General features: G+C 68.5%; 202 protein-coding genes, 8 tRNA genes, 1 other RNA gene and 1 pseudogene (2 of these 212 cut by a window edge). 71 read left to right on the plus strand and 141 right to left on the minus strand.

All coding sequences use genetic code 11. From position 1 onward, the window contains the following. The 3 genes from H5399_RS09610 to H5399_RS09620 form a co-directional block, all read right to left on the minus strand. A protein-coding gene (locus H5399_RS09610; protein WP_182782828.1) for a DUF1801 domain-containing protein crosses the window boundary here: on the minus strand, positions 1–130 show its beginning. It extends 650 nt beyond the left edge of the window; 130 of the gene's 780 nt are visible here — the first part of the coding sequence; the start codon lies at positions 128–130; its stop codon lies beyond the left edge, outside the window. A gap of 107 nt (positions 131–237) precedes the next feature. Next, positions 238–675: a DUF2231 domain-containing protein gene (locus H5399_RS09615; RefSeq protein WP_182782829.1), complete on the minus strand. Its 438-nt coding sequence runs from the start codon at positions 673–675 to the stop codon at positions 238–240. Between the two features lie 7 nt (positions 676–682). Further along, complete coding sequence (locus H5399_RS09620; protein WP_220490939.1) at positions 683–1063, minus strand: hypothetical protein; 381 nt, start codon at positions 1061–1063, stop codon at positions 683–685. A gap of 330 nt (positions 1064–1393) precedes the next feature. Between H5399_RS09620 and H5399_RS09625 the strand changes: the two genes are divergently transcribed. Both H5399_RS09625 and H5399_RS09630 read left to right on the plus strand, forming a co-directional pair. Continuing rightward, positions 1394–1960, plus strand: coding sequence for a sigma-70 family RNA polymerase sigma factor (locus tag H5399_RS09625; RefSeq protein ID WP_182782831.1), 567 nt, complete (start codon positions 1394–1396; stop codon positions 1958–1960). Continuing rightward, positions 1953–2657, plus strand: coding sequence for a hypothetical protein (locus tag H5399_RS09630; protein ID WP_182782832.1), 705 nt, complete (start codon positions 1953–1955; stop codon positions 2655–2657). The genes H5399_RS09625 and H5399_RS09630 overlap by 8 nt, the downstream gene beginning before the upstream one ends. Positions 2658–2709: 52 nt before the next feature. On the opposite strand, the gene H5399_RS09635 is transcribed toward H5399_RS09630, so the two are convergent. The 3 genes from H5399_RS09635 to H5399_RS09645 all read right to left on the minus strand — a co-directional run bounded on the left by H5399_RS09635 (position 2710) and on the right by H5399_RS09645 (position 2977). Beyond that, positions 2710–2781 (minus strand) — tRNA-Val (locus H5399_RS09635). Between the two features lies 1 nt (position 2782). Then, positions 2783–2853 (minus strand) — tRNA-Cys (locus H5399_RS09640). Positions 2854–2904: 51 nt separating this feature from the next. Beyond that, a tRNA-Gly gene (locus H5399_RS09645) sits at positions 2905–2977 on the minus strand. Between the two features lie 433 nt (positions 2978–3410). On the opposite strand from H5399_RS09645, the gene H5399_RS09650 reads away from it, so the two are divergent. The 6 genes from H5399_RS09650 to H5399_RS09675 all read left to right on the plus strand — a co-directional run bounded on the left by H5399_RS09650 (position 3411) and on the right by H5399_RS09675 (position 7612). Further along, positions 3411–4016 (plus strand): stage II sporulation protein M, encoded by a 606-nt coding sequence (locus H5399_RS09650; protein WP_182782833.1) that lies wholly within the window; start codon positions 3411–3413, stop codon positions 4014–4016. Between the two features lie 413 nt (positions 4017–4429). Then, positions 4430–4501: transfer RNA gene (locus tag H5399_RS09655), tRNA-Val, on the plus strand. 49 nt (positions 4502–4550) lie between these two features. Then, on the plus strand, positions 4551–5321 hold the full coding sequence (locus H5399_RS09660; protein ID WP_182782834.1) for a sirohydrochlorin chelatase: 771 nt from the start codon (positions 4551–4553) through the stop codon (positions 5319–5321). A gap of 29 nt (positions 5322–5350) precedes the next feature. After that, positions 5351–5767, plus strand: a complete 417-nt coding sequence (gene msrB / locus H5399_RS09665) for a peptide-methionine (R)-S-oxide reductase MsrB (protein ID WP_182782835.1) — start codon at positions 5351–5353, stop codon at positions 5765–5767. 61 nt (positions 5768–5828) lie between these two features. Then, complete coding sequence (locus tag H5399_RS09670) at positions 5829–6410, plus strand: DUF3000 domain-containing protein (protein WP_370585733.1); 582 nt, start codon at positions 5829–5831, stop codon at positions 6408–6410. Beyond that, positions 6407–7612 carry an HRDC domain-containing protein gene (locus tag H5399_RS09675; RefSeq protein ID WP_182782836.1) on the plus strand — a complete coding sequence of 402 codons (1206 nt, stop codon included), beginning with the start codon at positions 6407–6409 and terminating at the stop codon, positions 7610–7612. The genes H5399_RS09670 and H5399_RS09675 overlap by 4 nt, the downstream gene beginning before the upstream one ends. Here the strand turns inward: H5399_RS09675 and dxs are convergent. The 5 genes from dxs to H5399_RS09700 all read right to left on the minus strand — a co-directional run bounded on the left by dxs (position 7609) and on the right by H5399_RS09700 (position 16123). Next, entirely contained in the window at positions 7609–9525 is a 1917-nt protein-coding gene (gene dxs, locus H5399_RS09680; RefSeq protein WP_182782837.1) for a 1-deoxy-D-xylulose-5-phosphate synthase, read from the minus strand. The two genes, H5399_RS09675 and dxs, sit on opposite strands and share 4 nt — an antisense overlap. A 47-nt stretch (positions 9526–9572) precedes the next feature. Further along, a complete protein-coding gene (locus tag H5399_RS09685) occupies positions 9573–9962 on the minus strand; it encodes a hypothetical protein (RefSeq protein WP_182782838.1) in 390 nt (129 codons plus the stop codon). Positions 9963–10074: 112 nt separating this feature from the next. Next, a complete protein-coding gene (locus H5399_RS09690) occupies positions 10075–12894 on the minus strand; it encodes an aconitate hydratase (protein WP_182782839.1) in 2820 nt (939 codons plus the stop codon). A gap of 86 nt (positions 12895–12980) precedes the next feature. Next, positions 12981–14135, minus strand: a complete 1155-nt coding sequence (locus H5399_RS09695; RefSeq protein WP_182782840.1) for a class I SAM-dependent RNA methyltransferase — start codon at positions 14133–14135, stop codon at positions 12981–12983. Next, positions 14132–16123: an APC family permease gene (locus tag H5399_RS09700; RefSeq protein WP_182782841.1), complete on the minus strand. Its 1992-nt coding sequence runs from the start codon at positions 16121–16123 to the stop codon at positions 14132–14134. The genes H5399_RS09695 and H5399_RS09700 overlap by 4 nt, the downstream gene beginning before the upstream one ends. A gap of 113 nt (positions 16124–16236) precedes the next feature. Between H5399_RS09700 and H5399_RS09705 the strand changes: the two genes are divergently transcribed. Together H5399_RS09705 and H5399_RS09710 are read left to right on the plus strand one after the other, a co-directional pair. Further along, positions 16237–16884, plus strand: a complete 648-nt coding sequence (locus H5399_RS09705; RefSeq protein ID WP_182783099.1) for a TrkA family potassium uptake protein — start codon at positions 16237–16239, stop codon at positions 16882–16884. 7 nt (positions 16885–16891) lie between these two features. Then, positions 16892–17563 (plus strand): TrkA family potassium uptake protein, encoded by a 672-nt coding sequence (locus tag H5399_RS09710; protein WP_182782842.1) that lies wholly within the window; start codon positions 16892–16894, stop codon positions 17561–17563. Here the strand turns inward: H5399_RS09710 and H5399_RS09715 are convergent. Genes H5399_RS09715 through H5399_RS09730 form a run of 4 tightly spaced genes read right to left on the minus strand, consistent with a single transcriptional unit; the run spans position 17551 to position 19512 of the window. Continuing rightward, the gene (locus tag H5399_RS09715; protein WP_182782843.1) at positions 17551–17901 is read right to left on the minus strand and encodes an OB-fold nucleic acid binding domain-containing protein; all 351 of its coding nucleotides are present in this window, start codon (positions 17899–17901) and stop codon (positions 17551–17553) included. The two genes, H5399_RS09710 and H5399_RS09715, sit on opposite strands and share 13 nt — an antisense overlap. Before the next feature lie 19 nt (positions 17902–17920). Beyond that, positions 17921–18613, minus strand: a complete 693-nt coding sequence (locus H5399_RS09720) for a DUF3710 domain-containing protein (RefSeq protein WP_370585734.1) — start codon at positions 18611–18613, stop codon at positions 17921–17923. Between the two features lie 9 nt (positions 18614–18622). Beyond that, the gene (gene dut, locus H5399_RS09725) at positions 18623–19051 is read right to left on the minus strand and encodes a dUTP diphosphatase (RefSeq protein ID WP_182783101.1); all 429 of its coding nucleotides are present in this window, start codon (positions 19049–19051) and stop codon (positions 18623–18625) included. Between the two features lie 11 nt (positions 19052–19062). After that, positions 19063–19512: a DUF3093 domain-containing protein gene (locus H5399_RS09730; RefSeq protein ID WP_182782844.1), complete on the minus strand. Its 450-nt coding sequence runs from the start codon at positions 19510–19512 to the stop codon at positions 19063–19065. A 60-nt stretch (positions 19513–19572) separates the two neighbouring features. On the opposite strand from H5399_RS09730, the gene H5399_RS09735 reads away from it, so the two are divergent. Continuing rightward, positions 19573–19866: a DUF4235 domain-containing protein gene (locus H5399_RS09735; RefSeq protein WP_182782845.1), complete on the plus strand. Its 294-nt coding sequence runs from the start codon at positions 19573–19575 to the stop codon at positions 19864–19866. Between the two features lie 30 nt (positions 19867–19896). Here H5399_RS09735 and H5399_RS09740 read toward each other — a convergent pair whose 3' ends face one another. Then, positions 19897–20193: a DUF4193 domain-containing protein gene (locus H5399_RS09740; RefSeq protein WP_182782846.1), complete on the minus strand. Its 297-nt coding sequence runs from the start codon at positions 20191–20193 to the stop codon at positions 19897–19899. 182 nt (positions 20194–20375) lie between these two features. On the opposite strand from H5399_RS09740, the gene sepH reads away from it, so the two are divergent. Further along, positions 20376–21254: a septation protein SepH gene (sepH, locus tag H5399_RS09745; protein WP_182782847.1), complete on the plus strand. Its 879-nt coding sequence runs from the start codon at positions 20376–20378 to the stop codon at positions 21252–21254. Between the two features lie 18 nt (positions 21255–21272). Here the strand turns inward: sepH and H5399_RS09750 are convergent, their stop codons facing one another. From H5399_RS09750 to H5399_RS09765, 4 genes are read right to left on the minus strand one after another with little or no spacing between them, the layout of a single operon-like run. Next, a complete protein-coding gene (locus H5399_RS09750; RefSeq protein ID WP_182782848.1) occupies positions 21273–21923 on the minus strand; it encodes a thymidine kinase in 651 nt (216 codons plus the stop codon). Then, positions 21916–23160, minus strand: coding sequence for a glycosyltransferase (locus H5399_RS09755; RefSeq protein ID WP_182782849.1), 1245 nt, complete (start codon positions 23158–23160; stop codon positions 21916–21918). Before H5399_RS09755 ends, H5399_RS09750 begins: the two co-directional genes overlap by 8 nt. Beyond that, on the minus strand, positions 23157–24278 hold the full coding sequence (locus H5399_RS09760; protein ID WP_182782850.1) for an alkaline phosphatase family protein: 1122 nt from the start codon (positions 24276–24278) through the stop codon (positions 23157–23159). Before H5399_RS09760 ends, H5399_RS09755 begins: the two co-directional genes overlap by 4 nt. Beyond that, complete coding sequence (locus H5399_RS09765; protein ID WP_370585735.1) at positions 24278–24841, minus strand: DUF5998 family protein; 564 nt, start codon at positions 24839–24841, stop codon at positions 24278–24280. The genes H5399_RS09760 and H5399_RS09765 overlap by 1 nt, the downstream gene beginning before the upstream one ends. A 36-nt stretch (positions 24842–24877) precedes the next feature. Between H5399_RS09765 and H5399_RS09770 the strand changes: the two genes are divergently transcribed. Genes H5399_RS09770 through H5399_RS09780 form a run of 3 tightly spaced genes read left to right on the plus strand, consistent with a single transcriptional unit; the run spans position 24878 to position 28900 of the window. Beyond that, positions 24878–25906 carry an App1 family protein gene (locus tag H5399_RS09770; protein WP_182782851.1) on the plus strand — a complete coding sequence of 343 codons (1029 nt, stop codon included), beginning with the start codon at positions 24878–24880 and terminating at the stop codon, positions 25904–25906. A gap of 25 nt (positions 25907–25931) precedes the next feature. Continuing rightward, positions 25932–28373 (plus strand): DNA topoisomerase (ATP-hydrolyzing) subunit A, encoded by a 2442-nt coding sequence (locus H5399_RS09775; protein WP_182782852.1) that lies wholly within the window; start codon positions 25932–25934, stop codon positions 28371–28373. Between the two features lie 35 nt (positions 28374–28408). Then, positions 28409–28900, plus strand: coding sequence for a carbonic anhydrase (locus H5399_RS09780; protein ID WP_182782853.1), 492 nt, complete (start codon positions 28409–28411; stop codon positions 28898–28900). A gap of 1 nt (position 28901) precedes the next feature. On the opposite strand, the gene H5399_RS09785 is transcribed toward H5399_RS09780, so the two are convergent. Further along, the gene (locus H5399_RS09785; RefSeq protein ID WP_182782854.1) at positions 28902–29594 is read right to left on the minus strand and encodes a FadR/GntR family transcriptional regulator; all 693 of its coding nucleotides are present in this window, start codon (positions 29592–29594) and stop codon (positions 28902–28904) included. A gap of 104 nt (positions 29595–29698) precedes the next feature. On the opposite strand from H5399_RS09785, the gene H5399_RS09790 reads away from it, so the two are divergent. Genes H5399_RS09790 through H5399_RS09805 form a run of 4 tightly spaced genes read left to right on the plus strand, consistent with a single transcriptional unit; the run spans position 29699 to position 34276 of the window. Then, the gene (locus tag H5399_RS09790) at positions 29699–31393 is read left to right on the plus strand and encodes an L-lactate permease (RefSeq protein WP_182782855.1); all 1695 of its coding nucleotides are present in this window, start codon (positions 29699–29701) and stop codon (positions 31391–31393) included. Positions 31394–31407: 14 nt separating this feature from the next. Then, positions 31408–32160: a (Fe-S)-binding protein gene (locus tag H5399_RS09795; RefSeq protein ID WP_182782856.1), complete on the plus strand. Its 753-nt coding sequence runs from the start codon at positions 31408–31410 to the stop codon at positions 32158–32160. Then, positions 32157–33629, plus strand: a complete 1473-nt coding sequence (locus H5399_RS09800) for a lactate utilization protein B (RefSeq protein WP_182782857.1) — start codon at positions 32157–32159, stop codon at positions 33627–33629. The genes H5399_RS09795 and H5399_RS09800 overlap by 4 nt, the downstream gene beginning before the upstream one ends. Then, positions 33593–34276: an LUD domain-containing protein gene (locus H5399_RS09805; protein ID WP_182782858.1), complete on the plus strand. Its 684-nt coding sequence runs from the start codon at positions 33593–33595 to the stop codon at positions 34274–34276. The genes H5399_RS09800 and H5399_RS09805 overlap by 37 nt, the downstream gene beginning before the upstream one ends. 30 nt (positions 34277–34306) lie before the next feature. On the opposite strand, the gene H5399_RS09810 is transcribed toward H5399_RS09805, so the two are convergent. Further along, positions 34307–36385, minus strand: a complete 2079-nt coding sequence (locus H5399_RS09810) for a DNA topoisomerase IV subunit B (RefSeq protein WP_182782859.1) — start codon at positions 36383–36385, stop codon at positions 34307–34309. Positions 36386–36473: 88 nt separating this feature from the next. On the opposite strand from H5399_RS09810, the gene H5399_RS09815 reads away from it, so the two are divergent. Further along, positions 36474–36674, plus strand: a complete 201-nt coding sequence (locus tag H5399_RS09815; RefSeq protein ID WP_182782860.1) for a hypothetical protein — start codon at positions 36474–36476, stop codon at positions 36672–36674. Here H5399_RS09815 and nudC read toward each other — a convergent pair. From nudC to H5399_RS09830, 3 genes are read right to left on the minus strand one after another with little or no spacing between them, the layout of a single operon-like run. Further along, positions 36661–37491: an NAD(+) diphosphatase gene (gene nudC / locus H5399_RS09820; RefSeq protein WP_182782861.1), complete on the minus strand. Its 831-nt coding sequence runs from the start codon at positions 37489–37491 to the stop codon at positions 36661–36663. The two genes, H5399_RS09815 and nudC, sit on opposite strands and share 14 nt — an antisense overlap. Continuing rightward, the gene (locus tag H5399_RS09825; protein WP_182782862.1) at positions 37488–40667 is read right to left on the minus strand and encodes an ATP-dependent DNA helicase; all 3180 of its coding nucleotides are present in this window, start codon (positions 40665–40667) and stop codon (positions 37488–37490) included. Before H5399_RS09825 ends, nudC begins: the two co-directional genes overlap by 4 nt. Further along, a complete protein-coding gene (locus H5399_RS09830) occupies positions 40664–43759 on the minus strand; it encodes an ATP-dependent DNA helicase (RefSeq protein WP_182782863.1) in 3096 nt (1031 codons plus the stop codon). Before H5399_RS09830 ends, H5399_RS09825 begins: the two co-directional genes overlap by 4 nt. A gap of 79 nt (positions 43760–43838) precedes the next feature. Between H5399_RS09830 and ligD the strand changes: the two genes are divergently transcribed. The 4 genes from ligD to H5399_RS09850 all read left to right on the plus strand — a co-directional run bounded on the left by ligD (position 43839) and on the right by H5399_RS09850 (position 47383). After that, entirely contained in the window at positions 43839–44780 is a 942-nt protein-coding gene (gene ligD / locus H5399_RS09835; RefSeq protein ID WP_182782864.1) for a non-homologous end-joining DNA ligase, read from the plus strand. Positions 44781–44817: 37 nt separating this feature from the next. Next, entirely contained in the window at positions 44818–45606 is a 789-nt protein-coding gene (locus tag H5399_RS09840) for a PP2C family serine/threonine-protein phosphatase (RefSeq protein ID WP_182782865.1), read from the plus strand. A gap of 29 nt (positions 45607–45635) precedes the next feature. Further along, positions 45636–45860, plus strand: a complete 225-nt coding sequence (locus tag H5399_RS09845; protein WP_182782866.1) for a DUF3107 domain-containing protein — start codon at positions 45636–45638, stop codon at positions 45858–45860. A gap of 92 nt (positions 45861–45952) precedes the next feature. Further along, entirely contained in the window at positions 45953–47383 is a 1431-nt protein-coding gene (locus H5399_RS09850) for a DEAD/DEAH box helicase (protein ID WP_182783103.1), read from the plus strand. Positions 47384–47386: 3 nt separating this feature from the next. Here the strand turns inward: H5399_RS09850 and trpS are convergent, their stop codons facing one another. Both trpS and H5399_RS09860 read right to left on the minus strand, forming a co-directional pair. Beyond that, positions 47387–48481: a tryptophan--tRNA ligase gene (gene trpS, locus H5399_RS09855; RefSeq protein ID WP_182782867.1), complete on the minus strand. Its 1095-nt coding sequence runs from the start codon at positions 48479–48481 to the stop codon at positions 47387–47389. A gap of 55 nt (positions 48482–48536) precedes the next feature. Continuing rightward, positions 48537–49388 carry a PHP domain-containing protein gene (locus tag H5399_RS09860; RefSeq protein WP_182782868.1) on the minus strand — a complete coding sequence of 284 codons (852 nt, stop codon included), beginning with the start codon at positions 49386–49388 and terminating at the stop codon, positions 48537–48539. A gap of 42 nt (positions 49389–49430) precedes the next feature. Here H5399_RS09860 and H5399_RS09865 point away from each other — a divergent pair, with 42 nt between their 5' ends. Continuing rightward, a complete protein-coding gene (locus H5399_RS09865; protein WP_182782869.1) occupies positions 49431–49901 on the plus strand; it encodes a DUF2505 domain-containing protein in 471 nt (156 codons plus the stop codon). Between the two features lie 6 nt (positions 49902–49907). On the opposite strand, the gene H5399_RS09870 is transcribed toward H5399_RS09865, so the two are convergent. Together H5399_RS09870 and H5399_RS09875 are read right to left on the minus strand one after the other, a co-directional pair. Further along, on the minus strand, positions 49908–50705 hold the full coding sequence (locus tag H5399_RS09870; RefSeq protein ID WP_182782870.1) for a Ku protein: 798 nt from the start codon (positions 50703–50705) through the stop codon (positions 49908–49910). An 18-nt stretch (positions 50706–50723) separates the two neighbouring features. After that, positions 50724–51194 carry a hypothetical protein gene (locus H5399_RS09875; RefSeq protein ID WP_182782871.1) on the minus strand — a complete coding sequence of 157 codons (471 nt, stop codon included), beginning with the start codon at positions 51192–51194 and terminating at the stop codon, positions 50724–50726. Between the two features lie 52 nt (positions 51195–51246). On the opposite strand from H5399_RS09875, the gene H5399_RS09880 reads away from it, so the two are divergent. From H5399_RS09880 to H5399_RS09890, 3 genes are all read left to right on the plus strand, one after another. Further along, positions 51247–51579 (plus strand): hypothetical protein, encoded by a 333-nt coding sequence (locus H5399_RS09880; protein WP_182782872.1) that lies wholly within the window; start codon positions 51247–51249, stop codon positions 51577–51579. Further along, positions 51576–52844, plus strand: a complete 1269-nt coding sequence (locus tag H5399_RS09885) for a hypothetical protein (protein WP_182782873.1) — start codon at positions 51576–51578, stop codon at positions 52842–52844. The genes H5399_RS09880 and H5399_RS09885 overlap by 4 nt, the downstream gene beginning before the upstream one ends. A gap of 148 nt (positions 52845–52992) precedes the next feature. Further along, positions 52993–53391, plus strand: coding sequence for an Rv3235 family protein (locus H5399_RS09890; protein ID WP_182782874.1), 399 nt, complete (start codon positions 52993–52995; stop codon positions 53389–53391). 79 nt (positions 53392–53470) lie between these two features. On the opposite strand, the gene secA is transcribed toward H5399_RS09890, so the two are convergent. From secA to H5399_RS09940, 10 genes are all read right to left on the minus strand, one after another. Further along, on the minus strand, positions 53471–56224 hold the full coding sequence (gene secA / locus H5399_RS09895; protein WP_182782875.1) for a preprotein translocase subunit SecA: 2754 nt from the start codon (positions 56222–56224) through the stop codon (positions 53471–53473). A gap of 142 nt (positions 56225–56366) precedes the next feature. Beyond that, the gene (gene hpf / locus H5399_RS09900) at positions 56367–56975 is read right to left on the minus strand and encodes a ribosome hibernation-promoting factor, HPF/YfiA family (RefSeq protein ID WP_182782876.1); all 609 of its coding nucleotides are present in this window, start codon (positions 56973–56975) and stop codon (positions 56367–56369) included. 167 nt (positions 56976–57142) lie between these two features. Further along, on the minus strand, positions 57143–57769 hold the full coding sequence (locus tag H5399_RS09905; protein WP_182782877.1) for a ComF family protein: 627 nt from the start codon (positions 57767–57769) through the stop codon (positions 57143–57145). A 61-nt stretch (positions 57770–57830) separates the two neighbouring features. Next, positions 57831–59522, minus strand: coding sequence for a GerMN domain-containing protein (locus tag H5399_RS09910; RefSeq protein WP_182782878.1), 1692 nt, complete (start codon positions 59520–59522; stop codon positions 57831–57833). Beyond that, the gene (gene mtrB, locus H5399_RS09915) at positions 59519–60976 is read right to left on the minus strand and encodes an MtrAB system histidine kinase MtrB (RefSeq protein ID WP_182783104.1); all 1458 of its coding nucleotides are present in this window, start codon (positions 60974–60976) and stop codon (positions 59519–59521) included. The genes H5399_RS09910 and mtrB overlap by 4 nt, the downstream gene beginning before the upstream one ends. 85 nt (positions 60977–61061) lie before the next feature. Next, on the minus strand, positions 61062–61763 hold the full coding sequence (mtrA, locus tag H5399_RS09920; protein ID WP_370585736.1) for an MtrAB system response regulator MtrA: 702 nt from the start codon (positions 61761–61763) through the stop codon (positions 61062–61064). Between the two features lie 46 nt (positions 61764–61809). Continuing rightward, a complete protein-coding gene (locus H5399_RS09925; RefSeq protein ID WP_255422242.1) occupies positions 61810–62370 on the minus strand; it encodes a YqgE/AlgH family protein in 561 nt (186 codons plus the stop codon). A gap of 152 nt (positions 62371–62522) precedes the next feature. Further along, complete coding sequence (locus H5399_RS09930) at positions 62523–62846, minus strand: CARDB domain-containing protein (protein ID WP_182782881.1); 324 nt, start codon at positions 62844–62846, stop codon at positions 62523–62525. Positions 62847–62938: 92 nt separating this feature from the next. Next, on the minus strand, positions 62939–63226 hold the full coding sequence (locus tag H5399_RS09935) for a hypothetical protein (protein ID WP_182782882.1): 288 nt from the start codon (positions 63224–63226) through the stop codon (positions 62939–62941). A 104-nt stretch (positions 63227–63330) separates the two neighbouring features. Continuing rightward, positions 63331–65280, minus strand: a complete 1950-nt coding sequence (locus H5399_RS09940; protein WP_370585737.1) for an APC family permease — start codon at positions 65278–65280, stop codon at positions 63331–63333. A gap of 608 nt (positions 65281–65888) precedes the next feature. Between H5399_RS09940 and H5399_RS09945 the strand changes: the two genes are divergently transcribed. Genes H5399_RS09945 through H5399_RS09960 form a run of 4 tightly spaced genes read left to right on the plus strand, consistent with a single transcriptional unit; the run spans position 65889 to position 78157 of the window. Next, the gene (locus tag H5399_RS09945) at positions 65889–69146 is read left to right on the plus strand and encodes a DUF6603 domain-containing protein (RefSeq protein WP_182782883.1); all 3258 of its coding nucleotides are present in this window, start codon (positions 65889–65891) and stop codon (positions 69144–69146) included. Beyond that, a complete protein-coding gene (locus tag H5399_RS09950) occupies positions 69146–71917 on the plus strand; it encodes a hypothetical protein (RefSeq protein ID WP_182782884.1) in 2772 nt (923 codons plus the stop codon). The genes H5399_RS09945 and H5399_RS09950 overlap by 1 nt, the downstream gene beginning before the upstream one ends. Further along, entirely contained in the window at positions 71914–76587 is a 4674-nt protein-coding gene (locus tag H5399_RS09955) for a hypothetical protein (protein WP_182782885.1), read from the plus strand. Before H5399_RS09950 ends, H5399_RS09955 begins: the two co-directional genes overlap by 4 nt. Before the next feature lie 13 nt (positions 76588–76600). Further along, on the plus strand, positions 76601–78157 hold the full coding sequence (locus tag H5399_RS09960; protein WP_182782886.1) for a hypothetical protein: 1557 nt from the start codon (positions 76601–76603) through the stop codon (positions 78155–78157). A 108-nt stretch (positions 78158–78265) separates the two neighbouring features. Here the strand turns inward: H5399_RS09960 and H5399_RS09965 are convergent, their stop codons facing one another. Both H5399_RS09965 and H5399_RS09970 read right to left on the minus strand, forming a co-directional pair. Continuing rightward, positions 78266–78925 carry a peptidoglycan-binding domain-containing protein gene (locus H5399_RS09965; RefSeq protein ID WP_182782887.1) on the minus strand — a complete coding sequence of 220 codons (660 nt, stop codon included), beginning with the start codon at positions 78923–78925 and terminating at the stop codon, positions 78266–78268. A gap of 281 nt (positions 78926–79206) precedes the next feature. Next, positions 79207–80427: an MFS transporter gene (locus tag H5399_RS09970; protein ID WP_182782888.1), complete on the minus strand. Its 1221-nt coding sequence runs from the start codon at positions 80425–80427 to the stop codon at positions 79207–79209. Between H5399_RS09970 and H5399_RS09975 the strand changes: the two genes are divergently transcribed. Beyond that, complete coding sequence (locus H5399_RS09975; RefSeq protein WP_220490940.1) at positions 80396–80815, plus strand: VOC family protein; 420 nt, start codon at positions 80396–80398, stop codon at positions 80813–80815. The genes H5399_RS09970 and H5399_RS09975 overlap by 32 nt on opposite strands. A gap of 135 nt (positions 80816–80950) precedes the next feature. Here H5399_RS09975 and ssrA read toward each other — a convergent pair. From ssrA to prfB, 7 genes are all read right to left on the minus strand, one after another. Further along, positions 80951–81318: a transfer-messenger RNA gene (gene ssrA / locus H5399_RS09980) on the minus strand. Between the two features lie 14 nt (positions 81319–81332). Then, on the minus strand, positions 81333–81926 hold the full coding sequence (locus H5399_RS09985) for a DUF1707 and DUF4870 domain-containing protein (protein ID WP_182782889.1): 594 nt from the start codon (positions 81924–81926) through the stop codon (positions 81333–81335). A gap of 64 nt (positions 81927–81990) precedes the next feature. After that, entirely contained in the window at positions 81991–82473 is a 483-nt protein-coding gene (gene smpB, locus H5399_RS09990; RefSeq protein ID WP_182782890.1) for an SsrA-binding protein SmpB, read from the minus strand. Positions 82474–82492: 19 nt separating this feature from the next. After that, positions 82493–83935, minus strand: coding sequence for a M23 family metallopeptidase (locus H5399_RS18545; protein WP_182782891.1), 1443 nt, complete (start codon positions 83933–83935; stop codon positions 82493–82495). A gap of 21 nt (positions 83936–83956) precedes the next feature. Continuing rightward, positions 83957–84859 carry a permease-like cell division protein FtsX gene (gene ftsX, locus H5399_RS10000; protein ID WP_220489258.1) on the minus strand — a complete coding sequence of 301 codons (903 nt, stop codon included), beginning with the start codon at positions 84857–84859 and terminating at the stop codon, positions 83957–83959. 12 nt (positions 84860–84871) lie between these two features. Continuing rightward, positions 84872–85558, minus strand: a complete 687-nt coding sequence (gene ftsE / locus H5399_RS10005; protein ID WP_182782892.1) for a cell division ATP-binding protein FtsE — start codon at positions 85556–85558, stop codon at positions 84872–84874. Between the two features lie 269 nt (positions 85559–85827). After that, positions 85828–86940, minus strand: coding sequence for a peptide chain release factor 2 (gene prfB / locus H5399_RS10010; RefSeq protein ID WP_182782893.1), 1113 nt, complete (start codon positions 86938–86940; stop codon positions 85828–85830). A 73-nt stretch (positions 86941–87013) separates the two neighbouring features. On the opposite strand from prfB, the gene H5399_RS10015 reads away from it, so the two are divergent. The 3 genes from H5399_RS10015 (at position 87014) to H5399_RS10025 (ending at position 88503) form a co-directional block, all read left to right on the plus strand. Continuing rightward, positions 87014–87469, plus strand: coding sequence for a GatB/YqeY domain-containing protein (locus H5399_RS10015; RefSeq protein WP_182782894.1), 456 nt, complete (start codon positions 87014–87016; stop codon positions 87467–87469). Positions 87470–87547: 78 nt separating this feature from the next. Beyond that, positions 87548–87624 (plus strand) — tRNA-Val (locus tag H5399_RS10020). Between the two features lie 183 nt (positions 87625–87807). Further along, the gene (locus H5399_RS10025; protein ID WP_182782895.1) at positions 87808–88503 is read left to right on the plus strand and encodes a hypothetical protein; all 696 of its coding nucleotides are present in this window, start codon (positions 87808–87810) and stop codon (positions 88501–88503) included. A gap of 21 nt (positions 88504–88524) precedes the next feature. On the opposite strand, the gene H5399_RS10030 is transcribed toward H5399_RS10025, so the two are convergent. The 3 genes from H5399_RS10030 to aceE all read right to left on the minus strand — a co-directional run bounded on the left by H5399_RS10030 (position 88525) and on the right by aceE (position 94022). Continuing rightward, on the minus strand, positions 88525–90735 hold the full coding sequence (locus tag H5399_RS10030; protein WP_182782896.1) for a 6-phosphofructokinase: 2211 nt from the start codon (positions 90733–90735) through the stop codon (positions 88525–88527). Further along, complete coding sequence (locus H5399_RS10035) at positions 90732–91127, minus strand: DUF3052 domain-containing protein (protein ID WP_182783108.1); 396 nt, start codon at positions 91125–91127, stop codon at positions 90732–90734. Before H5399_RS10035 ends, H5399_RS10030 begins: the two co-directional genes overlap by 4 nt. A gap of 102 nt (positions 91128–91229) precedes the next feature. Next, the gene (gene aceE / locus H5399_RS10040; protein WP_182782897.1) at positions 91230–94022 is read right to left on the minus strand and encodes a pyruvate dehydrogenase (acetyl-transferring), homodimeric type; all 2793 of its coding nucleotides are present in this window, start codon (positions 94020–94022) and stop codon (positions 91230–91232) included. Positions 94023–94212: 190 nt separating this feature from the next. On the opposite strand from aceE, the gene H5399_RS10045 reads away from it, so the two are divergent. Then, positions 94213–96996 (plus strand): LuxR family transcriptional regulator, encoded by a 2784-nt coding sequence (locus tag H5399_RS10045; protein WP_255422247.1) that lies wholly within the window; start codon positions 94213–94215, stop codon positions 96994–96996. Positions 96997–97179: 183 nt separating this feature from the next. Here the strand turns inward: H5399_RS10045 and H5399_RS10050 are convergent, their stop codons facing one another. From H5399_RS10050 to cobF, 3 genes are all read right to left on the minus strand, one after another. Next, the gene (locus H5399_RS10050) at positions 97180–98196 is read right to left on the minus strand and encodes a PHP domain-containing protein (protein WP_370585738.1); all 1017 of its coding nucleotides are present in this window, start codon (positions 98194–98196) and stop codon (positions 97180–97182) included. Between the two features lie 5 nt (positions 98197–98201). After that, on the minus strand, positions 98202–99608 hold the full coding sequence (locus H5399_RS10055) for a sodium:alanine symporter family protein (RefSeq protein WP_182782899.1): 1407 nt from the start codon (positions 99606–99608) through the stop codon (positions 98202–98204). Positions 99609–99698: 90 nt separating this feature from the next. After that, positions 99699–100436: a precorrin-6A synthase (deacetylating) gene (cobF, locus tag H5399_RS10060; RefSeq protein WP_182782900.1), complete on the minus strand. Its 738-nt coding sequence runs from the start codon at positions 100434–100436 to the stop codon at positions 99699–99701. A 54-nt stretch (positions 100437–100490) separates the two neighbouring features. Here cobF and H5399_RS10065 point away from each other — a divergent pair, with 54 nt between their 5' ends. The 5 genes from H5399_RS10065 (at position 100491) to H5399_RS10085 (ending at position 105325) form a co-directional block, all read left to right on the plus strand. After that, positions 100491–101675 (plus strand): CdaR family transcriptional regulator, encoded by a 1185-nt coding sequence (locus H5399_RS10065; protein ID WP_182782901.1) that lies wholly within the window; start codon positions 100491–100493, stop codon positions 101673–101675. A gap of 100 nt (positions 101676–101775) precedes the next feature. Further along, positions 101776–102711, plus strand: coding sequence for an ACP S-malonyltransferase (locus H5399_RS10070; protein ID WP_182782902.1), 936 nt, complete (start codon positions 101776–101778; stop codon positions 102709–102711). A gap of 7 nt (positions 102712–102718) precedes the next feature. After that, a complete protein-coding gene (locus H5399_RS10075; RefSeq protein ID WP_182782903.1) occupies positions 102719–103708 on the plus strand; it encodes a beta-ketoacyl-ACP synthase III in 990 nt (329 codons plus the stop codon). 44 nt (positions 103709–103752) lie between these two features. After that, positions 103753–103998: an acyl carrier protein gene (locus H5399_RS10080; protein ID WP_182782904.1), complete on the plus strand. Its 246-nt coding sequence runs from the start codon at positions 103753–103755 to the stop codon at positions 103996–103998. Positions 103999–104068: 70 nt separating this feature from the next. Continuing rightward, positions 104069–105325 (plus strand): beta-ketoacyl synthase, encoded by a 1257-nt coding sequence (locus H5399_RS10085; RefSeq protein WP_182782905.1) that lies wholly within the window; start codon positions 104069–104071, stop codon positions 105323–105325. Between the two features lie 13 nt (positions 105326–105338). Here H5399_RS10085 and H5399_RS10090 read toward each other — a convergent pair whose 3' ends face one another. Further along, positions 105339–105863 carry a DUF3145 domain-containing protein gene (locus H5399_RS10090; protein WP_182782906.1) on the minus strand — a complete coding sequence of 175 codons (525 nt, stop codon included), beginning with the start codon at positions 105861–105863 and terminating at the stop codon, positions 105339–105341. Positions 105864–105997: 134 nt separating this feature from the next. Here H5399_RS10090 and H5399_RS10095 point away from each other — a divergent pair, with 134 nt between their 5' ends. Further along, a complete protein-coding gene (locus tag H5399_RS10095) occupies positions 105998–107833 on the plus strand; it encodes a S9 family peptidase (RefSeq protein WP_182782907.1) in 1836 nt (611 codons plus the stop codon). Here the strand turns inward: H5399_RS10095 and H5399_RS10100 are convergent. From H5399_RS10100 to H5399_RS10120, 5 genes are read right to left on the minus strand one after another with little or no spacing between them, the layout of a single operon-like run. After that, the gene (locus tag H5399_RS10100) at positions 107827–108513 is read right to left on the minus strand and encodes a YggS family pyridoxal phosphate-dependent enzyme (protein WP_182782908.1); all 687 of its coding nucleotides are present in this window, start codon (positions 108511–108513) and stop codon (positions 107827–107829) included. The two genes, H5399_RS10095 and H5399_RS10100, sit on opposite strands and share 7 nt — an antisense overlap. After that, positions 108510–109466 carry a VWA domain-containing protein gene (locus H5399_RS10105; protein WP_182782909.1) on the minus strand — a complete coding sequence of 319 codons (957 nt, stop codon included), beginning with the start codon at positions 109464–109466 and terminating at the stop codon, positions 108510–108512. Before H5399_RS10105 ends, H5399_RS10100 begins: the two co-directional genes overlap by 4 nt. Beyond that, the gene (locus H5399_RS10110) at positions 109463–110422 is read right to left on the minus strand and encodes a VWA domain-containing protein (protein WP_182782910.1); all 960 of its coding nucleotides are present in this window, start codon (positions 110420–110422) and stop codon (positions 109463–109465) included. Before H5399_RS10110 ends, H5399_RS10105 begins: the two co-directional genes overlap by 4 nt. Next, on the minus strand, positions 110423–111502 hold the full coding sequence (locus H5399_RS10115) for a DUF58 domain-containing protein (RefSeq protein ID WP_182782911.1): 1080 nt from the start codon (positions 111500–111502) through the stop codon (positions 110423–110425). Positions 111503–111511: 9 nt separating this feature from the next. After that, positions 111512–112576: a MoxR family ATPase gene (locus tag H5399_RS10120; RefSeq protein WP_182782912.1), complete on the minus strand. Its 1065-nt coding sequence runs from the start codon at positions 112574–112576 to the stop codon at positions 111512–111514. A gap of 127 nt (positions 112577–112703) precedes the next feature. Between H5399_RS10120 and H5399_RS10125 the strand changes: the two genes are divergently transcribed. Beyond that, on the plus strand, positions 112704–113582 hold the full coding sequence (locus H5399_RS10125; RefSeq protein ID WP_182782913.1) for a hypothetical protein: 879 nt from the start codon (positions 112704–112706) through the stop codon (positions 113580–113582). A gap of 39 nt (positions 113583–113621) precedes the next feature. Next, positions 113622–113695: transfer RNA gene (locus H5399_RS10130), tRNA-Ile, on the plus strand. Positions 113696–113717: 22 nt separating this feature from the next. Here the strand turns inward: H5399_RS10130 and otsB are convergent. After that, positions 113718–114545, minus strand: coding sequence for a trehalose-phosphatase (gene otsB / locus H5399_RS10135; protein ID WP_182782914.1), 828 nt, complete (start codon positions 114543–114545; stop codon positions 113718–113720). Between the two features lie 68 nt (positions 114546–114613). On the opposite strand from otsB, the gene H5399_RS10140 reads away from it, so the two are divergent. Then, the gene (locus H5399_RS10140; RefSeq protein ID WP_182782915.1) at positions 114614–116008 is read left to right on the plus strand and encodes a trehalose-6-phosphate synthase; all 1395 of its coding nucleotides are present in this window, start codon (positions 114614–114616) and stop codon (positions 116006–116008) included. Positions 116009–116107: 99 nt separating this feature from the next. Here the strand turns inward: H5399_RS10140 and H5399_RS10145 are convergent. Then, positions 116108–116183, minus strand: a tRNA-Asn gene (locus H5399_RS10145). Positions 116184–116266: 83 nt separating this feature from the next. Then, complete coding sequence (locus H5399_RS10150; RefSeq protein WP_182782916.1) at positions 116267–116758, minus strand: hypothetical protein; 492 nt, start codon at positions 116756–116758, stop codon at positions 116267–116269. Between the two features lie 105 nt (positions 116759–116863). On the opposite strand from H5399_RS10150, the gene H5399_RS10155 reads away from it, so the two are divergent. Next, positions 116864–117763, plus strand: coding sequence for a sigma-70 family RNA polymerase sigma factor (locus tag H5399_RS10155; protein WP_182782917.1), 900 nt, complete (start codon positions 116864–116866; stop codon positions 117761–117763). Here the strand turns inward: H5399_RS10155 and H5399_RS10160 are convergent. From H5399_RS10160 to H5399_RS10220, 13 genes are all read right to left on the minus strand, one after another. Next, positions 117669–119294, minus strand: a complete 1626-nt coding sequence (locus H5399_RS10160) for a cation acetate symporter (protein ID WP_220490941.1) — start codon at positions 119292–119294, stop codon at positions 117669–117671. The two genes, H5399_RS10155 and H5399_RS10160, sit on opposite strands and share 95 nt — an antisense overlap. Continuing rightward, the gene (locus tag H5399_RS10165; RefSeq protein ID WP_182782918.1) at positions 119291–119653 is read right to left on the minus strand and encodes a DUF485 domain-containing protein; all 363 of its coding nucleotides are present in this window, start codon (positions 119651–119653) and stop codon (positions 119291–119293) included. The genes H5399_RS10160 and H5399_RS10165 overlap by 4 nt, the downstream gene beginning before the upstream one ends. Positions 119654–119769: 116 nt before the next feature. Then, positions 119770–121602: a DNA primase gene (gene dnaG, locus H5399_RS10170; RefSeq protein ID WP_182782919.1), complete on the minus strand. Its 1833-nt coding sequence runs from the start codon at positions 121600–121602 to the stop codon at positions 119770–119772. A gap of 24 nt (positions 121603–121626) precedes the next feature. Beyond that, positions 121627–122691: an HD domain-containing protein gene (locus H5399_RS10175; RefSeq protein ID WP_182783111.1), complete on the minus strand. Its 1065-nt coding sequence runs from the start codon at positions 122689–122691 to the stop codon at positions 121627–121629. Positions 122692–122754: 63 nt separating this feature from the next. Further along, positions 122755–124041 (minus strand): citrate synthase, encoded by a 1287-nt coding sequence (locus tag H5399_RS10180; RefSeq protein WP_182782920.1) that lies wholly within the window; start codon positions 124039–124041, stop codon positions 122755–122757. 85 nt (positions 124042–124126) lie between these two features. Further along, positions 124127–124366, minus strand: a complete 240-nt coding sequence (locus tag H5399_RS10185) for a hypothetical protein (RefSeq protein WP_182782921.1) — start codon at positions 124364–124366, stop codon at positions 124127–124129. Between the two features lie 2 nt (positions 124367–124368). Further along, positions 124369–125520 (minus strand): tRNA dihydrouridine synthase DusB, encoded by a 1152-nt coding sequence (gene dusB / locus H5399_RS10190; protein WP_182782922.1) that lies wholly within the window; start codon positions 125518–125520, stop codon positions 124369–124371. Positions 125521–125558: 38 nt separating this feature from the next. Further along, complete coding sequence (locus H5399_RS10195; RefSeq protein ID WP_182782923.1) at positions 125559–126635, minus strand: ROK family transcriptional regulator; 1077 nt, start codon at positions 126633–126635, stop codon at positions 125559–125561. 1 nt (position 126636) lies between these two features. Beyond that, positions 126637–128781 (minus strand): alpha-galactosidase, encoded by a 2145-nt coding sequence (locus H5399_RS10200; protein ID WP_182782924.1) that lies wholly within the window; start codon positions 128779–128781, stop codon positions 126637–126639. A 37-nt stretch (positions 128782–128818) separates the two neighbouring features. After that, positions 128819–129121, minus strand: a complete 303-nt coding sequence (locus tag H5399_RS10205) for an antibiotic biosynthesis monooxygenase family protein (protein WP_182782925.1) — start codon at positions 129119–129121, stop codon at positions 128819–128821. A gap of 52 nt (positions 129122–129173) precedes the next feature. Then, positions 129174–130079 (minus strand): carbohydrate ABC transporter permease, encoded by a 906-nt coding sequence (locus tag H5399_RS10210; protein WP_182782926.1) that lies wholly within the window; start codon positions 130077–130079, stop codon positions 129174–129176. Then, entirely contained in the window at positions 130076–131068 is a 993-nt protein-coding gene (locus tag H5399_RS10215; protein ID WP_182782927.1) for a carbohydrate ABC transporter permease, read from the minus strand. The genes H5399_RS10210 and H5399_RS10215 overlap by 4 nt, the downstream gene beginning before the upstream one ends. A 75-nt stretch (positions 131069–131143) precedes the next feature. After that, the gene (locus H5399_RS10220) at positions 131144–132460 is read right to left on the minus strand and encodes an ABC transporter substrate-binding protein (protein ID WP_182782928.1); all 1317 of its coding nucleotides are present in this window, start codon (positions 132458–132460) and stop codon (positions 131144–131146) included. Positions 132461–132635: 175 nt separating this feature from the next. Between H5399_RS10220 and H5399_RS10225 the strand changes: the two genes are divergently transcribed. Genes H5399_RS10225 through H5399_RS10240 form a run of 4 tightly spaced genes read left to right on the plus strand, consistent with a single transcriptional unit; the run spans position 132636 to position 135690 of the window. Next, entirely contained in the window at positions 132636–133577 is a 942-nt protein-coding gene (locus H5399_RS10225) for a metal ABC transporter substrate-binding protein (RefSeq protein WP_255422207.1), read from the plus strand. Beyond that, the gene (locus tag H5399_RS10230) at positions 133564–134316 is read left to right on the plus strand and encodes a metal ABC transporter ATP-binding protein (RefSeq protein WP_182782930.1); all 753 of its coding nucleotides are present in this window, start codon (positions 133564–133566) and stop codon (positions 134314–134316) included. Before H5399_RS10225 ends, H5399_RS10230 begins: the two co-directional genes overlap by 14 nt. Continuing rightward, on the plus strand, positions 134316–135302 hold the full coding sequence (locus H5399_RS10235) for a metal ABC transporter permease (protein WP_182783112.1): 987 nt from the start codon (positions 134316–134318) through the stop codon (positions 135300–135302). Before H5399_RS10230 ends, H5399_RS10235 begins: the two co-directional genes overlap by 1 nt. Continuing rightward, positions 135289–135690 carry a transcriptional repressor gene (locus H5399_RS10240; RefSeq protein WP_182782931.1) on the plus strand — a complete coding sequence of 134 codons (402 nt, stop codon included), beginning with the start codon at positions 135289–135291 and terminating at the stop codon, positions 135688–135690. The genes H5399_RS10235 and H5399_RS10240 overlap by 14 nt, the downstream gene beginning before the upstream one ends. Here the strand turns inward: H5399_RS10240 and recO are convergent. After that, entirely contained in the window at positions 135687–136409 is a 723-nt protein-coding gene (recO, locus tag H5399_RS10245; RefSeq protein WP_182782932.1) for a DNA repair protein RecO, read from the minus strand. The genes H5399_RS10240 and recO overlap by 4 nt on opposite strands. A gap of 37 nt (positions 136410–136446) precedes the next feature. On the opposite strand from recO, the gene H5399_RS10250 reads away from it, so the two are divergent. Then, positions 136447–137205: an isoprenyl transferase gene (locus H5399_RS10250; RefSeq protein ID WP_182783113.1), complete on the plus strand. Its 759-nt coding sequence runs from the start codon at positions 136447–136449 to the stop codon at positions 137203–137205. A gap of 5 nt (positions 137206–137210) precedes the next feature. Here the strand turns inward: H5399_RS10250 and H5399_RS10255 are convergent, their stop codons facing one another. The 12 genes from H5399_RS10255 to H5399_RS10310 all read right to left on the minus strand — a co-directional run bounded on the left by H5399_RS10255 (position 137211) and on the right by H5399_RS10310 (position 151669). Beyond that, positions 137211–138170 carry an acyl-CoA thioesterase gene (locus H5399_RS10255; RefSeq protein ID WP_182782933.1) on the minus strand — a complete coding sequence of 320 codons (960 nt, stop codon included), beginning with the start codon at positions 138168–138170 and terminating at the stop codon, positions 137211–137213. Positions 138171–138240: 70 nt separating this feature from the next. Beyond that, positions 138241–140790 carry an RNA helicase gene (locus H5399_RS10260; protein ID WP_182782934.1) on the minus strand — a complete coding sequence of 850 codons (2550 nt, stop codon included), beginning with the start codon at positions 140788–140790 and terminating at the stop codon, positions 138241–138243. Positions 140791–140801: 11 nt separating this feature from the next. Beyond that, complete coding sequence (leuA, locus tag H5399_RS10265; RefSeq protein ID WP_182782935.1) at positions 140802–142559, minus strand: 2-isopropylmalate synthase; 1758 nt, start codon at positions 142557–142559, stop codon at positions 140802–140804. A gap of 155 nt (positions 142560–142714) precedes the next feature. Continuing rightward, positions 142715–143581, minus strand: coding sequence for a carbohydrate ABC transporter permease (locus H5399_RS10270; RefSeq protein ID WP_220490942.1), 867 nt, complete (start codon positions 143579–143581; stop codon positions 142715–142717). A gap of 3 nt (positions 143582–143584) precedes the next feature. Then, positions 143585–144541: a carbohydrate ABC transporter permease gene (locus tag H5399_RS10275; RefSeq protein ID WP_220490943.1), complete on the minus strand. Its 957-nt coding sequence runs from the start codon at positions 144539–144541 to the stop codon at positions 143585–143587. Positions 144542–144614: 73 nt separating this feature from the next. Next, a complete protein-coding gene (locus H5399_RS10280) occupies positions 144615–145886 on the minus strand; it encodes an extracellular solute-binding protein (protein ID WP_182782936.1) in 1272 nt (423 codons plus the stop codon). Positions 145887–146036: 150 nt separating this feature from the next. Further along, positions 146037–146963: a GTPase Era gene (gene era / locus H5399_RS10285; protein WP_182782937.1), complete on the minus strand. Its 927-nt coding sequence runs from the start codon at positions 146961–146963 to the stop codon at positions 146037–146039. Beyond that, a complete protein-coding gene (locus tag H5399_RS10290) occupies positions 146956–148266 on the minus strand; it encodes a hemolysin family protein (protein ID WP_182782938.1) in 1311 nt (436 codons plus the stop codon). Before H5399_RS10290 ends, era begins: the two co-directional genes overlap by 8 nt. Before the next feature lie 47 nt (positions 148267–148313). After that, complete coding sequence (locus tag H5399_RS10295) at positions 148314–149567, minus strand: APC family permease (RefSeq protein ID WP_370585739.1); 1254 nt, start codon at positions 149565–149567, stop codon at positions 148314–148316. Beyond that, positions 149540–149998 (minus strand): rRNA maturation RNase YbeY, encoded by a 459-nt coding sequence (gene ybeY, locus H5399_RS10300; protein ID WP_182782939.1) that lies wholly within the window; start codon positions 149996–149998, stop codon positions 149540–149542. The genes H5399_RS10295 and ybeY overlap by 28 nt, the downstream gene beginning before the upstream one ends. Next, on the minus strand, positions 149995–151014 hold the full coding sequence (locus H5399_RS10305; protein WP_182782940.1) for a PhoH family protein: 1020 nt from the start codon (positions 151012–151014) through the stop codon (positions 149995–149997). Before H5399_RS10305 ends, ybeY begins: the two co-directional genes overlap by 4 nt. A 220-nt stretch (positions 151015–151234) precedes the next feature. Further along, positions 151235–151669 (minus strand): DUF5709 domain-containing protein, encoded by a 435-nt coding sequence (locus H5399_RS10310; RefSeq protein ID WP_182782941.1) that lies wholly within the window; start codon positions 151667–151669, stop codon positions 151235–151237. A gap of 118 nt (positions 151670–151787) precedes the next feature. On the opposite strand from H5399_RS10310, the gene H5399_RS10315 reads away from it, so the two are divergent. After that, positions 151788–152510 (plus strand): queuosine precursor transporter, encoded by a 723-nt coding sequence (locus H5399_RS10315; RefSeq protein ID WP_370585740.1) that lies wholly within the window; start codon positions 151788–151790, stop codon positions 152508–152510. On the opposite strand, the gene tgt is transcribed toward H5399_RS10315, so the two are convergent. From tgt to hrcA, 4 genes are read right to left on the minus strand one after another with little or no spacing between them, the layout of a single operon-like run. Next, positions 152492–153715, minus strand: a complete 1224-nt coding sequence (gene tgt / locus H5399_RS10320; RefSeq protein ID WP_182782942.1) for a tRNA guanosine(34) transglycosylase Tgt — start codon at positions 153713–153715, stop codon at positions 152492–152494. The genes H5399_RS10315 and tgt overlap by 19 nt on opposite strands. Then, positions 153712–154446 carry a 16S rRNA (uracil(1498)-N(3))-methyltransferase gene (locus H5399_RS10325; RefSeq protein WP_182782943.1) on the minus strand — a complete coding sequence of 245 codons (735 nt, stop codon included), beginning with the start codon at positions 154444–154446 and terminating at the stop codon, positions 153712–153714. Before H5399_RS10325 ends, tgt begins: the two co-directional genes overlap by 4 nt. Then, positions 154443–155603 (minus strand): molecular chaperone DnaJ, encoded by a 1161-nt coding sequence (gene dnaJ / locus H5399_RS10330; protein ID WP_182782944.1) that lies wholly within the window; start codon positions 155601–155603, stop codon positions 154443–154445. The genes H5399_RS10325 and dnaJ overlap by 4 nt, the downstream gene beginning before the upstream one ends. Before the next feature lie 31 nt (positions 155604–155634). Continuing rightward, positions 155635–156639 (minus strand): heat-inducible transcriptional repressor HrcA, encoded by a 1005-nt coding sequence (gene hrcA / locus H5399_RS10335; protein ID WP_182782945.1) that lies wholly within the window; start codon positions 156637–156639, stop codon positions 155635–155637. Between the two features lie 64 nt (positions 156640–156703). Here hrcA and H5399_RS10340 point away from each other — a divergent pair, with 64 nt between their 5' ends. Further along, positions 156704–157474 carry an MBL fold metallo-hydrolase gene (locus H5399_RS10340; RefSeq protein ID WP_182782946.1) on the plus strand — a complete coding sequence of 257 codons (771 nt, stop codon included), beginning with the start codon at positions 156704–156706 and terminating at the stop codon, positions 157472–157474. Between the two features lie 13 nt (positions 157475–157487). On the opposite strand, the gene H5399_RS10345 is transcribed toward H5399_RS10340, so the two are convergent. The 7 genes from H5399_RS10345 to hemW form a co-directional block, all read right to left on the minus strand. Continuing rightward, complete coding sequence (locus tag H5399_RS10345) at positions 157488–158267, minus strand: inositol monophosphatase (RefSeq protein WP_182782947.1); 780 nt, start codon at positions 158265–158267, stop codon at positions 157488–157490. 28 nt (positions 158268–158295) lie between these two features. Beyond that, the gene (locus H5399_RS10350) at positions 158296–159141 is read right to left on the minus strand and encodes a DUF3097 family protein (protein ID WP_182782948.1); all 846 of its coding nucleotides are present in this window, start codon (positions 159139–159141) and stop codon (positions 158296–158298) included. Between the two features lie 14 nt (positions 159142–159155). After that, positions 159156–159968, minus strand: coding sequence for a hypothetical protein (locus H5399_RS10355; RefSeq protein WP_182782949.1), 813 nt, complete (start codon positions 159966–159968; stop codon positions 159156–159158). Continuing rightward, the gene (locus tag H5399_RS10360; protein ID WP_182782950.1) at positions 159965–160666 is read right to left on the minus strand and encodes an ABC transporter ATP-binding protein; all 702 of its coding nucleotides are present in this window, start codon (positions 160664–160666) and stop codon (positions 159965–159967) included. Before H5399_RS10360 ends, H5399_RS10355 begins: the two co-directional genes overlap by 4 nt. Then, complete coding sequence (locus H5399_RS10365) at positions 160663–161040, minus strand: GntR family transcriptional regulator (protein WP_182782951.1); 378 nt, start codon at positions 161038–161040, stop codon at positions 160663–160665. Before H5399_RS10365 ends, H5399_RS10360 begins: the two co-directional genes overlap by 4 nt. An 82-nt stretch (positions 161041–161122) precedes the next feature. Beyond that, the gene (locus H5399_RS10370) at positions 161123–161683 is read right to left on the minus strand and encodes a CDP-alcohol phosphatidyltransferase family protein (RefSeq protein ID WP_182782952.1); all 561 of its coding nucleotides are present in this window, start codon (positions 161681–161683) and stop codon (positions 161123–161125) included. Between the two features lie 40 nt (positions 161684–161723). After that, entirely contained in the window at positions 161724–162914 is a 1191-nt protein-coding gene (gene hemW / locus H5399_RS10375; protein ID WP_182782953.1) for a radical SAM family heme chaperone HemW, read from the minus strand. A gap of 22 nt (positions 162915–162936) precedes the next feature. Between hemW and H5399_RS10380 the strand changes: the two genes are divergently transcribed. After that, positions 162937–165420, plus strand: coding sequence for a glycoside hydrolase family 31 protein (locus H5399_RS10380; RefSeq protein WP_182782954.1), 2484 nt, complete (start codon positions 162937–162939; stop codon positions 165418–165420). Positions 165421–165486: 66 nt separating this feature from the next. Beyond that, complete coding sequence (hrpB, locus tag H5399_RS10385; RefSeq protein ID WP_182782955.1) at positions 165487–167973, plus strand: ATP-dependent helicase HrpB; 2487 nt, start codon at positions 165487–165489, stop codon at positions 167971–167973. A gap of 4 nt (positions 167974–167977) precedes the next feature. On the opposite strand, the gene lepA is transcribed toward hrpB, so the two are convergent. Continuing rightward, on the minus strand, positions 167978–169807 hold the full coding sequence (gene lepA, locus H5399_RS10390) for a translation elongation factor 4 (RefSeq protein WP_182782956.1): 1830 nt from the start codon (positions 169805–169807) through the stop codon (positions 167978–167980). A 174-nt stretch (positions 169808–169981) separates the two neighbouring features. Between lepA and rpsT the strand changes: the two genes are divergently transcribed. Beyond that, entirely contained in the window at positions 169982–170242 is a 261-nt protein-coding gene (gene rpsT / locus H5399_RS10395; protein WP_182783118.1) for a 30S ribosomal protein S20, read from the plus strand. Positions 170243–170311: 69 nt separating this feature from the next. On the opposite strand, the gene holA is transcribed toward rpsT, so the two are convergent. The 6 genes from holA to H5399_RS10425 form a co-directional block, all read right to left on the minus strand. Next, the gene (holA, locus tag H5399_RS10400) at positions 170312–171280 is read right to left on the minus strand and encodes a DNA polymerase III subunit delta (protein WP_182782957.1); all 969 of its coding nucleotides are present in this window, start codon (positions 171278–171280) and stop codon (positions 170312–170314) included. 55 nt (positions 171281–171335) lie between these two features. Beyond that, complete coding sequence (locus H5399_RS10405) at positions 171336–173678, minus strand: ComEC/Rec2 family competence protein (protein ID WP_182782958.1); 2343 nt, start codon at positions 173676–173678, stop codon at positions 171336–171338. Between the two features lie 180 nt (positions 173679–173858). Next, positions 173859–174635: a ComEA family DNA-binding protein gene (locus tag H5399_RS10410; protein WP_182782959.1), complete on the minus strand. Its 777-nt coding sequence runs from the start codon at positions 174633–174635 to the stop codon at positions 173859–173861. Positions 174636–174695: 60 nt separating this feature from the next. Beyond that, positions 174696–177161: a leucine--tRNA ligase gene (leuS, locus tag H5399_RS10415; protein WP_370585741.1), complete on the minus strand. Its 2466-nt coding sequence runs from the start codon at positions 177159–177161 to the stop codon at positions 174696–174698. A 105-nt stretch (positions 177162–177266) separates the two neighbouring features. Beyond that, entirely contained in the window at positions 177267–178187 is a 921-nt protein-coding gene (locus tag H5399_RS10420) for a carbohydrate kinase (protein WP_182782961.1), read from the minus strand. Positions 178188–178232: 45 nt separating this feature from the next. Beyond that, positions 178233–179129, minus strand: a complete 897-nt coding sequence (locus tag H5399_RS10425) for a DUF4192 family protein (protein WP_182782962.1) — start codon at positions 179127–179129, stop codon at positions 178233–178235. An 84-nt stretch (positions 179130–179213) separates the two neighbouring features. Here H5399_RS10425 and H5399_RS10430 point away from each other — a divergent pair, with 84 nt between their 5' ends. Next, positions 179214–179858 (plus strand): hypothetical protein, encoded by a 645-nt coding sequence (locus H5399_RS10430; protein WP_182782963.1) that lies wholly within the window; start codon positions 179214–179216, stop codon positions 179856–179858. 649 nt (positions 179859–180507) lie between these two features. On the opposite strand, the gene H5399_RS10435 is transcribed toward H5399_RS10430, so the two are convergent. The 3 genes from H5399_RS10435 to H5399_RS10445 form a co-directional block, all read right to left on the minus strand. Beyond that, complete coding sequence (locus tag H5399_RS10435; protein WP_182782964.1) at positions 180508–181449, minus strand: hypothetical protein; 942 nt, start codon at positions 181447–181449, stop codon at positions 180508–180510. 101 nt (positions 181450–181550) lie between these two features. Then, positions 181551–182696, minus strand: coding sequence for a peptidoglycan-binding protein (locus tag H5399_RS10440; RefSeq protein WP_370585742.1), 1146 nt, complete (start codon positions 182694–182696; stop codon positions 181551–181553). Positions 182697–182865: 169 nt separating this feature from the next. Next, positions 182866–183561: a M48 family metallopeptidase gene (locus H5399_RS10445; protein ID WP_182782965.1), complete on the minus strand. Its 696-nt coding sequence runs from the start codon at positions 183559–183561 to the stop codon at positions 182866–182868. A gap of 155 nt (positions 183562–183716) precedes the next feature. Here H5399_RS10445 and H5399_RS10450 point away from each other — a divergent pair, with 155 nt between their 5' ends. After that, positions 183717–184961 (plus strand): inorganic phosphate transporter, encoded by a 1245-nt coding sequence (locus H5399_RS10450; RefSeq protein ID WP_182782966.1) that lies wholly within the window; start codon positions 183717–183719, stop codon positions 184959–184961. Further along, positions 184958–185254, plus strand: a complete 297-nt coding sequence (locus tag H5399_RS10455; protein ID WP_182782967.1) for a hypothetical protein — start codon at positions 184958–184960, stop codon at positions 185252–185254. The genes H5399_RS10450 and H5399_RS10455 overlap by 4 nt, the downstream gene beginning before the upstream one ends. Before the next feature lie 11 nt (positions 185255–185265). Here the strand turns inward: H5399_RS10455 and H5399_RS10460 are convergent, their stop codons facing one another. The 3 genes from H5399_RS10460 to H5399_RS10470 are packed head-to-tail and all read right to left on the minus strand — an operon-like array spanning position 185266 to position 188212. After that, a complete protein-coding gene (locus H5399_RS10460; protein ID WP_220490944.1) occupies positions 185266–186270 on the minus strand; it encodes a LacI family DNA-binding transcriptional regulator in 1005 nt (334 codons plus the stop codon). An 11-nt stretch (positions 186271–186281) separates the two neighbouring features. Beyond that, complete coding sequence (locus H5399_RS10465; RefSeq protein ID WP_220490945.1) at positions 186282–187034, minus strand: ATP-binding cassette domain-containing protein; 753 nt, start codon at positions 187032–187034, stop codon at positions 186282–186284. A gap of 5 nt (positions 187035–187039) precedes the next feature. Beyond that, on the minus strand, positions 187040–188212 hold the full coding sequence (locus H5399_RS10470; RefSeq protein WP_182782969.1) for an ROK family transcriptional regulator: 1173 nt from the start codon (positions 188210–188212) through the stop codon (positions 187040–187042). Positions 188213–188470: 258 nt separating this feature from the next. Between H5399_RS10470 and mmsA the strand changes: the two genes are divergently transcribed. The 3 genes from mmsA (at position 188471) to H5399_RS10485 (ending at position 192603) form a co-directional block, all read left to right on the plus strand. Then, positions 188471–190027, plus strand: a complete 1557-nt coding sequence (gene mmsA / locus H5399_RS10475; protein ID WP_182782970.1) for a multiple monosaccharide ABC transporter ATP-binding protein — start codon at positions 188471–188473, stop codon at positions 190025–190027. Positions 190028–190049: 22 nt separating this feature from the next. Then, the gene (locus tag H5399_RS10480; RefSeq protein WP_182782971.1) at positions 190050–191348 is read left to right on the plus strand and encodes a sugar ABC transporter permease; all 1299 of its coding nucleotides are present in this window, start codon (positions 190050–190052) and stop codon (positions 191346–191348) included. A gap of 136 nt (positions 191349–191484) precedes the next feature. Beyond that, positions 191485–192603 carry a sugar-binding protein gene (locus H5399_RS10485; protein ID WP_182782972.1) on the plus strand — a complete coding sequence of 373 codons (1119 nt, stop codon included), beginning with the start codon at positions 191485–191487 and terminating at the stop codon, positions 192601–192603. 62 nt (positions 192604–192665) lie between these two features. Here H5399_RS10485 and H5399_RS10490 read toward each other — a convergent pair whose 3' ends face one another. Beyond that, positions 192666–193079, minus strand: a complete 414-nt coding sequence (locus H5399_RS10490) for a thioesterase family protein (RefSeq protein ID WP_182782973.1) — start codon at positions 193077–193079, stop codon at positions 192666–192668. A 103-nt stretch (positions 193080–193182) separates the two neighbouring features. On the opposite strand from H5399_RS10490, the gene H5399_RS10495 reads away from it, so the two are divergent. Further along, the gene (locus tag H5399_RS10495) at positions 193183–193866 is read left to right on the plus strand and encodes a ferredoxin--NADP reductase (protein WP_182782974.1); all 684 of its coding nucleotides are present in this window, start codon (positions 193183–193185) and stop codon (positions 193864–193866) included. 49 nt (positions 193867–193915) lie between these two features. On the opposite strand, the gene H5399_RS10500 is transcribed toward H5399_RS10495, so the two are convergent. The 8 genes and pseudogenes from H5399_RS10500 to hemE all read right to left on the minus strand — a co-directional run bounded on the left by H5399_RS10500 (position 193916) and on the right by hemE (position 201941). After that, positions 193916–193988: transfer RNA gene (locus H5399_RS10500), tRNA-Ala, on the minus strand. A 92-nt stretch (positions 193989–194080) separates the two neighbouring features. Continuing rightward, complete coding sequence (hemC, locus tag H5399_RS10505; RefSeq protein ID WP_182782975.1) at positions 194081–195733, minus strand: hydroxymethylbilane synthase; 1653 nt, start codon at positions 195731–195733, stop codon at positions 194081–194083. Positions 195734–195780: 47 nt separating this feature from the next. Then, the gene (hemL, locus tag H5399_RS10510) at positions 195781–197058 is read right to left on the minus strand and encodes a glutamate-1-semialdehyde 2,1-aminomutase (RefSeq protein WP_182782976.1); all 1278 of its coding nucleotides are present in this window, start codon (positions 197056–197058) and stop codon (positions 195781–195783) included. Between the two features lie 2 nt (positions 197059–197060). Further along, a complete protein-coding gene (gene hemB, locus H5399_RS10515; RefSeq protein ID WP_182782977.1) occupies positions 197061–198026 on the minus strand; it encodes a porphobilinogen synthase in 966 nt (321 codons plus the stop codon). Further along, positions 198023–198634: a uroporphyrinogen-III synthase gene (locus H5399_RS18050; RefSeq protein ID WP_370585753.1), complete on the minus strand. Its 612-nt coding sequence runs from the start codon at positions 198632–198634 to the stop codon at positions 198023–198025. The genes hemB and H5399_RS18050 overlap by 4 nt, the downstream gene beginning before the upstream one ends. A gap of 138 nt (positions 198635–198772) precedes the next feature. Beyond that, positions 198773–199657, minus strand: a pseudogene (gene hemC / locus H5399_RS18055) (hydroxymethylbilane synthase); the annotation flags it as partial. Beyond that, positions 199654–200937, minus strand: a complete 1284-nt coding sequence (locus tag H5399_RS10525; protein WP_182782979.1) for an FAD-dependent oxidoreductase — start codon at positions 200935–200937, stop codon at positions 199654–199656. The pseudogene hemC (H5399_RS18055) and the gene H5399_RS10525, both read right to left, overlap by 4 nt. Continuing rightward, the gene (gene hemE, locus H5399_RS10530; protein WP_370585743.1) at positions 200934–201941 is read right to left on the minus strand and encodes a uroporphyrinogen decarboxylase; all 1008 of its coding nucleotides are present in this window, start codon (positions 201939–201941) and stop codon (positions 200934–200936) included. Before hemE ends, H5399_RS10525 begins: the two co-directional genes overlap by 4 nt. Before the next feature lie 56 nt (positions 201942–201997). On the opposite strand from hemE, the gene H5399_RS10535 reads away from it, so the two are divergent. The 3 genes from H5399_RS10535 to hemQ are packed head-to-tail and all read left to right on the plus strand — an operon-like array spanning position 201998 to position 205034. Next, positions 201998–203266, plus strand: coding sequence for a glutamyl-tRNA reductase (locus H5399_RS10535; RefSeq protein WP_182782981.1), 1269 nt, complete (start codon positions 201998–202000; stop codon positions 203264–203266). Then, positions 203263–204309 carry a ferrochelatase gene (locus tag H5399_RS18060; RefSeq protein WP_370585744.1) on the plus strand — a complete coding sequence of 349 codons (1047 nt, stop codon included), beginning with the start codon at positions 203263–203265 and terminating at the stop codon, positions 204307–204309. Before H5399_RS10535 ends, H5399_RS18060 begins: the two co-directional genes overlap by 4 nt. Further along, the gene (hemQ, locus tag H5399_RS18065; protein WP_255422208.1) at positions 204306–205034 is read left to right on the plus strand and encodes a hydrogen peroxide-dependent heme synthase; all 729 of its coding nucleotides are present in this window, start codon (positions 204306–204308) and stop codon (positions 205032–205034) included. Before H5399_RS18060 ends, hemQ begins: the two co-directional genes overlap by 4 nt. Positions 205035–205040: 6 nt before the next feature. Here hemQ and H5399_RS10545 read toward each other — a convergent pair whose 3' ends face one another. The 12 genes from H5399_RS10545 to H5399_RS10600 form a co-directional block, all read right to left on the minus strand. Beyond that, positions 205041–206057: an LLM class flavin-dependent oxidoreductase gene (locus tag H5399_RS10545; RefSeq protein ID WP_182782982.1), complete on the minus strand. Its 1017-nt coding sequence runs from the start codon at positions 206055–206057 to the stop codon at positions 205041–205043. A 7-nt stretch (positions 206058–206064) separates the two neighbouring features. After that, a complete protein-coding gene (locus H5399_RS10550; protein ID WP_370585745.1) occupies positions 206065–206763 on the minus strand; it encodes a histidine phosphatase family protein in 699 nt (232 codons plus the stop codon). Beyond that, positions 206679–207083, minus strand: a complete 405-nt coding sequence (rsfS, locus tag H5399_RS10555) for a ribosome silencing factor (RefSeq protein ID WP_370585746.1) — start codon at positions 207081–207083, stop codon at positions 206679–206681. Before rsfS ends, H5399_RS10550 begins: the two co-directional genes overlap by 85 nt. After that, complete coding sequence (gene nadD / locus H5399_RS10560) at positions 207070–207738, minus strand: nicotinate-nucleotide adenylyltransferase (RefSeq protein WP_182782985.1); 669 nt, start codon at positions 207736–207738, stop codon at positions 207070–207072. Before nadD ends, rsfS begins: the two co-directional genes overlap by 14 nt. Then, positions 207735–207872, minus strand: a complete 138-nt coding sequence (locus H5399_RS10565) for a hypothetical protein (protein ID WP_182782986.1) — start codon at positions 207870–207872, stop codon at positions 207735–207737. The genes nadD and H5399_RS10565 overlap by 4 nt, the downstream gene beginning before the upstream one ends. 662 nt (positions 207873–208534) lie before the next feature. Beyond that, on the minus strand, positions 208535–209776 hold the full coding sequence (locus H5399_RS10570; RefSeq protein WP_182782987.1) for a glutamate-5-semialdehyde dehydrogenase: 1242 nt from the start codon (positions 209774–209776) through the stop codon (positions 208535–208537). A 123-nt stretch (positions 209777–209899) separates the two neighbouring features. Next, on the minus strand, positions 209900–210502 hold the full coding sequence (locus H5399_RS10575) for a PQ-loop domain-containing transporter (RefSeq protein WP_182782988.1): 603 nt from the start codon (positions 210500–210502) through the stop codon (positions 209900–209902). 90 nt (positions 210503–210592) lie between these two features. Next, positions 210593–211690, minus strand: coding sequence for a glutamate 5-kinase (gene proB, locus H5399_RS10580; RefSeq protein WP_182782989.1), 1098 nt, complete (start codon positions 211688–211690; stop codon positions 210593–210595). Further along, positions 211680–213188 (minus strand): GTPase ObgE, encoded by a 1509-nt coding sequence (obgE, locus tag H5399_RS10585; protein ID WP_182782990.1) that lies wholly within the window; start codon positions 213186–213188, stop codon positions 211680–211682. Before obgE ends, proB begins: the two co-directional genes overlap by 11 nt. Before the next feature lie 90 nt (positions 213189–213278). After that, positions 213279–213530 carry a 50S ribosomal protein L27 gene (rpmA, locus tag H5399_RS10590; RefSeq protein WP_182782991.1) on the minus strand — a complete coding sequence of 84 codons (252 nt, stop codon included), beginning with the start codon at positions 213528–213530 and terminating at the stop codon, positions 213279–213281. 12 nt (positions 213531–213542) lie between these two features. After that, on the minus strand, positions 213543–213851 hold the full coding sequence (gene rplU, locus H5399_RS10595) for a 50S ribosomal protein L21 (protein WP_182782992.1): 309 nt from the start codon (positions 213849–213851) through the stop codon (positions 213543–213545). Positions 213852–213973: 122 nt separating this feature from the next. Further along, positions 213974–215650 (minus strand): ribonuclease J, encoded by a 1677-nt coding sequence (locus H5399_RS10600; protein ID WP_182782993.1) that lies wholly within the window; start codon positions 215648–215650, stop codon positions 213974–213976. A gap of 47 nt (positions 215651–215697) precedes the next feature. On the opposite strand from H5399_RS10600, the gene H5399_RS10605 reads away from it, so the two are divergent. Beyond that, entirely contained in the window at positions 215698–216225 is a 528-nt protein-coding gene (locus H5399_RS10605; RefSeq protein ID WP_182782994.1) for a GNAT family N-acetyltransferase, read from the plus strand. 115 nt (positions 216226–216340) lie between these two features. Next, positions 216341–218014, plus strand: a complete 1674-nt coding sequence (locus H5399_RS10610; RefSeq protein ID WP_220489243.1) for a BCCT family transporter — start codon at positions 216341–216343, stop codon at positions 218012–218014. A gap of 23 nt (positions 218015–218037) precedes the next feature. Here the strand turns inward: H5399_RS10610 and dapB are convergent, their stop codons facing one another. Together dapB and H5399_RS10620 are read right to left on the minus strand one after the other, a co-directional pair. Beyond that, positions 218038–218778 (minus strand): 4-hydroxy-tetrahydrodipicolinate reductase, encoded by a 741-nt coding sequence (gene dapB / locus H5399_RS10615; protein WP_182782995.1) that lies wholly within the window; start codon positions 218776–218778, stop codon positions 218038–218040. 136 nt (positions 218779–218914) lie between these two features. After that, complete coding sequence (locus H5399_RS10620; RefSeq protein ID WP_182782996.1) at positions 218915–221116, minus strand: polyribonucleotide nucleotidyltransferase; 2202 nt, start codon at positions 221114–221116, stop codon at positions 218915–218917. Between the two features lie 211 nt (positions 221117–221327). Between H5399_RS10620 and H5399_RS10625 the strand changes: the two genes are divergently transcribed. Beyond that, a complete protein-coding gene (locus H5399_RS10625) occupies positions 221328–224675 on the plus strand; it encodes a bifunctional proline dehydrogenase/L-glutamate gamma-semialdehyde dehydrogenase (protein ID WP_182782997.1) in 3348 nt (1115 codons plus the stop codon). Positions 224676–224743: 68 nt separating this feature from the next. On the opposite strand, the gene rpsO is transcribed toward H5399_RS10625, so the two are convergent. Next, positions 224744–225007: a 30S ribosomal protein S15 gene (gene rpsO, locus H5399_RS10630; RefSeq protein WP_182782998.1), complete on the minus strand. Its 264-nt coding sequence runs from the start codon at positions 225005–225007 to the stop codon at positions 224744–224746. Between the two features lie 205 nt (positions 225008–225212). Between rpsO and H5399_RS10635 the strand changes: the two genes are divergently transcribed. Beyond that, positions 225213–225692 carry a GNAT family N-acetyltransferase gene (locus tag H5399_RS10635; protein WP_182782999.1) on the plus strand — a complete coding sequence of 160 codons (480 nt, stop codon included), beginning with the start codon at positions 225213–225215 and terminating at the stop codon, positions 225690–225692. Positions 225693–225702: 10 nt separating this feature from the next. Here the strand turns inward: H5399_RS10635 and H5399_RS10640 are convergent, their stop codons facing one another. The 4 genes in view from H5399_RS10640 to infB are tightly spaced (at most 14 nt apart) and all read right to left on the minus strand, a layout consistent with a single transcriptional unit that may run on beyond the window. Then, positions 225703–226590, minus strand: a complete 888-nt coding sequence (locus H5399_RS10640; protein ID WP_182783000.1) for a bifunctional riboflavin kinase/FAD synthetase — start codon at positions 226588–226590, stop codon at positions 225703–225705. 14 nt (positions 226591–226604) lie between these two features. After that, the gene (gene truB / locus H5399_RS10645; protein WP_182783001.1) at positions 226605–227474 is read right to left on the minus strand and encodes a tRNA pseudouridine(55) synthase TruB; all 870 of its coding nucleotides are present in this window, start codon (positions 227472–227474) and stop codon (positions 226605–226607) included. Next, positions 227471–227911 carry a 30S ribosome-binding factor RbfA gene (gene rbfA, locus H5399_RS10650; RefSeq protein WP_182783002.1) on the minus strand — a complete coding sequence of 147 codons (441 nt, stop codon included), beginning with the start codon at positions 227909–227911 and terminating at the stop codon, positions 227471–227473. The genes truB and rbfA overlap by 4 nt, the downstream gene beginning before the upstream one ends. Further along, positions 227911–230686, minus strand: partial view of a translation initiation factor IF-2 gene (gene infB, locus H5399_RS10655; protein WP_182783003.1) — the 3' portion only. Its footprint extends 155 nt past the window's final position; the window shows 2776 of its 2931 coding nt (coding positions 156–2931); its start codon lies off the right edge, out of view; it ends in the stop codon at positions 227911–227913. Before infB ends, rbfA begins: the two co-directional genes overlap by 1 nt.

Genomic DNA, 230686 nt, shown 5'->3' on the forward strand with positions numbered 1-230686 from the left:
GCTTGTCACCGGTGATGTCCTGCATCATCGACATGAGCTCGTGGGCTTCGTTGCGCCGTCGCTCTGTGACGGTCTCCAGGAAGTCCTCGACGGGCACTGGGGTGGGGCGGGTGACGGCTTCTGCTGGCATCCGTCAACTGTCGGCGCATGCACCAGTGGTGTCAAGGGGTGTGCGAGGGGGCGCGATCACGGCAAAGTGACATAATGCAGCTTATCGGTCATATACTTGGGTTTCCCTCACTGCCCCCAGACCGCAGTCGCCCCAGCGTGGCCGGTGAGCCCGATCAGCACCAGACTGGTGAGGGCCGCGACCACCGTCACCGCAGCGCCCACCCGGACCAGTACGACGCGCTGAGAGCCGTCGAAACGAACGAGGACAGGGAGTACCAGCGCGAGGATGAGCGCTGGCCACGGCGCCCAGACGCCCCACATCCGGTGTGCCTGGACCTGGGGAACCCCGCCCAGCCCCAGTGACTCCATCAGCACGTCGCCCGTGAATCGTGCGGTCAGCGCGCTCACCGCTGCGGCGATGGCCACCGCCACTGTCAGCCACCCGTACCGTGCGCGGAGATTGGGGATCGCGACCAGCGCGAGCGCCCCGAGCGCCGCGATCGGCACCAGGACCACCGCTGCGTGCACGACGAGCGGGTGCAGGGGCAGGTCGAAGAGGTCCATGGTCGGCTCACCTGACGGGCTCGCCGTCGCGGTCCAGCACGAACCACACGCCTTGGACGTTTTGTCCTGTGGTGTCACCGGGAGCGGTGTCGCCCACCCAGTAGTACAGCGGCCATCCGTTGTAGGTGGCCTGGACCTCTCCGTCGGAGCGCGTCATGGTCCCGAGCTTGGAGTCGTCTACTCCGGCGCCCTCCGTCGGCTCGCCCAGCAACGGCGGCCAGTTCTCCAGGCACTGGCCCTCGCAGGCGCTCATGTTGGGCGTGTCGTTGGTGAACATGTACAGGGTCATCCCCGCACCGTCGACGAGAATGGTCCCCAGCGGGGTGTCAGCCATCATCAGCTCCAAAGCGCCGGTCGCCGCGCCGTCGTCGTCGGGCGACGACGACATGGTCGCCTCCGGCGATGACTCGGACGATGTGGTCTCCGCCGCGGACGACGATGTCTCCCCCGCGGACGACGCAGAAGGTGCTGGGTCGGGGCTCGTGGTCGCAGGGCCCGTACATGCGGCGAGGGCCACCAGGGCTAGGGTGCTTCCGGCGATCAGCCGAATGCGCGAGGATGTGGTTGTGGTCATGTCTCCTCCTGGCCGAACCTGGTGCCGCAGTGAGCGGCGCCGACCCCTGGCGAGGGGCTACTGGTGGTACGGTTGACGCGGCGAAATGGATTGACCCTTGGTGCAATCTCCCGGGGCCGCTCCCCCGTATCCCCTGATGTGACGATGTTCCCCCTCGTGGACCGCGCCCCGGACGCGGCGCTGATCGCGGGCCTCGCCGTCAACGACGACGCGGCGGCGGCAGCATTCGTGCGCAGGTTCGAGGGCCCCGTGTTCGGCATGGCATTGTCCGTGATCCGCGACCGTGGGCTGGCGGAGGAGATCGCGCAGGAGGCGTTCCTGCGGGCATGGAAGGCGGCCGCGACCTACGATGCGCGCCGCGGATCCGTCCTGACCTGGCTGCTGGCGATCACCCGCAACCTGGCCATCGACGCGATCCGGGCGAGGCGCTCCTTCCCGATCGACCACGAGGTGCTCGATCACCTCGTGTCAACGACCCTGCGCGACGGCCGGGTCGATGACATCGGCGTCCGCCTGGAGGCCGCCGAAGCGGCGGGGCAACTCCGGCAACTTCCGCCGGAGCAGGCGCGTGCAGTGGTCCTCTCGGTGATCGCCGGCAACACGGCACAACAGGTGGCGGACCACGAGGGGATCCCGCTGGGCACCGCGAAGACGAGAATCCGGACCGGGCTGCGGCGGATGCGACAGGCTCTGGAGGTCGACGATGGCTGACTGGCACCCCGAGTACGACGACCTCGTCGCTCTCGCCTTGCAGGCCGTGGAGCCCGCCGAGCGAACCCGCCTCACCGCGCATGTCATCGCCTGCGGCACCTGCCGTGCCGAGTACAGCGCGATCGAGGACGACGTGCAGCACGCCCTCGCCGCCTCGCCGTCGATCGCACCGCCCGCGGGGTTCTCGGGACGGGTCCTCGCCGCCATGGGCATCGACGACCGCCCCGGGGCCGCTGCCACGCGGACCGACCGTCCCGATTCCCGAACGTGGAGACGGCACCTGGTCGTCACGGTCGCCGCGTCGATCGCCGTGGGGCTGGCCCTCGGCGTCGCAGGGACCCTGGCCCTCCTGCAGGACCCGGTTCCGACGGTGGGGTCGGTGCCGGGAGGCGCCACTGCTGCATCGGCGCTGGTGACCGGCGCCGGAGCGACCGTGGGCTCCGTCGGTGTGACCGACCTGGCGGGGAGCAGCTACCTCGTCATCACCGTCACCTCTGCCAAGCCCGGAATGACCTACGACTGCATCATCGTCGGGTCCGACGGCGCCCGACGGAGTGCCGGCACCTGGACGCTGGAGTCCTACCAGCACGGTGACCAGGCAGGAGGATCGTGGGTCGTCGCGCTGCCTGACGGCCGGCTGGAGAGGGTAGAGCTGATCGCGGAGTCAGGTGCTGTCTGGTCCACTGCCACGTTCTGACCGCACTCCGGCCGGAAAGACAAATGAGCCCCCTGGCGAGGGGGGCTCATCGTGGGCGATGGCGGTTTCGAACCGCCGACCTCTTCCGTGTCAGGGAAGCGCGCTACCACTGCGCCAACCGCCCGAGGTGGAGACGGGATTTGAACCCGTGTACACGGATTTGCAGTCCGTTGCCTCGCCTCTCGGCCACTCCACCGGGATGGAGGTTTTACCCTCCCCAAACGGGTTGGGAGAGACCACATCTCCGAGCGGACGACGAGATTCGAACTCGCGACCCTCACCTTGGCAAGGTGATGCTCTACCAACTGAGCCACGTCCGCATGCGCTGTGCGTTTGCCCTTGTGGGACAGCCGCAGCTGGCGCGTAGAGAACATTAGCGCACCCCCGGGGAGGACACAAATCAGCCACTCTCGTTCAGCCACAGCCACGAACAGTCCTGTGCCGCGCCTACACGGGGGGCTCAGGACCACGCCGGGGCCCTGCGAGTGGCCAGCGCTACTCCCCCGTGCTCTGCCTCGGATCGACCGGGGCTCGTAGTCCGGCGCGCCGGGCAGCTGGTCGCGGTGCCATGGGGCCCGATGAGCCGCCATCAGAGCGCTGTCGCCGGGCCGGAGGATCTGACCGAGACCTGCCCAGCGCTACGCCCTGTAGTAGCGTGGGTGATGGATGCCGCGGGGAGCTGGCTGACCAACTCCTGGCCGGTGGCACATTGCAGCCGCCCACCCGGAACGCGGCAATCAATGGTGGCGGCAGATGACGGTGGCGGCGGGGGTGTCGATGAAGAACTCCATTTTCGGTTCGCATCCATGGGTCAGGACGGGCTTGATCTGGCTGTCGTTCATGACCATCACCTGGTTGGTGGCCGGCATCGGCTACCTCTCGCACCCTCAGGCCTGGCAGGATGTCCCCGCGGTTCAGGTAGACAAAGGTTGGGATGTCTTCCTCTTCATCATGGCCCACAATCTCGTGCTGCTCGGGCTGATTGCTCTAGGCAACGTTTTTGTTCGTTTCGGAGCAGTCACAGTGGGCTTGTTGATCCTCTTCTGGCAGGCGGTCGCGATCGGCTGGACGGCCGGGACCAACGGGTTCATGGAGCCGTTCCCGAACTTTGAGGCCGCCAACAAGGCGTTCCTGTTCGTGGGGCTGTGGGAAACGACCGCTTACGTCCTCATCTGCGCGGCCACTGTGAACAAGTCGCTGCTCGTCTCGGACACCTTCCCTGCCCGGGAATGGTCTGAGCGGCACAGTTGGAAGGAACTGAGACTCACCCGTTCTGAATGGGCAATGGTGGTAGCAAGCGTGCTATTGCTGCTTGGGGCAGCCACCGTCGAAGCGTTCATCCCATACAGAGATAGCTGATCGGCCTTTGTCGCTAGCTACGGTCCACAGCGCCGGTTCACGTGTTCACCGATCCGGACCACATCGTCCGCTGGTCGTGGGAGACCCGTCGCAGTACAGCCGAGCGGATCGTCGTTCTGATGGGCGAGTGTCCCGGACCGCCCGTTCTTTCGCCTGCACGCGCCCCGGGAAGCGCGCGAATGGCTCGCCCAGCCGCTCGCGGCGTTGTCACGCTGAACGTACCACCGTGCCGCCGGCAGTGTGTGTCGATTCTTTCCGCGTCTCGTGTCTTGCCCCAGTTGTCAGGCGGTCCCTGTCGGTCGAGACGGGGCTGTGGGACGACAGGGGATCAGCCGCCAGAGGGATTCCGGCACCGGCCACCCGACGTCGGTTCGCGTTCTCCCGCGGATTCTACTAGACTCGCGTTTCGCTAGGGGCGATTGGCGCAGTGGTAGCGCGCTTCGTTCACACCGAAGAGGTCGGCGGTTCGAAACCGCCATCGCCCACTCTAGATCCTCGAACCGCCATGCTCTGTGGCCCGATGAGAGAGAGTCGATGACGGCGCCGGCAATCGTGCTCGTGGCTGAAGGCCCGGACGACGTGCCGGTGTCGGAGGCGCTACAGGCCATTGCTGCCGCCCTCCGTGAAGCCCGGCCAGATCTACGCATCCACCTCGCCAGGCTGGGTGGCGTCTCCCCCAGGCTTGAGGACGTCATCAAGAGCCTGGTTGCCGACGACGTGGCGGAGGCCGTTCTGGTGCCCCTGGACCTGGTCTCCGCCGCTGCGCACCCCCCGGAGTTGGACACCTTCTCGCACTCCTCGGACATCCACCTCGCGGTGAGCCGCCCCGTCGGCCCTGCGGGCGAGGTGCTCAACATCCTCGACGAACGGGTGCGGGAGGCCCTTCACCGAGGGGGCGCCCTGGAAATCGACGGACTCATCCTCACCGCCCCGGGTGGTGGAGACGTGCGTGGCTCCTCCCTTCTGGCACGCAGGGCACGGCAGTGGTCCGCCCACCACAGGTTGCCTGTCCAGCTCGCCGTCGAGGACGGAGACGGAACGGCAACCGCTGCGGCCGTCCAGTCGCTGCGCATGCAGGGCCGGAGACACATCGCGGTGGGCAGCCTCCATCTCACTCCCACGCCCGCCTACCGCGCCCACGCGCAGGCCGCGCTGCGGGCCGGCGCCGTCGCCGTCACCGCCCCCATCGGGGACAACCCACACCTTTGCCAGCTCATCCTGGCGCGCTACGCCTTCGGCGCCATGGAGTTGCTCGACGGGACCCCAACGCGCCTACCCGACGGCCTGGACGGCGACGACTCCTGAGCCTTGACTCGGGTGCCTAAGCTCGATGCATGACAGAGCCTTACGTCGCCCCCGTGTCCAAGACCGACGACCAGTGGCGCACCGAGCTGTCGCCGCTGGAGTTCAAGGTGTTGCGCCAGGCCGGCACCGAGATGGCCTACACAGGGGAATACACGGACACTGAGGATGAGGGCATCTACGAGTGCCGCGGGTGTGGCGCCGAGCTCTTCCGCAGCACCGAGAAATTCCACTCCCACTGCGGATGGCCCAGCTTCTTCTCCCCCTTGGCCGAAGAACGGGTCCGCTACCTGCGCGACGATTCCATCCGCGGGCGGACCCGGGTGGAGGTCCGCTGCGCCGCATGCGACGGACACCTCGGCCACGTCTTCGAGGGCGAGGGCTACGAGACCCCCACGGACCTTCGCTACTGCATCAACTCGGTCAGCCTGCGCCTCAGGCGCGCCTAGCCGGGCCCGCGCCCGGCGCGCCATCGCTGGATCGGATGCGCCCCGGCCTAGGCTGTCACCCGTGCCAGCGAACGTGACCCCCATCCCCCCGGAGCCGTTCGCGCGGGCGCTGCGAGAGCTCGAGTCCATGACCTGGAGGCGCGGGTTCAACACGGACGAGATCGGGTCCCCTCAGCGGATCGCGCCCTTCTCGGTGGCCATCGAGGCCGAGCTCGCCGGCACAGACGAGCCCCTAGCCTCGGGGAGACTCATCCTCCTGCACGATCCCTCCGGGAACGAGTCCTGGGGTGGAACCTTCCGCCTCGTCACCTACGTCCGCGCCGACGTCGAGATGGAGATGGTGACCGATCCACTGCTGCCCGAGGTTGCATGGTCGTGGTTCACCGAGGCGGTTGAGAGCCGCGGCTGCCTCGCGCAGGCGCTGGCCGGGACGGTCACGGCTTCCTACGGGAGGGGCTTCGGGGAGATGGCCGACGAAGACCGCGCCGAGGTCGAGCTCCGCTGTTCCTGGACCCCCACGCTGGACGACCGGCACCCGCTGACGAGCCACCTTGCCGCATGGGAGGACCTCGTGGGCCAGGTGGCGGGCCAGCCGCCCCTTCCCCCCGGCGTGGCCACACTGCCCCTGGGCCGGCGCTCGTGACCTACGTCGAGCAGAGCCGCGAACCGCTCCGGCCCGTGGTCGCGGACGCGCCCTCCCTCGCTGCGTGCCTGGCCGCGCTGAGCGCCGGCACGGGTCCAGTCGCGTTCGACACAGAGCGCGCCCACGGGCACCGCTACTGGCCGAAGGCCTATCTGCTCCAGATCCGTCGGGAAGGAGCGGGCACGTGGCTGATCGACCCCATCGCGTTCGAGAACGACGGGCCGGCGGACCTCAGCAGCCTGGTTGAGGCCTGCGGCGAGGCCACCTGGCTGATCCATGCCGCAAGCCAGGACCTGCCCTGCATGCGTGAGATCGGCATCATTCCCCCGCAGCTCTTCGACACCGAGCTGGCGGCACGGCTCCTCGCGAAGCCGGGTGCCAGCCTGGGCGCGCTCCTCCTCGCGGAACTCGGGGTGCGGCTCCGGAAGGCCCACTCCGCGGACAACTGGTCCAAGCGCCCGCTGCCCGACTCCTGGCTGACGTACGCAGCGTTGGATGTGGACTACCTGCTTGAACTCGCCGTCATCCTCGGCGATGAACTCCGCGCCACCGGCCGCGACACCTGGGCGCACCAGGAATTCGACGACGCCCTCACGCGGTTCACCGCGGTGCCGGAGCCGAGGGTGGACCCATGGCGACGCCTCACCGGCATCACCACCCTTCGCACGCCCCGGCAATACGCCGTGGCACGAGCTTTGTGGCTGGAGCGCGACGCCATCGCGCAGCGACGCGACCGGCCTCCCGGCTGGATCCTGCACGACTCCGCAATCCTGGAACTGGCCGTCCGAGCCAGGGAGGCGGTCCCCACCCGCGCCCAGGCCCAGGCCCTCCCCGGCTTCAGCACCCAGCCCGGGCAGCGCTTCCTCACCAACTGGATGGGGGCGCTGGATGAGGTCAGGGCCATGCCGGAAGCCCTTTACCCACCCCGGCGCGGACCGCACACCGGCGTGCCCCACCCCCGCACCTGGGACCGGATCAACCCGGAGGCCGCCGAGCGGTGGGCCAAGGTGCGTCCGGCCGTCGACGAGTTGGCGTGCGACCTTGGCGGGCTACAGCCGAGTCTGGTGGCTCCCCCTGCGGCACTGCACGGAGCGCTGTTCGAGCACAGCGTCGTGACACGGGACGCGCTGATCGGTCTGGGTGCCAGGCCCTGGCAGGCGGACTTCCTGGAGCCCCTGATAGCCGAGGCCCTCGACAGCTAGGCCGGACGCCCCGCAGTCTCCTCCAGCTCTGATCCGCTCAGGACCACACCCAACACCTGCAGGGAGGTCTTGGCAGCCGTCAGTCCGATCTCCTCGAGCACCTCGTCGCGTGATCCGTGGGCAAGGAAGCGCTGCGGGATACCGAAGGTGAGGACCCGCGTGGCGGCGCCGGTATCGGCGAGCCTTGAGCGGAGCTTCTGGCCGACGCCACCCTCCACCAGGTTGTCCTCCAAGGTCACGACGAGATCGTGCCCGGCGGCGAGGCTGACGAGATCCTGGCTGACAGGCAGGGCCCACAGCGGATCGGCAACCGAGGCGGGCACTCCCTGGTCCCCCAGCCGCTCTGCCACGCCCAGGCCCATCCCGGCGAACTGGCCGTAACCGACGATGAGCACCCTGGCTCCCTCGGCTCGACGGAGGATGTCAACGCGGGCCAGTCCCTCGCCCACATGGGCCACAGCCGCGATCTCGTCGGGGAGGCGCTCCTTGGAGTAGCGCACCACCGTGATGGCGTCATCGACCTCGACGGCCCGGTCAATGGCGGCCACCAGCCGCGCCTGGTCCCGCGGAGCCGCCAGCTGCAGCCCTGGCACGAGGCCCATCAGGCTCATGTCCCACATCCCGTTGTGGCTCGGGCCGTCCGTCCCCGTGACACCCGCCCTGTCCAGGGCGATGGTGAGGCCCACACCGTGCAGCGAGGCGTCCATGAGCACCTGATCGAAGGCACGGTTGAGGAACGTGGCATACAACGCCACCACCGGGTGCAGGCCGGAGCGCGCCATGCCGGCCGCTGACACGATGGCGTGCTGCTCGGCGATGCCGACGTCGAAGGTGCGGTCCGGGAAGGCCGCGGCGAACCGGCCGAGCCCCGTGGGGTACAGCATCGCAGCTGTGACGGCCACCACGTCGGGGCGACGCTGACCCACCTGCACCATCGCCTCGGCGAAGGCGTCGGTCCAGGTGGCCTGCACTGAGGCCGACAGCGGCTCGCCGGTGATCTCGTTGATTCGGCCGACGGCGTGGAACCTGTCTTCCTCATGCTCCTCCGCAGCCTGGAAGCCGCGACCCTTCCGGGTGACGCAGTGGACAAGAACCGGTCCCCCGAAGTGGCGGGCCTGCTCAAGGTGATTGGTGAGGGAGGTGATGTCGTGGCCGTCGAGCGGGCCCATGTACTTGATCCCGAGGTCCGAGAACATCGACTGCGGGGCGACAACGTCCTTGATACCGGTCTTCACGCCGTGCATGAGGTCATAGACGGGACGCCCCACCAGCGGCATCCGGTTCACAGTGCGCTTGATCAGGCTGAGCGTCTTCTCGTAGCGCTGGTCCGTGCGGAGCCCTGCGAGGTGGTTCGCGAGGCCGCCCACCGTTGGGGTGTAGGAACGGCCGTTGTCGTTGACCACCACCACGAGGCGGAGACCGGGGGTGGCCGCGATGTTGTTGAGCGCCTCCCAGGCCATGCCGCCGGTGAGGGCGCCGTCGCCCACCACGGCAACCACCGTGCGCTGCTCGCCGCGGAGCCGGAATCCCTTCGCCAGACCTTCGGCCCACGACAGGGCCGTGGACGCGTGCGAATTGGCCACCCAGTCGTGCTCGGACTCGGCCGGCTCCGGGTAGCCCGACAGCCCGCCGCGCTGACGCAAGGTGTCGAACCCGGCCGCCCGGCCCGTGAGGATCTTGTGCACGTAGCTCTGGTGGCCCGTGTCGAAGATGACGGGGTCCGACGGCGAGTCGAACACCCGATGGATGGCGATGGTCAGCTCAACGACGCCGAGGTTGGGCCCCAGGTGGCCACCCGTCCGGCTCACCTTCGTGATGAGGAAGGACCGGATCTCGGAGGCGAGCTGAACGAGCTGCCGCCGGGAGAGCGCACGAAGATCGCGTGGGCTCTGGATCGATTCGACCAAGGACATGCGCACAATAGTAGGCCCTAACACCAGAGCACCCCCGCTACGAACCGCTACAGCCTGGGCACGAACCGCGCGTCCCGGAGCGCCTGTTCCACCAGATCTACTCCCCTGGCCACCCGGGTGAGCCGTGCCTCCTCCTGCTGCAGGAGGGCTGCGGCCTGATCCGCGGTGGATGAGTCCACAGCGCCGGCCAGGGAAGAACGCAGGCCCGTGAGGCCCGTCCTGGTGGCCAGCAGCTGCGAGGCGACGAACTCCCCCGCCAGGCGTGCCAGTACCACCGGATGCCGACGTAGCAGCTGGTATCCCCGATACTCCGCGGGGCAGCAATCCAGAAGATAGCCCTCGGCCGAGGCGAGCCACCCCTGCGAACCGGGCGGCCGCACCGTGCCCGGCCACCCAGGCGGCACATAGACCCGGATCATTTCGTCATCATCGAACATGTGTTCTATTGAATCTCATGCCCCCGACAGAAGTAAAGACCTCGACCAGACCAGGGAGACGCAAACGAGGCGACCCCCCGAAGGGGACCGCCTCGTTTGCGCGACGACAGGCTCAGCTCCTGGCGAGATTTCGGAGCACGTACTGCATGATGCCGCCGTTGACGTAGTAGCCGCGCTCCCCCGGCGTGTCGATGCGCACGACCGCCTCGAAGACGACCTCGGTGCCGTCCGGGCGGACCGCCTTCACCGTCATGGTCTTCGGCGTGAAGCCCTCGTTGAGTTGCGTGACTCCCGAGACAGAGAAGGACTCCTCACCCGTCAACCCCAGCGTCTGGGCGGTCTGGCCCTCCGGATATTGGAGCGGGAGGACGCCCATGCCGATCAGGTTGGAGCGGTGGATCCGCTCGTAGCTCTCGGCGATCACCACCCGGACGCCCAGCAGTGCGGTGCCCTTGGCCGCCCAGTCACGCGACGAGCCGGACCCGTACTCCTTGCCCGCCAGCACCACCAACGGAATGCCCGCTGCGGCGTAGTTGACCGACGCGTCGTAGACGGTGGTCACCGGGCCCCCGTCGACCGTGAAGTCGCGCGTGAAGCCGCCCTCGGTGTCCGGCGCAATCTGATTGCGCAGCCGGATGTTGGCGAACGTGCCTCGAATCATGACCTCGTGATTGCCGCGGCGCGATCCATAGGAGTTGAAGTCTTTCCGCTCAACCCCATGCTCGGTCAGGTACCGGCCGGCCGGCGAGTCCGCCTTGATGCTCCCCGCGGGCGAAATGTGGTCCGTGGTGACAGAGTCCCCCAGCTTGAGCAGCACCCTGGCGTCGGACACGTCCTCGACCGGTGTGGGTTCTGCGGGCATGTCGTCGAAGTAGGGCGCCTTCCGCACATAGGTGGAGTCCGCATCCCACTCGAAGGTCTCGCCGTCCGGGGTGGGGAGCGACCGCCAGCGCTCATCGCCGGCGAACACGTCGGCGTAGCGGGTGACGAACATCTCCGCGCTGATCGAGTCGTTGATGACTTCGTCGATCTCGGCCTCGGTGGGCCAGATGTCGCGCATGAAGACGTCGTTGCCCTCCGGATCCTGCCCGATCGGATCGTTGAACAGGTCGATGTCCATGGTTCCCGCCAGCGCGTAGACGATGACAAGCATCGGCGAGGCGAGGTAGTTCATCTTGACGTCGGGATTGATCCGGCCCTCGAAGTTGCGGTTTCCGGAGAGGACCGCCGAGACCGCCAGGTCGTGGGCATTGACGGCGTCGGTGACCTCCGGGATCAGCGGACCGGAGTTGCCGATGCAGGTAACGCACCCGTAGCCGACCAGATTGAATCCGATGGCGTCGAGGTAGCTGGTGAGCCCGGAGCGGTCGTAGTAGTCGGTGACCACCTGCGAGCCGGGGGCCAGCGATGTCTTGACCCAGGGCTTGCGGGTGAGACCGCGTTCGACCGCCTTCTTCGCCACCAGGCCCGCGCCGATCATGACGCTCGGGTTGGAGGTGTTGGTGCAGGAGGTGATCGAGGCGATCGTCACGGCGCCGTGATCCAGCTCGAAGGAGGTCCCGTCGGCCAGGGTCACCGGTGCCGCGGCATGCACGCGGGGGCGCATCGTGTGGTGTGCCGGGTCCGACGGGGCCGGCGAATCGTCCACGCTGCTCGGATTCACTCCGGTGGGGTCGGAAGCCTCCATCGTCGCCGCGACGGCCCGGTCGTAGCCGGAGTAGGCGTCCGCGTCATGCGGGGCTCCAACGAACCCTGCAACCGCTTCGCGGAAGGCCGCCTTCGACTCGTCGAGGCGGATCCGGTCCTGCGGACGCTTCGGACCTGCGATGGAGGGGACAACGGTGGCGAGGTCCAACTCGATGTATTCGGAGTACTGCGGCTCGACGCTCGGGTCGTGCCACAGCCCCTGCGCCTTCGCGTAGGACTCCACGAGGGCGATCTGCTGCTCGTCGCGTCCGGTGAGCCTCAGGTATGCGATCGTCTGCTCGTCGATCGGGAAGATGGCGATGGTGGAGCCGTACTCGGGGCTCATGTTGCCGATCGTGGCGCGGTTGGCCAGCGGCACCGCCGCCACGCCGTCGCCGTAGAACTCGACGAACTTGCCCACCACCTTGTGCTCACGCAGCATTTCGGTGATGGTGAGGACGAGGTCTGTCGCGGTGGTGCCCTCGTTCAGCTTGCCGGTGAGCTTGAAGCCCACGACCCGCGGGAGGAGCATCGAGACGCTCTGTCCGAGCATGGCCGCCTCAGCCTCGATTCCGCCGACGCCCCACCCGACGACGCCCAGGCCGTTGACCATGGTGGTGTGCGAGTCCGTGCCCACGCAGGTGTCGGGGTATGCCTGCAGGACGCCGTTCACGAGGCGAGGGAAGACCACACGCGCGAGGTGCTCGATGTTGACCTGGTGCACGATGCCGGTGCCAGGCGGCACGACCTTGAAGTCGTCGAACGCCTTCTGGCCCCACCGGAGGAACTGGTAGCGCTCGCGGTTGCGCTGGTACTCGATGTCCACGTTCGCCTCGAAGGCGCCGGCGATGCCGAACACCTCCGCGATGACGGAGTGGTCGATGACCATTTCTGCGGGCGAGAGGGGGTTGACCTTCGACGGGTCCCCACCGAGCCCCGCGACCGCCTCGCGCATGGTGGCCAGGTCCACCACGCATGGCACGCCGGTGAAGTCCTGCATGATGACGCGGGCGGGCGTGAACTGGATCTCATGATCGGGCTGAGCGGCCGGGTCCCAGGCGCCCAGGAACGCGATGTCGTCGCGGGTGATGTTGGCGCCGTCCTCGGTGCGCAACAGATTCTCCAGGAGGACCTTGAGGCTGAAGGGCAACTTCTCCGAGCCCGGGACCGCATCGACCCGGAAGATCTCGTACGAGGTGCCGTTGACGTCGAGGCTCGCCTTGGCCCCGAAACTGTTGACGCTCATCCTTCTCCTTAACTTGGCACTCGCCAAACTGTCTTGATATCAAGATACCATGGTTCACGCATGCGCGGCGCCATCGCCGGTCCCCGTCAGTCTAGGGGTTGGTCAGGGGCGTCAGGCCGGGGGCGCAGGATCGCCACGCACTCCACATGGTGGGTCATGGGGAACAGGTCGAAGGCCCTGATATCAACCGATCCGTAGCCGAGCTGGGCAAAAGTGGCGAGGTCCCTGGCGAGCGCGGCAGGGTCGCACGCGACGTAGGCCACCGCTCGTGGTCCCCGATCGACGATCGCGCGGACTACATCAGCGCCGGCCCCCTTTCGAGGCGGGTCGAGCACCACGAGGTCGGCCCACTCGGGCAGGTCGCGGTGCCCCCGCTCAAGGGCGCCGGCGACGAAGTCGGCCTCCGGCACGTTGCGGCGGGCCAGACGCACCGCCTCGCGTGACAGCTCAGCCCCCAGCACCATGCATCCGGCGTCCACGAGGGCGCCGGCGAAGAGCCCGACCCCGCAGTAGAGATCGAGCACGCGATCTCCTGGTTCCGGCCGTAGACCCTCCAGCACCGCGCCAGTGAGAGTGTCCGCGCTGTGTGGATGGACCTGCCAGAATCCGCCGGGGGCCACCTCGTAGGTTCGGCCCCGCACGCGTTGCCGCACAGTGGCCTCACGTCTCCCCCCGGCAACGGCGGTCACGACGGTGCGATCCTCGCCTACCGTGACCTCGAGCTCTCCTCCGGGGCGGGCCTGGAGCGTGAGTTCGGCCACCGTCGGCCCGGGCGCCGCTATCAGGCAGCCGCCCTCGGGCAGCGCGACGATCTCATGCGAACGCCGTGCCCGGAAACCCACCCGGCCTGCCTCGTCGACGGCGTAGCGCACCCGCGTGCGCCAGCCGGTGAGCCCCCCGGGGACCGCCTCGACCGTTCCGTTCCAGTCGACTCCAGCCAGCCGCTGAAGCTGTTCGGCCACGACGGCGGTCTTCAGCTTCAACTGGGTGGGTTGGTCAGCGTGTTGCCAGTCGCACCCCCCGCATCGCTCGGCGATGGGGCACGGCGGCTCAACCCGGCCGTCGGAGGCCTCAAGCACCTGGGTCACTCGCGCCCGGTCAAACCGTCTTCCCGTCTCAGTGATCTCCGCGACTACCCGCTCCCCCGGAAGCCCCCCGGTGACGAACAACACCTTGCCCTCGGCGCGGCTGACGACGTACCCGCCGTGCGCGACCCGCTCGAGCCGCACCTCAACGCTCATCGCCTGCGTGGCTCGGAGGCCTTGTTGGCGGCCGCCTTCGCCTTGCCGGACGACTTCAACTGATACGGCACGCTCGTGACCATGACACCAGGCATGAAGTGCAGGCGGGTACGGATCAGCAGCGCCGTCTGGTTGTGAAGCAACTGCTCCCACCAGTGGCCCACGACGAACTCGGGGATGTAGACGATGACCACGTCGCGCGGGTTCTCGCTGCGCAACTCGTTCACGTACTTGATGAACGGCCCGGTGATCTCGCGGTACGGCGAGGCGATCACCTTGAGTGGGGTGCCGAAGTCCTCCGCCTCCCACTCGTCGAGGATCCGTTCCACCTCGTCGTCGTCCACGGCGACGGTGACGGCCGTCAGCGTCGTGGAGCGGGCAGCACGGGCGAAGGCGATGGCACGCAGGGTCGGGAGGTTGACCCTCTGCACCAGGACCACTCCACGCACCCGGCTCGGCAGGGCGCGATCCGAGTCCGGCCTGAGCGCGACCTCCTGCTCGACAGCCCGGTAGTGGTTGGAGATCGTCAGCATGAGTGCGAACAGGACGGCCATCGCGACGACCGCCAGGTACGCCCCGTGCGTGAACTTGGAGATCAGCACGATGATGAGGACGATCCCAGTGGCGGCGGCGCCGACCGTGTTGATGATGCGAGCCCGGACCATCCGCTTGCGTGCGCTCACGTCCTGCTCCCCACGGAGGGCGCGGGTCCAGTGGATGATCAGGCCCGTCTGACCGACGGTGAAGGACAGGAAGACACCTACCACGTACAGCTGGATCAGCGCGGTGACCGACGCGTCGAAGGCGAGGACGAGCACTGCGGCCGCGACAGCGAGCATGACGATGCCGTTGGAATAGGCCAGCCGGTCCCCGCGGGTGTGCAGCTGGCGCGGGAGGAAGCCGTCCCGGGCGAGGATCGACGCCAGCGACGGAAAGCCGTTGAAAGCGGTGTTGGCGGCCAGGAAGAGAATCAGCATGGTCGCGGTGATCACGATGTAGAACCCGGGCTCGAACCAGTCCATGAACACGACACGGGCCAACTGGCCGGTCACGGTGTGCGCCGCGCTGTGGATGGTCTCGCCGGCGGCGTTGACGTAGTGGGTGCCCGACAGTTCGTCGATCAGGTGCACCCTCGTGAGGTTGGCGAGCACGATGATGCCGAGGAGCATCGTGATGGCCAACACCCCCAGCATGGTGAGCACACTGGCGGCGTTCGTGCTCTTGGGCTTGCGGAAGGCCGGGACACCGTTGGCGATGGCCTCCACGCCGGTCAGCGCCGCGGCACCTGACGAGAACGAGCGCGCCAGGATGGCGACCATGGCCCACCCGGCGAACTCCGCGCTACCCTCGGGGGCTACGACGATGAGGTCTCCGGTCTCACTCACCAGCTCCTCCCCTAATACCAGGATCCGGAACAGCCCGATCCCGATCATGAGCAACATGGAGCCCATGAAGACGTAGCTCGGGATGGCGAACATGGCGCCGGACTCTCGCACCCCCCGGAGGTTCATCAAGGTCAGGAAGAAGATGACTCCGACAGCGGTCCACGCCTCGTAGCCGTCAAGGAACGGAGCCATGGCCTTGGCGTTGATGACACCGGCGGACACGGACACCGCGACCGTCAGCACGTAGTCGACCAGCAGCGAGGCCGCGACAGTCAGGCCCGCGTACCTGCCCAGATTCACGGTGGCGACCTCGTAGTCACCGCCTCCATTGGGGTAGGCGTGAACCGTCTGCCGGTAGGACATCACCACAATGGCCACGACGACCGCCACCGCCACGCCGATCTGCCAGGAGAACATGAACCCGGCCATCCCCGCCAGGGACAGCGTGATCAGGATCTCATCCGGGGCATAGGCCACAGAGCTGAGCGCATCGGAGGCGAAAACGGGGAGGGCCAGCCTCTTGGGCAGGAGCGTCTCCCCCATCTGGGCGTTGGTGAGACGCCGCCCCACCACCATGCGCTTGAGCGCCGACATCACGTTCACGGGGTTACGGTAGACCTCTTGTCCTCCAAAGTCATTGCGCAGCCCTCCTCCCCTGGGGTGTAGGTTCTGTTGCGAGAAGCCGCCGAAGGAGTCATAGGGTGCACATCGTCATCATGGGCTGCGGCCGGGTGGGCTCAATGCTTGCCACCGGCCTCGAGAAGCGTGGCCACAGCGTCGCCATCATCGACGTCAGCTTGGATGCGTTCCGCCGCCTGGGTCAGGACTTCAAGGGCCTGACCATCAAGGGCGTCGGGTTCGACCGCGAGGTCCTCGAAGCCGCGGGGATCCGCAAGGCCGACGCATTCGCGGCGGTGTCCTCCGGCGACAACTCAAACATCCTCGCCGCCCGCGTGGTTCGGGAGAACTACCACATCGACAACGTTGTCGCGCGAATCTACGACCAGGGTCGGGCAGCCGTCTACGAGCGTCTGGGCATTCCGACGGTGGCCACGGTGAAGTGGACCGTCACGCAGGTGCTGCGTCGGCTCCTGCCCGAGGGAAGCGAGCCCGTCTGGCGGGACCCCACAGGGACTGCCCGCCTGCTCCAGATCCACGTCCACAGTGGATGGGTGGGACGACGGATCAGCGAGTTGCAGTCAGCGGCCGGGTCTCCGATCCCCTTCGTGCAGCGCGTGGGTCGCGGGCTGGTGCCGGACCGCGACACCATCTTCCAGGACGGCGATCTGATCTACATCGCGTGTCACACGGACCGCACCGATGAGCTGGAGACGCTCTTCGCCTATCCCCCGGCCAAGCACTAGGAGAGTCATGCGCGTCGCCATCACCGGGGCCGGAAACGTGGGCCGGTCCATCGCCCGGGAACTCATCGCCAACGGGCATCAGGTCCTCCTCATCGAGCGCGATCCGGCGGCCATCAAGCCGGACTCGGTGCCGGGGGCGGACTGGTTCCAGGCCGATGCCTGCGAGTTGCAGTCCTTGGAGGAGGCCGAGCTTGAGAACTGCGACGTGGCCATCGCCGCCACAGGAGACGACAAGGTGAATCTCGTCCACTCGCTCCTGGCCAAGACCGAGTTCGGGGTGCCACGCACGGTGGGGCGGGTCAACCATCCCGGCAACGAATGGCTGTTCGACGCGCAGTGGGGGGTGGACGTCTCCGTGTCGACCCCGCGCCTGATGTCGGCGTTGGTGGAGGAGGCTGTCTCCACGGGGGATCTGGTTCGGCTGTTGACCTTCAACAAGTCGACCACCCATTTGTCCGAAGTGACGCTCCCGCAGTCGTCGCATCTGGCCGGCCGCAGACTCAGAGACGTTGAGCTACCGGGCGACACAGTCCTGGTGGCCGTCATCCGGGACGGCGCTCCCCTGACCCCCGAGCGCGATCGCGCCTTCGAGGGCGGCGACGAGCTGCTGTTCCTGGTCACGCAGGAGTCCGAGGCGGATCTGGCGGCGATGTTCGCCACCGACGTCTACGACGACTGAGGCACGATCTCGAAGTCGGGGTTGTACATCACGCAAACCCCATCTGCCTGGGCCAGGCGGCCGTCGACCCGGATGTGTTTGCCCGGGAGCAGACACTCCAGCCTGCTGCGTCCCATCCAGACGAGCTTCACTGTGCCTGAGCCGTCGCTGACTTCGGCTTCGAGCCATCCGTGTTGCGCATCCGACGTGACGGCGGTGATGGTTCCCTGGAGAACGACGCGTGAGCGCATCTGGCACGAGGTCAGCGGTTGGGCTCCGCTGTCCTCGGCCTGCTCCAGCAGCTCACGGGCCTCCAATTCCTCGTGGGAGAGAAAGTAGCGCCGCAGTCGATCAGCCACCGAATGCTTGCCCACGGGATCAGCCCTTCGCCTCAGGCACCCGCATCGGCAGCAGACTGCCCGGCGCGGCCGGGGTGTTGCCGCGACGCACCACCAGGTTGCTGAAGAACTCGAACAGATGGAGCGCGATCTCCTCGTCGTCGGGTTCGAAGGTGGCCTTGCCGAGGAGGACCCCCCTCAGGACCCAGCCGGGTCCAGGCACCAGCCATGTCCGCGACAGATGCATCGCGGGATTCCCGTTCTGGTCCTTGACCGGAAGCGCGCGCCGCAGCTCGGTGCCGAACGGTCCCTTCACAGCCTGACAGCGGCCCCCCTGCTGACGGGTGGACTCGATCACCTCGTCGCGGATCTCGCCGGTCATCGACGACTTGGCCGGTCCGGCGAACACTGCCACCTCCAGCGCGGATCGACCATCCCCGACGAGCAACGACTGCACCTGATTGGTCTCGCGGTTGACCTGCAGCTGCAGCGTCATGTCCTGGAAGGGCGTAAGAATCAGGGGTCCCATGTCCAGGCGCCTGACCTCGTCCGCGTCGGCTTCCAGGTCCACCTCGGAGATGTCGAAAGGGCCTTCCGCACGGGTGAACTCGGCGTCCCAGCGCTCGGAGTCTCCTAGCGGGAGTTCGTCGTCCTCCTGCTCCGCTTCGACGTCGGTCATCTGCTCGATGTCGTCGTCGAGGTCTTCGCTGCGCTTCTTGCGTCCGAAAATCACTGCTGTCCCTTACTCGGTGGAGGTGGAGAATCCGCCCGTAGAACCATAGCCACCCGTGCCTCTGGGGGTGTCATCGAGGGTGTCGACGGCGGTGAACGAGGCGCCGACGAACGGGATCACCACCAGTTGGGCGATGCGGTCCCCCGCGCTGAGGCTGATGGGCTTCTCGGGGTCCAGGTTGATGAGGCAGACCTTGATCTCGCCGCGATACCCGGAGTCGACGACTCCTGGTGCATTGACGATGCTGAGGCCGTGCCGGGCGGCCAGACCCGACCTTGGTGTGACGAGGCCGACATACCCGGACGGCAGCGCGACACGAACTCCCGTGCCGACCAGTGACCGCTCCCCGGGACGGAGCACCACGTCTTCTGCGGCCCTCAGATCAGCCCCGGCGTCGCCTGGATGCGCGTAGGTCGGCAACTGCCCGGGGCTCACCATCGCTTCGACGATCACGGATTCCCCCTGACTGCTTCGAGGGCTGCCGCCAACTCCTCGGGGTGACGAGTGCTCACCAGCCAGTACGGATGCGGATCCGCCGGATCCGCCAGGTCCACGCGTACCAGATCGGTGATGAACGGGCGGGTGAACAGGAAGGCGCGATGATCAGCCTCGGGACCGTAGGCAGCGCGGGCCGACGAGCCACTCAACGGCACCACGCCGGCGATGTACTCGCGCGTCAGCCGGTGCCGTCCGGCAATGAGAGCGTCGTGGTCGACGGCGACGAGCGTACGGCTGTACGCCACCAGCGCGAGCAGGAGGCCGACGGCGGCCAGGACGGAGAAGGCTACGGCCGGCTGCAGCGGGACATAGGCCACAACCGCCACGGCGAGGCTGAGCCAGAAGAGAAGGGCGATCACCGCCCACCACCAAGGCACGTGCAGACGTTCGCGGTAGGTCACCTTTCCACAGTACCTCGAAGCACTTAAGGTGGCAGTGTTGGTCCGATCGAAAGGAACCCCATGGCCCTGACTGAGAAGCTCATGTGGAAGCTCTACGCCGGAGTGCTCGGCGCGCTCACCACCCTGGTCGCCCAGAAGCTGGTCACCAAGGTGTGGGAGGCGTCCACGGGCGAGCCGGTCCCGGACATCAACGATCCCGAGACCCCGATGGCGAGGGCGTTCATCTGGGCGGCGGCCAGCGGACTTGGAGTGGGCATGTCCCAGATCGTCATCAACCGCTTCATTCAACGGCGCTGGGTGACCACATTCGCCCACCAGGGCCCAAGCAAGCTGCGCAACAAACTGGACCTGTGACGCCCACCCCCTGAGGACAGGTGGAGCCGCTCAGACGCAGTCGACGCAGTAGCTCTGCCCTCCGCGGACCTCCGCGAGCTGGCTCTGGGACTTCACGAGAAAGCATGACGCACACGTGAACTCGTTGGCCTGGCGCGGGAGAACGCGAACTGTGAGCTCTTCGTGGGAGAGATCCGCACCTGGAAGCTCGAACGATTCGGCAGCCTCGACCTCGTCCTCGTCAACCTTGCCCGAGTTCTTGTCGTTGCGACGGGTCTTGAGCTCCTCGATGGAGTCCTCGCTCATTTCCTCATCGGTCTTGCGGGGTGCGTCGTAATCGGTTGCCATCCGTCAGTATTCCTTCCTGTGCCGCGAACGGGGCTATGTGTATCACATCGGGAGCCCTCGTGGTATCCCGGCCCGGCCCTCGCCTCGACACCATTGTGCGCGGCCACGCAAGACAGATGACGCCCGGGCGGGTGGGGCGCTGGTAAGTTGTGGGAAATAACCTGACCGGACGAGGAACAATAGTGAATGCTCTGACCCCCCGCGAAATCCAGCTGCGGATTCGCTCGGGCGCCTCAGTGGCTGAGGTCGCCGAGGATACGGGCATGGAGATCGAGCGCATCGAGGCCTTCGCGGGCCCTGTGCTGGCGGAGCGCGAGCATGTGGCCCAGTCTGCGCAGACGGCCACCGTCCGACGGCGTGGCGAGGCAGGGACGCACAGGCGGTTGGGGGATCTGATCGGGCAGCGGTTGAGGTCCAGGGGCATCGACGCCGATGCCATCGAGTGGGACGCCTGGAGGCAGCCGGATCTCAAGTGGCGACTGTTGGGCCGGCTCGCACTGGATGTGGAGTCCCGCTCGGCCGAGTTCATCTTCGACACCAAGGCCCGCATCTGCGTGGCCCACAATTCGGATGCACGCTGGATGATCGGCGAGGAGTCCGCGGACGCACTGACTGGCGAAGAGAACACCGTCGATTTCACTGACGAGATGGCGCTGGTCCGGGCCATCTCCGTCTCCGAGTCGGGGGCGCCTGGGGACGACGTGCCGGCCTCAGAACTGATGCACGACGGGAACGAGGACACGTCCCAGCTCGATCGCCTCTACGACATGCTCAGCGGCATCAGCGAAGATTCGGTGCGCATCTACACCGGCATCCTGGATGATGAGGCGCCCCGCGAGGCACGGCTCAGCGAGTCCGCGGAGGAGGAGCTCGAGGACGCAGCCCTGCCGGATTCCGACGACGCATCCGAGGCGTCCCCGCCCATCGCCGAGGACGCGGAGCCTGCTCAGGAGCCGCTGGTTGACGCCGGAGAAGAGCCCCAGAAGCCCCGGCCACGCCGGCGGAGAGCCAAGATCCCCACCTGGGACGAGATCATGTTCGGCGGGCCCACACCCTCGTAGAAGTCCATTGTCAGGACACTAGAAGTCGTCGGGATCGAAGGGCAGTGGTTCCGCCGTCAGGGTCGCCTTGGCTCGGGTGGAGGTCATCCGACGACGATGGTGTGCCCGGCACAGCACCTCGTAGCGCACTTCGGCCCCGTCGCCGGTGTCGCCGACCACCACCTGGGATCCCTCCGTCACCATCAGCCCGCCCACCGTGCGCGCGTTGTGGGTGCCCCGAGACCCGCACCAGCACAGGGGCCCCAGGGGCAGCGTCTCCACCCTGTCGGCTAGTTCGATGAGGCGCTGAGCGCCTGGGAACAGCCTGGTCCTGAAGTCTGACAGGATCCCGAAGGCGTAGACGTCGAGCTGGAGTTCGTCGACGATCCGCGCCAGCTGATCGATGTGCTCGGGACTGTAGAACTGCGCCTCGTCGCAGACGAGGTAGTCCACGCGCTTGCCGGTGGTCAGCTCAGAGATGACGTAGCGCCAGAAATCGAAGCCGTCGTGCACCTCCAGGGCCGGAGCGCTGAGGCCCAGCCTGGAGGCGATCACTCCCTCCCCCGCGCGGTCCTGCGAGGTGAAAACCCGGCCTTGGCGACCGTGGGACGACCGCGTGTAGTCCAACTGCAACGCCAACGTCGACTTGCCGCTGTCCATGGGTCCGGTGTGGAACACGAGCTCAGCCACGCGTCGCCTTTCGCTCGATGAGGTCCGTGTAAGCCTCGACGTACCGCTCGGCCATCCTCGCCGGAGCCAGATCGGGCATCAGCTCAGCCGAGGCAGACGCCATGGATGCCCTCAAGTGGCCGTCCGCCAAGGTACGGAATCCCTGGGCCATGGAGGTCACGTCGGGACCGGTGAGGAGCGCGGTCCGCGGCGAAACCCCCACCGTCAGCCGATCGTCGCAGTACATCACCGGCAGTGACGCGGAGACGGCCTCTGCGATGACCAGCGCCTGCGAATCGAAGCGGTAGGAGCTCAGCACCAGGGCGTCCGCGTTGCGGAACTCGTAGGCCAGGGCGGATGTGGATGACAGGTGCCACCGAAAGTCGATCGAGTCGCATCCCCTCGCGAGCGCCTTCAGTCTGTCGCGCTGGTCGCCGTCACCGACGATCACGAGCTCGGCGCGGGGAAGCGCGGCACGCCGGAACGCCTTGATCATCACATCGAGCCGCTTCTCCTTCGCCAGCCTGCCCACCGAGAGGAACCGGACCGCGTCGTCGCCACGTTCGCGGGGGGCCTCGTCGATCGCCCGCTTCATCCGGCGGTTGTATCCCGTCGGCACCACGTAGCCAGGCAGGCGCCTTCCCGCGGCCTCATCGATCAGGTCGCGCATGAATGGCGACGGCACCGTGTAGGCGTCGGCCAGCTGCGCGATCGTGGCGAATGATCTCCAGTCGGTGCGGGCGGCCAGGCCACCCGTCTCACTGGTGGAGGCTGGCAGCCTCGTCGACGGGGCAGGACCACCGCCGCGCGCAATGCGGAGGCCGGGCAGAATCAGTGCCTGGTATCCGAGGGTGCCGAAGGTTGCCCCGTAGACGGTCTGGTGGGTGCCTGCGATGTTGGCGTGGAAGGTGTGCAGATGCGGGATGCCTTGAAGCCGTGCGATCCGGGCGCCGAGTCCGAGGGCCCCCCGCTCGGTCTGGGTGTGCACCACATCGAAGGTCGCCACCTCGCTGATGAGGCGCGCGCGTCTCTTCGACCAGTGGAGGATGCTCAGATGCGCGGGCAGTCCCTCCACGTACAGGGTGGGGCACTCGATGACGCGCCCGATCCGCGGCTTCTGCAGGTGCCGGTCCGGCGCGATCAGGGTGACCTCGTGACCCAGTGCCGTCAGCTCCTCCAACTGGGTCTCGACTGAACGTCCGATTCCCCCGGATGAGGGATAGAAGTCGTCGATGAGGATGGCTATGCGCAACCTCACCGGCCACCGCCGTGCATGAGAAGCGGGACCTCCATCTCGGCGGCTGTGAGCGACCCGTGCATGCCGACGAGGCTGAATTCCCCCGGACTCTGCCTGCTCATGACCGCGTAGTCCGACGTCATCGCAGCCACGACGTCACCGATCCTGGCCGCGCTCAACCCCGTCACCTGCGGTCCGAACCACCCCGCTTCGATGGCCTCCTCCCGCCGCAGCACATGTGCCCGCTCGCCCAGTACGCTCTCCCAGGCCCAGGCGAGTGCGCGCGGGTCCTCGCCATGGATGTGCCGGAACCGCGGCTCGCCGCCGAGGAACGAATAGCCCGCGAGCCTCGGCTCGTCCTCCGCCACCACACGGGACCCCGACGGCACGTTGACCATGCCGTGGTCACCCGTGATGAGCAGGCAGACGTCCGCTGGGAGCGCCTCGACCAGGTGCGTCACCAGATCGTCGACCATCGCCAGGCGTTCCAGCCATTGCCAGGAGCCCACGCCGTGGCCGTGGCCGTCGTGATCCAGCATCCGCTCGTAGCCGTAGACCACCTCGGCAGTCTCGAGGGCCTCGAGCACGAGTCCGGAGAACTCCTCGGCGGCTCCCTCCACGGCGACAGGGAAGAGCCTGCTGCCGCCGAACGCGAGGCGGGTCAGAGCGCTTCCCGCAAAGCGTCCGAGGGTCACTGCCGCGGAGCCACGACCCGACGAAGCGAGGCGTTGGAAGAGCGTGGGGGTCTGGGCGAAGGTACCCAGATCCTCCGGCCCACCTTCCCAGGTGAGCGCGTTGATGACGCGCGAGACGCTGGGTTCGAAGAAGGTGTACCCCACGATGCCGTGCTCGCCAGTGGGCACCCCGCAACCCAGCGAGGTCAGCGACGTGGCCGTCGTGGAGGGCACCGAGCAGGTGAGCCTCGGCGCGTCACGGGCGAGACGCGACATCGTCTCTGCATGATCGCCGAACTCCAGCAGCTGATGCCAGCCGAGCCCGTCCACCAGCAGGACCACATATCTGCGCGCCCGCGGAAGCGAGATGATCGGCGTCGTCGCGTCCAGCGTGGCCATGACGCTGGGCAGGAGGTTGGCCAGCGACAGATCCTCGTAGCGGGGCTCCACGAAGTCCGAGCGCATCAGCCGACAACCGCCTGCAGACGCACCCCGAAGGCGACGAGCCGACGCGCGTTGTCGCCGTCAGCCTGGGGGCTCATGCGCACGGTGATGTCGTCCGGCTGGATCACGCCCGTGTATCCGTGGTCCGCCTCACAGGCGGGATCCTCGCAGGCCGCGGGGCCGAGGTCCACGCGCCTCGCAGCTCCCCACACGATCGTCAGCCACGCCTCACTGAGCCCGGAGCGGTTCTCCGGGTCCTGCAGCGCACGGGTGACCACGACTGAATCGACGGCCCGTAACGCCACCACCTCGGCGGTGGCCACTGCCTCCGTCTGGGCACCCTCACCCTCGTCGATATGGCAGATGAGCAGCTGCCGCGGTGTGCGGACGAGCACTGTCATGTGGCGGTGGAGCTCGTGCCCGGCAAAGGTGGCCTCGTGCTGGACGAGGAAATCGAGCAGCTCCCGCTGGCCCAGCCCCAGCGCCACCGTCTCTGCCACCAGACTGGGGTAGAACCCACACTCTGCGATCTCGGCCAGGAGCTGCGGCGGCAGGGCATTGACGATCTCGACGGACTCAGGCACCCGCCCATTCTGGCACGTTGCACTAGGTTTGGGGTCATGGCTTCCCGCCCCTTCATCGCCGCCCGGATCGAGGATCGGATCAACTCTCTGGTCAATCGCGCCCTCAACAAGCGAGGGTGGGAGGAGTCGATCCTCGCCTTCACCGGCTACGGCACCTCGGAGCAGTTGCGCATCCTCGGTCGAGTGGTGCTGCGCCCGTCGGCTGACCTCGGGATCGTCCAGGCTGCCTCTGCGCTGATCTATCGCCGGGGTTGGCGCAACTTCCTGGGCTCAGCGAAAGTCGGGGCCAGGGTCACTGTGGTGATCGGCGATGTCCGGATCCCGGTCCATGCCGACCGGGGCGGGTACATCGACGTGCGGGTCCGCAACCCCGGGCTGCCACCGGGTTGGCACTCGGTCACGCTCGAGGGCGCGGGCGGATCCTCGGCCCTGGCCAGCCTGCAGGTGATCGCCGACGACGTCGATTTCGGGATCGTGAGCGACATCGACGACACCATCTTGTCCACCTGGCTCCCTCGTCCGATGGTGGCCGCATGGAATTCGTTCGTCGTCACCGAACAGGCTCGTCAGGCAGTTCCGGGCATGGCCAGGCTCTACCAGCAGCTCCTCGCCGCCCATCCTGGCTCCCCCATCATCTTCGTCTCCACCGGCGCGTGGAACACCTACCCGATGATCCAACGGTTCACCGCCCGCCACGGGATCCCCCAAGGAGCGATGCTCCTCACGGACTGGGGGCCCACCAACACTGGCTGGTTCCGCAGCGGCCCGGATCACAAGCGCCGATGCCTGCGGGAGCTGGCCCGCGACCTTCCCCAGATCAGGTGGTTGCTGGTGGGAGACGACGGGCAGCACGATCCGGACCTCTACGCCGAGTTCGCCGCGCTGCAGCCGGAGCACGTACGGGCCCGCGCCATCCGTCAGCTCACGCCCGGCGAGCACACACTGGCCCATGGCCTCCCGATGAAGGTCCCCGCCACCGAGGAGCGCTGGGAGCCGGACATGGCGCCGGAGGTGCGCGCCCCGGACGGCGACGGATTGGGCGATAGGCTGCGCGGGTTGCTGTAGCGGACCCAGGCGAGGAGGCGGCCCCATGGCCAAGCCGACGATCGACGACGAGACCTTCGAGGACGAGCACATCCTCGACGTCAACGTCACCGAGGAGATGGAGACCAGCTTCCTGGAGTACGCCTACTCGGTCATCTACTCCCGCGCTCTTCCAGATGCGCGAGACGGTCTGAAGCCGGTGCAGAGACGCATCCTCTTCGCCATGGACGACATGGGCATCCGCCCGGATCGCGGGCACGTCAAGTGCGCCCGCGTGGTGGGCCAGGTGATGGGCCTGCTGCACCCGCACGGAGACGGGGCGATCTACGACGCGTTGGTGCGGGTGGCCCAGCCGTGGTCCATGCGCCTGCCGTTGATCGACGGCCATGGCAACTTCGGCTCGCTGGACGCCGGCCCCGCCGCGATGCGCTACACCGAGTGCCGGATGGCCACCCCCGCCGTGGCCATGACCCGCGGACTCGACGAGGACACCGTCGACTTCAAGGCCAACTACGACGGCAAGGAGTCGGAGCCCGTCGTACTGCCGGCGGCCTTCCCGAACCTGCTCGTCAACGGCGCCACCGGGATCGCCGTCGGGATGGCCACCAACATCGCCCCCCACAACCTCATCGAGGTGGTGGCGGCGCTGCAGCAACTGATCCGCAACCCGGACATCGGGCTCGAGGACCTGATGCGCCACATTCCCGGACCGGACTTCCCCACCGGTGGAAAGATCGTGGGGCTCGACGGGATCCGTGATGCCTACGCCACCGGCCGCGGCACGCTGAAACACCGGGCGACCACACGCATCGAGAAGGTCTCGGCCCGACGGATGGGAATCATCGCCACCGAGCTGCCCTACATGGTGGGCCCCGAGAAGATCATTGAGCAGATCAAGAAGGCAGTCGACGACAAGAGATTGACCGGCATCGCCGACGTCAAGGACCTCACAGATCTGGCCAACGGCACCCGCCTGGTGATCGAGGTGAAGAACGGGATCAACCCCGAGGCGCTGCTGGAGCAACTGTTCAAGGTGACCAAGCTGGAAGACACCTTCGCCATCAACGCGGTGGCGCTGGTCGAGGGACAGCCCCGCACACTGAGCCTGAAGGAGATGCTCGAGGTCTTCCTGGCGCACAGACTGGAGGTGACGCTTCGGCGCACCCAGTTCCAGCTCAGGAAGGCCGAGGACCGCCTCCATCTGGTGCGGGGGCTGATGGTCGCCATCGCCGATATCGACGACGTCATCGCCATCATCCGCTCGTCCGCCGACGCGGCCGAGGCACGCGGCAGGCTCACGGTGGCCTTCGACCTGACCGAGACGCAGGCCAACTACATCCTGGACATGCAGTTGCGCAGGCTGACGCGTTTCTCCACGATCGAGCTTGAGAAGGAGGCTGCCGAGCTGTCTGACCTCATCGCCGGACTCCGCGACATCGTCGACGACGACACAGTGCTGCGTCGCGTCGTCAGCAGCGAGCTGGCAGACGTGGCCAAGCAGTTCGGGACCCCTCGCCGGACCGTGCTGCTCGCCTCCTCTGGTGGCGCCCCGACGGCGGCCGCCCCTCTGGAGGTGGCAGACGACCCGTGCTGGGTGCTGCTCAGCGGATCCGGCCTGGTGGCGCGAACGGACGCACAACACGACCTCTCCCCCGATGGGCGGGCCCCGCACGACGTCATCGTCTCCCGCGTGAAGACCACGGCCCACGGCGAGTTCGCGGTGGTGACCAACAGAGGTCGGTTGATCCGCTGCCGTTCGATCGAGCTGCCGACCGTGCCCCTGACCGCGTCGGCCCCGAGCCTCCAGGGCGGTAGCCCAGCGCACGAGCTCTGGCCGTTGGCGGCCGGCGAGCGCCCACTTGGTCTGACCACGCTCGGAGGGGAAACCGCTGGCCTGGCCGTGGGCACCGCCCGTGGCGTCGTCAAGCGCGTCACGACGGAGGTCCTGACCAGGGACGCCTGGGACGTCATCGCGCTCAAGGACGGCGATGAACTGATCGGCGCCGTCGAACTGGCCGACGAGCAGGCCCACCTCGCCTTCATCACCTCCGACGCGCAACTGCTCCACTTCCCCGCCTCGTCTGTGCGCCCCCAGGGCCGCTCCGGCGCCGGGATGGCAGGCATCAAGCTGGCGCCGGAGGCCCGCGTCATCTGGTTCGGTGCGACAGACCCGGCCGCGGACGAGGCGGTGACCATCTCGGGATCGTCCTCCTCGCTGCCCGGCACCGAGTCGGGTATGGCGAAGGTCTCCCCGATGAGCGAGTTCCCGGCCAAGGGGAGGGCCACCGCGGGCGTGCGTGCTCACCGCTTCCTCAGGGGCGAAGACACTCTTCTCATCGCCGCCATCGGCGCAGCACCGGTGGTCGCGGCCGCTGCGAGCGGCTCTCCCGTAGAGCTGCCGACCGCTCACGGTCGCCGCGACGGCTCTGGCGCACCACTGTCCCAGCCGGTGGCCGCACTCGCAGGACGCGGCTCTGCGAGGGGGTAGGACCGGTAGCATCACGGACGGAAGGGAGGCCCATCATGAGCTTCGAGGATCTGCTCACCAGCAACCTGGCCTATGCCGACGGGTTCACCGACGGCGGTTTCGACGGCATCGCCAAGGCCGGCATCGCGATGGTGACGTGCATGGACTCCCGGATCGAGCCGCTCGCCATGCTCGGACTCCGGCTGGGCGATGCGAAGATCCTGCGCTCGCCGGGAGGCCGGGTCTCCACCTCGGTTCTCACCGGCTGTGTCCTGAGCGTGCAGCTGCTGCATGTGGACCGGATCATGATCGTGCCGCACACGCGATGCGCGATGGCCTCGGGCACAGACGATGACATCCGCAAGGTGATCGCGGCCAAGACCGGGATCGACACCTCGTGGATCTCGTTCGGCGCCAGCCCTGACCAGCAGGCACGGCTCCGGGCAGACGTCGACATGGTGAACAACCATCCGCTGATCAAGGGTCAGGCAGAGGTGGGCGGCTTCATGTACGACGTGGACACAGGCCTCCTCACACAGGTGATCTAAGTCACCGGGAGCCGGGGAGCAGCACCCGGTGGGCTCCTCGGATGTGCGCCTCGCACAGGTTGGCGGCCGCTGCCCCGTCGCGGGCGCTGAGCGCCCGGTGAATGCCCGAATGCTCCGCGAGTAGACGCAACCGCAGTGCCTCCCAGTTCGGCATCCGCTCCTCGGCACTGAGGATGGGCCGTGCAACGGCTTCACGGATCGCGATGGTCATGTCGCGGATCAGCCGGTTGGCGCCCAGGCCGGCGATCGCGACGTGAAATGCCGTGTCGAGCTCGTTGAACCGCGCGGTGTCCGAGACCGCGACCATGGACTCGGCCAGCCTGCCCAGGTCCGCCAGCGACGCGTCGTCCGCGTGGACCGCAGCCGCCTCCGCAGCAGCTCGCTCCAGCACCACGCGCGTCTCGGTGAGTTCGTCGAAGGAGATCGCGTCCAAGGCGACGTGCAGCTTGAGCATCCGCCCCAGCGCCGGACCTTGACTCGCGGCCACGCGGGTTCCCCGCCCTGGACCGGTGTGGGAGGTGATCACCCCCTGCGCCTGCAGGACCTTGATCGCCTCCCTCACCGCGCTGCGGCTGGTCCCCAGCTGCGTGGCCAGCTCCCGCTCGTTCGGGAGCCTCGCGTCCTTGCTCAGCCTCCCTGCCAGGATCTCACTTGTCAGGAAGTCCAGAGCTGTGTCGAATCCGCCGGCGGTCATTGACCCATTGTGGCGCACGGGGAAAGTCTTGACATGGGTGCCATCGACACCATATGGTCAGACCAGATATTTTGGTCTGACCATATGAACGACGGAGTTCACCGATGCTCTTGGAAACCTTCCAACCAGTCACCAATCCCCTTGGTGCCCAATGGCTGTCAGCCCTCGTGGCGGTGATTCCGGTTGTCGCCATGTTGGTCACGCTCGGGCTCCTCCGCTGGAAGGCACACCACGCCGGCCCCTTCTCCTGGGCCATGGCCCTCGTCGTGGCGGTCACCGCGTTCGGCATGCCGGTCACAACCGCCCTGGCCACCAGTGCGCACGGCTTCGTCTACGGCATCTTCCCCATCGTGTGGATCCTGCTGACCGCCATCTGGATGTACGAGGTGACGGTGGCCTCGGGCCGCTTCGAGGACCTTCGCCGCACGTTCTTCCTCATCAGCGACGATCCCCGCGTGCTGGCCCTGCTCATCGCCTTCAGCTTCGGCGGGTTGCTCGAGGCCCTCGCCGGATTCGGGGCGCCGGTGGCGATCACGGCCGCCATGCTCGTGGCCATCGGGTTCTCCCCCCTGCGCTCGGCGATGATCGCGCTGCTCGCCAACACCGTCCCTGTCGCCTTCGGTGCGGTCGGCCTCCCCGTTCTGATGGCCGCCAAGACTGGCGGCTTCGACGATGTCCTCGCCATCTCTCCCATCACCGGTCGCATCACGGCGATGCTGTGCCTCGTCGTGCCGTTCCTTCTGCTCCACGTCATGGACGGCAGGCGCGGCCTCAAGGAGGTGTGGCCGTTCGGCCTCGTGGTGGGACTCAGCTTCGGGGTGACCAAGTGGATCGCCTCCGCCAGTCCCCTCTGGAACCTCACCGAGGTGTTCGCCGCCGTCGCCAGCGTGGGTGTGGCCATCGTCTTCCTCAAGGTGTGGCACCCCACCGGCGGAGAAGCCGCCACCGAGCGGATCGGAATCCCTCTCGACACCACCGTCGAAGGCCACGAACGGCACACGATGACCTCCGATGTAGGCGCCGCAGCACTGACCGGCCGCCGGATCGTGATGTCCCTGGTGCCCTACATCCTCGTGATCATCGTCTTCGGCCTCGCCGCCCTCCCGCCGGTCAAGGCGGCCCTCGTCAGCACCGACATCAAGATCAGCTGGCCGGGACTCTCAGAGATGCTCAACGTGGCCGGGGACCCAGCCACCCACCAGACCTACACCCTCGCCTGGGCCTCCACCCCCGGCATCCTGCTGGCCCTCGTGGCCGTTGTCACCGGCCTGATCTACGGAATGTCGCTGGGTCACATCTTTCGGGTGCTGTGGGCCAATGTGAAGAAGCTGAGGTTCGCCATGCTGACCATCGGCTCCGTCGTGGCACTCGCCTACGTGATGGGTGACTCCGGACAGACCCTCGCCCTGGGCCTGTTCTTCGCCGGCGCCGGGATGGTCTACCCGTTCGTGGCTCCGGTGCTCGGCTGGATCGGCGTCTACGTGACCGGCTCCGACACTTCGGCCAACATCCTCTTCTCCGGCCTGCAATCCAGTGTCGGCGCCGAGATCGGCCCCGGCAGCCATCTGGGAACCGAGGACATGCGGGCACTCCTGGTCGGTTCCAGCGCCGCCGGAGGCGTGGTGGGCAAGATGATCTCACCGCAGTCCCTCACAGTCGCCGCCACCGCCATCGGCATCGCCGGAGCCGAATCCGTGATCCTGCGGCGCATCATCAAGTGGAGCATCATCCTCCTCGCCCTCCTCTGCCTGATCTCAGGCCTGATGTCCACGCCAGTGCTCAGCTGGCTACTCCCCTGATCGAAAGGCCAACGATGACCACTGCACCCCACGTCGCACTCTTCGCGACCTGCATCACAGACACGATGAAGCCCTCCATCCCGATCGCGACCGTCAAGCTCCTCGAACGCCTCGGCTGCCGCGTCTCCTACCCCGAGAAGCAGACCTGCTGCGGGCAGATCATGACCAACACCGGCTATTGGAAGGAGGCGCTGCCCACCGTCCGCAACTACGCGGCCAGCTTCGGCGCCTACGACTACATCGTCGCCCCCTCCGGATCCTGCGTCGGTTCGGTGCGGGAACAGCACGCGATGCTCGCCCGCCACGCCGGAGACTCGGGGCTGGAGGCCGAGGCCTCGGCCGTGGCCGCCCGCACCTACGAACTGACCGAGTTCATCGTCGACGTCCTGGGCGTCACCGATGTCGGTGCCTACTTCCCCCACCGCGTCACGTACCACCCCACCTGCCACTCGATGCGCATCGCGAAGGTCGGTGACCGGCCGCTGCGCCTCCTGCAGGAGGTCCGCGGGATCGATCTGGTGGATCTGCCCAACGCGGACCAGTGCTGCGGCTTCGGCGGCACGTTCTCGGTGAAGAACCCTGAGGTCTCCGTGGCCATGGCCTCCGACAAGGCCCGTCACGTCCGCTCGACGGACGCTGAATACCTGGTGGCCGGCGACCATGCCTGCCTGATGAACATCGGTGGCGTGCTGCACCGTCAGCGCGCCGGTATCAAGACCATCCACCTGGCCGAGATCCTGGCCACCACCGAGGAGGCACAGCGATGAACACCCGTCGCACACCGGAGCCCGGCTCATGGTTGGGCATTCCCCCGTTCCCGGAGGCGTCGAAGGGGGCCCTGGAGAATGCTGAACAGCGCAAGAACCTGCGCCACGCCACGGGCACCATCCGCGACAAGCGCGTCCTGCGCGCGGCCGAGGTCGAGAACTGGGAAGAGCTGCGTACCGCCGGTGCCCAGATCAAGGACCGTGTCGCACGTCACCTCGAGCAGTACCTCCTCGAGGCAGAAGCATCCATGACCGCGGCGGGCATCACGGTGCACTGGGCCCGCGACGGGGCCGACGCCAACCGCATCGTCTCCGACATCGCCAAGGCCAAGGGCGTCGACGAGGTGGTCAAGATCAAGTCCATGGTCACCCAGGAGATCGACCTCAACGAGCACCTCGAGGCGGAGGGCATCGCGGCGTGGGAGACAGACCTTGCCGAGCTCATCGTGCAGCTCGGACACGACCTGCCCAGCCACATCCTGGTGCCCGCCATCCACCGCAACAGGTCCGAGGTGCGCGAGATCTTCACCGAGGAGATGGGGCGCTACGGCGTCGCTGCGCCCGACGGAATCTCCGATGACCCCACCGAGCTGACCAACGCGGCCAGGGCCCACCTGCGGGAGAAGTTCCTCCGCGCGAAGATGGGCGTCTCCGGCGGCAACTTCATCGTGGCCGAGACCGGCACGCTGGTGATCGTAGAGTCCGAGGGCAATGGCCGCATGTGCCTCACGCTGCCCGAGACATTCGTCTCCATCGTCGGCATCGAGAAGATCCTTCCGACGCTGGAGGACCTCGAGGTTTTCCTCAAGCTCCTCCCCCGGTCCTCCACCGGCGAGCGGATGAACCCCTACACCTCGTTCTGGACGGGCGTCACCCCTGGTGACGGTCCCCAAGATCTGCACGTGATCCTGCTGGACAACGGGCGGACCAACGCACTCGCCGACCCTGTGGGGCGTGCAGCGCTGCGGTGCATCCGATGCTCGGCCTGTCTCAACATCTGTCCCGTGTATGAACGGGTCGGCGGCCACGCCTACGGCTCTCCCTACCCCGGCCCCATCGGCGCCATCCTCGGACCGCAGCTGCGCGGGATGGAGGCGCCCAACGACCGTGCCCTGCCGTTCGCGTCCACGTTGTGCGGCGCCTGCAACGACGTGTGTCCCGTCCGGATCCCGTTCACAGACATTCTCGTCCACCTGCGTCACAAGGCGGTCGAGTACAAGACCTCCAAGCATCCCACCGGCGAGCAGGCCATCATGAAGGGCGCCGGATGGGTGATGGCCGACGGCTCGCACCTCGAGACGGTCCAGGTGGGCAGCCGGCTCGCGGGGCGGATGTTCAAGGGCAGGTGGCTGGGCCCGATGCCCATCCCGATCGCATCCCGATGGCTCAACGCCCGGGACACCGAAGCTCCACCCACCCAGACCTTCCGCCAATGGTGGAAGAAGAACCACGAAGGGGGCGCGAAGTGAACGCGCGAGATGAAGTGCTCCGCCGCGTGCGGGAGGCCACCAAGGACGTCACCGAGCCCCGCCCAGAGGTCGACGTGCCCGTCGAGTGGACCTACGGACAGCCCTTGGCCACAGCGGACGTTCTCGCGGACTTCGTCGAGAAGGTCGAGGACTACAAGGCGACGGTGACCCGGTGCGGGCAGCAGGAGGTGGGCCAGGCCCTGGTCTCCGCGCTGCAGAACCTGGGCGCCACCAGCGTCGTGGTGCCTGGCGGGTTCCCGGAGGAGTGGACTGACGCGCTGAGTGCTGCGGGCATGGTCCTGCACTCCGACGAGCCGCCGCTGACCCACGCTCAGCTCAACGTGATCGACGCCGTGGTGTCGACCTGCGCGGTCGCCATGGCCGACTCCGGCACCATCGCGCTCGACCATTCCGCGGGGCAGGGACGCCGAGCCCTCTCGCTGCTTCCAGATCGGCACATCTGTGTGGTGCGTTCGGATCAGGTGGTCAGCGATGTGCCCGAGGGGATCGCGCGGCTGGCACCCGCCCTGAGGGGGCATCGACCGGTGACCTGGTTGAGTGGGGGCTCCGCCACCAGCGACATCGAGCTCAGCAGGGTCGAAGGCGTGCACGGACCCCGCCACCTGTCGGTGGTCCTGGTCGACTGATCCGCCCCTGCCTGGTGGAGGCCGGCCGCGTCACGCGTCGATGCGGTCGGCCTCCAACGCGTAGGCGCCCTCGATGATGAACTCCTTGCGCGGGGCGACGTCATTTCCCATCAGCATTTCGAAGACCCGCTCAGCGTCTGCCGCGTCGTCGACGGTGAGCCTCCGGAGGGTGCGGTGCTTCGGGCTCATTGTGGTGTCGGCCAACTGGTCGGCGTCCATCTCACCCAGCCCCTTGTAGCGCTGCGGTTCCTTGAAGTTCTGCCCCCGCTTGGTCAGTTCGGCGGCCTTCCTCTGATACTCCGCGTCCGAGTAAGTGTAGATGTACTTGTCGTAGCCCTTCTTCGGGTTGATCAGCTCGAACCGGTGCAGCGGCGGCACGGCCGAGAACACGCGGCCGGCCTCGACGAGCGGGCGCATGTAGCGGAAGAACAGGGTTGCCAGGAGGCAACGGATGTGGGCGCCGTCGGAGTCCGCGTCCGCCATGAAGATGACCTTGCCGTAGCGGGCGGCCTCCACGTCGAACGTACGTCCCGACCCGGCGCCGACCACCTGGATGATCGAGGCGCACTCGAGATTCTTCAGCATGTCGCCCACCGACGCCTTCTGGACGTTGAGGATCTTCCCCCTGATGGGCAGCAGCGCCTGGAACTCCGAGTTCCGCGCCACGTTCGCGGTACCCAGGGCCGAGTCGCCCTCGACGATGAACAGTTCGGTGGCGTAGACGTCGTTGGATCGGCAGTCCTTCAGCTTGGGCGGCAGCGTGGAGGATTCGAGCGCGTTCTTGCGGCGCTGGTTCTCCTTGTGCGCCCTGGCCTGCACGCGGGTGCGGGAGGCGCTCACCACCTTCTCCATCAGGGTGCGGGCCACGGGGCGGATCGCAGCCTTGGAGCTGGTGAGGAACTCCCCCATCTCGCGCTCGATGATGCCCGCCACCAGCTTCTGGACCGGCGGCGTGCCGAGGACCTCCTTGGTCTGTCCCTCGAACTGGGGCTCGGCCAGCCTGACAGTCACCACCGCGGTGAGCCCCTCCATGCAGTCGTCCTTGAGCACCTCCTCGCCCGCCTTGAGCAGGCGTGTGCCCTCCAGGGACTTGACGAACGCGCGGGTCAGTCCCCGCTCGAAGCCCGACACATGCGTGCCGCCCTTGGGTGTGGCGATGATGTTGACGAAGGACTTCACCGCCGCGTCGTAGCCGGTGCCCCAGCGCACCGCGACATCGACCTCCAGTTCGCGCTCAACGTCCGTCGGGGTCATCGCGCCCGTTTCGTCGAGCATGGGGACCGTCTCGACGAAGGAGTCCGTCCCCTGGAGTCGGATGACGTCCGTCAGCGGTGCGTCCGACGCGAGGAAGTCCGCGAACTCCGTGATGCCGCCGAGGTGGACGAACGACTCCCTGACCGACTCCCCGGTCCGCGCGTCGTCGACCTGGATCCGCAGGCCCGGCACGAGGAAGGAGGTCTGGCGTGCGCGGTCGTGCAGGTGGCTGAGGGACAGCTCGGCGTCCGCAAGGAAGATCTGACGGTCCGGCCAGTAGCGGACCCGCGTGCCGGTGGTGGCCTTGGCCACGCGGCCCGTCTTCCGGAGGCCGCCCTGGGGTGTGAACGGCGCGGAGGGGCCGTCGCCGGCGAAGACTCCGGGTACCCCCCGACGGAAGCTCATCGCCCAGGTGGCCCCGTTGCGGTCCACCTCCACATCCAGCCGCGAGCTGAGCGCGTTGACCACGGAGGCTCCGACGCCGTGCAGACCACCGGTGGCGTTGTAGGAGGAGTTGCCGAACTTGCCTCCTGCGTGCAGCTTGGTGAACACCACCTCGACGCCGGAGAGCCCGGTGCGGGGCTCGGTGTCCACGGGGATGCCGCGGGCATGGTCGACCACCCCAACCGACCCGTCGGCGCCGAGTGTGACCTCAATCTCGCCGCCGTAGCCGGAGAGTGCCTCGTCAACGGAGTTGTCGATGATCTCCCAGAGGCAGTGCATAAGGCCGCGGGTGTCCGTGGATCCGATGTACATGGCCGGCCGCTTCCGGACCGCCTCCAAGCCTTCAAGAACCAGCAGATTCTTGGCTTCGTAGTCTCTGGAGTGTGGTTGGTTGCTCTTCGGGCTCTGCACCGGCCCAGATTACCCACGTCAGACAGGGAACATTGTGGAGGCCAGCTACGTTTGATTACCAAGAAGCACCAGAGGTGAGGAGCCCACAATGACTGAAGTAGCCATCGACCCGACGCTCACCGCTATCGATCGCTGTGATCGATGCGGTGCGCAGGCATATCTCCGCGTGTTCCTGCGCAACGGCGGCGAACTGCTGTTCTGCTCGCACCACGCGACACAGCACCGCGAGAAGCTCACCGAGGTGGCAGCCAGGATCCAGGACGAGACGGACAGACTCAGCCGGCAGTGATCCAACGCTCGATCAGGTGGCGCGCGATAGACGCCCTACCTGGCAGCGTGACAGCACCGGACTCGACGGCGGCGGCGAGGTCTCCGCGGGTGTAGTAAGCACCTTCGGCGATCTCGTCGCCGTCGACGTTGATCCGGGAATCCACCGCACGCCCCGTGAACCCCAGCATGAGGGAGCGTGGCATCGGCCATGGCTGGCTGGAGACGTACTCCAGCGTCTCGAGGACAACACCCACCTCCTCCGCGACCTCACGGTGGCACGCCTGTTCGGCAGACTCCCCCGCTTCGATGAATCCGGCCACGATGGAGACCCGGGTGGCCTGCCACTGGCTCTGGCGGGCCAGCAGGAGCCGATCCTCGTGGTCCGTGATGGCGACGATGACGCACGGATCGATCCGCGGGAAGGCCAGGGCGCCACACGCCGGACAGATCCTCCTGGCGCCGGCGAGGTCCGGCACGGTGGGGGCGGCGCATCGCTCGCAGACGGGCGCCTGCAGATGCCAGCGGGTCAGCGCTACCGCTGCCCCCAGGGGGTGGTGCTCGGAAGGATCCACGTCCCTCCATCCCAGGGTTTCGCCGTGCAGGGAAGCCACCGGTCTGGCGAACCAGGGCCTGCCGTCGAACAGGCCGAGCAGAATGTCCTCGGGGCGGCGATCGCCCGCTCTCTCGAGCGGCTTCGGGCGGCCGCCCAGCGAGGCGACGTTTCCCTGGGCATCCACCTCAAGGACGACGGCGGCCCGCCACGATGCGTCGATATCACCCGCGACGCGCAGGCCGGGTGCCCGATCCAGGCCGGACGGCACGCTCCAGTGGTTCATCGTGGTTCCATTCCCGCCTTCAGCGCCGCATCGATGAGTGATGCGGGGGCCTCGACGAAGCGCAATTGGTCTGCCAGGACATGGTAGAACGCCGCGCCCACCCGTGCGGGGTCCAGCCCGCGTGCTTCCGCCCAGGCCTGCCGGTACACCGCCAGCTGCAGTGGATCCGCGCGACGCGTTGAGGTCTTCCAGTCCACCACCAGGTACTGGTATCCGTCGCGGTCCCACTCGTAGACGGCGTCGATCCTGCCGCGGAGCACGTGGGACCCCCGCGACATCACGAACGGCACCTCCACCCCCAGCGGTGTGAGGTGAGCGAACCGGCCGGCCTCGAACGCCGCCACCAGCCGCGTGAGCTCACCCGGCTCCGCCGTAGGTCCCCCCTCCATCTCCTCCAACGGGGCGGGCAGCTCGAAGCGATCCTGGAGCCAGGCGTGGAACCGGTCTCCCACCCGGGCCTCCTGCGACGGGGGCCTGGGCATCCGTCGCAGGAGTGAGGCGGCGAACGCGGACGGATCTGTGCGCAGCGCCATGAGGGCCGTGGCTGAGAGCCCCTCCGGCAGGACGACGCCGCGGTCGTTTCTGCGGTTGGCGAGAGCAGCCAGGTGCCGGGCGCTCTCGTCCCACGCCGCCACCCGGGCCTCCTCCTCGGCAGACAGCGTGCCGGACAGCCACGTCCAAGCCGCGCGCTCCGACTCCGTCGCGCCCACCATGCCTGCCGCCTCCCGCACCAGGTCCGAGGCCGTCCGTCGAGCGGCCACGACATCCGGGTCGAGCGCGGCCGGCCAGGCCGCCCGGGTCGGCGTCGCTGGCACGGGGTTGGTGTCGGCTCCCCGCGTGGCCACGTCGAGATAGCACTGGGCAGCATCAGCTGCCTCCCGCACTACGCTGAAGTAGGGCGACTCGCTCCGGGGCCGCACGTTGCCTGGGGTCCAGACGTGGCTGGAGGCGACGAGCAGCCGTTTGGCCCTGGTGACCGCCACGTACGCCAGCCGGTCCTCTGACAGTCGGTGGTCGGCTTTCGTGGCCTCACGGTAGGCGCTCAGCCCGTCCTTGGTGTAGTGGCCCAGCTGCGGAATGCTCGAGGCGTCGCCACGAAGGGGGGCGGGGAGGCTCTCCGCGCGGCTGGGCCAGGTTCCCGATCGGGACTCGGAGGGGAACACCTTGTCCACGAGGCCTGGAAGGAACACGGTGTCCCACTCGAGGCCCTTGGCGCGGTGAACGGTCATCAGCTTGACCGAGTCAGCCTCGGTGGGCACGGACTGCTGCAGCCCCTCCCCGAAGTCTTCTTCCGCGTCCAGGTAGGCGAGGAGACCGGTCAGGCTCCCGTCGCCGTCGACGTCCGTGTAGCTCGCCACCTCGGCGACGAACCGGGCCACCTGGCTGGTCTCGGAGCCGCCTGCGAGGAGTTCGGCCTCCAATCCCAGGGTGAAGATGACCCGGGTGACCAACTCCGCCACAGGCTCTGAAGCGTGCCGCCGCAGTTCCTCGATCTCCAAGCCGAACCTGCGCAGCCTGTCCCGCGCGGCAGCGCTGAAGGGGAGTTCCCCCGGGTCCGAGACGGCGTCGAGCAGGCAGAGCACCTCGCCGGGGTCGGCCTGCGTGACCGCGTTGGCGAGGGCGTCGTCGAGACCGCTGGGCGCGCGCGGAACGCTGGCCACCTGCCTGGCCCGTTCGCCGAGGAGCTCCAGATCCCCGAGTCCCAGCTGCCAACGCGGGCCCGCAAGCAGTGAGACGACTGCGGGGTTGGCCGTCACATCGTCCATCACCCGGAGCGTGGACACGATGGGAGCCACCTCCGGAAGTGCCAGCAGCCCGCCGAGGCCCACGATCTCGACCGGAACGTCCCGCGTCCGCAGCGCCTCGAACAGCGGCGCCAGCAGTGCGTTGCGGCGCACCAGGATGGCCTGATCCAGCCAGCTGGTGCCGGTCTCGTGGCGAGCCACCACGCTCTCGGCGATCCATTCCACCTCGTCGGCGAAGGTGTCGAAGGTGGCCGCTGCCACCATGGCGCTGGGCGCGTCTGGGGGGGCCACGAGGGAGACGCCAGCCTCGCCCGGGGCTGAGGCGAGTCCCCGCGCCAGCGCATTGCCGACATCGAGGATCTGCTGCCCGCTGCGACGGTTGATGCTGAGGGTGTGGCGCGATGCAGGGGTACCGTCGCCGCGCCGGAACTGAATCGGGAACTCGAGGATGTTGCCCGACGCCGCCCCCCTCCACCCGTAGATGGCCTGGTAGGGATCACCGACGGCCGTGACGGGGAACCCCATGGCGTCTCCGGACGGCGGTCCGGTGAACAGCTCGCGGAGGAGGCGCGCCTGAGCCGAGGACGTGTCCTGGTATTCGTCCAGCAGAACCACCCGGAAGCGGCGGCGCAGCTCCTCGCCGACGGCTGGCACCTGGGTGACCAGCCGCACCGCCTCGCGGAGCTGGTCAGCGAACTCGACCACGCCGAGGCTCTGCTTCATAGCCTGATACTGGCCGACGAGGTTCAGCAGCTCGCGGCGCTCGGCGGTCGCGTCCAGGGCCCTGGCGACGTCACGCATGGTCCGGCCCCGGTACAGCGGTGCCTCGGCGAAGCGCTGCTCGGCTCGGGCGCACTCCTCTTCGACGTCCGCCGAAGTGACCAGGTGCGACTGCATCTCCGCGTCGAGCGCCAGGACGCGCTCCGGGATGCTGTGGTGGCTCAGCCGGCTGATGCTGTGGAAGGGGCCGGGCGCGTCGGCCACCACCCGGGTGGCCAGCCGGAATCGACTCGCCCCGGTGACCATGACGGGGTCCCTGTCGATGCCGATCCGCAGCCCGAACTCGCTCACCAGCCTGGCTGCGAACGAGTCGTAGGTCATGACCAGTTCCGCGCCCTCGCCGTCGATCCCCGTCAGGACCCCGGCCCGGTCCAGGGCGGAGGACACCCGCGCGGCCAGTTCTGCCGCCGCCTTACGCGTGAACGTCAATCCGAGAACCTCTTCCGGGCGCACCTGCCCGGTGCCCACCAACCAGACCACGCGGGCGGCCATGACGGTGGTCTTCCCGCTGCCCGCGCCGGCGATGATGACCGCAGGCTCCAGGGGTGCGGTGATGGCGTCGAGCTGCTCCTGGGAGAAGGGGATCTGCAGGGCGTCGATCAGCTGCTCCGGGGAGGAGAACGGTCGCCTGCGGAGGGGATGGATGGTCACCGCGCAACCCCCGTCCTGGGCCCCTTGGCCGGGCAGGACGCGGCGAACGCACAGTAGCGGCAGGCGTCGCACTCCACCGCGTCAAACCGGGCCTCCCGGATGATGTCCACGCCTTCCGCGATCCGATCGTGGACCCAGGTGGGTCCGGGCCCGGGCTCCACGCCGGCCAGCCGCGGTACCTCGTCGATGGAGGGTTGCGCCACCAGCGTCGGCAGGGCATCACCGCTGCGGAGGAACAACAGAGCGGGCGGAGCCACTGAGCGCTCTCCGGGCGCCAGGTCGTCGAAGGCGCCTAGCGATGCCGCGAGTTGGTAGATGCCCAGCTGGGCGTGATCCGCCACGTCCGCCTCCTTCAACACCCGCCGTCCCGTCTTCATGTCGACGACCCGCAGCCGCCCGTCCGGCTGCCTCTCCAACCTGTCCACTGTCCCGTCCAGCACAACCTCCGTGCCCGCAACTGTCAGCGGCACCCTGAACCGACGCTCGACCGCCAGGAGGGTGTTGGGATTGTGGTGGTGGTATCGCGAGAACCTCTCGATGGCCTGATCGATCTCAGAACGCTCAGTGACCGACAACCATTCCGTCTCGAAGGGGATACGCAGCCACACCTCATCCAGTTTCGCGCGCATCTGGTCAGCCGAGAGGTTGTCGGTGGCGGCATGCTTGGCCAGCAGGTGCACCACGTCTCCCACGGAGGCCCGGGACTTGCGGCCAGCCTCAGCCTTGGCCCGCCGCGAGAGGAACCAGCGGCGCGGACACTCCAGCAGGGTCTCCAGGGATGATCCTGTGATGACCACCGGGCCGCTGTGTTCGGCCGACGACGACGTAGGCCCGGCCGTCCCCCACCACTGATCGGGATCAGCCCCCGGGAAGGCCCGGCTGCCGTCCTGGGTGGCTGCCGCCGCCAGGCCCGCCAGTCTGAGGGCGGCGGCCCGGCGCAGGCCGGGCGAGGACGATTCGTCGACCGCCGCACGACGAAGGTCGCCTACGAGGGCGGAAGCTGAGAGCAGCTGGTCCGGCCTGCCGTGGATGCGCTCCACCTCGACCCCCAGCTCGGCCAGGAACCTTGACGGCCGGCCGCCCTCGCCGTCGACACCCTGGACGCCGCTGACATGCAGCGCTGAGCGGGCGCGGCTGCACGCGACGTAGAACAGCTGACGCTCATTGCCGAGCTGCGGCACCGCTCCGGGGGATGCCAGCTCCTCGGGGCCGAGCCGATCAGAATCGAGCAGGAGGCCGGCCCTGGTCAGCCTCGGCCAGAGGCCCTCCTGCACGCCGACCACCCACACCCGCTCCCAGCCCAGGCCCCGGGTGCGGTGCGCGGTGACGACGCGCACGCCCCTGCCCGCCGCGGTCAGCTCACGGCCGGTATCCGCCGGAATCTCCTGGCCCGAGATCTCACCCAGGAACGTCTGCGCGCCGGCGGCGCCACGCAGGTCCTCCTGCCTCGAGGCGAGGTCGAACAGTTCCACGATGGCGTCGAGATCCGCATTGGCGCGGCGCGAGCCCCTCAGCGCCTGCTCGCGCAGCCGGTCCGCCCACCCGGTGCCGTCCCACAGGTGCCAGAGCGCCTCCTGCACCTCCGCGCCGCCCGCCATCATCGCCGACGCTTCCGCCAACAGCGCGGCGAGGGCACGCAGCGCTTCGGCCTCCGCGGACTCGAGTCCCTCGAGGAGCAAGGGGTCAGCGAGGCTCTTCGCCAGTAGGGCCTGGGAGTGGCCGAGCTGGCGGTGCCTCGCGAGGAGCTGGCGCCCCAGCCGACGCTGCGCCACCCCGTCGAGGCCGCACAGGGGAGACGAGACCAGCAGCCGGGCCTCATCCGCCTCGGGCCCCGAGGTCCTCGCCGCGACCGTCAGCGCGAGCAGCAGGGTGGAGACGGCCGGCTGCTCGGACAACGCGATCTCGTCTCCCGAGACATCCACCGGTACCCCGAGCCGCAGCAGCTCTCTGGCGACGGCGCTCAGCTGCGTGCGCCCCGCCCGGGTCACCACGGCGAGGTCCGACCAGGCCAGCCCATCGACCGCCACGCAGTGCCGCAACTCCGCCGCGACATGGGCCAGCTCCGCCGACTCGTCATCGAAGACACGGGCGTGCGCCTCCCCCACGCCCGCCACCGGCGTGGGCGACGGGGGCGCGAGACGAGGACCGATCCGGACGCTGAGCGCATCCAGCGCCCCGGCAACCCGGGCGGTGGCCCGATGGCCTTGCCCCAGCGTCAGCAGCCGCGCACCCGGAAGCTCCGCGATATCCGCCAGTGCGGTGGGGCTGGCGCCCCGGTAGCCGCCGATCCGTTGCCGGGGGTCCCCCACCGCCAGCAGGGGGAGACCCAGCCCCGCAAGGTCTGCCAGGAGGCCCACCTGGGCGGGGTCCGCCTCCTGGACGTCGTCGATGAGGAGGGCGTCGAACGACGCCCCGACGCCCGACGCGACACCCGGCTCGGTGAGCAGCAGGCGGGTGCGGTAGACGAGTTCGGTGTAATCCAGCGTGCCGGAGAAGTCCCCCACCGTGAGGTAGTCCTCCATGAATCGTGCCGCGGCGGCGAACGTCTCATCCCCCGCGGCGACGGCGAGCCCGGCCAGGCGCTCAGGATCCAGAGACAGCTGCCTGGCTCTGGCCAGGACCTCGCGCAGCTGACGGGCGAAGGCCCTGGTGCCCAGTGCCGCCCTGACCGACTCGGGCCACGCGTCCGGGCCCATGCCGGGGATCAGCTCGCGGATCCGCTGCTCCTGCTCCGGCGCACGGAGGAGACGCCAGGGGGCGTCCTCGTGGGGCCAGTAGCGCCGCAGGAGGCCCAACGCGAGGCCGTGGATGGTGGTGACCTGCGGGTTCACCTGAGCCGCGGTGATCTGTCGGCTGATCTCCCTGCGCAGCTGCTGCGCGGCCGAGCGTGAGTGCGACAGCACGATCAGCCGCTCAAGGCTGCCCCCCTCACGGACGCGCCGCGCCGCGGCAGCGGCCAGGAGCGTGGTCTTTCCGGTACCCGGTCCCCCGACCACAACTGTGACTCCGCGGACTGGCTCCGTGGCCGCCAACTGCTCGCCGCTGAGGATGTGCGCCTCGACGGGAGGTGGCGGAAGGACCCGAAACTGCATGGGTCCAATGCAACCAGCAACCCCCGACATTTCCACACCGCCTCGTGGCAGGCTTGGCCTCGAGCGGAGGGCAGAGGCCATGAGTGAGCGCATAGCAACCGAGATCGACGGGCTTCCACTCGCGTTGAGCAACCTGGACAAGCCGCTGTTCCCTTCCGGGTTCACCAAGGGTGAGCTGATCGCCTACTACGTGGAGATCGCGGACACGATGCTCCCCCACCTCCACGATCGCGCACTCACCCGGGTCCGGTTCCCCAACGGGACCTCAGGCGAGTCGTTCTACGAGAAAAACGTCCCGCCGGGGGCCCCCGCCTGGGTCTCGTCGGTCGATGTTGCCACCTCTGCAGGCACCGTCACCTACGTCACGGCCTCCCGACGCGCGGACCTGGCCTGGTTGGCCAACCTGGCCGCCGTCGAGCTCCACACACCCCAGTGGCGGGTCCGTGACGCCACCGGTTCACCCGATGGGATCCTGCTCAGCGGCCCGGACGAGCCGCGCTCCACGACGCTCATCGTCGATCTCGATCCAGGCCCGGGCATCACCCCCGCCGACTCGGCCAAGGGGGCGATCCTCGCCGCCACGGTGCTCGCGCAGATGGGCCTCGAGGCCTTCGCGAAGAGCTCCGGCAACAAGGGGCTCCAGCTGAGCGTTCCGATCCGGCCGACCCCCGCCTCGCACGTCCACGCCTTCGCGATGGCGCTGGCCCAGCACCTCGCGCAGCGGTATCCCCGGCAGTTCGTCGCCGTCATGAGCAAACAGGCACGGGCGGATCTCATCTTCGTCGACTACGGGCAGAACCTGGCCGCTCGCAATACCGTCACCGCCTACTCGGTGCGCGGGCTTGACTCACCGTCGGTCGCCACTCCGCTTACCTGGGAGGAGGTCGCCGCACTCAGCCCTGACGCCCCGGTCCGGGTTACTCCGGCGCAGATGCTCGAACGGGTCGCCGCCCACGGTGATCTCTGGGTGGGCACCCTCCCGACTGCGGACTCGCCGGTCCTGCCGCCCCCCGAGTTCTGACAGGATGGAGCCAGCACCCGCACCGGACGGAGGACGCATGAAGTCTGAGCCGAACCCCTCCTCCAGAGCTCACTATGTACGCGAGCCGGCCTTGTGGGTGGGCGGGTGCAGCGACACGGGGCTCAGACACCACACCAACCAGGACGCCATGTCCATGGCCGTGCGTTCCGAGCCCAGCCCCGCGGCGGTGGTGGCGGTTGCCGATGGTGTGAGCACAGCACGGGGCTCCGAGCTGGCCTCCCTCGTCGCCGCTGAGACCGCGGTAGAGGTCCTGATCAGGCGGCGTGCTGCGGGCAGCAGCGAGGCGGACGCCTTCGTCGAGGCGTTCGAGGAGGCCAACCGCGCGGTGGTCGCTGCGCACGACGACCCCTCGGCGTGCACCCTGATCGCGGCCACGGTCGAGGATGGGCTGATCACCGTCGCCAACGTCGGGGACTCCCGTGCCTACTGGCTGGGCGACGACGCCATGGCGAGTCAGCTGTCGACGGACGACTCCCTGGCGCAGGCCCGGATCCTGCTCGGGATGACCCGGGCGGAGGCGGAGCAGTCCATCCAGGCCCACGCCATCACCAAGTGGCTGGGGCGCCAGGCCTCCGACGTGACCCCCTCGGTGGTGACGCTGCGCCCCACCTGCGGGGGATGGCTCCTTCTGTGCACCGACGGGCTGTGGAACTACGCCAGCTCACCCGAGGCGATGGCAAGGCTGGTGGCCGGGCGCACGGGGGCCGAAGGGGCGGGGTCCCTGGCTGAGGAACTCGCGCTGTGGGCCAACAGTCAGGGCGGCAAGGACAATGTGACGGTCATCCTCGTGCGCCTGGAACCCTGAGCTTGGCAGCTCTCGCTAGAGTGGCCACTATGGAAGTCAAGATCGGCATCACCGACATCCCCCGTGAGGTCACCATCGACGCCACCGCGTCCCCGGATGAGCTGATCACACAGCTCCGTGAGGCCGTCGAGCACTCCACGCTGCTGGAGCTCACCGACGACAAGGGGCGCCGCGTGCTCATCCCGGGCCAGCGGATCGCCTACCTCGACCTGGGCTCCCCCAGCTCTGGCAGGGTGGGCTTCGGCGCGGTGTAGCCGGCCTGCGTTAGACTGAGGGCCTGCGGGCAGCAACGCTCCGCCTCCGGTGCGCCAACCGTGCCGTGAGTTCTTCCAGATTGGTTTGAGCCCTGAGCGACAACGAGACTCCGGTCGACGAGACCTTCGCCGACCTCGGCATCCACGAATCCATCACCTCGGCTCTGGCCGAGGTGGGGATCGTCCACCCCTTCGCCATCCAGACGTTGGCCATCCCCCTGGCCATCAGCGGCACGGACCTGATCGGTCAGGCCCGCACCGGAACCGGAAAGACGCTGGCTTTCGGCGTCAGCCTTCTCCACCGTATGGTCACCACGTCCGGCGGTGAGAAGCCCACGCACGGCAAGCCGCGCGCTCTTGTGGTGTGTCCCACCCGAGAGTTGGCCCTCCAGGTCGGGCGAGACCTCGACATCGCCGGGAAGCACCTGAAGATGCGGGTCCTCACCATCTACGGTGGCACCGGCTACGACGAACAGCTCGGTGCGCTGGAGTCGGGAATCGACATCGCGGTGGGCACCCCCGGCCGCCTGCTCGACCTCGCAGACCGCGGCGCACTGGACCTCAGCCGCGTGCAGGTGCTGGTCCTCGACGAGGCCGACGAGATGCTGGACCTCGGCTTCCTCCCGGACATCGAGCGCCTCCAGCGCAAGGCGCCCAAGGACCGCCAGACGATGCTGTTCTCGGCCACGATGCCCGCCCCCATCCTGACCCTGGCCCGTGCCACGCTCAACAGGCCGGTCAACATCCGCGCCGAGGGTCACGACGCGAAGATGACCGTGCCGGACATCGACCAGTACGTCTACCAGGCCCACGACCTGGACAAGCCCGAGATGGTCGGGCGCCTGCTGCAGGGCAACCAGACCACCAAGGTCATGATCTTCTGCCGAACGAAGCGCGCGGCGCAGCGGCTCACGGACGAGCTGGTGGATCGCGGGTTCGCCGCGGCAGCCATCCATGGTGACCTCAACCAGGAGGCCCGCGAGCGGTCCCTGAAGAAGTTCCGCGCCAACACCATCTCTGTACTGGTGGCCACCGATGTGGCGGCGCGCGGCATCGACATCGTGGGCGTCAGCCACGTCATCAACTACGAGTGCCCGGACACGGATGCCACCTACGTCCACCGCATCGGGCGCACCGGTCGCGCTGGGAACTCCGGTGTCGCGGTCACGTTCGTGGACTGGGCAGACCTCCACCGCTGGAAGTTGATCAACCAGTCACTCAACCTCGAGCTGGCGGAGCCTGCGGAGACCTACTCGTCGTCGCCGCACTTCTACACCGACCTCGACATCCCAGAAGGCACCAAGGGGCGGATGCCGGGCCACGTGGCGTCGCGTGCGAAGGCAGTCGACGCCCGGCACTCCCCCGCGGAGGGGCCCAAGCACCGGTCGCGGCGCTCGACGGAGCCCGCCGGCGACCACCCGGCACAGGACAAGCACGCCGAGGCTGAGCGCAAGCCCCGCCGTCGCCGTCGCCGCACGCGCGGTGGGGTCGAGGTCGCGGCCGAGACGCCCGCTGCTGAGTGAGGCTCAGTACACCATCCGCATCGCCCGATGGACCTCGCTGAGGGTCTGTTCGGCGACGTCGGTGGCGCGGCGGTTCCCGGAGGCCAGGACCTCCTCCAGATAGCCGGGGTTCCCGACCAACTCGGCCCGGCGCGCGCGGATGGGTGCGAAGAAGTCGTTGACGGCCGAGGTGACGAGCTTCTTCAGCCCGCCTCCGCCACCGTCGCCGATCTCGTCGGCCACCTCGACGGGGTCGCGGTCCAGGCAGAGCGCAGCGAGGTTGACGAGGTTGGACACCTCTGGGCGGGCAACGGGATCGTAGGTGATGTGACGGTCCGAATCCGTCACGGCCCGCTTGAGGAGCCTCGCCGTCTCGTCGGCTGTCATGCCCAGCTCGATGGTGTTGCCCTTCGACTTCGACATCTTGGTGCCGTCCAGGCCGAGCACGGTCCCGGACTTGCTCAGCAGCGCCTCGGGCGCGGGGAAGACGGGACTCGCCTCGTCCACACGGCCGTACCGCTCGTCGAAGCGACGGGCGATCACCCGGGCCTGTTCCAGGTGCGGCAGCTGGTCCTTGCCCACCGGCACGAGGTTCGCCTTGCAGAAGAGGATGTCCGCGGCCTGGTGCACCGGATAGGTGAGCATGAGCCCGGACATGGGGCGGTCCCCCGTGTCGTCGAGTTCGGTTTTGACCGTGGGGTTTCGTCGTAGCTCGGCATCGGTGACCACGGAGAGGAACGGAAGCATCAGCTGATTCAGGGCGGGGATCTGGGAGTGGGTGAAGATCGTCACCCGCTCCGGGTCCAGACCGACGGCGAGGTAATCCGCGAGCAGCGAGTACACGCGCTCCCTGATCGGCCCCACCCCGTCGCGGTCCGTGATCACCTGATAATCGGCGATCACCACGAACGTCTCCACCCCGAGAGCAGCCAGGCGCACCCGGTTCTGAAGCGAGCCGAAGTAGTGCCCGATGTGCAGGTTTCCGGTGGGGCGATCTCCCGTCAGGATCCTGAAGCCGCTGGGATCCTGCGCGATCTTCTGCTCGATCTCGACGCTGCGCTGAGTCGAACGTGCCAGGGACGCCTCGGGATCGAACGTGTCATCGGGGGAGAGCGACATGGGCCTTACCTGCCTAAACGGGACGCGATGGGATGCGAGGCCCAAGAATAGCGTCCTAGACGACGCCTCCCCGTCGCCGGATGCGGGCCAGAAGATCGCGGTAGGCGGAGGGTCGGGTGAGATTGGCTCCCAGCGGGTTCCGCTTCTTCCCGAGACCGTGGTAATCGCTCGAGCCGGTGCGCACCAGTCCCACCCGGGCGCCCATCTCGAAGAGCAGGGAGCGGGTCTCCTCGTCATGGTCGGGATGCTCCACCTCGATTCCCTCCAGGCCAAGCTCCCGGGCCAGGGACTCCAGGTAGGGCGCAGGCAGCACGGTCTGCCCCCCTCGACCCCATGGATGGGCGATGACGGCCACACCTCTGGCTGCGTGCACCAGCTCGATGGCGCGCTCCAGTGGGCACGCGTATCGGTGCACGTAGCCCGGCCTGTCGTCGCCGATCCACAGCGCGAATGCCTCGTCCCGGTCAACGACGTAGCCCTTCGCCACGAGTGCGTCCGCTACGTGGGGACGGCCCAGAACGGGGGCTCCGTTGGCCGCGGTCATCACGTCATCGAGGGTGATCGCGAGCCCGGCTTCATTGAGCTTGGCCACCATGGCCGGAAGTCTGTGCGTGCGCCCGAACCGGATGCGTGCGAGCTCTGCGTTGAGCTCCCTGTCAAACGGGTCACAGCCGTAACCGAGCAGGTGGACCGAGCTGCCGTCGTGCTCGGTGGACATCTCGATCCCGCCCAGCACCTTGACCCCGATGCGCTTGCCCGCCTCCTGCGCCTCGCCGACGCCACCGAAGGTGTCGTGATCGGTGAGGGCAATGACGTCCAGCCCTGCCTCGAAGGCCTTCATCACCAGGCTGGTCGGGGTGTCCGTCCCGTCGCTGACCCGGGAATGCGTGTGCAGGTCGATCCTCATGGGGCAATCCTAGGGATCCAGGATGGCCACTAGGCTGGCGGCATGGATTTGGATTACACCCACCAGTACGCTGCCGACCCGTCCTCTGTAGTTGCCCTGATGCGCAACGAGGAGTTCATCGCTGATGTGGCCCGGCACGCCGGGGCTCTCGAGCACAACGTCTCCATCGGCCAAGAGTCCACGCGGCTGGAGATGAAGCTGCCGGTCCCGGGGAACCTTTCCAAGTTCGTGGGGCAGACGGTATCGCTGACGCAGATCTTCCGATTCCAGCCACCGGAGGTGGACGGCAGCGTCCGCGGCGTGGTGGACGTGGAGGTGCCGGGCATGCCCATCACCGTCAACGCCGCAACACTGTTGAGCCCCGAAGGCGCCGGCACGCGGGGTCACTACACGGGCGACCTGGCGGTGCGGATTCCGCTGGTGGGTAAGAAGGTTGAGGGACTCATCGAGCCGTTCATCCGTGACGCGTTCGCTGGGCTGGAGCGCCGCGCGGCCGTGTGGCTGGCAAGCTGAGCGAGATCAGCTTGCGGCGGCCTCACGCCGCTTCTTCGCGGCCTCCACAGAGGCCTTGAGCGCCGCCATGAGGTCGACGACATCCCCCGACGGGGCTGAGGTGTCCGTCGAGGCCGGGGCCGGCGTGCCCGCGAGCTTCGCCTCGACCACCTCCAACAAGGCCTCGCGGTAGGAGTCCTGATAGGCCTCCGGCTCGAATGTGCCCTCCAATTGGGCGATGAGCAGCTTGGCCATCTCCATCTCCGCGTCCGAGATCTTCACCTCGGACGACGGCGCCGCGAACTCGCCGTCACGCAGTTCATCCGGCCAATACATGGTGTGCAGGAGCAGCAGATCGCCCTTGGGCCGAATCAGAGCAAGGGACTCGCGGCTGCGGAGAGCCACCTTCACCACCGCCACCTTGTTCTCCTTGGCGAGCGCCTCTCTCAGCAACACGTAGGGCTTCTGCCCGGCGGCCTCCGCCTCCAGGAAGTAGGTGCGCTGGAAGAACCCCGGGTCCACTTCGTCCTGGTCGACGAACTGGACCACCTCCACCGTCTTGAGGGTACTCAGCGGGAGATTGGCGAAGTCCTCGTCCGTCAGGACCGCGATACTGCCATCGGCCGACTCGTAGCCCTTGGCGATGTCCGCGTAGGCCACCACTTCCCCGCACTTCTCGCAGACGCGTTGCTGACGGACCCGGCCGCCGTCGCTGGAGTGGACCTGCCGAAAAGACACGTCCTTGTCCTCGGTGGCCCCGTACAGCTTGACCGGGATGGACACCAGTCCGAAGGACACGGCGCCTTTCCAGATGGATCGTGGCATGCTCGCGACTTCCCTTCCTCAGGTTCCTCGCCGATATTCGACTCGGTCGTTCCACAGCAGTTCGTGCGATTGCAGCAACGCCTGCACCTCAGGCAGATCCCATGCCTGGTCGATGGTCAGGCCGCGCGCAATCGCGGCGGCGTCGGCAAAGTCCACCCCCTCCTCCTCGGCGAACCATGCTGTCATCGCCGACACGGGGCAGCTGCTCAGGCGCACCTCACCGTTGAAGGGGTCCTCGGCCGGCCCGATCAGGTCCGTGGTCACCTCAGCCACCACCACCAACCGCACGCCGTGGGTTGTCAGCCCCGCCAGCGAAGCCAGGATCAAGGCCGCGTACTCGGCATCCTCGGACTCCGCCTCGAGATAACCCAGCTCGGCGAGCAGCTCAGGAGTCACCGTGTAGGCGGGCCTGTTGACGACGGGCGGGTCGCCCGCGAGGACGCCCAACTCGCCTTCCGCGATCGGGATGAACACCAGCTGACGCTTCACGTGGCCAGCCTAGATGCAGGTGGCGCGTGATCGGAGTAGGTTCGACGACGACATGGTGCGCAAGATCCTTATTCTCCTCACGTGGGCCGTGCTCAGCGGCCTCTCCGCCTGCGCGGCTCCCGCCGCGGCACCGCTGACGATCGAGCTGGAGGTCACAGACCCTCCGGCCGCTACCCGTCGGGTGGACGTCCCGCTGGGTGCCGAAGTGACGCTGCGGATCACTGTTCCCTCCGAGGATCGCGCCCACGTCCACGGCTACGAGATCGAACAGGATCTGGTGGCGGGGGTCCCCACCGAGATCGTGTTCGATGCCACCATGGCGGGCACCTACGAGGTGGAGTCCCACGTCACCGACGCCATCTGGCTTGATCTGGTGGTGAAGTGATCCTGCTGCACGGGATCGCCTCCAGAGGCGACCTTCCGCTTCCGTTCGAACTCGTGCTGGGCGGGGCCGCGGTGGTCCTGATTGTGACCTTCTGGGTGGCGCTCTATGCGTGGAGGACTCCGCGCTACCGCGACCACACCGGTATCGAGTTGCCCCGGCTCACCCGGGTGGTGGATTCGCCCTGGTTCTCGCGTCCCCTTCGGATCGCGGTGGGCCTGGTGTGGCTGCTGGCCGCGATGGCGCTCACCTTCGGCGTGGACCGCATCGACAACCCCGTCTTCGGATTCGTCTACGTTCTGTTGTGGGTGGGTCTGGTTCCGATCTCTCTGATCTTCGGCGGCGTCTACCGTCGGACCAATCCGCTCCGCCTTCTGCTGAGGTTCACCGGCGCCACCGCGGCAGCCACCCCCGGTGGGGCGCAGGGGTCGCGGCTGCCGGCCGCCGGGGCGTTGATGGCCTTCCTGTACCTCGAACTCGTGCAGCCCGATGGGGCGACGCTGCCTGTGCTGCGTGGGTTCGCCGCGGCCTGGGTCGCCTGGGTCGTCGTCGGGGTGATGGTGCGCGGACAGCGGTGGATAGCCCAGGCGGATCCCTTTGAGGCCTACGCCTCCTCTGTTGCGCGGCTCTCCCCCTGGGGTCGGAACGCCAGAGGAATCCTGCTCTGGATGAATCCCCTACGGAATCTGGCTTCCTGGCGCGCACCGGCACACCTGACGGTGTTGGCCAGCGTCCTGCTGGGGGGCACCCTGTTCGACGCACTGTCGAACACCGCGTGGTGGGTGCGCGCCACTCAGGACCTGGATGTGTGGGCCTGGCCCGCTGCACTGGCGGGTCTGCTCGGCAGCGTCGGAGCGATCTACGCGTTGTTCTGGCTCGGCGCCCGGGCGTACGGCCGGGGCCGCGTGGACGCGCTTGCGCCGGGCCTGATCCCGCTGGTGGCCGGCTACGCCCTCGCCCACTACTCGACGATGCTCTACCTGGAGGGTCAGCGCACCGTGATCCGCTTCAGCGACCCGATGGGTCTCGGCTGGAACGTGTTCGGACTGGCGGAGGCCGCGCCGGGCACCGGTCTGTTCGGCTACCCCACCGTGATCGCCGTCGTGCAGGTCCTCCTCATTGTCGGGGGGCATGTGGCCGGGGTGCTGGTCACCCACGACATTGCGTTGCGCACCCATCCGGGTCGGGTCTGGGCGCATGTGCCGCTGCTGTCGATGATGGTGGCGTTCACGGTCGGCGGCCTTATCCTGATGTTCGGCGGCGGCTGAGGCCCGTTCCCGAACCTCCCGAGGTGTTGTCCGGATCGCCCGAGGTGTTGTCCGAGTTTCCCGAGGTGTTGTCCGCAGGAACGGAGGTGTTGTCCGCCCGCCCGTCGAGCCTGGCCCCGTCGGCAGGCCCCGGCCTAGCGTCAGGGCCATGAACTTCCCGATGCCGATCACCGTCCTCACCAGGCCTGTCCTGGTCCCCGCACCGGCTCACCAACCAGCTCCTCCGCAGGCCATGAACCTCATCCGCGTGGTGGTGGAGGCCCTGATGGGTCGCAGGCCGCTCCATCAGGTCCGTCCCCACCTGCGGCATGCTGCGTTCGAGAACCTGTCACGCTACGTGGACAGTGGCGTCTTCAAGCGCATCAAGGTGGGCAGGGTGCGCTCACAGATGCCTACGGTCAGGGCCGTCGAGGCCACCGTCTGCGTAGACGTCAACGGCCGGTCCATCAGCTGCGTGCTTCGTCTCGACGCGAGGCGGAACTCCTGGCGGTGCACGGAACTGATCGTGCTGGCCCCCGTCGGGGTGCTGGACCAGCTGGCGGCCTAGACGTCCATATCCAGATGGAGGGGTGCCAGATCGCCCGATCCGGTGCGCCGCAGCCGAGGCATGATTGTTCAGCAGGCTCCTAGGCCCCAGGCCGTCCGTGGCACATTTTGTACTTCTTCCCAGACCCACAGGGGCAGGGCTGGTTACGGCCCACCTTGTCCGTGGCGGTGGCCGGAGCTGCGCCAGTCTGGGTGACCTCACCGGTTTCGTCCGGCGCCGAATAGGTGAGGTTGGTGTCCGAGCGCCGTTCCAGACCCTTCGCGAGCGGCGCGTCGGGCGCCGGCGTGCTCGCCCCGACTGTGGGCACCTGGACGGGCGCTCCGGTCTCATCGGTGATCAGGCCGACGCTCAGCTTCGGCTCAGCGGGACGGACCGTCACCTCCAGGTTGAACAGGAAGCCCACCACCTCTTCCATGAAGGCATCCATCATCGCGGCGAACATGTCGCCACCTTCGCGCTGATACTCCACAAGTGGGTCACGCTGGGCCATGGCCCGCAACCCGATTCCCTCGCGGAGGTAATCCATCTCGTAGAGGTGCTCACGCCACTTGCGATCCAGGACGGTCAACAACACCTGGCGCTCCAGCTCGCGCATGGTGGTTTCGCCGAGCTGCTCCTCCCGTGCCGCGTAGGCCCGCAGCGCGTCGTCGGTGAACATCTCGACCAACTCGTTCTGCTCGGGAAGCTCCTCCTCGAGCGCCTCCATCGTGATGGTGACCGGGTAGAGGGTCCGCAGCTCGGTGAGCATGGTGTCCAGGTCCCAGTCCTCCGGAATGCCGGAGGTGTGCGCGCGGACCACATCCGTGACGACGCGGCTGACGCTGTTCTTCAGCTGCTCGGAGACATCCGCCCCGTCCAGGACCCGCCGACGATCGCCGTAGATCGCGTGGCGTTGCCTGTTGAGGACATCGTCGTACTTCAGCACGTTCTTGCGCATTTCGAAGTTCTGACCCTCGACCTGCTTCTGCGCCCCCTCAATGGACCGCGACACGGATTTCATGTCGATGGGGACGTCGTCGGGCACCTTCATCATGAGCAGCGCCCGCTCCAGAAGCTCGGGGCGGAAGAGCCGCATCAGGTCGTCGCTCAGCGAGAGATAGAACCGGCTCTCCCCAGGATCACCCTGGCGGCCCGAGCGGCCACGCAACTGGTTGTCAATGCGGCGTGACTCGTGGCGCTCCGAGCCGATCACATAGAGGCCGCCGGCCTCAACCACCTCGTCGTGCTCAGACTTCACCTGCGCCTCAAGCGAGGCCAAGGTCTCGGACCACTGCGCCTCGTACTCCTCGGGCGTCTCGTGTGGGTCCAGCCCGGCCTTGCGGAGCTGCAGGTCCGCGAGAAACTCGGGGTTGCCCCCGAGCATGATGTCCGTGCCTCGGCCGGCCATGTTCGTGGAGACGGTCACCGCCGCCTTGCGTCCGGCCTCCGCGACGATCGAGGCTTCGCGCTCGTGGTGCTTGGCGTTGAGCACCTCATGAGGGACGTTGGCTCGCTTGAGCAGCCCCGAGAGCAGCTCGGATTTCGCCACGGACGCCGTGCCCAGGAGGATCGGCTGGCCCTGAGCGTGGCGTTCCACGACGTCCTTGACGATGGCCTCGTACTTGGCCTCCTCGGTGCGGTAGATCAGGTCCGGCTGATCGAGCCGGATCATGGGGCGGTTGGTGGGGATCGGGATCACCCCCAGCCCGTAGATCTTCTGGAACTCGGACTCCTCCGTCTTCGCGGTGCCCGTCATCCCGGCCAACTTGTCGTACATGCGGAAGTAGTTCTGCAGCGTGATGGTGGCCAGGGTCTGGTACTCGTCCTTGATCCGGACGCCCTCCTTGGCCTCCAGCGCCTGGTGGAGGCCCTCGTTGTAGCGTCGACCGGCGAGTGTGCGGCCGGTGTGCTCATCGACGATGAGCACCTCGTCACCGGCAAGGACGTAATCCTTGTCTCGCTTGAACAGCTCCTGGGCCTTGATGGCGTTGTTGAGGTAGGAGATCAGAGGCGTGTTGGCCGACTCGTAGAGGTTCTCGATGCCCAGCCGGTCCTCGACCTTCTCGATCCCGGGCGCCAGCACGGCGATGGTGCGCTTCTTCTCGTCGACCTCGTAGTCCACGTCGCGGCGCAGGGTCCGGACAAGCTTGGCGAAAACGGGATACCACTCATGGGTGTCCTCTGCGGGACCGGAGATGATCAGCGGGGTGCGGGCTTCGTCGACGAGGATGGAGTCCACCTCATCGACGAGTGCGAAGTGATGTCCCCGCTGCACCAGGTCCTCCCTGCGGAGCGCCATGTTGTCGCGGAGGTAATCGAACCCGAACTCGTTATTGGTACCGTAGGTGATGTCTGAGGCGTAGGCGACCCGGCGCTCCTCGGGCGTCATGGAGGCCAGGATCGCGCCCACCTCCAGCCCCAGGAAGTGGTGGATGCGCCCCATCTGTTCGGACTGGTACTTGGCCAGGTAGTCGTTAGTGGTGACGATGTGGACGCCCTTGCCGGTGAGCCCGTTGAGGTACGCGGGGAGCGTGCCGACGAGCGTCTTGCCCTCACCGGTCTTCATCTCAGCGATGTTTGCCCAGTGCAGCGCGGCGCCACCCATCAGCTGGACGTCGAAGTGGCGCTTGCCGAGTACCCGTACCGACGCCTCCCGCACGGTGGCGAACGCCTCAGGCATGATGCGGTCCAACGACTCGCCGTCCTCGATGCGGGCGCGGAAGGTGTCCGTCTCGGCACGCAACTCGGCGTCCGACATGGCTTGGAACTCCTCCTCGATGGAGTTGACCTGATCGGCCACTTTCTGCAGCTTGCGGAGCTGGGCCCCGGAGCCTATGCCGCTCAGAAAATCCATGACACCCACAGGTCGGTTCCTCTTCATCTCGAAAACACCGCGACAGCTCGCGACGGTACCGCCAGCCATCCTAACGCCCGCCACCAACGCACGGCACACGGCGGCGCCCGGACAGCTCCGGGACGCCGCCGTGGTTCGGGCCTCAGGTGAGGTTGAGGTGGATCACGCCATAGTTGTACGCCTTGCGCCGGTAGACCACCGAGGGGCGGCCGCTGTCAGCATCCTGGTAGAGGAAGAAGTCATGCCCCACCAGCTCCATCTCATCGAGGGCCTGAGCGAGGGTGAGCGGCGCCGTGCTGAACTCCTTTTCGCGAACCACGAGGGGCCCATCGCCCGTGACCACAAGCCCGGCCACCTCGCGCGTCTCGACATCGTCGGACCCGTGCCCGTTGACCTCAGCCACCGGACGGACGATCTCGGCGATGTTGCCTGCGCGGAGCCCGCGATGGGTCTTCCTGCGGTCTGCCGCCTTGCGGAGCTGGCTCATGAGCCGCTCGAGGGCCATGTCGAAGGCGGCCGTCTTGTCGTTGGAACGCGCCTCGGCACGGATCACGGGCCCACGACTGCTGCGCAGGGTCAGTTGCACGACGACGGCGTCCGAAGGATCCTTCGTGCCCTCCGAGGCGTGGAACTCGACCTCGACGCGGATCACTCGATCCTGCAATCGCTCCACGGCGGCCAAACGCTCGTTGACCAGTTCCTTCAGCTCGGGATTGATCGTGCAATGCCGACCGGTGACGACGATATCCATGCTTCCTCCGTCTGTCGTGGGGCTCTCGACGAACCCGACTCGAACACCACCCCAGGGAGCGTCCCTGAAGCTGATGCACAGAGCCGCAGGTGATCTCTCCCCTGCGGCTCGTCCATGAATCAACGCTACCCCTCCGGGGCAGCGCTGTCATGGACTTGCCCGACCATTCAGCGATAGTCGGCATCCGCCACCACCGCAGCTCCCACCACGGGCACCCCGGCCGCCCTCAGGCAACGGATGGTCTCCCGCAGTGAGGCCCCCGTGGTCACCACGTCGTCGACGACAAGGGCGCTTGCGTTCATCGGCCGCGCCTCCATGCTGGAGTGGAGGTTCTCGGCCCGCTCCTGACGGGTCAGCCCCTCCTGGTCTGAGCCACTGGCCAGGCGACGCGCCACCCGCTTCGCTGGCAGCCCCATTTCCCGGGCGGCGATCCTCGCCAGGCGGTACGCGTGGTCGTATCCCCGTGCCCGGGTGGAGGATGACATCGACGGCACCGGCACCACGACAGTGCCCGGCTCCGGGTCCACAGCCCTGACCGCCCGGGCCAGCAGGTGCCCAAGCACACGGTCCAGGTGCAGCGCTCCGTCATCCTTGTATCGGGGCACCACATGGGCGAGGATCGGCCGGTAGGGGCACGCGGCATACAGGGGCACCGGGAGATCGCGGTGCACCAGGCGGACCGGGATCTCCAGAGCGGTACGGCATTCGGCGCAGAGTCCGAACCAGGCTCCTCCACAGCCCGGGCAGGAAGCGCCCAGGAACAGGTCGGCGGCGGTGTGGAGGAGAGAGGTCATGGTCCATGATGGGAGCGAACACGCCCGATTTCCCGTTATCCACAGCTGGTCGACGGAGCACTCAGCTCGCGTAGGCGATGGCCGTGATCCCTTCGGCAAGCCTTGTCCATCGGGTCCGCGCCTCGTAACGCCACGTGACGCCGACGTCGGTGCGCAGCGCAATCGAACCACCACCGAGGCGGGCCATGGCGGTGAGCTCCTCCACAGCTCCGGTGAAGGGTCCCAGTTCCTCGACCAGCGAACCGTCGACCTCGACCGCGAACACCGACCTCACTCCCCCGGCGGAGCCGGCCACCGCGATCGACGTCTCGGCGTGCCAGGCGAGCGCAATCACGTCGCCGACCATGTCTCCCGAGGCCGCCATCATCGGTAGGGCGCGCCAGTCCACGACCTCCACCTCGCCGACAGGCACGACGGTGGCGATTCCCATCGTCCGACTCCCCTCCCCGGACAGCAGGAGGGCCGCCCTGGCCTGGGCGGGCGACACCGCGAAGTCCTCGAGCTCTCGCCCCATGGGGAGAGACAGCTTGACCTCCGTCACCGAGCCCATGCGGTCCACCGTCAACAGCCTGGGCACGCCCTCCGTGTCGTCGCCCATCAGCCAGAGAGTCCCCAGAACGAATTGTGGCGATCTGAGGTTGGTGACGGGCACCGCAACCTCCCCGAACTCGCCGCGCATGCTGCCCATCAAGAGTGTGCTGCGGGTGGCGTCGATGAGCGCAGCGGTGTCGCCGTCCAGGGACACCGCCAGGTCGGCCGCGTCGGCGACCGTGGTGCCCCACGGCTCAAACCGGCTGTCGCCGGTCACGCGTCCCGGTGTTCCTTCCCTGATGCCGAAAAGGTCGACGGTGGCGGCGCGCGAAAGGATCTGATACCCCTGCTGGCTGGCCAGCTCGAGAGCCCCGTCGGCGCGGGCCCCCGGCAACGTGAACGGGACACCGTCGCTTGTCACTACGAGCCCCGTCACGCGGGGAATGGCAGTCAATGACCACAACAGCTGCGCTCCCAGCCTCCTGCGCGCATCGTCGCCCAGCCGGTCGAAGAGGCCCTCCAGGTTGACCGTGACCACGCCGGACTGCTCGATGGTGGCGCCCTCATCTGCGAGGCTGATTCCACTGGGCATGGCGTCGGTAACAGCCTGGTCAACAGCCTCCGACGGCCCGTTGAGTAGGGCCTCGACCACCGCCGTGGGTGTGACGAGCATCTCGGGCAGGTGGATGGGGTCTGGTACCACATGGGTTCCGGAGCGGCTCATGAAGTAGAGGGGCACCCGCTCGTAGTAACGCTCGAAGATGTAGCGCGACACCATCAGCGAAGGCAACGGCGAGTCGATGCGCCACTCCCCGCCCTGGCTGACCACCCCGAAGTCGTGCTCAAGGTCGCCGGGCTCAGAGGAATAGCGGCCGTGCTCGTCGATAGTGCCCAGCTGGGTGGCGTCCAGGGTCGCGGTGGCGGGTCCACCCACCACCAGGCCATCGAAGACCACGGCATCGGTGGGCTCCCACCGCTGTGCCGCGTCCTCGGTCAGGTACTGCCTGGCGATCGAGTAATCCCCCTCGGGGGACGCCATCGCCTGGAGGAAGCCGTCGACGAGGCGGGAGGGGAGCATGCCCGCGACGGGGGGTTGCGGCGCGATGTCGATCCCCCTGGGTTCGGCGGACACCGGCACCTCCTCGACGGGCCCCGCGGTGGGGATGTGGGTGCACCCGGTGGCGAGAATCACGCTCAGCAGGGCTGCCAGCAGCAGTCTCACCGGTGCACCTCCTTCGGCTTGTCGTCGACGGGGATGACCGACAGCGGTGAGATCGTGAGCTCATGACCGGGCTCCCGGGGAAGGGTCAGGCGGAACTGGGCCCCGCGGTGGGGACGGCCCCACGCCGTCAGCCATCCACGGTGGAGCCGTGCGTCCTCCATTGAAATGGCCAGGCCCAACCCCGAACCTCCCACGATGCGCGTCCGGCTCGGGTCCGCACGCCAGAAGCGGTCGAACACCCGCGCCGCGTCCTCCGCGGCAAACCCGACGCCATGGTCCCGCACCGTCACAGCGACAGCCTGGTCGTTCGAGGCCACCACCACCTCAACTGGTTGCTGCTCCGCGTGCTCGATGGCGTTGGTGATGAGATTGCGGAGGATGCGCCGGATTCTGCGTGAGTCCACCGAAGCCGTGGTGTCGGCGCTGCGCCGCTCCAAGACCAGTTCGACACCCACTTTCTCGGCCATCCGACGGGCCGCTGCGAGCTCAGCTTCGACGAGCGAGCCCACGTCCGTTTCGTCAAGGGTCAGGACCGCCGCTCCGGCGTCGAACCTGGAAATCTCCAACAGGTCAGCCAGCATGCCGTCGAACCGGTCGATCTCGAGACTCATCAACTCGGCCGAACGTGCAGTCAGCGGGTCCAGCGCGTAGCGGGAGTCGTAGATCATGTCCGAGGCCATCTTGATGGTGGTCATGGGTGTGCGCAGCTCGTGCGAGACGTCACTGACGAAACGTTGCTGGAGGGTTGAGAGCGTCTCCAGCTCACGGATGCGCTGCTGCAACTGGGCCGCCATACGGTTCATGGACTTTGCCAGGCTGGCCAGGTCGTCGGTCCCCCGCACCGCCATCCGCTCCCCCAGTTGCCCGGAGGCCAGCCGTAGCGCTGTCTGACTCGCGCGTCGGACGGGGCGAACGACCTGGTTGGTGACGAGGTAGGCCACCAGTGCGAGGGCAGCCACCAGAGCAATGCCCGTTCCGGACACGGCGCTCTGGAGTGCGCTGAGTGTCTGCGTCTCGGTGGTCATGGGGAAGATGTAGTACACCGGGTAGCGTTCGCCGTTGGCCCCGAGCAGCACCGTTCCGATGGCCCACCCTGGCTCCGATTCGGCCGTTGGATCGGTGAAGATCACCTCGGTGGGCGTGACGAACATCCCCTGGCTGTTCTCGACCTGCGCGATGAGGGGCTCCGGCACGGACTCCGGGCGGATTCCAGCGGAGACCAGGCGCGAGGCGGGCCCCTGGATCACCACCCGGTACTGGGCTGCCTGCGCGTCTGCGAGATCTGCCAACCGGTTCAGGGACTCGTGAACGGCCACGCCGCGATTCTCCGGACCGCGCAGCTGCGCCTGCATGAAGGCGAACACGCCCGCCGCCTCGTTCAGCGAGGACGCCTTCTTCGCTGCTACGACCCCGGCGGTGGCCTGCTGGAGGAGCACCATGCCCGCCAGCAACATGAGGACGATGGACAGCCCGAGCGTTGAGATGAGCACTCGGAGCGGCAGCGACCCCCACCAGAGCCTGCGGACTCCCACCGCGGGCTTACTGCGTCGGTTCACCGGCCCTGTATCCGATTCCTCTTACCGTGATGACGATCTCCGGACGCTCGGGATCCCGCTCGACCTTCGCACGGAGGCGCTGAACGTGCACGTTGACCAGCCGGGTGTCTGCCGAGTTGCGGTACCCCCATACCTCGTCGAGGAGCGCCTCCCGCGTGAAGACGTGCGTCGGCCGCTTCGCCAATGCGAGCAGGAGATCGAACTCCAGCGGCGTCAAAGGCAGGGGGGTGCCGCCGCGACGGACCACGTGGGACGACACCGAAATCGTGAGGTCTCCGACCATCAGTGTGTCGTCACCCGCATCGCCGCTGGTGCGGCGCAGCCGTGTGCGGATCCTGGCGATCAGCTCCTTGGACTTGAACGGTTTCGCCACGTAGTCATCTGCGCCGGCCTCAAGCCCACCGACCACGTCAGCGGTGTCTGATTTCGCGGTCAACATGATGATCGGAACACCCGATTCGGCGCGGATGTCGCGGCAGACGGCGACCCCGTCGCGACCGGGCAGCATCAGATCGAGGAGTACCAGGTCCGGGCGGGACTGCCGGAACTCCTGGAGGGCAACCTCCCCGGTGCTGCAGCGAACCGTGTCGAAGCCTTCCTGCCGCAGGACGATCTGCAGCATCTCCGAAAGCGCCGCGTCGTCATCGATGACGAGAATGCGGGCTTTGCCCTTGGCATCGGTCACCCAGGCCTCCTTGCTTGCCGGTTGTCCATGGTAGCCGCGCACATCACTAGTTGAGGCTCGGCTCTTCCGTCCACGTGGACCACCGGCCGGTGGCCCCGCCCAACCGGCGCAAGACCCGACGCCAGAGCCCAGCCGGGTGACCGAAGACATCCTCGGGTCTCGCCGGGGCCCTGAACCAGGATCCGCGGATCAACTCGCTCTCCAACTGCCCGGCGGCCCATCCGGACAGGCCCACGAAGAGGCGCAACTGACTGAATGAGGACTCCATGAGCTCGGGCGGGAAGTTGAGATCCACCACGCCGATCTCATCGATGACCCGTTCCCAGCCCGGCGGTGGGGCTTCAGCTGTGGCCGGCTCGCCCAGCACGATCGCGACATTGGGGTTGACGGGCCCACCCTCGAAGACGCGGGCCGGAGGGGTCAGGTGGTCCCGGAAGCTCTCCTGGATACTGTCTGCCGGAAGTTCGGAGAGGCGGTTGAGGCACACGCCGAGGCTGCCTTCCGCGGTGTGCTCCAGGAGCAGCACGACGGAGCGATCGAAGTAGCCACCTCGACCAGGCTGCGTGGCGATGAGCAGCTGCCCGACGCCGACTGCTCCCGTGTGCATCACGGGCCCCACTCTATCGGGGCCAGACGTCGACGTGCCCGCCTGCGCTACGCAACAGGGCACGTCATTGCCGCTGAAGGGTGGTGGTGCGGGAGTGGCCACCCGGGTCCCGTTGAGGCACCCGCCTGGTGTTGGAACCCAGGCGGAGCATGTCAGACGCAGTCACCGATGCGAACGTTCCCGAGGGTCTCCTGAGTCTGTCCGTTGATGATGAGTGTCATGGTGTAGTCGCCGGCCGGGAGGTTGAAGGTCAGTGATCTTGTCGCTGATTCGCCGGCGGCCAGCGGGTCGCACTCCAGGGCCTGGCTCTCCCCCGTTCCCTGGTCGTCGAGGTCGAAGATGTCCTGGTAGTCGGCAGAGTCTTCGTCCCCGACGTTGGCTTCTTCCCAGGTCACGGAGAAGTCCTGTCCGGCGCAGGGACTGACCGGGTCGGTGATGAAGGAAACCTGATTGTCGAGGATGAGGATGGCGGGCATGGGTTCCTCCAGTGTGGTCGGGTTGAATGGCTTGGATGCGAGTCCGGGTACCGCCTTTGCACGCGGGTGTTGAATGCCTTGACGGCGCTCTTCTAGGCTCTGCGTGGGCGGAGTGGTGGGCCGAGGTGGAACTGGACGGCGTCGTTGAAGCCCCTGATTGCGTCTGCGTCATTCATCGCGTCGCGGATGGCGAACGCGCCCGGGCCTGTGGCGGTGTTGCCTTGTGCGCCCAGGGCCGGGTCGCCGTAGATGCCGGTCGCGACGTCGAATCCGAGGCAGTAGAACACGTTGGGCTTGGCGCGTGCTGCACGAGCCACCTCCGGGTCGGCCGCCACGACAGCGGCGCCCCTCTCGGCGGGACCGATCGCTCGATTCCGCATGAGCGTGAAGTGCACCGCCGTGGCGAAACCTCCCCGCTGCGCCTCGGGGAGATCGTCGCGGTACCTGTCCTTTGCCTTCGGCAGTGCCCGCCGTGTTCATGTGCTCAGCGTGCCACGTCGTCGGACCCGCTTCCCACCCTGGGGAGAGAGAGCGGCTCGGCCGAGGCGAGTTGGAAGGGCACGCTGGTCACGATCACACCGGGCATGAACAGCAACCGAGACTTCAGCCTCAGCGCGCTCTGGTTGTGGAGGATCTGCTCCCACCAGTGACCCACGACGTACTCGGGCACGAACACCTCGACCACGTCGCGTGGGCCGATCTGCAAGCTCATGAGGTAGTCGACGATGGGGTTGATCAACTCCCGGAACGGGGAGGCGACCATGACCAGCCGCACCGGGATGTCACGACCCTCCCAGTCGTCGAGCAGCTTCCGGGTGCGCTCGTGGTCGGTATCGACGCGGAGAGCCGTGATGGTGCTCGGGCGATTGGCGCGGGCGATGGCCAGTGCCTTGAGCGTCGGCTCGTTCAGCTGGCTGACGAGCACGATGGCATGGACCCGGCTGGGCAGAGTGATCCCCGTGGCGCGTGGCCGCAGGTCGCGTGAGACCCGGTCGTAGTGTCGGCGGATGTTCAGCATGATCAGCACCAGCACCGGAACGGCGACCACCACCATCCACGCCCCGTGGGTGAATTTCGTCAGCAGCACGATGACGAGCACCAGCGCTGTCACGGTGGCGCCGACCAGATTGACCACCGTCGAGGAGACCAGCCGCGGCCTCCAGCCTCCGTCGCGTGCCTCCCGCCACCAGTGGACCACCATCCCCGTCTGGCTGAGCGTGAACGAGACGAACACTCCCAGGATGTAGAGCTGGATCAGGCGCGAAACCGACCCGTCGAACACGTAGACCAGCAGCGCGGCCACCGTCGACAACATGACGATGCCGTTGGAGAAGACCAACCGGTCGCCACGGCGGCGCAACTGCTTGGGCAGGAACCGGTCCGCGGCCAGCTGAGACGCCAGGATCGGGAACCCGTTGAACGCCGTGTTGGCGGCCAGGATGAGGATCATGGTGGTGGACAACTGGACGGCATAGAACCCCACGCTGTTGTTCCCGAACACGGCGGCCGACAGCTGCGCCAACACCGTGCGCTGGACGTAGCCCTCCGGTGTTCCCGTGAGTTCGTCCGCGTGTTCAGCTATGTGGATCCCGGACGTCGTGGCCAGCAGGGAGATTCCCAGCATCATCGAGATCGCCAGGCCGCTCATCGCCATCAACGTGAAGGCAGCATTGCGGGACTTCGGCGTCCTGAACGCCGGGACACCATTACTGACCGCCTCGACGCCGGTGAGCGCGGTGCAGCCCGACGCGAACGATCGGAAGAGCAGCGCCACCAGCGCGATCCCGGTCAGGTCGCTGGCGTGATAGCCGAAGCCGGCAGACTCCGCCACAGGCGCCGCCCCGGACCAGGACTGCGCCGCCCCGACAGCCAGCATCACGAACACCGACACCAGGAACCCGTAGGTGGGAATCGCGAAGACGGTGCCAGACTCCTTGACCCCGCGCAGATTCATCAGGGTCACCCCCGCGATGAGGCCCAGACACAAGGGGACGGTGTATGGCAGCAGTGCCGGGAACGCCGAGGTGAAGTTGTCGACACCGGCTGCGATCGATACCGCGACCGTCAGGACGTAGTCCGTCAGCAGGGCACCTGCGGCCACCAGGGACGCCCGCCTGCCCAGGTTCTCCTTGCTCACCGCGTACGCTCCGCCCCCATCGGGGTACGCGTGGATGGTCTGCCGGTAGGACAACGTCACGATGGCCAACAGCGTCACGACGAAGAGCGCGATGACCGGCGTGAACGTGACCGCCGTCGCACCACCGAGCGCGAGGACCAGGAGGATCTCCTGGGTGGCGTAGGCATTCGACGAGATCGGATCGCTACAGAACACCGGCAACGCCAGGCGCTTGGGCAGTTCGGTCTCCCCGAGCTGATCCGAGCGCATCGGGCGACCCACCAGAAGCCGCTTCGGTACAGAAGTGAAGGTACTCACACGCCCAGACTGGCCCCGCCCCGACCCGAGAACCGCCGCCCTAGCGCAGCCCTGACGCACGAACCGCAAATCTTGATGCCGCCCTAACCCGAGGTGCACTCACTCACTGCCTGTTTGAGTGTTGACGCTGCAAAGTATGGGAATCTGCACAATTTCTCCTCTGGAGCGCCGGGGTCTGACACCACTCCCCCGTAAGACACGCCACGCCAGATGTGGGGGCGCTCAACCTGTGGGCCCACTCCATCCTGGACTGAGCCATGCACACCACTCTTTCGAGACGACTGGGCGCAGCCTTGGCGTCCGGCATGCTTCTGGCTACGACGCGCAGAGCCGTGCCCGCCCTTCCGGAGCTGAGCGAGACCGCGGCTTGAGGGACGCACAGGGACTTGCCTATCACTCTTGTGGCACTGACTGGGCCGGGTTAGGATGACCCATCCTCGGCTGAGGATCCGGGGCCCTGAGGGAAGTTCGGCCCCGCGCGATTGACTGACGTCTGCCCTCCAACAGGACAGACGAGGGACCTCCCGGTTCGCCACTGCGCGCCCGCTCGCACGGCCTCAGTGCTTTAACAGCTCCGCATACCAGGCTCTTGAACCCGAGGGGTTCGCATGGACATCCTCAGCACGCTAGCGTCTCTCATCCGTTCATCCGTGGGAGGCGATCCCAGCAAGCCGCCGCTGCCGACGGTGCTCACCGACATCGCAGCGGACCTGGAGCGCCTTACCGAACTCGACCTGGAGCCGTCGGGCGAGGGCCTGGAGCGTTGGTTGGCGACCTTCCACTCCATCACCGGCAATGTGACAGCCAGGGAGACCTTGGTCATCCGCGTTCTGCAGGTCCACCTCCCGCGGGTCGCCGAGACTCTTGCCCTGGCCGGCGTCATGGGCGTCACCTGGAACCCGGACGCGTCCCCGCGGTCGTTCACCATCAACTGGGACGCGTTGCGCGCCTTCACCCGAGACCCGGGCAGCCAGGCGATCACGACGCTGCTGAACCGGGTCCCCTCGGTGAAGGACGCGAAGGCGGTCCAGGCGCTCATGCTGTTGCTTCTCGCCTCGCCGGTCGAACTCGTCGCCCGGGAGTACGCCCGGGCCGGCTTCCTGTCCCTGCCTGTGGGTGATGGGGTGTCTCTGGACGACCTCGTGGAACTCATCAACTCGCCGATCGCGGTCCCGCTCGGGCAGGAGCTGCTCACCCGCCTGCAGGCCGGCACCCTCGTCGAGTGGCTCCAGCAGCTCAAGGAGCAACCAGGGGGGTTCCCGACGGTCGCCCCACGCCTGGCCGTCCTGCGTCCCGACCCGCCGGCGGCGGGCCTGGCCGGACTTGAGCTGCGTCTGGATGCCTCGTCCAACCTCGTCCGCAGCGCCCGGGTGGCGCTGCCCGTCGGCTGGGTCCTGACTGGCGACGTCCGTGGGGACGCAACGGTGAGTGCACGGATCGTCGTCACGGGCGGCGGCTTCGATGTGTCCCCCGCGGTGCGTCCGGACGCCCAGGTCGGGTTCTTCCTGAGCAAGGCCAGGAAGGCCGACGACGACGCCTTCCTCCTCGGACGCCGTGGCGGCACCTTCGTCGCGGTCAGGGACATCCGCCTCGGCCTCACGGTCGCCGCCAGACCGTCCGACCCGACGGCCGCCGTCCCCCTCTTCGCACTTGTCACCAAGCTCGACGGCCTCCGCCTGGGCGTGGGCACCGACCTTCTCAAGCCGCTGGCGGCCGGGCTCGCCCTGCCCGGCTCGATCACCTTCTCCTCGGACTTCTCCCTGCCCTACCTTCAGGGCGTCGGGGTTCAGGGAGCCGGGACGGACGGGATCGGTATCGACATCCCCACCCACCTCGGCTTCGCTCTCGGCGGACCCGGGCTGGGACTGTGGCTCGACGACATGCTCACCCGACTTGAGGTGGCGATCAGCCCCTCCGGCCTGTTCTTCCGCACCCTGTTCCGGTTCGACGCCCGCGCCGAGATCGGACCCCTCAAGGCGACGGTCACCGGGGCCGGGATGTGGCTGGGTAGGTGGATGTCCGGCAACGCGGGGGTGCTGGAGCCGACGGGGATCGGACTGTCCCTCGACGCGGGACCGGTCAGTGGCGGTGGGTTCGTCGGGAAGCTCGGCCCAGGCGAGTTCGGGGGCGCGCTGACCTTGAAGATCCTCGGCATCGGCGCGTTCGCGTTCGGGATCTACAAAGAACTGCCCGGCGGGCCGGTGTCCTTCGTGGCCGTCATCGGTATCCGCCTGCCCCCTCCCGGGATCCAGATCGGCTTCGGCTTCGCCGTGTCCGGAATCGGCGGCCTGATCGGGATCCATCGTCGAGCCGACACCGACAAGCTGCGTGAAAAGCTCGTCAGCGGCACCGCTGGTGACGTCCTGTTCACCGACGACCCGACCCGCAATGCCCCCAGAATCCTGGGCGAGTTGAGGACTCTGTTCCCTGACGAGCGTGGCACCTTCATTATCGGCCCCACCCTGCAGCTCAATTGGCTGTACCTGTTCACCCTTGATGTGGGGGTGTTCATCGAACTCCCCGGCCCGCGCAAGATCTTCGTCGCCGGGTCCGCGCGCCTCGTCGTCGGCTCGGAGGACTTCGCCCTCGTCTACCTTCGGATGGACTTCATCGGGGGGATCGACGCGACGGCGTCCCTGATCTTCTTCGACGGCGCCCTGGTGAACTCCCATATCCTCGGCATCCTGCGGATCACAGGTGGGCTCGCCTTGCGCATCGGGTTCGGCCCCAACCCGTACTTCCTGTTCAGCGTGGGTGGCTTCCACCCCCAGTTCGCGCCCGGCGGGCTGGCCGTCCCTCAGATCCCCCGGGCGGGGGCAGGGGTGGACCTCGGGATCGTGTGGTTCACCCAGGAGATGTACTACGCGGTCACGTCCAACACGGTCCAGTTCGGGACGAGGACGGAGGCCGGCATCAGGCTCGGCCCGATCAGGGTCCACGGGTGGTTCGGGTTCGACGCCCTGATCCAGTTCCGACCCTTCCGGTTCACCGCTCGCATCGACGCCGGGATGTCGGCCACCTTCGCCGGGTGGGAATTCGCCAGCATCCGGGTCCGCGGAGAGCTCAGCGGCCCGGGACCGCTCGTCCTGCGGGCCGAGGCGAGCGTGAAGGTGATCGTCCGGATCAGCAAGAACGTCACCATCACCCTCGACAGCCGACCGCCGGAGTCGCTGCCCGCCATCTCGAACCTCGCCCAACACCTCGCCGGCGAGATCAGCACCCCCGAGAACCTGCGGGGGGACGGCGACGATCCGGACGTGGTGTTCGCTGGCGCGTCCCCGACCATCATCCCCGTCGGTCGGGTGATCTGGGAACAGCACCGAATTCCCCTCGACCGCGTCCTCCACAAGGCGGAAGGGGTCCCACTGGGGTCCGGACGGACGTTGGGCGTGGCCTGCGCGGAGCCGGGCGCCGCCCCGCTGGCCATCGGAGTCGAGGAGGACGAGTTCGCGGTCGGTACGTACACGAACCTGTCGGACGCTGAGGCCCTGTCGGCACCGACCTTCTCCCGCGGACGGTCCGGATTCAGCCTCGAGGTAGCCCAGGCCCACGCGACGTCCGCGACGACGGCCCCCTGCTCGCCCGGGCTCAACCTGCTGCGCCTCCCCCGGCGCCGCTTCGTCATCCTCGACTTCTCGGCCACACTCAGGAGCGTCCATGCGGGACTCGTGCAATCGATCCTCGAACGCGACCGTGGGGCCGCCGTCATGGCCCGGCCCACCGACATCGTCCTCACAGCAGAACGCTGGACTACCCCGGTCGGCGGCGCCCAGCACGCTGCGGACGCCTTCCTCGCGGCAAGGGCGACCGGATCGTTCGCCGTGCCCACGTCCACCCCGTCGGTCTCCCTGGAGGGGGTGCTGTGATGGCCCGGTTCAGCAGCTGGCGCCGACCGAGGCTCGTCCATCAGTCCACCGAACAGGACGGACGGTTGGGACGCACCCTCCAGGTGACCCTCACGGACTCGGCCGTTCCGGCCCAACCGGCCGGCGCGGACATCGCCTTCGGGTTCCGGAACGCTTCCGATGTCGCGCGGCTCACCGAACGCGCGATCCGGCACCGGGCACCCGCGCCGGGGGTCCGCGACGAGGAGACGACCAAGTGCACCCATGTGGACTTCCACGCACCTGACCTGCCGTGGCGCTACACGCCCCGCCGGGCCGAGGGCGACACCCTGCGCCCGTGGCTGGCGCTGGTTGTCGGCACCCCGGACGAGGTGAGAATCTCGGGAACGACGGTGACCCTGTCCTCCTCGGTGCTCGCCGACTACGACCTCACGACGTCGTGGCGGTGGGCCCATGTCCAATCCCCCGACAGCGAGACCAACGACGATCTCGGAACTCCGGCGCCCGACCGGTTCTCCCGGCTGCTGTCGTTGCGCCGGCTGCTGCCGCTGACGACATACATCGCCGTGCTCGTCCCGACGTTCACCCCGCGTGGCACGCCTTTGTGGGCCGGAGGTGTCGTCGACAACGGCGGACGTCCGCTCCCTGCCCTGTCCTGGTGGACGTTCGCCACCGGCGAGGGCGGGGACTTCGAGACCTTGGCTGCCCAGTTGCGGATCCCCCCCGCCGCTGACCTCGGCAAGGCGTCCCTCACCTACCGCGCCGCCGACATCCCCATCGGGCCGCTTGAGGTACGCGGAGCCCTGCAGTCCCTCCAGGCGGTTCAGCCAGCGGTGGACGGGGAGGCCGACCTCGCCAGGGATGTCGCCAACGCCGTCCTGGCCTCCGCAGGCGCCCCGGACCTCCTGGGTCCGCCCGCCTACGGACGTCCGTGGGTTCCCTCTCCAACCACAGCGGCCGGGTGGGTCGAGCAGTTGCGCGCCGACGCACGGGTCCGGATCCACGCCGGCACCGGTCAGTGGACGGGAGTGGAAGCGCAGGACGAGCTCATGCAGGCGGCGGTCGCCCAGTCCGGGTCACTCGCCGATGCCGCCGGGCTCATCGCCCGAACGGCCTCCGGTCTGGCCACCTCGGGTTCGCTGTGGGCGAGGTCCCTGCCGTCGGATCCGGTGGCCCGACTGCAGATCCTCGCTCCGATGACCACACGGCTGCCCACCGACACCGGGGTCCAGACGGTGGCCGACGCCGTGTCCACCCCCGAACGCACCTTGGACCGGGCCCTGCTCACCGGGGCCGGCCAACGACTCCTCACCCGTACCTCCCGTCTGGACAAGACCCCCGTCGCGTCGGCGACCGACCTGCTCCAGGCCGCGGCCTCGGGACCGGATTCCGGGCCCGACCCGTCGGCCGCGAGGCTGTGGGAGGCCCTCGTCCCCGACGGTGAGCGGCTGTACGTGGAGTTGTGGACGGCGCTCGCGAAGCTCCGCCGGGCTGCCCTCGCCGGCCGCAGCCGCTACTTGCACCGCATCGGGGCCTTCATCGGCCTGGAGGATCCGCGGCGGATCGACGAGTGGCAGAGAGAGTTCATCCAGGACGAACTGCCCCGGCTGCAGGACCGTGCCGCGGCCGGGCTTGGCGAGCTGACGGGCGAATGCGGGGAGCGGGTGTGGCTGTGGGCCGCCGAGTTCGCCGGCACCGGGACGTGGGACGACCTCCTCGCCCGGACCCTGACGACGCCCCACGCAACTGACCTCATCTACGGACAGGTCCAGACGGCCGTCCTGTGCTGCCTCCTGCCCACCTGTGCGGGAGAACCTCAGGTCCATCCCGAGTCGGAGTGCTCCCGCCTCGTCGCCCTGCTGCGGATCCCCGCCCCACACGACCGGGTGCCGGTCCCCCTGCCAGGCCTTGGCAATGCCGTCTCACGGGCCGTGGATCCACGCTCGGACGACCCGCCGGCGCGGCGGAGCCTTGATGCCCAGCTGCCTGACTCCCTGCGGGGCCGGCTCGCCCCACCGCGCTACCCGCTGGGGCTGGATTTCCCCACGTGGACACTGCTGCGACGCTACGAACCCGACTGGCTGCTGCCGGGGGCGGCGTCGGTCCCCCGCCACACGATCATCGCCCTGCGGACGAACCCGGTCTTCATCGATGCCTTCCTCGTGGGCCTCAACAGCCAGTTCCTGTCCGAGGTTCGCTGGCGGGGGCTGCAGGTGGACCGGTGGGGCACCCCGTTGCGGATGTTCTTCGCCCCGACCGACGAGCGCACCGGCGTCCGCATCCCCGACGTGGCACCCATCGAAGACTGGCCGGACGGGTCGGCGTTAGGTACCCACCGCACCCCCACCGGTGCGACCCCGGGACCGCCAGAACGGCTGGTCCTCCTGTTCACGACCCCGCTCTTCCGCCGCTACCCGCGCACGCTGGTGTACCTGCAGAACCGGCTGGGTGACGACGAGCTCAACGACCTCGTCCTGATGGAGCCGCCTCAGCTTGTTCAGCCGCCCGGGACGACCTTCGAGCAGTGGACGGCGACCCGGGCCCACATCCCGCCCGTCTTCTCCGGGACGATCGGGCCCGACCAGGTGTTCTTCCTGTTCGACATTCCGCCCGAGGACCTCGACGGGTACTTCCTCGTCCTGGACGAGCCCCCGTCCGAGCAGCGGTTCCGCAACGACCTGTCACACGCGCAGGCGTCGGCCGCCCAGGTGGCCGAGGCTCTCCTCGATCCGCATACCCGGGTGGCCCTCGACGGCCAGGCCCTTGAAGCCATGGGATTGGACCCGCAATGACCGACGAGATCGGGGTCCTGCTGCCCCTCCAGCTGGAGACCACCTTCCTCCCGCCCGACGAGGTCCCCTGGTGGCGGCTCCGGCTCCGGGTGATCCCCCAACCCGTGTCGGTCGACGGCCACACCGACCATGTTGGCGACGAGGAACTGCGGGCCGTCGCCGCCTTCCGGACCGCCCTCGCGTCGACCGAACCCCTCACCCCAGACTGGTTCGGGACCGACGCCCATCGGGCGGCCTTCGCCGGGCTCGCGGGGGCGGTCGGCGGGGCCAGAGCGTGCTGGTTGGCGATGGCCGTCCCCTGCCACGTCGCGGACGGGCGCTTCATCGCCCTTCCTCCCGACGACACCGCCGACCACCCGTCCCGGGTGCGAGGTCTGCCCGCACGGCTGCAGGTCGGGGTGTGGACCTACGGCGCGGACGGGGCCGAAGCCCTCCAGCGCGTCGGGAGCCTGCCCGAAGACCCCGACGCGACCATCCCCGCCCTCGTCGACCTGCCCGACCTGTCCTCCCCGGACGCCTTCTTCGACCATTGGGTCGCCAATTGGGAGCGGGCCCGCGAGGTGGGCCTCGGCGGCATCTTCGACCTTCCGGACGGATCGGAGCCCGGCACCCTCGGCGGCGTGACCGTGTGGGGGATCGGAGACGAGACGCCCGACGTCCTCTTCGAGCACCACGTCCACTCGGGGGCCCTGGCCGAGGTCGTGATCGGGTCCGCCACCCATAGCGTGGACGGCCACCCCACCGCGACGAGCAGCGCCGACCCGCAGGGCGCCCCCGTCCCGGACGGAGCGGCCGACGTCGAGGCCCACTGGCAGGTGCTGATGCGTCGGGTGGCCGGCGCCACGACCGGCCTGGACGACGTGCTGAGGAGGTTTCTGACCGGACGTCCGGTCGCCGGCCCCGCCCGTCCCATCGGCCGGGAGCGATCGCTCGGCGACCTCGACGTCCCGCAGAGCCTGCGCGAGCTAGTCGACGCCCACGACGTGGACGCCCTCGCCGAGGCCCGGGCCGTGATACCGCCCGAAACGGGCCTGGCGCCGCTGCTTCTGCACGCCCTGTGGCCGGTGCTCTGGGGCTCGTTCGCCCACGACGAATGGGACCTCACCCCTCCGACCGTCGCGACTCTCACCCGGTGGGCTCTGGAGAACGTGAACCCCGAGGGACCGCTGCCGACGCTGCGGGTTGGCGACGAACCGTACGCCCTGCTCCCGATCACCCGCCTGGACACCTGGAAGACGGCCGCCGAGGAGGCCGACCTGGCCGCTGCGGGGCTGGAAACGCTCGTGGCCTGCGCCGCGACCCTGCGCCGAAGGCTCCACGCCACCGGGCGGGCCGATGGCAGCACCCACGGCGCCGATGTGGCCCGCTACGCCGACCTGCTGCTGCGTGGCGGCTCGTCAAGGGAGTTCGGGAGCAGGCGCAGCGCCCCGCGGTCGTTGGTGGCACCGTGGCTCGGGATGGGTGGGCCGTGGGACCTCCGCGACGCCCAATTGGGGCTGTTCGGGCTCCCCGATCAGGTCGCCGACCCGTTCGTCGAGATGTCCTTCGGTGTGAACTCCGTCGGCCTGCAGCTCGTCCGGCCGTCACACTGGACCTACTGGGGATGGCGCGACCTCGCGTCCAGGGTCCCGCTTCCCGCACTGGTCGAGGTCGCCCTCGCCCGAGGGTGGACTCTCGTCACCCCGCACGGAAACGCGCCGCTGACCCTCGGGCAGCTGTTCGACCCGCGCGAGCTCTATATCGACGCGGGCCGGGACGCCCCCGGCGAGCGTCCGCTGGGAGTGGTTCCCGACTCCATGATCGTCCGGCTGCTGCTGCAGGCCTGCCTCACTCGAAACGCCTGGCTCGCCGACCCTGACGGGCGCGACCTGCTGGACGCGCTGGGGCCCGGGTTCGGCGGTGAGGGCCCCGTGCTGGCCGCGCTCCAGGTGGCCCTGCTGCTCGACCCGGGCGACGACACCTACGACTGGCGTAAGCCCGGCAGTTGGCCGACGGAACCGGACGGCTGGACGCGCTTCGCGTCCCCGCAGGGGGACATCTCCTATCCCGAGTACCGGCGGTCCACGGCCGCGCCGGACGTGGTGTCCCGCCTCGAGCGCGCATTGGGCGCTGTCCTCGACACGGTCTCCACGCGGGTCGACCCCTGGATCACCGCCGTGGCGTGGAAGCGTCTCCGGACAGCCTCGAGCGACGAGGCCAACCCCCGGCGGCTCGGAGCCTACGGCTGGGTATGCGGCCCCTTCGACGGGCTGCCCGGACCCACAGATTCAGGGCTCCTCCACACCCCATCCCAGGCGCAAACCCTGGTCGCGACGCTTGTCCGCGACGACTTCCGCGAGAATCTGCGCACCGGGGCGCTCAACGAGCGCGGCGAGGTCCCGTCCGGGCTCGCGCTGACCGGGGCGGCAGTCCGGTTCGCGACCGGGTACGTGGACGACATTCGCGACGGGCACCACCCGTACGAGATCGTGGGGCGGGAGGTCGAGCGAATCGTGACCTCGCAGGCACCTTCGCCCTACGATACGGCCGCGCTGCTGCGGCTCACCTTCCCCATGTACCCCGAACGGCCCGACCCGCGTCAGACGTGCCAGGGGTTGCTGGCCCTGGCCGAGCTGCTCGCGGACCCTGACGTCGTCCCCGGGCTGGTGTTGTCGGGCGTCCAGGTTCGCGAGCTGGCCGAGGTCCGAGCCGGTCTGGACGCCCTGGGCGACATCGCCCTCCTCGACGGGGCGTTGCATGGGGCGTCCGGACGGCCGGCGAAGGCGTCGGCCGCACTCCGCGGGGCGTCAGGATCCGCGGCCGCGGCGGTGCCCGAGTTCCCACGCACCCCCGCCCCGGGGCGGGAGCTGCGGAGCACCGTGCTCTCGGTGGTTCGGTTGCGGGTCGCCGCTCCCGGCGAGGGCGGCGCCCGACTCGCCGAGCCGTCGGTGGCCGGCTTCCTGGCGTCCCAGCTCGGGACGGACTGGACCTGGTCGGTGCGGTTCGAGGACGGCGCCGCGACGTCGGTGACCCTGGCGCAGCTGGGGCTGACGCCCGTTGACACGCTCGTGCTGTCGCCGGACCAACTGCGGCTCCTGGCGGCCACCGCCGCAGGTGTGCGCGGGGCGGGGATCGGCCGTCATGCGGCTGGTGGAGACGGAGACGAGGACTTCCAGGTCCACCTCGTCGCCGATGACAACCGGACGTGGGAAGTGTGGGTCGGCGACGTCCTGGACGGGATGGCGACGCCGGCCGGCCTCGGGCTCGCCCCGCGCGACCTGGCCGGGCGCACCGAGCCCGAACTCGTGGCCGAGGTCCTGGGGCGGTACTTCGCCGGGCACGTCCCAGACGGTGCCACGCTTCGGCCCGTTCCCTCGTCGGCCCCCACAGTGTGGACGGTCCGCGATCGTCTCGACGCTGTGGTGGGGGTCTTCGACGCCACCACGCTGGGCTGGCCCACTCCAGAGGTCCCACCCGAAGACCACGAGCGCCTCATCAGGATCGCCGCCGGGGCCCCGGCTGCCGTCGTGACCGATCCGCCCGAAGTGACACGGTCGGGGCGGCTGTGCGCCCTCCTGGGAGCCCCTGCCAGCGAGCAGGACCTCGCCGCCGACGGTGCCGGCACGGTCGCCCCTGCCGTCTACGCCGAGCTCGTCAGCCGCTACGGCGCCGTCCACGACGATCTGGTCCGGACCGTCGCCCAGCTGCGGGACGCCGTCGGCGCCACCGAGGCCGAGCAGCGGGCGGCGGTCCGCCGCGGCGCGCTGTGGGGAGTTCCCCCGGGCACCACACCGGCCGACTCGGCGACCTGGGCTGGTGTGATGGTCGGTGCACCACTGCCGCCGGCGGCCACTGCTCTGGAGGAGCTCGCGGTCGCGATGGCGGCCGGCCTGGAGGCTCGGCTCGCCGCGGCACCGGCGCCCTGGAATGTCCCGAGCGCGGACGCCCATGCTTCACCCCTTGACGCCCGGGAGCTCCGGCGCGCCGGTGTCCCCGAGGGGGTGGCGGGACTGGCCAGGGCGTTGTCGTCCCTGGTCGCACCGCAGGGGAACCTGCCGATCCTCACCAGCTGGGACAGGGACGTCCTGACCGGACTCGCCCCTCTCCATCCCGCAGCATCCACCTTCGAGGACGAGTGGTTGACGATGCTCGCCCCCGTCCGATCGGCCCTCGCTCGAGTCGAGGCCCACCAGCTGGACGCCCGCTCCCGACAGGTGGATCCGCTGCTCGCCTGGGCGAGCCACCCCGACCCGTGGCGCCGGTCCGACATCGCCGCCGGCGCGGCGGACACCGCCACGCGGACCCCGTTCGGGTACCGGCTCGAACCGTTCGTCGCCGCCTTCGGGGAGGTCGACGCCCTGTCAGGGGCAAGGGTCGCCGTCGGACTCGTCGATTCGTACTCCGAAATTGTGCCTCTGCCGCAGCGCGACACCCACGCCGCCTTCGGGTTCAATGCCCCGGGGGCCAGGGCACCGCAGGCGATCCTGCTCGCCGTGCCCCCGAACGCCGACGAGCCCCTCACCGACGACGACGTCGCCGTCATGCTGGCTGAGCTGCGCGAACTCGTCGTCGCCCGCGGCGCCCGAATGCCCGACCTCGTCGAGGTCGGAGGGCTGCTCCGCACCACATGGATTCCGCAGGACGAGCCGGTGTCCGTCCTCGACCCCGACGCCCACCTCAACGCCCGCTAGGTCAGGAGTAGCCATGCCGACCTTCTTCGCCGACCGTCTGGAGCCGCTGCCGGTTCCCGGGATCGCAGACGCGACCAGAGGAACCGTCCATGACCCGGTGTGGTTCCTCACCAGGCAGTGGCAGCTGGGTGAGTTCCAGGGCGAGAACGCCAGCACGCCGGTGAAGGTCGAGGCCGTCACCACCGCGCGCGCCATCGTCCACACCGACTCGGGGCAGGCGCTGCAGGTCGTCCCACCCGAGGTCCTCGTCGAGTCGGAGATCGACGACTGGTGGACGATCGGACGCCGACTCCGGCTGGGCGCCGTCATCGCGGCCAACCTCGGGCTGGGGGTCGACCCGCGATGGGTCATCGCCGACCCCCCGCCACCGTACGACCTCGTGGATCCGGCCTGGGACGGGTTGAAGATGTTGAAGGGAGGTCTGGTCGTCGCGCCGGGCATCCTGCCCGAGGTCCCACCCGACCCGCAGCCGGCCTGGGTCGAGGACGAGCTCATCTACGAGCGCGACGACGCGTTCCTCGCGGACGGTGTGCGGCTCCACCTCCGCCGTCACCGTGGGGGACGTCTCGACTGGTACTCCGTGGACGCCGACGTCCCCGCTGATCTGCCTCCCGCCGAGCCGGACGGGATCCTCAGGAGGGTGGTCCCAGCCAGGCTCGAGTACCCAGGGATGCCCCGACGCGGCGTGTGGGAGATCGAGGACGCCCAGGCGGACCTCGCGGCCATGGCGCCGGACGCCGTCCACACAGCGACCCAGATCATGCTCGCCCTCTACGCCTCGCACCGCGACGAGTGGTTCGACGTCCCCATCCCTACACCCACGGGTCGGATTCTGCGCATCGTCCGGTTCACCGTGACCGACTCGTTCGGGGACGTCTACATGGCCGAGCGAAATCCGGATGGGGTGCATTCGGGGCCCCACGGACTCCACCCGCCGGTCGATGCCGTCCCGGTGCCGGACTCGTGGCTGGCGGGCGGCGTCCTGCCTTGGGGGTTGTTCCACACCCGCAACCTGGAGTCCGGCGACCTGGTCCTCGTGCAGACGGTCGACCGTCCCCTTGAGGGGCAGGTGGTGGAGCGGGTCCAGTTCGGTGTGGACGATGAGTCGAACCTCGTGTGGGCCGTGGAGCGTCGCCTGGACGGGCGGGCCACGTCGCCCACGTCCCCGGAGGGCGGCGGCGCGCTCATCCCGCCCCGGCCGTCCGACCAGACCGCGGGCCAGGCCTACGACTACGTCCCGGGGGTGGGGACAGAGTCCCATTGGATCCCGTACACGATGTCCGAGCCGGGGCAACCCCGCGAACTCGTCCAGCGTCGGCTCGTCGACCTGTCGCGCTTCCCAGCCGTTTCGGTCGGGGACGCCAAGGCCGCCGTCCTCACCGGGGATCGGCGGCGACTGGTGGAATCGGTCATTCCCCTGGACGGTCTGGAGGTGGAACGGCGCTGGGTGCTCGTCCGTGACGCGGTTGGCGAACCGCACCTGTGGATCCAGCGTCAGCGACGCCCCCTCACCTCACCGCCCGCCCGGACATTGCGGTTCGACGTAGCCGCCCCCACGGATCCGCGCTAGCCGTTCACGCCCGTTCCCCCAGGCGGAGGTTCGTGCGCGCGCCGAACGGTTGAAGATTGACCACAAGCGCACGCGCCGCACTACCAGGCAGCGTCATATCTGCCCTCGTCACTCGGGGAAACTGGAGAACAGTTGCCACGTCACCGTGAAGGCATCGCTGTCGGTCGAGATCGAGAACGTCCAGCCCATGGGTTCGGCAGCGAACTGCTGGAACGTGATGTCGGCCGAACCCAGGGGAGGAAGCAGGACGCTCTTGGTCTCGTTCGTCCTGTCCGCGTGGATCTTCACCGACGCCCCGAGCAGGTTCAGGTTGTGCACTTGGAAGTGCATGGACATCCCGCCGAGTTGGGAGACTGTGGCCGAGCCGCTCCAGACGCCTCCCGCGACGAGTCTGTTGCCGTCCGCGTCCCGCACGACGGGGGGTGGGGGCGGCGGTGGGGGCGGAGGCGGCGGCGGGGGCGGCGGGGGCGGAGGTACCGCCGCGTCAAACACGACAATGTCGTTGTCCAGTGCCGTCATCGTGCCCTTGCCGACAACGGGGTCGTCGGGCTGGAGCAGATGAGCCCGCTTGAACATCACGACGGCGTCACTGGTCTCCTGGAAGTAGTTGCCGGTGGCACCGCTGGGGATCGGGTATCCCAGGTCGATCAACGCCCGCTGGACGGCGGCCACAGCCGGGCCGGTCTGCCCGAAGAACATTCGGTGGTTGCCGGCATAACACGCTTCGAGGATCGGGTCTCCGGCGAAGCGGGGAGAACGAAGTGGCATGACAGTGCTCCTCTTTCGCGCGGCAGGCCGATGACGACAGCCGCTGCTTCAGCAAGCCTAGGGCTGTTCTTCCCCCGCGCATAGGGGCGCACTTCCCTCCGACGCCCGAACATCTCGCTCCCGTGGTGTCGAACATTCCGAGCCGTCGACGTGCACGGTTCCACCACGCGGGCTGAGCGGAGATGGGATGGTCGCCTGACGCGGAGAGGATCCCTCCGCTCGTATCATTCAATTGGCACGCCACGAAACAGATGCCGGCTCGCACCAGTAGTCCGGACCAGTCAACGGCTTGCTGAGCGCCTGGCCAGGAGGGTGAAGGGAATCGCTCCTGCGGCGATCGCGGCCGAGACAAGGTAGGACGCTGGGTAACCGGCCATGTCGGCGACCCGGCCGAGTGCGGGCTGGGCGACCACGCCGCCCGCGGACCCCATGAGCGAGTCGAAGGACAGCACGGTGGCTCGTTGACCCGACGGGATCAGGCCGTTCACGAGCGACTGCCTGATCGGGACGGTCAAGCCCGTGACGAGCGCCCATCCGGCGACGAGCGCCATTGCCGGTACCAGAGACCGGACGAGGCCGATGCCCACCAGTAGCGCCACGTTCGCGACCGCGCCCAGCACGAGGGCGTTCCAGGGGTAGCGGATCCACCGGCGGGCCGGCCCGGCGAGCAGGCCACCTGCAATCTGGCCGGCGGCGACGAGGGCGGCGGCGAGCCCCGCGATGCTGTAGGCGCCGGGGTCGCCGGCGAGCTCCAGAAGAAAGGGCTGCAGGGCATAGAAGACGTAGAGACCGGTCCCGGAAGTGAACACGGCGGCCAGCATCAGCCACCGCACCGGGGGGTTTCGCAGCCCGCCGTCAACCGACCCGACCAGCACCGCCCGGACGGCGGCCAGCGGCCGTGCAGCCGCGTCCGGCGTGAACCCCACATCGCGCATGGCCACCCAAGCCACCACGAGCGTCACCCCCAGCAAAGCCGCACGGGCCAAATAAGGAGCCCCGAGGTCCGTGGCCTGGGCCAGCACCCCACCTAGCACAGACCCAGCGAGCATCCCCACCCCTGAGACCGCCTGCGCCCGACCGAATACCGCGTCCAGCCCTTCGGTCATGCCGGCCGCCCCCAGGGCGTCAACGAGCCAAGCCTCGGTGGCGCCCGAGAAGAAGGTGGACCCCAGGCCGATGAGCATCGAAGCCACCACCCACCCCAACAGCGGCGCCCTCACCTGCCACATGACGAAGTAGGCCCCAGTCGAGGCCAGCAGGGTGACAGCGCCAAGCAGGAACGAGACACGGCGCCCGCGGGTGTCGGCGAACACCCCGGTGGGGATCTCGAAGATGACCATCCCGAGGGTGAATGCGGCATTGGCAAGGAAGGCCTGCGTGTTGTCGAGGCCGGCGTCCAGGAGAAGGAGGGTGTTCACACCCCAGATGAACGACGCCGACAGCGTGGTGAGGAGGGTCAGGGTCAGGTAGGTGCGCTGCACCCGACGGGCGGCGCCAGTCATCGGTTGTCCTCCTCGAGACACGCCGATACCGACCCTGGCGGTTTCTGATCTGGAACAGGCTAGGGCGTTCTATGAAGGGGTGCTCCAGTTGACACCCCAGGACGACGTCCCTGAGGGCGCGCTGGACACCGCGGGGGCCAGCGCCTTCCTGGTTTACCCGTCGACCTTCGCGGGGACGAACAAGGCGACCTACATGTCGTTCCAGGTACCGTCGTCGGCCTTCGACGCCGAAGTGGCGGCGCTGCGCGCACAGGGGGTGACGTTCCTGACATTCGACCTGCCGGATGGCACGTGGGAGGACGGGGTCGCCTCGTTAGGCGATCAGGGGAAGGCCGTGTGGTTCGAGGACCCGGACGGCAACTTCCTCAACATCGAGTACATGGCCTAAGCCCCCGGCGTGCTCGAGTTCGCTGTTTCCCGAGACGGGCTAAGTCTGCCCATTTGTGCCCTCCTTGCAAGAGGACCCTCGTGTAAACGCTTCTTACAAGGGAAAAGGGGCCGTCAGCGAACTGACGGCCCCAGGGGGTGGAGGTGGCGGGAATTGAACCCGCGTCCTCGAGAGATGAACCAGGGCTTCTCCGGGTGCAGCTGACAAGGCGTTTTACTCGGCTCTTGCACTCACGTCAGCATGTCGCAAACGAGCCCAGTGGCAGTAAAGTCCCGAGCTACCCCTGACACACAGGAAGCTCAGCAAGCCTTCTAGATGAGGCCAGGAACCGGACGGAAGGCACGTCCGGGCTGACCCTTCGGTCGCTGATCAGGCAGCGAGAACGAAGTGAGTGCTCTTGTTTTCGGCACTTATTGGTTTCCATGCATCGTTTACGAGATAAGCATGGATCCTCGACCCGCTTCCCCTGGAACTACCGTCCCAAGTCGAAACCAGTCACCCCCCTGTTGAGTTGTACTCACCCATGATAGCGCGTCTGCTGAAGCTGACCACGCGGCGGCTGGGGACGGGCCAACAGGACCTTCTCGAACCGGCCGGTGCCGGACTGCCCGTTGAACGCGCGGACGCTCGCGGCGAGGGTGGCGGCGAACCAGGCCAGCCACACCAGGCCCATCAGGCCCTCGAACCCGAGGACCAGGCCGATCACCAGGGCGGCGAATCCTGCCACCATCATGGTCACCTGCAGGCTCAGTGCCCTCGCCGCCTCCCACCACACCCGCGAGCCCGGCGTGGCCACGGCCTTGACGACGGCGGGGCCGACGAACGAGGTGAAGAGGCCGGACAGTTGCGCAAGCCCGGCACCGACGTTGTCGGCTGGGGCCGGAATTCCAGGTGCGGGAGCGCGGAGCGCCGCAGGCGCGATGCGGGCCAGCCCCGCCAGGGATCGGTTGAGCTCCGCCCGGTCCCGAGCACCCAACGCCTGATCGAGCCGCCGGTCGAGATCCGTCTCGTTGAGCTGACCCTGCGCGTAGCACGCCTGCAGGTGGGCGATGGCACGGTCCCGGGCCGCCTCAGTGACGTGGGTGGTGGGGTGCTGGGGGTAAGCGGTCATGGGATCAAGTGTGGTGCCCAGTGGGGGTTCAGCACACCCGGAAGGCCCCTGACCGGACCCCGACTCACCCCCGGTTGTACCGGTTCCTGCTGGCCAGCGCCCGCTCGGCCTCACGCTTGGCGTCACGCTCGGCGAGGGTGTGCCTCTTGTCCCAGTCCTTCTTGCCGGTGCCGATGGCGATCTCCACCTTGGCGTACCCGTCGTTGAAGTAGATGGACAGCGGAACAAGAGTCTTCCCGGACCCGTCGAGTTCTCGAGAGATCTTGGCGATCTCCTTGCGGTGCAGCAACAGTTTGCGGGTCCGCCGCGCCGAGTGGTTGCGCCACGTGCCGAATTCGTACTCGGGGATGTGTGCGTTGATCAGCCAGGCCTCGCCGTTGTCATCGACGGTGGCGTACGCATCGAGGAGGGTGGCACGGCCGGCGCGCAGCGTCTTGACCTCGGTGCCGGTCAGCACCAGGCCGGCCTCGAACACGTCACCGATGTGGTAATCGTGCCGAGCCTTCTTGTTCTGCGCAATCAGCTTGCGCCCGATCTCCCTGGGCATTCGACCAGTATGGCACGGGTCAGCCGAACCACCGGGCCATCGGATTGACCACCGAACCGTTCTGCCAGACCATGAGGTGGAGGTGGCAACCGGTGGAGTATCCGGTGCTGCCGATGTAGCCGATCACCTGTCCACGCGAGACCCGCTGGCCCACGCCGACGATGTAGCGCGACGCGTGGTTGTACCCGGTGGTCACGTAGTATCCGTCCACCCGCCCGTGATCGATCATCAGGCGGTTACCGTAGCCGGCGTTGTAGTAGCGCTCCGAGACCACCCCGGAGGCAGCGGCGCGGATGGGGGTGCCGCACGAGGCGCCGAAGTCTGTGCCGTCGTGCAGCTTCCAGTATCCGAGCACGGGATGCAGCCGCATCCCGTAACTCGACGTGATGCGGGCGGCCACCGGGAACATGAACCCGGACCCGGTGGAGGTGCTGGTCTTCGCGGGCGCCGGTGCCGGGGCTGCGGCGGGGGCGGGTGCCGTGGTCTTGGTCGCACTGCGCGACGCTGCCTGTTGCTTAGCCGCCGCTTCACGGGCGGCCGCCTCACGAGCTGCCTTGTCGGCCGCCGCCTTCGCGGCGGCCTCCCGTGCTGCCTTCTCCGCGGCGGCCTTCTGCGCGGCTATCCGGTCCTTGATCCGCTGCTCCACAGCAGCGTTCTCCTGGGCGAGCGCCGCCTGTCGCCTCTCCTCCGCAGCAAGCTGGGAGGTGGCGTTGTCCTCCGCGGCGCTCGTCTGAGCCACCAGGCGTGCCACCTGTGCGCGCAGTGAGGCTGCGGCCTCGGCCGCGGCCTTGCTTGCCGCCAATTGATCCGCGGCGGCCTCCCGCGCGGCCTGCGCTGCCTTCTCAGCGGCGTCGGCGGCCGCCTGAGCATCCTCAAGCATCAGCTTGCGCATCTCGAGCTCGTCCAGCTCAAGAGCCGACGAATCGAACAGTGTCTCAGCGAGTTGGGCGCGCTGGTTGAGGTTGGCGACCGTTACGTCGGAGAACAGCATCGCCAGATTGAGGAGGCCGTGGCTCGTCTGAGTCGTGACGAGGATCTCCTCGTTCAGCCTGCCGTTGACCGCTTCCAGAGCGGCCACGGCGGCCGCCACATCTGCCTTGGCCTGGGCCAGCTCGGCCTCCGCCTCACTCAGTTCGGCTGCGCGCTGCTGGTCCAGCTCCGCGGCGGCACGCTCGGCGGCCTCGGCCTCGGCCAGCTGCGCCTCGGCGTAGGCCAGCTCACTGCGTGCAGCATCGTGGGCCTGGACCGCCGAGGCCAGCTGGGCGTTGGCGTCCTCCACGACAGAGGCCTGCTCTGCCATCTGCTGGCGAAGCTGCGCCTGGCGATCATCGAGCTCGTCTGCGGCCGAGTGCATCGCCATTGATGCGGTGAGCGCCAGTGCGAGAACCGCGGCTGCGAAACCGCGCGTGATCCTGGTGAATGGGCGTCGGACGTGGGGCAGGTCGGGAAGTTCCCGGGTCACGCTGGTCCCTCCTTTGGGCTGCTAAACGCGCAGGTACTTTCTGGTGGCCAACAGCGTGGGAATGACAGACAAGGCTATTCCCACAGCCGCGATGGCAAGAATGGCAGTGACCAGGTCACCCCAGCCAATCCAGGGTAAAGCCGTGATTGAGGTTTGCGCGTTCTGCACAATGACCACCCAGTAGCCCAGCGTCAACGCTCCGGCAGCCAGGATGATCCCGATCACTCCTGCCACCAACGACTCCAAGAGAAAAGGCAGCAGGATGTAGAGGTTGGATGCCCCGACAAGGCGCATGATCCCGATCTCGCGCCGTCGGGTGAACGCCGCCATCCGGATGGTGTTGGCGATCTGCAGGGAAGCGGCCAACAACAGAAGCACGCTCATGGTGATGGTTCCCCATTGGAGGGCGCCGAGCCACTTGAACATCGGCTCCAGCACGGTGTGGAGATCCTGTACGTTCTGCACGCCCTGAAGTCCCTGCGCCTCGCTAACCACACCGGCGTAGTTCTCCGGGTTGACCAGGCTGACCCGGAAGGAGTCCTGCATGTCTTCTGCGGTGCGCGACGCTACCACGGGCGAGTCCTTGAAGACCTCCTGGAACTCCTCGAACGCGGCCTCCTTGGACTCGTAGACCACAGCGCCGACCTCAGGGTTGGCCTCGAGCGTGGCACGAATCTCCTCCCGCTGTGCCTCTGTGGTGCCCTTGCCCGGCTCGCACCGGCCGCCCTGCGTGTTCTCGGTGCAGAGGAACACGGAGATCTCGATCTTGTCGTAGAGGCTCCGCTTGGCCAGGTCCACCTCCATCGAGGTCAACACGCCAGCGCCGAGAAGGGACAGCGAGACGCCCATTGTCACGATGACCGCGATGGTCATCGCCAGGTTGCGCTTGAGCCCGGACCAGGTTTCCCGTAGTGAATGCCGCATTGTCTCTCCTGCCTAGGCCGAACCGTAGACGCCCTTGGCCTGGTCACGCACGAGCTCACCGTCGCGCAACTCAAGGACCCGGCGGCGCATCTGATCGACGATGGACGAGTCGTGGGTGGCCATGATCACGGTGGTGTCGGCCTTGTTGATCCGGTCGAGGAGCTTCATGATGCCCACCGACGTCTCGGGATCGAGATTGCCCGTGGGCTCGTCGGCGATGAGGATCTTGGGCCGGTTCACGAAAGCCCTGGCGATCGCGACACGCTGCTGCTCACCACCGGAGAGTTCCTCGGAGGGCCGGTCAGCCTTGCCGGCCAACCCCACCAACTCAAGGGTGTCTGGCACGATGCTGCGGATCTCCCGGGCGGGCTTCCCGATCACCTGCAGTGCGAACGCGACGTTCTCGTAGACCGTCTTGCCCGGAAGCAGCCGGAAGTCCTGGAACACGGTCCCGATCTGGCGCCGTAGCGCGGGCACCTTCCACTGGTTCATCGTGGTGAGATTCTTGCCGGCCACATAGAGAGTGCCCTTGGTGGGCCGGTACTCCCGCAGGATCAGACGGATGAATGTGGTCTTGCCGGAGCCGGACTGCCCGACGAGGAACACGAACTCGCCCCGGCCTACCTCGAGGTTGATGTTGCGCAGGGCAGCCCTGTCCTGCCCTGGGTAGAACTTGGTGACGTCCTCGAACGTGATCACGCGGCACTCCGACGGTTGGGGAAGATCCTGAGAAACTCTCAGTCGCAAGGCGAGTTTAGATCACGCGGACAAGTCGGCCTAACCCGACACGCAGGCGGCTGGCGCTAGGAGTGTGCTGAACAATGCTGTCTCCGGCGAGGACGTGCCGGGCGGGATGAGGTGGCACCACTACATCTGGTGCGTGTACTTGACGTCCATATCCAGATGGAGGGGTGCCAGATCGCCCGATCCGGTGCGCCGCAGCCGAGGCATGATTGCTCAGCAGGCTCCTAGGCCTCGACCTCGGACCGTTTGCGCCAGCGGATACCGGCGTCGATGAACCCGTCGATGTCACCGTCGAAGACAGCCTCCGGGTTGCCCACCTCGTGCTCGGTGCGAAGGTCCTTGACCATCTGATAAGGGTTCATCACATAGGAGCGCATCTGAGCACCCCAGGAGTTCCCGCCGTCGCTCTTGAGCGCGTTGAGTTCCTTCTCCCGGTCCTGCCGGACCCGCTCCAACAGCCTCGACTGCAGCACCCTCAGGGCCGCGGCCTTGTTCTGGAGCTGGGACTTCTCGTTCTGACAGCTCACCACGATGCCAGTGGGCAGGTGGGTGATCCGCACAGCGGAGTCTGTGGTGTTGACCGACTGCCCACCCGGGCCAGATGACCGGAAGACGTCGATGCGGAGTTCGGCCTCGGGAATATCGATGTGGTCGGTCTCCTCCGTGACCGGAAGGACCTCCACACCGGCGAAGGACGTCTGCCGGCGCCCCTGGTTGTCGAACGGGGAGATGCGAACGAGGCGGTGGGTACCCTGCTCGACGGAAAGGGTGCCGTACGCGTAGGGGGCCTTCACCGCGAAGGTCGCAGACTTCAGTCCGGCCTCCTCCGCGTAGGAGGTGTCGTAGACCTCGGTGGGGTATCCGTGCCGGTCCGCCCAGCGCAGATACATGCGCATGAGCATCTCCGCGAAGTCGGCCGCGTCGACTCCCCCGGCCTCAGCCCTGATCGTGATGAGCGCATCCCGGGGGTCGTACTCACCGGAGAGCAGGGTGCGTACCTCAAGCGACGAAATGTCCAGGGCGAGCTTGCGAACCTCCGTGACGAGGTCTGCCCGGGCCTCGGCGTCGCCCTCTTCGTCGGCGAGTTCGAGCATCATCTCCGCGTCGTCGAGCCGCGAGCGCAGCCGCAGGAGCCGATCCACCTCACCCTGCTTGAATGAGAGCTGTGACGTGACGCGCTGTGCGTTGCTCTGGTCGTCCCACAGGTCCGGTGCGGCCACCTCCTCCTCAAGCGAGGCGATCTCGGAACGGATCTTCTCGATGTCCGCGACCGCCTCGATCGACGCTAGGGACCGACCGAGGTCTGAGAGCTGCTGGGAGAGGTCATCGTGAGCCACAATCGATCATCCTACCGGCAGTTGGCCTCCCTGGCCCTGACACAATGGGGCGCAACAGAGAAGAGGATGACGAATGGGTGCGACGAAAGACCAATTGAAGCAGGACCTCGCGGCAGCGCTGCGCGCAAAGGATGAGGCGGCCAAGACCACCATCCGGATGGTGATGGCCGCCATCGGCGTCGAGGAGGTGGCGGGGGAAACCGCACGTCAGCTCAGCGATGCGGAAGAACTGGCGGTGGTATCCAAGGAGATGCGCAAGCGCCGCGAATCGGCGGAGACCTACGCTGCTGCGGGACGCTCGGACTTGGCCGCCAGGGAGCAGTCGGAGGCTGAATTCATCGCCGGATATCTCCCCGCGCCGCTCAGCGAGCAGGATTTGGCAGCTTTGGTGGACGAGGAGATCGGGCGTCTCGCGGAGCCGCCCACGATCAAGCAGATGGGCGCGCTGGTGAAGGCGGTCACGTCACGCGCGGAGGGTCGCGCCGAGGGAAAAGCCATCGCTGCCCTCATCCGCAGCCGTTTGGTCTGACGGCGGAGACCCACTTCGTCGGCGTCCCACTTCCACGGTGGCTGGCCTCGCCGCCATTGGCTAGGGTTGGTCCACGCCGGGCGCATAGCTCAGTTGGTTAGAGCACCTGCCTTACAAGCAGGGAGTCGGGGGTTCGAGTCCCTCTGCGCCCACCACCGCCGGAGGGAGGCACCATGGACACCGGTCGGCGCGCCCTGCCCCCCGAAGGGATGCCTTCTCCGCCCCCCACCCCCAGAAGAGGCCCTCTCCCCGACCCGCCAAGGAGCCACCCGCATCCCGGCCGTGCCCGACGCGCCGTCGCCACCCCGCCGGAGGACGAGGGGGCCAGACTCGCATGGATGTCGCTGGCTGCGCTGGGCGTCGCGATGACAGTGCTGATCGGTGGCCTCTATCTCATTCTCGGCCCCCGGAGCACCGGCACCACGTCCCCGGCACCCTCCCCGTCGTCGAGCAGGGTCGAAGCGTCGACCTCGTCCACGGAGTCCTCCGACGGCGGATCCAGCCCGTCGACGGAGCCGTCACCCTCCCTGGAGTCGTCCCCGGGCCCCTCTGCCCCCGCTGAACTGGACCTGGGCGATGTGCGCCTCACCGTCCCGGATGGATGGGAGGTGTACGCCGACGAGGTGGTGCAGGATGATCGCAGGCTGGTGCGCCTGCGCGAGCCGGCCACAGACGTCCGCGTGCAGGCTGTCACCCTGACCACCGTCGGGGAGGATCTCACCCAGGCCTGCCGCGATCTCGTGACCGACCAGCAGCAGGCGTTCACCGGTGTCGCCGAGTCGGTGGTCGTCGATGTGCCCCTCACCGGAGGTGCCAGCGGTGTCTCGTGCGCCTTCACGGGAACCCGCACCAGCGACACGGTTGCGGCGAAGGTGGAGTTCACGATCATCCGGCGCGACGCGGACGCTCAATCACTGGTCTTCCGCGACACCGTGCCCGACAGTGTCGCCGAGGGCTCACCCGTCCTGGCTCAGCTCGCAGACATGGAGTGTGCGGCCACGGAGACCTTCGGCGTGGTCGTCGGCACCTGTTAGTGAAGCACCGATTTCAGAGGTCTACTCCTGACCGGGGCGTCGGCTCAGCTTGTCGAACACCGGCCGGAGGCTCATCCACCACTGCTCGCTGGGCCGTTGCAGGTCCCAGTCCATCGCGTCGGTCACCTGCCGGAGCGGCGCCATCAGCCCAGGAGTGGGGCTGTGCGCCGCCACATAGGTGGAGGTGCCCTCCCTCAGCTGCTGATCCAGGTTCACCAGGGCCTGGTAGGCGAGACGGGTGGCGTTGATGCGATCGAACGGCGAGGGGTTGCCCCCCTGCTGGATGTGGCCGATCACCGCCTTGCGGACGGAATACATACCGTGGCCTTCGGCCTCGAACACCTTGGCCAGGACATCCGAGGTGTAGTGCTCACTCGTCTCCTCCCCCATCACAGCAAGGTAGAAGCTGCGCCCCGTCTCGAATGCGTCGACCAACGCTTCCACGTCTGTCGACAGCTCTTCCAGGGAAATCCCGGTCTCGGGGAGGTAGGCCTTCTCCGCGCCGCCGGCGATGCCACCGAGCAGAGGGAGAAAGCCGCACGTGCGGCCCATGGTCTCAACGACGAAGGCCCGCTTGCTCGCCGAGGCGGACATGCGCACCATGTCGATCGAGTTCACCACGGTGTTGAGCGCAGTGTCGGCGCCGACGGCCATCGGCCACCCGGGCAGGTTGTTGTCGATGCTGGCGGGCAGGATGGCGACCGGGATGTTGAAGGCGGGGTAGCGACGACGCTCACGCTCCATCAGGTCCACCGTCGCGTAGGCGTGGAACCCGCCCATCACCAGGAGCGCGTCGATCCGATGCTCCTCCAGTGATCGCGCCATCTGGTAGAGCTCGTGCTCCTGGGCCACGTAGCGCCGCGTCCCGAAGGAGGCCCCACCTGTGTGCGCCATGCCCTCGACGTCCGACCAGTTCACCTCGCGGAGGTCTCCGCCGACGAGGCCCGGCACGCCGCCTTGGACGGCGAACATCTCGTGGCCGAGATCGAGGCCGGACCTGACCGCGACGCGCGCGAGCTGGTTCATGCCGGGCGCGAGGGCGCCGGCGTGCATGATGGCGATGCGCTTCGGCTCCGACGACGGCGCGACGCTGGGCCTGGCCTCAGAGAGCATCCGGTAGATGTCGATCATCGTGGTGAAGCCGTGGCCCCGGGCCGTCACCGCCGATTCGTACTGACCCTCGGCGATGAAGTTGCTGATCCGGTGGGTGGCTTCAACGGCGCCGAGAAGTGGCGTGCCGTCGACGCTGTCCCGGCGGACGCCCACGAGCACGGGTTCGCTCTCATCATCGGCCTCGAGCACTCGCCGGACGGCCTCGACGCCGCACGCCGTCGCCATCCAGCGGTCGTAGGCGGAGGGAGTACCCCCGCGCTGCACGTGACCGAGGATCGTGATCCTGGCCTCCTCGCCGGCACGCTCGCGCAGCACCGCCTGGATCCGGTCCGCCGTGATCGGGGCGCCTTCGCGATCCGCCGCCCCCTCCGCGACCACCAGGATGGAATCGCGACGTCCGGCGGCGCGTCCGCGGGCCAGCACCTCCACCATTCTGTCCTCCCACCCCGGTCTGGGCGGAGACTCCGGTAGGAACGTGTAGTCGGCTCCGCCCGCGATCGCGCTCATCAGGGCGAGGTAGCCGCAGTGCCGACCCATGACCTCGACGATGAAGGTGCGGCGGTGCGACTCCGCGGTGGAGCTGATCGCGTCGATCGCCTCGGTGATGCGGTGCAGCGCGGAGTCCGTACCGATGGTCATGTCCGTGCCGACCATGTCGTTGTCGATGGATCCCACGAGGCCCGCGATGTGAAGTCTGGGATGCGCCTCAGCCTGTTCCGGGCTGATCCGGCCCGCCTCGGTGAGTTCGGCCATGTAGGTCGGCCAGGCGACGCACAGGTTGCGCGCCCCGGTCAGCGACCCATCTCCGCCGATGACGATGAGCCTGTCGATTCCCCGCTCGACGAGGTTCTGCGCGGCCGTCAGCTGGCCTTCACGGGTCCTGAACTCCATGGATCGCGCGGTGCCGATCACCGTGCCGCCCTTGTTCAGGATCCCGGAGACATCGCTCCACCCCAGTTGCGCGATCTGCGCGCCACCCTCAATGGCTCCCTGCCATCCTTCGCGGATGGCGAACACCTCGGCGCCCTCGTGGATGCCGGTCCTCACGATGGCGCGCACCGCGGCGTTCATGCCCTGCGCGTCACCGCCGGACGTCATGACGCCGATGCGCGCGGTCATCTGCGTGAGCCCTTGGGTCGGACGACCTTCGTCGCCTGCCAGTCGGCCGCCACGTTGGCCGTCTTCGTCAGAGACAGGCCCGCAATCGTGACTGCCTCCGCCACCGAGCTGGGGCCGATGAATCCGGGCCTCCCGACCTTCGGGGTGAGCAGCCAGATGTAGCCCGAGTCGGTCAGGTCCGTGAGCGCGTCCACAAGTCCGTCGACGACGTCGCCGTCCTCGTCACGCCACCAGAGCAGCACGACGTCCACGGCCTCGAGGGGCTCATCGATCATCTCCCCGTCGATGATGTCCATCACGCCGTCGCGAAGTGTCGCGTCGACGTCCTCGTCCCATCCCAACTCCTGCACCACCAAGCCTGGCTCCAGCCCCAGGAGCTCCGCTCCGGTCACTCCTTCGTTGGTCGATGCGAGGCCCTTGACTTCTGCGTTGTCCACAGGGCAAGCCTGCCAGAAGACCAGGGTTCTCGCATCACACCCCCTCGATAGCTGAGATCAGGCGTCTCCACCAGCGTTGCCTGAGGACCCGGCGGTGACGTCGTCCAGCCTGTACTTGGCCGCGGCCTCGGTGGCCCACTTCGTCGGGACCTCGCCTGCAACGGCGAGACGCTGGAGGACGGCCACTGCGATCGACGGTCCGTCGATGTTGAAGTAGCGCCGCGCCGCCGCCCGAGTGTCCGAGAATCCGAAGCCATCAGCGCCGAGCGTCATGTAGTCGCGAGGGACCCATTGCCGGATCTGATCAGGGACGGCGCGCATGTAATCGGAGACGGCCACCACCGGACCGGCGGTCCCACCGAGCTTCTGCTCCACCCAGGTGGGGCCGTGCTCGCCGTAGGGATCGGAGAACCTCTCCTCGTCCAGCTGCAGACCCTCGCGACGCAGCTCTCCCCAGGAGGTGACACTCCACACGTCCGCGACGATGCCGTAGTCAGCCTTGAGAAGGTCCTGAGCCTCGAGCGCCCATGGCAGAGCCACCCCCGAGGCGAGGATCTGCGCGCGGCGCGCATCCTCTCCCAACCCGTCGAAGCTACCGGTCCGGTACAGGTACATCCCGCGCAGAATGCCCTCAACCTCGACGCCCTCCGGCTCGGCCGGCTGGACGATGGGCTCGTTGTACACGGTCATGTAGTAGATGATGTTCTCCGGATCATCCCCGTACATCCTCCGCAGACCGTCCTTGACGATGTGCGCGATCTCGTAGCCGTAGGCCGGGTCATAGGAGACCACCGCAGTGTTGGTGGACGCCAGGATGGGCGAATGTCCGTCCATGTGCTGGGTGCCCTCGCCAGTGAGCGTTGTCCGCCCCGCCGTCGCGCCGATCAGGAAGCCGCGGGCCAGCTGATCAGCCGCCGCCCAGATCGCGTCGCCGGTGCGCTGGAACCCGAACATCGAATAGAACACGTAGATGGGCACCATCGGCTCACCATGGGTGGAGTACGCCGAACCGGCAGCCGTGAACGCACCGAGCGAACCCGCCTCGTTGATGCCCGTGTGCAGGATCTGTCCGGTCTTGGACTCGCGGTAGCTGAGGAACAGCTCATTGTCCACGGGAGTGTAGTTCTGGCCGTGCGGGTTGTAGATCTTGATGGTGGGGAAGAAGGCGTCCATGCCGAAGGTGCGTGCCTCGTCGGGGATGATCGGGACCACCCTCGGAGCGAACTCCTTGTCCCGCATGAGGTCTTTGAGCAGTCTCACGAAGGCCATGGTGGTGGCCACCTGCTGGTTGCCGGAGCCCTTGCGCGACGAAACGTACGCCTTCTCCGCCGGCAGCGAGATGAACTTCTTGTCCCCACGGCGGTCCGGCAGATAGCCGCCGAGCTCACGGCGGCGGTCCTGCAGGTACTTGATCCGGGGATCCTCCTGCCCGGGATGGATGTAGGGCGGGCGGTAGGGGTCCGCCTCGAGCTGCTCGTCGGTGACCGGCACGTCCACACGGTCGCGGAAGGCCTTGAGGTCATCGAGGGCCAGCTTCTTCATCTGGTGCGTCGCGTTGCGACCCGCGAAGTGCTTGCCCAGGAAGTAGCCCTTGATGGTGTGCGCCAGGATCACGGTGGGTGCGCCGGTGAACTCAGCAGCCGACTTGTAGGCCGAGTACACCTTCGTGAAGTCGTGACCGCCGCGGGTGAGGCGCCAGATCTCCTCGTCCGACCAGTCCTTGACCATGGCCGCGGTGCGCGGATCCCGGCCGAAGAAGTGCTTGCGCACATATGCGCCGTCATTGGCCTTGAAGGTCTGGAAGTCGCCGTCGGTGGTGGCGTTCATCAGGTTGACGAGCGCGCCCTCCGAGTCGTTGGACAGCAGCGGGTCCCAGCCCCTGCCCCACACGACCTTGATCACGTTCCAGCCGGCCCCGCGGAAGAACGCCTCCAGCTCCTGCATGATCTTGCCGTTGCCACGCACCGGCCCGTCCAGGCGCTGCAGGTTGCAGTTGACGACGAAGGTGAGATTGTCCAGCTCGTCGTTGGCGGCCAACTGAAGAACACCGCGCGACTCGACCTCGTCCATCTCGCCGTCACCGAGGAACGCCCACACCCTCTGCTGGGAGGTGTCCTTGATGCCGCGGTTGTGGAGATACCTGTTGAACTGGGCCTGATAGACGGCGTTGAGCGGGCCGAGCCCCATCGACACCGTGGGGAACTCCCAGAAGCTGTCGAACTGACGCGGGTGCGGATAACTGGGCAACGCCCTGAGCTCACCGTCGACGTAGTGTGAGCGTTCCTGGCGGAAGCCGTCCATGTCGTTCTCGTCCAGGCGGCCCTCGAGGAATGCGCGGGCATACATGCCGGGAGACGCGTGGCCCTGGAAGAAGATCTGGTCTCCGCCGCCCGGATGGTCCTTGCCTCGGAAGAAGTGGTTGAAGCCCACTTCGTAGAGTGTCGCGGACGAGGCGTAAGACGCGATGTGACCGCCAACGCCCACCCCGGGGCGTTGGGCCCTGTGCACCATCACGGCAGCGTTCCAACGCAGGAGCCGACGGATGCCTCGTTCCAGCGTCTCGTCCCCAGGAAAGGCCGGTTCGCTCACGGCCGGGATGGTGTTGACGTAATCGGTGCCCGTCAGTGACGGCACTCCAATGTGACGCTCACGCGCCCGCTCAAGCAACTTGAGCATCACGTAGCGGGCGCGGTTCCGGCCTCCGGCGTCGATCACCCCGTCCAGGGACTCGAGCCACTCCGCAGTCTCTGCGGGGTCGATGTCTGGCAGATTGGTGGGTAGACCGTTGAGGATCGGCCCGGCCTCGTTCTGGCTCACGAATGTTCCTCTCGATGAAAGAGTCGACGGCATGCGCTGATGGGCCCAATGCCGGATGCCCAACCCTAGCGCGACAATTGCACGCATTTCTCGGCTCCGGCCATCCCGGCTCGCAATCTGTTGATGCTGCCATTGCCGGGGTTTGTCCGCGCCGTAAGCCTCGCGTGCGGGAGAATCGTGGACAGTCACACGCAACGTAGAACGCGAGTCAGGGGGGTGAGTGATGGGGCCACTGGTGGGTCGCGTCGAGGAGCAGCGTCAGATCGCCGCCCTGGTGGCCGCTGTCCGCGAGGGCCGCACGCAGGTTCTCTTCCTCACGGGCCCGCCGGGGATCGGCAAGTCCCGCCTCGCGGGCACCATCGCCTCTGAAATGCCCACCTACACCCATCTCCTACTCGAGGCCGAACGCGATGTGCCTTTCGGTGCGATCGACCGGCTGATCGACGAGCAACTCCCTGAGACCGCCCCCGAGCTCATTGATCTGCGCAACCGCGCAGGGGTCCCCACCTTCGCCATCGGTGTGGTGAACCTCATCGAGCGGCTCGACGGTCCCTTCGCGATGATCATCGACGACCTGCATCACCTCGACGAGCCGTCCCAGGAGGCGTTCTGGCACGTGATCAGGAGGCTGGACACGGTGCCGGCGCTCTTCGTCGCCACCAGCAGGACCACGACGGGGTGGTTCGCGGAGCGCATGATCCAACACGTCACCGTCGGAAAGAGGGGGCGCCATCTCGAGCTTGGGCCGCTCAACGAGGACGGGGTGCAGGCCTTCTTCCGCAGCATCCTCTTCGCGCCCCTCAACCCGCGCCAGCTCCGCATCGTCATGGAGGCCACGGGGGGAAACCCCGGGCTGGTGGACGAACTGACGGCTCGCCTCCGCCGCGGAGGTGCCACCCTTGCCTCTGCCATCGCCGAGCTGGGAGACAGAGACAGCGCCGAGGTTGTGATGAGGATTTCCCGGTGGCTGCGAGAGGACCCGAGCCCGCACGACGTTGCCGCGGTGCTCGCCCTGGCCCTCGGCGGTCCGCTCCCCCCAGCCCAGCTGGACCGGGTCATGCGCGATCTTGGCCATGGACGCGCAGATCTCCAGGCCCTACGTGCTGCCCGCGTGCTGGCCGGCGATGATCAACGACCCAAGGTGCCCGCCGCCGTCGCGTCGTACGCGGCGCCAGCCACCATCCTGGCCACCCATCGGGCTCTCGCGGATGCGCTGCCCGGCGTCGAAGGACTCCGTCACCGCGTGTTGGCCCTCGGCGGTGCACGCGATGACGCCCTGCTCACCGAGTTGCTGGCCAGCGCCCGCGCAGCAGCCCAGGTCCGTGACCTCGAACTCGCTTCGCAGCTCATGATGTGGGCCTGCAGTCTCGATGACGCCCAGCTCCCGTTGGCGTGCCTCTACGCGCTGCGCGCACGCCGTGCGGGGGTCATCAACCAACTCGAACCCCGGATCAGGGCAATGCTCCCAGGAGTGGCGCGCTCGGTTCTCCAGTGCGCAGTAGACGCCACCGCTGTGGGCGTGCGGAGGCTACCCCTGGCCGATGGACTCCCCCTCGCAGACCTGGACGACACCCTGCTGCTGCTGCTCGCCCACTCGTTCGAGCTCCTGGGCCGCAGCCGCGCCTCCATCGGCGCGCGCGACATGCCCGCGGCAATGGCTTCCGTGCGTGACGAACTGGGGCGCCGGATCGAGGCGGGTCGTGGTCGGAGGGGGCTGTCGGACGCCGACCCATCGGAGGCGGCCGCCCTCCACGGGCTGCTGACGATGTGGCTGTCGTTCGCCGCGAAATGGGCCACACCCGTTGGGACGGAGCAGGTGCCGGGTCTGCAGGCTCCCTCGCTGACCGACCTGGCAGCGGACTCGGCAGCCCACACGGCTGCCCTGTCGGTGGCCGCCTCCCTGGATCTCAGCGCGATGCGCAACCTGGCTGCTCAGAACCAGCTTGATCGACTGCTCCGGATGGCGACGGCACCTCCCGGCTACGAACTGTGGCCCTCCTTGGTACGGCATCGGCTGGGCTTTCTCAGTGGCGAGTGGGATGCCGCTCAGTCCTCCATCGAGCCGGGACTGACGATTGCCCTCGAAGACCTCCGAGACGTGGGCGCTCTCCATGCGCAGGCGATTGCCGCGCTGATCCCTGTCTGTCGCGGCGAAGAGCAAGGATCACGGATGCTCGCTCATGTGGCCGAAGTGGCTGGCCCCCGCGGCTTCAACTCCGCCATGGGCGCGGTGATGGTCGTGCGTGCATTCGCCGCCACAGCCGAGGGCGACCCTTGGACCGTGGCCGAGACCCTCGGCCAGCTCTGGAGCAGTCCACTCACCGGTCAGTTCCCGGGGGCGGCCACCTCAGTCCTGCGGGTCCGTTCCCACGTTGCGATCGACGATCTCGCAGCGGCGAAGATGGCGAGGGACCAGGTGTCTGCGCTCGACGTCGCCCCGGGTGCATTGGCGTATCTCCATCACCACATGGACGCGTTGCTCGCCGTAGGGTCGCGAGACCATGCCTCTGCGTCGGCGTCGTTCGCTCTGGCCCATGCGGCGTTGCAGCGGCGACGGGAGGAAGATACGCCTCGCGGGCTCCAGTTGCTGGGTGCCGTCCTGGCTGAGGACTGGGCCCAGTTCCTCGTCGGCACCGGCGAGTGGGCTGACGACGCGGGCGTATGCCTGGGTGAGCTGGGCGCCGCCACCGCTCTTCTGGTGCAGGCGGGTGCGCGGTCGTGGGCTGAGCGACTGGAGGCGCTCCAGATGCGTCTCTCCTCACTGAGCCCCCCTCCCCGCGCCGCCCCGGTGACCGCATCCGAGACCTCTGCCCTCCTCGCCAGACTCACAGCGAGGGAGCGCGAGATCACCGGCCTGGTTCTGAGCGGCCGGACCAACAAGGAGATCGCACAGGAGCTGTTCGTCTCGGTCCGCACCGTCGAGTTCCACGTCCGCAACACGCTGGCCAAACTTGGGGCAGGGTCGCGTGTCGAGCTGCGTGCGCTCCTGCACTCTGCCCGGTCCTGACGCGACCAACGCACGTGGAACCCGTAGGAATGCCAGTACCGTCACCAGTCAGACCAGTACCGGACACTGGGGAATTCCGACCCTCAGCAGCCGCAGAATTGCTATCAGCAGATGGCCACGTCGTGATGGGTAGGTTGGGGGGACCAGTCACGACGGGGCCATAGCCTTGTCCCGGCCGCATCGTCAGCGGTGGCGCCGCGCATGTGCCAGCAGCCGGTCGACCGGCCACGTCGTGATAATCCGATCCGGATCGATCGCTACAGCGGCTGCCTTCGCCGCCCCGTAGGTGAGGAAGTCCAGTTGGCCCGGGGCGTGCGCATCCGAGTCGATGCTGAACAGGCACCCAGCTTCGACAGCCATCTCCAGGAGCTCCACGGGCGGGTCCTGGCGTTCCGGCCTCGAGTTGATCTCGACGGCCACTCCGAACATGGCGCAGGCCGCGAACACAAGTTCCGCGTCAAATCGTGACTGCTCGCGCCACGTCCCATCGGCGCGCAACTTCCGGCCGGTGCAGTGCCCCAGCACTGTGGTGTGCGGATTGGAGATCGCACCGATCATCCGCATCGTCATACTGGCCGGATCCGCCCGGAGGTCGGAATGAACAGAGGCCACGACGATGTCCAGCCCACCCAGCAGGTCGTCCGCCTGATCAAGCGAGCCGTCCTTGAGAACGTCGACTTCGATCCCACGCAGGAGTCGCATCGACAGCTGCCTCTGCACCCGCTCGATCTCGTCCCACTGGGCCAGCAGCCGTTCCCGGCTCAGTCCGTTGGCGACCCTCAGCCGCGGGGAATGGTCGGTGACAGCAAAGTAGGCGTGACCCAGTGACTCAGCAACCGCCGCCATCTCGGCGAGCGGGGAGCCACCGTCGGACCAGGAGGTGTGTGTGTGGAGGTCGCCCTGAAGTACTGCACGGAGAGTGTCACCTGCCGGATCCAGGGAGGCCCTCCCCTCCTCCCGGAGCCGCGCGAGGGCCTCCGGCAGATGACCGGACAGGGCGGCCGCCGCGACAGAGGCCGTCCTGGGACCGAATCCCGGCAACTCCCGCCAGCCTGCCTCCGTCACCGGGCGGTCGCGGGGGTCGATCGCCTCCGCGACGTCGGCGGCCTCACGGTAGGCGCGGATGCGGTACGTGTCCGCGAGTGCACGCTCCAGCCAGAACGCGCACTCGCGCAGCACCGCGACCGGGTCCACTGGCACCGAGATCAGCGGGGCTGATCCACCATGAACTTGTCGACTTCCTTGCGACCCGCCCGGAGCTTCGGATCGTTCTTAAGGTAATGGCTGGTCTCGCGCGCGATGAGGCCGGAGAGCAGGAGCAGGCCGATGAGGTTGGGCAGTGCCATGAGACCGTTCATCACGTCTGCGAACGCCCAGACCACGCCCAGCGGAACGGTGGCACCGATGTAGACCACGATGGTGAAGGCGATGCGGTAGGCCATCGTTGCCCGGGCACCGAACAGCCGCTCGACGCAGCGGTCACCGTAGTAGGACCACCCGATGATGGTGGAGAGGGCGAAGAGAATGACGCCGATGGACACGATGTAGCCGCCCCAGTCACCGGGCAGCCCGTGGCTGAAGGCCATCGAGGTGAGCACCGCGGGGCTGGCGTCGGCGTTCCACACACCCGTGGTGACCAGCACCAGTCCGGTGAACGACACGACCACGAGTGTGTCGATGAAGGTCTGGGTCATGGACACCAGGCCCTGACGCACGGGGTGGGTCGTCTGGGCGGCGGCGGCGGCGATGGCCGCCGAACCCATGCCGGACTCGTTGGAGAAGATGCCTCGCGCCACGCCCATCTGCACCGTGAGCAGGAGGCTGCCGAACATACCGCCGGCCACACCTTGGCCAGTGAACGCCTGCCCGAAGACAAGAGCCAACGCCCCCGGCAGATCGACGATGTTGACGATCAGGATGTAGAGGGCGCCCAGGATGTAGAAGACGATCATGAAGGGAACGAGGGCCGCCGTCACGTTGCCGATGGTCTTGATGCCCCCGATGATCACCACGCCCACGAAGACCGCCATCAGGATCGCGGTGATCTGCGGGTCCACTCCGAACGCATTCTGGGCGTTGGCCGCGACAGCATTGCCCTGCGTCATGTTGCCGATGCCAAAGCTTGCGAGGACGGCGAACACGGCGAAGATGATGCTGAGGGCCACCCCCCACGTTCCCGGCAGCGCTTTCTTCAGGTAGTACTGCGGGCCGCCGGAAGCCTCGCCCTTGGCGTCGACGGTGCGGAAGCGCACCGCCAGGAAGGCCTCCGAGTACTTCGACGCCATTCCCACCAGGCCAGTGACCCACATCCAGAACAGAGCTCCTGGGCCGCCGATCGAGATGGCGGTGGCCACGCCGACGATGTTTCCGACCCCGACAGTGGCCGCGAGGGCCGTGGTGAGGGCCTGGAACTGGGAGATGTCGCCACCATCTGCGTCAGCGTCCTTGCGCTCCCACAGCGCCAACCGCAGGGCGGACCCAAGCGTGCGGAACTGGATGCCGCGCAGCTTGATGGTCAGCCACAGGCCGGTGAGCAGGAGCAGCGGAATGAGCAGGAACGGGCCCCACACGAATCCCGCGATTGTTTCGAGCACTGTGGTCAGTTCTTCCATGGCGATAGCCCTTCAATCTCGGCGAACGGCGTCAACCTAGCAACGATGGGGGTCGACGGTGAGACCCGGCCCGGCGTTTGTTACGCATTGTTAACGTGCGTCAGGAAAAGGCCGGAGGAGATACGTGTCGTGGATCCAGCCATGGTGGGCCTGGAGCCGCTGCCTCAGTTCGGCCAGGTCTCCGGCGATGGTGCGCAGGGGCCCGTTGGCCAGAACCTGATCTGGGGTGCCCAGGTAGGCGCCCCAGAACACTTCGGTGTCCGGGAATTCCCCGATCAGTCCTCGGCAGGCCAAGGCGGGGTCATTCATCACGACCACGTCGCCGAGCTCGGGCCGGTACTCCGCGAGCAACCGGGCCCCCGTGGTGATGTGCACGGAGGCGCCCGCGTTCAGGGCGATCTGATGCGCGGCGGCCAGCACCTGCAGGGCACTCACTCCCGGGATGACGCTGACTTCGAGCGCCAATCTGTCGCGGAGTGCGTCGACGACACGCAGGATCGAGTCGTAAAGCCCCGGATCGCCCCAGGCGAGAAACCCCACCGCGTCGTCGGTCGGCAGGCCGGAGAGGATGTGGCTGTAGGTGGCGAGCCGTCCCGTATCCACCGCCCCCGGGTGCTCCCGCTTGGGGTCCAGCACCGTGATCACGCGGTGCGGCCTGTTCACATGCCGGCGCAGCAGCTCGCTGCGGAGCCAGACGAGATCGGGCTGGTCCTCACTGTGATCCCCGACGAGAAAGACGTCCACCTGGTTCATGGCGTCGACGGCGTCCAGCGTCAGCTGCCCCAGCCCGCCGGGGCCGATGCCGATCACGAATACCTTGCGTCCCATGGCTGTCCAGCGTAGCCCCGGTGAAGCGACGGAGGACACCACTAGGCTGGCGGGATGGACTTTCGGCCAGGGACGGCGCCCGCGCTCATCTCGTCGGCCCGCGCTCGCGCCGGCCTCATCAAGCGGCTTCAGGCCTCCACCTCGGAGATGAACACCGCGACACTGGCCGCCCTCGTCGCCCGGCACGAGTGGTTCAGCCAGCTGGACGCCGAGTCACGCTCCTGGATCGGCATCCTGGCCCGCTCCGGCATCGACGGCTTCGTCACCTGGTTCGCGGGCGAGCCTTTCACCCCGGAGTCGATCTTCGACGCCGCCCCGCGGGCCATGGCGCGCCGGATCAGCCTCCAGCAGACCGTGGACCTCGTCCGCACCACCACCGAGGTGGTGGAGGAGCAGATCCAGCACCTTCTCCCCAGGGGTGACCGGCAGGCACTTCAACTGGGCATCGTGCACTACTCCCGCGAGATCGCGTTCGCCGCGGCCGCCATCTACGCCCGTGCCGCGGAGGCCCGCGGCGCCTGGGATTCGCGGATCGAGGCCACCATCGTCGACGCCGTGGTCCGCGCGGAGACCGACGAGTCCGTGCTGTCGCGGGCCTCGACTCTGGGCTGGAACACCGAGTCGAAGGTGGTGGTGGCCATCGGCGGAGCCCCGCAGGAGGCGTCCGTGCTCGACGGGCTGCGTCGCGCCGCGTCGAAGTTGTCGCTCGACGTGCTGGCGGCCCCGCAGGGCGATCGGCTCGTGGTTATCGCGGGCGGGGCAGGAGTCGGCGACCCCGTCGACACCTGCGAGCGGATCTCCAAGCTGCGGGACTTCTTCGCCGCTGGTCCCGTGGTCGTGGGGCCGACGGTGGACGGACTGGCGGGGGCTCCGAAGTCCGCGCGCGCTGCCGCGTCCGGTTTCAGGGCTGCGAAGGCCTGGCCGGAGGGGCCACAGACGCTGTTGTCGGTGGACCTCCTCCCCGAGCGCGCCCTCGCCGGCGACGGGCATGCGCGGCGCACCCTCGCGTCGGAGATCTTCCCGGCGCTGGCCGCCAACAAGGAGCTCCTGGAGACCTGCGTCGGGTTCCTGGACTGCGGCTCCTCGATGGAGGCCACCGCACGGGCCCTGTTCGTGCACCCCAACACGGTGCGCTATCGCCTGAAGCGGATCCAGGAGGCCACCGGCTACAACCCCACCGACGCCCGCGAGGCCTATGTGCTGCGGATGGCCATCACGTTGGGCAGGCTCAACGGCTGAGCGCGGATCGCCGGCTTGTGGGGTTCCCACAAAGGCCGGGTGGGCAAATTCGTGAGTCTCACGCCCGCAGCCGACTCTCCGCACGGGCACAGTGGTTGTCGTGCTCGTGATTGTTGCTCCTGGCCAAGGTGCCCAGACCCCCGGTTTTCTCCTTCCCTGGTTGGCGGAGCCCGCGTTCGCGGAGCGTCTTGCCCTCTACTCGACGGCGGTGGGCCTGGACCTCGCGCACTACGGCACCGAGGCGGACGCTGAGACCATCCGCGACACCGCCGTCGCGCAACCGCTCCTGGTGGCCTCCGCCCTTGCTGTCGCGGCGGAGCTGCTCCCCTCTTTCGAGGGCGTCGGCATGGTTGCGGGGCACTCGGTGGGCGAGTTGGCCGCCGTTGCTCTCGCCGGTGTGATCTCCCCGACGGAGGCGCTCGCCCTCGTCCGCGAACGCGGCCTGGCCATGGCGGAGGCGTCCGCGGCCCGGCCCACGTCGATGACCGCCGTGATCGGCGGGGACCGCGACGAGGTCCTCGCGGCGATTGAGGCCGCGGGCCTGACCCCGGCCAACAACAACGGATCCGGGCAGATCGTCGCAGCCGGCACCGTCGAAGAGCTCGAGGTCCTGTCCGAGAACCCGCCGCGGCGGGCCCGCCTGATCCCGCTCAGCGTGGCCGGGGCGTTCCACACCGTCCACATGGCTCCCGCGGTGGACCGGCTGCGTGCCAAAGCAGAGGGAATGCGCGCCAGCGACCCCGTCACGCCGCTGCTCAGCAACGCCGACGGGGCGGCCGTCTCCAGCGGCAGTGAAGCGTTGGACCGGATCATCCGGCAGGTTGCCAACCCGGTGCGGTGGGACCTGTGCATGGACACGATGCGCGACATGGGCGTCACGGGCCTCCTCGAGCTGCCCCCGTCCGGTACTCTCACGGGCATTGTCAAGCGCAACCTCAAGGGGGTTGAGCTGTTCGCCCTCAACACCCCCGATCAGCTCGACGAGGCCCGCGAGTTCTGCCGCACCCACAGCCAGCCCACCCCCGAGTCCGAGTAGGTCAGACATGCCCCTCAAGTCCTCAACCGGCGCCGAGTATGCCCGCATCATGTCCGTCGGAGGTGCCCGCGGCAGTCGTGTCGTGACCAACGACGAGTTGTGCACCATGATCGACTCCACCGATGAGTGGATCACTCAGCGCACGGGCATCAAGGAGCGTCGCTGGGTCGCCGACGGCGAGGACGCTGAGACCCTCGGCCTGGAGGCGTCCCGAAAGGCGATCGAGCGCGCCGGGCTGCAGCCCGCGGACGTCGACGCCGTCATCGTGGCCACCATCTCGCACTTCATGCAGACCCCGGCGCTTGCCGCGATCCTCGCCAAGGACCTCGGTCTCCCGGCCCCGGCCGCCTTCGACATCTCGGCGGCTTGCGCCGGCTTCTGTTACGGCGTCAGCCTGGCCGAGTCCATGGTCCGCACCGGCTCCGCCAGACACGTACTGGTGCTGGGCGTGGAGGTGCTCTCCAGCTACACCGATACCACCGACCGCTCCACCGCCTTCCTCTTCTCCGACGGCGCTGGGGCCGTCATCGTCGGCCCCAGCGACGTGCCCGCGATCGGCCCCACCGTCTGGGGGTCCAAGCCCGAGGCTCACGAGGTGATCGAGGTCGACGACTGGCGCGGGGTCGAGCCCGGCGCCGGAGGTCCCTATATCCACATGGAGGGTCGCGAGGTGTTCAAGTGGGCCACCACGGCCATCGTCGAGAAGGCCGTCGAGACGCTTGAGGCTTCCGGCCTCACCGCCGATGAGCTGGACTGCTTCATCCCCCACCAGGCCAACAACCGGATCACGGATTCGATGTTGCGCCACCTCAAGCTGCCCGAGGATGTCGTGGTCGCCCGCGACATCATCCAGATGGGCAATTCGTCGGCGGCATCGGTTCCGCTGGCGATGGAGGCACTGCTCGAATCCGGGCAGGCCAAAAGCGGTGACAGTGCACTGATCATCGGCTTCGGAGCGGGCCTCGTGTTCGCCGGCCAGACCGTGATCCTGCCCTGACCCCACGAGTGTCCAAAGAGAAGAACCTAGGAAGGAGCCACACCATGGCTAGCACTGAAGAAATCCGCTCAGATCTCTCCGAGATCGTCAACGACATCGCCGGCGTCGCAGTCGAGGATGTCCAGCTGGACAAGTCCTTCGTCGACGACCTGGGCGTCGACTCGCTGTCGATGGTCGAGATCATCTACGCCTGCGAGGACAAGTTCGGCGTCTCGATCCCCGACGAGGACGCCAAGAACCTCAAGACCGTCGGCGACGCTGTCGCCTACATCGAGCGCGCGTCCAACTGACGCATGCGAGGGGCGGCCGCACACCCGGCCGCCCCCCATCGACCCCCCATGCAGTGACGAGGAGATCCCCATGTCCACCACAGTCGTGATCACCGGTCTCGGTGCGACCACACCACTCGGCGGAGACGTCGCCAGCACCTGGACTGCGATGCTCGCCGGACGTTCCGGCGTGGTGGCGCTGACCGAGGAGTGGGCTCAGCAGCTTCCCACTCGCATCGCTGCCAAGGCGGCCGTGGACCCGAGCGAGGTTCTGGACCGCGTCGAGGCGCGCAAACTCGACCGCTCCACCCAACTCATGCAGATCGCCGGCCTGGCCGCCTGGGCGGACGCCGGATTCGGCCTCGGCGAGGACAATCCGGTCGACCCCGACAGGCTGGGCGTCGTGTCCGCCACCGGCATCGGTGGGCTGCACTCCCTGCTCTCCCAGTGGGATGTGATGAAGGACAAGGGCGTCCGCCGCGTCTCGCCGTTCACCATCCCGATGCTGATGGCCAATGCCCCCGCGGCCAACCTCGGCCTCAAAATCCACGCCCGTGCGGGCGTGCACACCCCTGTCTCGGCCTGCGCTTCCTCCAATGAGGCGATCTCGCTGGGTCTCGACATGATCCGCCTCGGCCGCGCCGATGTGGTCCTGGTCGGGGGCGGAGAGGCCGTCGTGCACCCGCTCCCCATCGGAGCCTTCGGTCAGATGCAGGCGCTGTCTCGGCGCAACGACGAGCCGGAGCGCGCCTCGCGCCCGTGGGACGTGGACCGCGACGGATTCGTGCTCGCCGAGGGCGCCGCCCTCATGGTGATCGAGACTCTGGAGCACGCCAAGGCCCGTGGCGCCCGGATCTACGGCACCCTCGCCGGCGCCGGCATCACGGCCGACAGCCACGACCTCGTCCAGCCGGACCCGGACGGCTACGGTCAGTCCCAGGCGATGATCAAGGCGCTTCGGGAAGCGGGTCTCACCGCCCGTGACATCGTGCACGTCAACGCGCACGGAACCTCGACGCCCCAAGGTGACGTCACCGAGGCCGGCTCCATCCGAACCGCGCTGGGTGCTGAGGCGGACCACGTGGTGGTGACCTCCACCAAGTCCATGACCGGGCATCTGCTCGGTGGCGCGGGAGCACTCGAGACGGTGGCCTCCGTGTTGGCGCTACGGGACCGGATGGTTCCGGGCACGATCAATGTGGAGAACATCGAACCAGACCTGGGCATCGACGTGGCCACCTCGAACCGAGCGCTGCCCTCCGGCCCGCTTGCGGCTATCAACAACAGCTTCGGCTTCGGAGGACACAACGTGGCCGTGCTCGTCACCAACGAGAACGTCACCGACTGATCCTGGGCGGTGGCTATACCACCTGGTGGAGCCACCGCACGGGAGCGTCCTCGCCGGCGTGCCGGAACACGTCGAGTTCCTCGTCCCACGGGACGCCCAGCAGTGATTCGAGTGCCTTGAGCAAGGGCTCGCCCCCGAGTGCCTCCGTGGCCACGGCGTGCCGGAGACGATCCTCCGGCACCAGGATGTCCCCGTGTACGCCCACCACGGCACTGAAGGCGCCCAGGGTGGGCGTGAAGCAGTATCGCTGACCGTCGCTGCCGGGCGTGGGTTCCTCCGTCACCTCGAACCTGATCCGGGTGAGCCGGCTCAATGCGCTGGCGAGAGCCGCTCCGGTGCCGACTGGACCTGTCCAGGACAGCTCCGCACGGCGGCTTCCCGGCTCGGCTGGCTGCTCCGACCACTCGAGGTCCATGCGAGTGCCCAGGACGGCACCTCCGGCCCACTCGACATGCGGGCACAGCGCAGCCAACGCGGAGTGGATGAACACCATCCCCCGCGCGACGGGCTGACTGATCGTGTCGAAACGAGCAGACATGGTCGGTACCTCCTGGTTGGGCCGGATTGCCTTCCCCTGCGATCAGGCCCGCCCAGGTGTGGGCCTATTGTGCCCACGAATGGAGGCTGCGCGCAACGCCCGGTTGCTGCGGGGGGCATGGTAGACAAGGCCCCATGCGTGATCCCATGCCGCTTGAGGCCGTGCTGAATGTCCCCGACGCCATCTCGCAGGTGCAGGCCACCGCCGCAGGCATCTACTGGCTGGCGACCATCGCCGCCGAGGACGGCCGGGTGACGGTGCGTCGCTGGGCGGCGGGCGTCGTCACGGACCTCACACCTGACTCCGTGGTCCGTTCACGGGTGATGGAGTACGGCGGAGGAGCGTACGCGGCCGACGGCGCCGCACTGGTGTACTGCGACGACCGCACCGGGCAGATCTGGTTCGACGACGGGGACGGCCGCCGCCCGCTGACGGAGCAGGGCACCGCATTCGTCTACGGGGGCCTCCACCTGAGCCTCGCGGACGGCGTCGCCGTAGCGGTGCGTGAGGACCACTCGGCCTCACCCGAGCCCCGCACCGAGATCGTCGCACTCCCCCTCTCCTCAATCGACCCCGACGGTGGCAGGGTGCTCGCGACGGGGGCAGACTTCTACGCCGGGCCGGTTCTTCGCTCGGGGCTGCTGGCGTGGTATCAGTGGAACCATCCCGACATGAGCTGGGACACCTCTGAGGTGTGGTCGGCTCCTCTGACGCAGACCGCAGCCGCCGCCCCGGTCGCCGGCCGCGCGGGGGTCTCGACGCAGCACCCCCTGTGGCTGGACGACGGGGTGCTGGCCGTCAGTGAGGACACGTCCGGGTTCTGGAACTGGCGGGTGGTGGGCGGACCCGCATGGCGCGTGGCCCACGACTGCGATGGTCCCACCTGGGTGCTCACTCCCCCGCCGGCAGCCGTCGTGGAGGATCGGGTCGTCGCCTCGGTAGTGTTCCGCGAGGGCCGCGGCGAGCTGGCCCTGTGGGACAGCGTCACCGGAGAAGTCAGCCACCCGCTTCCGGGCACGGCCGCCATCGAGTCAGTGGCCTCCCAGGACGGGACGCTCTACGTGGTGGCCCAGTGGACGGATCGCCCTGCGACCCTCGTCTCCATCCTGCGCGACGGAACGATCAGCCACGTGGCGGGGGCGGCGAGTCCCGAGCCTGCTGCCGTGTCCCCCATCGCGTTCTGGGCCGACGGCCCCGCGGGGCCGGTGCACTCCTGGCTGTACCTGCCGGAGGCCGAGAGGGCACCGCTGATCGTGTACACCCATGGCGGCCCCACGTCGATGGCCACCTGCGCCTACGACGCGGGCATCGCCTTCTGGGTCTCGCGCGGCTTTGCCGTCGTTGACGTCAACTATTCGGGCTCGACGGGTTTCGGGAGGGTCTACCGCGACAGGCTCCGTGGACGATGGGGAGAGCTCGACGTGGCCGATGCGGAGGCGGTGGTGCTTGCCCTCGTGGAGGCGGGACACGTCGATCCGGATCGCGTGGCCATCACCGGCGGCAGCGCGGGCGGTTTCACCACCTTGAAGTCTCTTGTCTCGACGGACATCTACGCCGCCGGGATCAGCCGCTACGGCATCGGGTACCTCCCAACGCTGGCCACCGACACGCACAAGGCCGAGTCGCGGTACCTCGACGGGCTGGTGGCCCCCTGGCCTGAGGGACGGTCCGTCTACGAGGACCGCTCCCCCATCAACCACCTTGAGAACCTGCGCACCCCCATGCTGATCCTCCAGGGCTCGGAGGACAAGGTGGTGCCACCGACACAGGCGAGGAAGATGGCGGAGGCCGTGCGCTCCGCCGGGCAACCGGTGGCGCTGCTTGTCTTCGACGGTGAGGGCCACGGATTCCGCACCTTGGCTGCGAGGCGCCGGTCCCTGGAGGCCCAGGTCTCGTTCCTCGAACAGATCTTCGGCATGCCCGCGAGCCCGGATGTCCCCCGCCTGGAGATCGAGAACCTGCCTCAGTAGCCGCGCGGACCGAAAACTGCGGTTCCGAGACGCACAGTGGTGGCTCCGTGGGCGATGGCGATGCGGAAGTCGCTGGACATGCCCATGCTCAGCTCGTCCCAGCCTCCCCCCACGGCGTCACGGATGCGGGACTGCGCCTCCACCAGGCTGGAGAAGCAGGCGGCCACGGCCGAGACGTCCGGGCTGTTGACCGCCATCGTCATCAGTCCCCGCGCCTCAAGAGCGTCGAATGCGGCCAGCTCACGCGCGAAGTTCACGGCGTCCTCGGACGCGATGCCGAACTTCGCCTCCTCCTGGGAGGTGTTGACCTGAATCAACACCGGGAGGCGGTGGCCCAGCTGCTCGAGGCGCCGCTGCAGGGCCTCCGCGAGCCGCAGTGAGTCGAGCGAATGCAGTTCGGCGGCGAGTTCCGCCACGGCCCTGGCCTTGTTGGTCTGGACGTGTCCGATCACCGCGAACCCGATTCCCTCACCCGCCAGCTCCGCGTGTTTGGCCGCCAACTCCTGCACCTTGTTCTCCCCGAACAGGCTGTAGCCCACGGCGTGGGCCTCGCGGATCTGATCCGGGCCGTGGTACTTCGACACGGGAAGCAGCCGCACGGCGGCTGGATCTCGGCCGGCGGCGCGGCACGCGTCGTCGATCTCCGCGCGTACCGAGGCAAGCCGCTCCGCGATGCTCATGGCCAGCGCGCCCCCAACGAGATGACGCCCAGGGCCGCGAGGACGGCGAAGATGATCGCCAATCCGGCGTAGCGGTCGGTAACCTCCGCGGGGACCTTCTCGGTGCCCACGGACTGGCGGATGGCCTCGTACACCTCGCGCAGCTGGCTGCTGCTCTCAGCCGCGTACTTCTTTCCGCCTGAGAGCCTCGCGATCTCGGAGAGCTCGTAGTGGTCCACCGCCACCCGTTGGCGTTGGCCATCCTGCTCGACGAAGCCGTTGTCAGTGCCGTACGCGATGGTGTGGACGGGCACCCCGGCCTCGCTTGCCGCCGCCGCGGCGCCCGAGGAGGAGCGGCCGATGTTGGTGGCACCATCTGAGAGGAGCACGATCGCAGCGGGCGCAACCGCCTCTGGATCATCGGGGTCCGGGGGCACCAGCTTCAGCGCATCGAGGCTCGCGTACACCCCCTCACCGACGGCGGTGGAGGGGGCCAGCTCCACAGCGTCGATGGCTCGGTCGATCACGCCGCGGTCGATCGTGGGCGGCACCGCGACATTCGGGGTGCCGGCGAAGGTCACAAGTGCCACATTGAACCGCTCTGGCAGGGAGCCGATGAACGCCTTGGCCCCAGCCTGAGCGGCGGCAAGTCTGTTGGGATCGACGTCCTCGGCTTCCATGGACCACGACACGTCAAGGGCGACCACCACGGTGGCGCGGTCCCGCGGCTTGTCCACATAATCCTTCGGGACCGCCCAGGCGATGATGAGCGCTCCCAGGCTGAGGAGGGCGAGAAGCACGGCCCCGTGGCGCTTCCAGGCGGCGTCCTTGGGCACGACCAGACGCAGCCGGCTGCTCATGGGGCGGTGGGTGGTCCGCCCCGACAGCACGACATAGAGCACCGCGATCAGGGGGATCACCAGGAGCGCCCACAGGCGCTGCGGCAGCATGAACTCGAGCGCCAGGGGAATCATCGTGGCCACCGTGCCGCCATCATGACCGCGCCGAGTGCAGCCACGACGGCGAACCCCAGCGCGAAGAACGCATACTGGGCCGTGATCGGCTTCTTCACGTCCTCAAACCCCACCACCGAGCCGATGTCACGGTAGGCCTCCACCAGCGACGCGGCGTCGTCTGCGTCCACGGCCCGCCCTCCCGTCGCGTCAGCGATCGCCTTCAGGGCAGCCGTGTCGGGTGCCACGTTCTCTCGCTGCCCGTCCAGGTCCACAAACCCATTCTGCGTGCCGTAGGCAATGGTGAAGATGGGGACTCCCCGTTCCTGCGCCTCGGCGGTGGGTCCTTCGGCCGGGGGCCCTTCGGTGTTGGTGCCATCCGAGAGCAGCACGATCATGGCGGGAGCGGGCTCGTCCTCGGCGTCGCCCGGGGGCGCCTGATCGACGGCGCGGAGCGCGGAGGTGATCGACTCCCCGATCGCGGTTCCATCCGCGAGCTCCAACGAGTTGATCGCACGCTCGGTGACGCCCCGGTCCGTGGTGGGCGGCACGACGATGGAGGGGTTGGCGTCCATCGCGACGACGGCCACGTTGTAGGCGTCCGGGATCTCCTGGATGAAGCTGACGGCCGCCTCCTTCGCGGCGGTGAGCCTGTCCGGCGGCACGTCCTCAGCAGACATCGATAAGGACGTGTCGATGACCATCACCACGGTGGCGCGCTCGCGGGGCTGGCGCTCGGTGCCCAACGGGTTGGCGTAGGCAAGCCCGAGGGCCACCAGCGAGGCCAGCGACATTGCGACTGCCAGGTGCCGTGTCCACCGGCGCTGATGCCCGACGACCCTGGCAAGGACACCGGTGTTGGTGAACCGCAGGGCGATCCGGCCCTTGAGGCGGAGCAGGATGAGGTACACGACGATGAGCACCGGCAGCAGGGCCAGCGTCCACAACCGCTCGGGGTTCTGGAAGTCCGGGATCACCTACTTGCTCACCCCCTGGGGTGGCTGATGCAGCATGCCTGCCACCCGGCGGTAGTTGAGCACGAAGCGGGCGATGTCGGCCACCCAGTCGCGATCGGTCCGCAGCTGGATGTGGCCGGCTCCGGCGCGGCGCAGCGACACCTTGATGCGCTCACGCTGCGCCTTTGTCGCGGCGTCCATTCGCCGCCTGGCCGCGTCGTCGGAGGTATTGACGTAGCGGGAGAACGAGGTCTCGGGGTCGTGGATGAGCATCTCGCCCACGTCCGGGAACTCCATCTCGTGCCTGTCGATCACCTCGACGCACAGCACCTGGTTGCGCACCGCGAGACGCCGCACGGCCCGCTCCCACGGCGGCGGCACGGCCGGGTCTAGCTCGGCGTCTCCGGGGGTGAGGAAGTCGGAGACGATCACCCTCATACCGCGGCGGCGCTGCGACCGGGTCATCTGCTCGATGCCGTCGGCCAGCTCAAGCTGTCCGGGTGCATGGTCCGGCACAATCGGCTCGGTCAACATCTTGCGCAGGAGCCCGTAGAGCGCGGTGCGGCCGGAGCGGGCGGGCAGCCGCTTGACCCGGTCCGGGAGCATCATCATGCCGCCGAACCTGTCCCCCATCCGCTGGCTGAGGAAGCCGATGGTGGCGATGGCCGCGATCCCGAGGTCCCGTTTGGTGACCCCCTCGGTGCCCCAGTTCATCGACGGCGTCACGTCGAGGAGCGCCCACACCTCGAGCTCACGGTCCGCCATCGTGTCGCGGACGTGCGGGACGGTGGTGCGTGCGGTCACGGCCCAGTCCATCTTGCGGACGTCGTCCTGACCCGGCTGGTAGACACGCGCATCGTTGGTGTCCGACCCGGCGCCCGGCAGGAGCCCAAGGTGGTCGCCGTGCAGGAACCCCTCCAACCGGCGCACGATCGTCAGCTCGAGTCTGCGCAGCGCAGCCTCCGGGGCGAGCTTGCTCAACGGGATGGTCGGGCCTGCCGGTGGCCTGAGGACGGACCACTCCGCGCCGGTCTTGTCCGGAGGCGGCAGCGGAGGACCCTGCGGGGGTGGGCCGGTGAACGAGAAGCCGGGTTGGGCCATGGGCCCTCCCTAGCTGCGTCCGGGCTGGTGCGCGTGCTGCTCGTGCGCCACCTGCCGTTGCTGCTCGCTCCACACGGGCGTGGGTGCGGGAACCATCGCCAGGATCCGGTCGACAACATCCGCTGTGCTGATGTTGTCGGCGACCGCGTCGAAGCCGAGGACGATGCGGTGGGCCATCACGTCCTTGGCGACGGCCTGGACATCGGTGGGAAGCACATAGTCGCGGCCGTTGATGAGCGCCAGGGCGCGGGCGGCCGCGACCAGGCCCAGCGTGGCACGCGGCGAGCAGCCGATCTGGATGACGCCGGTGAGGTCCGGCATGCCGAACTCGGCCGGGGTGCGGGAGGCGAGGACGAGACGGACGATGTACTCGGCCACCAGATTGTGGACGAAGACGTTGGACGCCATGTCCTGGAGATGGCGGACGAGGCTCGGATCCAACACACGCGACGCCTCAGGCGGGCTGACGCTCATCCGTCGGAGGATCTCCAGTTCCTCGTTGCCGCGCGGGTAGGGCACGTCCACCTTCAGGAGGAAGCGGTCCCGCTGCGCCTCGGGCAGGGGGTAGACGCCTTCGGACTCGATGGGGTTCTGGGTGGCGATCACGATGAAGGGCTTGGGCGCCGGATACGTCTTTCCGCCGATCGAGACCTGCTTCTCGGCCATCAGCTCGAGCATGGCCGACTGGACCTTCGCGGGTGCGCGGTTGATCTCATCGGCGAGCACGAAATTGACGAACACGGGACCGAGCTCGATCTCGAAATTCTCGGACTTGGCGGAGTAGATCCGGGTGCCGACGATGTCCGAGGGCACCAGGTCCGGGGTGAACTGAACTCGGGCGAAGTCTCCGCCCACGACCGTGGCGAACGACCGCACCGCCAGTGTCTTCGCCACACCGGGCACACCCTCGAGCAGGCAGTGCCCCTTGGCAAGAAGGGCCACCATCAGCTGCTGGACCATGTGTTCCTGGCCGACGATGACGCGCTGCACCTGGCTGACCGCCTGACCCAGCAGGCGCGCGGCGTCCGCGACATCGCGGGGCAGCTGCGTGTGTTGCGTCGGCGTAGTGCTCACGCGGTGACTCCTTCTGGCTCGGGTGACCCGCGCTCAACGATAGCGCCCCCGTCACAGCACCCACATGGCTTCACGGAGGCGCATCGGGTGGCGCAGCGTTCTTGCGCACCGTGGTTTGATGGTACCGATGAGCACGCACGACGATCCCGCCGCGCCGGCCCCGAAGGCCGGCCATCATCCGTTGCGGGACGACGATCCCGCCCGGGTCGGCGATTTCTGGCTCGATTCGCGCCTCACTGCGACGCCGGCAGGCACGGCCTTCGCCGCTCACGAGGACGGCGGCGACTCGGTGCTGCTGATTCTGCTGTCTGCGGGCGCCGCTACGGATGCTGCCGCTCGCGCACGCTTCTCCGGCGAGGTCAACGCCATGCACATCGACACCGTGGTGGCGCGAGGCGGAGAGGGGCAGCATGAGGGGCGCATGTCCGTCCGGTTCCGGGAAGAGGGCGGCGACCCTCAGCTTTCGCAGCACCCCCCGCTGGCCCCGTGGGTCGCGCTCGCCTTCGACGGCTCGTTGGCGGCGGTCCACGAGGCAGACCGCGTGCTGCGCGCCGTCGATCTGTCCCGCATCCCGCCGCTCAGCGAGCCGGCGGGGCCGGACTACCGGCTTCATTGGATCAGCCGGACCGAGCGGGGCGCCACCCGCATGTGGCCACTCCCCTGGCCCGGCCGTACCGATCGCGCGGGGTGGATCACGGTGCTGGTGTCATTCCTGCTCATGGCGCTCCTGACGGCGCTGGCGCTGCTGCTGGCCATCCTGCTGTTCCAGAATCAGCCGCCGGTCAACGCGCCTCAGCCCATCCCGTCGATGGGTGAGGGCAGCGGAGGTTCAGGATCGGGCTCAGGCAGCCCTCAGTCCGCCTCGCCGTCCCAGGGCGATGGCAGTGGGAGCCCGTCGGGCAGCCCGGGGAACGACCCGGGGCCCTACACGCAGAGCCCGTCGATGAATCAGCCCAGCGGCAACGAGTCAGGGCCGGGCGACCCGTCGCCGAACCCTCGTCTCTGAACCTCGCCTCGGGCACGCGATATGCTGGCGGGCGACCCAGGGGCGATAGCACAGCCGGTTAGTGCAGCGGACTCATAATCCGCGGGTCGCGGGTTCGAGCCCCGCTCGCCCCACGTTCGGATCAGGCCAAGCTGATCAGGGTAGGTGCCGCGACAACGCGGCCAGCCAGGCCGCGACTCCTGCGGGACCGTCCGCCAGCACGTCGGCATGGTCGATCAACGCGGGGAGTTCGTGGGATCCGCTCACGACGATGCAGGTGGTCACAACGTCATCGCGCAACTCCCGCAGCAGATCGAAGGCAGGGAGGTCACCAAGGTCGTCGCCACACATCGCCACGACGGTGGCTCCGGTCTCCTCGATGAGTGCGCGTAGCGCATCGCCCTTGGTCATCGAGGACGAGCGCAACTCAAGGACGTGCTTGCCCGGCTCGAGGGTCAGTCCGTTGGCCTCTGCGATCTCCGCGGCGACGGGCTTCAGCGTCGCGAAGGCGGCCGTGGGGTCCGGGCAACGACGCACGTGGATCCCGATCGCCTGCCCCTTGTCCTCGAGGTGCACGCCTGGCAGTCCGAGATCCGCCAGCGCCCGTTCGATCTGCACCGTGGCCACGGCGACGCTCTGGGGCGTTTCGGGCGGGGTCTCGACGCCTGTACGCGCATCCCACCGTTCTGCCCCGTACTGCCCCATCACGATGACCCCGCCCAGGCCGGCGCGTCGCTCAAGCTGTCCGAGTTGGCGGACCTTCGCCACGGGACGCCCGGTGATGATGGCCACCTGCCCGACCTTCGGCCCCAGGCCGGCCAGCGCATCCGCGGCCTCGGGATGCATCGCCGAGGTTTCAGGGTCGTCGACGATGGGCGCAAGAGTGCCGTCGAAGTCCAGGGCCACAAGGACCGAGTCGGGGGCTGCTGTTGCGGCGGCCAGGAAGTCGTGGGCGGCTGGGGTTCGTGCATGCCAGGTCGTCATGGACCCACTCTGCCACGCAGCGATGCCCTGTCGGGCTCGGTAGGGTGGGGGCGAGTTGAGGAGGAACCATGATGGAACGTGCCAGCTTTGTCGTCGTCGCGAACAGGCTTCCGGTGGACCGGGTGACAGGAGACGACGGGTCAGTCGACTGGCGCAGCTCGCCAGGCGGTCTGGTCACCGCCCTCGAACCGGTGATGCGCCAACAGGGTGGCGCGTGGGTGGGGTGGCATGGCGCGGCGGACGAAACCGTTCAACCCTTCGCCCACGACGGCTACGACATCGTGCCGGTGCCGCTGAGCGCCGAGGAGCACGAGGAGTACTACGAGGGATTCTCCAACGCCACGCTGTGGCCGCTCTACCACGACACGGTGGCCTTTCCCGAGTTTCACCGGGAGTGGTGGGACGCCTACGTGACGGTCAACAAGCGCTTCGCGGAGGCGGCTGCAGAGGCTGCGGCCGAAGGAGCGACGGTGTGGGTCCAGGACTACCAGCTCCAACTTGTCCCGCAACTGCTCCGTGCGTTGAGGCCAGACCTGAGGATTGGCTTTTTCCTGCATATCCCCTTCCCGCCCGGGGAGATCTTCTCCCAGCTGCCGTGGCGCAAGGAGATTCTTGAGGGGCTGCTCGGGGCGGATCTGATCGGTTTCCAGGTGCCCGGGGGCGCCGCCAACTTCCTTCGGCTGGTGCGCCGGCTCACCACACACAAGGTTGAGCGTGACACGGTCCGCGTGACGTCGGGCCATCGCTGTGCAGCCCGCGCCTATCCGATCTCGATCGACGCCCAGGGCTTCGCAGACCTGGCCGCTTCCCCGGAAGTGATCGCGGAGGCCGAGTCGCTGCTCGACGAGTTGGGGCATCCCAAGCTGGTCTTCCTGGGCGTGGACCGGTTGGACTACACCAAGGGGCTCCGGCAGAGGGTCCGCGCGATGGGTGAGCTGTTCGCGGAAGGCAAGCTGGATCCGTCGGATGTCGTCTTCGTCCAGGTGGCCACACCGTCGCGTGAACGCGTCGAGGAGTACAAGCGCCTGCGAGACGACATCGACCAACTGGTGGGCCGGATCAACTCGGAGGTGGGAGGGGTCGGGCGCCCCGCAATCGTGTACAGGCACGCCGGCTACCCTCGGGCGACCATGGCGGCCATGTACAGGATCGCTGACGTGATGGTGGTCACGCCGCTTCGGGACGGGATGAACCTGGTGGCGAAGGAGTACGTGGCCTGCCACCCCAACACCAGCGGCGCGCTGGTGCTGAGCGAGTTCGCGGGCGCCGCACTGGAACTGAAGCAGGCCTATCTCGTCAACCCCTACGACCTCAACGGGATGAAGTCCGCGCTGATGCAGGCGGCCACGGACACGGTGCGTGCCCGCCAGCGGCGGATGCGCGCCCTGAAGAAGCAGGTGGAGACTCACACGATCGACGATTGGGCCCAAGCATTCCTCGGGGACCTGGCTGAGCTCAGCTGAGCACCCTTCCTGGCCCACGGACGTTGCCCGGATGTCGCACTCCTATCGACGAAGAAGCCGCCCTGACTAGTGTTTAACCTAGTCAGAGCGGCTTTCGCATGGCTCCCCGGACTGGACTCGAACCAGTAACCCTTCGATTAACAGTCGAATGCTCTGCCAATTGAGCTACCAGGGAACGGTGGTTTCCCACGCGCCTGAAGTACGTTAGCAGATCGATCCAGGTGGTGCGAATCGGCCTCGCGCCGCTCGCCGCTCGCCTCAGAAGTACTCGGTGGCAAGGCGGTCTGTCTCCGCGACCACGGCCGCCCGCGTGGCGGGATCCTCCAGGTCCGCACCACCGGCGGGCACGGCGTACCAGTGGAGCTTGGGATTCTCTCCCAGGCTCCTGCGCCCCACGATCTGCACCTGGCCCCTGGTCCCGTCCACCACGCTCTGCACGACGGTGGAGGCCTGCACGCGCTCCTGGAACAGCTCAGGCAGCCTGCCCGGATCGGTGAGCTGCGCTTCGAACCTCTCACCTTCGACGGTGCGCCAGCGGAACATGTCGGCCTCCCCGATCCAGGAGCCGCTGCCGACCTCCTCCCAGCCCCACACCCGCCACGTGTCACCGACGCGTCGGGCAAGGTGGGCCCGTGTGCCAAGCAGCACCACCCCCTCCCCCATCCCATGGGCCAGCACGTCGGCACGGTGCCCGAGGGCCTCGTTGAGCCCCTCGAGGATGACAGGGTCGAGACGGTTGAACAGTTCCATGACCCCATTGTGCTCCGTGTGGATAAGAAGTGTTGTCCGTATGAAGTTGTCCACAACGCAGATCAGGGGCCGCAGTCGGGAGCCCCAGGGAGCGAGGCTGTGGCCATGGATTTCAACGCACTGCAACTCCCCGATGCATGGTTCGGCCCCGGGCAGGACCTGGCCTGCGCACGCGCGGTGGAGGCGGGGCTCTATGCCGCGCACCTTCTTGAGCTGCACGGACCAGACGCCGAACTCTGCCAGATCGTCGGCCTGGGGAGGGAGGCCATGCAGCAGTTCTGGGCCGTCGGCCTGAAGATCTCCATGCAGCAGGCCAGGCGCATCGCCGCGACCCACGACCTTCCGCCCGAGGACCTGTTCCAGGACGGGTGCGTCGCCGTTGCCGAGGCGATTCAGCGCTACGACTACACGCGCACCGTGCGCTTCACCACCTACGTCTTCGAGTTCGTGGTGAGGGCACTGTCCGAAGGGGCCCGGCACCGGATCGGGCGCCCCGCCGCCAGCCGCGCGGACCGCCGGGCCGCTCGGCTCGCGGGAGTGGAGCGGGACACCCAGGCATCCATCGGCAACAGCATCGGCATGACGGCGGCCGCCGAGGCTGCAGGCGTCTCGCTCACGGCCGCGCATCGCGCGATGGTGAAAATGGTGAGCCTCGACGACGTCATGGCGGCGGACCCCGCCACCGAGGCCAGCTTCGCCAGGGTTGAGTCGGTGGGTTTGGACTTCCTCGGACTTCTCGGTCGGCGACATCGTCGGGTGCTGGAGCTCCGGTTCGGCGTTGTCGGTGAGGCGCTCACCCTGGCGGACACGGCCCGCAGGCTGGGCGCCTCACAATCAACAGTCCACCGCTGGGAGCATGAGGCCATCGAGCAGGCGCGCGCCCTCCTCGACGGGGATCGCACCACCGGCCTCAGTGAGAGATCGCCTCACCAGCCCCGGCGCCGGTCATCGAGCGCACCTCCATCTCGATCGCGAACTCCTCGTCGCCTCGCTGCTTCGACGTGACCGTCCCGAGCCACCCTGCAAGGAAGGCCATCGGGACGCTGACCAGCGCCGGGTTGTCCAGCGGGAACCAGGAGAAGTCCACGCTCTCGCCGAACATGGAGGTGGGTGAGCCGGAGATGGCGGGCGAGAAGACGATCAGCAGCACGGCCGAGATCAGGCCGGTGTAGATCGACCACACGGACCCGCGGGTGTTGAACCTCTTCCAGTACAGCGTGTAGAGGATCGACGGGAGGTTGGCCGAGGCAGCCACCGCGAACGCCAGCGAGATGAGGAACGCGATGTTCTGCCCGTTGGCGACGATGCCTCCGAGGATGGCCAGCACCCCCACCACAACGGAGGTGTAGCGCGCCACCCGGACCTCCTGCGCCGGGTCCGCCTTGCCGTCCTTGAGGATCGAGTTGTAGACGTCGTGGGCGAACGACGCCGAGGCCGTGATCGTGAGCCCGGCCACCACCGCGAGGATGGTGGCGAAGGCGATGCCGGAGATGACGCCCATGAAGATCTCTCCGCCCAGGGTCAGCGCCAGTAGCGGCGCCGCGGAGTTGGCGCCACCTGGGGCCGCAACGATGGCTTGCTGTCCCACGAGCTTGGCCGCGCCTAGGCCGAGAACGAGCGTGAACAGGAAGAACACGCCCACGAGGATGATGGCCCACACGGCGGACTTGCGGGCCTCCTTCGCGGTGGGGACCGTGTAGAAGCGCATCAGCACGTGTGGGAGCCCCGACGGCCCGGCGATGAGGGCGATCGACAGCGACAGGAAGGAGAGCTTCGTCCATTCAGTGGCGCCGTAGCGCGCCATGGGTTGCAGAAGGTCGATCCCATTGCCCGTGGTGGCGTCCAGCGCCGCCTGTTGAGCACCGAGCGCCAGGGCATCAAGGTTGAAGCCCTCTCCCATCAGCACCAGGAACGTCATCACCGCGGCGCCGCTGACCAGCAGCACGGCCTTGATCATCTGGACCCAGGTGGTGCCCTTCATGCCGCCGATGAGGACGTAGACGATCATGAGCAGGCCCACGAGCGCGATCACGACGCCCTGCATGTTCTTGTCAGACACACCCAGCAGCAGCGCGACGAGGCCACCGGCGCCAGCCATCTGCGCGAGCAGGTAGACGAACGAGATCACAAGGGTGGACGTCGCGGCCGCGGTGCGCACCGGCTTCTGGTTCATCCGGAAGCTGAGCACATCTGCCATCGTGTACTTGCCGGTGTTGCGCATCGGCTCCGCGACCAGATACAGCGCGAGCAGCAGAGCGACGAAGAAGCCCACCGAGTACAGGAGTCCGTCGTAGCCATAGATGGCGATCGCGCCTGTGACGCCCAGGAATGCGGCGGCAGACAGGTAGTCACCAGTGATGGCCAGCCCGTTCTGGCGCCCGGAGAACTGAGCCCCGCCGGTGTAGAAGTCCGACGCCTTGGTCTTCTGGCGGCTTACGACGATGACCACCGCGAGTGTTGCGGCGACGAAGATGGCGAAGACGGCGATGTTGATCAGCGGGTTGCCGTACTGCGCGGTCTCAAGCAGGCTCATCATGCCGCACCCTCATTCACAATGCGCTCCTTGATGCGGGCTGACAGCGGATCCAACCTGCGATTGGCGTAGTTGACGTAGATGGCGGTCCAGACCCACACCACGACGAACTGGAAGAGCCCCAGCATGATGCCGGTGTTGAGACCCCGCATCCCGAGGAACGGCGAGGACATGAAATCGACGGCGTAGATGGACGCGACGACGTAGACGAAGTAGGACGCCACACCTGCGATGGTCATGGGGAATGCGAACCGACGGAAACTGGAACGTAGTTCCAGGTAGTCGGGGCTCGTGGACACCTCGACGTACACGGCTCTGGAATCGACTGGATCCAGCGGATCCACGGTGCGGCCTTGGGACATGATTCTCCTGAAGGTCGATGAGACAACAGTGTCTCGACATGAAGAGACTTTAGGCACACGCGACATGACAATGCAATCCGGGCTTTGTCAGGTACCCCCTGGGGTGTGGCGCCGCTTCAGCCCAAACCAACCGCTTGGAGCGCCTTGCGCCGCATCTCCAACTCCGTCAGGTGGGCGAACTGGGCGCGGTGGCCAGTGGGATCCTTCACCGGGTCGGTGCGCTGGAGTCTTGACTTCAGATCGGCGATCTGGCGGTTCACCCGCGCCAGCCGGAGCCGCGCCGTGTGGGCGAGGGAATACGTCTCGTCGGCCTCCCTGAGGAGCGGCTCGACGATGAGCGCGACGATCAGTTGCCGGACCAGATCAGTGGGCGCCTGGGATCGGAGCCTGTCGATCCAGGCATCGCCGTAGTCCACCGAGGCGAGCAGCCGGAACACAGCCGCATAGCCGGGGTGGGTGAAGTCCTCAGCTTCTACCGCGTTCCACGCCGCATCGAACGTGGTGGGGTGCTGCAGCATCAGCTTCAGCGTGTCGCGCTCGAGGCGCAGCGCCGGGTCGTCCGGGCTCGGCCATTCCGGATCCGGAGCGCGCCTCTCGGGGGACTCTGCCGCGACCTGCTCGGCCGGGGCACCCCGATGGCGGACCCTGGACGCCTCCCTGCGCACCTCATCGAGATCCATGCCGAGCACGCCGGCGAGCTCCCGCAGGTACTGGTTGACGAGGGACTGGTCCCGGATCGCGCCGATCAGCTCTGCACCCTCCCGCGCGGCCCCGAGGCGCCCGTCGGCGCGGTCCAGATCGTAGCTCTTGGCGATGTTGGACATCACGAAGCGGTAGAGCGGTATCCGGCGCGCCACCAACTCGCGCACCGCGGCATCGCCCTGCTGCAGCCTCAAGTCGCAGGGGTCCAGACCCGTCGGCTCGACGGCCACGTAGGTCTGGGTGATGAAATTCTGGTCGCCCTTGAACACCTTCAGCGCTGCGGCCTGACCGGCCTTGTCACCGTCGAAGGTGAAGATCACCTCGCCGTGCAACCCGTCCTGCGTGCCCATCAGACGCTGGAGAAGACGCGCATGATCGTCGCCGAAGGCGGTGCCGCACGACGCGACGGCCGTCTCCACGCCAGCCATGTGGGCCGCCATGACGTCGGTGTACCCCTCGACGATGACCGCCTGGGCCTTTCGTCCGATCTCGCGCCGCGCCAGGTCCAGCCCGTAGAGCACGTGCGACTTCTTGTAGACCGGCGACTCCGGGGTGTTGATGTACTTGGCCGGCAGTCGGTCGTCGTCATAGATCCGTCGAGCCCCGAAGCCCAGGACGGCCTGGGCGGAGTCCCGGATCGGCCACAGCACCCTGCCGACGAAGAAGTCCCTCCCCCCCTGCCTGGTCAACCCCGCAGCGTGGAGGACGTCATCCGCGAACCCCTGGGAGTGCAGCGTCTGCCGCAGCGCCCCGCCGTGCCGGGGCGCGTAGCCGATGCGGAACCGCTGCGCCACGGCGCGGTCGAACCCTCTGCCGTGGAGGAAGTGCCGTGCCTCGATCGCCTCGGCGGACTCGAGTTGGGCGGCGTAGAACTCCTGCGCGGCCTCGTTGGCCTCAAGGATCCGCTTCCTCAGCCCTGGAACCTGCCCCGGGCCGCCGTCGTCCTCGATCCTCAGCACGATCCCCGCCCGGTCCGCGAGCACCTGGATGGCCTCCGTGAAGGAGAGGTTCTGCTGCTTCTGCAGAAACGTGATCACGTCCCCACCCTCACCGCAGCCGAAGCAGTAGTAGAAGCCGCGTGACGGGGTCACTGTGAAGGAGGGCGTCTTCTCGTCATGGAAGGGACACAGCCCCTTCAGCGATCCCCCGCCTGCGTTACGGAGGGCCACGTAGCCGCCCACCACGTCGTCGATCCGGCTGCGCTCACGGACGGCCGCGATGTCCTCGTCATTGATCCGGCCCGCCACGGGGCCACTGTACCCGCTGCCTGCTCAGGCCCCGCGGCCGATACCGCGAGGCAGTTGCGCGGGGTCCCAGCCGAGGAGGAGGCGCGCCTGCTCGAAGGCGAACCGGTCGGTCATACCGCCCACATAGGTGACCACGCCACGGAGCAGATCGTCGCCACGGAACTCCTCGGGTAACGTCGACGGCGCTGCGAGGTAGTACTCCACCAGGTCCGTCAGGACCCGCACCACGGTGTGCGACTGCGCCACGGACTCAGGGCGGGTATAGATGCGCTCGTAGTTGAAACGCCGCAGCTGACCGAGTGCCTCGGCGCTGGCCGGATCCATGCCGACCACCCCGGTTCGGGCCGTGGTGTCGATGACGGCGTTGATGAAGGTGGCCAACTGCCGGGTCCGGGTGACACCCGCCACCTCGCGAACCACCTCCGGAACCTCGCTGAGCGTGACAATCCCCGCCGACACTGCGTCCTCCAGGTCGTGCGCACAGTAGGCGATCCGGTCCGCCCAGGAGACGATCTCGCCTTCAAGGGTGGCCGGTGCGGGACGCGACCACGAGTGGTTGCGGATGCCGTCCAACGTCTCCACCGTGAGGTTGAGGTGGCGCAGCACCACGTCCGCGCCCCAAGGGCCGTGGTCGTAGCCGCCTGGCACGAACTGGTCGAAGGCGTCCTCGGACGCGTGGCCACCAGGGCCGTGCCCGCAGTCATGCCCCAGAGCGATGGCATCGGCAAGTGTCGCGTTGGCCCCGATGCCGCGGGCCATCGCCACGGCGGCCTGCGCCACCTCAAGGGCGTGGGTCAGCCGGGTGCGCTGATGGTCAGTGGGGTAGACCACCACCTGGGTCTTGCCCGCCAACCTCCGGAAGGCCGCCGAGTGGACGATGCGGTCCCGGTCGCGTTCGAAGCACGTGCGGAGCTCATCCGGCTCCTCCGGACGGGCCCGGTTGCCGGCTCCACCGGCGAAGCTCGCCTCGGGTACCAGCGTGAGCCGCTCCAACTCCTCGCGCCGCTCACGACGGCGGGGGTCACGGACGGACGTGCGTGCCGATGACGTGGCATGCGCCGTGATCACCCCTTCGCCGTGACCCTGCATCGTTGAGGCCCAGAGCCTGGTGCGCGGTAGCGGTGTGTCCATGGTCTCCCAACCGTACCTACCTCAGCGCTCGGACCGCGGCACCCACTCGGAGACCTGGTTGCCCACGTAGACCTGACGCGGCCGGTAGATCCGCTGCGCCGGGTTCTCGGAGACTTCCTTCCAGTGCGCGATCCACCCGGGGGTGCGGCCGATGGCGAACATGACCGTGAACATGTCCAGCGGGATCCCGATGGCGCGCAGGATGATGCCCGAGTAGAAGTCGACGTTGGGGTACAGCCGACGCGAGGCGAAGTAGTCGTCGGCCAGCGCTGCCTGCTCAACCTCGCGTGCGATGTCGAGCAGCGGATCGGTGATGTGCATCTTGTCGAGCAGTTCGTCTGCGGCAGCCTTGAGGATGATGGCCCGGGGGTCGAAGTTGCGGTAGACGCGATGCCCGAAGCCCATCAGCTTGACCCCGGACGAGCGATCCTTGACCCGGTTGATGTAGTCCTGGGGCTTCATCCCGGTGTCTCGCAGGTGCTCGAGCATCTCGATGACGCCCATGTTCGCCCCGCCGTGCAGGTGGCCCCACAAGGCGTTGACCCCGGCGGAGACCGAGGAGAACATGCTCGCTCCCGCCGACGCGACCATGCGCACCGTCGACGTGGAACAGTTCTGCTCGTGATCGGCATGGAGGACGAGGAACATGTTGAGCGCGTGCGCCACCTCGGGCGTGGCCTCGTAGTCCCGATAGGGCACCGAGAACATCATGTGGAGGAAGTTCTCCGCATAGTTCATGTCGTAGCGGGGATAGGCGATGGGTTGGCCGATGTGGGACTTGTACGAGGCCGCCGCGATGGTGCGGGTCTTGGCGATGAGCCCTGCCGCCGCCAACTTGAAGCGCTGAGCGTCCGTGAACTGCGCCTCATGCACTTCATGGGTCTGCAGCGCATTGATCATCGCCGACAGAATGGCCATCGGGTGGGCCGTGGCGGGAAACCCGTCGAAGTGCTTGCGCATGTCGCGGTGCAGCGCGGCGTTCTCGGTGAGCAGATGACGGAACTCCGCCCGCTCATCCTCGTCCGGCAGACGGCCGAAGATCAACAGCTCGGCGGTCTCGATGAAGCTCGAGCGCTGCGCCAGGTCTTCGATCGGGATGCCGCGGTAGCGCAGGATCCCCGCCTCCCCGTCGATGAAGGTGATGGCGGACTTGCAGGAGCCGGTGTTGCCGTAGCCGTCGTCGAGCGTGATGAGCCCGGTGGAAGCGCGCAGCGACGAGATGTCGATCGCCCGCTCGCCCTCTGTCCCGGTGACGACGGGGAGTTCGTGTCTCACCCCGTCGATGATGATCGTTGCCGTTTCGCCCATGGGGACCTCCTGGGACCGGGCCGGCCCGGGGGGGCCAGCGATTGCCTCAGAATAACGACGCGGTCACGGCCGTCCCCGCTGGGGTCTACTTTCGCGATTGGGCGCGGCCGAGGAACAGCATCGCGACACCCATCACCGCGATGCCGAAGGCGCTGCTGCCGATCCGCTCCCATTCCCCGGCCTCGACACCGGTGGTGGTCGAGACGAAATAGGCGCTGACGAACAGAACCAGGACGCCGAGAAGCGCAACGACGCGCCCGATCTGCGCCCAGATCGGCAGCTTCTTGCGCGGCTCGTTGGTCGTCTCGTCCTGCGGCTCCGCCACGGTCATCCTCCGCTCACGCCGATCTCGGCGTCAGATAGATCCAGCTCACACCCGGAGGTGTCGTCGTACCAACCGTACGGCACCACCACCCGAGCCCGTGGCGACCCTTGCCGCCCACGGGCAGTACCCAGCTCCGTCTCGGGGAACCCCGCGTCGTGGTCGAGCTGGGATACGAGGTCGCGAAGCTCGTCGAGCGTCGAGACCATCGCGAACCGGCGGCGCAGCTCCCCCACGGGGTAGCCCTTGAAGTACCAGGCCATGTGCTTGCGCAGGTCCGTCAATGCGTGCCGCTCGCCGACGTATCCTGTGAGCAGCTCGGCGTGGCGCGTCAGCGTCCTTCCCACCTCACCCAGCGTGGGCCGGTGCCGCAGTTCCTCGCCGCCGAAGGCCGCGGCCAGGTCGCCGAACAGCCATGGCCGACCCAGGCAGCCGCGGCCCACCACCACCCCTGCGCAGCCCGTCTCGTCCATCATCCGCAGCGCGTCCTCCGCCTCCCAGATGTCTCCGTTTCCGAGGACCGGAATGTCGACGGCCGCCACCAGCTCGGCGATCCGGGACCAGTCCGCCTCACCGGAGTAGGCCTGCGCCACGGTTCGCCCGTGCAGGGCGATGGCGGCAGCCCCCTCTTCCTGGGCGATCCGCCCGGCGTCGAGGAAGGTCTCATGCTCGCCGTCGATGCCGATCCGGGTCTTGATGGTGACGGGGACGCCGAACTCGTCGGCGGCGCGGACCGTCTCGCGCACGATGGCGCGCAGCCTGTCCCTCTTGTAGGGGAGCACGCCTCCGCCACCCTTGCGGGTGACCTTCGGTACCGGGCAGCCGAAGTTGAGGTCGATGTGGGCCACGGCGTAGTCCCGCGCCAGGATCCGGGCCGCCTCAGCCATCACCCCAGGGTCGACACCGTAGAGCTGCACGGACCGGGTCACTTCGCCCGGGTCGAACTGCAGCATGGCGCGGGTCTTCGGGTCGCCGACCACCAGGCCTCGTGACGTGATCATCTCGCACACGTACAGGCCAGCGCCCTGCTCCCGGCACAGCTGCCGGTAGGCCGCGTTGGTGACCCCGGCCATCGGCGCGAGGACCACGGGCAGCTCGACGACGACGGCGTCGGGACGGCTGGGCGCGTGCAGGCGAAGTGGCGAGATCGCGGGCATGTGACTCCTGGGGTACGTCGGCGGCCACCCAGCCTACGTCAGGTCGGCGCCGTGAACCGCAGTCTGATGGCGGCCACCGCCGCACCGCGCGCGAAATCGCGGAAGTCCAGCGGCTGCAGCACCAACTCGGGCACTTCGAGGTCCTCGCGCCAGTCGGACTCGAGCACCCTGGTGACGGTGTCCAGGGATCCCCCGAGCAGGTCGATCCCCTCCCCCGTCACGAGGATCCGCTCCGGGGCGAACGCGATCGCAGCGGCCCGCACCAGCCACCCGATCGCCTGCGCGGCATCCTCGACAGCCGGGCGGGCATCCGCCTCCACCAGCGCCTCCTCGAAGGTCAGGCTGCGTCCCGTGAGGGCTTCGGCCGCCGCTTCGACGGCAGCCATCGACAGGACGTCACCGAAGACACGACCGTCGGGAAGCCAGAGACGCCCCAGAATGGTCGCGGCGCCCTGGCGCCCCAGCAGCAGCGAATCGTCCACCACGGCGCCGCAGCCGACCCCCAACCCGAACGTGACCACGGCGAACTGGGTCAGTCCGCGTCCGGCACCGAACCAGTGCTGGAACAGGGTCAACCCGTCGATGTCGTTGATGGTGGCGCAGTCCACTCCGGTGAGCTGGATCAGCCGTGCGGCCAGGTTCCCGCCGCCGGGCCAGCCGAGCATCCGCGTGGCGTGCAGCACCCCGTGGGGTTCGACGGAGGCGGGCAGGCAGACTCCGACCGCAGACACGCCTGGGTATCGCCGCACCACGCCGGCCAACACCTGAGCGGTCGACTCCAGGGTGGCCGTGTCCATGTCCACCTCCTCGGAGTGGTGCATCTCCCCCGCCAGTCCTGTCCCCACCACCCACGCATGCCCGGGGACGATCTTGATGCCCAGGAATCGGGCCGACTCGTCGACGATCCTGAGCGGCAGGGGCGGCCGGCCGATCTCGAACGCCGACGGAGCCCCCTGCTCGAGAACCCCCGATTCGATCAGCGGCTTGGTGATCCTCGTCAGAGACCCCGACGACAGCCCCAGCAGCCGCGCCACCTCGGCCCGGGAGATCGGGCCGTGGCGCAGGACGGCCAACGCGACGCTGCGGGTGGTGGGGTCCAGCGGCCACGGCGCCATGTCAGAGCCGGTCGAGCTCGAATATCACCGCGGTGTCCGGCTGCATCTGTGGGGCCCGGATGCCGGCGTGGATCAGTGCATGCCCGGGAAGCACCAGCGGCGCCTCGGCGGCCTCCCAGGGCACGATGTGGATCGCCGGCACGAGCTGACGGTCGATGACGGTGACGCGATAGGTGGCCTCGGGGTCGAGGCCGGGGAACTGTAGAACACCGAGGCTGACCACCGGGCTGGCCGCAAGCACCGACAACGAGAAGATGGACTTGCGGGGTGTCACCACACCCTTGAAATAGCACTCGGGCTCCCGCATGTCCACCCGCACCTGGCGGCCGCCCAGCAGCACCCCACGGTTGGCCTTGTACCAGTCGATCCACCACCGCAGCTGCCCGAGCTCCTCCTCGGTCGCCTGTGCCAGGTCCCATTCGATGCCGAGGTGGCCGAAAACGGCGGTCGCGGCGCGGAAGTCGATATCGTGCCAGCGCGCCGTGCTGTGGGAACGGCCGGACGCTATGTGACTGCCCTGAAACTCCGGAGGAAGCAGTTGGCTCGTCCATGTCAGGAGCCGCTGGCGCTCGTGGGGGTCGATCACGTCGGAGACCCAGACCCGCTCAACCCGGCGCATCACTTCCAGGTCCACCCGTGCGCCTCCGGAGCTGCACGATTCGAACTCGACATCGGGGTGGAGGTGCCGGAGCGTATCGATGAGCCGGTAGTAGGCGACGGTGTGGGCGTGGACGGCCGGCTCCCCGTGCGGCGCCGTCCCCGCGTCGATGAGATCGCGGTTGTGGTCCCACTTGACGTAATCGATCCGGTACTCCGTCAGGATGGCGCTCATCTGGGAGAAGACGTGTCGCCACGCGCCGTCGATCGACAGGTTGAGGACGTGCTGCTGGCGGGCCTCGACGGGCAGCCGCCCGGCGGGCTGCATGATCCAGTCGGGATGCGCCCGCGCCAGATCCGAGTCCAGGTTGATCATCTCGGGCTCGAACCACAGCCCGAACTCCATCCCGAGGTTCTTGACCCGGTCGACGAGCGGGTGGAGGCCATCCGGCCACACGTCGGGCGAGACCACCCAGTCTCCCAGGCCAGCATGGTCGTCGCGACGGGCCCCGAACCAGCCGTCGTCGAGCACGTAGCGCTCCACGCCGAGGGCGGCCGCGCGTTCGGCGAGATCGATGAGGCGGGTGGCGTCGTGATCGAAGTAGACGGCCTCCCAGACGTTCAGCGTCACGGGCCTCTCAGCGGACGGGGCGTGGGGCAGTGCCCGAAGCCAGGCGTGGAAGCGATCGGCCTGGGCGTCTAGCCCGTCTGCGTAGTTGAAGAACAGCCATGGCGTGCGGTAGCTCTCGCCGGCACCGAGAACCACCTCGCCGGGCAGGAGGAGTTCCCCGCCGGAGAGGACCTGATGCCCGATGAAGTCCCGCTCCGCGACGTGGAGATGGTTCCCGCTCCAGGCCGTGTGGACGGACCACACCTCGCCGGCGCGGAAGCCAAGTCCGGGTGTCGCGGCGTGCAGAACGTAGGCGGCATCGGCCCCGGTCCGCCCGTGCCGGCCCTCCCGCCGATGCTGGCCGACGGTGAACTCTCGCCGCTGAGGGAACCGCTCCACGCCCCAGCGTCCAGCGAAGTCGAACAGCTCCGATGCCCTGCTGGGCACGGGCATCGCGAGGGTGAGCTCCTCGACCGCGAACGGAGCCTCATCGAGGTTGGTCACCTCCCCACGCAACCGGATGAGGCCCTCGGGAGTGAGTTCGAGCGTGATCGTCAGGTTGAGCCGCGATGTGGCCGAGTGCGCATGGAATTCGACGGTGGCAGGCCCCAGGTGTTCCAGCGGCTCCGCAGGGCGTCCATCAACCAGGATGTCGGTGACAGCCCAGTCGGGGGTCCAGTCCCGGCCTTCCCGGGACCCGACCAGACCGGGCCGGCCCGCCCACCCGTAGCGCCCCTCGAGCAGGATGCCGAAGCGGGGCGGGAGATCCGGGTTGTTCGGCCCCACCTGGACCACGTTGGCGAGGGCGAGAGAGTCGAACTGGTCCGTGGTGAGGGGTTGAAGCTCGTGGCCCCAGTGCACGACCTCGGGCATTCGCGACTCGGCCACCATCACCGCAAGCGAGACACCCTGGGCGGTGAGAAGAAGTCGGGTGTTCATCATGGACTCCCTGGGTTCAGTTGGTGCCGCGCGGCGTTCAGTAAGTGCCGCGCGGACGGTTGTCGCCCACCTCGTCGACGGGTAGATAGGCGCTCGGCTCGTCGACCGCGCGGGACAACAGGGGGGTGAGGATCATCTTTGCCTCGTAGCCGTTGAACGAGCGGCGGTACTCGCCCACGCTGGCCCATCGACTCACGAGGGCGAAGAGATCTGGATCGTCGAGATTTCGCACCAGCTCCATGGCTAGGCAGCCCGGGCGCGCGGCCCACCAGTCGATGACGGACCGGGCTTCGGCGACGAAGTGGGGGCCTGGGGCGGAGAATCGGGTGACGACGAGCACGGTAGTGAAGGCTACCGCGGGCCGGTGACGATGCCACCGGCCCGCGGTAGGGTCAGCCCTTGACGGCGCCCGAGGTGAGACCCCGGACGAAGTAGCGCTGGAGCGCGAAGAACACGACGAGCGGAAGGATCATCGAGATGAAGGCGCCAGCGGTGAGCAGGTGCCAGTTCTCGCCTCGTGTGCCGAGGACTCCGGCCAAGGCAATGGTGAGCACCGCGTTCTCGCCCTGCCCGAGGAAGATCAGCGCCACCAGGAGGTCGTTCCAGACCCAGAGGAACTGGAAGATCGCGAACGAGGCCAGTGCCGGCATCGACATCGGGATGATCAGCCGCCAGAACGTCTGCCAGTGCGACGCGCCGTCGATCTCGGCGGACTCCACCACCGACTTCGGCAACGACGCCATGTAGTTGCGCAGGATGTAGACAGCCAGCGGCATGCCGAAGCCTGTGTGCGCTAGCCACACTGTGGCGAACTGACCGTTGATGCCGAGCTGCTGGAAGATGATGGACAGGGGCACGAACGACACCGCGTTGGGCACCACGAGGAGGCCGACGATGACGATGAACAACACGTCACGACCCTTGAACTCCATGAACGTGAACACGTATGCGGCGAACGCGGCGATGAGGATGGGGATGATCGTCGCCGGGATGGCCACCGTCATCGAGTTGATGAACGCGTCGCCGAAGGGGATGGCGCCCGTGGTCATCACTTCGCGGTAGTTGTCGATCGTGATCTGAGCGGGGTTGGCGAACACGTTCCACCACCCGTTGGCGTTGGCCTCGGAGCGCGGGCGCAGCGAGGTCAGTAGGAGGCCGATGGTGGGGATGAGCCACAGCAGGCACATGATCACGACCAGTGACTCGATCACCCACAGGAACTTCCCCGAGCCCACCGACCGGCCCGATTCCTCACCACGCTTGGTCTTGACCTTCTTCGGGGCCACTACGGTGGTCATGAGTTCGCCTCCTGGAGCCGGAACTGGCGGACCTGGTATACCAGGACCGGGATGATGGCGATGATCAGGATCACTACGATGGCTGAGGCCGTGCCGGGATCACCATTCCGGAACAGGGACGCATAGAACCCGTTGACCAGCACGTTGGTGTTGTAGTTGCCGTTGGTCATCGAGTAAACGATGTCGAAGATCTTCATGACGCCGATGAGCACGGTGATGAACACCGTGATCACCGTGGGCCACGCCTGCGGGAGGATGATCCGCCAGAAGATGGCGGTCTCCGAGGCGCCGTCGATCCGGCCGGCCTCGATGGTGTCCTCCGGAACGCCCTTGAGCGCGGCCGAGAGCAGCACCATGGCGAAGCCCACCTGGGTCCAGATGTAGACCACCATGAGCAGGAAGGTGTTGAACCTGACGGCGTCAATCTGCAACCAGGTCTGGGGGGACCCGCCCAACCCCACGAGGATCGCGTTGAGCAGACCCACCTGGGACGATCCCTCGGGACGCCAGGCGTAGACCAGGTTCCAGATGGTTGCGGCGCCCACCATCGAGATCGCCATGGGCAGGAAGATGATGGACTTGGCAGTCTTTTCCGCCATGGGCTTCAGCTTGTCCACCAGCACGGCGACCAGCAGACCCGCGGCAACAATGGCTGCCGGGGCCACAATGATCCACAGCACGTTGTTGATCAGGGTGTTGATGAACCTGGGATCAGTGAAGAGGGCAGTGTAGTTGTCGAGGCCGACGAACTCCATCAGCCGGCCGTTGCGGCCGCGCCGGAAGCTGGCGATGACTGTCTCCGCGGCGGGATAGAGGAGGAAGATGCCGATCGCGGCGTAGGCCGGCAACAGCAGCGCATAGGGCTTGAGGCGGAGCTCCCACTTCTTCGGGAGAAGCTCACACGCCTTGTTCAACAGCCAGAACAGCGCAACTGCGCCCAGCACACCCACCGCGACCGCGCCGAGCGCGAGGCCGAGTTTCTCAAACATAGAGGTGCTCCTGAGGGGTGGAGTCGGCGGTGACCCGAGAGCGAGCCACCGCCGACGCGGGTTGGGAAGGGGCGACTAGCTCGCCGGCCAGCTGGCGTCGATGGCCTGCAGTGTGGCGTCGAGATCGGTGCGGCCGCTGGTGAAGTCCACCATGCCGGTCCAGAAGCTGCCGGAGCCGACGGCGCCGGGCATCTGGTCCGAACCGTCGAAGCGGAACACCGACGAATCGGCCACCTCAGCCGCGACGTCCTTGAGTACCTGGTTGGGGTACTTCTCGACATCGAAGGTCTTCAGCGGGGACAGCCATGCGCCGGTACCGACCTGGGCGTCGCCGAACTCGGGATCGGTGGTCATGAAGGCCATGGCCTTCTTGACGTTGGCGTCGTTCTTGGTGAACGCGGCCGCAAGGTCGCCTCCACCCAGAACAGGGCTCTCACCTGAGACGCTCGGGGTCACGAACATCCCCACCACGGTGTCCAGCTGGGCGAAGATCTCGTCAGGGAAGAAGCCCTGCTGAGTGATGAAGTTACCCTGCTTGCCCAGGTAGCACTTGGGCTCGGGGTCGAACATCGGGTTGAGCGCATTGGCGAAGGAGTTGGACGAGGAGTTCTGGATCCCGCCGTAGACGTTGCCCTCGGTCATGAGGACCTCCTCGTAGACGGCGAACGCCTCGCGGATCTCGGGGCTGTCGAACTTGATCTCGCCGCTGACCCACTGGTCATACACCTCGATGCCACCGGTCTGCAGGACGTAGTCCTCGATCCAGTCGGTGGCCGGCCAGCCGGTGGCCGAGCCGGACTCCATGCCGTAGCACAGGGGGGCGACGCCGTCGGCCTTGATCTGATCGAGCAGGGCCAGCAGGTCGTCGTGGGTCTCGGGCACGGTGTACCCGGCTTCCTCGAACGCCGGCTTGTTGTACCAGTAGAAGGACTTGCCGTTCATGGCCATGGGAGCCCCGTAGACCACGTCGTCGACGGTGGCCGCGTCCAGGAATCCAGGGATGATGTCCGACTCGAGCTGGCCCAGATCCACCTGGGTGCTCAGTTCGGCCAGCTCCCCCTCCTCGGCCAACGCCTTGAGGATGCCCGGCTGGGGGAAGATCGCGATGTCGGGGGCGTTGCCCGACTGGACCTTCGAGTTGATCTGGACTTCGAATTCGTTGGACTGGATCCAGTCGAAGGTGATGCCGTTGGCTTCGCCCCAGGTGTCCATGTCCGACTGGAAGGCCGTCGACTGATCGCCCGAGAAGGCGTACATGACCTGGATGGTCTCCTTGGCGGTCTCTTCACCCTCGGCCTCCGAGGCCTCAGGGGTGGATCCGCCGCCGAGGCATCCGGTGGCCAGAAGACTCAGGGCCGCGAGGCCGGAAATCAAGGAAATCTTTTTCCGCATGACAGATCGCTCCTTTGCGTGGGAGTTGACTCATCGCCTGACGATCGTTGTCAAGCGCGCTCCTGTCGAGATATTGCCACCGTCGACACCCGCAGCGCATTACTTTCGTCAGGGAGTTATCAAATCGTGACGATCGGGTTTGACGCCCATGCTTGTCTAATTGATAATGGTTCTCATGTCTCACATGTCTCGACTCGTCGGCGTCAGCGCCGCTGCGGTTCTGCTCCTCGCCGCCTGCGGATCCTCCCCCGCGTCCGATCAGCCCGCGCCTCACGTCGTAGCGGCCTTCTACCCACTCGAGTGGGCGGCCTCCTCCGTCCTGGGCGAACACGGATCAGTGACGACACTCGCCACCCCGGGAGCGGAGGCGCACGATCTCGAGCTCACGCCGCAGCAGATCGCCTCCCTGGCCGATGCGGATCTCGTGGTGTATCTCTCCGGGTTCCAGCCCGCGGTCGACGATGCGATCGAGCAGTCGGGTGCTGAGCGGGTCCTCGATGCGGCGACGGTGGTCGATCTGCTTCCCGTGGCCGAGGAGCATGTCCACGGCGCTGAGGAGGAGGAGCACACCGCCGATGACGGACACGACCATGGCGAGTTCGATCCCCATTTCTGGCAGGATCCCACCCGCATGGCCGCGCTCGTGGAGGAGCTGGGCGCGCAGCTGGCCGAGATCGATCCCGAACACGCTGGTGACTATTCTGCCGGTACCGCCGAGAGCGTGTCTGCGCTCGGCGTCCTGGACACCGAGCTCGCCGCCGGACTCGATGAGTGCGCCCGACGCGAGTTCATCACCACGCACGCCGCATTCCACTATCTGGCCAACCGCTACGAGCTGACCGAGATCGGCATCTCCGGGGTGAGCCCCGACGATGAACCCTCGCCGGCGCGGATCAAGGAGATCCAGGACGAGGCCAGCGCCCACGGCGTCACGACGATCTTCTTCGAAACGCTCACCTCCGACGCGGTGGCGACCTCAATTGCCGAGGACCTCGGGCTCGAAACAGCCGTGCTCGATCCGCTGGAGGGGATCACCGACCAGTCCCCCGGCACGGACTACCCTTCGATCATGCGCGCCAACCTCTCCGCACTCTCCACCGCCAATGACTGCAGCTGATCCGCTCCACGCCGAGGGACTCTTCGTCTCACTGGGCGGCATGCCGGTCCTCCGGGACGTGTCGATCTCGGTTGCGGAGGGCGAGGCCGTTGCCCTGTTGGGTGGCAACGGCTCAGGCAAGTCGACGCTGATCCGCGCATTGCTTGGCCTGGTCCCCCACCAGGAGGGCACGGTGGACTTGTTCGGGCAGTCCCTGGAGACGTTCCGTGACTGGTCCCGGATCGGGTACGTGCCTCAACATTCCTCCGTGGCGGTCGCAAACGCGACTGTGTGGGAAGTGGCGGCCTCCGGGAGGCTGGCCCACCGTCGCCCGTTCCAATGGCTGGGCAGGCAGGACCGCGACGCGCTGCACCGAGCGTTGGACCTGGTCGGATTGAGCGCTCGCGCCCGCTGGCCCTTCAGCGCCCTGTCCGGTGGGCAGAAGCAACGGGTGCTGATCGCCCGCGCCCTCGCCACCCACCCGGACCTTCTTGTGATGGACGAGCCGCTTGCCGGAGTCGACCTGCACAGCCAGCAGGGAATCGCAGAACTGCTGTCACGCCTGGGCGACGAGGGGTTGGCCCTGCTGGTGGTGCTCCACGAACTCGGGCCGATGGGCACGGTCCTGCACCGCTCGATCACACTCTGCGACGGTCTGGTCGTCGAAGCCGAGCCCACCGGGGCCCATGAGTGCGACCCGGACCTGACCATGCCGTCCGTCGTGGGTCTGTCCGACCCGATTGCAGGAGCTTTCACGTGATCGAGATCCTCAGCCTGCCGTTCATGCAACGCGCCCTCCTCGCCGCGCTGCTCAGCGGCCTGATCGCCCCCGCCATCGGGACCTTCATCGTCCAGCGGCGGATGAGCCTGCTCGGTGATGGCCTGGGGCACGTGGCGATCATGGGTGTCGGCCTGGCGCTCATGACGGGGTGGGCGCCACTACCCGTCGCAGTGGTCACCGCCGTGGCGGGAGCTGTCACCGTCGAGTTGTTGCGCCAGCACGGGAAGGCCTCGGGAGACCTGGGCCTGGCCATCCTGTTCTACGGCGGCCTCGCCTCGGGTGTGTTGATGGCCGGTGTCGCGGGCCAGGGCGCTGGAGGACTGTCTGCGTTCCTCTTCGGCTCACTGACCTCGGTGAGCGAGGGTGACATCGCCCTCATCGTCGCCCTTGCCGTGATCATCCTGGCCCTGACCATCGGGCTCGCGCCGAGACTGTTCGCCGTCTCCGTCGACGAGGACTATTCGAGGGTCCTGGGCATCAGGGTCAAGGCCCTCAACCTCCTCGTGGTGGTCCTGGCTGCCATCACGGTGACCGTCTCCATGCGCACGGTGGGACTGCTGCTGATCAGTGCGCTCATGGTGATCCCGGTGGCCACATCGCAGCAGATCTTCATCGGCTTCACCACCTCATTCTTCGGCGCCATGGGTGTGGGAGTTGTGGCCGCGGTCGGCGGCACCATCGGCTCCTTCTACCTGGACACCGCAACCGGCGCCACCATCGTCGTCACCGCCATTCTGCTGCTGGGGTTGTCCTGGGTGTTCGGCCGGTGGACCCGTCGCTCCGCCAGGTTCATCCCCTACGTCGAGGATCACGGCCACTCCCACACCTATCGCCAGGCCGAGGCGCACGACGACTCGTTCGCGCACACGCCTGGGGTGAAGGTGATCCAGCACGGCGACCACCTGGACTACGTCCACGACGGCCACCGTCACGCCCTCCATGGGGATCACTATGACGAGCACTAAACCCACCACGCGCCACACCTGGCAGCGCGCCGCCGTCCGGGACCTCCTGGAGGGCGGTGAGGAGTTCCGCACCGCCCAACAACTCCACGACCAACTTCGGGAGGTGGGCGCCAAGGTGGGGCTGGCCACCGTGTACCGGGCACTGCAGGCCATGGCCGAGGCCGGCGAGGTGGATGTGCTGCGGACCCCGGATGGCGAGGCGACCTACCGACGGTGTTCGTCTGGTCACCACCACCACCTCGTGTGCCGGTCCTGCGGTTATTCGATCGAGATCGCCGCCCGCGAGGTGGAGGAGTGGGCAGCGCGCGTCGCGCAGGCCAATGGCTTCACCGAGGTGGTGCACGACGTGGAGGTCTTCGGTCTCTGCCGCACCTGTTCCGCGGGCTAGCGTTCGAAGTAGGGAAGCGATCGGAGCGCCTGGTCCAGGTGCCACGTGGCGTAGGCGACCACCATGCCGTCGACCCGCTTGGCAGTGGCGAGATCAGTGGCCTGGGCCACCGCCCAGTCCCCGCTGAGCAGGGAGCCGAGGTGCGTGGCGGCCGCCTGGTCCAGTTGGCCGGCCCCCGAGGCGCGGCATCCGGTGCAGACCGCCCCGCCGCCCACGGGTGAAAACCAGCGCACGTCCACGCTCCCGCAGCCGGCACAGCTCCTCGTCGACACGGCGTACCCGGCCACCGCCAGCGCCCGCAGCAGGTAGGAGTCCACCACCAGCGGCGCGGGGCGCTCACCCGCCTCGAGCGCGAGCAGCGCGCCGAGCAGGAGGCGGAACTGTTGAAGGGCGGGGCTGTGCTCCTCCGCGACGAGGCGGTCCGCCGTCTCGACCAGCACCTCCGCGGCGGTAAAGCGCGAGTAGTCGGCGGCGAGCCTGCTCGAGTGGAGTGCCTCCACCTGGGTGACCACCTCCAGCGAGCCTCGCCCCTCCGCGAACTGGATGTCGACGTGATGGAACGGCTCCAACCGGCCGCCGAACTTGCTGGAGGTCTTGCGCACCCCCTTGGCCACGGCGCGGACTTTGCCGTGGGTGCGGGTCAGCAGCGTGATGATGCGGTCCGCCTCGCCCAGCTGATGCGTCCGCAGCACCACCGCTTGGTCGCGATAGGTCGGCACAGCATCGAGTGTAGGCGGGTAGTGTCGGAGCGTGCCCATGCCCCGCCGCCGCCCCACCCCGCACCCCAGCGGAGCGAGAGCTCCGGAGATCCCCCGGGCGGCCCTCCCCAGACACGTCGCGATCGTGATGGACGGCAACGGAAGGTGGGCCAAGCAGCGGGGGCTCAAGCGCACGGAGGGGCACGCCCGCGGCGAGGCCTCGCTGCTGGATGTCATCCACGGCGCGGTCGAACTGGGCATCCCCTACCTGTCGGCGTACGCGTTCTCCACGGAGAACTGGAAGCGCTCCCCCGACGAGGTGCGATGGCTGATGGGCTTCAACCGCGACGTCATCCACCGCCGCCGGGACGAACTCAACGACCTCGGGGTGCGTATCCGCTGGGCCGGCCGCCGTCCGAGGCTGTGGGGATCGGTGATCAAGGAACTCGAAGTGGCCGAGGAGATGAGCCGACACAACGACACCCTGACCCTGCAGTTCTGCGTCAACTACGGCGGCCGGGCCGAGATCGTCGACGCGGCCCGCGAGATCGCTCGTCTGGCCCGGGCAGGCAAGTTGGACCCCGACCGACTCACCGAGGAGCGGTTCGCACGGTTCCTCGACGAGCCCGAGATCCCCGACGTCGACCTCTTCGTGCGCTCCTCCGGCGAGCAGCGCACCTCGAACTTCCTGCTGTGGCAGTCCGCGTACGCGGAGTTCATCTTCCTGGACAGGCTGTGGCCGGATTTCGACCGCCGCGACCTGTGGGCCGCCGTCGAGCAGTACTCATCCCGGGAGCGGCGCTTCGGCTCAGCCTGAGCCTCTCAGAGGTCCGGCGGCAGTTCCTTCGGCACAGGCCGGAGCAGCTTCCGGCGGATGTCGATCATGGCGCGTGCATGGGTCTCCAGGGCCACGTCGCCGGGCAGCACCGGCTGCCACGGAGGCACGGGTCGCTTCCGGCCCTTCTCATCGACTCCGCAGTAGACGATGGTGCAGTGCGTGGTCTCCCTGAGGTCCCTCGTCCGGGGATCTCCCGAGCTGACGTGCACGGAGATGTGCATGCTGGTGGTGCCGGTGTGGAGCAGCCGCGCGGTGACTTCGACGAGATCCCCGATGAACATGGGGCGGTAGAACCGCACGCCACCGGCGAAGACGGAGGCCACCGGTCCGGCGTGCCAGCGTTCGGCCACCACCTGGGCCGCCTGGTCGATCCAGTTCATGACGTAGCCGCCGTGCACCTTGCCGCCCCAGTTGACATCGGTCGGCGCTGCCAGGAAGCGCAGGGTCTCGCGGCAGGACCCGGTCTCGACGTCGTACTCCTGGCCCCCCATCTCCTCTTCGATGGCCCGGCGCGCCACGTTGATCTCCAGCGCCCGATCGTGCTGGCCCCGCTCCCACTCGTCTCGCGGCTCGAAGGGGGGAACAGGGACCGGTTTGCCGTCCTCCATGGCGACGAACTGCAGGACGCACTGGGTATTGAGCACCCGCGCCGACGAACGCGGGTCGCCGCTGGAGACGGTGCAGACCACCTGGAGCGACGTCCTGCCCGTGAGTACGACGCGGGCCTGGACCACCACGAGGTCGCCAACGTGGATGGGGCGCGTGAAGTGGATGTTGCCGACGTAGCCGGTCACCGCATAGGTGCCGGCCCACCCGACGGCTGCGGCGTAGCCGGCCTTGTCGATCCACTCGAGCACCTTGCCTGCGCTCATCAGCCCACGGACGTTGGCGTCCATGGGTTCGGCGAGGAATCGCAGTGTGACGCCGCGCTGAGTGCCGGGCATGCAGACACGCCTTCCGTGATGGGCGAGGTGATGCGCGCAGCGTAGCTGAGGGGAAGGATTGGGGCGGCGATCAGTCCAGGCGCTGGAACGCAACCGCGAGGACCACTGCGGACCCAGCAGCATCGCTGGCCACCAGATCCGCCTCGGCGCGGATCATCCAGTCATGGTTGCCCTGAGGATCGTGAATCACCTGGAGCACCGTCCAGCGCTCGCGCCCCTTCTCGATCCGGAAGAGCCCCGGGCCGCGGGCGTCGCCGTCGGTGAGCAGGTCCTCATGCTCGTCCCAGTACTCCCCCAGGGCCTCGTCCCAGGCGTCGGCGTCCATCAGGATCCCGAGCGGCGGATCGACCATGACAGAGGCTTCGGCGTCCATGGCAGCCAGGGCGGCGATGTCGTCGCGGGCCGCGAGTTCGACGCGACGGAACATCGCGGTGCGGATCATGGCGGTGAAGGCGCGCTCGTTGCCGGTCACCGGCCTCGGTGGCGGCGGGGGTGCCCCCAGCGCCGCGGCTGCGACGGCCGCAGCCACCTTGTCCGGATCCGTCAGGGCCTCCCACTCGTCGAGCAGGGACGAGTCGGTCTGGCGGACCGTCTCCCCCAGCCACTCGACCAGGTCGTCGAACTGCTCGGTGCGATGCTCGTCCGGGACGGTGTGGCGCAGCGCCCGGTACGCGTCCGACAGGTAGCGCAGCAGTCCGCCCTCGCTGCGCTGGAGCTTGTAGAAGGACACGGCCTGGTTGAAGCTCATCGCCCGCTCCCACATGTCGCGCACGACGGTCTTGGGTGACAGCTTGGAGGCCTCCACCCAGGGGTGCGACTGGGCGTAGATGCCCATGGCGTGCTGGAGGAGCTCGTCGAGGGGCTTGGGCCAGGTGATCTCCTCGAGGCGCTCCATCCGCTCGTCGTACTCCACCCCGTCTGCCTTCATCTGCGCCACCGCCTCGCCGCGGGCCACGAACCGCTGAGCCAGCAGCACCTGGAACGGGTCCTCCAGCACCGCCTCGATGATGGAGACGACGTCGAGGTGGTGGGTGGGTGAGTCCGGGTCCAGCAGCGCCAGCGACGCCACCGCGAACGGGGCGAGGGGCTGGTTGAGAGCGAAATCGTCCCCGACGCCCTCGGACATGGCGCACCACCGGCCATCCGGATCCGCGGCGCTGAGCTTCACCAGCACGCCCGAGCGCAGAAGCGCCCGGGTCAGGGCCAGGGCTCGCCGCGTGAGCTCGCGCTTCCGGCCGGACGGCTCGTGCGACGCCTCGATCAGCGCACGCATGGACTGTGCACCGCTGCCTGGTCGCTGCGCGATGTTGAGCACCGTGGAATGGGTGACCTGCATCCGCGACACCAGCTGCTCCGGCTCGGCGACCACGATCTTGTCGAAGGTGTCCTCGCTCCAGGCGACGAATCCCTCGGGCGGCTTGCGGCGCACCACCTTGCGCCTGGCCTTGGGATCGTCGCCGGCCTTGGCCAACGCGCGCTCGTTCTCGATCACGTGCTCCGGGGCCTGCACCACCACGAAACCCACCGTGTCAAAGCCGGCGCGGCCCGCGCGGCCCGCGATCTGGTGGAACTCGCGCGAGCGCAGGCGCCGCACCCGCGTGCCGTCGTACTTGGCGAGCCCGGTGAACAGCACGGTGCGGATGGGGACGTTGATGCCCACGCCGAGTGTGTCGGTACCGCAGATGACCTTGAGCAGCCCGGTCTGAGCCAGCTGTTCGACGAGGCGCCGGTACTTCGGCAGCATGCCCGCGTGGTGCACGCCGATCCCGCGGCGCACCAGTCCGGACAGGATCTTGCCGAAGCCGGGCCCGAACCTGAACGCCCCGATCTCCTCGGCGATCCGGGCGCCGTCGTGCTTGGTAATCAGGTTGAGCGAGAGCAGCGACTGGGCGCGCTCCAGCGCGTCGGCCTGCGTGAAGTGAACGACGTAGACCGGCGCCTTCTGCTCCTGGATGAGGTCCACAACCCGCTCCTGGAGCGGGGTCATGGACCATTCGAACAGCAGCGGCACCGGCCGCTCCGCGTCGCTGATCAGGCTCGTGGCGCGGCCCGTGCGGCGCGTGAGGTCCTCCGCGAGCGCGGTGAGGTCGCCCAGGGTGGCGCTCATCAGGAGGAACTGCGCCTGGGGGAGCTCCAGCAACGGCACCTGCCACGCCCAGCCCCGGTCCGGCTCGGAGTAGAAGTGGAACTCGTCGGCAATGACGAGGCCGACGTCGGCGGCCCGCCCCTCGCGGAGCGCGATGTTGGCCAGCACCTCGGCCGTGCAGCAGATAATGGGGGCGTCCGCGTTGACTGAGGCGTCACCGGTGACCATGCCGACGTTGTCCGCGCCGAAGACCTGACACAGTGCGAAGAACTTCTCACTCACCAGGGCCTTGATGGGTGCGGTGTAGAAGCTCACCCGATCCGTCGCCAACGCCGCGAAGTGCCCCGCCAGCGCCACCATCGACTTCCCCGAACCCGTCGGCGTGGACAGGATCAGATTGTTACCGGTGAACAGCTCGATGGCGGACTCGTCCTGATGGGGGTAGAGCGAGAGGCCCTGCCCTTCGGCCCACGACGTGAACCGCTCGTAGAGGGAATCGGGATCGGTGGCGACGGGATCGGTGAGCTTCAGCAAACCCTCGCCGATCAGGCGGGGGCCATGACCCACGCCGCCGCGCGGTTCAGGGCGCTCAGGATGGCCTTCATGGAGGCGCTGGTGATGCTGGGGTCCACGCCCACGCCCCACAGGACCGTGGCGTCGTCGCCCTCACCCACCTCGCACTCGACGTAGGCTGCGGCCTTGGCGTCGCCGCCGGCATCAAGCGCATGCTCGGTGTAATCCAGCACCCGCACGTGGGCGCCGGCCTGGACCAGCGCGTCGACGAACGCGGAGACGGGACCGTTGCCCTCGCCGTCGACCTCGACGTTCTTGCGCGTGGGGCCGTCGATGACGGCCCGGACGTGGAACTGCCCGTTGCTGGAGGTGGAGCCGGCCGAGTCCAGGCGCCACGGACCGTCGCTCAGGTACTCGCGCTCAAAGATGGCGAACATCTGGGCCGGGGTGACCTCACCGCCGGAGGTGTCTGTGTGGGCCTGCACCACGCGCGAGAACTCGATCTGCAGCCGGCGCGGCAGGTCCATCTTGTACTCGTTCTTCATCAGGTAGGCCATGCCCCCCTTGCCGGACTGCGAGTTGACCCGGATGACTGCCTCGTAGGTGCGGCCCACGTCGTGGGGGTCGATCGGCAGGTACGGGGCCTCCCAGTCGATCTCGTCGACCAGCTTGCCCTGGCGGGCGGCCTCGGCCTCCAGGTGCTCCAGGCCCTTCTTGATGGCGTCCTGGTGCGATCCGGAGAACGCCGTGTAGACCAGATCACCGGCGTAGGGGTGGCGGGGGTGCACCGGCAGGCCGGTGCAGTACTCCACCGTGCGGCGGATGTGATCGATGTCCGAGATGTCCACCTGCGGGTCCACGCCCTGGGTGTACAGGTTGAGGGCCAGCGTCACCAGGTCCACGTTGCCGGTGCGCTCGCCGTGCCCGAACAGGCATCCCTCGACCCGGTCCGCCCCGGCCATCTGCCCCAGCTCGGAGGCCGCGACAGCGGTGCCGCGGTCGTTGTGCGGGTGCAGGGAGACAGCCACGTGCTGACGGTCGCGGATGTTGCGGATGAAGTACTCGATCTGGTCTGCGTACGTGTTCGGCGTGGAGCGCTCGACGGTGGCGGGCAGGTTGAAGATGATCTCGCGCCCCTCCCCCGGCTGCCACACATCGCTGACCGCGTTGCACACCTCGATGGCGAAGTCCGTGGGCGTCTGGGTGAAGATCTCCGGCGAGTACTGGTAGCCGAACTCCACATCGCGCAGATGCTTGTCCGCGTACTTCATCACCAGCTCGGTGCCGCGGGTGGCCAGCTGGACGCACTCCTGCTCGGAAATGCGGAACACCACCTTGCGGAACAGCTCGGCGGTGGCGTTGTACATGTGGATCGTGCCGCGCTGGGCGCCGACCAGCGACTCTGCCGTGCGGCTGATCAGGTCCTCGCGGGCCTGGGTCAGGACCGAGATCGTGACGTCGTCGGGGATCTTGTTTCCCTCGATCAGCTGCCTCACGAAGTCGAAGTCCGTCTGGGAGGCGGACGGGAACCCCACCTCGATCTCCTTGTAACCGATGTCGACCAGCAGCTCGAACATGCGCATCTTCCGCGACGGGGTCATCGGGTCGATCAGGGCCTGGTTACCGTCACGCAGATCAGTGGACAGCCAGCGAGGTGCCTTCTCGATGCGCTTCGAGGGCCACGTGCGATCCGGCACGTCTACGGGGATGAAGGGCGTGTAGCGGTGCACCGGCATCGGGGTGGGCTGCTGCACGGGTGTGGGCTGCGGGCGGGTGGTGAAAGCGTTCATCTGAGTATCTCCTGGGCTGTATCGGTGCGCCAGACGCGTACAAGCACCGCAGCGAGGGGATCTGGCTCAGAGATTCTGGGCCCCGCTGCGGCAGCCAAGGAGGAGGGTATGCCGTGCCACGTCGGCCACTGTAGCACCGTCGGCGAAGCTTGCCACTACTTGACGGAACCTGCCGTGAGTCCACCGATGAGCCGCCTCTCGATGAAGCTGAAGAGAATCACCACCGGGACGATCGCGATCATGGCCACCGTGAACAGGTACTGCCAGTCCTTGATGTAGAGCCCCAGGAACCGCGGCATCGACACCGTCAGCGGCTGCAGGTTCGTCTGCTGGACGAGGATGAAAGCGGCCGAGAACTCGTTCCAGGTATTGACGAACACGAACACGATCGCCGTGACGATGCCCGGCCAGACGAGCGGAAGCGAGATGCGGAACATCGTCTGCAGGCGGCCAAGCCCGTCGATCAGAGCGGCCTCGTCGATCTCCTTCGGGACCGAGGCGAAGAACGCCTGCATGATCCAGATCGCGAAGGACAGGTTGAAGGCGGCGTTGATGAGGATCAGCGCGGCCCACACCGCGTAGCTCTGCCACCCCTTGAACTGCTGGAACAGGCCCACCGCCAGCACCGTCGGCTGCAGCATCTGGGTGCAGAGCACCAGGAGGAGGAAGACCATGCGACCCGGGAACCGGAACCGGGCCACGTAGTAAGCGGCCGGGGTGGCCACCAGAAGCACCAGCAGGGTGGCGCCCAGCGAGATCACCGCGGTGGCCAGCAGCGATGAGGCCGGGTCCACCTCTGAGGCCCATACGGTGAGGTAGTTGTCCCAGCGTGGCGTGGACGGAAAGTAGTCAGGGGGGATGTTGGTGATCTCGAGGCGGGTCTTCAGGGAGCTGATGAACATCAGCGCGTAGGGGAAGCCGAAGAAGGCCACGATGACCAGTGACCCGGCGGCGATGAACCAGGGGCTTGGCGGCTTGTTGATGCCGCCCCGGACGGCGCGTTGCTCTCTCACGTTGGCCATGGCTCAGGCCACCTCCTTCGTGGGCTGCACGACGATCAGGTAGATGGCGATGATGACGAGGCAGAACACGAAGTTCAGCACCGACAGCGCCGACGACACCCCTGGACCGAGCGCGCGCTGGTACTCGAACATGAGCGTCGTGGTGATGTGCCCGGTATGGAAGCCGGGGGTTTCCTGCAGCAGGCGAAGGATGGGCAGCGAGTTGAACACGTTGATGATGTTGATCAGCGCCGCCACCGCGATGGCGGGCCTCAGCAGGGGCAGCACGATGAACCCGTAGCGCTGCAGCTTGTTGGTCCCGTCCATGTGCGCGGCCTCGAGCACGTCGTCGGGGATGGCCTGGAGGCCGGCCAGGATCGTGTAGGTCGTGAAAGGGAGGGACACGTAGATGGCCACGAACACCGCGACCCAGAAGGCGCTGGTGGGGTCCTTCGTCCAGGCCCGGGCCGTCTCGATGATGCCGGTGTCCACCATGAGCCGGTTGAACAGGCCCACGTTCTCCTGAAGTCCGTAGCGGAAGACTGTCGCGGTCATGACCACGGAACAGGCCCACGGGAGGATGATGAACAGCCGCAGCGCCTTGCGGCCACGAAACTCGATGTTGAGGAACTGGGCAAGGAGCAGGGAGAGCACGACGGTGACTGCGACGACCACGACGACCCACACGACGGTGTTGAGGAGAATCCGCTCCACCGGCACGCCCGGGAACGTCAATGCCCCAGCGGGACCGATGTAGTTGTCGAGGCCGATCGGATCAGGGCTGCGCTTGATGCCGCGGTTGTTGAACTTGAAGAACGACGTGTAGATCATGAGCGCCGCGGGGAAGAGGACCACGCCCGCGATCAGGGCGACGGTGGGGAGCAGCCAGGGAAGGGACGTGAGGGTCGCCCTGAGACCGGAGTTCTTCGACCGACGACGCGTGCTCGTGGGCACGCTCGTGGGCGTGGCGGTCAATGACACTTCAGTTCCTCCTCGGTGGGGCCATGGGAACGGGGCGGCACCGGATCACGATGCCACCCCGTCCTGCGTGTGGTCAGGCCTGGGCGTCGACCTGTGCCTGGATCTCGCCGAGAACCTCAGCCGGATCGCCGGTGCCCACCTTGTAGGCCGAGCCCTGGAGCGCGGTCTGGAGAGCATCCCACGTGGGGTTGCCGACAGGCAGGAACTGGACGATGGAGAGGGCCTCGAGGAACGCGGCGCCGATCTCGTCGGACTCCGCCTGCCCCTTCTCGATCATCGAGGTGGTCACAGGCAGCAGGCCTGTGCCCTTGTACCACCCCTCGTAGAGCTCGTCGGAGTACAACACGTCGAGGAAGGCCGCGGTGGCCGCCTTGCGGTCCTCGTCGCCGTTGTCGAAAGCGACGATGAAGTCGGTCACGCCGAGCGCCACGCCGTCGCCACCGTCCTTAGCCGGGATCGGGGCGAGGGCGACGTTGATGCCCTTGGCCTGCGCGTCGGAGACGATCGCCGAATGCGCCATCATCATGCCGAGCTTGCCGGCCTGGAACAGGTCGGCGACGTCGATCCGGTTGTCCTCGAGGTTGGCCTGGGTGTAGCCGGCCTCGAACATCTTCTTCATCTGGCCGAAGGCCTCGACGGCCTCAGGGGTGTCCGCCTTCAACGCGTCGCCGTCGGCCCAGTCGCCACCGGCGCCCCAGAGCCATAGCGAGGACTCCACCTGCGCCTCCTCGCGGCCCAGCGGCATTCCGTAGCCGCGGACGTCGCCGCCCAGCGCGACCAGCTTCGCCGACGCCTCTTCGAGCTCCGCCCATGTGGTGGGCGGCTCGGCAATGCCGGCAGCCTCGAACATGTCCACGTTGTAGGCCATCATGCGCGACGTCGCGATGTCTGGCGCAGCCCACTGGGTGCCGTCCGTGCCCACGCCGTTGGCGAGCAGGGAGGGCTCGATGGAGGCGAGGGTCTCAGCGGACATGACCTCATCGATGGGATAGAGGATCCCGGCCTCGGCCGACGCCGCGAACGCGTTGTCGTTGAGGATGTCGGGGTAGTCGTTGGCCTGGATGCGGGCGGACACCTTGTCGGAGAACCCGTCCCAGCCCTCGATCTGGAGCTCGACGGTGACATCCGGGTAGGTCTCGTTGAACGCGGCGATGACTGCATCCCAGTCGGCCTTCGAGGTGTCCGAGTAGGACGGGGCCAGGACCTTGATGGTGGTCTCCAACGAGCCGGCATCCACCGAGGTGGCGTCGCCTGTCGAGGAGGGGGTGGTGTCGCCGCCGCATGCCGCGAGGGTGACGGCGCTGACGATGGCCACCGCGCTGAACTTGAGGACACGCTTCTTCACGTGCGGTTCCTTCCTGTCTTTCGATCAACCAGGAATGGTTGTTGCCCGTGATACTAGGAGCCGCCCACGAGGGTGCGCGCGAATCGCCCGCGCCGTAATCAAATAGTTACCGTTAACATGCCAAACGCGCAGAATGGCTGATCGCTGTGCTCAGAATCCGAGCCGGTTGAGGTGCTTCGAGTCGCGCTGCCACTCCTTGAGTACCTTGACGTGCAGATTCAGATGGACGCGCGTGCCGAGCAGAGCGTTGATCTGTTCGCGCGCCTGAGTTCCGATCTCGCGCAGGCGGGCGCCTTTGTGGCCGATGATGATGCCCTTCTGCGAGTCCCGCTCCACCACGATGGAGGCGAAGATGTCGGTCAGCGGCTTGTCCTCCGGCCTGTCGGGTCGGGGGAGGATCTCGTCGATGATCACCGCGATCGAGTGGGGCAGCTCATCGCGCACCCCTTCCAGCGCGGCCTCGCGGATGAACTCCGCGATGAGCGTCTCCTCGGGCTCGTCGGTGATCTCGCCGTCCGGGTAGTAGACCGGACCTTCGGGGAGCAGCGCCACGAGCGAGTCTCGGACGAGATCGATCTGATCGCCTTCAGTAGCCGAGCACGGGATTACCTCGGACCATTCGATCCCCAGCTCGGTGGCCACCTCACCGATGTCCACCAGGTGTGAGAGTTGCCGTTGCTTACTCACCAGGTCCGTCTTCGTGGCCAGAGCCACCAGGATGGGCCTGCGCGGGAGCTTGGCGATCTCACTGATGATGAACTTGTCGCCTGGCCCGATGCGCTGGTCGCACGGCAGGCAGACGCCCACCACGTCGACAGATCCCCACGTCTGGAAGACCAGGTCGTTGAGGCGCTGCCCCAACAGGGTGCGGGGGCGGTGCAGGCCAGGTGTGTCGATGACGATGAGCTGGCCGTCGTCCCGGGTCACGATCCCGCGCACTGCATGCCTGGTGGTCTGCGGCTTGCTCGAAGCGATGGCGATCTTCTGGCCGACGAGGGCGTTGGTCAGCGTCGACTTGCCGGCGTTGGGCCGGCCGACGAAGCAGGCGAATCCGGATCGGTAAACAGGCTCAGTCATCGTCGCCTTCCGGGGACTCAGTAGTGGTGAGGTCCGCCTCGGTGAGGCGTCGGGCAAGGACGGTGCCGATCTGGTGGCGCCGGCCGACGGCGCGGTCCGCGATCAGCTCGATGTCGCCGACCACCGTGCGGGCGCCGGGGATGGGCACCACATTGAGCTGCTTGGCCATGAGGCCGCCGACGGTCTCCACGTCATCGTCGTCGAGATCGACGCCGAAGAGGGCGCCCAGCTCGTCGACGGGAAGCCGCGACGAGATCCGGTAGCGTCCCTCCCCCAGGTCCGCGATGACCGGGGCGTCGAGGTCGTATTCGTCGACGATCTCGCCGACGATCTCCTCGAGGATGTCCTCGATCGTGGCCAGCCCCGCGGTGCCGCCGAACTCATCGACGACCACCACCAGGTGAGAGTGACTGAGCTGCATATCGCGCAACAGATTGCTGACTGGTTTTGAGTCAGGGCAGAAGGTGGCGGGCCGCATCAGCTCCGCGACCGTCTCCCGGCGCTCGGAGTCCGGGAAGTCGTAGACGCGCTTGGACACGTCCTTGAGATAGATGATGCCGAGGATGTCATCGAGGTCCGTGCCGACCACCGGGATCCGGGAGAACCCGGAGCGCAGCGCCAACGACAGCAGCTGGCGCAAGGTGGTGTCCTGCTTGACGAACACCACGTCCGTGCGCGGAACCATGACCTCCTTGACCAGCGTGTCGCCGAGCTCGAAGACGGAATGGATCATCTTCGACTCCCCCGCCTCGATGAGCTCCTGCTTCTCGGCGATGTCGACGAGGTCTCGCAGCTCGGCCTCCGTGGCGAACGGGCCGTCGGCGTAGCCGCGCCCGGGAGTGAGCGCGTTGCCGAGGAGAATCATCAACTGGGCGATCGGCCCGAAGAGCGTGGTGAGGCCCGAGACGAGGGGTCCGAACATCCGCATGGTTCGCTCGGGGTTCTGCCTGCCCAGGGTTCGTGGGGCCACGCCCCACAGGATGAACGACACAGCCAGCATCACGCCGATGGTGACCAGCGCGCGCTGCCAATCCATCTGGAACTGGGTGAACACCACGAGGCCTGCCAGGACGATCGAGGTGATCTCCAGCGTCATCCGGGTGAACATCACGGCGTTGATCGAGGGCGCCGGATCCTGCGCGATCAGCTTGATCCGCTCAGCCCCACGCTCATCATGATCCGCCATCCGCTCGGCGCGGGCCTTGGTGGTGACACTCACCGCCGTCTCGACCGCGGCGAGGATGGAGGCGGCCAGAGCGCACGCGAGCGCGATGCCCAGTTCTATCCACTCGGACTGTGTCACGTGGGGTGTTCAACTCGCTCGGGTCGGGGATGCTGTGCGCCGCGAGTCTATCGCAGCCTGGACACGGTCACGAGGCGCCAGGCGGCCCCTGCGCCGAGCACCAGGAGTCCGCCGACGATCGACTGCCACGGCAGCGCCATCACCAGGATCAGGCACAGCACCGCGCCGAGGACCTGCCAGACCCGGGCATAGCGCCGCTCGGCCGGCGCCTGCGTGAAAGCGGCGGCGTTGGCGACGAAGTAGTAGAGCAGGACACCGAAGGATGAGAAGCCGATGGCTCCGCGCAGGTCTGCGACCAGCAGGATCGCGGTCAGCGCCGCGCCGATCGTCAGCTCGATCCTGTGCGGCACCAGGGTGCGGGGATGGGTGTGGTCGAAGAACCGGGGCAGATCCCCCTCCCGCGACATCGCGAGCCACGTCCGCCCGATCCCCGACAACAGGCCCAGCAGCGCGCCGCCCACCGCCGCGACTGCGCCGACCTGCAGCGCAGCCAGCGCGACGGGGTGGCCGCCCACCAGCAGCGCCAGCGGTGCCGTGGACGCGGCGAGGGCCTCATCGCCCACGAGCAGCAGCAGGCTCACCCCGACGAGGGCGTAGAGCACGAGCACGATCAGCAGCGCCGTGACGATGGCCCGACCGATGGTGCGGCGTGGGTCGCGGACCTCTTCGCCCATGGTCGCCACCCGGGCGTAGCCGGCGAAGGCGAAGAACAGCAGGCCCGCGGATTGGAGGACGCCGTACCAGCCGGAGGCCCCACTTGGCAGGGTGACCAGGGCCCCGGTGGGGCCGGAGGATTCAGCCCACCCCAGGGCCAACGTCAGGCTGAGCGAGAGGAGGGCGAGCCCGGCCAACACCAGTGCAGCCTTCGCCGTCCGGGTGACGCCGAGCAGGTTGACGCCCACCATCAGCCACACAGCTCCGATCGCCACCGGCACCCGCCACACGTCAGGGGCCAGGTAGGCGGCCATGGTCATCGCCATCGCCGCTACCGACGCCGTCTTGCCGACCACGAAGCTCCACCCGGCCAGGAAGCCGGGCCACTCCCCCAGCCGCTCACGCCCGTACAGGTAGGTGCCGCCGGCTGACGGGTACTGCGCAGCCAACTGAGCCGAGGACGTCGCGTTGAGCCACGCCACCACGGCCGCGAGCACAAGCCCGAGGAGCAGGGCGCCGCCTGCGGCGCGCGCCGCTGGAGCCCACACCGCGAAGACCCCCGCCCCCACCATGGATGCCACACCGATCGCGATGGCGTCGGTCAGGCCGAGGCTGCGCCTCAGCTGCGACCGCGGGCCTGATCCCACGCTGCGATGATCCTGTCGTTGAGTCCGAACATGAGGGCCTTCTCCTCCGGCTCGGCGTGGTCGTGGCCGAGCAGATGCAGCAGGCCGTGGATGAGCAGGTACTCGGCCTCACCGTCGACGCTGCGCCCGTTGTCCGGCGCCTGACGGGCCGTCACCTGGGGGCAGAGCACGATGTCGCCGAGCAGGCCCATCGGCGGCTCCTCGTCGTCCTCGGGTGCCCGCAGCTCGTCCATGGGGAAGCTCATCACATCGGTGGGGCCGGGCAGGTCCATGAACCGCTCGTGGTAGTCCGCCATGGTGGTCTCGTCGACGAGGAGGATCGACAACTCGGCCTGGGGGTGGATCCGCAGCTTGTCCAGCGCGAAGCGTGCCAGCTCGATGAGCCCCAGCTCATCGGCCTCGACGCCGGACTCGTTGTTGAGATCGATCACTTGGCACCCCGGTTCTCCGCGGACAGACTCTCGAACTGATCGTAGGCGGCCACGATCTTGCCCACCAGCTTGTGGCGCACGACGTCGCGGCTGGTCAGTGTGCAGAACTCGATGTCGTCGACGCCGTCGAGCACCTGCATCACCCCGCGCAGACCGCTCTTCACGCCCCCCGAGAGGTCGATCTGGGTGATGTCGCCCGTCACCACCACCTTGGACCCGAAGCCGAGCCTGGTGAGGAACATCTTCATCTGTTCCATGGACGTGTTCTGCGCCTCGTCAAGAATGATGAAGGCGTCGTTGAGGGTGCGGCCGCGCATGTAGGCGAGCGGCGCCACCTCGACGGTGCCCGACGTGAGCAGCTTCGGCACCGAGTCGGCGTCGACCATGTCGTGGAGTGCGTCGTACAGCGGCCGCAGATAGGGGTCGATCTTGTCGTTGAGGGTGCCGGGCAGGAATCCGAGGCGCTCCCCCGCCTCGATCGCCGGCCGGGTCAGGATGATCCGGCTCACTTCCTTCGCCTGCAGCGCCTGGACGGCCTTGGCCATAGCCAGGTACGTCTTACCCGTGCCAGCGGGCCCGATACCGAAGACAACGGTGTGGCGGTCGATCGCGTCCACGTAGCGCTTCTGGTTGAGCGTCTTCGGCCGGACGGTCTTACCGCGCGAGGACACGATGTTCTGGGTGAGGATCTCCGCGGCAAGCGCGTGGGGGTCGTCGGCCATCTGGATGACCCGCTCCACGGTCTCAGCGGTGAGTCCCTGTCCCGTGCGCAGAATGGTGACCAGTTCGGTGATCACCTCGGCGGCCTTGGCGACTTCGTTGGACGGGCCGGACAGGGTGATCTGAGTTCCGCGGACGTGCAGGTCCGCGTCGAGCTCGTCCTCGAGGATGCGGAGGAAGTCGTCGCGGGGGCCCAGCAGATTGACCAGGTCAATCGAGGGGGGAACCGACACGGTGCGGATGGCGTGCTGCTGGTCCAACGAGTGCGTGTTCAGGGCGTGATCCTTGTCTGACATGCGATCGGCGTGTCCCGCCGAACAGCCTTCAGTCTAGGGAACCACTGATCAATGCTGTTCTCGGTGAGGACGTGCCGGGCGGGATGAGATGGTGCCACTACAGCTGGTGCGTGTACTTGACGTCCATATCCAGATGGAGGGGTGCCAGATCGCCCGATCCGGTACACCGCAGCCAGGACATGATTGCTCAGTGGTTTCCCTGGGCGCGCCGTCGGATACTTCAGCGCTCCAGGAGCGAGAGGTCGTCCTCGTCCTCCGAGATGATGTGCATCGCCGCCTCCTCGGCGCTGGCGGCGCCGCCCCCGAATCCGACGTCCACGCCCAGCGTGTGCTCAGTACCGCCTCCGGCCTGCACCGCCATCAGGCGACCTGCCCGGGCTGCGCCAACCTCGCGGGGCTCGTGGGTGGGGTTCCAGTCGTCTTCGGCTGGGGCAGGCTCTGGCTCCTCCTGCTTCATCCGCATCTCGAGAGTCTCACCGCGGTGCATCTCCTCAGGTGTGTTGCCGAAGCCCTGCGCTGGAGACCACTTCTCCGGGGTGACGTAGCCCTCGTCCAGGACGTCCTCTACCCCGCGGTCAATCAGCGAATCGGCGGGCTGCAACTGGTCGAGCTGCTCGGACTCGTCGGGCATGTACTCCATTGCAATGTCGTCCATAAATGAATCTTGCCACCCTGCGGGACCCCCCGCGGCGTAACGCGCAGGCTCCCGGGGAACTCGCCTGGACCTCGCTGAAGGCTCCGGAGCACCGGCACCAGCGGCGTATAATGCGGCGGTGCAGCAGACCCAGGACGCCCCACCATCCGGAGCCGACGTGAGGTTCGCCGAGCGTCCTCGCGGGGTGTTTGACGTTGTCGTGGGCCTGTTTGTGGCGCTCCTGCTGATCAGCAACGTCTCGGCGGTCAAGCTGATCCAGTTCGGACCGGAGTGGACCCCGTTCGGGATCCCGGTGCTGCCCCTCATCACGGACGGCGGCGCGTTCCTCTTCCCCCTCACCTACGTCCTGGGCGACGTCCTCGCAGAGGTCTACGGCCTGAAGGGCGCCCGGCGGGCCATCGTCCTCGGTTTCGCGGTCTCGATACTGGCGTCGGTCACGTTCCTCGCCGTGGGCGCCGCACCCGCGGCCGCCGAGTGGCCCAACCAGGAGGCCTTCACCGCGGTGCTGGGGTTCGTGCCGCGCATCGTCGCGGCGAGCCTGCTGGGATACCTGGCCGGCCAGTTCCTCAACGCCTGGGTCCTGGTGGCCATGAAGCGCCGCTCCCACGACGGATCGTTGTGGGCCCGGCTGCTGGGCTCCACCGTGGTGGGCGAGGCGGCCGACACCGTCATCTTCTGTGTGGTCGCGTTCGCCGGGGTGGTGAGCGGCGCCACCCTGCTCAACTACATCGCGGTGGGCTACCTCTACAAGGTGCTGGTCGAGGCGCTCTTCCTGCCGGTGACCTACCGGGTGATCGCGATGGTGAAGAGACGCGAGCCGAGCTACGGCCGATTGGCGTAGAACCGGCCTAGACTTTCCTCCCGGAAGGCGTGGAAGTCCCCTGACTGCAGCGCCTCGCGCATCCGGTCCACCAGACGCACCGTGAATCTCTCGTTGTGGATCGTGGCCAGCGTGGCCGACAGCATCTCCTTGCCCTTGAACAGGTGGTGCAGGTAGGCGCGGGTGTAGTGGGTGCAGGTGTAGCAGTCGCATCCGTCCTCCAGCGGTTCGAAGGAGCGGCGGTGCCGGGCGGTGTTGACGTTGTAGCGGCCATCGGCGGTGTAGATGGCGGCGTTGCGCGCGACACGTGAGGGGTTCACGCAGTCGAACGTGTCTGCGCCCCGCTCTACTGCGGCGAACAGGTCGTCGGGCTCGGAGATGCCCAGGAGGTGTCGAGGCTTGTCCTCCGGCAGCTCCTCCACCATCCATCCGATCGTGGCGCCCAGGTTCTCCTTCTCCAAGGCACCGCCCAGGCCGAAGCCGTCGAACGACTGCCCGTCCACGTCCAGGTCGGCGAGGTCGCGCGCGGCCCGGCGACGTAGATCCTCGTACTGCGCCCCCTGGATCACCCCGAAGAGGGCCTGGTACGGCCTGCCTTCGCGCTCGAGCGTGAGCCGCCGATGCTCCGCGAGGCAGCGCACTGCCCAGCTGTGCGTCCGCTCAACCGAGGACTCCTGGTAGGCGCGCGTGTTCATCAGCGTGGTCAACTCGTCGAAGGCGAACATGACGTCCGCGCCGAGCTGGTGCTGAATGCGCATCGATGCCTCCGGCGTGAACCGGTGCCGGGTGCCGTCGAGGTGGGACTTGAAGGTGACGCCGTCGTCGTCGACATGCGCCATCCGCGTCTTCCCCTCGGCGATGACGTCGTCGTCGGCCAGCCCGGTGGTGTCCATCGCCAGCACCTTCTTGAAGCCCGCCCCGAGGCTCATCACCTGGAACCCGCCAGAGTCCGTAAAGGTGGGCCCCGGCCAGTTCATGAAGCGGCCCAGCCCGCCGGCCTCGTCGATCAAGTCCGAGCCCGGCTGCAGGTAGAGGTGGTAGGCGTTGGCCAGTACCGCCTGCGCGCCCAGGCCGGCCACCGCCTCCGGCAACACGGACTTCACGGTGGCCTTGGTGCCCACCACCACGAACGCCGGGGTCTGGATCTGCCCGTGTGGGGTGTGGATGACGCCCGTGCGACCCCCCGCATCCTCGAGCCGCTCGCCGACCTCGAATGAGAAGCTCACGGGCGCCTGGCCAGCACATCCAGCTGGCCGAGCGCCACGGCGGCCGCCGTCGAGGTCCTCAGGACGCCGTCGCTGATGGTGACCAGCTGCGCGCCGGCCGCCACGAACCGGTCGAGTTCCTCGGGCGCGATGCCGCCCTCGGGCCCGACGATCACCAGGCCGGTGCCCTCCTCGGGGAGTTCGACGTCTGCGATGTGCTGGGACGCGTCCTCCTGCAGGACCAGCGCCACGTCAACGCCGGCGATGGCGCCCACGACGTCCGCAGTGGACACCGCCAACACCTCGGGCACGAACATCCGCCGTGATTGCTTGGCCGCCTCGCGGGCCGTGGCTCGCCACTTGTCCAGCGACTTGTCCGCCCGATCGCCCTGCCAGCGCACGATGGAGCGGGCGGACTGCCACGCCAGGATCTCGCGGGCGCCCAGCTCCGTGGCCATCTGCACCGCGAGGTCGCTGCGGTCCCCCTTGGCCAGTGCCTGCACCACGCCCCAGACGAGCGACGGCGAAGGGGCCGCGATGACCTCGAGGATCCTGGCCACCAGTTGGCGCCGGTCCGCCTCGATCACCTCGGCCCGAACCCCGATCCCGCGGCCGTCGGACAGCAGGACGTTCTCCCCCACCGCGACGCGCTTGACCGCGACGGCGTGGTGAGCCTCATCCCCCGTCACGACGACCAGCTCACCTGGTGACAGGTCGCCCGTGAACTCGGCGAGGAAGAGGGGGTCGGTCACGAGAACCACTCGGAGAGCTTGCCGAACACTCCCTTGTGCCCCTTCGCCGCGATGGCCTCCGGGACCGATTCGTCGCGCTCCTCAGCGAGGAGGCGCAGCAGCTCGCGCTGCCGGTCATCGAGCTTGGTGGGGGTCTGGACCAGCAGTGTGACGCCCAGGTCCCCGCGGCCGCCGCCGCGCAGTCTCGGAACCCCGCGCCCCTTGATCCCGATCCGGGTGCCCGCCTGCGTCCCGGCCGGGACCTCGACGGACACGGTGCGGTCCTCTACCGCGGACTGGTCCCAGTCGGCCTCGAGAGTCGCGACGTCCACCGTGGTCCCCAGCGCGGCCGCGGTCATCGGGAGCCTGACCACCACCTCCAGGTTGTCGCCCTCGCGGCGGAACGTCTCGTGGGGCAGCACGGACAGCTCCACGTAAAGGTCTCCGGCAGGTCCGCCGCCCGGGCCCACCTCGCCCTGCCCCTCCAGGTGGATGCGGATGCCCGTGGACACGCCGGCGGGAATCCGGACCTGCAGCGTCCGCGTGGTGCGCACCCGTCCCTCGCCGGAGCACTCACCGCACGGACGCGGGATGACCGTGCCGTATCCGCGGCAGGTGGGGCAGGCCTGGGCGGTGCGGATGTCGCCGAGGAAGCTGCGCTGGATCTGGCTGACCTCGCCCGCGCCGTCGCACGTGGTGCAGGTCACCGGCTCCGAGCCGGGCTCGCCGCCCGCGCCGCTGCACTTGGGGCACACCACGGCGGTGTCCACCTTGAGAGGCTTCGTCACGCCGAAGACCGCCTCGTGCAGTTGGAGGGAAACCCTCACCAGCGCGTCCTGGCCTTGACGGACGCGGGATCGGGGGCCACGCCCCCCTGCCGCGCCGAACATGGCGTCGACCAGATTGGAGAAGTCGAACCCCCCGGCGAACCCGCCGCCGAAGCCGGAGAAGCCGGCGCCCTGGCTCATCGGGTCGCCGCCCCGATCGAACACGGCGCGCTTGTTGGGGTCGCTCAGGACCTCGTAGGCCTCGTTGAGTTCTTTGAACTTCTCGGCCGCGCCCTCTTCCTGGGCGACGTCGGGGTGCACCTTCATGGCGCGGCGGCGGTAGGCCTTCTTGATGGCCTCGGGGGTTGCGTCCCGCTCGACGCCAAGGATGTCGTAGTAGTCCTTGCTCATATCTTCTTGCTTCAGCCTTCGGGTGGGGGATCTAGCCTTCGTTGAGGAATCTGCTCACGTACCGCGACACTGCTCGCACCGCGGAAATATGGGACGCGTAGTCCATGCGGGTGGGTCCGACCACGCCGAGGCTGGCGGAGCGCTCCACGCCGTAGCCGGACGCGATGAGGCTGCTGCCCCGGAATCCCTCGGCGGTGTTCTCTTCGCCGATGCGCACCGTCACGTCGTCGCCCGCCGCCTCGCCCAGGAGTCGCATGAGCACCACCTGCTCCTCCAGCGCCTCCAGCAGTGGGCGCAGGTTGGTCTCGAACGCCTGGCTTGAGGCGAGGTTGGGCAGCCCGGCCACCACAACGTGCGCGGCCGGCTCGGCGGCGATGGCCTCCAGGACCGCGGCGACCACCGGGCCCGCGAACGGCCTGTCATCGGGTGCGACTCCCTCCAGCATGGCGGCCAGGGCCCCGGCCGCATCCGCCGGCGTCCGTCCGACAATGGCCTCGGCGATCCGGTTCCGCAACGCCTGCAGCCGGCCCTCGTCCGTGAGCGGAGTCTCCAACATGGTCTGATCAACGCGCCCCGAGGATTGGACCACGATGACCATCAGGCGCTCGGGCGTCAGGAGCAGCAGCTCGACGTGGCGCACCTGGGTGCGCTGCGCCACCGGATACTGCACGATGGCCACCTGGCGGGTCAGCTGGGCCAGCAGCCGGACGGTGCGCATGACCAGATCGTCGACGTCGGCGGTGCCGTTGAGATAGGTGGTGATGGCGCTGCGCTCAGCGGGCGACAGCGGCTTGATGTGGGCGAGCCTGTCCACGAAGAGCCGATAGCCCTTGTCGGTGGGGATGCGGCCGGCGCTGGTGTGGGGCTGCATGATGTAGCCCTCCTCCTCCAGCACGGCCATGTCGTTGCGGACCGTGGCGGCGGAGACGTCCAGCTTGTGGCGTTCAACCAGCGCCTTGGAGCCGACCGGCTCGCGGCTGGCCACATAGTCGGTCACGATGGCCTTCAACACGTCCAGTTTGCGGTCGTCGAGCATGTCACCTCCCAGCTGGCACTCATAGACGGCGAGTGCCAGTGTAGCTGCATCTATGCTGGCTGCCATGACGCTGATCTGGACCCCCGTGACTCCCCGCGTGTACGTGACCACGCTCGATCAGCACCGGGTCAACGTGGGACTCATCGTCGGTGATGACGCGGCACTCCTCATCGATGCCGGTAACACAGCCGCCGAGGGCGCCGAGCTGCTGGCCTCGGCCACCGCGCTGGCGGGTGTCCCGGTGACGCATGTGGCGCTGACGCACGGCCACCACGATCACGTCGGCGGCCTCCCAGGCATGTCGGGTGTCCAGGTGGTCGCGCACGAGGACCTGGACGACCCCGGGGTGACACGGAGGTTCTCGATGGCCCTGGCGCTGCACCTCGGCGGACAACGGGTGGAGCTGCTGCACTTCGGCGAGGCGCACACCCGCGCGGACATCGTGGCGTTCGTCCCGGAGGCGAACGTGGTGTTCGTCGGGGATCTCCTGGAGGAGGGCGCGGACCCGCAGATCGACGAGTCCACCTCGCTTGCCAACTGGCCCACCGTCCTCGACGGCGTACTCGGCGCCAGCAGCTCCCTCACCAGGTTCGTTCCCGGCCACGGGGCGGTGGTGGACCGCGAGTTCGCCTTCGTGCAGCGGGCGGAGATCGCGATGCTCTACAGCTCGTGCGAGATGCTCATCCAGCAGGGTGTGCGGGCGGAAGAGGCCGCCACCGCCGTCGAGTGGCCCTTCGGCCCGGAGACTCTTGCCCTCGCCCTGCCCAAGGCCTACGCCGAGTTGGCGGCCAAGGGTGTGGAGCCGAAACGGCAGCTGCCCATCCTCAACCTGTGATCTGATCCTGTGGTCAGCTCTGGTGAACGGGCCACGTCTCCAGAGCGGTCTGCCAGGTGTCGGCATCCCGCGCCACGATCAGCCCCCCGCTCCGTGTCTGGAGGCCGTAGTCCACGCCGTCGACCGTTCTGCTCACGCCCCCGGACTCGGTGACCATGAGCGACCCCGCGAGATGGTCCCACGGGTGCAGGGTGGAGTACACGAGGAAGTCCACGTCACCATGCAGCACCATCGGGTAGTCGAATGCGCAACACCAGGCGCTCCGGGTGACGGGGCTGAGGCGTCCAGCTGCCGTGAACCCGTGCAGAGCACGTTTGGCCGTCGCCCCTAGTGGGAGGCGCCCGTTGGGGGTCCGCGCGATGGGGGCGCCGTTGAGCGCGGCGCCTGCGCCGTGCTCGGCCACGTAGGCGCGGCCGGTCTGCGGCTGATAGATCCAGCCACGGGTGGTGACCCCGTTGCGCACCTCCGCCAGCATCACGCCGTACTCGTCGCGTCCTGAGACGAAGTTGCGCGTGCCGTCGATGGGATCGATGAGGAACGCGTGCTCTGCCCCGTGGACACCGTCGAGCAGGCTCGGGTCGGCGAACACGCCCTCCTCTCCGACGATGACTGCCGATGGGTAGACGCCACGGAGGAGCCCACTCAGATACACCTCGGCTTCGCGGTCCGCCACGGTGACGAAGTCTCCGGGATTTTTCTCCTCGACGTCACCGGCGGCCAGCTGCCGGAAGCGCGGAACCACCACCTCTGAGGCCGTTTCCTTCAGCAGGTCCAGGATGCCTTGGGTGTCCATGGGACTCACCCTATCGGCGTGTGGGCGATCACTCGTCTTCGAGATGGTCCTGGGTGACGAAGTCGATGAGAGTCTCCACCTTGGTGAGCAGCTGGGGCTCCAGGTCGCGCCAGGAGGCCACGCGCGCGAGGATGGCCTGCCAGCCGCGCGACACGTCGGCCTGATCCTCGTGTGGCAGCCCCATCGCCTTCAGGGTGCCCTTCTTGAAGTCCACATCCCTGGGCACCTGGGGCCAGGACTTCAACCCGACGCGCTGGGGCCGGACCGCCTGCCAGATGTCGATGAACTCGTGCCCCTCGACCAGCACCGTGTCACGGTAGCCGGCCGTGTAGACCTGCTTCGCGATCCGGGATTCCTTGCTGCCCGACACGAGATGGTCGACGAGGATGCCGAGCCGCCGCCCCGGCTCGGGAGCGAATTCAGCAACAATCCCGGGGAGATCGTCGATGCCCCCCAGGAACTCGACGACGACGCCGACGTGACGCAGGTCCTCGCCCCACACCTTCTCGATCAGCTCCGCGTCGTGGCGACCCTCGACGTAGATGCGGCTGGGCAGCGCCACCTTCGCCTTCACCGGTTCGGCGGAGGCTCGCGAGCCCGAGGCCGTGTACCTGGGCTTCGACGGACCGCCCCGAAGCCGGGGCTTGAGCGCGACGGGTTGGCCCTCGAGCAGGAACCCCGGGCCGAACGGTGCCGAGCGTCGCTTACCCTTCCGGTCCTCCAGCACCACCAGGCCGTTCTCCCAGCCGACGACGGCGCCGCAGAAGTCGTCGAACTCGACCACCTGGTCGAGCTCGACGGCCACGTCGCGGGTCTGCTTCAGGTGGGCCTTCTGCCATCCGGGGGTGAGCACGTCCTTCGAGTATCTGTCCACGGGGCGCGAGGCTATCAGCGCAACTCCGCCTTCTTGGCGAACGACACCGACCCCCACACGATGGCCGCGAACGCCACCGCGAAGATGCCGAGGAACACCCCGACCGGCACGATGTTATTCGAGTCCATGGTGAGGATGTCCGGCAGCACGTCGGTCCGGACGCGCAGGGCACCGTCGAGGTAGGTCACCTGCAGCGGGATGAACGCGCCGAGCAGGCCCGCCAGCTGGCAGGCGACGTAGAAGAGGAACCACACCAGCACCGGGCCGCCGAGCCCCAGCTTGTTGCTCCACGACTCGCTGCCCACCGAGGCGGCGAAGAAGTACGACGCCAACCACTGCAGCGGGAGCAGCATCAGCAGAGCGACGACTAGGACGACGGCCCACCCGGGGGTGCCGGTGATGACGTCCCACCCCCTGGCGAGGGAGCGGTTGAGATCGGCCACCGTGCTGCCTCCGGTCACCGCAAAGCTGATGGCGCAGATGTACAGGAGGCCCAGACCCACCAGGACGGAGAGCAGGCTCAGCGCGTAGGCGTGGGCCAGCTTGACCCAGTAGATCGTGGTGCCCTTCACCGGGAGTGCGCGCGTGAGGTAGCCGGTCTTCGAGTAGGAGGAGCGGTAGAACTCGATCCCGAGCGAGATCGGCACCAGGGCAGGCACGGCCACCGCGCCGACGGCGCTGAGCACGGCGAAGAGGATGTTGAGCGGGGCGGGGAGGACGACGGCCAGCAGCGTGGAGAGGCCCGTGATGGCCAGGCCGGCCAGGACGATGAGGCAGAACCAGCGCAGCGTGCGGCGGGCCTCGTGCTTGAAGAGTGTGGCGATCATGAGCGGTAGACCTCCCGGAACAGCTGGTCGATGGACTGGTTGCGCTCGGCCCTGAGGTCGTCGACGTCTCCCGTGAGCAGGATCTTGCCGTGGCGCATGAGCGCGACGGCGTCGAGGACGGGCTCGAGGTCGTGGATGAGGTGGGTGGAGATGACCACCAGCGCGTCCTCGGGGAGGTCGCGCACGATGGCCTCGAGCAGCACGTCGCGGGCGGCGGGGTCGACGCCGGAGATGGGCTCGTCGAGCAGGAACACCTTCGCGTCGCGCGACATGGCCAGGGCGATCTGCACCTTCTCGCGCATGCCCTTGGAGAGGGTGTTCAGCTTGCGGGCGGGGTCGAGGCGGAAGAACTCCAGCAGGCTTCGGCACTTGGCCTCGTTGAAGTCGGCGAAGAAGTCGCCGAAGATGCCGATGCAGGCCTCGATGGTGTCGCCGTCGGCGAGGAAGCTCGAGTCGGGCAGGAAGCTGAGCATCGACTTCGTCTCGGGGCCGATGGGCCTGCCGTGCACGAGCACCTCGCCTTCATACTGGGTGAGGGCGCCGGCGAGGATCTTCAGCAGCGTGGTCTTCCCGCTTCCGTTCTCGCCGAGCAGGCCGACGATCTGGCCGCCGCCGAGCGTGAGCGACAGGTCGTTGAGCGCGGGCATCGGCCCGAACTTCTTGGTCAGGTGGGCGATGTGGATCGCCGGTGCGGTCATGATTGGGTTCCTTCCTGGCTGGCCGACCAGCGTCGGCCGAGGAGAGTGCGGGCGTCGTCGAGGCTCATGCCCAGACCCTGCGCCCGCCTTGCGTAGTCGGTGGCGGCGTCGGCGGCCAGGGCCAGCCGCGCCTCGGTGATCAACCCCGCGTCGTCGGTGACGAACCGGCCGGCGGTTCGCTCCGGGTGGCTGAGGCCGAGGCGGTCGAGTTCGGCCAGGGCCCGTTGGACGGTGTTGGGGTTGACCTTGAGCTCGCCCGCCAGGTCCCGGACGCCGGGGATGCGCTGCCCCGCCCTCCACTCGCCGACGACGATGCGGCGGGTGAACTCGGCCTGCAGCTGGATCCAGATCGGGCTGCTGGTGTCGAAGTCCATGTCCACCTCCTCATGTGTCGTTGTATTAGTTGCTTAATACACTAACACAAGGAGGGGCCTGGGAGAAGTGCACGGTGGCGGATCAGTGGCCGCGTCGCTCGTGGAAGGCGATGTCGCGGCCGAAGGAGAAGACGAGCAGGGCAAGCGCCACCGCGATCACGGCTTGTCCCACCCAGAGCGGTAGGAACGGCGCCAGAGCCGTCACCAGCGCCACGGCCTGAAGCGCGGCGATGATCCGTCGCGACTGACGGAAGGGCAGCGGCAGGAGCCAGGCCGGACGGATGAGCCCGCCGAGCCAGAACAGGTAGCGGGCCAATCCGATGCCCAGGGCCCAGGGCGCCCAGGGGAACACCGCGATGCTGAGGACCAGCAGCACGGCCGAGTCCGCCTCCGTGTCCCACCGAGAGCCGCGCGCGGTGACAGTGCCGGTCCGGCGGGCGACTGGTCCGTCCACGGCGTCGAGCACGACGGTGGGTAGGGCAAGCAGGAACAGCGCCCAGCCACGGTCCGGGAGCAGGCCGAGGTGGGTGAGCACCACCAGGACGGCGCAGCCGACGCCGAGGGCGGCACGCGTCAGCGTGACCTTGTCGGCCGGTGTCAGGCGCAGCCCCGCCCGCTCAGCCACGGGCGTCGGCGTGCTCATCGCCCGAGCGTAGCGTTGCGGAAGCCGGTGTGAGCCAACCTCAGTCGAGCAGGCCGAGGATCACGCCGTCGGCCAGCAGGCGGCCGGGTCGGGTCAGACGCAGCCGCAGGCCGTCGCGGGTGGCCAGCCCCTGCGCCACCACGCCGTCGACCCTCGCCAACTCCGACGGCGTCAGCACCCCGAGCGGCAGGCCGTCGGCCAGGCGGAGCTCCAGGAGGACTCGCTCGATCCGCCGGTCGTCGTCGCTCAGGACCTCGCGCGCCAGGGCCGGAGATTCCCCCGCCGCCAGCGAGGCGGCATAGCTGCGCGGATGCTTCCGGTTCCAGAACCGCACCCCGCCGATGTGGGAGTGCGCGCCGGGCCCGATGCCCCACCAGTCCGCGCCCCGCCAGTAGGCCAGATTGTGCCGGCACTCACCGCCCGCCCTGGCCCAATTGCTCACCTCGTAGTTCGCGAAGCCGAGCGCACCCAGGGTCTCGTCGGCCACCAGGTACTTGTCGGCCAGGTCGTCGTCATCGGGCATCGCCACCTGCCCGCGCTTGACCTGCATCCCCAATCGGGTGCCCTCCTCGACGATGAGCGAGTAGGCGCTGACGTGGTCGACGGGGGTGGACGTCACCGCGTCGAGGCTCGCCCGCCAGTCGTCCATCGACTCGCCGGGGGTGCCGTAGATGAGGTCGAGCGAGACGTGCTCGAAGCCCTCCTCGCTCGCCCAGCGCGCAGCGTCGAGTCCGCGGCGGGGGGTGTGCACGCGCTCCAGCACCCGCAGCACGTGCGGCACCACCGACTGCAGGCCCAGCGAGAGCCGCGTGAACCCGCCCCCGCGGAGCGCCGCCAGGTACTCCGGGGTCAACGTGTCGGGGTTGCCCTCCGTGGTCACCTCGGCGTCGGGCGCGAGCTCGAAGCGCTCCCCGATCGCCCGGAGCAGCCCGATCAACTGCTCGGCGGGCAGCATCGTCGGGGTGCCGCCGCCGAAGAACACCGTCTCCACCCGGCGCGGCCCGAGCACGCGGGCGGCGAGATCGAGCTCGGCGACGGCGGCCCCCAGGTAGGTGTCCGGCGACAGGTCGCCCAGCTCGCTCGGGGTGTAGGTGTTGAAATCACAGTATCCGCAGCGGGTGCGGCAGAACGGCACGTGCACGTACAGCGAGAAGGGCACATCGCCTGCCAGCGCGGCCTCGGGGAGGGAACCGTCGACCGGGGCCGGGTCGCCGTCTGGGAGCTGTGCCATACCGGCAACCATAATGGGCCCCATGACTTCGACGGATCCAACGCTTCGCCAGGCCACCCCGGACGACTACCGCGGGGCGCATTCGACGCCCCGTGAGGGCTCGACGATCACCGGTGACCGCTATCGGATCACGGTGCTCACCGACGGGCTGCTCCGATTCGAGTGGTCGACCTCCGGCGAGTTCGAGGACCGCCCGACCACGCTGGCGATCTTCCGCGATCAGCCCACGCCAGAGTTCGAGGTGGTGCGCACAGAGCGGGGCCTGCGCATCCAGACGTCTCGTTTCGACCTCAGCTACGACGAACAGGCACCCACCGCCGCCGGGCTGCAGGTGCAGGTGCGCGGCAAGGTGACCGCCCACCAGTCGGTCTGGCGCTACGGCGACCAGTCGACGCTGCCCGCGTGGCACCAGCAACCCGACTTCCAGCAGCGCGTGCCCGCGCGCGGCAACCTCGGCGGCACCGCCCGCACGTTGGACGAGGCCAACGGGCCCGTGCCGCTCGAGCCGGGCGTGCTGTCGGAGCGCGGGTTCGCCGTCGTGGACGACTCCGAGTCGATGCTCTTCACCGCCGACGGCTGGGTCGAGGCCCGCGAGCGGCGCGGCCGGGCGGAGTATGAGGACCTCTACGTCTTCGCGTTCGGGCACGACTTCGCCGCCGCCCTCGCCGACTTCCACCGCCTCTCCGGCACCCAGCCGGTGCTGCCGCGCTGGGCGCTCGGCAACTGGTGGAGCCGCTACCACCGCTACACCGCCGACTCCTACCTCGAGCTGATGGACCGGTTCGAGGCCGAACGGATCCCGTTCAGCGTCGCCGTCTTGGACATGGACTGGCACCTGACCGACGTCGACCCACGCTTCGGCGCCGGCTGGACCGGGTACACCTGGAACCGCGAGCTGTTCCCCGACCCCGAGTCCTTCCTCGCAGAGCTCCACCGCCGCGGCATGCGCACCACCCTCAACGTGCACCCCGCCGACGGCATCCAGCCGCACGAGGACGCCTACCCGGCCATGGCCGAGGCGATGGGCATCGACCCGTCCACCGAGCTCTCGGTGCGCTTCGACGCCGCAGACCGCACGTTCATGGAGAAGTACTTCTCGCTCGTCCACCACCCCCTGGAGGACGAGGGCGTCGACTTCTGGTGGCTCGACTGGCAGTCGGGCCCCCACTCACGGGTGCCGGGCATCGACCCGCTGTGGGTGCTCAACCACACCCACTTCCTCGACAACGCCCGCGGCGGCCGCACCCCGCTCACCTTCTCCCGCTACGCCGGGCCCGGCTCGCACCGCTACCCGGTGGGGTTCTCCGGCGACACGCACATCACGTGGGAGTCGCTGCAGTTCCAGCCCTACTTCACCGCCACCGCCGCCAACATCGGCTACGGATGGTGGAGCCACGACGTGGGCGGCCACATGTTCGGCTACCGCGACGACGAGCTGATGGCGCGGTGGACCCAACTGGGCACCTTCTCCCCCATCCTCCGCCTCCACTCCTCCAACTCGCCCTACGCGGGCAAGGAGCCGTGGCTCTACGCGGAGCCGCACCGGACCGCCATCGCCGAGGCACTCCGGCTGCGCAACCGCCTGGTGCCCTACCTGCACACCATGAACCGCACCCAGAGCCAGGCCGGGGCCTCGCTCGTGCGCCCGCTGTACCACGTGCACGGGCAGATCGAGGCGCGCCAGTTCCCCAACGTCTTCTATGTCGGCACCGAGCTCCTGGTGGCCCCGATCACCGAGCCCGCTGATCGCGAGACGCGGATGGGGGCTGCCGCCGCGTGGCTGCCCCCGGGCCTGTGGTTCGACCTGCAGACGGGCTACCGCTACGACGGCGACCGCCGGATCCAGCTCCACCGCGACGCCACCGGCATCCCGGCGCTCCTCCGCGCAGGGGGCATCGTGCCGATGGCCACCGACGACCTGCAACCCGCCGAGGCCAACCCGGAGGCGCTCACCGTCGTCGTGGCGGCCGGCGCGGACGGCAGCTTCGAGTTGATCGAGGACGACGGCGCCGGCGCCCTGGCGACGACGCGGATCTCCATCGGGGATGGCGAGCTGCGCGTCGAGCCGGCCGAAGGCGCCGTCGACGCGCTCCCCGCCACCCGCGACTGGACGTTGATCCTGCTCGGCTTCGACGACGTGCACGAGCCACATCTCGACGGCGCCGGCCAGGTGACCGAAGCCGCACGGCTCGACGGCGCGCGCCAGCTCCTGCGCGTCGCGGGCGTGCCGCGGGAGGCGGGCTTCGCCGTGCGCGCCGAGGGCCTGCGCGGCCTGGGCTCCAACCCGGTGCTGGAGCGCGTGGAGTCGTTCCTCCAGCAGTCGCAGATCGGCTTCTCCCTCAAGGAGGCCATCGCCTCGCGGGTGCGGGAGGGCGGCATCGCCACGCTGTCTGAGCTTCCGGCGCTCCGCGTGAACTCCCCCTCCGGCCTCGAGGAGCCCCACGCCCGCGCCTCGGCCCCCGTGATCGGCGCCCTCACCGAGCTCCTCCTGGCCAGCCGCGACTGATCCCGGCGCATCCACCCCGCCCTCAGTGTCCCCCCGGGGCTGCGCCCGGCACGGCACAATGGGGCGATGCCCACCCTCGCCCAGCTCGCAGCCGACGGCGCGGGCCTGCCGTTCGCGGCGGCCGCCGACGCCCTGGCTGACGCCGTCCGCACACGGGGCGTCGCGGTGGTCGAGGCGCCACCAGGCACCGGCAAGACCACGCTGGGGCCGCCCATCGTCGCGGGGCTGGTCGACGGGCGGGTCGTGGTCACCCAGCCTCGCCGCGTGGCGGCCCGCGCCGCCGCCCGCCGCCTGGCCTCCCTCACCGGCACCACCCTCGCGGAGCTGATCGGCTTCACGGTCCGCGGGGAGCGCGCCGTCGGCCCGGGCACCCGGATCGAGATGGTGACCCCAGGCGTGCTGCTCCACAGACTCCTGCGCGACCCCTCCCTGGAGGGCGTGGGCGCCGTCATCCTCGACGAGGTGCACGAACGCGGCCTCGACACCGACCTGCTCGTCGGCCTCATCGCCGAGGTGCGCGAGATCAGGCCAGACCTGGCCGTGGTGGCGATGTCGGCCACCGTCGACGCCGCCGGGTTCGCGGCCCTGCTGGGCGGCGGCGAGCCCGCGCCCATCGTGGGCGTGCCGGCCGTGCTCCACCCGCTCGAGTCCCGCTGGGCGCCGGGCCCGTCCCCCCTCGACGCGCGCGGCGTCACTCGCTCCTTCCTCGAGCACGTGGCCGCCACCACCGACGCGGCCTTCCGGGAGCGGCCGGGTGACGGCGACGTCCTGGTCTTCCTGCCCGGGGTCCGCGAGGTGCGCCACGTGGCCGCCGCCCTCCGCTCCGACGCCGAGGTGCTCGAGCTCCACGGGCAGTTGACCCCCAGGGAGCAGGACCGCGCCGTCGCAGGCCGCTCGCCCGGAGACCGCCCGAGGATCGTGGTGGCCACCAACCTCGCCGAGTCCTCGCTGACGGTGGGCGGCGTCCGCGCGGTGGTGGACGCCGGGCTCTCCCGCGAGCCGCGCCGCGACTCCGGGCGTGGCATGTCCGGGTTGGTCACCGTGCGCGCCTCCCGATCGTCGGTGGAGCAGCGCGCCGGCCGCGCCGCGCGTCAGGGCCCGGGGGTGGTCTGGCGCTGCTACGACGAACGTACCTACAGCGCGCTCCGTGCACAGGTGACGCCCGAGTCGCAGACCGGCGACCTCACCGGCGCACTCCTCTCCCTGGCCGCGTGGGGAGCCCCCCGAGGCGAGGGCCTGGCCCTCCCCAGCCCGCTGCCGCCTGGGTCGGTCCGCGACGACGAGGCCGTGCTGCGCTGGTTGGAGGCCGTCGACGACGACGGACGCATCACCGCCCACGGCCGCCGCCTGGCCGAGGTCCCCGCCTCACCTCGGTGGGCCAGGGCCCTGCTCGACGGGGCCCCGGCCGTCGGCAGCGCGGTGGCGGCCGGGATGGTGGCCGCCATCGAGCTGGACGTCGACGGCGACCTGGCCGGCGAGCTGCGGGCACTGCGAGCCGGCACCCATCCGCAGACGAAGCGCTGGCGCGCGGAGGCGGCCCGGCTGGAGCGGCTCGCGCCCGATGAGGCCGGCGTAGGCGCGCCGCCCGGAGCCGTCGTGGCCCTCGCCTACCCCGAACGCGTGGCCAGGAGCACCGGCGAGGTCTACCTGCTGGCCTCGGGCACCCGCGCCGGAGCACCGCCCGCGTTGGCCGGCCACGAGTGGCTCGCGGTCGCCGAGGTCACCCGCGCGGTAGGGACGGCCGCCGGGGGCACCGGGGCCATGATCCGCTCCGCGGCCCCCATCGACGAGGCGACTGCCAAGCGGTTCGCCGCGCCGCTGCTGGTCAACGAGGTGCGCGGTCAGCTCTCCGGCAGCAGGCTGCGGGCGCGCCGGGTGACCGCGCTGGGGGCCATCGAGCTGACGTCCACCCCCGTGCCCGCCTCGGAACTCGGCGCCGCCGCCGTCGAGGGCGTCGTCCGCTCCGAGGGCCTGGGCGTGATCGGCTGGTCGGACTCGGCCGATGCGCTCCGCCGTCGGCTCGCGTTCCTCCACCGCCACGTCGGTGAACCATGGCCGGACGTCTCAGACGAGGCGCTGCTCGCCCGGCTGGATGAGTGGCTCGCGCCCGAGTTGGCGAGGGCCGCTCAGACCGGGAACCTCGGCGGTATCTCGCTCACCGCACCGCTCAGGCGGCTGGTGCCCTGGCAGGTGGCGACCAAGCTCGACGAGCTCGCGCCCGAGCGCCTCGCGGTGCCCAGCGGATCACACGTCAGGCTCGCCTACCCCGCGCACGACCACGACGGCCGGGTGGTCTGCGCGGTGAAACTGCAGGAGTGCTTCGGGCTGGACCGCTCCCCCACTGTGGCCGACGGCCGGGTGCCGGTGCAGTTCCACCTGCTCTCCCCCGCCGGGCGGCCGCTGGCCGTCACCGACGACCTCGCGTCCTTCTGGTCCGGCCCCTATGCCGGGGTCCGCTCGGAGATGCGGGGCCGCTACCCCAAGCACCCGTGGCCGGAGGACCCGTGGACGGCTCAGGCCACCGCGCGCACGAAGCGACGGATGGAGCGGTAGGGAACTACTTCTTCGGCGCCTCGGTGGTCGACAACGCGGCGACGAATGCCTCCTGCGGCACCTCGACACGGCCGACCATCTTCATCCGCTTCTTGCCCTCCTTCTGCTTCTCCAGCAGCTTGCGCTTGCGGGAGATGTCGCCGCCGTAACACTTGGCGAGCACGTCCTTGCGGATGGCGCGGATGGTCTCCCGCGCGATCACCCGGGAACCGATCGCGGCCTGGATGGGCACCTCGAACTGCTGGCGCGGGATGAGCTCCTTCAGCTTCGAGGCCATCAGCAGCCCGTAGGAGTACGCCTTGTCCTTGTGCACGATCGCGGAGAAGGCATCGACCGGGTCGCCGTGCAGGAGGATGTCGACCTTGACGAGATCCGAGGTCTCCTCGCCGTCGGGCTCGTAGTCCAGCGACGCGTAGCCCTTCGTGCGCGACTTCAGCGCGTCGAAGAAGTCGAAGATGATCTCGCCCAGTGGCAGCGTGTAGCGGATCTCGACCCGGTCTTCGCTGAGGTAGTCCAGACCACGCTGGATACCGCGGCGGGTCTGGCACAGCTCGAGGATGGTGCCGATGTACTCCGCGGGCGCCAGGATGGTGCTGCGCACCACCGGCTCGTACACCTCCGCGATCTTCCCTTCCGGATACTCGGACGGGTTGGTCACGGTGTGCTCGGAGCCGTCCTCCATCACCACCCGGTAGACCACGTTGGGGGCCGTCGAGATCAGGTCGAGGTTGAACTCGCGCTCTAGGCGTTCGCGGACGATCTCCATGTGGAGGAGGCCGAGGAACCCGATGCGGAACCCGAATCCGAGGGCGCTGGAGCTTTCGGGCTCGTAGGTGAGCGCGGCGTCGTTGAGCTGGAGCTTCTCCAGTGCCTCGCGCAGGACGTTGAAGTCGTCGCCGTCGATCGGATACAGCCCTGCGTACACCATGGGGTTGGGGTGGCGGTAGCCCGCGAGAGCCGAGGAGGCGGGACGGGTGTCGAGGGTGACGGTGTCACCAACGCGGGATTGGCGCACATCCTTGACGCCTGTGATGAGGTAGCCGACCTCCCCCACGCCGATGGCATCGGTTTTGACCGGGTCGGGGGCGATGACACCCACCTCCAGGAGGTCGTGGGTGGCCTGGGTGGACATCATCCGGATGCGTTCGCGGTGGCTCAGTTCGCCGTCGATCACGCGGACGTAGGTGACCACGCCACGGTAGGTGTCGTAGACCGAATCGAAGATGAGGGCACGTGCCGGGGCGTCCGGATCACCCTGCGGGGCGGGAACCTGTTCGACGACGGCGTCCAGGAGCAGCGACACGCCCTCGCCCGTCTTCCCTGATACCCGGAGGACCTCGTCGGGATCGCAGCCGATGATCCCGGCGAGTTCGGCGGCGTACTTCTCCGGATTGGCGCCCGGCAGATCGATCTTGTTGAGAACGGGAATGACGTGCAGGTTCGCCTCGAGCGCCAGGTAGAGGTTGGCCAGGGTCTGGGCTTCGATGCCCTGCGCGGCGTCCACCAGCAGGATGGCGCCCTCACAGGCCTGGAGGGACCGGGAGACCTCGTAGGTGAAGTCGACGTGTCCCGGCGTGTCGATCATGTTGAGGACGTGGGTGACGCCGTCCCTGACCCACGGCATCCGCACGGCCTGGGACTTGATGGTGATGCCGCGTTCGCGTTCGATGTCCATCCGGTCCAGGTACTGCGCACGCATCTGCCTGCCTTCGACGACGCCCGTCAACTGCAGCATGCGATCCGCCAGGGTGGACTTGCCATGGTCGATGTGCGCGATGATGGAGAAGTTGCGGATAATCGCCGGGTCGGTCTTGCCGGGGCGCGGAGCGGGCATGCATCTCCTCGTCGATGAACATGGGGACAGGCCATAATCTCACGGATCCGGCGATGGGGCTAAACCCACCTGGCTGGCGGCGATTTTGCTAGCCGCCAGCGCCTCAGGTAACCTTGACCGTCGCGTGTCCCACGCATGACCGAAACCATTATCACCCGTAAAGAGGCTTGCCCAGTGGCGAACATCAAGTCCCAGAAGAAGCGCAACAAGACCAACGAGATCGCGCGTCAGCGCAACAAGGCCGTCAAGTCGGCCCTGCGCACGCACGTCCGCGCCTTCCGCACGGCCGCCACCGAAGGCGACGCCGAGAAGGCCGCTGAGCTCGCCAAGGTCGCGAACCGCGCTCTTGATCGCGCAGTCAGCAAGGGCGTCATCCATTCGAACCAGGCCGCGAACCGCAAGTCGGCCATCTCGTTGGCCGTCGCCTCCCTCTGACGCACCCCGCGTCACCCGCTTCAGCGTCTTGACCGTCGGTCGTCAAGGCGCTGTTTTGCGTCCCCTGTGTCAGTGACGCCGGAGTCGCAGCACTCCCAGCACCATGCGCTCGAGGGCGAAGTCCGCGTTGGTGGCGGCTCCTTTGACCTCACCATCGGCGCGGGCCACGAGGCGGATGGCATCGGCCACGCCACCGGCCTGCCAGAGGCGTGAGTGCTTCGCGTAGTCCTTGAGCTTCCACGGGGGAATGCCCAGCTGACGGGCCAGGTCTCCCTCTGACATGCGCAGACCCTGGGCCTCCAGGTACTTGCCCATTCCGCGCAGTGCGCCCGCGAGCGCGCTGGTGATCAGCACCGGTGCCGCACCTGTGCTCAACGCCCACCTCAGGCGCTCCAGAGCGAGGCTCGGGTTGCCGGCAAGAACGGCGTCCGCCACGGCGAAGCTTGTGACCTCCGCCCGTCCCGCGAAGTAACGCTTCACCAACGCGGCGTCGATCTCGCCGCTGTCCCCGTCCGAGGCGAGCTGCTCCACGGCTGCGGCGAGGCTGCGCAGGTCGTGGCCGACGGCGGCCACCAGCTCCCCCGCCGCGTCCGGTCCGATCCTCACCCCGCGTCGACGTGCCTCGTCGCCGACGAACCTCGGGAGCTCAAATGGTTTGACGGCAGCGACGGTCTCCGTGCGGACCTTGGCCTTCTTGAGCTTGTCGATGAGCCCCTTGCCCTTCATGCCCCCTGGGTGAACCAGGATGAGACACAAATCCTCGGGCGGATTGCTCGCCACCGCCACCAGCTGATCCACGACCGAGGGCGGACAGCCGCCGACGTCCTCAATGACGGCGACGATGTGGGAGGAGAACAGCGAGCCGCCGACCACCTCGGACAGCATCGAGTCCTCCAGCTCTTCGGCCGAGATCTCGTTGACGTCCGCCTCTGGATGCGCGGCAAGCGCGCGGGCCTTGGTCTCCGCGACGAGCCTGTGCGCGAGAAGCGCCTCGGGGCCCGTGATGAGCAGGGCCGTACCCCACGCCGTAGAAGTCACAGCCCTAGCATGCCAGTGGTCCACGACGATGCGCCTCCGGTGTCGACCCCACGGGTCACGTCGTGGCGCCACGCCACCGCCTCACCACAAGAGTGGCGCCCTGCAGTCCCACGGCGACGGAGCCGTCCTGGTCCGTCCGGGCCACCTCCATCCCATGCTCGGCGGCTAGGCGCAGGGTGCTCTGCGCAGGGTGGCCGTAGTCGTTGTCGAGACCCGACGACGCGACGGCCAGTGCGGCACCGGTCGCGGCGAAGAACCGCGGCTCCTGACGGGATGAGCCATGGTGGGGGAGCTTCAGCACGTGGACCTCGAGCCCGACGCCGTGGGCGGCGGCGCTGCGCAAGGCCACGGACTGGCCAGCGGGTTCAACGTCCCCTGCCACCAGTACCCGGAGCCCACGCACCTCGACCGTCCCCACCACGGAGGCGTCGTTCTCGGGTGATCCCTCCCCCTCCGCCTCGGGCTCCAATCCCCCTGCCTGCTCCCAGGCTGAGGCGGTGCGCCACACCACGTCCCCCACAGACAGCTGCTCCCCTGCCCGCGCGGAGCGGACCTCGGCACCCGCCTCCCGGGCGGCTGACAGCAGCCATGCCGGCTGCCGCCCTGCACGGGTGAGTATCAGTCCTGGCCGGTATCGGCGGATCACCTCCTCCGCTCCACCCGTGTGGTCCGCATGCCAGTGCGTGAGGACCAGCAACGGCACTGCCCCTACCCCGAGAGCGGACAGGCAGCCCACGGTGGGGCCAGCGTCCGGACCAGCGTCGACGAGGACGACGGCGCCGGTCTGAGCCGCGAAGACCGTCGCGTCACCCTGCCCCACGTCGCAGAAGACGACCCCCCAGTCACCGGGCCACCCCGGCGGAGTGGGCCGCACCAGGCAGGAGACGAGCAGCACCATCACGACCGACGCCGCCCCCAGAGGCGTCCGGAGCAGGCTCGGCAGAAGCATCGCCAGCGCAGCCACGGCCACCATCACCACCAGCATCCCAGCGGCAGACGCCTCCCAGTCCCAGGCGGCGGAAGGAAGCGCGGCACCGCCCTCTGCGAGCCACAGGATGGGTTGCGCGCACCACCCGGCCAGCCAACCAGGACCGGCTGCCAGTGCGGGAGCCCAGCACAAGAGGGCCGCCGCCAGCCCAAGCACGGTGGTGGGGCCGACGAACGGCCCGGCCAGGGCATTGGTGATCACTCCCACCATGGAGACCTGATCGCTGATTCCGGTGACAATGGGCTGCGTGGCGAGCTGGGCCGCCATCGGCACTGCGATGGCCTCTGCTGCCCACCGCGGCGCCCACCTCGTCAGTGCCCGGACCAGGCTCGGCCCCAGCAACACAATGCCCGCGCAGGCAGTCACCGACAGCGCGAAACCTGCTGATCTGGCCAGCCACGGGTCAAGCCAGGTCAGCGCCAGAATTGCCACGCTCAGGGCGCGCATGCTGCGCCCCCCGGTCCCGACGCCGACGGCGGCCAATGCCACCAGGCCCATCGCTGTGGCGCGGAGCACCGATGGCTCCTGCCCGCACACGAGCACGAACGCCGCCACCCCTCCCACCGCGGCCGCGCGCACCCACCAGCCACGAAGCCCGACCGCTCTGACGGCGGCGAGCACGACCCCCAGCATCAGGGTGAGGTTGGCTCCGGACACCGCCATCAGATGGGTCAGGCCCGTGACCTGGAACTGGTCTCGCATCTCGTCGTCCACGCCCGAGGTGTCGCCAACCACGAGCGAGGGCACCAGTGCGGCCTGCCGCGGCGGCGACTGGGCGACAGCCTCTCGGAGTCCGTGGCGCATGGCCGTGGCCCCCGCATCGAACAGGTGGGGAGCCCGCACCATGTCCAGGAGCTCGCGGAGGCTCAGCACCGCGACGGCAGAATCATCCGGGCGAGGCTCGCCCATCCGCACCCGGGCGAGATACTCCGCCCCCGGCACCGACTCCACCAACGCGGTGCCGTTGCGTCCAGAGGCAAGGACGACGACGGGCACGGCGGCCTCGACGCGGCGGCCACGGGCCTCCACCCAGACCAGCCGGGCCCTGGCCACGACGGCCTCTGCGGTCTGCTGGGGTTCGGCGAGGATCCGGATTCTCACCGTGCCCACGGCACCGGCTTCGGCGAAGGCCGCGACGGGAGAGCTGTGTCGCTGCCAAGCCTGCACCCCGGAGGTCAGTCCGGTGACGGTGAAGACCACGACCACCACGCAGGTCCACATCCGGCCCAGTCGTGCCGCCACAAGGGCAATCAGTCCGAGCCCCACAACCATGGCCAGCAGCGGCCCAGGATCCGGACGCCAGCCGGTGGTGGCGATCCAGGAGGCACTCCAGGCCGCCGCCGCCAGCGGAACCAACCGCCAGTCATGGCCAGCGGCCCGTGGCTGCCCACCCTCATTCCCGACCTGCATGACCCACTCTCGGTAGGACCTGACGCCATTTCCCTCCGCGCCGACCGGTTGTGGATAACGGCGGTGCTGGGGCGCCCCGACCTGAGACGGGTCGGACGCTTCTGGACGTGTCGTCTATGGATGCGAACCATCGGGAGAGGAGGGCGCGGGAGCTGTCGCTTGGCGCGCACCACGTTCGCGCTAGACCCGGACCAGCAGTTTCAGCTTCTCGAAGGTCTTAGGCCCGATCCCGCTGACCTCCTGCAACTCCTCGACGGCCGTGAATCGGCCGTTCTCCTCCCTCCACGCCACGATGGCGCCCGCCATCACTGGACCCACCCCGGGGAGGGTCTCCAGTTCGGCCACCGTCGCGCTGTTGAGGTCGACAGCCCCTGGGGATCCTCCGCCCGCGATGGCGCCGGAGGCCCCGTTGAGCTCGCCCTGGGGATCCCCGGAGGTTCCGATGATCACCTGCATCCCCTCGCTCACCGGCGCAGCCAGATTCAGCTGCGCCGGATCCGCATCTGGTGAGAGCCCGCCGGCCGCCTCGATCGCATCCTGGACGATCGAGCCCTCAGGAAGCGTGATGACCCCCGGGTGAAGCACCGCCCCGGCCACGTGGACGCGCACCATGGGCGTGGGGCTGGGGCTCGGTACCGGCGCCGCTGGGGAAGAGACCACCGACACGGAAGGGAGAGGCACCTCGGTGGCCGATGACCGAGCCAAGGCCGCGACGGCGACTCCCACTCCGCACAACAGCAGGATGGCCACCACCCACAGATGCTTGAGGGTGATGGTGCGTCGGGGCGGCAGCCCGGTCGACCGGGGCGCAGGCGTCGGAGGCGGTGGGGCGGGCGGGCCGACGGGCTCTGGAACGGGCTCTGCTGCCGCGCGCCGCGGCCCGCACAGCGCGGGCCGACCCGCACTGACGTAGGCCAGCCGGGCCCTGGCCAACTCTTCGGCGTCTCGGGGCTCCATATCCCCTTGTTCGCACGTGGAGCCGCCGGTTTCTCGGCCGGGTGCACGCCTGTGGAGAACTCAGCGCGGGACGAGGCTGAGCATCTTCGGGAGCCTGGGGATCACCTTGGCGATCTCCCGGCCGTCCAGGGACCTCTGGACGCCCGGGTCCGCCAGCGCCGCCGCGAGCGCGTCCTGCTCGGTGATATCTGCGGGCACCTCGAGCTTGGCGCGGATCTTGCCCTGGATCTGCACCACCATGGTGACCGTGTCGTCGACGGTGAGGCTCGGGTCCGCCGTCGGCCAGGTGCTGGTGGCCACGGAGGGCGCGTGGCCCAGCAGCTCCCACATTTCCTCCGCCACGTAGGGCGCGACGACGCTGAGCGATTGAGCCACGAACTCCGCGGCCTCGCGCACGGCGGGGTCTGCGGGTCCAGGGGCTCCGTCGATCGCTTTACGGGTGGCGTTGACCACTTCCATGGTGCGCGCCACGGCCACGTTGAACCGGCCGGACTCCAGGAGCATCGACACCTCGGTGATGGCCTTGTGGACCGCCTTGCGCAGCGCGGGGTCGCCGAGCGCGAAATCGACGCGACGATCCGAGGCGACGTCTGCGGCGATGCGGTGCGCACGCTGCAGGAACTTCAGGCTCGAGGCCGGAGACAGGTCAGCCCAGTCGATGTCGTCCTCGGGGGGCCCCGCGAACACCATGGTGAGGCGCACAGCGTCCACACCGAACTCGTCGATCTGCTTGCCGAGATCTACGCCGTTGCCCAGCGACTTGCTCATCGCCTTGCCCTGGTTGATGACCTGGCCCTGATTGAGCAGGCGAAGCATCGGCTCGTCGAAGTCCACCAACCCCATGTCGCGCAGCACCTTGGTGAAGAAGCGCATGTAGAGCAGGTGCAGGATCGCGTGTTCGACGCCGCCGACGTACTGCGCGACCGGCATCCAGCGGCGAACGTCGTCGGGGTTGAAGGGGCCCTTGTCGTAGCCCGGGGAGCAGTAGCGGAAGAAGTACCACGATGAGTCGACGAAGGTGTCCATCGTGTCTGTGTCGCGCTGTCCCGGTCCGCCGCAGCGGGGGCACTCCGTGGACACCCATTCGGTGGCCGAGGCCAGCGGGGAGGTGCCCTTGGGCGCCAATGCGGCGCCCCGCAGGTCCGGCAGGCGGACCGGCAGCTGGTCGTCGGGGACGGGCACTTCCCCGCACGACGGACAGTGCACCACGGGGATGGGGCAGCCCCAGAACCGTTGGCGGGACAGGAGCCAGTCACGGAGCCGGAACTGCACCGTGCCCGTGCCGAGACCGTCGGCCTCCAGTTGCGCGATGATCCGCGCCACGCCGGAGGCCTTGTCCGTCAGACCGTCCAACGTGCCCGAGTTGATGTAGGCGCCGTCGCCGCTGGTGGAGACCCCGGTGAGGGCCGGATCGGTGCCGTCGACGTCGATGACGGTGCGCACCGGGAGCCCGTACTGCCGGGCGAAGTCCAGGTCCCGCTGGTCGTGCGCCGGCACGGCCATGATGGCGCCTGTGCCGTAGTCGGCCAGGACATAGTCGGCGGCCCAGATCGGAATCTGCTCGCCGTTGACGGGGTTGACGGCGTGGCACCCCAGCCAGACACCCGTCTTGGCTCGCTCGGTGGACTGCCGCTCGATCTCGGTCTCCCGCTTGACCTTCTCCAGGTAGGCCTCAAAGGTCTCCCGTTGGGTGTCGGTGACCAGATCGGCCGCGAGGGGCGCATCGGGCGCCACCACCATGAAGGTGGCACCGAACAGGGTGTCGGGGCGCGTGGTGAAAACCGTGATGGGCTCCGCGCGCCCCTCGACGATGAACCGGACGTGCGCGCCCTCGGATCGTCCGATCCAGTTGCGCTGCATAGCCAGGACGTGATCCGGCCAGCCCCCCTCAAGCTGCGCCATATCGTCGAGCAACTGCTGCGCGTAGGCCGTGGTCTTGAAATACCACTGGTTCAGCTTGCGCTTGGTGACTTCCGTCTTGCAGCGCTCGCACCTGCCGTCGACAACCTGCTCGTTGGCCAGCACAGTCTGGTCCGTCGGGCACCAGTTGACGAACGAGTCCTTCCGGTAGGCCAGTCCCCGCTCGTAGAAGCGGGCGAACAGCCACTGTGTCCACTTGTAGTAGTCCTCGTCCGAGGTGTGCAGCCGGCGGGACCAGTCGAAACTGAGCCCGTAGCGTTTGAAGGAGCGGGCCTGGGTCTCGATGTTGTTGTAGGTCCAGGTGGCCGGATGGGCATCAGCTTTGATCGCGGCGTTCTCGGCGGGCAGGCCGAAGGAGTCCCAGCCTATCGGGTGCATGACGTCAAAGCCCTTGAGGCGCCAGTAGCGGGCCAGCACGTCTGCCATCGCGTACGCCTCGGCGTGTCCCATGTGCAGGTCACCGGATGGATAAGGAAACATGTCCAGCACGTAGCGGCGCTCTCGGCTGCCGTCGTCGAGGGGGGTGAAGGTTCCGTTCTCCTCCCAGAAGGCCTGCCACTTCTCCTGGGCTTGGACCCTGTCGTACTGACCCACCTCTTGGCTCACGACCATCTCCTGCAATCGGCATCTACTGCGCCTGGCGGCACGGTGGCTCAATATACCCGTCCGCCCTGAGCCGGACCCACCGTGCACCCAGGCATCGTGGCTGCCTCAGGCGAGAAGGGCGTCCACTTCGGCGGCGGTGGGCGGCTGGGCACCCTTCCGGGTGCACACGATCGCGGCCGCGGCAACGCCGCGCGCCAGCGCCGCCTCCACATCTCCCGGGTCATCGGCGTAGGCCGACAGGAAGCCGGCCATGAACGTGTCACCGGCGCCCACCGTGTCCACCACGTCGATGCGACGCCCAGGTGTGCGGATGCGGCGACCGTCCGGCTTGACGGCCACCACGCCGTCAGCGCCGAGCGTGACGATGAACATCGACAGCCCGTACTCCCCTACCCATCCCTCCGCGTAGCCCAAGGGATCCGAATCGTCGTCGACGAGCCACGCGATGTCCTCGTCCGAGGCCTTGGCGATGCCACCGTTCTTGCCGACGGCCGACAGAAGGTCTGAGACGAGACCGAAGTACTCTGCCCTGTCCGGCAGGGTGGACGGCCGAACGTTGATATCGAAGCTCACCGCGGCGTCGGTGCTGCGAACGAAGTCCAGGATGTGCTTCGCGCCGCTGCCGATGACGGCGCCGATGGAGCCGAAGTGCAGCCAGTCCGAGTGCTCCAACTGCGGCAGCTCGCCTGCCCTCCAGCTGAATGCGGACGTGCCCGCGAAGTGGAAGTGGTAGCTGGCCCGGCCCTGCTCGTCGAGGGACACGACCGCGAGCGAGGTGGGGTCCTCCGTGGGGACGGCCAACCCGAGGTCCACGCCCGCGTGCTCGAGGTGGCTGCGCAACTGGCGCCCCAACGCATCAGTGCTCAGCCGACCAAGGAATCTGGTGTCCTTGCCGAGGCGCGCGAGGGCGGCAGCTGTATTGAACGGACCTCCACCCGATCTGGCGATCCAACGGCTCTCCGCCGGCGAGATCATCTCCTCCGGCATCAGATCGATCAGGGCTTCTCCACACACGACGAAACGCATGGCAGAACCCTACGGCACGCCCGGGGGGCCGGCGCCCCCGAGGGGTCATTCGTCCCAGCGACGCGGCGGGATCCCGCACTGGTGGAGACGCCTGAGTAGGCTCGCCACCGCATGCCGGGGATCTGACCTCGCCAGCTGCTCAAGGCATGAGGTCTGGGCAGCGCCCCGGCCGCTCAGCCAGGACGCCATCCCCAGGAGCGAGATCACGTTCGCCTGCACGTCCTCGGGCGCGACACGACGGGCCGCCACCAGATTGGGCCACACGGCATCCGCGTTCGTGATGCTGAGGCGGGTGAGCAAGGCGCCGAGCCGGTCTTCGTCTCCCAACAGGACAGCCAGGGTGCAGGCCTCGGTGGGGGTGAGCCGTTCCTCGGACTCCGCCAGGTCCGCAAGGAGGTCCATCGCATCCTCCGGGGACAAGGCGCGGACCAGGGTCTGCGCCGCCGCCACCTCCGCATCCGGCAGCGGGACGTGCTGCTCGACGGGTGCCACAGCTTCCTCCCGGTCCGCGCAGATCCTGACTCCTTCATAGACGGCCTGCGCCTCGAGCGCGCTGGTGTGGCACTCGATCTCGTGCACCTGCAGGTCCGCGTCCAGCACCCACGTGGTCTGCCCGTTGGTCACCATGGCGTCGATAACCCGCGACTCCCCCACCACTGATGCCAGCTCAGTGACGGCGAGACCCGCCTCGTCCGGCTCACCGAAGCCGATCAGCACGAACCGGCAGTCCTCCACCTGGGAGGAGGCGTTGATGATCTGATCCGCCACGTCGTCGAAGTGGTAGACGAACCAGTCGAGATCCAGGCGGGCGCAGAAGGCGACGGACTTGCCGCTCAACGCCAGGATGACGCAGGAGTCAGTGGGGTGGAAGCCCAGCAGGACGGCGGGCATGGCGAGAAGATCGGCACGCGTGGTGCCGCGGAGAACTGGTGTGCTGCTCATTGTCCATTACTCGGGAAGACGCTGGGTTGTTTCCCACCTGTCAGCGGAACTGTGGACAACCGCTCTGGGTACGCTGGCAGCACTATGAGCAACCAGCAGTGGCCGCCGCCGGGCGAGGGACGGGACAACTCGCCGTGGTCCCACCAGGATCCTGGCTACCGCCCCACACAGTTCCACGACGTGCAGGGCCGCGATCCGCGCCAGCCGTTCGGTCAGCCACCGGCGCCGCCCCCAGACCCCGACACTGTCCGTCCGCCCCGCACGCCCGGTCCCACACTGTGGATCGTCGTGGGCGTGATCGTCCTCATCGGGGCTCTCATCCTGGGCATGCAGTTCCTCGGCGGAGATCCGGCTGCGGCCCCGGAGGCCTCCCCCACCCCCTCCGTCGCGGCTGAGCCGTCGCCCACCCGATCCGGCAACTTCATTCCCTTCGAGGGCAACGGCGACGGGATCTTCGAGATCGTGAGCCACGAGTGGACCGACGATGGGTTGGCGTTGAAGATCCGCGTCGAGGTGGAGGAGGGCGAGTACCAGTTCGGCCTCTTCTCCTTCACCAACGAGTCACGCGAGGCGTTCGACCCGGTGGATCCCTTCCCGTTCACCGTCCGCGCCGGCGTGCCGTACGAGGCCGACGTGTTCTTCGTCATGCCGAATGCGGATTCCACCATCGTGCTGGCCACGCCGTCGGGCCGCGTGGCGCTGAACGCCCTTCCGATAGCGGCCGGGTAGCGATCCTCGCTCGTCCACCCCACCGGTCCCTGAGGAGGGTCGCCCGCGAAGCGGCGTGGCCCGTCTCGAAGGGTCGTGACTACCACCTTCACTCCGATCTCGACGTCGGGCGCGGGGAGCCGTGAGTCGATACCCGCACCCGAGCACACGGGTGCGGGACGGCAGGGCGGCGCCGCGTCGCGGTGCCCAACCCGACGATCACCCGGCCGGCATCCCGCCAAGGTAGACCCAACCCCAGCGCCGCCCTGCCGACTCGCACCCGGACTAGACCACGCCACAAGCAGGACGAGTGCGGGGAGACGGGAGACTATGCCCGGGCGGCCTCAACAACCCGACCACCGACCCGGCTGACCGGAACATCGAAACCATGGACAACGGCCGCCCGGGCATCGACTCACGGCTCACCGCACCCGCCAACAAGAATTGCGTGAAAGTGGTAGTCACAACCTTTCGAGACAGGCCACGCCGCTTCGCGGGCGACCCTCCTCAGGGAGCGAAGGGGACGGGCCACGCCGCTTCGCGGGCGACCCTCCTCAGGAAGCGCAGGGCACGGGTCACGCCGCTACGCGGGCGACCCTCCTCAGGCAGCGAAGGGGACGGGCCACGCCATCGGGTCGCATGGCGCCGAACGCCTCTCCGGCGGAGCCGGCTAGCTCATGGGTGGGTCGGAGGCGGGCGCGTTCTCGCTCGCCTCGGCCAACACGCGCCGCTCCTCGATGGCGTCCGGGTGATCCTTGGACAGCAGCAGCACGCCGTAGACCGCGATGGCGCCCGTGACGGCCATTCCCACGGCTGGGCCCACGCCCATGCCGATGCCCTCACCCAGCACGATGAGCCCGAAGAGGACCGCCACGAACGGGTCCACCGTCGTCATGGTGCCCACGGTGATCTCCGCCGGCCCGGATGCGTAGCCCTGCTGGATCATCCACACGCCGAGTCCGTAACAGGCCAGCATCATCGCCACCGTCGCGACGACCTCGAACCCGGCGAAGGACTGGCCGTGCTTGAGGACCAGATCCATCGCCGCCTTCATGAACCCGGAGGCGAGGCCGTAGAAGGTGGCGCCAACCGAGGACCACATCATGGCCTTCGCCCACGGGGCCGCTTTTGTCGCGAAGTAGGACAGCACACCGCAGATGGCGCACACCACGAGGAAGGCGATGAACATGGGGGCGAACTCAACCTGCTTGACGCCGGTGGCGAAGAGCGACGAGAAGACCGTGAAGCCGACGACGCCGGCCACAGTGATGCCCACAGCGATCCACATCTTGTGGCTCAGCTTGTGCTTGTGGATACGGGCTGCGAGCAGCACGGACCACGGCACGGCCAGGATCCCCACCGGCTGCACTACAGCCACGGGTGCGAATGACAGCGCCACCAGGTGGATGGCCGCCCCGGAGAAGACGAACAGGAGCCCGAGCAGCCACTTCCGGATCTTGAACAACCGCAGCAGCCCAGCGAACGTGAGCGTGTTCGACGACGCGGTTCCCGACGGATCGAAGGTGGACTTGACCCCCAGGCTCTGCAGGACGGCACCGCTGGCGAACAAGAAGGAGGACACAACCTGCATCCCGATGGCTAGCCAGATCACGTGCGCGGCCTCTCAGTCGATCGTCGCTGGAAGACTACAGGCCCATAGGAAGGCCGGGGTGCGACCGCGGTCCTGCTCCGCATCGACCCCGGTCGCTACCCTCATGCGTAGACAACCACCTTGTCACCGACGCGGGCGGCGTCGAACAGCGCCGCCACGGCTGACTTGTCCCGGACGTTGACACAACCGTGCGAGGCTCCGTTGTAGCCGTTGCGCGCGAAGTCCGCCGAGTAGTGGACCGCCTGGCCGCCGCTGAAGAACAGGGCGTAGGGCATGGGTGTGTCGTAGAGGCTGGAGACGTGGTTCTTCGACTTCCAGTAGACCGAGAAGACGCCGTTGCGGGTGGGAGTCAGCTCTGAGCCGAAGCGCACGGACATGGTGTCGACGATGGTTCCGTCGATCACCCACGCCAGGCGGCGCTGCGCCTTGGAGATGCAGATGACGCGCCCGGTCAGGCAGCGATCGTCCAGCGTCATCGTCGAAGGCGTTGCAGCGCGGACCACGTTGTTGAGTTCGTCCGCGGTGGGCTTGCGGGTCATGCCGTACAACCGGTCCTTGGTGCGCTGATCCACTTCCCCAGTGACGGGGATCTGGCGCTTGGCCTGGAAGCCCTTCACCGCCTCCAGGGTCTGCGCGCCGAAGATGCCGTCGATCTTGGGCGAGTACCAGCCGATCTGCTTCAGCCTGGCCTGCAGGTCCTTGACGCCGTCACCCTTGCTGCCTTGGGCGTAGATCGCGGGGCCGGGGGTCAGCACGTTGTACATCTCGTCCCGGGTGGGTTCGCGCGTCATGGAATGAAGTCTGTCCAGCGTCACCTGATCCACCGCACCGGTCACGGGGATGCCGCGCTTGGCCTGGAAACCCTCGATGGCGAGCCTGGTGTCCTCGGCGTAGACCCCCGTGATCTTGCCGGAGAACCAGTCAAGCTGCAGAAGGCGGTGCTGCAGGTCACGCACATCGTCGCCCTCGTCGCTGAGCTCAAGCAGTGCCGGGGGCGGCGGGGGTGCCGGGGGGGCCGTCTCCTGCGTGGGCGGTTCAGTGATGGAGGGCACCGGATCCGGCGAGAATGACGGGCTGGGTGCCGGCGCCGACGGGGTTGCCGGGACGGGCTCGGCCACGGGGCTGCTCGGCGCCGGGAGTGGTGTGGCGTCCGGAGAGACCGCCCCGGGTGCGCAACCGGCCAACAGCAGGGCCACGGCGGCGATCATGCCGACGGCGACCCGCCGGGCGCCAGATGGGCTGAACACGGTGCACCTCGCAGGGGGAAGATCGAACACGTCACGGGTAGCATAGTCTCCCCCCAGGTCACGCCTGGACATGACACCCTCAGGGGCGCAGCGGGTCATGGTGGTCCTTTCCTCGATCCATACCCTCCCTACGCATGGGACCGGTGCTCCGGTTGCACTCCCTGTCCGGTCAAGCGCGGCCGTGGAGCGACCGCCGCCGGACTCTCCAGTCGGGGATGAGACGGTCCATCCAGGCGACGAACCCGGGCCCATGTCCGCGCTCGTGGAGGTGGACGAGTTCGTGTACCAGCACATACTCGAGCGCTGACGGCGGATGCTCCGCGAGGGCGACGTTGAGGGTGATCGCGGCGCTGCGCGTGTTGCAGGTGCCCCATCTGGTGGTCATCCTCCGCAGACGGATGAGCGAGGGGGACCTGCCCACCCTTGGTTCCCACTCGGCTCGGAGCCCTGGAAGCGCCGCCTCGAGCTCGCGCCGGTACAGCCCTTCGAGGCCGCGCCGTCGGGCCTCCTCGTCCGACCCTCCGAGCAGAACACTTCCCGCCTCAAGCGTGGCCCCGGCTGTGACCCCGGGCACGGTCCGCAGCTCATGCCACCTCCCCCAGACCCGGGCCCGTCCGCCATCGACAAGCGGCTCGGCCACCGGCGCGGCCATCCTGACCCGTGCCTGCGCGTCGACGATCCACGCGCTGTGCCGCCGCACGAAGTCCTCAACGGCCTCCTCCGACACCCCCACGGGCGCCGAGACGGCCACCCGGGCGTCCGGGGGAAGGACCCGCACCCGGATTGTCTTGATGGGCTTGTACGTCACCGTGGTTTCGATGCCGGCCACACGGAGCCGGGAAGAGGGTTGGGCGCGTCTGGGCATGGGCGTCATGCTACGACGGGCCACCGACGAAGAGATTCAGCCATGCGGCCCCGGGAATTCACCTGAGGTTCATCTGGAGGCGTCAAAAATGAACCTCAGGCTCGCTCACATGCCCCGATTGCGCGGGAGGAGCCGCGGCGTAGCAGACTGGGCACGTGCCACCCGAGTTAATCGTGTTAACGCTCGTCGTCGTGACCGCTCTGGTCTTCGACTTCACCAATGGTTTCCATGACACGGGAAACGCCATGGCCACCTCGATCGCAACCGGTGCCCTCAAGCCGAAAACGGCCGTCGCCCTGTCGGCCGTCCTGAACCTGGTGGGCGCATTCCTCTCGGTCGAGGTCGCACTGACGGTCACCAACGCTGTGGTCAACATCCAGGACAAGACCGGCGCACCCAGGCCGGAGCTCATCGCCGACGGGGGCCTAGCCCTCCTTCTGATCATCCTCTCAGGCCTCGTCGGCGCCATCGTGTGGAACCTCCTCACCTGGCTATTCAGCCTTCCCTCGAGTTCCTCACACGCCCTGTTCGGTGGCCTCGTCGGTGCCACCATGGCCGGACTAGGCGTCCAGGGGGTCAAGTGGACCGGGGACGGGACCAAGCTCGACGGGGTGATCGGCAAGGTGGTGTTGCCGGCCCTGATGTCGCCGGTGGTCGCGGTGATCGTGGCCACTGTCGGCACCTGGTTGGTGTTCAGGATCACGCGCGGCGTGGCTGCGAAGTACCGCGAGTCCGGCTTCCGCTGGGGCCAGATCGGCTCCGCGTCCCTGGTCTCTCTCGCCCACGGCACCAACGACGCCCAGAAGACGATGGGCGTCATCACCCTGGCACTCATCGCCACCGGGACCTGGACGGATCTGGAGGCAGTGCCCTTCTGGGTGAAGCTGAGCTGTGCGCTCGCCATCGCGCTGGGCACCTACCTGGGCGGCTGGCGGATCATCCGCACCCTGGGAAAGGGCCTGGTGGAGATCGAGTCACCCCAGGGCATGGCGGCGGAGTCCTCGTCGGCGGCGGTCATCCTCGTCTCCAGTCATCTCGGCTTCGCCCTGTCCACCACGCACGTCGCCACCGGATCCATACTCGGTACCGGCATCGGCAAGAAGGGCGCCACCGTCAACTGGCGGATCGCCGGCCGGATGGGGATCGCCTGGCTGATCACGCTGCCCTCGGCGGGGCTGGTGGGGGCGCTGATGTGGCTGATCGGTCACACCATCGGAGGCCTCGCCGGGGCCATCGTCGTCTTCCTTGTCCTGCTCGCTTCATCGGCCTGGATGTACCACCGGTCGCGCCGCTCGATGGTGGACCACAGCAACGTCAATGACGAGTGGGTGGAGCAGGTGACGGACCGGGTACTGCCCAGCCACACCAAGGATCCGGACCGGGAGGGAACGAACGCATGAACACCCTGTGGCTGGCGCTGGGCGGCGCCTGGAACGTGCTGTGGGTGGGTCTGCTCCTGGGGGCCGGCCTGCCTGCCATCTTCGCCCTCGGTATCCGTGCGCTCTCCTATGGGGTGGGCGGTGACGCGGACGCCACTGATCACGTCCCGCACCCGGCAGCCAGGGTGGTGGCCTATCTCTGCTTCGCCGTCGTGCTGGTGGCCGTCACCGCTGGAATCGGCGTCATCGTGGCGCACGGTCTCGGGATGAGGCTGGTCATGGACGGACTCCTCCCCTCGTTCGTGGCCAAGTGACCCAGTAGACGCTAGAGCGCCACCTCTCCGGAGCCACGCTGCACGAGTGTGGTGGGAACCACGATCTCCCGGGGCTCCGAGGTGTCCCCGTCGAGCCTCCCGAACACCAGCTCGGCGGCCGTGCGTCCGATCAGGCTGGGATCCTGAGCCACCACCGTCACAGGCACCGCCAGGTAGGCCGCCATGGGGATGTCGTCGAATCCCACCAGCCCCACCGCCGCAAGCTTCTGCGCGGCGCTCAGCGCCTCGACGGCGCCGATGGTGATGAGGTTCTGGGCGGTGAACAACGCCGTGGGCGGATCCGCCGACGCCAACAGGCCGGCCACCGCTCTGGCGGCGGCCACTTCGTCGCCCAGGCCGCCCACCACCAGGCCGGGTCCCACCCGCAACCCTCTGTCGCGGCATTCGTCGAGGTACCCTCGGCGCCGTTCACGGGCCGTGAAGATCTCTTCGCTGTCGCCCAGAAATGCGATGCGTGTATGGCCATGGTCGGCGAGGTGTGCCACCGCCACCCTCGCGCCGGCGTAGTTGTCCGACAGCACGGTGTCGGCCACCACACCCGAGGGCCTGCGGTCCACGAACACGACAGGGGTCCCTCGGTCCATCTCGCGGGCGAGGTAGGAGTGGTCCCGGCCGATGGTGGTGAGGATGAGACCGTCGACCCTGCGCCGCAGGAACGCCTCGACGGCCTCGCGCTCACGGGTGGAATCGTCGTCGAGGCTCGAGGCGAAGACAGCCACGTGGTGAGGGCGTGCCACGTCCTCGACGGCGCGATGCAGGGAGGCAGAGAAGGGGTTGGCGACGTTGCCCACCAGGAGCCCGAGTGTGTTGGTACGGCCGCGACGGCGCAGGTTTCCGGCGTGAAGGTCCGGCTGGTAGTGGAGTTCGGAGATGGCGGCCACCACCCGTGCCCGAGTCTCCTCGGCCACCTTCGGATCCCGGTTGATCACCCGCGAGACGGTGGTGACGGCCACGCCGGCAATGGCCGCGACGTCCTTCATGGTGGGGCGTGCCACCCTGCCATCCCTCACCGCGACACCCGCCGCCTCGTCGCGCCCGTGATCGCGGAGAGGACTTCCTCGTAGCTGGCGGTCCCGGCGTCGAACGAGCCGTTGTTGCGCCCATGCCGGAGGACCTCGATCCGGTCTGCGACGGCCCGCACGTCATAGAGGTTGTGGCTGATCAGGATGACCCCCAGCCCCATGTCGCGCAGCCGTTCGACGTAGCTGAGCACCTCCGCCGTCTGGGCCACCGACAGCGAGGCCGTCGGCTCGTCGAGCACCACCAACCGCGGCTGCCGCACCAGAGTGCGGGCGATGGCGACGCTCTGCCGCTGGCCGGCCGAGAGCTGCACGAGCGGAGTGCGCAGATCTGGGATGCGGGCGTTGAGCTGGGCGAGGTAGGACCGCGCGAGGTCGTCCATCCGGTCGACATCCAGCAGCCCACCGGAGCTGAGCTCTCGCCCCAGGAAGATGTTCGAGGTGACGTCCAGATTCTCGGCGAGCGCGAACTCCTGGAACACCGCCGCGACACCCTTGGCGAATGCCGCCTGGGCCGAGGCGATGGTCACCTCGATGCCCCCGAGGAGGATCTGTCCCGCGTCGGGTTGGTGGACCCCGGAGATCATCCGTGCCAGGGTGGACTTTCCAGCGGCGTTGTCTCCGACGAGCGCAACCACTTCGCCGGCCCGCACCGTCAGGTCCACGTCCACCAGTGCCAGCACCCCGCCGAAGTGCTTGCTGACCGAGCGCAGCTCGAGGAGCGGGGGGCGGGCGTCCATGCCTGTCATCCTTCCACCGATCCGGCCGGCGCGGCGTTGATCAGATCGTGAATGGCCACCAGCGCACCCCGGGCGCACCCGTCGACGGGGAACGCAGGCTCCGCCAGGAGCTCCTCGACGGGCGGCAGCAACGGGCGGCTCCGCATCGCGTCGCGCAGCGGTCCGACGAAGGCCTCCCCCACTGTCGCCAACTCGCCGCCCCAGGTGATCCGTTCCGGCGCGACGACGGTGGCGAGGTCCGCGAGCGCCGTTCCGATGACGCTTCCGGCGTCCGCGACCACCTGGCGACAGCCCGGGTCACCGTCGCGCGCCGCCTTGACGATGGAGCGTAGATCCATGGGTCCATGGCTGAGCCGCACCAGCTCTGCCAGCGCCTCCCCGGACACGACGGTGTTGAGGCAGCCCCGCGCTCCGCAGCGGCAAATCTGGCCGGCCGCATCCACCCGTACATGCCCGAGTGCGCCGGCGCCAGCTCTGAATCCACCATGCACCACTCCGCGCAGGACCAGGCTTGACTCGGTGGTGTGCGAGGCGTGCACATAGAGAGCGCCCTCGACGCCGCGCAGGGCGCCGAGCCGCGATTCCGCCAACGCCCCGGCGTCGGCCTCCTTGACCACCAGCACCCTGCGCTGGATCCTGGCGGACAGCTCGTCGACGTCGAGCTCCTCCCAGCCGGGCAGCTGGAACGCGCCGGTGCGGCCACCGCGACCCACGCTGGAGGGCAGCGCCAGGCCCACTCCCCCGATGTGCTCCATGTCCGCCCCCACCTGGTCCGCGAGGTCGGCCACCAGCAGCGCCGCCCTGTCCAGGGTGGTGTCTGACCTGTGGTCTGCCGGGAGGGGCATCCTCGTCGAGGCGACCACCTCCAGTGTGGCGTCCGCGAGGACGAGATCCAGGGACCTCCGGCCGATGTGCATGCCCACGGCCAGGGCGGACGAGGGCCTGAGCGAGACCAGCTGGGCCCGGCGACCGGAGCGTGTGGTGGCGCTGGTCTCCACCACGCCCTGCTCGAGCAGCTGCTTGACGATGTTGGACACGGTGGCAGCGGACAACCCGGTGGCGCTGGCCAGTTCCACCTGCGTGATGCGCCCGTACGCCTTCACTGCTTCAACGATGCGCGCGCTGTTGGCCTCGCGCAGCGAAGGCTGTGAGCCCGGCGCGCCGACAACCCTGTTCACGCTTGAAGGCTACCGCAGTACCCAGAATGGTGTCGCCCTTAAGTTTTGTTCCCAAACCCAAGCTGGCCAGCGCCACGGAGACGCCCGGTTCCACGAAAGGGCCTAGTCACACACGGTGGTATCGATTGCAAGATAACATTTTGATAACGCTTGACTTTAAGAGTTGACGCCAAGGGTCCTGCGGTCGTACGTTCTATCCATCGGGGCACGGTGGCAGCGAATGGTCACAGGCCGGAGTCGAAGGAGACACGGATACGCATGGTTGACGGTCACGTGATACTTGCGATGCGCAGCATCACCAAGGAGTTCCCAGGGGTCAAGGCCCTCGACGGCGTCACCATGAATGTGCGCCGCGGCGACATTCACGCCATCTGCGGGGAGAACGGGGCGGGCAAGTCCACCCTCATGAAGGTGCTCTCGGGCGTCTACCCCCACGGCACCTACGACGGCGACATCGAGTTTGAGGGCGAGGTGGTGCGTTTCGGCGGCATCAAGGCCTCCGAGGAGCGCGGCATCGTCATCATCCACCAGGAACTGGCTCTCATCCCAGAGCTGTCGGTGACGGAGAACCTCTTCCTCGGCTCCGAAGTGGTCTCCGGGATGCTGATCGACTGGCAGGCCGCCCGGCTCAAGGCGCTTGACCTGCTGGCCCGCGTCGGCCTGGAAATCGACCCCGATACCCCGATCAAGACACTCGGCGTGGGCCAGCAGCAGCTGATCGAGATCGCCAAGGCCCTGGCCAAGAACGTCAAGCTGCTCATCCTCGACGAGCCCACCTCCGCCCTCAACGAGGACGACTCCCGCAACCTGCTGGACCTGATGCGTGGCCTGAAGGCCAAGGGCATCACCCAGATCATGATCTCCCACAAGCTCAACGAGATCGCCGCGGTCTCCGACGCGGTGACCGTCATCCGCGACGGCCGCACGGTTGAAACCTACGACGTCGTGGCCGGGGAGGTCGACGAGGACCGCATCATCCGCGCCATGGTGGGCCGATCCATCGAAAACCGCTATCCCGCGCGCACCCCGCACGTCGGGGATGTGCTGTTCGAGGTCTCCGGCTGGAACGTCGAACACCCGTCCATCCCCGGGCGCCTGGTCAGCAAGGATGCGGCGTTCACCGTCCGCGCCGGCGAGGTGGTGGGATTCGCGGGGCTGATGGGCGCCGGCCGCACCGAGCTCGCCCGCTCCATCTTCGGGCGCTCCTACGGCCGGTGGCTCTCCGGCGAGATGCACCTGGCCGGGCAGCGGATCGAGACCCACACCGTCGCGCGGGCCATCGAGCAGGGCATCGCCTACGTGACCGAGGACCGCAAGACGTTGGGGTTGAACCTCATCGACGACATCAAGTCCACGATCGTGTCGGCCAACCTCAAGGACATCGTGACGCGGTTCCTGCTCAACCCGCGCAAGGAGTCCGCCGTCGCCGAGAAGTACCGGAAGGACCTGCGCATCAAGGCGCCCAGCGTGGACGTCGGCGTGGCCACCCTTTCCGGCGGCAACCAGCAGAAGGTCGTGCTCGCCAAGTGGATGTACCCCGATCCGAAGTTGCTGATCCTCGACGAGCCCACGCGCGGCATCGACGTCGGCGCCAAGTACGAGATCTACAAGCTCATCCATGCACTCGCCGATTCGGGCAAGGGCGTTGTGGTGATCTCCTCTGAGCTGCCGGAACTGCTCGGCATCTGTGACCGCATCTACACCATCTGCGAGGGCCGGATCACCGGCGACCTGGCGGCATCGGACGCCGACCAGGAAACGCTGATGCGACGAATGACCACCACCAGCACCTCGGCCGCGGCGTTGCCGGCCTGACCTGAACGGGGAACACACAATCATGAAGGCTCTCAAGCAAGTCCTCGGAGGAAACCTCCAGCAGTACACGATGGCACTGGCGCTGGTGCTCCTGGCCGTCGTCTTCGACGTGGTCTCCGGTGGCCGGATGCTCACCTCGTCCAACTTCCAGAACCTCATCTCAGGCAACGCCTACGTGCTGATCCTGGCCATCGGCATGGTGATGGTCATCGTCATCGGCCAGATCGACCTCTCGGTGGGCTCAGTGGCCGGATTCGTCGGCATGACGACCGCCCTGACCACAGCCACGTACGGCTTCCCCTGGTGGGCCGGTATCCTCGCCGGGCTGCTGGCCGGAATCCTGATCGGTGCCTGGCACGGCTTCTGGCTGGCGAAGGTGGGCATCCCGGGCTTCATCACCACCCTGGCGGGCATGATGATCTTCCGCGGCCTGGTGATCTGGATGTCGCAGTCCATCTCGGTTCCCGTGCCCGAGGAGTACCGGTTCTTCGGCGCCGGTTACCTGCCCGAGTGGGGTCCGTCCTTCACAGGGCTCAACAACTCGACGCTGCTGCTCGGCATCCTCGCGGCAGCGTGGTTCATCTGGAGCGAGTTCAAGCGCAGGGCCCACGCCCTCGAGCGCGGGGTTGAGGCTCCCATGTGGGCCACCGTCGTGCGGATCGCCCTGATCGTCACCGTCATCGGCTACGTCACCTGGCTGTTCGGCAGCGGCCGCCCCGGCACCTCGTTCCCGATCCCCGGCGTGATCCTGGTGATCCTGGTGATCATCTACCACGTGCTCACCCAGCGCACCCGCTTCGGCCGCCACATCTACGCCGTCGGCGGCAACAAGGCCGCAGCCGCGCTCTCGGGCGTCAACACCGCCAAGACCTACTTCCTCGTCATGCTCAACATGAGCTTCCTCGCGGCCATCGCCGGCATCCTGTTCGTGGGCCGCGCCACCGCCGCCGGCCCCTCCGACGGCACCATGTGGGAGCTCGACGCCATCGCAGCCGTCTTCATCGGTGGGGCCGCGGTCTCCGGCGGCATCGGCACCGTCGTCGGTTCGATGATCGGTGGCCTGGTGATGGCGGTCCTCAACAGCGGCCTCATGCTGATGGGCGTGGGCGCTGACCAGACGCAGGTGATCAAGGGCCTCGTGCTCCTGGCCGCCGTCGCCTTCGATGTCTACAACAAGCAGCAGGGACGCCCGTCCCTGATCGGCACCCTGATGCGGAACTTCCGCAGCGAGCCGGCGTCCACCTCCGAGCCGGCCGTGCCGGTGGAGACCGGCACCGCCGTGGATGCCGCCGACACCATGCCGACGACCCAGACCAAGTAGTCCACCCCCAGACCCCGCGAGCGGCGCCCCAGCGGCGCCTCTCCTCCCCAGTGCGCCCAATCGCGTACGTGACCGGGCATCGATGCCCACCCCCGAACCGGATCGGCCGGTCGGGATCTTCCGAAAGGAAACACCCATGAAGTTGAAGGCAGCAGGCATCCTCACCGGCCTCCTCGTCACCTCCCTGGCGTTGACCGCCTGCGGCGGCGGACGCGAGGGCACCACCGACCCCACCACCTCCGGACAGGCCTCCACCTCGGCCAGCGCCGGCGGCGAGGGCTTCGCCGCCGATGCCACCATCGGCATCGCGCTGCCGTGGCTCGGTACCCAGAACTGGAAGGAGGCCGAGGTCATGTTCGCCGAGCAGCTTGAGGCCGCCGGGTTCACCGCCCTGATCCAGGCCGCTGACAACAAGGTGCCCCAGCAGCAGCAGCAGATCGAGGCCATGATCGAGCAGGGCGCCGAGGTCATCGTCGTCGGCCCCGTCGACGGTACCCAGCTCGGCTCCGTGCTCGAGAAGGCGGCCGACGCCGGCATCGAGGTGATCGGCTACGACCGCCTCATCGAGAACACAACCGCCATCGACGGCGTCGTCCAGTTCGGTTCCATCCGGACCGGCGAGCTGCAGGGCGAGTCCCTCCTCGAGGGTCTCGAGGCGACGGGCCCCGGCCCCTACAACATCGAGCTGTTCGGCGGCGGCCCGGCTGACCCCAACGCCCCGAACTTCTTCACCGGCGCCATGAGCGTCCTGCAGCCGAAGATCGATGACGGCACCCTCGTGGTCGTCTCTGGCCAGCAGGAGTTCACCCAGGTGGCCACCCCGGACTGGGACAACGCCAAGGCGCAGGCCCGCATGGACTCGCTGCTCTCGGGCAACTACTCGGACAAGACGGTCGACGGCGTGCTCTCCCCCAACGACGGCATCGCCCGCGCCATCCTCACCTCGGTGAAGCAGGCCGGTATGGACCTGCCGATCGTGACCGGCCTCGACGCCGAGAACGAGTCGATCATCTCGATCGCCGCCGGTGAGCAGTACTCCACCGTCGCCAAGCCCACGGATGCGCTCGTCGCCAAGACCGTCGAGCTGATCCAGCTGCTCCAGACGGGCGAGGGTCTCCCCGCCACCGAGGACACCGCCAACAACGGCAAGGTGGACGTCAACATCTACCAGCTCGACCCCGTCGTGGTGACCAAGGCCAACGCCGCCGAGGTCTTCGCCAACGATCCCGATCGTCTGGCTCTCCTCGAGGGCTGATCCTGATCTGACGAATGAAGGGGGTGGGTCCGAAAGGACCCACCCCCTTCGGCGTTGCCGGGTCAGGGACGCGGGTGCGGGAGCCGCGACACGAACCGCTCGCGGTTCACCACCACACGGCCGTGGGTCCCCGCGCTGATCACGGCGTGCTCATCGTGAGCCCGCACGTCGAAGGCGACCTGGCGGCCATCCACCCGGGTCACGGTGACGTCGATCACCACCGTCGAACCGGGCACGGTGGGGGCCTGGTGGGACAGGTCGACATGCGTGCCGAGCGTGATCTCGCCGTCATCGAGATGGCTGTGGAGGGCCTCGATGCAGGCCCATTCGATGATGCCAACCATGTAGCCGGTGGCCAGCACCTCCGGCATGGCGGCGAAGTCCGCGGACTCGGGCAGCAGGTGCGGAACCGTCCGGTTCTCGGGGACCAGATAGCGCATCGTGTGTGACACGCCTGGGCGCAGGGACGCTTTCACGTGGCTCTCCTCAGCTCGCGGCAGGTAGCCACATGCTAACCCGCGCGCGCCGGGCGGGCGCGGGGTAGCGTCGGGCGGGACGAACTCTTCGAAGGAGAAGCTCATGTCCCTGACGCTCATCGAGAAGGCCCACGAGACCGCAGACATCTGGACCTTCCGCTTCCGGAGTGACGAGCCCTTGGTCTGGGAGGCCGGGCAGTACGTCCAGGTGGAGATCCCCCACGACGACCCTGACGATGAGGGCATTGAGCGTTGGTTCACCAACGCGGCCGCGCCCTACGAGGGCGTCATGCAGATCACCACGCGCGTCACGGGCACCACCTTCAAGCAGGCGTTGTCGCGGTTGGAGCCCGGAGACCGGATCGCACTCAAGCAGGATCCGGAGGGCGACTTCACCTGGGAGGAGACCGACGTGCCTGTGGTCTTCGTGGCCGGAGGCATCGGCGTGACGCCCTTCCACAGCATCCTCAAGCAACGCATCCATGAGGGGGAAGCCCTCGAGGTCACGCTCATCTACGGGAGCGGATCCGACGACGTGGCGTTCGGGGACGAGCTGAGCGGCTGGGAGGAGGCGGACCACTCGTTGACGCTGCACCGGGTGGTGGGCGAGCCGCTCACCGTCGAGGTGTTGACCCGTCTGGTCCCCGACCTGATGGGGTGCCTGGTGTATGTCTCCGGACCTGAGCCGATGGTGGAGACGCTCGGCGAGGCGCTCCGCGAGGCCGGGCTTCCAGACCCCCAGCTGAAGGAGGACTTCTTCCCTGGCTACACCGCCGACGACATCTGAGGGCAGAGACGAAGAAAACCCCGCCTGAGGCGGGGTTCTCTGTTCTCGGTGGAGCTAAGGGGATTCGAACCCCTGGCCTCTTCCATGCCATGGAAGCGCGCTACCAACTGCGCCATAGCCCCAGTGCCGCCCGGAGGCGACTCGAAGAACGATAGCGCATCCGGAGAGACTTGGAAAATCCTGGGCGGCTCGACGCAGGCGACCGCCCAGGGACTCAGTTCAGCTTGACGAGGTCCCGGGCCAACGCCGCGACACCGAACTCGTCCTTCGACTTCGCCGTCGCCAGCACCGGCACGTCGAGCTCGGCCAGTGCCTGCCGGGTCGGCTCATCCCACGCCAGCACATGCACGCCGTCGCGGTGCCCAAGCAGGTTCACATAGGCCGCCGCGAACGACGGCTGGCTGAGCAGCACCGCCTGCCAGGCCCCGTCGTCCCACATCTGCTTGATGCGCGGGTCCAGGTCCTCCACGTCAACCATGGTGTAGACCTCGAGTCGTTCGACGGTGTAGCCCTTGGCGCGCAGGCCATCTTCGAGGTTCGTCGAGAGCTGGTCCGCGCAGACGACGACGGCCCGCTGCTCGCCCTCAGCCCTCGGGAACATCTCCACCAGCTTCTGCGAGCTGGCCGTGCCCTCGGGGCTGAGCTCGACTTCGATCTCGCTCTCCTCCGCTGCGCGCTGCGTGGTCGACCCCATCGCCGCCACCCGCTTCCCCTGCGGGATGTCCCAGCCCCGCTCACGCAGCGCCCACACCGTCTGCGCGGACGGCAGCACCACCCAGTCCGCCCACGCGAGAATGTTGTCCGCGGAGATCAGCTTGGCCTCCTGCAGCGAGACGCAGTCCACCCGGAGCCCGTTTTTGCGCATGGCCTGCGCGAGCCGGCCCTCCTGCCTGGCGAGGAGGACGCGGATGCGGTCGTCGCCGGGCACCTCGATGAAGGGGGACTCGTCGTCGTGCTCGGCAGACAGCTTCACGGAGGCGAGCGCCTCCGGAGAGAAGAACCGGTCCGCCCTGCGGGCCTTGAGCGCGGCGGCGGCGTTCTCACCGGTGCGCACGGCATGGAACTCGGAGGTGGGAAGGCCCACCTCGAGCACGTTGCGCTTGGTGCCGTCGATGGAGAACACCCCGGCCTTCAACGACAGGATGCCGCGCCGCGACGCCAGGGCGCCCACCGGCGCCATGTAGGTGGTGCCCAGGCCCGTCAGGACGGCGCGCTCCGCGTCGATGATGATGCGGGTCTCGATGTCATCGAAGACCCTCAGTGCGGAGACGATGTCCGCGTCGTCCGTGCGGCACTCAAGCGCGAGCGCACCCTGCCCGGGGGCCGTCAGGATGGGCAGGTACTCGGCGATCCGGTCCGTGAGCCCCAGCGTTTCGACGCCGGCAGCGGACAGCACGACGGCGTCCAGGTCTCCGGGTTCCAGATGCCGCAGGCGCTCCTCCAGCGAGCCCCCCACGTCAACGAAAGTGAGATCGGGCCTCAGCGCACGCAGCTGGGCGATGCGCCGAAGGGACGTGACTCCGACCCGGGAGTGGCGTGGGAGCGCCGCCAGCGTGATGCCGCTTCGCGTGCAGAGCACGTCCCTGTGGTCACCCCGCGGAAGAACCGCCGGGAAGATGAGGTCCTCGGGCTTCTCGCGCAGCGGGACGTCCTTGACCGAATGCACCACCACATCCACCTGGCCCGAGCGCAGCGCATCTCGCAACTCGTTGGAGAAGAGCCCCTGGGAGTAGCCGTCGGGCATATGGACGGTGTCCTGCCCCGCCGTCGCGACGGGCACGATCTCCACCTCAAGCCCACCGTCTCGCAGCGTCGCCGCCACCATCTCCGAACGCGCCAGCGCCAGCGCCGATCCTCGTGTACCCAACCGCAATCTCACCGTTGATTCCCTCCCTGAGTGACGGGGTTAGCTTCTCACGAATGGGCCGCGGCGCGTGCGGCGGCGGGGAGAGCGTCCGCGATGCGCGTCATCGCCGCGTCATAGTGGGCCGCGGACAGGAACCACGCCTCGAACGCCGACGGGGGCAACGCGACGCCGTGGTCCAACATCGAATGGAAGAAGCGGGCGAAGGCGGCGGTGTCCTGCGCCTTCGCCGCCTCGTAGTCCGTGACGGCTCCCTCGCGGAAGAACACCGAGAACAGGCTGCCGGCGCGCTGCACCACGTGCGGAACCGATGCTGCGCTCAGGGCCTCCGCGACGGCCGCCTGCAGCTCGGCGGAGCGGCGGTCCACGTGCGCGTAGACCCCCGCATCGGCCAGCCGGAGCGTGGCGAGGCCCGCCGCCGTCGCCAGCGGGTTCCCCGACAGGGTGCCCGCCTGGTAGACCGGCCCGACGGGAGCCAGGAGCTGCATCCACCGGGCGGGTCCGGCGAGCGCGGCCAGGGGCATGCCGCCGCCCACCACCTTCCCGAAGGTCACCAGGTCCGGCTCGTAGCCGCTCTCGTGTCCCAACCAACCCGACGGGGAAACCCTGAAGCCGGTGAGCACCTCGTCGAGGATCATCAGCGAGCCGGCCCGGGCGGTGAGCTCGCGGATGGCGGCATTGAAGCCAGGCGCCGGGGGCACCACCCCCATGTTGGCGGGCGCCCCCTCTGTGATGACGGCCGCGATCCGGTCACCCGCCTCGTCGAAGAGCCGGGTCAGGGCCTCGACATCGTTGTAGTCCACGACGATGGTGTCCGCGGCCGAGGCCCGGGTCACGCCCGCGGAACCGGGCAGGCCCTGCGTGGCCACGCCGGAGCCGGCCGCCGCGAGCAGCGCGTCCGAGTGGCCGTGATAGCACCCGGCGAACTTGACGATGGCGTCGCGGCCCGTGGCGCCGCGCGCGAGCCGGATGGCCGTCATGGTGGCCTCGGTGCCCGTGGAGACGAACCGCACCTGTTCCGCCATCGGCACGCGTGCCCGGATGACCTCGGCCAGTTCCACCTCCGCCGCCGTCGGCGCCCCGAACGACAGCCCCCGTGCGGCCGCCTGCTGGACCGCCGCCACCACCTCGGGGTGCGCGTGGCCGAGCAGCGCCGGCCCCCAGGAACACACCAGGTCCACGTACTCGACGCCGTCGGCGTCCACCACGTACGGCCCGCGGGCCGACGAGACGAACCGCGGCGTGCCGCCGACGGACCCGAAGGCCCGCACCGGTGACGACACGCCCCCGGGAATCACGCCGCGCGCCCGCTCGAAGAGTTGGTCCATGCTCACTTCATCCACCCCGCCAGTTCAAGTGCCCAATAGGTCAACACGATGTCCGCCCCGGCGCGCACGATGGCGGTCACCGACTCTGACACGGCCGCCTGCCTGTCGATCCACCCGCGCTCGGCGGCGGCCTCGATCATGGCGTACTCCCCCGACACCTGGTAGGCGGCCACCGGCACGTCCGAGACCGCGGCGACGTCGGCCAGCACGTCCAGGTAGTAGCCCGCGGGTTTCACCATCACCATGTCCGCGCCCTCGGCGAGGTCCAGCTCGGCCTCGCGGAGGCCCTCGCGCCGGTTGGCCGGGTCCTGCTGGTAGCTCTTGCGGTCCCCGCTCAGCGTGGAGGTCACGGCCTCCCGGAACGGTCCGTAGAACGACGAGGCGTATTTGGCGGCGTAGGCGAGGATCGCGGTGTCCGTGTGTCCGGCACCCTCGAGCGCAGCCCGGATGGCCTCCACCTGGCCGTCCATCATCCCCGAGGGCGACACCACATGGGCCCCCGCGTCGGCCTGCGCGAGGGCCATCGACGCATAGGCGGCCAGAGTGGCGTCGTTGTCCACGCGGCCCTGCGGGGTGAGGAAGCCGCAGTGCCCGTGCGTGGTGAACTCGTCGAGGCAGGTGTCCGCCATCACGACGGTGTCGTCGCCGACGGCGTCGCGGACGGCCCGCAGCGCCCGCTGCAGGATCCCCTCCTCGGCCCATCCCTGAGACCCGAGCTCGTCCTTGTCCGCGTCCTCGGGCACGCCGAAGATCATGATGCCGCCGAGCCCGGCGGTGACCACCTGCTCGGCCACCCTGCGCAGGCCGTCGAGGTCGTGGCGGCGCACGCCGGGCATCGAGGAGATGTCAGCGGACGCCTCGGCCACGAACACGGGCAGCACGAGCTGCGAGGGTCGCGGCTCCACCTCCCGCACCAGGCGGCGCATCGCCGGGGTGGTCCTGAGCCGTCTCGGCCTGATCTGGATCATGCTTCGTACCTTCTGAGGGAGGCGATCGCGTGGATCAGCCCCTCCGCGTCCTGAGTGGCGGCCACCGCCGCGACATCGGTCCCCGCGAGTCGCAGCGCCGCCGCCGACGGCGGCCCGAACGCCACCACCGATGTTGCCCCGCGCCAGCCGAGCAGCCTGCCGGCGGCCTCGCCAGCCGACCCGGAGGTGACCGCCATGGCGTCGAAGAGTCCGTCGTGCCACTCTCCGACCAGGCCTCCCGGCAGCTCGCCGAGGGGCTCCATCGTGTACAGGGGCACCGCCTCGACGGCGTAACCCTTGGCCGTCAGGGCGTCCTCGAGCACGGTCGACGACAGCGCCGAGCCGGGAATCACCACACGGCCACCGCCTTCGGGCCAGGCCCGCCCCAGGGCCGCCGCGCTCGATTCACCCTCCGGCACCAACGACACCTCCAGGCCCGCTGCCTCGGCCGCCGCCGCCGTCCGCGGGCCTACGGCCGCGACCCTGGCGCCCGAGGGCACGCTCAGTCCGAGCTCCGCCATCACCTCAAGGGTCGCCGCCGACGTGAACGCGATCCAGTCGGCCTCCTCCGGCCACGCCTTCGCGCGGAACGTCACCCGCCGCTGCATGGGCTGGGCGACCACCTCAGCGCCGGCCGCCCGGATCCCGTCCGCGAGCGGCCCGTCGGCCTGGGTCAGCAGGATCCTGAGCCCGGCGAGCACCGCGTCGCCTCGCCAGAGCGAGGTGTCGTCATGCAGCTCGTGAAGCCTCGACGGGTGACTCGCGCCCAGGTCTGTCAGCTGGGCAGCGCCGCTTCGCATCAGCTCCTCCACCGCCCTCTCCCCCGCCCCCGGGCCGAGAGGCACCGTCGTCCGGGTGCCCGTGGAGCCGTCGACGGCGAAGACACCGGCCGTGAGCTCCCCGCCGCGCCCCCAGGCCGCGATCGGCGCCGCGCAGCCACCGCCGAGGCCCGCCAGCACGGCCCGCTCGGCGTCGACGGCCTCACGGGTCGCGGGGTCCTCCAGCGCGGCCAGCTCGGCCACCAGAGCCGGATTGTCTGCCCGGCACTCCAACGCCAAGGCGCCCTGGCCCGGTGCGGGGAGGATGCCCAGCAGATCCGTGATGTGGGCGGTCAGGCCCAGCCGCTCCAGGCCGGCGGCGGCCAGGACGACGGCGTCGAGGTCGCCGTCGGCCACCCGGGCCAGGCGGGTGCCGACGTTTCCGCGCACGTCCACGAAGCGAAGGTCCGGGCGCAGCGCCCGCAGCTGGGCGACGCGCCGCGGGGAACCCGTCCCGACGGTGGCGCCCGCCGGCAGGCCGGCCAAGGTCAGGCCGTCGCGAGCGCAGAGCGCGTCACGGGCATCGGCACGCAGAGGCACCGAGGCGATGACGAGGCCGGGCACGGCCGCCGTGGGCAGGTCCTTGAGCGAGTGGACAGCGAAGTCACAGCGACCCTCCAGGAGCGCCGTCCGCAGCTCCGCCGCGAACACGCCCAGCGACCCGAGGCGGGTCAGGGACCCCTGCTCGACGTCCCCGCCGGTCCTGATCCGCACGAGGACCACGTCGTGGCCGAGAGCGCGCAGCCACTCCGCCACCTGCCCGGACTGCGCCACCGCCAGTGCGGAGCCGCGCGTGCCGAGCCGGAGCCTCATCGGCTGAGCCGATCACAGCCGGCGATCACGGAGGCGATCCCGTTGCCGTCCAGCCACGCACCCACCAGGTCCACCCCTGCCGCCTCGACGGTCTCCAGGTAGTACTGGCGGGTGGCGTGCTCCATCCGGGTGGGCATGGCCTCCCAGGACACCGACGCGAAGCCGGTCACGTCGCCGTCGGCCAGATCTATCCCGAGGAACCTGGACGCGTCACCCAGCGCCTCGGCCCTCGTGGGGAGGAGTTGCTCCGGATAGGACAGGCGAAGGATCTCCTGCCCCTCGCGCCGGGCCCACGGCCACTTGAGCGAGTAGTGGGTCAGCGCCTTGGCATGGATGGTGTCGTCCCGCTCCCCCACGAGGAGCCCTGAGCCGACCGGCCCCTCGGCCAGCCCGGGATGGGAGACGCCGATCACCGCCAGCCGCGCCGTCGCGACGGGCGGCGGCGTGAGCTCCACCCCGATCCGGGCGAGCAGCGAGCAGGCGGAGGCCGCCGACGAAGCGAGGACGAGCCGGTCCGCGCGCAGCACCTCGCCGTCGGGCAGCCCCACCGCGAACTCGTGTCCGGCGTGACGAAGCGACACCGCGGGCGAGGCCAGCCGGATCTCCCCGCCTTCCGCGACGATCGCCTGCTCGAGGGCCTCGATGAGCCGGAACATGCCGCCCACCGGCTGCTCGACGGCCGCCACTCCGGGGCGTCGGATGGCGGCCACAGCACGCAGCAGGGTCCCCTGGTCGGCCAGCGCCTGGAGCAGGCCCGGGGCGAAGGCGGCCAGCGGCATCCGATCGGGGGACAGCGAGTAGACGCCGTGGGCCACGGGCGCCACCAGCGTGGTGAGGGCGCCTTCGCCGAGCCGGGCCCGCACCAGTTCGCCGACGGTGACCGCGCCGGCCCCCACTCCCGCGGGCAGGTCGGCGTCCTCCCTGAGACGCGCCAGGTCATGGGTCGACAGCGCGCCGAGGGCCGGGTCGTCCAGCGTCGAGGGGATCCCGAGCACCCCCTCCGCCATCGGCCAGACACCGTCGGGGCGCCAGATGTGCGGCTGCCCGGCGGGTCCGGCCACGTCCAGGCCCAACTCCTCGCACAGGGCTCGCCCCACACCGCCGCGCACGGCGTAGGCCTCGGCGCCCGAGTCCACCCGCACCCCGCCGATGTCGATACCGGAGAGCATCCCGCCGAGCCGCGTCGAAGCCTCAAGGACCGTGACCCGACGGCCCTGCCGGGCGAGACGGTAGCCGGCCAGGACGCCGGCGAGGCCGCCCCCGACGACGACGGCGGTCACAGGCTGTGCAGGAGCGCCACCAGGTCGGTGAGCACCCCCGGGTCTGTGGTGGGCGGAACCCCATGTCCGAGGTTGACGACGTGCGCGGGAGCGGCACGGCCCCGGTCGACGACATCCCGGGCGTGGGCCTCGAGTGCGGGCCAGCCGGCGGCCAGCAGCGCCGGATCGATGTTGCCCTGCAGCGGGAGTCCGGGGAGCAGCGCGGCGGCCTCGTCGAGGGGGGTGCGGTAGTCGATGCCCATCGCCTCGACGCCGCATGCGGCCATGTCGGGGAGGATGTGCCTGGTCCCGGTGCCGAAGTGGATGCGCGGGACGCGGCCCTCCACCGATTGCAGGACCGCGGCCGAGTGGGGGGCGACGTGCCGGACGTAGTCGGCGCGGGTCAGCGCACCTGCCCAGGAGTCGAACAGCTGGACCGCGCGCGCCCCGGCATCCACCTGGACGCCCAGGAACTGCCCCGACAGGTCCGCGCACCAGGCGAGCAGCCGATGCCAGGAGCGCGGATCCGCGTGCATCATCGCCCGCGCCGCGAGGTGGTCGCGGGAGCCGCGACCCTCCACCAGGTAGGCGGCCAGGGTGAACGGCGCGCCCGCGAAGCCGATCAGCGGGGTGGCCTCCCCCAGCTCGGCCACCACCAGGCGCACCGCCTCCGTGATGGGGGTGGTCTCCATGAGCGCGTGCCGGGTGACGCGGTCCACGTCGGCGGCCGTGCGTACGGGCTTGTCGATCACCGGGCCCACGCCCGAGTGGATCTCCACCTCTACCCCCGCGAGGACCAGCGGCGTCATGATGTCCGAGAACAGGATGGCGGCGTCCACGTGGTGCCGCCGCACCGGCTGCAGGGTGATCTCGGCGGCCAGCTCGGGGATGAGGCAGGCCTCGAGGATGGTGGTCCCCTCGCGGATGGCGCGGTACTCGGGCAGCGACCGGCCCGCCTGGCGCATGAACCAGACGGGCAGTCTTTCGGGGCGGTGTCCGCTGAGCGCGGAAAGCATGGGATTCATTTGTGGACGATTCTGCCTCATCAGACAAGGGTGATTGAATAGGGATCACTGTGACTATGCGCGTGTTCTCGATTCAGCACGACCGGCAGGGACTGCCGGAGGTTGAACGCATCAGCCCTTGCGTTGACGACGTTGCCTCCCGCCTGACTTCCCTCCCGGAGGTCAACGGGGCCGTCGTGCTCAACACCTGCAACCGGGTCGAGGTGCTCCTCGACACCACCGGGGAGGCGTCGAACACGCGCCTGCGTGCCGCCCTCAACACCGCGTTCGACACCCCTCCCGTCTGGGACCTGTACCTCGGCGAGGCCGCGCTCGGGCACGTGTTCCGCGTGGCGGCCGGCCTGGATTCCATGGTGGTGGGCGAGCGGGAGATCGCCGGCCAGCTGCGTCGCGCGCTGGCCGCGGCACAGCAGGACGGGTCCACATCGCTGCCGCTGACCATCGCCGTCGACGAGGCACTCAAGACGTCCCGGCGGATCGCGCGGGAAACCGCGTTGGAGAGCGCCGGGCGCTCCGTGGTGAGCGTGGGCCTGGACCTGATGGGTCTCGACGACTGGCCCACCGCCACCGTCACCATCGTGGGCACTGGTTCCTACGCCGGGGCCGTCGTCGCCGCCCTGCGTGCGCGCGGCGTCGCCCACATCCGCGTGCATTCCGCCAGCGGTCGGGGCTCCGCGTTCGCCGACAGCCATGACCTCAACCACGTCGCCGCCCTCGAGGAGGCCCTTGCAGGCACGGACCTGGTCGTCACCTGTCGCGGCCTGGGTTCCCCCGTCATCGAGGTCGCCCACGTGCAGGGCCCGCAGCGCTTCCTCGATCTGTCCCTGCAGCGGGACGTGGCCCCTGAGGTCGCCGCGCTGGTCGGCGTGCGCGTCGTCGATCTGGCCTCCATCCAGAATTCGATCCGGCCGTGCTTCGCCGACGACACCCGGCGCGCTGAGGCGCTGGTCGAGGCAGGGGTTGCCGAGGTGCTGATGAAGCTTCGCTCACGCATCGTGGACCCGGCCGTCGTGGGGTTGCGGCAGGCGGTCATGGCGCTGGTCGACGACGAAGCTGCCCGCCTTCCCCAGCGTCCGCTCACCCACGACGACGCCGCCCTGGCGCTGCGCCGGTTGGCCACGAGGCTGCTGCACATCCCGTCGACGCGGGCCAGGATGGCTGCCGAACAGGGACGCACCGAGGAATACCTGCTGGCCATGGCCGAGCTCTTCGGGATCGGCGCCGGCGAGGTGGTGGACCCCGAGGCGATGGAGTCGCAGCACTGCCCGGTCACGCACCTGGCCGTCAACGACCTCGACTCCGCCGACGCCCAGGAGGCCATGTGAGTATCGCCCCGTACACCGCGGTCCTGTTCGCCTCCTACGGCGGCCCCAACGAATCGGCCGATGTGCTGCCGTTCATGCGCAACGCCACCGCCGGACGGGGCATCCCGGACGAGCGGCTCATCGAAGTCTCCAGGCACTACGAGCTGTTCGGGGGCAGGTCACCGATCAACGAGCTCAACGCTGCGCTGATGGAGGCGGTCCGCGACGAGCTGGCCCGGCGTGGCGTCGTGGTGCCGGTGGTGATCGGAAACCGCAACTGGCATCCCTACTTCGCCGACACGGTGCAGGAGCTGGTGGATGCCGGCCATGAGCGCGTGCTCGCGCTGGCCACCTCCGCCTACTCCTCCTACAGTGGATGCCGCCAGTACAACGAAGACCTGCAACGGGCCGCTGACGGCCGCCCGATCCACATCGACAAGGTGGACCCCTTCGCGGAGACCCCCGGGTTCGTCTCGGCCAACGCCCGCGCCCTCGGCGAGGCCGTGCGGCGCCTGAGGGCCCGGATCGGTGAGAACACGCTGAGGGTCCTGTTCGTGACCCACTCCATCCCGAGCGCCATGAATGAGGCGTCGTCCACGGGTGAGCCGGAGCGCCGCTACGACGCGCAGCACCTGAGGGTCGCGGCTGCGGTGGCCGCTGAGGCGTCGGCGCTGGTGGGCGAGGAGTTGGCCTGGGAGCTCACGTTCTGCTCCCGCTCCGGCGCCCCGCACATCCCCTGGCTGGAGCCCGATGTCAACGACCGGATGCCCGAGGTGCAGGCCGACGGCGTCGCGGGCGTGGTGGCGGCGCCCATCGGGTTCATCTCCGATCACATGGAGGTGGCCTACGATCTGGACACCCAGGCCAGGGAAACCGCCGCCGAGCTCGGCCTCCCCTACGAGCGGGCGGCCACCGTCGGAACCGACGCCGGCTTCGCGGTCCTGCTGGTTGACCAGTTGCTCGCGAAGGCCGCCGCCGCGCGAGGCGAAGTGCCCGCCGAGGGTCGCTGCCGGTTCTCCACCGGCCGCTGCTGTCTGCCCCGCCCCCTGGAAGGTTCCCGATGAGCAAGCACCCCGGTCGAGACGAGCGCGACGAGCAGGACGTGGACCTCGAGGCCATCAACGCCCAGCCGCTGTACGCCATGTACTCGGTGTTCGCCACCCGCGCACCGCTGCCCGCCTCCACTCTCGAGGCATCGGCGTTGGGCGCCGGCGTCACCGCTGCGCTCGAGGACACCGGGGTGAGCGTGCGTGGCTTCTACGACGTGGGCGGCTTCCGCGCGGACGCCGATCTGATGGTGTGGACGCTGGCCCATGATCCGGCCCCGCTCCAGGCTGCGTACCACGCGGTGCGGCAGAGCGGCCTCGGAGCCTACCTGTCGCCCGTCTGGTCCGTGATGGGCGTGCACCGCCCCGCCGAGTTCAACCGCACCCACGTGCCCAGCTGCTTCGCCGGCTTCGCGCCACGGCCGTGGATCACCGTCTACCCGTTCGTCCGCAGCTACGACTGGTACTACCTGGACGACGCGCATCGCTCGAAGATGCTGATGGAGCACGGCATGGCCGGGCGAGAGTACCCGGACGTCGTGGCCTCCACCCTCTCGTCGTTCGCGCTGGGCGACTACGAGTGGATCCTGGCCTTCGAGGCCGACGAACTGCACCGTCTGACAGACGCGATGCGCCACCAGCGTTCCGTCGAGGCCCGGCTGCACGTCCGCGAGGAGACGCCGTTCTTCACCGGCCCGCGCGTCGGGATCGACGAATGGATCGCCCGGCAGCCGATGGCCTGACCCGCCTCACTCCTTCCAGCCGAGCTCCCGGGCCACGGCCACCAGGTTCTCCATCCAGTGGACGTTGTAGTCCACGCCGAGTTGGCTGGGCATGGCGAACAGGACGTAATCGGCCTCGGTGACGGCCTCGTCGGCGCGCAGCAGCTCAGCGACCTCCTCGACTGTGCCCACCATCTGCGGCCCAGAGCGGGCCTTCGATCCGTCCAGAATGCCCACGCTGTCGTGGGCGTCGCCCCTGAGTCCGAAGTAGCGGCGGTCGTCGTCGTTGGTGATCGGGAAGACAGGCCGGGTCACAGCGGTCAGGCCGGGGCCGGGATGTCCCATCCGACGAAACACCCTGCGGTAGCTGCGGACCTGGTCCGCCTGCTGGACATGGAATGGACGGCCGTCGTCGGCCAACAGCAACGTCGAGCTCAACAGGTTCATGCCCTGCTCCGCCGTCCAGACCCCCGATTCCACGCTGCCCGCACCCCACCAGATCCGGTCCGGCAGGCCTGGGCTGATCGGCCGGATGGGAAGGTCCGGGCCGTCGCCGGAGAACTGGGCGGCGGCGGAGTGGGCGACCGGTTCGCCAGCGATGGCGCGGCGGAACCGTGCCACCTTGGCCTGGGCGTGGTCGGCCCAGGATTCGCCGTCGGTCAGCCGGTAGCCGAACTGCTTCTCCCCGTCGGCGGCGTGTTCCGGGCTGCCCCGGCTAACGCCCAGCTGGAGCCTGCCCCCGGAGATGAGGTCCGTGGCGGCGGCCTGCTCGGCCATGTGCAGCGGGTTCTCGTAGCGGAGGTCCACCACACCGGTGCCCACGTCGATGCGCGACGTGACGGCTGCCATCGCCGCGAGCAGCGGGAACGGTGTGGCGTGGGACTCCTCGAAGTGGTGGACCCTCACCCAGGCGCCGTCGAGGCCAACCTCATCGGCTGCTTCCGCGAAGGCGACGTGTTGGCGCAGGGCAGCGGCGGCGTCGGGCACCCTCGCCCCCACCACCGCCCGGTAGTGCCCGAAGGACAGGAACCCGATCCGCTTCATACCTGGGCTAACGCGGCGGAGTGGGGAATATTCCGACGTTGTGGGCAAGCAGCCGCCAGGCGCCGTGGGCGTGGCCGAGCTCCGAGAAGTGGGCGTTGCCGAGCCCTCCGAGGACTCTGCCGTGTGCACCCACGATGGCGTGGATGACGCGGTTCAGGAGCAGGCCGTGCGACACCACCAGCACTGTCCCTCCCTCGTGCGAGGCCGCGATCTCGAGTAGCGCCGGCAGGCCGCGTGCCACCACGTCGGCCAGCGTCTCACCCTCAGGGGAGCGCCGGAAATCCACCCCATTGGCGTACTTGGCCTCGTAGTCCGGCATCGAGGCCTTGACCTCGTCCCATGTGAGACCGGACCAGCTGCCGACGTCGATCTCCATCAGCCGTGGGTCGGTGAGGATCTCCGCCCCAGGCCGGGCCAGCCGCGCGGTGTCAAGGGCGCGCGAGAGAGGGGAGGAGTAGACAGCGTCCAGGTGGACGTCCGCGAAGACCCCGCGCACCGCCTCGGCCTGCTGCCGCCCCGCCGCGTTCAGCGGCACGTCGGCCTGTCCTTGGAAACGCTGCTGCGCGTTCCAATCGGTTTGGCCGTGCCTGAGGAGAAGCAGGCGCGTCGAGTGCTCGAGCCTCACTGCGCCGCGTCGTCGCTGACCTCGTCGTCGTCGGGCTCGGGAAGATGGAGCTCCAGCGGGATCTGAGGGCAGTCCTTCCACAGACGCTCGAGGTTGTAGAGCGTGCGCTCCTCCGTGTGCTGGACATGCACGACGAAGTCGATGTAGTCGAGCAGCACCCAGCGGTTCTCCCGGTCCCCCTCGCGGCGGACCGCCTTGTAGCCGGCCGCGATCAGCTTCTCCTCCACGCCGTCGACGATGGCGCCGACCTGGCGCTCATTCCCGGCGGAGGCGATGAGGAAGATGTCGGTGATGGCGAGCTGTTCGGACACGTCGAAGGCGACGATCCTGTGGCCCCGCTTATCCGCCGCGGCCTGTGCCGCGATCTGGACGGGCTTCAGCACCTCGTCAGCTACGGTCACTGGGTACTCCTGACTGGGGGGCCGGGTAGAGCCCCCGTTTGGCGATGTATTGGACGATGCCGTCCGGCACGAGGTACCAGATGGGTTCATGGGCGTGGACGCGTTCGCGGCAGTTGGTCGACGAGATGGCCAGGGCAGGAACCTCGAGGAGAGTCACCGCGTCCTCGGGGAGATGGGCGAGATCATCGGGGGTCATCGGCACGCCGGGGCGCGTCACGCCCACGAAATGCGCGAGATCGAACAGTTCATCGGCCCCGTACCAGGTGAGGATCTGGCGGACGGCGTCGGCGCCGGTGATGAAGAACAGATCCGTGTTGTCGCCACGCTCTGCGCGGAGGTCCTTGAGCGTGTCGACGGTGTAGGTGTTGCCGGGCCGATCGATGTCCACCCGGGACACGGAGAACCGCGGGTTGGAGGCGGTGGCGATCACCGTCATCAGGTAGCGGTCCTCGGCGAGGGAGACCTCGCGGTGGCTCTTCTGCCACGGCATGCCGGTGGGGACGAAGACCACCTCATCCAGACCGAACTTGGCCGCCACCTCGGAGGCGGCGACGAGGTGCCCGTGGTGGATGGGGTCGAAGGTGCCGCCCATCACGCCGAGGCGGTAGCGGCGGGAGGACTCCGTGCGCGCCAGTGCGAGCTCGGTGGTGGTCACTTGGAGTGCGGGCGACCCGAACCCATGCCGACGATCCACGCGATCACGCCGAGCAGCGTGGCCAGCGCGAGTGCGCCCATCACCCAGCTCGGCACGGCGGGTGCGGCTGCGGCGGTCTCCAGAAGAAGGCTCATGGCGCCCGATCCTAGCAAGGGATCCCCCGGCAGTCGTCCTCTCGGCTGGTGGTCGTCCCGCACCCCCCGCAATGCGGGCCGCCCGCGAAGCGACATCGCTCCCTGAGGAGGGCCGCCCGCGAAGCGGCGTGGACCATCCCCATCGCTCCCTGAGGAGGGCCGTCCGCGAAGCGGCGTGGCCTCTTTCGCTCCCTGAGGAGGGCCGCCCGCGGAGCGGCGTGGCCTCTTTCGCTCCCTGAGGAGGGCCGCCCGCGTAGCGGCGTGGCCTGTCTCGAAGGGTCGTGACTACCACCTTCACGCGGATCTCGTGGTCGGGTGCGGTGAGCCGTGACTCGATGCCCGGGCGGCCGTTGTCCACAGTCGGAAACCTGCTGCCGGTGTGGTCCATGGTCGGGTGTTGAGGCCGCCCGGGCATCGACTCGCGTCTCCCCGCACTCGTCCTGTCTGTGGCGTGGTCTTGTCCGGGTGCTTGCCGGCAGGGCGGCGCTGGGGTCGGGTCTGCTTAGGCGGGACGCCGGTTGGGTGATCGTCGGGTTGGGCACCGCAGCGCAGTGCCGCCCTGCCGTCCCCCAGCCTCGCTGTCAGGTCCGGGTTCTCGACCCTTCGAGGGACCCTCAGGGGTTTCGCTGGTGAGTCCGGATGCTGGACCCACCCGGGATGTCCTAGGCGCGGACCTGCCCGTCGCCCTCGATGATGTATTTGCTGCTCGTCATCTCCGGGAGCCCCATGGGGCCGCGGGCGTGGAGCTTCTGGGTGGAGATGCCGATTTCGGCGCCGAAGCCGAACTCCCCGCCGTCGACGAATCGGCTGGAGGCGTTGACGAGCACCGCCGCGGCGTCCACCTCGGCGACGAAACGCTCGGCCGCCTTCCTGCTACGCGTGACGATGGTCTCCGAGTGGCCGGTGGTGTGGGACCGGATGTGCTCGAGCGCCTCGTCGAGGGAGCCGACCACCTTGGCGGCGAGATCCAGGGTCAGGTATTCGGCGTCGTACTCGTCCGGGTTGGCCGGGACGACGGCGTCGGAGTAGGCCGCAGTGGCGGAGTCGCCGTGGACGGTGACCCCGGAGCGGCCGAGGGCCTCAAGTGCCCGCGGGAGGAATTGGTCGGCAATGTCGCGGTGGACAAGGAGGGTCTCCGCGGCGTTGCAGACGCTGGGGCGCTGGGTCTTGGCGTTGAGCAGGATGGTGAGCGCCTGGTCGAGGTCCGCGTCCGCGTCGACATAGACGTGGCAGTTGCCGGTGCCGGTCTCGATCACCGGCACCGTCGACCCATCGACGACTGCCTGGATGAGCCCTGCGCCGCCGCGCGGGATCAGGACGTCCACCAGGCCGCGGGCGCGCATCAACTCGCCCGTCACCTCCCGGCCGCCTTCGACCAGATGGACGGCGTCGGGGGTGACGCCTGCGGTCTCCAGACCGCTGCGGAGCGCGGCGACGGTGGCGCGGTTGGTGTTGAGCGCCGAGGACGAGCCTCGCAGGAGGGCGGCGTTGCCGGACTTGAGGCAGATGCCGGCCGCGTCCGCGGTGACATTGGGGCGGGCCTCGTAGATGATGCCGACGACGCCGAAAGGCACCCGCACTTGCGTGACCGAGACGCCGTTGGCCAACTTCCATCCCCGGACGACGTCGCCGACGGGGTCGGGGAGGGCTGCAAGGTCGCGGAGACCCTGGACCATGCCCGCGATCCGGGCGGGCGTGAGTTCCAGTCGGTCGACGATGGACTCGGGAGTCCCGGCCGCGCGCGCCCCCGCGACGTCGACGGCGTTGGCCTCGAGCAGGTTGGGTTCGGCCGCGGCGAGGGCGTCTGCCATGGCTGCCAGCGCCCGATCCTTGGCGGCGCGATTCAGCGTGGCCAACTCGATGGCTGCCTTGCGGGCGGCAGTGGCTTGGGTCCGGAATTCCATGCGCCGAGTCTAGGCCGAGTCCCACCGTCGTCTCGGGGAATCTCGCCTGACGCGGCTGGCGCACGCCGGCGCTGGCCGGACGCCGCTATGTCGCGGCGCTGTGGCGGTCGGGCTTCGCCGGGCTCAGACCGCGAGCGCGACGCGGCCGCGGGCGCGCAGGTGCCGGACGACGTAGACAGCGAGGTTGACGGTGCACACCACCGTCATGGCTCCAGCGCAGATGATGAGGGCCCAGTCGGAGGTGAACAGGCCGAACGTGAACCACATCGCCTGGACGAGCAGCATGATCGACAGGTAGCCCACCGACACTCCGGAGAGGTCCGGCGCGCTGACCATCTCACGCAACTGGGAGAACTGGCCGAAGAGCTGGGGCACCGCGATCACGAACCCGAACGCCATCGCTCCGAAGACCAGCTCCACGCCGGTCAATGACGCGGCCAGCACCACCGGGAGGACGAGCTGAGGTGCGATGGCCTGCCTCCGGTCCCGAAGGACGAACACGACAATGACCAGCGCGAGCAGCGACATCACCAGGTTGGGCCACTGCATCTGGGCCTTCTGGACCAGGAAGCCGTGCACCATCCATGCGCCCGTGGTGGCCGCAGAGATCTGCCACAGCCGCAGCGACACCCCGGCGCTGGTCCTGGCACGCAGGATCCTGATCAACTGGGGAAGGTTGGACGCCACACCGATGGCTGCAGCCACCCACCCGAAGACCTCGATCACCCGACCAGGGTAAGCCAGCGCGACTCCCCCGAGAAATCGGCGCATCGTCGCCCAAATTCGTCCGCCTCCGCTGCACGAAGGGGCGTGCGCTCAGTCCTCGGCGAGCATCATGTGGTCGCGGTGCACGACCGGGCGCTGGCCGCGATGACCATCCTCCACGCTGCTGTGTCCCATCTCGGCGATCAGTTCCGCGCTGGAGTAGCCGACGAATCCGCGACCCACAGGCTCCCCGTCCGGCCCGACGATCTCCACCGGCTCGCCCTCGGCGAAGATGCCCACCACCTCGCGCACCCCGATCGCCAGCAGGGACGCCTTCTTCTCCACCAGTGCCCGCCTCGCGCCGGCGTCGACGTGGAGGAAACCGCGGGGCTCCGCCGCGAAGGCGAGCCACAGCAACCGTCGTGGGCGGCGCTTCCGGGTGGGGAGGAACAAGGTGCCCACGTCCTCGCCAGCCAGCGCGCGCTCAAGGTGGTCTGCCAGGCTCAGCACCACGCTGACGCCCGCCTGAGTGGCGATCTCGGCCGCCTGCACCTTGGTGCGCATCCCCCCGGTGCCGACCTTTGACCCCACCCGGGACGTGTCGACCTTGAGGGTGGAGATGTCCTCGACCCGATCGATCCGACGGGCGCCGGGGGTGTCGGGATGGGCCGTGTACAGGCCGTCGACGTCGCTGAGGATGATCAGCGCATCGGCGCGGACCAGGTGGGCGATGAGGGCCGCGAGGCGGTCGTTGTCTCCGAAGCGGATCTCGTGGGTGGCCACGGTGTCGTTCTCGTTGACGATCGGGATCACCCCGAGCCGGAAGAGCCGCGAGATGGTGTTGAGCGCGTTGCGGTAGGTCCTGGGCCGCAACACGTCCTCGACAGTGAGGAGCAGTTGCGCCACGGTGACGCCGTGCTCGGCGAACGCGTCTGAGTAGTGCCTGATCAGGAGCCCCTGGCCGACGGCGGCGGCGGCCTGTTGGGTCTCCAGGTCCCGCGGCCGGCGCCTCAGCCCGAGCGGGCCCAGCGCGGCGGCGATGGCGCCGGAGGTGACGAGGACCACCCGGACCCCGCGACCGTGCAGCGCCGAGAGCACCCGCGCCAGCATCGCCACCCGGGCCGGGTCCAGGTGGCCGTCGGGCCTGGTCAACGAGGACGAGCCGACCTTGACGACCACCCGGTCAGCACCCGCGACCTCAGCCCTCATCGTCGTCGCCCACCTCCGGCGCTGGCTCGTAGCCGGTGGTGGCGAAGTCGATGCCCGAAGCCTTGGCCGCGTGGTAGTCGGCGTCCATCCGACGGCGGCGCGAGGCGGCGGGCCGAGGCGTCTCCAGGCGGACATCCTCGCCGCGACGGCTCAGGATCTCCGCGCCGGTCTCCACCTGCGGGGCGAAGTCGAACACCACTGCGTTCTCGCCTCCGATCGCGACCGCGTCTCCGGGGCGCGCGCCGAGCTCGAGCAGCTTCTCCTCAACGCCCAACCTGTTGAGCCGGTCCGCCAGGTAGCCCACGGCCTCGGCGTTGGCGAAGTCCGTCTGCTTGATCCAACGCTCTGGCTTCTCGCCGCGGACCCGCCAGACGAGGCCGCCCTCGCCGTCGCCCTTCTGCACGATGGTGAACTCCGGCCCGGCCGCGCGGCGTGCGACGGGCGCCGGGCGGAGCACCTGCCTGGGCTTGGCGGCCTCGGGCAGCGCGGCACGCCGGGCGGCCACGATCTCAGCCATGGCGAACTTCAGCTCGTTGAGCCCCTCCCCCGTCTTGGTGGAGATCTCGAAGATCCGGTGCCCGAACTTCGCCAGATCCGGGCGTGCGATCTCCGCCATCTCGTGCGCGTCCGGCAGGTCGACCTTGTTGAGGGCGATCAGGCGCACCCGGTCCTCCAGGCCCCCGTGGGCGGTCAGCTCGGCCTCGATGATCTCCAGGTCCGTCAGCGGGTCACGCCCCGGCTCGTAGGTGCCGAGGTCGATGACGTGCACGATGGCCTGGCACCGCTCGATGTGGCGCAGGAAGTCGAAGCCCAGGCCGCGACCCTCGGAGGCGCCCTCGATCAGGCCGGGCACGTCTGCGACGGTGTAGGTGACGTCCCCGGCGACCACGACGCCCAGGTTGGGAATCAGCGTGGTGAACGGGTAGTCGGCGATCTTCGGCCGCGCCCGGGAGATGGCGGCGATCAGCGACGACTTCCCGGCGGACGGGAACCCGACGAGGCCGACGTCGGCGATCACCTTGAGCTCGAGCTGGACCAGCCGGCTCTCCCCCTCCTCGCCGAGCAGCGCGAAGCCGGGAGCCTTGCGTGCGGCCGAGGCCAGCGCTGCGTTGCCGAGCCCGCCCTTGCCCCCGGCTGCGGCGACGTACTCGGCCCCCGGCTCGGTGAGGTCTGCCAGCACCTCCCCTGTCTCGGCGTCGGTCACGACGGTGCCGCTGGGGACCGCCAGGACGACGTCATCGCCGTTGGCTCCGTCGTGGTGGTCGCCCTTGCCCGGCTGCCCGTTGACGGCCTTCCGGACAGATTGGCGGTGGAACTCGACCAGGGTCGAGAGGGAGTCGTCGACCCGGAAGATGATGGAGCCTCCCGTGCCACCGTTGCCGCCGTCCGGTCCCCCCAGCGGAACGAACTTCTCGCGGTGGATGGAGGTGCAGCCGTGGCCGCCGTTGCCGGCCTGAACGGTCAGCTTGACCCGGTCGACGAACGAGGGAATAGCCATGGAAAGCTCCTTATCAGCCGAGGCTGAGTGTATCGAAAAAGCAAGAACGGCCCCGGAGGGCCGTTCTTGTGATGAGTGTCCGCCGAAGGATCAGGCTGTCACGACGTTGACGACGCGACGTCCGCGCTTGACGCCGAACTCCACCTGGCCTTCGACCAGGGCGAAAAGGGTGTCGTCGCCACCGCGACCCACACCGTCGCCCGGGTGGAAGTGGGTGCCGCGCTGGCGCACGAGGATCTCGCCCGCGCCGACGACCTGGCCTCCGAAGCGCTTCACGCCGAGGCGCTGGGCATTCGAGTCACGACCGTTGCGCGTCGAGGACGCGCCCTTTTTGTGTGCCATAGTGTCAGCTCCTCAGCTCTCGATCCCGGTGACCTTGACCTGGGTGTACCGCTGACGGTGACCCTGGCGCTTCTTGTAGCCGGTCTTGTTCTTGTACTTCAGGATCCGGATCTTCGGACCCTTCTTCATTCCCAGCACCTCAGCGGTGACGCTGATCTTGCCGAGTCCCTTGGCATCTGAGGTGATCTTGTCGCCGTCGACCAGCAGCAGCGGCTGCAGGGTGACGGTGTTGCCGACCTCTTCGGACACCAGATCGATGTCCAGGACGTCGCCAACAGCCACCTTGTGCTGACGTCCACCGTTGCGCACGATCGCGTACACGACTGACCTACCTTCTTGTTTGCTTCAAGCCTTGCGGCGCGCCCGACCCGACAGGGGGCAAAGCACCGAGGGCCAACTGTACGTGGGCGCCCCGCACCCGGTCAAACCGGGCAATGCCCATTCTAGGTGGTGACAACCACCGGCACGATCATCGGGCGGCGACGCAGTGACCGCGCCACCCACTGGCCCACCACGCGGCGGGTCACCTGCTGCAGGCGGAAGGAGTCGTTGACCCCGTCGCGCATCGCGTCGGTGAGTGCATCGGCCACCCGCTGGCGGGCCTCGTCGAAGACGCTGCTGTCCTCGGCGATGCCGCGGACGTGAATGTCCGGGCCGCTGACGATGGTGCGGTTGTGCACGTCCACAGCCGTGATCACGGAGACGAAGCCCTCCTCGCCCAGGATCCGGCGGTCCATGATGGACTCCGAGATGTCGCCCACGAACGAGCCGTCGACGAAGACGTAGCTCGCATCGATCGAGCCGACCTTCTTGGCGATGCCGTCCTTGAGGTCGATCACGTCTCCGTCGCCGGCCACGATGGTGCGCGCAGCGGGGACGCCCGTGGCCTGCGCGAGCTTGGCGTTGGCGATCAGGTGGCGGGCCTCGCCGTGGACGGGCAGCACGTTGCGGGGCTTCAGGATGTTGTAGCAGTACAACAACTCGCCCGCTGAGGCGTGCCCCGAGACGTGGACCAGCGCGTTGCCTTTGTGGACGACGGTGGCGCCGAGTGCGGAGAGTCCGTTGATGACCCGGTACACGGAGTTCTCGTTGCCGGGGATCAGCGAGCTGGCCAGCAGGACGGTGTCGCCCGGGCCGACCTCGACGACGGGGTGGTCGCTGTTGGCGATCCGGCTGAGCGCGGCCATCGGCTCGCCCTGCGATCCGGTAGAGACGATGACCACCTTGCTCGGCGGGTACTTGTCGATTTCCTTCAGCTCGATGAGGGTCCCGGCCGGCACCTTGAGGAAGCCCAGATCCCGCGCGGTGCCCATGTTGCGCACCATCGAGCGGCCCACGTAGACAACCTTGCGGTCGTGCTTGACGGCCATGTTCAGGATCTGCTGGATGCGGTGCACGTGGCTGGCGAAGCTGGCCACGATCAGCTTGCCCGTGGCCTGATCGAAGACGCGCGCGATGGCGGGCTCGAGGTCCCGCTCCAGGGTGGTGAACCCTGGGGACTCCGCGTTGGTGGAGTCCACCATGAACAGGTCCACACCCTCCTCACCCAGGCGGGCGAAGCCGCGGAGGTCGGTCAGGCGGCCGTCCATCGGCAGCTGGTCCATCTTGAAGTCGCCGGTGTGCAGCACCAGCCCGCCCTTGGTGCGGATCGCCACCGCCAGGGCGTCCGGAATGGAGTGGGTGACGGCGAGGAACTCGAACTCGTAATTGCCGATCTCGACGATGTCGCCCTCCTCGACGGCGTCGAGGTCGAAGTTGCGGATCTTGTGCTCGCGCAGCTTCGTGGCGAGGAATGCCAGGGTCAGCTTCGAGCCGTAGATCGGGATGTCGGGGCGCTTCTTCAACAGATAGGGCACCGCTCCGATGTGGTCCTCGTGGCCGTGGGTGAGGACGAGGGCGACGATGTCGTCGAGCCTGTCGTCGAGGTAGCCCAGCGCGGGGAGGATGAGGTCGACACCGGGGTGGTGATCCTCCGGGAACAGCACACCACAATCCACCAGGGCGATCTGCCCGTCGATCTCGAAGGCGGTCATGTTGCGACCGATGTCCCCGAGCCCTCCGAGCGGGATCACCCGCAACGTTCCTGGGGCCAGTTTGGGGGGTAGTGTCACGTCGGTCATGGGCTCAGGCTAGTGGATAGGGGGGCGGCCGCCCCTACGATGGCGCCATGTCTGTCACCGACACCGTCCGCCTGGCCATGCCCGCCGAAGCCGTCGACGTCGCCCGCGTCCAGCGGCGCGCCTGGGCCGAATCCGGCCTGCTGGCGGCTGCGGGCGGCGGCCTCCCGGCAGACGAGGCGACGCGAGTGTGGCACGAGGCGATCGTCAAGCCCCCGCTGGCCCACCTGCGCGTGCTGGTGGCCATCGGCGACGTGGGCGTGGTGGGGTTCGCCGTCACCGGGCCGAGCGGGGATCCGGACCGCGCCGAGCGCGACGGGACGGTCGCGGAGTTCGTCGTCGACCCTCGGCACCGGGGCGCCGGCCACGGATCGCGTCTGATCAACGCCGCCGTCGACACGCTGCGCCGGGACGGCTATCTGGTGGCGACGATGTGGGTTCGGGCCTCCGACGATGCGCTGCGGGCCTTCCTGTCCGGCTGCGGCTGGGCTGCGGACGGTGCGCACCAGGAGATCGGGACCGACGATGGCGCCCCCGGCATCAAGCTGATCCGGATGCACACCGACATCTCGGTGTGATCGAGACAGGAGACTTGCGACCCGTCCACGGCCCGTGACAGGGTGGAGGCTTGTTTTTCGCGTAACCGAGTGACTCTGAGCCTACTGAACCTGAACCTGACCGAGGGAGCCCGCAGTGCCCACACCCCTGACCCCGCGCGCCGTCGAGCGCGACATGGCCACTGATGCGTGCGAACCGCCGACGGAGGGTGGGGGCCTCAACCGTTGGGTCTTCGGCTCGTCGGCGCTCATCATCCTCGCCGCCCTGACAGTGGCCCTCATCGCACCGCAGGCGTTCAATGACGTCGTCTCGGCCATCAACACCGTCGTGGTCAACTCGATCGGCTGGTACTACGTGGCCCTCGTCTCGGGCTTCGTCATCTTCGCTCTCGTCGTCGCCTTCAGCAAGCTCGGCACCATCCGGCTGGGCCCCTCCGACGAGGCCCCGCAGTATCCGTGGCGGACATGGTTCGCGATGCTGTTCGCCGCCGGGATGGGCATCGGGCTCGTGTTCTGGGGCGTCGCGGAGCCCCTGTGGCACCTCGCGGCGCCGCCGCCCGGATTCGGGGAGTCGGGTATCGAGGCGCAGGGTCGCCGGGCCATGGCGCAGACCTTCCTGCACTGGGGCGTGCACGCCTGGGCCGTGTACGTGGTCGTCGGACTGGCTGTGGCCTACGCCGTCCACCGCAAGGGGCGCCCCGTCTCCATCCGGTGGGCCCTCGAGCCGATCCTCGGCAAGCGGACCAACGGGCCCATCGGTGACGCGATCGACATCGCGGCTGTCGTGGGCACCCTGTTCGGCGTCGCCACCTCATTGGGTCTCGGCGTCAACCAGATCGCGGCCGGCCTGGAGCACCTCGGTCTAGTCGACGGCAGCACCACCGTCAAGCTGCTGATCATCGCCGGCATCACCGTGCTCGCGACCCTGTCGGTGGTCTCCGGGCTGGATCGCGGCATCGCCTTCCTGTCGCGCGCCAACCTGTGGCTGGCCGCGCTCCTCATGGTGGCCGTGCTGATCCTCGGACCCACCCTGTTCGTGCTGCGCGAACTGGTCTCCGGATTCGGCGGCTACATCCAGAACTTCGTGTCGATGTCCTTCCAGACCTTCGCGTTCTACGGTGATCGGGGCGAGTCCTGGCTCGGCGCCTGGACCACCTACTACTGGGGATGGTGGATCGCCTGGTCCCCGTTCGTGGGTGTGTTCATCGCCCGCATCTCCCGCGGCCGCACCGTGCGGGAGTTCGTCTCCGGCGTCCTGCTGGTTCCCACCGCCGTCACCATGCTGTGGTTCTCGGTCATGGGCGGCACCGCCCTCTACCAGCAGATCTTCGGCGGGGCAGACCACATCGTCGACGGTTCGGTGAGCACCAACACCGCCCTGTTCGACATGCTGGGCCAGCTGCCCGGCGGCTCACTCCTGTCAGGGGTGGCGATCGTTCTCGTGCTGGTGTTCTTCGTCACCAGCTCGGACTCGGGTTCGTTCGTGGTGGACATGTTGACCCACAACGGCAACCCGAATCCGCCTGTGTGGTCCCGGGTCTTCTGGTCCGTGCTGGAGGGCTCGATCGCTGCGGTGCTCATCTGGGCCAGCTCTGCCGCATTGGGCGGAGACACCTCGGGGATCTCCGCTCTCCAGGCCCTGACGATCGTGGCGGCGGCACCGTTCTCGCTGGTGATGATCGGCATGTGCTTCTCCGTGGTCAAGGCGCTCCGGCACGACGTCGCGGTGTGGGAACGGGCCGAGGAGACACTTCTGCGCCGCGAGCTGGCTGAGGAGGCCGCCAAGCTCGCCGCGGACCCGCCCCAGTGAGGTGAGGTGAGGGCTGGGGCTCGTCAGAGTCCCAGCACTGACTCCATCTCGAGCGTCAGGCCGGGGTGGTCCACAACATGGCGGATGCCTGCCACCACGCCGGGCATGAACGAGACTCGCTCGAAGGAGTCATGGCGGACGGTCAGCGTCTCTCCCGTGTCGCCGAAGAGGACCTCCTGGTGTGCCACCAGTCCCTGCAACCGGATGCCGTGGATGTGGATGCCGTCCACCACGGCACCCCGGGCGCCGTCGTCATGGACGGTGGCGTCCGGGACCGGGCCCAACTCCGCCTCCGCGCGGGCCGTCGCGATCCGACGCGCCGTCGTGGCCGACGTGCCGGAGGGGGCGTCGGCCTTGTTGGGGTGGTGCAGTTCGATGATCTCCGCCGACGGGTAGAAGGGCGCTGCCAGTGCGGCGAACTTCATCATGAGCACCGCCCCGATGGAGAAGTTGGAGGCGATCAGCACCCCCACCTCGGGGTGCGCGGCGCAGAGCTCCCGCACTCTCGCGAGGCGCTCATCGTTGAAGCCGGTGGTGCCGATCACCATGTGCAGCCCGCGCCGGAGGCACCACTCGATGTTGTCCATCACCGCGTCAGGGTGTGTGAAGTCCACCACCACCTGGGCCCGGTTGACCAGTTCCCGGGGCTCCCCCAGGTCCGCGCCACCCACGGGGGTCATGCCCTCGGCGCGGGTGACGGCCCGGACCACCTCGCTGCCCATCTTGCCGCTGACTCCGAACACGCCCACGCGAATCTCTGTCATAGGTGATCCCTTCTGGTTCTCTTCCATCTCCATCCAAGCATCGACGGCAGGGTGGCGCCACCCTTCGGGGAACGCCGCAGGGGCGGGCCCGGTTCATCCGGACCCGCCCCTGCGGTGTGTGCCTGTGTGACCGAGGTCAGTCGTTCGACTCGGCCTTCTCCTCCACCACCGGGATCAGCGACAGCTTGCCGCGATCGTCGATGTCGGAGATCTCCACCTGGAGCTTCTGGCCCACAGACAGGATGTCCTCGACGTTCTCGACGCGGGCGCCGCCGGCCAGGGGGCGCAGCTTCGAGATGTGAAGGAGTCCGTCCTTGCCAGGCAGCAGCGACACGAAGGCGCCGAAGGTCGTGAGCTTGACGACGGTGCCCAGGTAGCGCTCGCCGCGCTCCGGCAGGTGCGGGTTGGCGATGGCGTTGATGGCGGCGACAGCGGCATCCGCTGCCTCGCCGGTCTCGGCGCCGACGTAGACGGTGCCGTCGTCCTCGATCGAGATGTTCGCGCCGGTGTCGTCCTGGATCTGGTTGATCATCTTGCCCTTGGGGCCGATGATCTCGCCGATCTTGTCCACCGGGATGCGCACCGTGATGATGCGGGGAGCGAAGGGGCTCATCTCATCCGGCACGTCGATGGCCTCGTTCATGACGTCCAGCAGCGTGTGCCGGGCGTCACGGGCCTGCAGCAGCGCCTTCTGAAGCTCGAGGGCGGGGATGCCGTTGAGCTTGGTGTCCAGCTGCAGCGCGGTGAGGAAGTCCCTCGTGCCGGCCACCTTGAAGTCCATGTCGCCGAGCGCGTCCTCGGCACCCAGGATGTCGGTCAGCGCGATGTACTTCGTCTCGCCGTCGACCTCCTCGGACATGAGGCCCATGGCGATGCCCGCGACAGCGGACTTCAGCGGGACGCCCGCGTTGAGCAGCGACAGCGTCGAGGCGCACACCGAGCCCATCGACGTGGAGCCGTTGGAGCCCAGCGCCTCCGAGACCTGACGGATGGCGTAGGGGAACTCCGAGCGCGTGGGCAGCACGGGGATGAGTGCCCGCTCGGCCAGCGCGCCATGGCCGACCTCGCGGCGCTTCGGGGAGCCGACGCGGCCGGTCTCGCCCGTCGAGAAGGGCGGGAAGTTGTAGTTGTGCATGTAGCGCTTGGTGCGCTCCGGGGAGAGCGTGTCGATCTTCTGCTCCATGTCCAGCATGTTCAGGGTGGAGACGCCCATGATCTGGGTCTCGCCGCGCTGGAAGAGAGCCGAACCGTGGACGCGCGGGATGACCGCGACCTCCGCCGCCAGCTCGCGGATCTCGGCCGGGCCGCGACCGTCGATGCGGACCGCGTCGGTGAGGGTGCGGTGGCGCACGAGCTTCTTCGTCAGCGCCTTGAGTGAGGCGGACACCTCACTGAGGCGACCCTCGAAGCGCTGGGCGAGCTGCTCGGTGACGTCCTGACGGATGGCGTGGGTGGCCTCGTCACGCTCCTGCTTGCCGGCGATCTGCATGGCCTCGGCCACGCGGGCGCTGGCCAGCTCGGAGACGGCCTCGAACACGTCGTCCTGGTAGTCACGGAAGACCGGGAAGTCGTAGGTCTCCTTGGGCAGCTTCGCGGCCAGTTCGGACTGGGCGTCGCACAGCGCCTTGATGAAGGGCTTGGCCGCCTCGAGACCCAGGCCCACGACCTCTTCGGTGGGGGCGGTCTTGCCGGAGCGGACGAGCTCCCATGTGGCCTCGGTGCCGCCGGCTTCAACCATCATGATGGCGACGTCGCCGTCGGCCAGCACGCGGCCGGCCACCACCATCTGGAAGACGGACTTGGACACCTGCTCGACGGAGGGGAATGCCACCCACTGGTCGTCGATGAGGGCCACCCGAACGCCGCCGATGGGGCCGGAGAACGGCAGCCCGGCGATCTGGGTGGACATCGACGCAGCGTTGATGGCGACGACGTCGTACATGACGTTGGGGTTGAGCGACAGGACGGTGACAACCACCTGGACCTCGTTGCGCAGGCCCTTGACGAACGCGGGGCGCAGCGGGCGGTCGATGAGGCGGCAGGCGAGGATGGCGCCCTCGCCCGGGCGGCCTTCGCGACGGAAGAACGAGCCGGGGATCTTGCCCGCGGCGTACATGCGCTCCTCGACGTCGACGGTGAGGGGGAAGAAGTCGAGAGCGTCGCGCGGGGTCTTCTGCGCGGTGGTGGCCGACAGCAACATGGTGTCGCCGTCCAGGTAGACGGCGGCCGAGCCATCGGCCTGCTGGGCCAGCACGCCGGCCTCGAAACGTACAGTGTGCTTGCCGAACTTGCCGTTGTCGATCACGGCTTCAGCGAATTCGATGCCTGGTCCTTCCATGGACAGGCTCCTTTCGATTGGGTGTCGCCACCCGCGCACGGCGATGCTCGCCACGCCTGCCGGTCTTCGATCGAGGCCCGCGGGTGCGCGCTCTCTGGGCGCCCGAAAGCCACTACCGAGGACCAGACGGACACGTGCGCTGGGCGGCGGGGTGGTATGAAACATATTCAGTTGTCCGGTGCAGTCTAGCCGCTTGGGCCACGATGGTTGAATGCTCAGTGTCACCACCCCGCAGTCCGTGGAGGCCGCGGTGGCCACCGCACGACGATGGGCTGCCGAGACCGCCGGCCGCTCCGAGCCCCCCGCGGCGCGGCTGCTGGCGAGGGTCCTCGCCCACCCGCGCGGCCTGGCGTTCACCCTGGATTTCGTCGACGGGGTGCTCCGCCCCGAGGATCCTACGGTGGCCGGCGCGGCGCTGGGGGCGCTGGCGCGACGCCCGGCCCCGTTCCTGCCCCTTCCGCTGCGGTGGGGCCTCCGGGCGGTCCGCATCGCACCCAGGCCCGCCCTCCCTCTGGTCCGCGCGGCCTTCGCCGCGCTGGTGGGCGACCTGGTCATCGACGTGGGGCGGCGGCTGGGCCCATCGCTGCGGCACGCCCGGCGGCGCGGCGCAGACCTCAACGTCAACCTCCTCGGCGAGGCCGTCCTCGGGGACGCCCACGCCGCCGGGAGGCTCCGCGAGACGATGCGCCTGCTGGCGCGCGACGACGTGGACTACGTCTCCATCAAGGTCTCAGCCGTCCTGGGACCGCACTCCCCCTGGGCGCACGCCCAGACCGTGGAGGAGGCCGTCACGAGACTCCGGCCCCTGATGCTCCTGGCCGCCCGCGCAGGCAAGTTCGTCAACCTCGACATGGAGGAGTACCGGGACCTGCACCTCACCCTGGACGTGTTCGCCGAGCTCGTCCTCGACCCGGAGCTGCTCGGGCTGCGGGCGGGTCTGGCGGTACAGACCTACCTCAAGGAGTCCGGCCTGGTGCTTCGCCGAATCGACGAGCTGGCCGAGCGACGGGTCGCGGCTGGTGGCGCGCCGCTGAAGGTCCGGCTCGTCAAGGGCGCCAACCTTGCGATGGAGCGGGTGCAGGCCGAGCTTCGGGGCTGGGAGAACCCGGTCCTGGATGGCAAGGCGGCCACCGACGCCAGCTTCCTGCGCGCGCTGGAATTCTGCCTGACCCCGGAGCGGGCCGCACGGCTCCTGGTGGGGGTGGCCAGCCACAATGTGTACACGGTGGCCGCCGCGTGGGAGCTCGCGAAGGCGAGGGGCGTGACCGGCCAGGTCGACGTCGAGATGCTCTCCGGCATGGGGGCGCCGCTCCAGCGCGTGATCCTCCGCGAGGTCGGACGCCTGCGGCTCTACGTCCCGGTGGTGCCGCGCGCCGAGTTCGACTCGGCCATCTCCTACCTTGTGCGGCGCCTCGAGGAGAACGCCGCCCCGGAGAATTTCATGTCGGGCGCCGCCCACCTCGGCCGCGATGCCGGCTTCCTGGACATGGAGGAGGCGCGGTTCCGCGATGCCCTCACCCTCGTCGACTCCCCCGTGCCTCAGCAGTGGGCCACCCAGGCCCGACCCACCGGCGGCCACGGCTTCGTCAACGCGCAGGACACCGAACCGGCGCTGCGGGCCAACCAGGCGTGGGCCGCCGGCGTCCACGGCCTCCTCCCCAGCCCGGGGTTGGGCGCTGCGAGGGTGAGCCACGCCACCGTGACCTCGTCCGCAGGCATCGACGAGACGCTCCGCCGCGGCAGGGACGCCGGAGCGGTATGGGCCGCCGTCCCACCGGTTGAGCGGGCCGCCGCCCTGCGCCGGCTGGCGGGTGAGCTTGAGGCGGGCCGGACGGCGCTCGTGGCGGTGGCGGCCGACGAGGTGGGCAAGCTGATCGACCAGGCCGACGTGGAGGTCTCGGAGGCGGTTGATTTCGCCCACTACTACGCCGAGCGGGCCATCGACCGCATCGAGGGCGCCCACCACGTCCCGCCTGGGCTGACCGCCGTCGCGCCGCCGTGGAACTTCCCCATCGCCATCCCCCTGGGGGGTGTGGCGGCCGCCCTCGCCGCTGGGTCGGCCGTCGTCCTCAAACCCGCACCCCCGGCCCGGAGGACCGCAGCGCTGCTCGCCGAGGCCTGCGACCGCTCGGGGCTGCCGCCGGGGCTGGTGCAGCTGGTGGTGGTCGACGACGGCCCCCTGGGTGAGTCCCTCCTGTCGGATCCCCGGGTGGAGCTCGTGATCCTCACCGGGGCCGCGGAGACCGCGTCACTGTTCCGGTCCTGGCGTCCGTCGATGCCCCTGCTCGCCGAGACCTCGGGCAAGAACGCGATCGTCGTGACGGCGTCGGCCGACCTCGACCTGGCGGTCGCGGACCTGGTGATCTCGGCGTTCGGGCATGCCGGCCAGAAGTGCTCGGCGGCATCCCTGGGGATCCTGGTGGGGTCCGTGGCGCGGTCGCGGCGGTTCCTCGACCAACTGCTCGACGCTGTGGGGTCGCTGAGGGTGGCCTGGCCGATCGACCCGGCGGCCCAGATGGGGCCCCTCACCGAGCCACCCAGGGACAAGCTGCTGCGCGGCCTCACCGGACTCGAGCCGGGCCAGCGCTGGTTGATCCGGCCCCGCCGCCACGACGACCGGCTGTGGAGCCCCGGCGTCCGCGCCGGGGTCCGCCCAGGCGGCGAGTTCCATCAGGTGGAGTACTTCGGCCCGGTGCTCGGCCTGATGGAGGCCGCCTCACTCACGGAGGCTCTCCGGTGGCAGAACGGCACCCCCTACGGCCTCACTGCGGGGCTCCACTCGTTGGACGAGCGGGAGATCAACACCTGGCTGGACGGCATCGAGGCGGGCAACTGCTACGTCAACCGCACCATCACCGGCGCCATCGTCCGCCGGCAGCCGTTCGGCGGCTGGAAGCGCTCAGCCGTGGGCCCCGGCGCCAAGGCCGGCGGGCCGCACTACGTGCAGAGCCTGGGCCGCTGGGAGGCCGATGAGGAGTGGCCGGGCACGGGCGCCGTCCCCACCTCACCGATGCTGGCGCGGTTGGTCCGCGCCTCGCGGGCCGCCCTCGGCGAGGCCGACGCGCTTCGGCTCGGCGCCGCCGCGGCGGGTGACGAGGAGGCGGCGCGGGCGGTGTTCCTCGCCTCGCACGACCCCACCGCCCTGTCCGCAGAGCGCAACGTCCTGCGCTACCGGCCGGCGACAGTGACCGTCCGCGTCGAGGAGTGCGAGGAGTGGGCCGTTTTCCGCGAGGCCTCAGCCGCGCTGGCGGTGGGCGCACGGGCGGGTTTCTCTGTGCGCCGGCCGCTCAGCGGGGGTGTCGCGGCGGCGCTGGACGAGGCCGGTCTCGAGGTGAGGGTCGAGGACGACGCGCGCTTCGACGCCGCAGCCACAGGGCGGATCAGGCACCTCGGGCGGCGCGATCTGCTCGCGGACCTCGGCGGCTCGATCGACGCCACCGTGTACCCCGGCGGCCCGCTGCCGGGTCGCCTCGCCTGCCTGCCCTACGTGCGGGAACAATCCGTGTCGCTCACCGCGCACCGCTTCGGGCACGCCTCCCGGATCCAGCTCGACCTGTAGGAGGGGAGAGGAAACGGTTCAGGGCACCCCGAGATGGGGTGCCCTGAACCGTGATTAGTGGTCCGCGATCAGCGGCGCAGGCCGAGGCGTGCGATCAGCGCGCGGTAGTGCTCAATATCGTTCTTGGCGACGTAGTTGAGCAGCCGGCGGCGCTGGCCGACCATGAGCAGCAGGCCTCGGCGGCTGTGGTGGTCTCCCTTGTGAGCCTTGAGGTGCTCAGTGAGGTGGGAGATCCGCTTGGTCAGCAGCGCGATCTGCACGTCAGGCGAGCCGGTGTCCCCGGGTGCGATGGCGTAGTCGTCGATGATCTTCTTCTTGTCCACAGCGTCCATAAATATGGGTCCTTCCGGTTCGCTGCACGGCGCCCCCGTTGCGGGTGCTGTCGGGGCTCTGACGGGTCCGTGGCCGATCGAACGGCAACCTGGGAACCCTATCACCGCCAGTGCAGCTCCCCCAAACCGCTCACTGTCCGGGGGTCGGACTCCGTGAAAGGGGTAGGGTGGGACCAGTCCCCTGCAGAGTGAACAAGGAGCCCCTATGGCCGTCGCCGTCCGTCCTGCGACATCAGCAGATCTTGAGGCCCTGCGCTCACGTCAGTCGCGGCCGGAGCTCGGTCTGGTTGACGAGCACTTCGAGGCGCAGCAGCGCGGCGCACTGATCTTCGCGGTCGCCTTCGACGGCGACGAGCCTCTGGGCACGGCGGTGCTGGACCTCGACGCGGACTCGATGACTCCCGAGCTGCGCAACATGTTCGTCTACCCGGAGGCCCGTCGCAAGGGCGCCGGCCGGGCATTGAGCCAGTTTCTCGAGTCGGAGGCTCGCGCCCGCGGCTTTGCAGCGGTGTACCTCGCGGTGGATCCCAACAATGAGAAGGCCGTGCCGCTGTACATCTCGCTCGAATATCACCCCACAGGCGAGCACCTGTTTGTCGACGAGCCCGAGGTGCAGCAGGTGGATCCCGACGCTGAGCCCAGCCAGCACTACGCCATCTACAAAAAGTCGCTGACCGCCCGCTGACCGGTGGGGCTCAGCCGAGGAGCCGCCGCCTGGCTGCCTCCACGTCGGCTCCCATCTGCTCGACCAAGGCGTCGATGCCGGTGAAACGCACCTGTCCGCGGAGCCGCTCGACGAAGTCCACGGCCACCTCCACCCCGTACAGCTCGAGGTCCGTGCGGTCCAGGACGTAGCTCTCCACCCTGCGATCCGCACCGTCGAACGTGGGATTGGTGCCCACCGAGATGGCCGCCGGCATGGGCTCGCTGCCCCGTTCGTCGAGGTTGGTCAGCCACCCGGCGTAGACGCCGTCTGCGGGCACGGCCATCTCGATGGACACGGTGAGGTTCGCCGTCGGGAAGCCGAGGTCCCTGCCGCGCTGGTCACCCACGACCACCACCCCGCGGAATCGGAAGGGCCTGGTGAGGTGTTGGGCCGCGCCCGCCACGTCCCCGGCTGCCAACAGCTCCCGGATGGCGGTGGAGCAGGTGACCTCATGGTTGATCACCTCGAGCTGGAGCGGGATCACCTCGAACCGTCCCGCGCCGAGCTCGGCGAGCGTCCGCACGTCGCCCGCGGCGCGATGACCGAAGCGGAAGTTCTCCCCCACAACCACGCGCACCGGGTGAAGAGGGATGAGGAACCGGTCCACGAACTCGGCCGGGGACATCGCCGCCACCTCCGGGGTGAACCGGATCACGCGCACCTCGTGAGCCCCGGCACCCTTGAGCAGTTCTATGCGGGTCCGGAGATCGCTCAACAGCTTCGGGGCCGCGGCGGGGCGCAGCACCGTCACCGGGTGTGGCCAGAAGGTCAGCACGACCAGCGGGTGATCGACGTCGCGCGTCGCCTCGGCCAGCACGCGGCGATGGCCGACATGTACCCCGTCGAAGTTGCCGATGACGACGACCGTTTCAGTCACAGTTGCTCAATCTGTCATGCTCCGACCAGCACCGCAAGCGGTCTCGCACCGCCGTCGGCCGGTTCATACAGGGCGAGGAGTTCCCCGGAGGGTGAGAGCATCCCGGTGGGTGAGCCCGGGACGGGGCGGGCCAGGGGGCGACCGTAGCCGACGTCGCGCGCCTCGTCGTCGGTGAGGTCCACGACGGGGAAGCTGAGGCGCGCCGCGTCCGCCATCGACATCAGCTCCGGCGGCTCGTCGGAGAGGACGACTGCGTTCTCCAGCGCGTAGTGCCCGATACGGGTGCGCCTCAGAGCTGTGAGGTGACCACCCACCCCGAGGGAGGCCCCGAGGTCGCGGGCGATCGCCCGGATGTAGGTGCCCGAGGAGCATTCGATATCCAGGTCCACGTCGAGGCGTGCCCCGTCGACGCGTACGGCCAGCACGTCGAGCCGGGCCACCGTCACAGGGCGCGCCTTCAGCTCGACGGCCTCCCCTGCCCGCGCCAGAGCGTAGGAACGCTTCCCGTCGACTTTGATGGCCGAATAGCTGCTGGGCACCTGCAGAATGTCCCCCCGTAAGGGGATCAGCGCCCCTTCCAGCTCCCACTCCGTGACGGCCGAGGCGTCCGCCACGAACACCACCTCGCCCTCGGCGTCGTCGGTGGCCGAGGACTCCCCCAACCGCACGGTGGCCAGGTAGCGCTTGTCGTGCAGGGCCAGGTGCCCGAGCAGCCGGGTGGCCCGGTTGACGCCGAGGATCAGCACGCCCGTGGCCATGGGATCCAGGGTGCCTGCGTGCCCGATCTTCCGCGTGCCCAGGAGCCTGCGCAGCCGACCCACCACCTGGTGGGAGGTGACCCCCGACTCCTTGTCGACGATCACCACCCCCGAGGTCCGGGTCACTGCTCGTCGTCCTCCTCGGACTCGCGCGGCTTCCGGTACGGATCCGACTCGCCGGCGAAGGTCTTGCCGGCGGCGGCCTGAGCCGCCGCGGCATCCTTGGCCTGCACCTCCGCCAACAGGTCCTCCATGTGCCGCGCCACCTCGGGGGTGGCGTCGAGCACGAAGGACAGCGTGGGCGTGAACTTCATTCCCAGGTGCTGCCCAACGGTGGAGCGGAGCATGCCGGTGGCCGACTCGAGCGCCGCCGCGGATGCGGCACGCGCCTCGTCGTCACCCAGCACCGTGTAGAAGGCCGTGGCGTCGCGGTTGTCCCCGGTCAGCCTCACCTCCGTGAGGGTCACGAAGCCCAGACGGGGATCCTTGACGCGTCGCTCGATGGTGGTGGCGAGGATGACCTTGATCTGGTCCGCCAGCTTGGCGTTTCTTGGACCTGGCATCAGGAGCGCTCCTTCTCCACCATCTCGAACGTCTCGATGACGTCTCCGATCCGGATGTCGTTGTAGTTGTTGAGCGTGACACCGCACTCGAAGCCCTCGCGGACCTCAGTGGCATCGTCCTTCTCGCGCCGCAGCGAAGCGATGGTGCTGGTGGCCACCACCACCCCGTCGCGCAGCAGGCGTGCACTGGCGTTGCGACGGAGGGTGCCGTCGGTGACCATGCAGCCTGCGATGTTGCCGAACTTGGACGAGCGGAAGATCTCGCGGATCTCCGCCTGGCCACGCACTTCCTCGGCGAAGATCGGCTTGAGCATGCCCTTGAGCGCCGCCTCGATCTCGTCGATGGCCGAGTAGATGACCGAGTAGAACCGCATGTCCACGTTCTCGCGGTCCGCCATCTGCGCCGCGTGCGGCGTGGGCCGCACGTTGAAGCCGATGATGACAGCCTTCGAGGCCGCAGCCAGCGAAACGTTGGTCTCGGTGATGGCACCGACACCGCGGTCGATGACACGCAGCGACACCTCGTCGTTGACCTCGATCTTGGACAGTGCATCCTCGAGCGCCTCGACCGAGCCCGCGCCGTCGCCCTTGAGGATGAGCAGCAGCTCCTGCGCCTCGCCCTTCTCCAGCTGCTCGAACAGCTGGTCGAGGGTCTTGCGACGGCTCGTCTTGGCCTGCTGGGCGGCGCGCATGCGGGCCTCCCGCTTGTCGGCGATCTGACGCGCCATGCGATCGTCCTCGACGACCAGGACGTTGTCACCGGCCCCGGGCACGGACGTGAGTCCGAGTACCTGAACGGGCATCGACGGCGGGGCGGAGTCCATGATCTCGCCCTGATCGTTGATCAGGGCGCGGACACGCCCGTGAGCCGAACCGGCCACGATCGAGTCGCCGATCCGCAGCGTGCCACGGTGCACCAGCACCGTCGCCACGGGACCACGGCCCTTGTCCAGGTGCGCCTCGATGGCCACACCCTGGGCGGGCATGTCCGGGTTGGCACGCAGGTCCAGAGCGGCATCCGCGGTCAGGACGATGGCCTCGAGGAGTTCGTCCAGACCCTGGTGCGTGATGGCGGAGACGTCAACGAACTGGGTGTCGCCGCCGTACTCCTCCGGCACGAGGCCGTACTCGGAGAGCTGCCCGCGAACCCGCGTGGGATCCGCCGCCTCCTTGTCGACCTTGTTGACCGCCACCACGATCGGCACGTTCGCCGCCAAAGCGTGGTTGAGCGCCTCGATGGTCTGGGGCATCACGCCGTCATCCGCCGCCACCACCAGCACGGCGATGTCGGTGGACTTCGCGCCGCGGGCACGCATGGCGGTGAACGCCTCGTGGCCCGGGGTGTCGATGAACGTGATGGGACGGACGTTGCCGTCCACCTCGGTGACCACCTGGTAGGCGCCGATGGCCTGCGTGATGCCGCCGGCCTCCTTGGCCACGATGTTGGTGTCACGCAGGGCGTCCAGCAGCTTGGTCTTGCCGTGGTCCACGTGACCCATCACCGTGACGACGGGGGGACGGGCTTCAAGGTCGTCCTCGTCGCCGATGTTCTCGCCGAACTCCAGATCGAAGCTCTCCAACAGCTCGCGATCCTCGTCCTCGGGCGAGACGACCTCGATTCGGTAATCGAGCTCGGCACCCAACACCTCGAGGGTGTCGTCTGCCACGGACTGGGTGGCCGTGACCATCTCACCGAGGTGGAACAGCACCTGCACCAGCGACGCGGGCTCGACGCCGATCTTCTCGGCGAGGTCCGTCAGGGATGCGCCGCGGCGCAGGCGCACGGTGGCTCCGTCGCCCTTGCGCAGACGCACGCCGCCGATCGCCGGCGCCTCCATCTGGTCGAACTCTTGCCTACGCTGCTTCTTCGACTTGCGTCCACGGCGACCGGCCGCGCCACCGCGACCGAAGGCTCCCTGCGTACCGCCGGTACGGCCGCGACCGCCACCGCGACCGCCACCGCCTCCAGCCGGGGCACCCATGCCGCCGCCCATGCCGGGACCGCCGGCTCCACCGGCGCCGCCGGGCCCACCCGGACGGCCACCACCGGGGCGACCACGGCCGGGGCCGCCAGGCCCAGCGGGCCGACCGCCACGGGCGGCGGGGGCGCCGAGCTGGGTGTTGGATGTCTTGGGCATCATCGCCGGGTTGGGGCGGGGCATGCCCGGCACCCCTCCGGTGCCGCCGGGACGCGGCATCCGGTCACCGGCACCGGCAGGTGCGCCTGGGCGGGCACCTGGAGCGCCTGGGCGGGCGCCGGGCGCGTCGGGGCGACGACGCTGCTGCGTGCCCATCCCCTGGGCGGGAGCGAACGGGTTGTTACCGGGCCGAGGGGCGCCCGGCTTGCGGGAACCGGCCCCTGGTGTGGGGGCTCCGGGCCTGGGACCAGGGACGCCTGGGCGGGGGGCTGACGAGCCGGGTCCGGGACGCTGTCCGGGGGCGGCAGGCCGCTGCGGGGCCGGCGTAGCCGGGCGGGCCGCCTGGGGCGCCGGAGTCACGGGCGCCGCGGGGGGCGTCGTCGGCCGAGGGCCAGGGGCCGGCGCGGGTGCTGGGGTGGGCGCCGGCGGGATGGGTGCCGGTGCCGGGGTGGGCCTTGGTGCCGCGGGGCGCGGGGCATCCGTGGACGGGGCGGGCGCGGGGGCTGCCGGGGCCACGGGAGCTGACGGGGTGGCGGCGGCGGGCGTGGCGTCCGACGCAGCCGGGGCGGGCTTCGGGCGCGCGGCCGGAGCCGGGGCGGGCTTCGGAGCGGTCGTCGGGTCGGCGGGGGCGGGCGCG

The sequence above is a fragment of the Tessaracoccus sp. MC1627 genome, from assembly GCF_014164725.1.
GTDB lineage: Bacteria > Actinomycetota > Actinomycetes > Propionibacteriales > Propionibacteriaceae > Arachnia.

What these genes read in the sequence shown, in the direction of transcription:
- H5399_RS09795 (WP_182782856.1), top strand. Translation starts at nt 31,408, where the DNA reads ATGACCACTGCACCCCACGTCGCACTCTTCGCGACCTGCATCACAGAC.
- mmsA (WP_182782970.1), top strand. Translation starts at nt 188,471, where the DNA reads ATGGTTGACGGTCACGTGATACTTGCGATGCGCAGCATCACCAAGGAG.
- H5399_RS09735 (WP_182782845.1), top strand. Translation starts at nt 19,573, where the DNA reads ATGGCCCTGACTGAGAAGCTCATGTGGAAGCTCTACGCCGGAGTGCTC.
- dnaJ (WP_182782944.1), bottom strand. Translation starts at nt 155,603, where the DNA reads ATGAGCAAGGACTACTACGACATCCTTGGCGTCGAGCGGGACGCAACC.
- H5399_RS10345 (WP_182782947.1), bottom strand. Translation starts at nt 158,267, where the DNA reads ATGGACACCCAAGGCATCCTGGACCTGCTGAAGGAAACGGCCTCAGAG.
- H5399_RS10055 (WP_182782899.1), bottom strand. Translation starts at nt 99,608, where the DNA reads ATGGAAGAACTGACCACAGTGCTCGAAACAATCGCGGGATTCGTGTGG.
- H5399_RS10225 (WP_255422207.1), top strand. Translation starts at nt 132,636, where the DNA reads ATGTCTCACATGTCTCGACTCGTCGGCGTCAGCGCCGCTGCGGTTCTG.
- H5399_RS10455 (WP_182782967.1), top strand. Translation starts at nt 184,958, where the DNA reads ATGAACACCCTGTGGCTGGCGCTGGGCGGCGCCTGGAACGTGCTGTGG.
- H5399_RS10535 (WP_182782981.1), top strand. Translation starts at nt 201,998, where the DNA reads ATGCGCGTGTTCTCGATTCAGCACGACCGGCAGGGACTGCCGGAGGTT.
- H5399_RS10180 (WP_182782920.1), bottom strand. Translation starts at nt 124,041, where the DNA reads ATGGGCGAAACGGCAACGATCATCATCGACGGGGTGAGACACGAACTC.
- H5399_RS10620 (WP_182782996.1), bottom strand. Translation starts at nt 221,116, where the DNA reads ATGGAAGGACCAGGCATCGAATTCGCTGAAGCCGTGATCGACAACGGC.
- H5399_RS10355 (WP_182782949.1), bottom strand. Translation starts at nt 159,968, where the DNA reads ATGATCGCCACACTCTTCAAGCACGAGGCCCGCCGCACGCTGCGCTGG.
- H5399_RS10065 (WP_182782901.1), top strand. Translation starts at nt 100,491, where the DNA reads ATGGACTTTCGGCCAGGGACGGCGCCCGCGCTCATCTCGTCGGCCCGC.
- H5399_RS10075 (WP_182782903.1), top strand. Translation starts at nt 102,719, where the DNA reads ATGCCCCTCAAGTCCTCAACCGGCGCCGAGTATGCCCGCATCATGTCC.
- H5399_RS10230 (WP_182782930.1), top strand. Translation starts at nt 133,564, where the DNA reads ATGACTGCAGCTGATCCGCTCCACGCCGAGGGACTCTTCGTCTCACTG.
- H5399_RS09620 (WP_220490939.1), bottom strand. Translation starts at nt 1,063, where the DNA reads ATGTCGTCGTCGCCCGACGACGACGGCGCGGCGACCGGCGCTTTGGAG.
- H5399_RS09925 (WP_255422242.1), bottom strand. Translation starts at nt 62,370, where the DNA reads ATGCACACGGGAGCAGTCGGCGTCGGGCAGCTGCTCATCGCCACGCAG.
- obgE (WP_182782990.1), bottom strand. Translation starts at nt 213,188, where the DNA reads ATGGCTATTCCCTCGTTCGTCGACCGGGTCAAGCTGACCGTTCAGGCC.
- H5399_RS10150 (WP_182782916.1), bottom strand. Translation starts at nt 116,758, where the DNA reads ATGGAACTGTTCAACCGTCTCGACCCTGTCATCCTCGAGGGGCTCAAC.
- H5399_RS10250 (WP_182783113.1), top strand. Translation starts at nt 136,447, where the DNA reads ATGCCCCGCCGCCGCCCCACCCCGCACCCCAGCGGAGCGAGAGCTCCG.
- H5399_RS10080 (WP_182782904.1), top strand. Translation starts at nt 103,753, where the DNA reads ATGGCTAGCACTGAAGAAATCCGCTCAGATCTCTCCGAGATCGTCAAC.
- hrcA (WP_182782945.1), bottom strand. Translation starts at nt 156,639, where the DNA reads ATGCTCGACGACCGCAAACTGGACGTGTTGAAGGCCATCGTGACCGAC.
- H5399_RS09630 (WP_182782832.1), top strand. Translation starts at nt 1,953, where the DNA reads ATGGCTGACTGGCACCCCGAGTACGACGACCTCGTCGCTCTCGCCTTG.
- H5399_RS09870 (WP_182782870.1), bottom strand. Translation starts at nt 50,705, where the DNA reads ATGCCACGATCCATCTGGAAAGGCGCCGTGTCCTTCGGACTGGTGTCC.
- H5399_RS10570 (WP_182782987.1), bottom strand. Translation starts at nt 209,776, where the DNA reads ATGGAATTCCGGACCCAAGCCACTGCCGCCCGCAAGGCAGCCATCGAG.
- H5399_RS09930 (WP_182782881.1), bottom strand. Translation starts at nt 62,846, where the DNA reads ATGCCCGCCATCCTCATCCTCGACAATCAGGTTTCCTTCATCACCGAC.
- H5399_RS18050 (WP_370585753.1), bottom strand. Translation starts at nt 198,634, where the DNA reads ATGCAGCGGCGGGTGACGTTCCGCGCGAAGGCGTGGCCGGAGGAGGCC.
- H5399_RS09985 (WP_182782889.1), bottom strand. Translation starts at nt 81,926, where the DNA reads ATGACCGCTTACCCCCAGCACCCCACCACCCACGTCACTGAGGCGGCC.
- H5399_RS10410 (WP_182782959.1), bottom strand. Translation starts at nt 174,635, where the DNA reads ATGGAGCCCCGAGACGCCGAAGAGTTGGCCAGGGCCCGGCTGGCCTAC.
- H5399_RS09935 (WP_182782882.1), bottom strand. Translation starts at nt 63,226, where the DNA reads ATGCGGAATCGAGCGATCGGTCCCGCCGAGAGGGGCGCCGCTGTCGTG.
- H5399_RS09805 (WP_182782858.1), top strand. Translation starts at nt 33,593, where the DNA reads ATGGTGGAAGAAGAACCACGAAGGGGGCGCGAAGTGAACGCGCGAGAT.
- otsB (WP_182782914.1), bottom strand. Translation starts at nt 114,545, where the DNA reads ATGACGACCTGGCATGCACGAACCCCAGCCGCCCACGACTTCCTGGCC.
- H5399_RS10215 (WP_182782927.1), bottom strand. Translation starts at nt 131,068, where the DNA reads ATGTTTGAGAAACTCGGCCTCGCGCTCGGCGCGGTCGCGGTGGGTGTG.
- H5399_RS10305 (WP_182782940.1), bottom strand. Translation starts at nt 151,014, where the DNA reads ATGTCAGACAAGGATCACGCCCTGAACACGCACTCGTTGGACCAGCAG.
- dusB (WP_182782922.1), bottom strand. Translation starts at nt 125,520, where the DNA reads ATGCCCGCGATCTCGCCACTTCGCCTGCACGCGCCCAGCCGTCCCGAC.
- H5399_RS10175 (WP_182783111.1), bottom strand. Translation starts at nt 122,691, where the DNA reads ATGCAGGGTCACGGCGAAGGGGTGATCACGGCGCATGCCACGTCATCG.
- H5399_RS10115 (WP_182782911.1), bottom strand. Translation starts at nt 111,502, where the DNA reads ATGGCCCAACCCGGCTTCTCGTTCACCGGCCCACCCCCGCAGGGTCCT.
- proB (WP_182782989.1), bottom strand. Translation starts at nt 211,690, where the DNA reads ATGAGGGCTGAGGTCGCGGGTGCTGACCGGGTGGTCGTCAAGGTCGGC.
- H5399_RS10495 (WP_182782974.1), top strand. Translation starts at nt 193,183, where the DNA reads ATGTCCCTGACGCTCATCGAGAAGGCCCACGAGACCGCAGACATCTGG.
- hemW (WP_182782953.1), bottom strand. Translation starts at nt 162,914, where the DNA reads ATGGCACAGCTCCCAGACGGCGACCCGGCCCCGGTCGACGGTTCCCTC.
- H5399_RS09890 (WP_182782874.1), top strand. Translation starts at nt 52,993, where the DNA reads ATGAACTTCCCGATGCCGATCACCGTCCTCACCAGGCCTGTCCTGGTC.
- H5399_RS09710 (WP_182782842.1), top strand. Translation starts at nt 16,892, where the DNA reads ATGCGCGTCGCCATCACCGGGGCCGGAAACGTGGGCCGGTCCATCGCC.
- H5399_RS09660 (WP_182782834.1), top strand. Translation starts at nt 4,551, where the DNA reads ATGACGGCGCCGGCAATCGTGCTCGTGGCTGAAGGCCCGGACGACGTG.
- H5399_RS09965 (WP_182782887.1), bottom strand. Translation starts at nt 78,925, where the DNA reads ATGCCACTTCGTTCTCCCCGCTTCGCCGGAGACCCGATCCTCGAAGCG.
- H5399_RS09650 (WP_182782833.1), top strand. Translation starts at nt 3,411, where the DNA reads ATGACGGTGGCGGCGGGGGTGTCGATGAAGAACTCCATTTTCGGTTCG.
- H5399_RS09880 (WP_182782872.1), top strand. Translation starts at nt 51,247, where the DNA reads ATGGTGCGCAAGATCCTTATTCTCCTCACGTGGGCCGTGCTCAGCGGC.
- H5399_RS09905 (WP_182782877.1), bottom strand. Translation starts at nt 57,769, where the DNA reads ATGACCTCTCTCCTCCACACCGCCGCCGACCTGTTCCTGGGCGCTTCC.
- H5399_RS09970 (WP_182782888.1), bottom strand. Translation starts at nt 80,427, where the DNA reads ATGACTGGCGCCGCCCGTCGGGTGCAGCGCACCTACCTGACCCTGACC.
- H5399_RS09860 (WP_182782868.1), bottom strand. Translation starts at nt 49,388, where the DNA reads ATGAGGATCGACCTGCACACGCATTCCCGGGTCAGCGACGGGACGGAC.
- H5399_RS10105 (WP_182782909.1), bottom strand. Translation starts at nt 109,466, where the DNA reads ATGATTCCCCTGGCGCTCGAGTTCATGCTGCCGCAGCGCCTGTGGGCG.
- H5399_RS10625 (WP_182782997.1), top strand. Translation starts at nt 221,328, where the DNA reads ATGCTCAGTGTCACCACCCCGCAGTCCGTGGAGGCCGCGGTGGCCACC.
- leuA (WP_182782935.1), bottom strand. Translation starts at nt 142,559, where the DNA reads ATGAACGCTTTCACCACCCGCCCGCAGCCCACACCCGTGCAGCAGCCC.
- cobF (WP_182782900.1), bottom strand. Translation starts at nt 100,436, where the DNA reads ATGGGACGCAAGGTATTCGTGATCGGCATCGGCCCCGGCGGGCTGGGG.
- H5399_RS10025 (WP_182782895.1), top strand. Translation starts at nt 87,808, where the DNA reads ATGTCGCTGGCTGCGCTGGGCGTCGCGATGACAGTGCTGATCGGTGGC.
- H5399_RS09960 (WP_182782886.1), top strand. Translation starts at nt 76,601, where the DNA reads ATGCCGACCTTCTTCGCCGACCGTCTGGAGCCGCTGCCGGTTCCCGGG.
- H5399_RS10210 (WP_182782926.1), bottom strand. Translation starts at nt 130,079, where the DNA reads ATGACCACCGTAGTGGCCCCGAAGAAGGTCAAGACCAAGCGTGGTGAG.
- H5399_RS10090 (WP_182782906.1), bottom strand. Translation starts at nt 105,863, where the DNA reads ATGTCTGCTCGTTTCGACACGATCAGTCAGCCCGTCGCGCGGGGGATG.
- H5399_RS09690 (WP_182782839.1), bottom strand. Translation starts at nt 12,894, where the DNA reads ATGAGCGTCAACAGTTTCGGGGCCAAGGCGAGCCTCGACGTCAACGGC.
- H5399_RS10160 (WP_220490941.1), bottom strand. Translation starts at nt 119,294, where the DNA reads ATGATGAGCCTGCTTGAGACCGCGCAGTACGGCAACCCGCTGATCAAC.
- H5399_RS10480 (WP_182782971.1), top strand. Translation starts at nt 190,050, where the DNA reads ATGAAGGCTCTCAAGCAAGTCCTCGGAGGAAACCTCCAGCAGTACACG.
- H5399_RS09705 (WP_182783099.1), top strand. Translation starts at nt 16,237, where the DNA reads ATGGGCTGCGGCCGGGTGGGCTCAATGCTTGCCACCGGCCTCGAGAAG.
- secA (WP_182782875.1), bottom strand. Translation starts at nt 56,224, where the DNA reads ATGGATTTTCTGAGCGGCATAGGCTCCGGGGCCCAGCTCCGCAAGCTG.
- H5399_RS09695 (WP_182782840.1), bottom strand. Translation starts at nt 14,135, where the DNA reads ATGAGCGTTGAGGTGCGGCTCGAGCGGGTCGCGCACGGCGGGTACGTC.
- H5399_RS10310 (WP_182782941.1), bottom strand. Translation starts at nt 151,669, where the DNA reads ATGGACGACATTGCAATGGAGTACATGCCCGACGAGTCCGAGCAGCTC.
- dut (WP_182783101.1), bottom strand. Translation starts at nt 19,051, where the DNA reads ATGGTGAGCCCCGGGCAGTTGCCGACCTACGCGCATCCAGGCGACGCC.
- H5399_RS10140 (WP_182782915.1), top strand. Translation starts at nt 114,614, where the DNA reads ATGATGGAACGTGCCAGCTTTGTCGTCGTCGCGAACAGGCTTCCGGTG.
- H5399_RS09615 (WP_182782829.1), bottom strand. Translation starts at nt 675, where the DNA reads ATGGACCTCTTCGACCTGCCCCTGCACCCGCTCGTCGTGCACGCAGCG.
- H5399_RS10565 (WP_182782986.1), bottom strand. Translation starts at nt 207,872, where the DNA reads ATGAGCCTTCTTCTGGAGACCGCCGCAGCCGCACCCGCCGTGCCGAGC.
- ftsX (WP_220489258.1), bottom strand. Translation starts at nt 84,859, where the DNA reads ATGCGGCATTCACTACGGGAAACCTGGTCCGGGCTCAAGCGCAACCTG.
- H5399_RS09740 (WP_182782846.1), bottom strand. Translation starts at nt 20,193, where the DNA reads ATGGCAACCGATTACGACGCACCCCGCAAGACCGATGAGGAAATGAGC.
- H5399_RS10430 (WP_182782963.1), top strand. Translation starts at nt 179,214, where the DNA reads ATGAGCAACCAGCAGTGGCCGCCGCCGGGCGAGGGACGGGACAACTCG.
- hemE (WP_370585743.1), bottom strand. Translation starts at nt 201,941, where the DNA reads ATGAATCCCATGCTTTCCGCGCTCAGCGGACACCGCCCCGAAAGACTG.
- H5399_RS10485 (WP_182782972.1), top strand. Translation starts at nt 191,485, where the DNA reads ATGAAGTTGAAGGCAGCAGGCATCCTCACCGGCCTCCTCGTCACCTCC.
- hemQ (WP_255422208.1), top strand. Translation starts at nt 204,306, where the DNA reads ATGAGCAAGCACCCCGGTCGAGACGAGCGCGACGAGCAGGACGTGGAC.
- hemB (WP_182782977.1), bottom strand. Translation starts at nt 198,026, where the DNA reads ATGATCCAGATCAGGCCGAGACGGCTCAGGACCACCCCGGCGATGCGC.
- H5399_RS10220 (WP_182782928.1), bottom strand. Translation starts at nt 132,460, where the DNA reads ATGCGGAAAAAGATTTCCTTGATTTCCGGCCTCGCGGCCCTGAGTCTT.
- H5399_RS09840 (WP_182782865.1), top strand. Translation starts at nt 44,818, where the DNA reads ATGAAGTCTGAGCCGAACCCCTCCTCCAGAGCTCACTATGTACGCGAG.
- H5399_RS10465 (WP_220490945.1), bottom strand. Translation starts at nt 187,034, where the DNA reads ATGGACGCCCGCCCCCCGCTCCTCGAGCTGCGCTCGGTCAGCAAGCAC.
- msrB (WP_182782835.1), top strand. Translation starts at nt 5,351, where the DNA reads ATGACAGAGCCTTACGTCGCCCCCGTGTCCAAGACCGACGACCAGTGG.
- H5399_RS09780 (WP_182782853.1), top strand. Translation starts at nt 28,409, where the DNA reads ATGAGCTTCGAGGATCTGCTCACCAGCAACCTGGCCTATGCCGACGGG.
- H5399_RS09790 (WP_182782855.1), top strand. Translation starts at nt 29,699, where the DNA reads ATGCTCTTGGAAACCTTCCAACCAGTCACCAATCCCCTTGGTGCCCAA.
- H5399_RS09830 (WP_182782863.1), bottom strand. Translation starts at nt 43,759, where the DNA reads ATGCAGTTTCGGGTCCTTCCGCCACCTCCCGTCGAGGCGCACATCCTC.
- H5399_RS10085 (WP_182782905.1), top strand. Translation starts at nt 104,069, where the DNA reads ATGTCCACCACAGTCGTGATCACCGGTCTCGGTGCGACCACACCACTC.
- ligD (WP_182782864.1), top strand. Translation starts at nt 43,839, where the DNA reads ATGAGTGAGCGCATAGCAACCGAGATCGACGGGCTTCCACTCGCGTTG.
- era (WP_182782937.1), bottom strand. Translation starts at nt 146,963, where the DNA reads ATGACTGAGCCTGTTTACCGATCCGGATTCGCCTGCTTCGTCGGCCGG.
- H5399_RS10195 (WP_182782923.1), bottom strand. Translation starts at nt 126,635, where the DNA reads ATGGCGCCGTGGCCGCTGGACCCCACCACCCGCAGCGTCGCGTTGGCC.
- hpf (WP_182782876.1), bottom strand. Translation starts at nt 56,975, where the DNA reads ATGGATATCGTCGTCACCGGTCGGCATTGCACGATCAATCCCGAGCTG.
- rpsO (WP_182782998.1), bottom strand. Translation starts at nt 225,007, where the DNA reads ATGGACGCTGTGGACAAGAAGAAGATCATCGACGACTACGCCATCGCA.
- H5399_RS09625 (WP_182782831.1), top strand. Translation starts at nt 1,394, where the DNA reads ATGTTCCCCCTCGTGGACCGCGCCCCGGACGCGGCGCTGATCGCGGGC.
- H5399_RS09945 (WP_182782883.1), top strand. Translation starts at nt 65,889, where the DNA reads ATGGACATCCTCAGCACGCTAGCGTCTCTCATCCGTTCATCCGTGGGA.
- lepA (WP_182782956.1), bottom strand. Translation starts at nt 169,807, where the DNA reads ATGCCCGCTCCGCGCCCCGGCAAGACCGACCCGGCGATTATCCGCAAC.
- H5399_RS10425 (WP_182782962.1), bottom strand. Translation starts at nt 179,129, where the DNA reads ATGAGCAGCACACCAGTTCTCCGCGGCACCACGCGTGCCGATCTTCTC.
- H5399_RS10420 (WP_182782961.1), bottom strand. Translation starts at nt 178,187, where the DNA reads ATGCGTTTCGTCGTGTGTGGAGAAGCCCTGATCGATCTGATGCCGGAG.
- H5399_RS10240 (WP_182782931.1), top strand. Translation starts at nt 135,289, where the DNA reads ATGACGAGCACTAAACCCACCACGCGCCACACCTGGCAGCGCGCCGCC.
- H5399_RS09955 (WP_182782885.1), top strand. Translation starts at nt 71,914, where the DNA reads ATGACCGACGAGATCGGGGTCCTGCTGCCCCTCCAGCTGGAGACCACC.
- H5399_RS09775 (WP_182782852.1), top strand. Translation starts at nt 25,932, where the DNA reads ATGGCCAAGCCGACGATCGACGACGAGACCTTCGAGGACGAGCACATC.
- hemL (WP_182782976.1), bottom strand. Translation starts at nt 197,058, where the DNA reads ATGGACCAACTCTTCGAGCGGGCGCGCGGCGTGATTCCCGGGGGCGTG.
- H5399_RS10255 (WP_182782933.1), bottom strand. Translation starts at nt 138,170, where the DNA reads ATGCCCGGCACTCAGCGCGGCGTCACACTGCGATTCCTCGCCGAACCC.
- H5399_RS09685 (WP_182782838.1), bottom strand. Translation starts at nt 9,962, where the DNA reads ATGTTCGATGATGACGAAATGATCCGGGTCTATGTGCCGCCTGGGTGG.
- H5399_RS10100 (WP_182782908.1), bottom strand. Translation starts at nt 108,513, where the DNA reads ATGAGCATCGCGGAGCGGCTTGCCTCGGTACGCGCGGAGATCGACGAC.
- H5399_RS10635 (WP_182782999.1), top strand. Translation starts at nt 225,213, where the DNA reads ATGGCCGTCGCCGTCCGTCCTGCGACATCAGCAGATCTTGAGGCCCTG.
- H5399_RS10270 (WP_220490942.1), bottom strand. Translation starts at nt 143,581, where the DNA reads ATGGCCAACGTGAGAGAGCAACGCGCCGTCCGGGGCGGCATCAACAAG.
- H5399_RS10340 (WP_182782946.1), top strand. Translation starts at nt 156,704, where the DNA reads ATGACGCTGATCTGGACCCCCGTGACTCCCCGCGTGTACGTGACCACG.
- H5399_RS10200 (WP_182782924.1), bottom strand. Translation starts at nt 128,781, where the DNA reads ATGAACACCCGACTTCTTCTCACCGCCCAGGGTGTCTCGCTTGCGGTG.
- mtrB (WP_182783104.1), bottom strand. Translation starts at nt 60,976, where the DNA reads ATGTTGCTGGCGGGCATGGTGCTCCTCCAGCAGGCCACCGCCGGGGTC.
- H5399_RS10015 (WP_182782894.1), top strand. Translation starts at nt 87,014, where the DNA reads ATGGGTGCGACGAAAGACCAATTGAAGCAGGACCTCGCGGCAGCGCTG.
- H5399_RS10165 (WP_182782918.1), bottom strand. Translation starts at nt 119,653, where the DNA reads ATGTCCCAAGGCCGCACCGTGGATCCGCTGGATCCAGTCGATTCCAGA.
- H5399_RS09800 (WP_182782857.1), top strand. Translation starts at nt 32,157, where the DNA reads ATGAACACCCGTCGCACACCGGAGCCCGGCTCATGGTTGGGCATTCCC.
- rbfA (WP_182783002.1), bottom strand. Translation starts at nt 227,911, where the DNA reads ATGCCAGGTCCAAGAAACGCCAAGCTGGCGGACCAGATCAAGGTCATC.
- H5399_RS10125 (WP_182782913.1), top strand. Translation starts at nt 112,704, where the DNA reads ATGAGCACGCACGACGATCCCGCCGCGCCGGCCCCGAAGGCCGGCCAT.
- H5399_RS10095 (WP_182782907.1), top strand. Translation starts at nt 105,998, where the DNA reads ATGCGTGATCCCATGCCGCTTGAGGCCGTGCTGAATGTCCCCGACGCC.
- H5399_RS10380 (WP_182782954.1), top strand. Translation starts at nt 162,937, where the DNA reads ATGACTTCGACGGATCCAACGCTTCGCCAGGCCACCCCGGACGACTAC.
- H5399_RS09865 (WP_182782869.1), top strand. Translation starts at nt 49,431, where the DNA reads ATGGATTTGGATTACACCCACCAGTACGCTGCCGACCCGTCCTCTGTA.
- H5399_RS10045 (WP_255422247.1), top strand. Translation starts at nt 94,213, where the DNA reads ATGGGGCCACTGGTGGGTCGCGTCGAGGAGCAGCGTCAGATCGCCGCC.
- H5399_RS10600 (WP_182782993.1), bottom strand. Translation starts at nt 215,650, where the DNA reads ATGACCGACGTGACACTACCCCCCAAACTGGCCCCAGGAACGTTGCGG.
- H5399_RS10370 (WP_182782952.1), bottom strand. Translation starts at nt 161,683, where the DNA reads ATGAGCACGCCGACGCCCGTGGCTGAGCGGGCGGGGCTGCGCCTGACA.
- H5399_RS10605 (WP_182782994.1), top strand. Translation starts at nt 215,698, where the DNA reads ATGTCTGTCACCGACACCGTCCGCCTGGCCATGCCCGCCGAAGCCGTC.
- smpB (WP_182782890.1), bottom strand. Translation starts at nt 82,473, where the DNA reads ATGCCCAGGGAGATCGGGCGCAAGCTGATTGCGCAGAACAAGAAGGCT.
- dapB (WP_182782995.1), bottom strand. Translation starts at nt 218,778, where the DNA reads ATGACAGAGATTCGCGTGGGCGTGTTCGGAGTCAGCGGCAAGATGGGC.
- dxs (WP_182782837.1), bottom strand. Translation starts at nt 9,525, where the DNA reads ATGTCCTTGGTCGAATCGATCCAGAGCCCACGCGATCTTCGTGCGCTC.
- H5399_RS09845 (WP_182782866.1), top strand. Translation starts at nt 45,636, where the DNA reads ATGGAAGTCAAGATCGGCATCACCGACATCCCCCGTGAGGTCACCATC.
- H5399_RS09815 (WP_182782860.1), top strand. Translation starts at nt 36,474, where the DNA reads ATGACTGAAGTAGCCATCGACCCGACGCTCACCGCTATCGATCGCTGT.
- H5399_RS10365 (WP_182782951.1), bottom strand. Translation starts at nt 161,040, where the DNA reads ATGGACTTCGACACCAGCAGCCCGATCTGGATCCAGCTGCAGGCCGAG.
- H5399_RS09770 (WP_182782851.1), top strand. Translation starts at nt 24,878, where the DNA reads ATGGCTTCCCGCCCCTTCATCGCCGCCCGGATCGAGGATCGGATCAAC.
- H5399_RS10155 (WP_182782917.1), top strand. Translation starts at nt 116,864, where the DNA reads ATGGATTTCAACGCACTGCAACTCCCCGATGCATGGTTCGGCCCCGGG.
- hrpB (WP_182782955.1), top strand. Translation starts at nt 165,487, where the DNA reads ATGCCCACCCTCGCCCAGCTCGCAGCCGACGGCGCGGGCCTGCCGTTC.
- H5399_RS09785 (WP_182782854.1), bottom strand. Translation starts at nt 29,594, where the DNA reads ATGACCGCCGGCGGATTCGACACAGCTCTGGACTTCCTGACAAGTGAG.
- H5399_RS10360 (WP_182782950.1), bottom strand. Translation starts at nt 160,666, where the DNA reads ATGACCGCACCGGCGATCCACATCGCCCACCTGACCAAGAAGTTCGGG.
- H5399_RS10545 (WP_182782982.1), bottom strand. Translation starts at nt 206,057, where the DNA reads ATGAAGCGGATCGGGTTCCTGTCCTTCGGGCACTACCGGGCGGTGGTG.
- H5399_RS09760 (WP_182782850.1), bottom strand. Translation starts at nt 24,278, where the DNA reads ATGCGCTCGGACTTCGTGGAGCCCCGCTACGAGGATCTGTCGCTGGCC.
- H5399_RS09950 (WP_182782884.1), top strand. Translation starts at nt 69,146, where the DNA reads ATGGCCCGGTTCAGCAGCTGGCGCCGACCGAGGCTCGTCCATCAGTCC.
- H5399_RS10030 (WP_182782896.1), bottom strand. Translation starts at nt 90,735, where the DNA reads ATGACCGCGCGCATCGGCGTCATGACGTCCGGCGGTGACGCGCAGGGC.
- H5399_RS10405 (WP_182782958.1), bottom strand. Translation starts at nt 173,678, where the DNA reads ATGCAGGTCGGGAATGAGGGTGGGCAGCCACGGGCCGCTGGCCATGAC.
- trpS (WP_182782867.1), bottom strand. Translation starts at nt 48,481, where the DNA reads ATGTCGCTCTCCCCCGATGACACGTTCGATCCCGAGGCGTCCCTGGCA.
- rpmA (WP_182782991.1), bottom strand. Translation starts at nt 213,530, where the DNA reads ATGGCACACAAAAAGGGCGCGTCCTCGACGCGCAACGGTCGTGACTCG.
- H5399_RS10445 (WP_182782965.1), bottom strand. Translation starts at nt 183,561, where the DNA reads ATGCCCAGACGCGCCCAACCCTCTTCCCGGCTCCGTGTGGCCGGCATC.
- aceE (WP_182782897.1), bottom strand. Translation starts at nt 94,022, where the DNA reads ATGCCGTCGACTCTTTCATCGAGAGGAACATTCGTGAGCCAGAACGAG.
- nudC (WP_182782861.1), bottom strand. Translation starts at nt 37,491, where the DNA reads ATGAACCACTGGAGCGTGCCGTCCGGCCTGGATCGGGCACCCGGCCTG.